The sequence below is a fragment of the Pseudomonas sp. F3-2 genome (genome assembly GCF_038804275.1).
Classification (GTDB): Bacteria; Pseudomonadota; Gammaproteobacteria; order Pseudomonadales; family Pseudomonadaceae; genus Aquipseudomonas.
On record NZ_CP152388.1, the window covers coordinates 3,884,451 to 4,115,136 of the forward strand.

Here is a 230,686-nt window from a genome sequence, read left to right on the forward strand (position 1 = left end):
GGCGTCATCGCCCGTTTGGAAAATACGTGCATCGCCGCGCCGCCAGTCGTAACCCTGGCAATCACGCCGGCCCCGTGCGCAACGGCTTGCGTCCGTCAGCAGCGGTCGCGCAAGAAATTAATTTTCATAAATTGATATTTTTATCGGTTTTCGTGTAATTTAATTTTCATCACGAAATCAGAGATAAAAATAATGCCTGCCTGTGATCGTCTCAGCTTTGCCCTTTTCTCGCCCTGCGAGCCTTTGCGACATCCCCTGCCGAGCGTTTTTTCAACGCCTGAAACCGCCGCGCCCGAACGCCGCCGGTGCCAAGCCTGACATCCCCTCTTCTCAGCAAGGAACCGTTGCATGCCCCCTTCTACCGGCCTGTCTTTGTTGGCCTACGCCGCTGTCGCGATCATTGCGCTGATCGTCCTCATCGCGCGCTTCCGGCTCAATCCATTCGTCGTCATCACCCTGGTTTCCGTTGGCCTGGCACTGGTTGCGGGAATGCCCGCCAATGCGGTGGTCGCCTCCTACGAGGGCGGCGTCGGCAAGACCCTCGGCCACATTGCGCTGGTCGTCGCGCTGGGCACCATGCTGGGCAAGATGATGGCCGAATCCGGCGGCGCCGAACGGGTGGCGCGAACGCTGATCGACCGTTTCGGTGAGCGAAATGCGCACTGGGCGATGGTCTGCATTGCCTTTCTGGTCGGCCTGCCGCTGTTTTTCGAAGTCGGCTTCGTGCTGCTGGTGCCGATTGCGTTTACCGTCGCCCGCCGGGTTGGCGTGTCGATCCTGATGGTCGGTCTGCCCATGGTGGCCGGCTTGTCGGTGGTGCATGCGCTGGTGCCGCCGCACCCGGCGGCCATGTTGGCGGTGCAGGCGTACCAGGCGTCAGTGGGCCAGACGCTGTTTTATGCCATTCTCATCGGCATTCCCACCGCGATCATCGCCGGCCCCGTTTACGCGCGCTTCATCGTGCCGCGCATTCACCTGCCCGAGGAAAACCCGCTCGCCAGACAATTCCTCGAACGCGAGCCACGCGAACAATTGCCCGGCTTTGCCATCACCATGGCAACCATCCTGCTGCCGGTCGTTCTGATGCTGCTGGGCGGCTGGGCCAACCTGATCTCGACGCCCGGCAGCGCGCTCAACAGTTTCCTGGCGTTCATCGGCAACTCGGTCATCGCCCTACTGCTGGCCACGTTGCTAAGCTTCTGGACCCTGGGCATCGCCCAGGGCTTCAACCGCGACGCGATCCTCAGATTCACTCAGGAATGCCTCGCGCCAACGGCCAGCATCACGCTTCTGGTCGGCGCAGGTGGCGGGCTGAACCGGATTCTTGTCGACAGCGGGGTGACCCAGGAAATCGTCGGTCTGGCTCAGGACTTTCATCTCTCGCCGCTGCTGATGGGCTGGCTGTTCGCAGCGCTGATGCGCGTCGCGACAGGTTCGGCCACGGTGGCCATGACCACGGCATCAGGGATCGTCGCACCGGTTGCGCTGGGCCTGGGCTATCCGCACCCTGAACTGCTGGTGCTGGCCACCGGCGCGGGTTCAGTGATCTTCTCCCACGTCAATGACGGCGGTTTCTGGCTGATCAAGGAGTATTTCAACATGACCGTGGCGCAGACCTTCAAAACCTGGACAGTGCTGGAAACGCTCATTTCGGTGATCGCCTTCGCTCTGACCCTCGGGCTGGCGCAGGTGCTCTGAGTGGACATTCTTTACCAGATCCGCGCCCGCCAGGATTCCTTCAGCGCCGGCGAAGGTCGCATCGCCCGGCTGATTCTCAGCGATGTTGCCTTTTGCGCCAGCGCCAGCCTGGACGAACTCGCCGCCCGCGCCGAAGTGAGCAGCGCCACGCTGTCACGCTTCGCCCGCACGGTGGGCTGCAAGGATCTGCGTGACCTGCGCCTGCAACTGGCCCAGGCCAGCGGCGTCGGCAGCCGCTTTCTCAAGCCGGAGCAGGCGCCGGAGCAATCGGCGTTCTTCACCCGGATCGTCGGGGACATCGAGTCAACCCTGCGCCAGCACCTGGCGGGCTTCGACGAGGCGCGTTTCAAGGCGGCGGTCGCCTTGCTGGCGCCGGCACGCATGATCCACAGTTTCGGCATGGGCGGTGCTTCCAGCCTGTGCAGCGAAGAACTGCAGACCCGGCTGGTGCGCCTGGGTTACCCCATTGCCGCCAGCCGCGATCCAGTGATGATGCGCCTGATCGCCGCAACCCTCAGCCCGGATCACAGCCTGATCGTCTGCTCGCTCAGCGGACGTACGCCCGAGTTGCTCGATGCCACGCGCCTGGCGCGCAGCTATGGCGCGAAGGTCCTGGCGATCACCCTGCCCGGCTCGCCCCTTGCGGAACTCGCCGATGTGTTGCTGCCGCTGCAGATTGCCGAAACCAACTTCATCTATAAACCCACGGCGGCGCGTTACGGCATGCTGCTGACCATCGATGTACTCGCCACGGAACTCGCGCTCACGGCCCCGGATGACAATCAGGAACGCCTGCGCCGGATCAAACTGGCGCTCGATGACTACCGCGGCGGTGACGACGGCCTGCCGCTTGGAGACTGAACCATGCTTTACGATCTGATCATTCGCGACGCGCTGGTGATCGACGGCAGCGACACGCCGGGTTACCGCGCCGATGTGGCGATTCGCGAAGGGCGCATCCAACGCATCGGCGAGCTGAGCGACGTCTCGGCCAGCGAAGAGATCAATGCCGCGGGTCGAGTGCTGGCGCCCGGTTTCATCGACGTGCACACCCACGACGATACGGTGGTTATCCGCCAGCCGGACATGTTGCCGAAGATCACCCAGGGCGTGACGACCGTGATCGTCGGCAATTGCGGCATCAGCGCATCGCCCGTGACGCTGGCGGGTGATCCTCCCGATCCGATGAATTTGCTGGGCCCGGCAAGCGCGTTCGTCTACCCGCGCTTAAGCGACTATCGCGCAGCGGTCGACAAGGCGCGCCCCGCAGTCAACGTCGCCGCTCTGATCGGACATACGGCGCTGCGCAGCAATCATCTGGACGAGCTGTTGCGCACGGCGCGCCCCGAGGAAATCAGCGCCATGCGCGAGCAACTGCGCGACAGCCTGGAACACGGCGCGCTGGGGCTTTCCACTGGTCTGGCCTACGCATCGGCCAACGCGGCGGACACGGACGAGGTCAAGCAACTGGCCGAAGAGCTGACCGCGTTTGGCGCGGTCTATACCACGCATTTGCGCAGCGAGTTCGAGCCGGTGCTGGAGGCGATGGACGAGGCGTTCGATATCGGCCGGCACGCACGATCGCCTGTGGTCATCTCTCACCTGAAATGCGCGGGCGCCGGCAACTGGGGCCGAAGCCCACAACTGCTGGCCGCGCTGGAGAACGCTGCGCTGACTCACCCGGTCGGTTGCGATTGCTACCCCTACGCGGCCAGCTCTTCGACGCTCGACCTCAAGCAGGTGACCGATGCGTTCCGCATTACCATCACCTGGTCTACACCGCACCCGGATCAGGGCGGCCGCGATCTGAAGGACATCGCTGCAGACTGGGGGCTGTCCCTGCTGGACGCCGCGCGCCAGTTGCAACCGGCGGGCGCGGTGTACTACGGCATGGACGAACAGGACGTACAGCGCATCATGAAGCATCCGCTGTCGATGATCGGCTCCGACGGGCTGCCTGAGGATCCGTTTCCGCACCCGCGTCTGTGGGGCGCCTTTCCTCGGGTGTTAGGGCATTTCAGTCGCGATCTCGGGCTGTTCGCGCTGCACACTGCCGTGCACAAGATGACCGGCCTGACCGCCACCCGCTTTGGCCTGCATGAGCGTGGCTTCGTGCGCGAGGGCTATTGGGCCGATCTGGTGCTGTTCGATGCCGAAACCGTGCAAGATGTCGCCGACTTCAAGGAGCCCAAGCGTGCTGCGCAGGGAATCGACGGCGTCTGGGTCAATGGCCGCCTGAGCTACGCGAACGGCCAGCCTCAAGGTGAGCGACACGGGCGCTTTCTACCCCGCAGCGGCTCATTGGTGTCAGGGTTCGGACAGCCCCGAACCTGACTCAGACCCTGATTTGGCCGCTATCGCCTGCTCGCGAATGAACAGCCCACAGAGAAGATGCAATCTGCCTGCAAGCCCGGATCAACCGGGCGCTCCAGCACAGACGCCATCGACCTGTGGGCGCAAAGCATCGTAATAAAGCCGGTGGATTCAGCGAGCCATCAACCGACGACCACGCCTCGGCATTCGCCGAAGCCGATGCTCACTTCGCCGTCTCTGCGGCAGCGCGCCTTGAGAATCACCTCGTCTCCTGCCTCGAGAAACCTGCGAGTTTCGCCGCCCGGCAATTGCACTTCGTGTTTTCCCCCTTCGGTCATTTCCAGCAGGCTGCCGAACTGCCCCGCCTGCGGGCCGGACAGTGTGCCGGTGCCGAACAGATCGCCCGGTTGCAGCGTGCAACCGTTGACACTGTGGTGCGCGACCATCTGCGCCACGGTCCAATACATGTTCAACGTGTTGCTCAGCGCCAGACGAACCGGTGCGACGCCTTGCTCGCGCATCGTTGCCGTTGCGAGCAGCACCTCAAGCTCGATGTCCAGCGCGCCGCTCTGCTGATCCTGCGCGTCGAACAGGTACGCCAGCGGCTGCGGATCGCCTTCGGCCCGTGCGGGCTGAGCGCTGCGAAACGGGGCGAGCGCCTCGGCCGTCACCACCCACGGGGAAATGCTCGTGGCAAAGCTCTTGGACAGAAAGGGTCCCAGCGGCTGGTACTCCCACGCTTGCAGATCCCGCGCCGACCAGTCGTTGAGCAGGCAGAAACCCGCAATGTGTCGGCCTGCGTCGGCAATCCCGATCGCTTCACCCGGCGCATTGCCCGGGCCCATCCACACACCGACCTCCAGTTCGTAGTCCAGCCGCTTGCTCGGTCCGAAGGTCGGCTGGTCTGCGCCCGGCGCCAGGGTCTGACCATTCGGGCGTCTGACGGGCGTGCCCGATACGCACAACGTCGAAGCGCGACCGTGATAGGCGATCGGCACATACTTGTAGTTCGGCAACAGCGGATTGTCGGGGCGGAACAGCTTGCCGACGTTCATGGCGTGATGAATGCCGACATAAAAGTCGGTGTAATCGCCGACCTGCGCAGGCAGGTGCATCCGACACTCGCTCATCGGCAGCAGCAATCGCTCGCCCATGCCTTGCAGGCGCTCGCGCTGGGGATTCGCCGCGTCGAGCAGGTGAAGCAGTTCGTTGCGCAAGGCCTGTCGCGCTGACGCGCCGAGCGCAAAAAAATCATTGAGCTGACCGCGACTCGCGGCCTCGGCGCCCAGACGCGCGGCCCCTTGAAACAGGCTGGCATCCAGTGCCGCCTGGAGGTCGAAAATGAAGTCGCCAATGGCGACGCCGCCGCGCCGGTTCGAATTCGCCTGGCTGAACACCCCGAACGGCAGGTTTTGCAGCGGGAAATCCGGGTGATCGTTGGCGCTCGTTACCCAACTGCGCGGGTGTGTGGGAATGCTCATCGTGGGCTGTCCATATCGAAGGGTTTGAAGGTTCGGGCAATGCCGTCCCAACACGCGTCGTAATCACTCTGCAACTGCGGGCACTCGAGCGCCTGACGGCTGGGGCGCAGGACGCTGCCGGTCTCGAACATGAACGCCATGGTCTGTTCGATCTTGTGCGGTTTGAGGTCGGCGGCGATGGCCTTTTCAGCGCTGGCATTGTCGGGCCCGTGAGCACTCATGCAGTTGTGCAGGGACGCGCCGCCAGGCATGAAGCCTTGCGCCTTGGCGTCGTAGGCGCCATCGATGAGGCCCATGAATTCGTTCATCAGATTGCGGTGAAACCACGGCGGCCGGAAGGTGTTTTCGGCGACCATCCAGCGCGGCGGGAAGATCACGAAATCGACGTTGGCCTGACCATGGACCGCACCCGGCGACGTCAGCACCGTGAAGATCGACGGATCCGGATGGTCGTAGCTGACGGTGCCCAGGGTGTTGAACCGGCGCAGGTCGTATTTGTACGGCACGTTGTTTCCATGCCAGGCGACGACGTCGAATGGCGAATGCGTGAGCGTGGTCGACCACAGTTCGCCGAGAAACTTCTGCACCAGCAAGGTCGGCTGGGTGCTGTCTTCGAACTGCGCCACCGGCACCTGAAAATCCCGAGGATTGGCCAGGCCGTTACTGCCGATGGGCCCAAGGTCCGGCAGCCGCAGCGCACAACCATGGTTTTCACAGACATAGCCCCGCGCCGAGCCGTCCAGCAACTGCACGCAGAATTTCAGCCCACGAGGCAGAACGGCGATTTCCTGAGGCTCGATGTCGAGCACGCCAAGCTCGGTGACGATACGCAAGCGGCCCTGCTGCGGGACGACCAGCCATTCGCCGTCGGCGTTGAAAAAAGCCCGCTGCATGGACTGGTTGGCGGCGTATACGTACACGCTGACGCCATCGGCCTGATCGGCGGACGAAGTGCGGGCCAGCGCGATGAGGCCGTCGATGAAATCGGCAGGCGTGACGGGAATGTCGAACGCGTTCCAGCGCAGGCGATTGGGCGTGACAGGGCCCTGCTCCTGACCACGAATCTGCCGCTCCAGCCGGCTGTAACGTGGATGAGCCGCCGAGGGCGCGATGCGGTAGAGCCAGGTCCGTCGGGCTTCCGCCCGGGGCACAGTGAACGCCGTGCCCGAGAATTGCTCGGCGTAGAGTCCGAGCGGATGGCGCTGCGGCGAGTTCTGCCCGGTCGGCAAGCCGCCGGGCAATGCCTCGCTGCTGAACTGATTGCCGAAGCCGGATTGATACCTCAAAGCCTCGGACACAGGTGCTGTGAACATCTCGACCTCTTGTTTTTATTTTACGTAAACTGATTACGCATAACGTAATTTGAGTTTGCGGGACGGTCAAGCTATAAAGCAGCCTTTCCAGACCGGCGCACGCACCGCTCATGACTGAACAATCCGCAAGCCCCGCAGGCCCGCGCCAACAGAAAGTGCAGTCCGCCGAAGTCGGCGTCGGCATTCTCAAGGCGCTGGCCGAACTCGCGCCCGCCACTTCGTTGTCCAGGCTCGCCGAATACGTCGGCATGCCCGCCAGCAAGGTGCATCGTTACTTGCAGGCGCTGGTGGACAGCGGCTTTGCCGAGCAGGACCCAGTGACCAACCACTACCGTCTGGGCCGCTCGGCGTTGCAGGTTGGCCTTGCGGCGCTCAGTCAACTGGACGTGCTGAAAATGGCTGCCCCGGAACTCAGTGCACTGCGTGACGAGCTCAATGAAACGTGCTTCCTCGCGGTGTGGGGCAACAAAGGCCCCACGGTCGTGTATGTCGAGCAATCGCTGGGCGCGGTGACGCTGGTCACGCAGATCGGCTCGGTCCTGCCGCTGCTCGGTTCCTCGACAGGTCTGGTGTTCGACACCTTTCTCTCCCCTGCCGAAACGGCAGCGCTCAGGCAATCGGAAGCGGCTGCCCTGAACGCGAAACAACTGAAGGACATCGACCGCCACATCAAAGAAATCCGCAGCACCGGCGTGCATCAGATTCATGGCCTGCTCATGGCGGGCGTCAACGCTGTGTCATCTCCGGTGTTCGCCATGGGCAGCAAGTTGATGGGCGTGGTGACCGTGGTGGGCTCGGCATCGGTGCTCACCGATGAGCGCCAGGCGCTGGCGGCGCAGCAGCTGCTGAAGACCGCCCGGGCCATCAGCGCCCGGATGGGCGGTGACATGCCGAAGCCCTGAGCGCTTTCGGATCAAACGTGCCGGAATGAGCCCGTCCGCGGCGGCGGTGCAGCGCAGACGTCCTGTCAGTCACCACCGGCGCGAGCCGAGCAATCAGGCGAATCAATCCGCCGTCAGAACCCCACGTCGCAACTGATCGCGCTCGATCGATTCGAACAGCGCCTTGAAATTGCCCTCGCCAAAGCCATCGTCGCCTTTGCGCTGAATGAACTCGAAGAACACCGGCCCCATCAGCGTTTCCGAAAAGATCTGCAGGAGCAGGCGCCGATTGCCACCTTCCGAGTTCCCGTCGAGCAGAATGCCCCGCGCCTTGAGCTCGTGCTCGGGCTCGCCGTGGTTTGGCAGACGGCCTTCGAGCATCTCGTAATAAGTGTCCGGCGGCGCGGTCATGAACCGCATGCCCAGCGCTTTGAGCCGATCCCAGGTGTCGATCAGGTCTTCGGTGAAAAAGGCCACGTGCTGAATGCCTTCGCCGTTGAACTTCATCAGGAATTCTTCGATCTGCCCGGCCCCTTTGGAGGACTCCTCATTGAGCGGGATGCGAATCATGCCGTCCGGCGCCGTCATCGCCTTGGACGTCAGGCCGGTGTACTCGCCTTTGATATCGAAGTAACGAATCTCGCGGAAATTGAACAGCTTCTCGTAGAAATTCGCCCAATACGCCATGCGACCGCGATAGACGTTGTGGGTCAGGTGATCGATGAATTGCAGCCCTGCACCCTCGGGATGACGATCGACCCCTTCGATGAACACGAAGTCGATGTCGTAGATGGACGTGCCCTCGCCGAAGCGGTCGATCAGGTACAGCGGCGCGCCGCCGATGCCCTTGATGGCCGGCAATCGCAGCTCCATCGGGCCGGTTGCGATTTCAACCGGTTGAGCGCCGAGCTCCAGCGCACGTTTGTAGGCCTGCTGCGAATCCTTGACCCGAAATGCCATCCCGCACACGGACGGACCGTGCTCGGCAGCGAAGTAGGACGCTTCGCTGTGAGGCTCGTTGTTGAGGATGATATTGATGGCGCCCTGACGGTACAGCGCCACATTCTTGGATCGGTGATGGGCGACCTTGGTGAAGCCCATCATCTGAAACACGGGCTCAAGGACATCTGGAACCGGCGAGGCGAATTCGATGAATTCGAAGCCCATCAGGCCCATCGGGTTTTCGTAGAGATCGGTCACGGTCTTGCTCCTGCTGAAAAGTGGAATGCACAACGGCGGGCATTACCGTTCAGCGGGAGGCGCACAGGAAATTCCCCGTACGCTGCGGGCGAGGAAGTCGCCGAATATCAACTGCAGACCGAAGATTTTCATGTAGGAAAGGTTACTCCGGCTTGTCCGATTGCGCATCAGGATGGGCTTGCTGAAACGCCGGATGCTGCAACGCCAGCGTTTCCACGCGACAGATGCGCGGGAAGGCGCTCAGGTCGACATTGAACCGGCGGGCGGCGTACAGCTGCGGCAACAGGTATGCATCTGCCAGGCCGACCTGGCCGAAACAGAATCCTTCATCGCCGATCAAGGCTTCGACGGCAGCGAAACCCTGAGTGATCCAGTGTCCGATCCACGCGCCGACATCCCCTTCATCATGCCCCAGACCGCGCAGCCGGTTGAGCACCGCCACATTGTGCAAGGGATGAATGTCGCAGCCGATCAGCGCGGCGACTTCGCGATGCCGTGCCCGGGCCAGAAGGTCAGTCGGCAACAACGCAGGTTCCGGTGAGTGTTCTTCGAGGTATTCGATGATTGCCATGGACTGGATGACAACCTGGCCGCTGTCGAGCCTGAGGACGGGCACGCGCCCTTGCGGATTGATCGCCAGGTATTCCGGCTTGTGGTGCTCGCCGCCGTCCCGGATCAGATTGACCGGAATCGCGTTGACTTCGAGCCCCTTCAACGCCAGGGCGATGCGCACCCGGTAGCTGGAGGTTGATCGGTAATAAGTGAAAAGATCCACGGGAAGGCCTGTCTTGTTGTTATTGTCGTAAACCGTTTACGCATTGCGTAAATTGCGACATTGGCCCGCGACTGTCAAGGTCAGGTCCAGCCCTCCAGTCGCAAAGTCGCGCGGACCAGCCGCTGCTCCTCGTTTTCGATCTCCCGCAGGTTGTCGCAGATGCTCTGAATGTGCGCGACGGCGGCCTTGCGCGCCTGTTCCGGCAAGCGTCCGGTGACCGCGTTATAAAGCCGCGCATGGTGCCGGTCGATCTGACGTTTCTGCGCCTCGCGGTGATAGAGGTTGTTGACCGAGGCAAATACGGTATTGAGCAACAGATCGGTGAGCGAGCGCAGCGTCTGGACCAGCACCGGGTTGTGCGACGCTTCGCAGATCGCCAGATGGAATGCGTGATCCAGGCGCGCGTGTTCGGACGCCAAAAGCGTGTGGCCATGGGCCTGCACCAGCGCATCATAAGCGCGCGTAATCAGCACAAAATCGGCGTCAGTGCCGCGCAAGGCCGCCAGCCGCGCCGATTCGCCTTCCAGCAGGCTTCGCACCTCGACCAGGTCGTAAAGCGTGCGCGGTTGTGAGGCGAACAAGTGCATCAGCGGTGAAGACGCACTCAGGCCCAGTCCGCCCATCTGCGCGACGAACGAACCCTTGCCCTGCTGCGTTTCGATGATGCCTCGGGCACGGAGCAGCTTGAGACCTTCGCGCAGCGCGGTTCGGGAAACCCCCAGTTTTTCGGTCAGACGACGCTCGGACGGCAACAGCTCACCGACCTTGAGCACGCCATCCACGATCAACCGCTCGATGCGCTCACTGACGACATCGGCGACTTGCGGCGCGCGGGTGCTGGTACTGCCTTCCATCCCTCTCTCCCTGCATGACGGCTGGACCCCGCGCTGGAACACACGCTGCCCGCAGCCAGGACCACTGGTATGACCAGCGGCATCGAACAAATATCTGCCAAATCCTTAACGATCTATCTAACTGATCTGCATGATCTTTTCAAAATAGAACGGTGCAAACGCCCAGAAAAACTGGTTCGACCAGTGCGTTCTCACATGGACAGTAGCGACCGCAGGGCCAATGATGCAAGTCAGCCGTGAAACGTTCTGCATCAGAACAGGCCTCATATAAAAACAAGACAGGGTTGCAAACCCATCATGAATATTCTGTACGACGAACGCGTCGATGGCGCGTTGCCTGCCATCGACAAGGCGCAGCTGCTGCAAGCGCTGCAGACGCGACTGCCCGACCTGGACCTCCTCCATCGAGAGGAAGAATTGCGTCCCTACGAATGCGACGGGCTTTCGGCTTATCGCACCACGCCCATGCTGGTGGCGCTTCCCGAGCGCGTCGAGCAAGTGCAGACGCTGCTCAAGGTCTGCCACGAGCGCGGCGTTCCGGTGGTCGCCCGCGGCGCCGGCACGGGGTTATCCGGCGGCGCTCTGCCGCTGGAGAAAGGCGTGTTGCTGGTCATGGCCCGCTTCAACAAGATTCTGCACATCGACCCAGCCGGACGCTTTGCCCGCGTGCAGCCAGGCGTGCGCAACCTGGCCATCTCCCAGGCCGCCGCGCCTTTCGACCTTTATTACGCGCCCGACCCGTCCTCGCAGATCGCCTGCTCGATCGGTGGCAATGTCGCGGAAAACGCTGGCGGCGTGCATTGCCTGAAATACGGCCTGACCGTGCATAACCTGCTTAAAGTCGACATCCTCACCGTCGAAGGCGAACGCATGGTGCTCGGATCGGATGCGCTCGACTCGCCGGGCTTCGACCTGCTGGCGCTGTTCACAGGTTCCGAAGGCATGCTCGGGGTCATCACCGAAGTGACCGTCAAGCTGTTGCCCAAGCCGCAGGTCGCCCGCGTGCTGCTGGCGGCATTCGATTCGGTGGAAAAAGCCGGTCGCGCGGTGGCCGACATCATCGCTGAAGGCATCATCCCCGGTGGCCTGGAAATGATGGACAACCTGGCCATTCGCGCCGCCGAAGATTTCATCCACGCAGGCTACCCGGTAGACGCAGAAGCGATTCTGCTGTGCGAACTGGACGGTGTCGAAGCCGACGTTCACGACGATTGCGACCGCGTCCGCGCGGTCCTGCAAAAGGCCGGCGCCACTGAGGTGCGGCAGGCGAAGGACGAGGCCGAGCGCGTGCGTTTCTGGGCGGGCCGGAAAAACGCGTTTCCTGCGGTGGGCCGATTATCGCCGGACTATTACTGCATGGACGGGACCATTCCACGTCGGGAACTGCCGGGCGTGTTGAAGGGTATTTCAGCGCTGTCCGAAGAGTACGGCCTGCGCGTGGCGAACGTGTTCCACGCCGGCGACGGCAACATGCACCCGCTGATTCTGTTCGATGCCAACCAGGCGGGCGAACTGGACCGCGCCGAAGCGTTGGGCGGGAAAATTCTGGAACTGTGCGTCAAAGTCGGCGGCAGCATCACCGGTGAGCATGGTGTCGGGCGAGAGAAAATCAATCAGATGTGCGCGCAGTTCAACAGCGACGAACTGACCCTGTTCCACGCCATCAAAGCGGCGTTCGACCCCAGTGGCCTGCTCAATCCCGGCAAGAACATTCCGACGCTCCATCGCTGCGCGGAGTTCGGCGCGATGCACGTGCACATGGGCAAGCTGCCCTTCCCTGAACTGGAGCGTTTCTGATGAGTGCCGAACGCCAACCACAGACCCGCACGCCGGACCGCGATGCCAGCGACGTGTTGCTGGAGCAAGTCAGGCAGGCCATCGACCTCAGCCTGCCGCTGCGCATCCAGGGCGCGAACAGCAAGGCGTTTCTCGGCCGCGAGGTGGCCGGCGAGGTGCTCGACACCCGCGCGCATCGCGGCATCGTCACCTATGACCCGACGGAGCTGGTGATCACCGCACGCGCCGGCACCCCGCTCAGCGAACTGAATGCCGCGCTCGACGAGGCCGGGCAGATGCTCCCGTGCGAACCCCCCACGTACAGCGACGGCGGAATCGGCGACGCCACGGTCGGCGGCATGATTGCAGCCGGGCTCTCCGGGCCTCGGCGCCCGTGGGCGGGCTCGGTGCGCGACTTCGTCTTGGGCACGCGGGTGATCACCGGCCTGGGCAAGCACCTGAAATTCGGCGGCGAGGTGATGAAAAACGTCGCGGGCTATGATCTGTCGCGCCTGATGGCGGGCAGCTTTGGCTGCCTTGGGCTGATCACCGACGTCTCGCTGAAAGTTCTGCCCAAGCCGCGCCTGTGCACCAGCATTGCGCTGGAAATGGACAGCGCACGCGCCCTCGCCCGCCTCGCCGAATGGGGTCAGCAGCCGCTGCCGATCAGCGCCGCAAGCCATGATGGACGCGTGCTGCGCCTGCGCCTTGAAGGCGGCGAAGGTTCGGTGGCCGCCGCCCATGATCGTCTCGGCGGCGAGTCGATCGACCCGGCTTACTGGCGGGACCTGAACGCACACCGGCTGGACTTCTTCACCGACGGCCGACCGTTATGGCGTCTTTCGCTGCCCACTCACACCGCGCTGCTGGCCGTACCGGGCGAGCAATTGATCGATTGGGGCGGCGCGCAACGCTGGCTGAAATCCGACGCGGGCGGCGAAGACATCCGACGCATCGTCAGTGCAGTGGGTGGTCACGCCGTCTGCTACAGCCATGGCCTGGACGACAGCCCCTTCCAGCCCTTGGCGGAGCCGCTTCTGCGCTATCACCGCCAGCTCAAGGCACAACTCGATCCGCACGGGATATTCAACCCCGGCCGAATGTACGCGGAGATCTGATCATGCAGACGACCCTGAGCGAACACGCCAAAAGCCTGCCCCGTGGCGAAGAAGCCGAGAGCATACTGCGCAGCTGCGTGCACTGCGGATTCTGCAACGCCACCTGCCCGACCTATCAACTGCTGGGCGACGAGCTCGACGGCCCACGCGGCCGGATCTACCTGATCAAGCAAGTGCTGGAGGGCAAGGAAGTCACTGAGAAAACCCAGTTGCACCTGGACCGTTGCCTGTCCTGCCGCAACTGCGAAACCACCTGCCCGTCCGGCGTCGACTACCACAACCTGCTGGACATCGGCCGGGCGGTAGTCGACGCAGCCGTGCCGCGCCCGATGGGTCAGCGCATGCTGCGAGAAAGCCTGCGCGCGGTGGTGCCCAATGCCGGGCTGTTCAAGGCGCTGACGCAGATGGGCAATTCGTTTCGCCCGCTGCTGCCGAGCCGCCTGAAGGACAAGCTGCCGGACCACCTTCGTGCTCCCGGGTTGCGCCCGACGCGGCAACACGCCCGGCAGATGCTGATTCTGGAAGGCTGCGTGCAGCCCGGTCTGTCCCCCAACACCAACGCTGCCACGGCGCGGGTGCTGGATCGACTGGGTATCACGGTCAAATCGATCGCCCAGGCGGGTTGCTGCGGCGCCGTGGATTACCACCTCAACGCTCAGGAGCAAGGCTTGCAGCGCGCGCGTCAGAACATCGATGCGTGGTGGCCCGCCGTACAGGCTGGCGCCGAAGCGATCGTGCAGACGGCCAGCGGTTGCGGGGCGTTCGTCAAAGACTACGGGCACTTGTTGCGGGACGACCCGGCATACGCCGAGAAAGCCGCCCGGGTCAGCGCGCTGACCAAGGATCTGGTTGAAATCATGCGGGCCGAGCCGCTGGAAAACCTTGGCGCCTGCACCAGCCAGAAACTCGCCTTCCACTGTCCGTGCACGTTGCAGCATGCGCAAAAACTGGGGGGCGCCGTGGAAGCGGTGCTCACCCGGCTGGGTTTCAATCTGACCGCCGTGCCCGACAGTCACTTATGTTGCGGCTCGGCCGGGACGTACTCAATCACCCAGCCCGAATTGTCGAAACGGCTGCGCGACAACAAGATGAATGCGTTGGAAAGCGGCAGCCCGGACGTTATCGCGACCGCCAACATCGGCTGCCAGACCCACTTGGCCGGCGCCGGCCGTACGCCTGTCAAACACTGGATCGAACTCATCGAGGACGCGCTGCATCAAACCTGATCGCGCGCGGCCTTGACCCTCTTACCCCGTTCTTGCTCAGGAGAGCTGCATGAAAACCAAATCCGTACTGACCCAGACCGAAGTCACCCAGATCCTCGCCGCTGCCCGCGCCGAAGCCCAGAACAACGGCTGGGCGGTTGCCATCGCCGTGACCGACGACGGCGGCCATTTGCTGGGCTTCGAGCGTCTGGACGGCTGCGCGCCGATCGGTGGCTACATTGCCATCGAAAAAGCCCGTACCGCAGCGCTTGGCCGACGCGAATCCAAAGGCTACGAAGAAATGGTCAACGGCGGCCGCACGGCCTTCGTCACGGCCCCGCTGCTGACATCGCTGGAAGGCGGCGTGCCGGTCATCGTCGCCGGCGAAACCGTTGGCGCGGTGGGCGTTTCCGGCGTCAAGGCCGATCAGGATGCGCAGGTCGCCAAGGCCGGGGTTGCCGCGGTCAGTGCCGGTTAACAGCAACAGATATCCTCTGTAGGAGTGAGCTTGCTCGCGATAGGGTTGGACCAGACACCCTTTTTACGAACAGGTTGCGATCGCGAGCAAGCTCACGCCTACAGGTCGCATGACACACAATTCATGATGGAGAGCCCGAGATGACCGAATTCGTCAACTGCCACAACCTCAAAGTTGCGGCCAATCTGAAACGCTTCGTCGACGAGGACGTGCTTCCCGGAACAGGGCTGAACCCGGACGTGTTCTGGGCCGATTTCGATTCGCTGGTGCACGACCTCGCACCCATCAACCGGGAGTTGCTGGCTGAGCGCGAGCGTATTCAGGCGCAACTGGACAAGTGGCATAAATCCAACCCGGGCCCGGTCACCGACATGCCTGCCTACATCGCCTTTCTCGACTCCATCGGCTACTTGCAGCCGGTGCCCGCCGAGGTCAAGGCCACCACCAGCAAAGTCGACATCGAGGTCAGCGAACAGGCCGGTCCTCAGCTCGTGGTGCCGGCAGCCAATGCCCGCTACGCCCTGAACGCCGCCAATGCGCGCTGGGGTTCGCTGTACGACGCATTGTACGGCACCGACGCGATTTCCAGCGCCAACGGCGCCGAAATCAAGGCCGGCTACAATCCGCTGCGCGGCGCCAAGGTCATTGCCTTTGCCCGCGCCCTGCTCGATGAAGCCGCGCCACTGGCGTCCGGCTCTCACGTTCAGGCACAGGCCTATGCCGTCGACAGTGGCGAGCTGCTGGTGACCCTCGCCGACGGCAGCCAGTCGCGACTGGCGCAACCGGAAAAGTACGTTGGTTATCAGGGCGAGCCGCGGCAGCCGACCGCCATTCTGCTGAAGAATCACGGCCTGCACATCGAGATCCAGATTGACCCCGCCAGCGCCATCGGCAGCACCGATCCGGCAGGCATCAAGGATCTGCTGCTCGAAGCGGCGTTGTCGACCATCATCGACTGTGAAGACTCAGTCGCGGCGGTAGACGCCGACGACAAGCTGGTGATCTATCGCAACTGGCTCGGCCTGATGAAGGGCGATCTCACCGAAGAACTGGTCAAGGGCGGCAAGACCCTCACTCGCCGCCTGAATGCCGACCGCGAATACACCGCCGCCGATGGCAGCCACATCACCCTGCACGGCCGCTCGCTGCTGTTCATCCGCAACGTCGGCCACCTGATGACCAACCCGGCAATCGTGTATGACGGCAACAAGGAAATTCCCGAAGGCATTCTTGATGGCGTGATCACCAGCCTGATCGCGCTCCATGATCTGCACAATCGTGGCAACTCCCGCGCGGGCAGCGTGTACATCGTCAAGCCGAAGATGCATGGCCCGGCCGAAGTCGCTTTCGCCGATCAGCTGTTTGCGCGCATCGAAGACGTCCTGAAGATCCCGCGCAACACCCTGAAAATGGGCATCATGGATGAAGAACGGCGTACCAGCGTCAACCTCAAGGCGTGCATTCACGCCGCGTCGGCGCGGGTGGCGTTCATCAATACCGGGTTCCTGGATCGCACCGGCGACGAGATGCACACCTCCATGGAAGCCGGCGCGATGCTGCGCAAAGGCGACATGAAGGCCACGCCGTGGATCAAGGCTTACGAGCGCAGCAACGTGTTGGTCGGCCTGGCCTGCGGCCTGCGGGGTCGGGCGCAGATCGGCAAGGGCATGTGGGCGATGCCGGACCAGATGGCCGACATGCTGGAGCAAAAGATCGGCCATCCCAAGTCCGGTGCGACCACCGCCTGGGTGCCCTCGCCGACTGCCGCGACGCTGCATGCGCTGCATTACCACAAGGTCGACGTGAAAGCTGTGCAACAGGAACTGGAAAGAGTCGATCTGGACAGCGTCAGTGAGGAAATCCTGCTGGATCTGCTGAGCATCCCGGTGGTGACAGAAGCGAAATGGACCGACGACCAGATCCGCGAAGAAGTCGAGAACAATGCGCAAGGGCTGCTCGGTTACGTGGTGCGCTGGGTCGAGCAAGGCGTCGGCTGTTCGAAGGTGCCGGACATACATAACGTCGGCTTGATGGAGGACCGTGCGACCTTGCGTATTTCAAGCCAGCACATCGCCAACTGGCTGCGCCACAAAGTGATCGACGATCATTACGCGCTGGAAACCCTCAAGCGCATGGCCAAAGTGGTGGACAAGCAGAATGCGGGGGATGCGGCGTACAAACCGATGACCGAGAACTTCGACAAGTCGGTGGCGTTCCAGGCCGCGTGCGCGCTGGTGTTCAAGGGTCGGGAGCAACCAAGCGGCTACACCGAGCCGTTGTTGCACGAATTCAGGCTGGCGTTCAAGCAAGAAGCCTGATCGACGAAGAACGGTCCGGCGTAAAGCCATAGATGATCGTGCCCACGCTCTGCGTGGGCATGCATCATGTGACGCTCTGCGTCACCACGGCTGGACGCAGAGCGTCTAGGGCGGCGTTACCACGCGGAGCGTGGGAACGATCAGATGCGGTATTACTGACTCACCGCTTTCGCCACCGTCATACCCCCCCAGAAGCTTCCACAGAGTTGTGCCCCCCTTGAAATCCGGGCGGTCAGGTGATCAGAGTCAGGTACTCTCCCGCACCACCAACTCAAAGCCCAGGTCTACCTGCGCGTCCTGCACGTTGCCATCGAGCAGACCAAGCAGCAATTGCGCGGCGCGTTGGCCAACCTGTTCACGCGGGGTGCGGATCGAGGTCAGGCGCGGAACCATGTGTGCCGAGCCCGGCAGGTCATTGAAACCGATCAGCGACACCTGCTGCGGAACCTTGATGCCGCGCCGCAACGCTTCCAGCGCCGCGCCCTGAGCCAGGTCGTCGTTACAGAAAAATACCCCGTCTACGTCAGGATGCTCGGACAGCAGCCGGGCGAACAGTTCGCCTCCCAGACCGATCGACGAGGGCAACGGCGAAGCCATCTGCAACGTTTCGTCGTACAGCCCCTCCTCTTGCAGGGCGCTGCGGAAACCCGCACCGCGCTGAATCACCCGAGGATCAAGCTGCGCCGACACATACGCCAGGCGCCGACGCCCGCGACTCAGCAGGTGCCGTGCGGCCTCGGCTCCCGCTTGCTGTTGCGAGAAGCCCACGCAAGGCTCCGCGCGTCCGGGATCGAGTTCCATCATGTGCACGCAGGGCACGCCGCTGGCCGCCAGCAGCTGTTGCGCGGCGACGCTGCGATCGAAACCGGTGAGCAGAATGCCCCGAGGCCGGTTGGCCAAGTGGCTGCGCAGCAAGTTCTCTTCTTCTACGGGCGAGTAGTGATAGTTGCCGATCACCACCTCCAGCCCGCGAGGGCGCAGCACGTCCTGAATGGCTTCCAGGGTTTCAATGAACAACTGGTTCGACAGCGATGGCACCAGCACCACCACCGACTGACTTTGCGAGGAAGCCAATGCGCGGGCGGCAGGGTTGGCGACATAGCCTAGACTCTGCGCAGCGGCACGCACTTTCTCCACCAATTCCGGCGCCACCGTGGCCACGCCACGCAATGCTCTGGAGGCCGTGATAGGCGATACGGCGGCCAGTCTGGCGACTTCGTTGAGCGTGGGACGACCGGTGGAGCGGGAACCAATGCGTGTCATGCGTTGCCAACTGATTGGAAGGAAAAGCCGAAGGGGTTGCGATTGTGTCAGATGGGCTCTAAGGTAGCGCTATCTCACGGAGGCCCGCAACTTTCTTCGGCCATTTCAAAGGCTGGGGTCGATGCATCTCATGGATCAGCGAGATACCCATAACAATGACTACACCCGGAAACAGACGTGCCGGACTTGCACACCATTCGGCAAAGACAGCGCTGTCTTCGGGACGAGGTTTTTATGACTACTGCTCCACATGCTATTTCCGCCGTCGTGGTAATGGGTGTTTCCGGCTGCGGCAAAAGTGCCGTCGGCGCTGAGATTGCCAAGAACAGCGGCGGTCGCCTCATCGAAGGCGATGCGTTTCATCCTCAGGCCAACATCGACAAGATGAGCGCTGGCCATCCCCTCAACGATGAAGACCGTGCCGGCTGGCTGACTCGCCTGGGCGAAGAAGTTGCCAGCGCGCTGCGTAATGGCGAAAAGCCGATCCTGACCTGCTCGTCCCTCAAGCTCATTTACCGTGACCGCCTGCGCGCTGCCGTGCCGGGCCTGGGTTTCGTGTTTCTGGAGCTGACCAAAGAGCTGGCCACCGAACGCTGCTCGCATCGCCCGGGGCACTTCATGCCGGCAAGCCTGGTGGACAGCCAGTTCGCCACGCTTGAACCGCCGTATGGCGAAGACCGCACGCTGGTCGTGGACGCCACCAAGTCCATCGAACAGATCGGCATCGACGCGGCTTCCTGGTGGAAGTCTTCACACACCCCATCTGCCACCGCCCTCACCGGCTCCTGATACTGGATCCGGCGTGAGCGACAAAGATAGCGCTGTCTTATTCGTACACAAGGCAGTGAACAACAGCGCTGAGCAGTAGCTCCAAAAAAACAAAATACAACGGAGAGACACCCCATGTTCGGTATGACTCAAGACACGTATCTGCTGGTCGATGCGTTGGTGACCATCGTCGGCCTCGTGCTGCTGATCACCAAGTTCAAAGTCCACCCTTTTATTGCACTGACCATCGCTGCAGGTTTTCTCGGGCTGACCTCCGGAATGCCCGTCGATAAAGTCATGAAATCGTTCCAGGACGGCTTCGGCGGCGTGCTTGGCTTCGTCGGTATCATCCTCGGCCTGGGCACCATGCTCGGCAAGCTGATGGCTGACTCGGGCGGCGCCGACCAGATCGCACAGACGCTCATCCGTCGCTTCGGCAAGGAACGCGTTCACTGGGCCATGATGTTTTCGGCGTTTCTGGTGGGTATCCCGCTGTTCTTCGAAATCGGCTTCGTACTGCTGATCCCGCTGGTGTTCATCGTCGCGCGTCGCAGCGGCGTGTCCATCGTCAAGATCGGCATCCCGCTGCTGGCCGGCCTGTCCGCGGTTCACGGCCTGGTGCCTCCGCACCCGGGTCCGCTGCTGGCCATCGGCATCTTCAACGCTGACATCGGCAAGACCATTTTCTACGGTCTGATCGTTGCGTTTCCAACCGCGATCATCGCCGGTCCCATCTTCGGTAAATGGATCGCGAAGCACATTCCCGGCAACCCGTCCAAAGACCTGATGGACCAGATCGCCAAGGAATCGACCAACGAGAACCTGCCCAGCTTCGCCATCACGCTGGTGACGATCCTGCTGCCGGTTTTCCTGATGCTGCTCAAGACTTTTGCCGACGTGGCGCTGCCTAACGGCCACATCTTCCGCATCTGGATGGACTTCATCGGTCACCCGATCGCGGCCCTGCTGTTTGCCTTGCTGCTGGCGTTTTACACCTTCGGCTCGGCGCGTGGCTTTAGCCGCGAGCAGATCATCAAACTGCTGGACCAAAGCTTGGCGCCTGTGGCTGCGATCGTGCTGATCGTCGGTGCTGGCGGCGGCTTCAAGCAAATGCTGGTGGACAGCGGCGTCGGCAACCTCATCGGCCACATGGCCGTGCAGGCGCAGATTTCGCCGATTCTGCTGGCATGGCTGGTCGCTGCGGTGATTCGCGTTGCCACCGGTTCCGCAACCGTGGCCACCATCACCGGTGCCGGTATCGTGGCGCCGGTCGTCGCGATGGTGCCGGGCGTCAACCGCGAACTGCTGGTGCTGGCGACGGGCGCAGGCTCGTTGATCCTGTCCCACGTCAACGACGCCGGGTTCTGGCTGGTCAAGCAATACTTCAACATGACCGTCGTTGAGACCCTGAAGACCTGGACGGTGATGGAAACCATCCTGTCGGTGGTCGGCATCATTCTGATCATGCTGTTGTCGCTGGTGGTCTGATTCTCTGACCGCTGCACCCATGCCCACCCTCGCGGTGGGCATGTCGTTTCCGGGGTCGCCAACGCCCCACTGCCAAGCCTGCGCTCATCCCCGCCTCGACGCCTTGTCGCCCCAGCACGCTTTGTACGCACCCGGATACACGGCTTTGCGGGCAGTCTGTCGAAGATTCGACTAAAGTTATGCCACTTTGCCTCTACACGATTCGGAACTCTCCTACACTGCGTAAAGAGATGTCCCACTGGGCAATCTAAGAAAAATTTCATGGCCGCCCGGCACGAGTTCTTTGCAATAAATGCGAAAGGAGTGTGCAATAGGCGCCGCCCCGGATCTGGCTATCAGAGTCATAGCCAATTCCGACGGGGATTTAGAGCCACGAATAGGCAAAATTCGCATGCCGGTTGGCCTTGGGAGAAACCCTATCAATGACAAGAAGATGATCCTGGGGAATTAAATTCGTACCAATGGCGTCATACTGATGGACGCATTTGGATGCACTCGGCAATTACCACCACCCAAAGGCTAACGCCAGCCTCCTGGTAGAGGCGCTTCAAGAGGCCATCAAGGAAAAGATTATGTTGATACTCACCCGCAAAGTCGGCGAAAGCATAAACATTGGTGACGAAATCACCGTTACCATTCTGGGCGTACAGGGCCTGCAAGTCCGGCTCGGGATTAACGCTCCGAAAGATGTTTCGGTACACCGTGAAGAAATCTACAAACGCATCAAGGCCGAGACCGCACCTGATCAGGAACCTCAATGAACCACCCGGTTCATACTATTCCGACACTGCCAGCAGCCCGCAGCTGCTGACACTCAAAAAAACGGCGCCCATCACGGCGCCATTTTTTTTGCCAGTAAGTTGGATCCATCCGACTGCTCTTTCGGCAACTAACAATGCCAGCCAAAAGGCACTTGCGCAGGAAGGGCAACTGCTCCGAATCGCACTTTGCAACCCGTCTAGTTCGCACTAAAGGGCGGGCGCGGTATTGATACGCAAATAAAAACGGCCAGCTTCCAATGGAAGCCAGCCGCGCTGTATGCGAATTATTCTGATTAACCCGGGTATTCCAGCTGTTTGACGATCTTGTCCTTGGCCAGCAAGCGCTTTTCTTTCAGCTTCTTGAGGTCATCATCGGAAATGCTGGCCGAAGGTCCCTTCTCCGCCTTGACGATGTCGGCGTCGAGCTCGTCGTAATCGTTGACCAATTGATTGAGCTTAGGATCACTGCCGCGTTTTTTGACTAACTCTTCTTTGTCGATTTTCAGATCTGCGAGCAAATCGTGCTTGACCGGCATGGGACTCTCCTGTGCTTGGCTGATGTTGACTTATTGAGGGTAGCCCAGCACAAAGGTTCGGCGTTTTTCGTCCGCGCACGATCCGTGCGTCGAGCATGCCCATGCATCGGCAGGCGTCGCGTCGCATTTTGACATGCACAATCCTGTTCAAGCGGCTACGGTGTGATCCACAACAATTTAAAACCCCATCAAGGATCGACACATGACTCTTCCTTTCTCTCGCTCCCTCATCGCCTCCGCCCTGACGCTGGGCCTGGTCATCGGCATGGCGACGCCCGCGCTGGCAGAGCCTGACAAAAAGGTGCAGGCCGACGCTGAACAGTACAAGGATGAGGCGCTCAAGCTGCTGGAGCGGCTGGTCAATATCGACACAGGCTCCGGATACGAGCCTGGCTTGACCCAGGTGCGCGGCATCGTCGTCGACGAGCTGAAAAAACTCGGCGCCAGCATCGAGACCTTCCCCAACAGCGCACCGGACAAAAGCAGCCACGTCGTCGCCACGCTCAAGGGCACCGGCAAAGCGAAGATTCTGTTGATGGCCCACATGGACACGGTCTTCAAGGAAGGTTCGGCCGCTGCCCGCCCCTTCCATATCAAAGACGGTCGCGCCTACGGGCCAGGCGTGATGGACGACAAGGGCGGGATCGTCGCCGGCCTGTATGCGCTGAAAATCCTCAAGAACCTCGACTTCAAGGACTACGCGCAGATCACTTTCCTGCTCGATGCCAGCGAAGAGACCGGGTCGACCGCCGCCACCGAGTTGATCCAGAAAGTCGCCCGGCAGCACGATGTCACGCTGAACCTTGAGCCGGGCCGTCCCGCCGATGGCCTGGTGGTGTGGCGCAAAGGCAGCGCGACCGCTGTGGTCGAGGTCAAAGGCAAGGCCTCCCATGCCGGCGTCGCCCCGGAACTGGGGCGCAACGCGGCGATGGAAGTCGCCCACCAGATTCTGCAACTGGGCAAACTGGGCGACGCCGAGAAAAAGACCACGATCAATTTCACCGTGCTCAACGCCGGCGACCGGGTCAACGTGATTCCGGATCAGGCCACCGCGAAAGGCGATGTGCGCGCTGCGGTGCCCGAAGAGTTCGACCGTATCGAGAAGGACCTGGCGCGGGTCTCGGCCGACAAGCTGATCCCGGAAACCGAGGTGACGACTCGCCTGGAGCGTGGGTTACCGCCGATGCCGCAAACCGCCGAATCCGACCGGCTGGTCGACATCGCGCAGCGCATCTATGGCGAGATTGGCCGCAAGCTGACGATCGAAGGCAGCGGCGGCGCAGCGGATGCCAGCCTGTCAGCGGGTGTCGGCGTGCCGACCCTCGATGGTTTCGGCATCGTCGGCGGCAACATTCATACGCCTGAGGAGTACGCCGAGGTAGAAAGCGTGTCGCCGAGGATCTATCTGCTGACGCGGATGATCATGGAGCTGACGAAGCAGAAAAGCTGATGCTCCGCCCCGCCGACTGACGATGCGTTATTCGATGGCGACGCGATCTTGCCAGACAAGTCTGCGCGACGATGAGGCAAGACGCGCCGCGAGTGAATGCGCGGCGCGCCAGCGCTTCTACACGGCCTATGCGTGTTCGCGTTCCCGCCGCGCTTCGTATGCGCGCAGATGCAGATAGACCACATCCAGAGCACTCAAGCCGCCGGACGCAGTCGCGTCCTGCTGTGGACGCCGCGCAATCATGTCGCCAATCACGTGCTCAACCTCGATCGGCGCGTGGCGCTCGATGTCCCGGAGCATTGACGCGGTCATCTTTGAACCCGGAGTTGTCAGCATCTTCCGAAAACGTTGCAGCACTTCGCTGCGTATCGGGTAGCCCGCGTGCTGCGCGACGCTCGCGCACTCCGTCAGAAGACCGATGATGAACGCTTCGCCGCCGCTGGCGATGACATCACCGATACTGGCGCGCATCGACCCGGTGACGCCGGCACCTGTCGCAATGAAGCACCATTTTTCCCACATCTCCTGAACGATCTGCTGACTCAGGCTGGAATCGAATCCCGCGTCGGCCAGCGCTTCTGCGACCTTGAGGATGCGCGGCGTCAGGGCGCCACTCAACTCACCGAACGACAATTGATTGGTGTCGTTCAAATGCAGGATCGCTCCGGACGCATCACGGTCCAGCGAGATCAGGCATTGCCCACCCAGTACGTTACCGGGCGTGAAGCGTGTGCCCAGTCGGTCCAGATGAGCCATGCCGTTGAGCAGCGGCAAGATCAGCGTGTCCGGGCCTACTGCCGGCGCGAAGGCATCCATGGCGGCGTCTAGGTCCTGAGCCTTGCAGCTGAGCAGAATCAGGTCGAACGTCTCATCCAGCAGCGCCGCCAGCCGATGCGGCGGCGAGGGGTAAAGAATGTTTCCCAGCGGGCTGCGAACGATCAGGCCGTCACGGTCCAGCTCCTCTGATCGGCCCTGGCGCACCAGAAACGTCACGTCACGCCCGGCTTCGAGCAACCGCCCGCCGAAATAACCGCCTATTGCACCCGCGCCCACGATCAGAATACGCATGTCCTGTCAGCCCTTGTTGATGAACCGGAGAGGGTCGAGCCCCCAGAATAGATGACCGGACAGACTCTAGCCAAAAGCAGGATGACAACCAACATATAGATGAACGGATCCGAACTCAGGCAAAAAAAATCCCGGAGCGCCAGGGGCGGTCCGGGAAAGCTACTGCAAGGAGAGTCAGGATTGCGCGTTGACCATCGCGGGCCACAGAAACGGTTGCCGTTCTTCGTTGCGGCTTGGCACCGCGACCAGCAGACGTCCCAGGCTGACCGGCTGAGCCAACGGGACCTGCAAGCGTTCAAGCACTGCATCGATCACGGCCCTGCTGGCGTCGTTGTGGAACTGCCAGACGCCATAGATCCGACCGTCGAACGACGCCTCGCTGCCCAGCCGGGGATCGACGCCCAGGCCTGCGCCCAGCCCGAAAAGATGCAGCCCGTGCAAGCGCTGACCCGAAGCGTCCATCGGACAGCCGCAAGGGTCTGAATCCAGTCCGCCCTTGACCTCCAGCAGATTGATCGGGCTGCCATTGGCATGGCTCAAGGCGGGCAGCAAAGGCTGATAACCGGTGCACTGGACGACGAATTCCGACTCCGCCAGGGCCTCGCGAGCGCGCTCGTAGTGATCGGCAGGACCGTTGTCGGTCTGCAGCAGCTGCACACGCACGCCGGTCTTGCCGATGTGCCCGTTGGCCAGCGCCTCGCGCCCGACATCCAGCGCACGATAGCGCAAGCCGCCCGAGCGATTGACCCTGCCGGAAACCGGGCACACATCGCGCTGCGGATCGAACACATAACCGGCGTCCGTTGCCGCTTGTGCGGTCTCGTAAAACAGACGGACCGGCGAGCGATGAACCAGCGTCACTTCCTTGAGCCCCGCGAATTCCAGCGCATCGGCAAGATTCTCGAGCACCGAGAAGGCGCTGTGTGAGCCGCCCACGACGCTGATCCGCCCCTTTCGCGCCAGTGTCGACGCAAACAGGTCGCGCAGCTGAACGGCGTTCATGCGCAACAAGGCATCGGCGCTTTGAATCCTCGCCGAGGGCGCGATGGCCAGGCCTTGGTCCGCCAGGCCGTTCAGCAGGTGTTGGGGATCCTGACGACCGCCCAGATTAAGCACGACGGCGCGGCAACGAATACGCCGCGTGCGCCCTTCCGATTCGACCCACACCTGATATTCATCGCCCTCGTGCACGACTTCAGTGATCGTGGTGCTGCTCCAGAGCTTGACGCCGTAATGCTCGACGATGAAATCCAGCACCAGAGTCGACGCTTCCGCCAGCAGTTGCGCCACGTCCGCCAGCTGCGGGGCACTCTGCGCCTGCCGCCGGATCCGCCAGTACGCCGGTGAATGCTCCAACGGCTCGAAGACGTCACGCAGCGCCGGGTCGCGCAGACAATCCAGGAACACATCACCCACCGAGTTGGCAGTGATCCGGTATTGCCCCAGGCGACCTGTGCCGGGCGTCGGGCTGGCATCGACAATAATCAGGCCTTCCTTGGCTAGTTCAGGCATGGTCCCACTTTTCAATGCATTGAAAAGCAATCCCATGCCCGCTGGTCCTGCGCCTCCCACTACACAACCGCAGACGGTTTCCAGATGATCTCCATACATAATCGTGACTCCAAACTTGGTCGATGCATTAGCGCAGCCCGGAACCGTCCCGCCCCGGTAATAACAGGAACCGCGACAGCCCACCCCGATGCGATGTTTTTAGATGTCGAACTTGATACAAACAGCAACTTGCGGTTTTGCACTTAAAATAAACGCACAGCTACCGTAGCAATTGTCAGTCAAGTCAATTGCTGGGATTGAATAATCAGAAGCGGTCACCCCGATCAGGCCAGGAAGGCTCTGTTTCAAGGGTTGAATGAATTCGAACGCTGATTGTCTCGCGCCGTTAAGCAGCCTTTGCCGGCACGTATGATGCGAGCAGGGATTGCCTGTTGTCAGGGACGCTACCGCCACTTAGTCCCTATCGGACACAAGCGCTCAGTTGAACATCCGACGGCAGCGAAACAACATCAACAACGGTGAGAGGAGAAAAACCGTAAAGCGATAGTTTCAAAAAAGCCCGGAAGTGTCAAATTTTCGAGAAATATGAATAATTGTGTTTTTGGAGGTTTATCTGATTGTTTTTAAACGAATTTAATTTTTGACGGCGGAATTCCGCATGACCATGCGGGCTCCATGCATTTTTAAAATAATAGCGGGTTAAAAACGCACTTCTCGAACTGCCTGATAAACAGGAATCGCTATCGTTAAATAAGAGAAAAAGACAAATTTCCAGCGTCTGAAAGTAAGCGTCATAAGAGTCGGTCAAAGTTGAGTGTCAACGAATACAGCGTTTCGACAAAGCCAGCATTTTGACGTCAAGCAAGACCGTATTCATCGGCACTGCCCATCGGGCTGGAAGGCAGCCAGTTGCAGCGTTCCAACGCAACCGATGAACGGTTACACCCACGGTAAAAAAAACAGAACTATTTCAAGCAGATCCGTCTCCATTATCAGGCTTACGCTTACTTTTGCATGGATATAGAGGTGGCCACCATGAATGCTGATAAAAACCGTCGGTCCAGCATTGCCGAAATCGATTACTCGCGAGATACCCTGTTCGGGCCGATTCCCATGCAGGCGACCTGCCGCGTGCGGCTTGCGACTATCGAACACGACGGCCACACACTGCGTGAACTGACCATCATCGGGGATGTTCCGGATTACCTGCCCAAATCAGCGATCATTCGGGTGGCGATGGATGGCCGCATCGAGGCAGGCCCGATTCGCGAGCATTACGCGATTCGCAGTGAGGGCGAGGAACAGTTCAAACTGCTCTTTGAGAATGAGCACCGTCGCCGCGTGCATTGAAGGGCTCACGTCACTCGTCAGGCGTTAATCGTCATGCTTGTTTCACGGCTACGTTACTGGCGCGTCTCGGTGGATGCGTGCAGGCCGTGGGTCAGAGGCAGGTCCCTGCCCTGCAGGATCAAGGTCTGATTCAAAGGCATGGGACTGAATTGCTGATCAGTGGTATGCGACGGTGAGAAGCCATCGACGCCGGACTGATCGTTGTCGCGATAGCGCAAGCCATCCAGACGAGGCGCGGTCTCCAGCACCGGATCGCCAGGCAGCAATCGCTCTCGCTCAAGCGCTGTCATGGGAGGCTGAACGCTGCCCCTGCGTGTCTCAAGATGGTTGAGCATGTAGGTGATGAATGCGACGCAGATCACCACAATACCCAACAGGCAGCCCATGCCGATCAGCGCCCTGCGGCGCACATCTAGCCGCCTTGCTGCTCTGCCCTTCGGTATCTCATGGACATCAGGCTGCGTATCCGCCATGCCTACCCCTTGTGTTCATTCTGGCCTGGAGTGCCACTCGCCGCGTAAAGATAAAAGGTCTCGGTCTGCATTGCCATACCCGTTGCACAGGTGCGGCAATTGGGCTGGTTATTCAAGGAAATAAACGTCGCCGTGATCGGCTCGATCATGTTGGCGAAGATCCCGCAAGTGAACGTCTTGCCCGATTAAGCCCACGCGTTTGTACGCAATACGTTCCCACGCCTCCATTTTTATATCGGTTGACCACTTGTACTGCCAGAGGCCCGGTGTAAACAGGAAAAGCGCCCACAAAAATGCCCATGGCCTATACAGCGTCATGGGCATGGATTACGTAGCGGAGTGGGTATATTGCGGCCATTCATCCCGCCAGGGCGTGAGGGAATGGCTGCAGCTCTTTGTTCAGTTCGCTTCGCAATTGCGCGATGAGTTCACACAGCGCGCGGCTGGTGTCCAGTTTGTCCAGGGAAATCCCCGAGCTGCGCAGTTTAACGTCCTGACTGACCGGGTCGATGATTTCGACGCTCATGGAGTCGGCGACCACCGAGCAATTACAACGCATAGGCAGAAAAGCACTTTCTATAATGCTTCGCAGTTCAAGATTAGACAGCGTGCATGCAATCATTGACATCCTCCCTCGGCCGGACTGCAGGAAGAATAAGTGCAGTGATGGACCGGGTTTTTATTGATTGGCTTCCATGGGATCCGCAGTGATCCTGATTCGTCAGATAAGCCTGGTGGTTATTGGCGAATACCCAATTTATACGCCTCGCCCCAAGTTGTAGCAACGTGTCGAATTCGCGTGCACCGCAACGGGGTGCAACTTATCCATAACGGAGAAAAAACGATTCATCCGCCCTGAACAACGACAAAAGGCCGATTAATCGCAACGCCAAAGTAGCGCGTCCCGATCGATCGACTCATGTTTTGTAATATTCGGGTCCGCCCGTTCGTCGCCCCACCCGCTCAGTTGCCGACGAAACGACCGGACGATCAGCTACGAGGCAGGCGCAGGTGAACCAATGCGACCCGTGAGCCTTTCTTGTCCTGACGCTCTTCGATGGCGAAGGGCTTGAATCCCAACTTGGGATAGAACAGCAAGCCAGGCACATTGTGGTTGAAGCACGATGCCGTCAGCTCACTCGCCTCATGCTTGCCAAACGCCAACTCCATCATGCAGCCGATCATGTAGCGGCCCACGCCTTTGGAGCGCGCGTGCGGTGCGATGATCACGTTGCCCATCGAGCAACGTCCGCGGAAGTCGTAGCGTGAAAAGTTGGCGAACCCCACCACCTCGCCATTCAACTCGATCACCGTGTTGTCGGAACGCTGCTCAATGGCGTCCTTCAACTGCGCAGGGGTCAATGGAAACACGGCTTTGGGGAACATGTAGAAGAGCTCGTCGACGCTCTGTGGCATATCACACACGACGGGGATGTCTTTTTCTTCCAGGGGGCGATGTAGAAACATGACGGTTATCCTCTCGAAGAAACGGGCACTGGATTCAGACTATAAGACAAACGGCGCCAACGCGGCATCAATCTTGACTGCAGCGCTCTATAACGTGGCGCAAGGTGTCAATCGCAAGACGACGCGTTATCAAACACGAGTCCATAAGACCTCAATTTCAGCGATTTAGTGCCGAAATGTTTCAGATACGATGTCTGAACACTAGAAAGCACACGCAACCCCCTGACAGCTCAGAACTTTTTCCCACCGGGCATAACGCCTGCGACGCCGGGGCAGTTCATGCAAAATGCATGAATCCGCAAATCCAAGCTAGCTTCAACTAATTGATTTATATGGATTTATTCCGCTGGTCGAGACTGGCACAAGCACTGCAACGTTTCACCGCGAAGCACACATTATTCGCACGGAGCAGCACAACAATGAACGTCACCCCTGATACTTATCCTGCCGCTGTAGAAGAATCCACCAACGCCTCGGGAGTCTCCTGGGGAGCCATCTTCGCTGGCGCCGCCGGTGCCGCCGCACTTTCGCTGATTCTCGTTCTGCTGGGCTCGGGGCTGGGTTTTTCAGCCATGTCGCCATGGGCAAACGAGGGTGCCAGTGCCAAGACCATCGGGATCTCCACGGTGGTCTGGCTGGCATTGACGCAAATCATCGCTTCGGGACTTGGCGGCTATCTGGCCGGTCGTCTGCGCGTGAAGTGGTCGAACATGCACGGCGACGAAGTGTATTTCCGTGACACCGCCCACGGCTTCCTCGCCTGGGCCGTCGCCACGCTGGTGGCTGCCGTGCTGATCGTCAGTTCGGTAAGCGGCATCGTTGGCAGCGGCGTCAAGGCAGGCGCCAGCGCTGTTGCAGGCGTTGCCGGCACGGCGGCCGTGGCTGCAGGCAACGCGGCGAGCAATACCAGCAGTGACCAGTACGGTTACTTCGTCGACACCCTGTTCCGTGATGACCGCCCTGCCGCTGTCAGCGACGACGCTGCTCGCGGGGTTGTCGTGCGCATCTTCACCAAGACCCTGGCCAACGATGGCCAACTGGCGCCGGAAGACCGCAACTACCTCGCTCAACTGGTCGCCCAGCGTACCAACCTGAGTCAGGCAGACGCTCAGGCGCGTGTCGATCAGGTGTATGGCCAGGCCAAGCAAGCGGTTCAGGACGCCAAGGTCAAAGCTCAACAGGCCGCCGATGCCGCCGCCAAGGTCGCCGCCATGAGCGCCCTGTGGACGTTCGTTGCACTGTTGATCGGCGCCTTCGTCGCCAGCCTCGCTGCCATCTGGGGCGGTCGTCGCCGTGACGCTGTGACCTACGTAGAAACCCGTGCCTACACCAGCACCTCAACTATCCGCTGATCAAGGAGAAGACATCATGCGTTCACTACTCTTGTGGTTCCTCGGCGTGCCGATTCCAGTGATCATTCTGATCGCGCTGTTCATGCACTGATCGAGTCGTAGACAATCCGCGCTGTGCCTTTCAGGGCCTGCGCGGATTTTTTTCGCCCGGCGTTTACCCGCCGAAACGTCTCAGGCCAACTCCATTGTCATGCGCTCTTTCATGTACGCCACCAGTGTCTGCTGCACCTGCGTCAGCAGCCGGCTGCCGGCAATCAACGCCAGTTCTCCGCCCGGCACTTGGGCGAAGCCTTCATCCGGTGTCAGTAATCGATGGTCCTGGCGCATGGCCGAAGTGGGCAACAGGCTGATGCCCAGACCGGCCGACACCGCCGCCTGAATACCGACCAGACTCTGACTGGCGAACGCCACGCGCCAGCGACGTCCGGAAGACTCGAGCGCATGGACGATGCGATTGCGGTAAATGCACCCTTGCGGATACACCACGAGCGGGACTGGATCGTCGATCACCTGCGTGTCTCGGCCCGTCACCCAATGCACCTGCTCGGGCCAACTCGCCAGCGCTGTGTCCTGCCGCTGCCCATGCCGGCCGGCGAGGTCGCGCTTGACCAGTGCCAGATCGATGTCCTTGTTATCCAGCCGCGCATAAAGGTCGACGCTCAGCCCGTTGACCGTGTCCAGGCGGATGTGCGGATGTTCCCGCGCGAACCCGGACAACAGTGACATCAGGCGCTGCACATCGAAATCCTCCGGCACACCCAGTTTGACTACGCCGGTCTCGTCGTCACGGCTGAGCGAACTGTGCGCTTCCAGGGCCAATGCAACCAGCCGCCGGGCATAGCCGATCAAGCGCTCGCCATCCTCGGTCAGTTGAATGTGCTTGCTCGCGCGCTGACGCAGCAACAGTGGCCGACCGAGCTGATCCTCCAGCTTGCGGATCTGCTGACTGACGGTGGACTGGGTGCGATTGACCCGTTCCCCCGCCTTGGTGAAGCCGCCAGCGTCGACCACGCAGACGAAGGTGTGCAGCAGTTCGAGATCAAACATGGGAATGAGTCACTCATTCAAGAAACGAATTATTCAAGCAATGTAATTTAATTTTACGATGATCGCCATCGCTCGCAGAATCAGTTCACACCCTATAAAGAGGAACTGACCATGAGCACCCTTCCTGCCCGCCCGCGCTGGATCACATTCGACTGCTACGGCACTCTCATTCAATGGGATGAAGGGCTGCTCGACTACGTTCGGCAGTTGCTGGAGCGCAAGGACGCCCGCCTCGACGCCAACGCCTTCATCGCTGTTTACGATCGCCACGAGCACGCGCTGGAGCAGACGCCGCCGCATCGTTCGTTCGCCGATATCTCGCGCCGGTCAATGGCATTGACGCTGCAGGAATCAGGCATGCCGTGTGAGCCGGAGGATGCCGAAGGTCTGATTCAGCGGATCGGTGCCATGCCGCCGTTCCCGGAAGTGCTCGGCGCATTGAAGTGGTTGAAGGATCAGGGCTTCAGCCTGTGCATCGTGTCGAACACGGACGACGACATCATTGCCGGCAACGTCGCTCAGCTCGGCGGTTACATCGATCGAGTCATCACGGCCCAGCAAGCGCAGGCCTACAAACCGGATCATCGACTGTTCCAGCATGCTCACCGGACGCTCGGCGTCGGCCTCGATGACGTGCTGCACATTTGCGCCAGCCCTCAGCTCGATCTCGAAGCCGCCAAGGGCATGGGTTTTCGCTGTGTCTGGATCGACCGCGGAACCCGCCGCAAGCCATTGCCCGACTACACTCCTGACGCCACGCTGGCGGATCTGTCCCAGGTTGCGGATTACATTCGCAGCAAAGGTTGGGCGAACGAATAGGGAGAACACGATGGCACACGACTTACGCGCCAGTGATCTGCGGCCTGCACGCAACGACCGGCAGCAAGCGAACCTGAACACCGTGATGATCGAGGCCGCGAGGACCGATCTGGCCGCCAGCCTGCGCATGGCGGCGCGGCTGGGGCTGAGTGAGGGCATCTGCAATCATTTCTCGGCTCTGGTGCCGGGGCATCCGGATCTGTTTCTGGTCAATCCATATGGCCTGGCGTTCGAGGAGATCACCGCGTCCAGCCTGCTGATCTGCGACTTCGACGGCAATGTGGTCATGGGCGATGGCAAACCGGAAGCCACCGCTTTTTATATCCACGCTCGCCTGCATCTGCATAAACCCCGGGCCGTTGCGGCATTTCACACGCACATGCCCCATGCCACGGCGCTGGCGATGCTTGAAGGTGAACCGCTGCTGTGGGCCGGTCAGACCGCGCTCAAGTTCTACGGCCGCGTCGCGGTGGACGAGCACTACAACGGCTTGGCGCTGGACAACCACGAAGGCGACCGCATCGCCGCGTCGATGGGTCAGGCGGACATCGTGTTTCTCAAGAATCATGGAGTCATGGTCACCGCGCCGAGCATTGCCCAGGCCTGGGACGATCTGTATTACCTGGAGCGCGCCGCCGAAGTGCAGCTCAAGGCCATGAGCAGCGGCCGTGCGCTCAAGGCCATCGAACCGGAGATTCTGTTGCGAACGGCGCGCCAGATGAGCGAGGAAGATGCCGAAAGCGCCAGACTGCATCTGGAGAGCGTCAAACGGATACTCACGCGCACGGCGCCTGACTTTGCACACTGAGACGCCGCGGCAAGCGCAGTCGGCCAGCGCACACGCGTCGTGACGGACTGCGCTTCGTTGGCCGCGGTGGCCAATTCGAGTACGCTTCGCTGCGTTCGCACGTCAATCAAGACTGCCCCAGCGAGGCTCTGAAATGCTTTTACATGCATCGACATGGATCGAGATCGACCAGTTTCTCCAGCGCAGCCGCACGGTGGTCGTGCCGATCGGCTCCAACGAACAACATGGTCCGACCGGTTTATTAGGAACCGACTGGATGTGCCCGCAGATCATTGCCCATGAAGCCCAGAAAAACGCCGATATCCTGATCGCTCCTACCTTCAACATCGGCATGGCGCAACATCATCTCGGTTTTCCCGGGACCATTTCCCTACGCCCCTCGACCTTCATCGCGGCCATCGGTGACTGGGTTCGCTCGCTTGCCGGGCACGGCTTCGAGAAGATCCTGTTCCTCAACGGCCATGGCGGCAATATCGCCTCGATCGAAGCAGCGTTCTCGGAGTTGTACGCCGAAGCGAGTTTCGCCAGGCGCCCAGCCGGTTTCGCGTTGAAACTGTGCAACTGGTGGGATCTGGAAGGCGTCGGCGAGCTGGCCCAGCAGCAGTTTCCGGAGGGCCATGGCTCCCACGCCACGCCGTCGGAAATCGCGGTCACTCAGTGGGCCTACCCTGAGTCGATCAAAACTGCGGACTATTCGCCGCAGATCGCCCCGACCGGTCCTATTCGCGAAGCCCTCGATTTTCGCGCCCGCTTCGCCGATGGCCGCATGGGTTCGGACCCTGCACTGGCGACCCCGGAAAAAGGCGGTGAACTGGTGCGCGTTGCCGCCTTGGGGCTCGTTCAAGCGGTTGCCGCGTTCAGCCGTGAAGTCAGGCCGCAGTAAGCATCGCCGCGCTTGTCCAGCCGTCAAGCGCGCCACTCAGGCGATAAAAACGTTGAACTCGTGAGCCGAGCTGCAGCCATAGTTTCATGCGCTTTTCTCAACGGTACCGGATCGTGGCAGGCAGGGGCGCAACGGCCCTGCCCGATCCACTTGGCTGACAGGTGATATGTGAATACTTTCATTCCGGTGGACAAACTCGAGACCATCAACCTGCACGACTACCACGAAGTCTGGCTGACTATGAAGGAAGAGTGGCCTCAGGATCCGCAGACAGAACGCGAATGCCTGTGGCGTGCAGACCGCGAACTGACCACGGACGTGGAAATCGATGAGGTGTATTTCCAGAATCTGCCGCGGTTGTGGTTGAGGGTTGATCTGGAAAAGCAGGAGAAAATCGACGAGGTCAAACAGAAGCTGGAAGCGCGCGTGAAAGCGTTGGGCGTGGAAGGTGAGTTTTTCCCTGGCGAATCCCGCCAGACACCCTGCGGCGATGACGTGAACAAGGACCTGCGTAGCTGATTCTTTTGCCGCCATTGCGATGCCGTCGACCATGAACATGACAGGGTGACAGGAAATCAGCCATCGCGAGCAAGCTCACTCCTACAGGTCTTTGGCCTGGCTCGACACCCGTCGGCGCCGCATTACCTTGTAGGAGCGTGGCTTGCCCGCGATCTGGCGCGCAGCGGCAGCAGAACGGATGACGCGGTGCATCGGGCAGACCGCATAGCCCGGGTTTACGACGACTGCGTCGCCGATCGCGGGACAAGCCACGCTCCCACAGGTTTTGCCGTTCGACACAAATTCTGGCAACGCCATAAATCCTTGTAGGAGCGTGGCTTGCCCGCGATCTGGCGCACAGCGGCAGCAGAATCGGATGACGCGGTACTTCAGGCAGATCGCATGACCTAGGTTTACGACGACTGAGTCGCCGATCGCGAGCAAGCTCGCTCCCACAAGTTCTGCGCTCGAAACAAAACCTGGCAACGCCATAAATCCCTGTAGGAGCGTGGCTTGCCCGCGATCTGGCGCGAAGCGGCAGCAGAATCGGATGACGCAGTACATCAGGCAGATCGCATAGCCCGGGCTTACGACGACTGCGTCGCCGATCGCGGGACAAGCCACGCTCCCACAGGTTTTGCCGTTCGACACAAATATTGGCAACGCCACCAATCCCTTGTAGGAGCGTGGCTTGCCCGCGATCTGGCGCGCAGCGGCAGCAACATCGGATGACACGGTACTTCAGGCAGATCGCCTAGCCCGGGCTTACGACGACTGCGTCGCCGATCGCGGGACAAGCCTCGCTCCCACAGGATTTGCCGGTCGACACAATTCTGGCAACGCCACACATCCCCTGTAGGAGCGTGGCTTGCCCGCGATCTGGCGCGCAGCGGCAGCAGAATCAAATGACGCGGTACATCAGGCAGATCGCCTAGCCCGGGTTTACGACGACTGCGTCGCCGATCGCGAGCAAGCTCACTCCCACAAATTCTGCGTCCGACACAAATTCTGGCAACGCCACACATCCCCTGTAGGAGCGTGGCTTGCCCGCGATCTGGCGCGCAGCGGCAGCAGAATCGGATGGCGCGGTACTTCAGGCAGATCGCCTAGCCCGGGTGTACGACGACTGCGTCGCCGATCGCGGGACAAGCCACGCTCCCACAGGTTTTGCGTTCGACACAATTCTGGCAACGCCACAAATCCCTTGTAGGAGCGCGCTTGCCCGCGATCTGGCGCGAAGCGGCAGCAACATCGGATGACGCGGTACATCAGGCAGACCGCATGACCCCGGTTTACGACGACTGCGTCGCCGATCGCGGGACAAGCCACGCTCCCACAGGTTTTGCGTTCGACACAAATTCTGGCAACCCCACAAATCCCTTGTAGGGGCGTGGCTTGCCCGCGATCTGGCGCGCAGCGGCAGCAGAATCGGATGACGCGGTGCATCAGGCAGACCGCATGACCCCGGTTTACGACGACTGCGTCGCCGATCGCGGGACAAGCCACGCTCCCACAGGTTTTGCCGTTCGACACAAATTCTGGCAACCCCACAAATCCCTTGTAGGAGCGTGGCTTGCCCGCGATCTGGCGCGCAGCGGCAGCAGAATCGGATGACGCGGTGTATCAGGCAGAGCACGTAGCCCGGGTTTACGACGACTGCGTCGCCGATCGCGGGACAAGCCACGCTCCCACAGGTTTTGTGGTGTTTCGCCAGACTGTGTCACCCCGCGAAACAGGTGGGAGTGAGCTTGCTCACGAAAGATCCTTGCATCCGCCGCACGTATGAATCAAACGTCACCCCTCAAGGCAAACGCGCCCGTGCAATCGGCGCAGTGCCAGCGGTCAACCCGCAGCGTCCCCAAATAAGAAACAATGAGTCCCGATTTACCCTAATTGTTGCCCTCCCTTCTAATCCGTACAGTTACGTCCAAGCCAGCCAACAAGCGCGAAACGGCGCGAGCGGGCTGAACATTTTGAGACGGGCGCCGGCAGACGGCGCCCTCCGCTGAAGACCAACTGACGAATTTCGAGAGAGCCCACATGAACAACATCAAAAAAGCCCTGACCGCCACCCTCCTCGCCCTGTCCATCGGCAGTGCATTCGCCGCTGAGAACGACGTGCCTGAACATCAGACCCAGGCGTTCCTCAACGCGCTGGCGGCAGGTGGCGGACGGCCTCTTGAACAAATGACGCCCAAGGATGCCCGCGCCGTACTGACTGGCGCGCAGAACTCGGTAAAAGTGGACCTCTCCGGCACCGAGGTGAGCGAGAAAACCATCAAGGCCGACAACCAGAACATCAAGCTGACCATCGTGCGTCCGGCCAAGGTTAAGGGTGAGTTGCCGGTGTTCATGTTTTTCCACGGCGGCGGCTGGGTGTTGGGCGATTACCCGACCCACGCTCGCCTGATCCACGATCTGGTGGTGGGCTCTGGGGCCGTCGCGGTGTACGTCGATTACACGCCGTCGCCGGAAGCGCATTACCCGACCGCGATCAACCAGGCGTACGCCGCCACGAAATGGGTCGCCGAACACGGCAAGGAGATTAACGTCGATGGCTCGCGTCTCGCTGTGGCAGGTAACAGCGTCGGTGGCAACATGGCTGCAGTGGTCGCCTTGATGGCCAAGGAACAGAACGCGCCGAAACTGCGCTTCCAGTTGCTCTTGTGGCCGGTGACCGACGCCAGCTTCGACACCGGTTCGTACCAGCAATACGCCGAAGGCCACTTTCTCACCAAGAACATGATGACCTGGTTCTGGGACAGCTATACCACCGATGCCCGCCAGCGCGCCGAGATCCATGCATCGCCGCTGCGTGCCACAACCGACCAGCTCAAAGGCCTGCCACCGGCGCTGGTGCAGACCGCAGCTCTGGACGTGTTGCGCGATGAAGGCGAAGCCTACGCCCGCAAGCTGGACGCCGCCGGTGTCGATGTGACGGCGGTGCGCTACAACGGCATGGTTCACGATTACGGCCTGCTCAACCCGCTGAGCAACATCCCCGAAGTCAAGGCCGCCATGCGTCAGGCCGCAGGCGAACTGAAAGCTCACCTGAACTGACACAGCCCCGGCTTGCCAGTAAACGCAGCGGGTCAGTCAATCATCGATTGCCTGGCCCGCCTCGTATGGCCGGTCTTCACGCCACAGCCGCAGTCCTGACGCAGTGCAACACGATCCAGCGCAACAAACGCACATCCGTTCAAGGCTGCAACCTTGTCCGCTCTTAACATCCCGATTCGATAAAGCGAGGCGCGTCAAATGAGCAATTCCCCACGCACATGGAGTCGCCAATGCAACTTCTGGGTGGCCGCTGCCGTGGTGGTCCACACGCTGTGGACCAGCGCCGCGCCCGCCATGATGTATCCGCTTTACGCCCACCAATGGCAACTGACACCCACGGTGACCACGCTGATTTTCGCGGTCTTCCCGGTGTTCGTCGTCGCGACGCTGGTGGCGCTGGGCGATCTCTCCGACTACATCGGTCGACGCGCTGCGATGCTGCTGGGATTGAGCGCTTCGCTGATCGGCGTGTTGCTGTTCGCCATCGCGCCAAGCGTCATCTGGTTGCTGGTCGGCCGTGCCTTCATGGGCATCGGCGTTGGCCTGTCTGCCGGTCCCTCTGCCGCCGCCGTGGTGGAATTCAGCGCACCCGGCAAAGCCAGGCTGGCGGGCGCCATCACCACCGCCGCACAGGCGTTCGGCCTGGCCGCCGCGCTGATCCTCAGCGGCGGGCTGATTCAATATGCACCCTTCCCGACCCGGTTGAGCTTCTGGGTGCTGGTCATCGTGTTGATCGCCACGCTGTACGGCGTCTGGAACCTGCCGCGCCACACCGCAGCAGAAAGTAAAAAACGCTGGTCGTTGAAGCTGCCGCAGATTCACAAGCCGCTGCGTCGCACGTTTCTGGTGTCGGTCAGCGCCGTGCTCAGCGCCTATTCGGTGGGCGCCACGATGCTGTCGCTCGGCTCGCAGATTGCCCATGACCTGATCGGCTCGAGTAATGCGCTGGTCAACGGCGGCGCGATTTCACTGTTCGCCATCGTGCTGGGGATCACCGGTATCGTCGCCAAACGCTTCGGTTCCAGGCTCTCGATCATCGCCGGTGCGAGCTTTGCGATCGCCAGTCTTGCGCTGCTGATGCTGGCCACCGCCACCCACGCGCTGTCGGTGTTCCTGCTGTCCAGCGCGGCGAGCGGTGCCGGTTACAGCCTGCTGTTCATGGGCGGCCTGAACATGATCAATGCCCGCGCGCCGATGCATCACCGCGCCGGCACCTTGTCCGCGCTGTTTCTGGTGGCGTACCTGATGCAAGGCGTCGTCGCGATGCTGCTGGGACGCGCGGCCACCGCGTGGGGCCTGGACCTGGCGATCGACGTCGGCTCCGTGGCACTGGCGGCGTTGAGCCTGGGTGCACTGTTGCTGGCGATTTATGTCCGCCAGCCCGAAGGCCCGCTGGAAGACGACGCAGCCCCCGGCACCTGATCTGTTCTGCGGAACCACTGACACCGTCAAACGCCGCCCGCCCGATTCGGTCCGGCGGCGCTCACAAGGAATCTCCCATGCCAACGATTCACCGCTCCATGGCGCCCGCGCTCAGCTTCAATGGCGGGTTCGTCGACACCATCGGCTTTCTTGCCCTGCAGGGTCTGTTCACTGCCCACGTGACCGGCAACTTTGTCACCCTCGGCGTCAGTATCGTCCACGGCACTTCCGGCGCATTGGCCAAACTGCTGGCGCTGCCGGTGTTTGCGCTGGTGGTGGGGCTATCGCACATCGCCGCGGTCTCGATCAACCGACGCGGCCTCACGCCGTTGCGACCGCTGCTGATCCTTCACACGTTGCTGCTGGCCCTGTTCGGCGTGTTTGCCGTGTGGCTCGGGCCGTTCAGTGATGGCGACAGCGCTGCGGCCTTGTTGACAGGCATGACCGGTGTCGCAGCGATGGCGATCCAGAACGCGATTTCACGCCAGCACCTCAAAGGCGCGCCGCCGACCACGCTGATGACCGGCAACGTCACTCAAGGCGCCATCGATGTGTTTGCGCTGATCGGCCTGCTCGACCCGGAGCAGCGCGCCGCGATCAGACAGCGCCTCAAACCGGTGGGCCTCAATCTGCTTGGCTTCACGGTCGGCTGCATCGGTGCCGCGCTGCTTTATCTGGGCGTGGGCCTGTGGTGCCTGGCGCTGCCGGTGGCCGTCGCGGTCTGGACCTGTGTGCGCACCTTCGGCAGCCAGGACAGCGTGGCCTGACCGCTCACCCGCGCGAACCGCTACAAGCGAAAAAACTGCCTGACGGCCTGTGACAGCAGGTCGACCGCCTCGTCGCCCCGGGACGCGGTCGAGCGAATGAACACCACATCGTGCTCGGCAATGACAGGCAGCCCGTGCAGGATGCGCATGCGCGGCGTGACACGGGCGCGGTCGACCAGGCTGATCGCCAGACCGGCCTCGACACAGGCTTTCACCGCCTGATTGGAAGGGCTTTCCAGCACGATGCGCGAGCGCCGTCCGCCGAGCTTGAGGGTCTGGGTCATGGCCTGACGGTAAGGGCATTGCACCGCGTGCACGGCCAGCGGGATCGGGTCAGGCAGGTCGTCGGCGTGCTGCGCCGAACCGACCCACACCGGCTGTGACGTGACAAGCCAGTGATCGTGCGCGGTCAATTGCTCCTTGGGCTGAGCGATGACCGCCGCCTGCAGCCGACCGCGCTGCACCAGGTCGCGCAGCGCGAAGCTGGGCGCGGTTTTCAGCTCCAGCACGATGTTCGGCCATGCAGCCACGAAGGTCGGCAGGATGTCGTGGATCACGTGCGTCGCGTATTCGTCCGGCACGCCCAGGCTGATCCGCCCGACCAGACGTGTGCCGTGCAGATCGGCCAGCACGCGGTCGTGGGTGCTGAGCAATTCAGTCGTGCTCACCAGCAAGCGCTTGCCCAGCGTGGTCAGCGAAACCGATTGATTGTCGCGATTGAGCAGACGCCCGCCGGCAATCGACTCCAGGCGTTGGATGTGCACGCTCACCGCCGCCGGACTCTTGTGCAGTTGTTCAGCCGCCGCGCTGAATTTGCCGATGCGTGCCACCGCATGAAAGGTGCGCACCAGGTCGATGTCGAGAATCGCCGTCATGATTTAACCATCCTGAACAACTGATACCGTTTATTTTGATTTATTGGAGCACGCCGGTTCCGTAGGTTAGTCCTATGAACTCGCAAACGCCATTGACCTGCACGCCCCTGAGCCGTCCCCACCGGAGACAGGCGATCCCGTTGCCGTTGCTCGAACTCGCCCTGATCCTGACCTGGAGCTCCGGATTCATCGGCGCACGGTTCTCGATCGATTACGCTCCGGCATCGCTGGTGGTGTTCTGGCGCTGCGTGGTGGTCACGGTTGTGCTCTTTCCCTTCGTCATCAAACCGCTGCGGCAGACACCGTTGGCCGTGCTGCTGAAAAATGCCGGCATCGGCCTGTTGGCGATGGCCGGTTACCTGATGGGCGTCACACAAGGCATTGCGTTGGGCGTGCCGGCCGGCCTTGCCGCGCTGTTTGCCGACCTGCTGCCGATGGGCATGGCGCTGCTCGCTGCCGTGGTCTTGCAGCAACGTCTGACGTGGCGCGTGTGGGCCGGGCTGGTGACCGGACTGGTGGGCGTGATGCTCGTCACCCACGGCGCGCTGGCCTGGGGCAACGCGCCGTCATGGGCCTACGCCCTGCCGCTGCTGGGCATGCTGTCGCTGGCCGTCGCCACGCTGTGGCAAAAGCACGCGCCGACGCCAAAGGCGCTGGGCCTGCTGCCGAATCTCTGGCTGCAATGCTGCGTGTCCAGTTTTGCGTTCGCCGCCCTGCAGGGCGTTCAAGGCAGTCTCGCGCCGATCGCCAGCGCAGGCTTTGCCTTAAGCGTGCTGTGGACGGTGGCCCTGTCGACGCTCGGCGGCTATGGCCTGTACTGGATGTGCCTGCGCCGCGCGACCGCAACACGGGTCGCCAGCGTGCTGTACCTGAGCCCGCCCGTCACGCTGCTCTGGGCATGGGCCATGTTCGATGAACCGCTGTCCTGGCTGATGGCCTTGGGCATGGCGGTCTCTGGCGCCGGCATCGCACTGGTGATCCAGGCCGAGTCGCGACAGGGCAAGGAGAGCTGAGCGCTGACCGCGGCACGCCCGAGAGTCCCGAATGCTTGCCTGATCCTCCGGATTGTCGGGTTGACGACTGCCCTTGCATTTCACTTTGGGCATACTTCACTGATCGCCGAATGGGCAAGTGCCACTCCGGCGCTCATCACACGACGTGGCCGATGCGCTGACCGAAACATCGCATCGGCATTTCCGTTTACTTCACAGGAGCAAACCTCTGATGAAAATCGGCTTCTTGGGACTTGGCAACATGGGTCAGGCCATTGCCGGCAATCTGTTGAAAGGCGGTCATGAACTGCGGGTCTGGAACCGCTCGCCGGATGCTGCCCAGCCCTTGGTCGAACAAGGCGCGATTGCAGTGTCCGAGCCCGGTCAGGCATTCGCCGCCGATGTGGTGTTCAGCATGCTCGCCGACGACAAGGCGCTGCGCTCGGTGCTGCTGGATTCCGGGTTGCTCGAACGACTCAATGGCCCGTTGATTCACGTCAACCTGGCGACCGTCGCGGTGGCGTTCGCCGACGAGCTGGATGCGCTGCATCGGGCGCGAGGCATTGATTACATCGCCGCCCCGGTACTGGGCCGACCCAATGTGGCGGCCGCCGCGCAACTGAACATTCTCGCCGCGGGGCCGACAGCCGCCCTCGACCGGGTTCAGCCGCTGCTGGACCAGATCGGGCGCAAGACCTTTCGTCTCGGCGAAAAAGCCTCCAGCGCCAACGTGATGAAACTGGCGGCCAATTACATGCTGATCTCGGCCATCGACGCCATGAGCGAGGCGGCCGTGATGGTCAAGGGTCACGGCCTGGCGTCCGCCGATCTGATCGACCTGTTGTCGTCGACCATCCTGCCCGGACCCATTTATTCAGGCTACGGCGCGCTGATCGGCAAGCGCTCCTACGAGCCGGCAGCCTTCAAGGCGGTGCTGGGCCTCAAGGACATCGACCTGGTGCTGGCCGCTGCCAGCGATGCGTCGGTGTCGATGCCAAATGCCGAGAGGGTGCGCGCCAACCTGCAGGACGCCGTGGACCACGGGCAAGGTGAAATGGACCTCGCTGTGCTGGCGGAAGTTGCCGAGCGCCGGAACCCGGGCTGACCTGCGCAGTGTGTCGCCCGACGTTTCACACGTCGGGCGCCACGGTCCTGATCGCGCTGCGTTGGCGGGCGACGTGAAGCATGTGCAGGGTGATTTTGCGCACCTCCTTCTTGCTGATCTCGATGTGGCTTTTCAGCAACTGCTGCGCCTGTTCCGTACGCCGCTGGAGAATGGCGTGGAGAATCTGCGCGTGCTCGGCGTAGGTAGCCTCGATGCGGGGCTTCTGCGTGAAATCCAGCCGCCGGATGATCCGGATTTTCTCAGTGATCTCGGCGTGCATGCGAGCCATCTCGACATTCCCTGCAGCCTCCACCAGCGCACAATGAAAACGCTCGTCCAGCGCCGACACCTGCTGGGTGTCCTGCACCTGCTCGGCGGGCGGCACCAGCCAGGTTTGCCGAAGTGCGTCGAGGGTCTGATTGCCGTCAATCTCCATCTGCGCCAGGCGCGCCAGTGCCGCACTTTCCAGCACGATGCGCACGTCATACAGCTCTTCGAAATAGTTGAAATCGAACGCCCTCACCTGCCAGCCGCTGCGGAAGTACACCTCCAGATAGCCGTCGCGCTCCAGGCGGTAAAGCGCCTGACGCACTGGCGTACGACTGGCCTGCACCCGCTCGGCGACTTCGCCTTCGCTGAAGCGGTCGCCCGGCAGCAGACGGAACTCGAAGATGTCTTCCTTGAGCTGCTGATAAATGCGCTCGGCCATGTTGTCCGGGCGTTCCTTGGGCTTTTGCGAATGGGCAATCTGCATGTTCGGTCCAGGCGATGGAGTGGACAAAGTCGTCGGGCCGGGCAGCCCGGCCGGGAAGCCTTGCGTACCGGCGTGCCGGGGTGGCCGCCGGCAACACAATGCTACCTCGGGCTGCTCGTCCTATCAGGCCTTTTTCAGGCTGGCGATGTAGGCGCGCCAGCCACCGAAGCCGGTGATGTCCTGCGCGCCAGCGATCGCCCACGGTTCACAGATGAAGCCTTTGACACTGCGGCCGTCCAGCAGCGCGAGGTTGCCGATGCTCAAAGGCGCCGGAATCTCGGCCACGAACTCGCCGAAGCGGGCCAGCGGCACGTCCCACAATTCGACGATGATCGAGCTGCCACCCTCGGATTTCACCAGGCCGGGTTTCGGCGGCACAGTGCCAGGCAACGCGTAGAGCCGGTAATCGGTATCGGTCAGGGTCTGCTCGACGAATACGGCATCGCGGCTGGTCAGCTGGAAATTCAACGGCATGCCCGTCAGGTGCGCCCCGACCACCGCAACGCGCACGCTGCCACGCGGTTGCGCTGGCTGCACTGGCGCAGGCAATGCCCGACCGGTTGCGCCCATGGGCAAGCCCAGGCTGGCCTGCCAGCGCTTGCCGAAACTGGCCAGCGCCGTGTCATGCCAGGCCGGGGCGATCAGCGTGATGCCTGCCGGCAACCCGTCGCCGCGAAACCCGGCGGGCAGCGCGAGCGCCGACAGATCGGCCAGGTTGGTGAAGTTGGTGTAGTAACCGAAATGCGAGTTGTACAGCACCGGCTCGATGTCCATTTCCGCCAGCGTGTGAATGGTCGCCGAGGTCGGCACGACCAGCGCGTCAAAGCCTGCCAGCGCATCATTGATCTGTCGGCTCAAGGTGGCGCGCAGGTACTCGGCGTTGTAGGCATCGCAGGCGCTGTAGCCAAGCCCGCTTTCGACGATGCCGCGCACCACCGGATTGATCGCGTCGGGTTGCGATTTCAGCATCGCGGTCAGTGCAACCGTGCGCTCGGCCACCCACGGCCCGTAATACAACTGCTCGGCCAGGGCCTTGAACGGCGCGAAGTCGATGGGCGTGATCTGCGCACCCATGGCGCTCAGTTTGAGCAGCGCTTGCTCGTACGCGGCCTGGCTCTGCTCATCGCCAAAAAACTCCAGCGTGTCCGGGATCGCAAGCTTGACCGTCTGACCGAAGCCGAGCGGCGCCGTGTGCGGGTTGCGTCGCGAATAGGCGTCGCGGGCATCAAAACCTTCCGCGACCTCGGCGACGCATTGGGCATCGTCCACGGTCAGGGCGAACACCGAAATACAGTCCACCGTGCGACAGGCAGGAACCAGACCGCTGTTGGACAAACGCCCTTTGGTCGGCTTGAGCCCGACGATGTTATTGAAACCGGCAGGCACGCGGCCCGATCCTGCGGTGTCGGTGCCCAGCGAAAACGCGACCAGCCCGCGCGCCACCACCGAGGCCGAGCCGGAGCTCGATCCGCCGCTGACGTAGTCCGGATCGAAGCTGTTCGGTACCGCGCCGTAGGGCGAGCGTGTGCCCACCAGACCGGTGGCGAACTGATCCAGGTTGGTCTTGCCCATCAGAATCGCGCCTGCCGCGCGCAGGCGCTGGACCACCGTGGCGTCGTCATCGGCCGGATACGCAAATTCAGGGCAGGCCGCCGTGGTCATCCAGCCACCGGCATCGATGTTGTCCTTGATCGCGAACGGCACGCCGTAGAGCGGCAGCTTATCGATGTCGCCGTTGGCCGCTTCGAGCCGCTTGCTCAGGTCCTGGAGTTGGGCTTCGATCTGCGCGGCCGTAGCCATCGCAATCCAGGCCGGATCGTTTTCGGCGAACTGATCGCGCAGCGTCAGCAGGCTTTGCGGCGACGTCACACCCTGACGATACGCCGCGAGCCACTCGGTGATGGTCCAGCCACAGGGGCCGGTTGCGGATTGAAGGCTAGCGGATGGGAAACTGACAGTCTCTTGCATGGTGAATTCCATCTTGTATCCAAGTTTGGATTCACTGAAAGCAAAACCCGAGCCACGGCCCATGAGCCGCGTTTTACCGGGGCTCGATGAAGATTTTGAAAGAACCACGTGCGTTCACGCGCACACAAATGAGGCGAGATGGGCGGTCCATGACTGATCAGAGGGCAGCCGTCATTTCGACAGTGCGTTGACCAGCTCCGAGGTCACATAATGCGGGCCGTCGAACAGGTACAACGGGTAGCCGGGATAGGCCGCCAGTTGGGGTTTCAACTCATCCACGGTGGCCGAGCGAAAACCGCCGCCGACTTGCGGACGAAACGCCTCGACGATGATTTTCACGCGGTTGGGACCCAGCGCCTGGCGCAGCGCGTCGGCATAGGTGCGCGCCACCGGCGCGGTACGGGCATAGACGCCGACGCCGTCCTGAAAGAACACGCCAATGTCGTCCGGCAGCCAGGTTTTCAACCAGTCGGCGGTGGCCTGCGGGCCGATGTTGGCGCCATCGTAAACGCTGATCCACAAAGGTCGAGGCAAACGGGCCAGCAGCGCGGGCAGCTCTCGGGCACGGCTCCAGCTCGGATCGACCTCAGCGGGGAAATACCAGCCTGTGACGTTGAGCGGTGTTTTCACCTTGGCCAGGCGCTCGGACAAGGCGGCCAGCTCCTCGATATTGTCCCGCGAGCGGTTCTCGCTGAAGTAGCCCGCCAGCCCGACGATCACATCCTGCGCCCAGGGCTCGCGGCTGATCCGCGCCCAGTCCGGCAGCACCGGGACCTGAGGCAGGCCGGCATTCGGGACGAACGCCTGGCCGTCCACCGCCGTCCATTGCACCAGCAACTCATGGGCACCCAGAGTGTGCCAGTTGCCGGTGATGCCGACGGTGGCGTTGTCCGGCTGCCAGACGATGCCGGCAATGTTCGGCCGCGTGATCCGGCCAAGCTCGTACAAGGTGTCGACCGCGACACCCAGTACGCCCACCAGCAACGCCGTCAGTGAAGTTTTCACGATGCGTGACATCCCTGTCCTCCCTGCCCTGTCGTTCAGCACCCTGCTCACCACGAGTACGTCAATCGAGCGAAGACGCCCTCTGCGCTGTCATCGCCGAACACCTTCTCCCGGTACTGCACGGAAAAATCGACGTACGACTGCGGCGCCTTGTGCGCGGTCTCGCGGAACCAGTACCGCACACCGACCCCGACGCCTGCACCGCCGGCATTGTCCGATGAGGTTTTGGTGCGCCCGAGCGCATCGACCTCACTGCGCATCTTCGAGTCGTAATCGACCGCGGCGACTACGTGGGGAAACACCACCAACCTGGGGCTGACACGATCCAGACGAAAGCTGCGCCCCAGTTGCCATTCACTGTTGAAGTAGTTGCGTTTGTCATTCAGGTAACGGCCGCCCTCCGCGTACAGCTGTGACGTCCACCAGCTGGGCACGTCCACTCGCAAGTCGGTGCCGATGCTGGAACCATAGCCCAGGCGCACCAGCCAGTCGCCGTCGACCTTGGAGCCCGCCAACGGAAAGGTGCGCTCGAACGCCGCCATGACGTTGTATTCGGAGAACGGCTTGATGCGCACGCCCACTGCACCCTGCAAGGCATCCATGCCCTTGTCGTTGCCGCTTTCCTTGTTCCACAGGGTGTCGGTGACGCGTCCATAGAGCTCGACGAAACGCGCATCGCGGTAACCGGCCGGACGCCAGAACACCTCGGTGCTGTTCTGCACGCTGTCGTTGCTGCGACTCGGCGTACCGCTCAGACCATTGCTGGTGCTCGCGCCCCGGTAAGTGGTGGTGTTAGTCACGCCCCATTCGCGGGACAGGTCGGACACCGCGCGGCGCGTGTCGAACACCTGCTGATCGGGCATCTTCAGATCGCCGGCTTTCTGGTAATCGAGGACCCGGTCGAAGTAGGCGATGGCTTGCGCGTCTTCGGACGCGCGCATGGCCGTGTAGGCTGCATCCTGGACTTCCTTGGGCTTGAGCCCGTTCTGCCGGTCCAGGCGCTTGAACACTGCCAGCGCAGCATGATCATCGCCCGACTGACTGAGGAAATACGCCATTTGCACTTCATCGCCGGGCTGCAGTTCGCCCGCGTCTCGCGCCTGCTGCATGCGCTCCAGCGCCTGACGCGGCTGTCCCATGGCGGCGTACAGCGAAGCCTGTTCGCGCAGCGGCAGATTGCCGACGGCCAGGGCCTGGGCGAAATCCTGTTGCGCACCGGGTTTGTCGCCCAGGCGCAAACGCATCTGGCCGCGCTGGGCGAGCAAGGTCGCGTCGTTGCCTTTCAACGCCAGCGCCTCGGTCGCGGCCGAGCGGGCCTCGGCGTACTGTTGCTGTGCGATCAGTGCACTGACGAGCAGGCGGCGATAGGCGATTTCCTGCGGATAGCGCTGGACCACATCGCGGGCATAACTGACGGCGGTGTCGTTGTCACCGCGGGCCAACGCTTCGTAGCCCTGGGCGGCCTTGACCACCGCCATCTGCTCATGGATCGACTGCAGACGACGGCTCAACGCAGGCTGCGGGCCCAGTGCCTGAACGGCATCATGGGTCGCCACTTCTGCTTCCTCCAGACGCTGCTGTCGCTGCAACGCTTCGATCAGCATCATCCGGTAATCGGCGTTTTTTGGCGCCTGGCTGATCGCCTTGCGGGCGAATTGCGCGGAGCGTTCGTAGTCCCCCTCGGCGTAGGCGCGCAGTGCCCGATTGCCGTCCAGGTAACCCGGTTTTGGCCGCGCATCGGGGTAGCGCTCAGGATGATCGCGGCGGTCCTTGTCGCGTTCGGCCAGAGCGATAAGCTTGCGCAACTGACCGGCGTCGTCCCGCTGGCGCAGGGCCTCGCGGGCCTTGGCGATGGCCAGGTCGTAGTCCTTGCGGTTATAGGCGCCGTACGCCTCGTTGGCGATCGCATACGCCGGACCGCTCAGCGGCAACGGCAGGATTTCGGCCTGGCCCTGCCCGTGACAGAGCATCGGCAGCAGGCCCAGGCTCAAGCCCAGATTCAACCCCAGCGTGCGATGCAAAGGTGCGAGGAGCTTCATGACGGTTGCTCCGTTCGGTCGCCCGAGGGCGAGTGGCTGTGTTGATGCGCCACGGCCCGCTCGATGGTTTCCCGCGCGAGCACACCGCTGTCCACCAGGTAGTCGCCGATACGGCCATGCACGTGCGGTCGGTATTGCAACATCGCGCGGTTGAAGGTCTGGCGGTCCAGCAAACCCTGCTCGATGAGCAGGTCGCCCAGCAACGGCGTTGCCGCCGGCAACGGCTGGCCAGCCACCACTTCCAGTCGGCGCAGTTGCGCCACGATTTCGCTTTCCCGGGCGATCATCTGCACAGGCTCGGCGCCCATCTGTTCGGTGATCTGCTCGAGCGCCTCTTGCGACAACGGGCTGGCCACCGCGATTTCAGGGCGGCCCTGAATGTCCAGCGCCAAGGGCACCACGCGCCAGCGCAGGCAATATTCATCGGCCAGCAATGAGTCCGGCTGGACTTTGGCGGCCACGTCGAAGATCCGGGGCAGATCGTTCTGGAAGGCGATGGCTTCGGCCAGGGTTTCGTCGTCGAGCCAGCCGTGGCTGAGCAGAATCCGGCCCAGTGGCATTTGCCGGGTCTGCTGCTCGTCCAGCGCGCTTTGCAGCTTCTCGTCGTTGATCGCCTGCCACGACAGCAACACGCTGCCCAGTTTGCGCGGCGCCCGGGCCACCAGATCGGTGGACGGGAAATCGTGCATGGTCTTGTCCCAGACCAGCTTGCGGTTGAGCAGTTTGCCCACCAGAAACAGGCGCCAGGCACGGGCGGCGGCCATGAAGTTGACGAAGTTGCCCACGACCATGCGCGGCATCGACAGCAAGCCATGCTGCCAGCCATAAATGATGGTGGTGAAATAACAACGATGGGCCATGCGCCAGAGCACCGCCACGCCGTTGGCCGCGAGCAGGACTGTCACCAGGCCGTTGTTCTCGAACGGCGTCGGAAAGGTGGTGTTCCACAACCCGCTGGCGCGCAGCACGATCAGGGCCAGTAACTGAACCAGGATCACGTAAGCGATGATGCTGACGAACGAGGTGATGAGACCTTTGCGGTCGCGGAACAGCAGATAACGGTTGGCAAGCGATCCGCTCCAGCCCATCTGTTCCCAGCCTTGCAGACCGATTCCCAGTGTCCAGCGCGCCTTCTGGCGGAACGCGGTGCGGAACGTGTCGGGGAAGAACTCACGCACGCACAGCGGCATTTCCAGGGTCGACTCGTAGGGCTTTCTGAACCACGATTTGCGCAGAATCCGGTACTGCACCGGGAACCGCACGAAGATCGCGCTCATGCCATGACGCGCCAGCCGTGCGCCGACGTCGTAGTCCTCGGTCAGGCTGTCGGTGTTGAACGGCTGATTGGCATTCTCGTCGGCCAGGACCTGCAACGCGCGCCGCGAAAAACAGGTGCCGACGCCTGCGGACGGCACGCTGTCGGTCATGCTTTCACGCACCACCAGATCCTTGCCGTGCCATTCGGCGAACTCATCCATGTAAGTGCCGGCGACCCATTCGTACCAGTTGCGCTCCAGCGACACCACGGGCAACTGAATCATGTCCTTGCGTGGCAGCAGGTAGTTGAACAGGCGCATTTCCAGCGGATGCAGGACGTCTTCGCTGTCGTGCAGCACCACGCCGGCGAAGGTCACCGCGTGAGTCTGTTCGTACAGGAAAATCGTCTGGATCACCCAGTTCAGACAGTCCGCCTTGCAGGTCGGACCCGCGTGCGGGACTTCCACCCGATGCAGCTGTTTGTAACGGCGACGCATGCGCTCGACTTCATCGATGGTGCGCTGATCGTTGATGTAGGTGCCGACGAACACCACGTAATTCTGGTAATCGAGCGTCGACACCATGTTCTCGATCATCGGCGCGATGACATCGTACTCCAGCCACGCCGGCACCATGATCGCCATCGGCTGCTCGTCCCGGGCGATCAACTGCTCGGCGGTCAGCGGCCGGTAACGCCGCTCGGCCGTGAATTTTCGGTACAGCCGGCGCGCCCAGTACCACAGGTCGATGAGCAGGTCGTCCAGGCTCGACACCAGGATGATGGCCGCGACCACAATGGTCGCGACCTCCAGCACGCTGTAGTAATGGGCCAGCCAGTAAGGCCAATAAAGCGAGGTCATCGCGGCTCCCGTTACTGGCGGTTGCGACGGGCGCGACGGCCAGCCAGCAGCAGGACGAGGAACGCGATCACCGCGGCGGGGATGAGCCACAGTGCCGACGGCTTACGCCAGGCATCCAGGCCTTTGGGCGCCTGATCATCGACCATCTGGCTGCCGGTCGGGTCCTTGGCGTCGAAGGTCACCAGCGGACCGCTGTCAGCCAGCAACGTGGTGTTGCCGCGCTCAAGCAGAACCGGCCGGGCGAAGTCAGGTGCCTGCCCGCCCAGGGTGCGGTAGACCATGCCCTGCTGAGCGCCCGACTCGATCACTTGCAGCGACGCCAGGTGATTGAGGGACTTGAGGTCCAGCAGCGTCTGCTCTTTGTGGTGAATCAACAGATGCCCGTCATAGTCGACCTGGACCGACTCGTCGCTGTCCTTGATCGGCACCTCGAAGGCCAGGAAGGCCTTGTCCGGGGCGATGGCGGTCTGGGCGTCGGCACTGACCTTGAGCTCGGCGCGCAAGGGCGACACACCGCTGGCGCTGGCGATGCGGATCAGTTGCGGCAGGCTGGCGGCAGGTCGGTCCAGGTAGCTCTGCGGGACCAGTACCTGGGTGCCGGATGCGAAGCGCGCGGCCATGCCGGCGAAGTCGTTGTCTAGCGTGGTTTTCTCCAGCGTGACGTGGCTGCTGGGCAGCACGGCGATGGGGAACGGCTGCGGGGTTTCGCGGCACAGGTCGCTGACCGGCTGACGCTGGAAGGTGACGCGCAAGGTGTTCTGCGCCGCCAGTGCGTAACGCGGAATGCGCGCCTCGATGCGTTCCCTCTGGCCGTCGGCGTCGAGTTGCCTGGCGCCGATCAAGTAATCGTTGAGGAACAGGCTCACCACCGGCGGGGTGTCGGTCGCGCCTGGAGCGGCGGCCACATCGATGGCGGCGCTGACCGGAATCCGGCCGTCGTAGGCAACGCTGCCCAGCGGGAAACTTGCACTCCAGTCAGTCTTGGCCAGCACGTCGAGGCTGCCCGGCCGGCCGCCCAGACGGGTCAGCGCGACACGGCCGTCTTCGCTCAGCGGCATGCCCGCTTCTTCGCCCACCGTCAGCTGACGGCTGCGTGCCAGCTTGTTCCACGCCGCGCCAAACAGGCCGATGGCCTTGCCGGCAGCGTCCTGATTGATCATCAGCAACGGGTGCGCGCCGAGCAATGCCAGGCGCACGTTATCGCTGCCCGAGGTGTTCAATGCCGCGTTGACATGGCGCTCGCGCCACTGGGCGAATGCGTTGACGGCCGAGCCATCGACACTCTGAACCTGGCGTTGCAGGGCATCGAGCGACTCGGTGATTGCCTTGAGCAGTTGCGGGTCGCTCACCGCCAGATCGACATTCAGCGCCGGACTCTGACCGAGCATCAACAACGCCCCGATCTGCGCCGGATCGTCGAGGGTACGCAGGCCCTTGCCGTCGAGGCTGGCGAAGGCCGGAATCTGCTTGAGCTCGGCCGGGATGTTCAGTGTGCTGACGTCCACGCTGTCCTTGACCGAAGGGAACGGCACGATGCGCGCCTGTTTGCCGATCCGCTCAAGCGCAACGCCCAGACGCCACGCCGCATCGTAACTGGCGCTGGACAGCGCGCCCGGTGCGACGAGGATGCCCGGTTTGCCCGGCAGTGCATTCCAGGCGGCGCCGACGTCCTGCAACTGCATCGCGTCGAAGCTGTAGCTGAGTCGGGTGTGCGGATCGATCCGCAACACGTTGCCGATCGCCCGCTCGTCTTCGCACTGGATGCGCGAAACGATCGACGACCAGGCAATCCCCAACCGCACCGAGCCGCTTTCGCGCGCAGCCTTGTCCACGCCCAGCACCGCGCTGGCGTCCCCTTCCCCTTCGTTGAGCCCCAGCGCCCGCACCGGATAGCCATCCAGCGACAGCAACAGGGTATTGCGCCCGGCGTCGCCGTTCAGGTAGCTGGCGTCGAAATGCAGCGAGGCATCGGTCAGCGGTACGTCGGCGGGCACCGGCAGGTACAGCTCACGGCGCGCATCGCTGGCGCTGAGAATGATCGGGCGATCGATGCCCAGCTCTTGCAGTTCGACGACCCGTTGCTGGCGGGTGTCGGCGTTCAGGCGGCTGATCGCCTGGCTCAGCGGGCTGTCGGCGGCAAGGGCGAACGCGGGTGTGACGGCCAGCAGACTCAAGCTGCAGGCAAGGGCGTGCAACGCGCCCGAGGGTACGGTTACAGAAGACTTCATTCAGTCAGATCTCGATCAAGGCGATGTTGTGTGCGGAAGGCCGCTCCAAGGCGGCTCGGTGGTTGACCACCGGATCGGACTTCAGGCGAAGCCCTTCGCTTCCACGGGGATTTCAGCGGGCCGGGCCATCGCAATGGCCGGCCGGTATTTCAGGTGCGCTCACTAATGCAGGCTGGACACCGAGCGCAGTGCCATCGGCTGGCGGTGCACCTCTTCTGCCTCGCTGCGCCGGGAAGGCAGTTCAGCGACAAACTCATCCACCGGACGGCCCATCAGCGCGTCGACGATGCGCGAACAGGCCTTGCCGTCGCCATAGGGATTGGCGGTCTGCGAGGTGCGGCGCCACAGCTGCTCGTCATCGAACAGGGCGCAGACGCCCCGCACGATGGTGTTCGGATCGGTACCGACCAGGCGCGCGGTTCCTGCTGCCACGGCTTCAGGACGTTCGGTCACGTCACGCATGACCAGCACCGGCTTGCCCAGCGACGGGGCTTCTTCCTGCACGCCGCCCGAATCGGTCAGCACCACGTGGGCCAGCTGCATCAGGCGCACGAAGGACAGGTAGTCGAGGGGCTTGATCAGGTGAACGTTCGCCAGCCCGCCAAGGTGCTCGGTCACCGGACCCAGCACGTTGGGGTTGAGGTGAACCGGGTAGACGATCTGCATGTCGTCGCGCGACGCCAGGGTGCGCAGGGCCTTGCAGATGTCGAGGAAACCGTCGCCGAAGTTTTCGCGACGATGGCCGGTGACCACCAGCAACTTGCGTTTGGGGTCGAGGAAGTTGAACTGACGATCCAGCGCGACACGCAGCTGGCGATTCTGGTCGATGCGCTCGGCGGTCATCTTCAGCGCGTCGATCACCGTGTTGCCGGTGACGAAGGATTTACCCTGCAGCCGCTCACCCAGCACATTGCGGCGCGATTCGGCAGTGGGGGTGAACAGGTGATCGGAGATCAGATCGATCGTGCGGCGGTTCATCTCCTCAGGCCACGGCTGGTGAATGTCGCCGGTGCGCAGTCCCGCTTCGACGTGGCCCACGGGAATTCGACGATGGAACGCCGACATCGCCGCGACCATGGCCGAGGTGGTGTCACCGTGCACGAGCACCTTGTCCGGCCGGGCCTGTTCGAGCACCGGGTCGATCGCGGCATACAGCGCGGCGGTCAGGGTGTTCAGGGTTTGCCCGGGCGTCATGACGTCCAGGGTGTACTGAGCTTTGAGGTCGAACATGTCCAGCACTTGTTGAAGCATGCTCTGATGCTGACCGGTGATGCAGATCTGCGAATCGATGCCAGGTTCTGAGGCCAGTGCCTTGATCAACGGCGCCATCTTGATGGCTTCCGGACGTGTACCAAAAATCGAAAGGACCTTCAGTCTGGAGTTTGCTCGAGCCATTCATTTCCCCCCGCGCATATATATGCGCCGCACGGCAGCGGCCTTGAGCGGCGATGGCTCAAGGCACTAGCGAGTTATAGTTATTGGCGGGCATTAAGATCGGAAGTTAATTCGACGTTCACTTCAATGTGAAAACGAGTAGTCCTTGGCACCCAAAACAGGAGGGATTATTAGCAGATAAAAAACGTATTGCAAAAGATTTTATAACGATTTTTATAACGTCATTAATTTTTAAACTTTTGCAAAATCGGAGAGTCAATCAAGGGTTTTGCCCTTGCTGCAGAGCCTTCCGAACGAGGTGTTGCGGGGCGAACAAGTGTGCACTATTGAGCAGACGAGAGTAAAGCATTGAACTTCTGGACAGCGATTGCTGTCGGCGCGGACCGCGTGTTAGTTACTCGTTAGTGTAGTCAGAAAATGAGCGAAGGGATCCAAAGCTGACGAAAGGCATGAATACGAAACCGGTGTCTGACTGACGGCAAGTTCCAAGGCGCGATTGTATACAGCCGTCATTAGTTCCGCGCTCCATTTAAGATAATTATCAAAGTGTCTTAGCGACTGTGCGCCGACGCGTGCGGCTAGTTACCGCACCGCGTCGGCGCAAGTTGGTCGGCGCTGAGGGATGTCGTGCACCTGACTACACCAGATAGCGATTGAACCACTTAAGGGTTCTGTCCCACGCCAGTCTGGCGGCAGCTTCGTCGTAGCGTGGGGTCGAGTCATTGTGGAAGCCATGATTGGCGCCTTTGTATACGTACGCCTGGTAAATCTTGCCCGCCGCTTTGAGCGCCTGCTCATAGGCCGGCCAGCCGTCGGTGATCGGCTTGTCGAGTTCGGCGTAATGCAGCAGAAGCGGCGCCTTGATCCGGCTGACCTCTTCGGCCTTGGGCTGGCGGCCATAAAACGGCACGGCGGCGCCCAGTTCCGGATACGCCACGGCGGCAGCGTTGCACACGCCACCGCCGTAACAAAACCCGGTGATGCCGACCTTGCCGGTGGATGCCGGGTGCGCCATCAACCATTCGAGGCCGGCGAAGAAATCGTTCATCAGCTTCTCGGGATCGACCTTCTGTTGCAGCTCACGGCCCTTGTCGTCATTGCCGGGATAGCCGCCGACCGAGGACAAGCCATCAGGCGCCAGCGCGACGAAACCGGCTTTGCCCAGTCGTCTGGCGACATCTTCGATATATGGATTGAGGCCGCGATTCTCATGCACCACAAGGACCGCAGGCAATTTACCGGTCGCCTTGGCCGGACGCACGAGGTAACCGCGCACTTGCCCGTTGCCTTTGGGCGAGGAGTAGGAAATGTATTCGGCGACGATGTCCGGGTCAGTGAACTGGACCTGTTCGGCCAACGCGTAATCGGGGCTCAGCGATGACAATATCGAGGTGGCCGTGAGGCCTCCGAGCGTGAACAGGGCGGCACGGTCGAGAAATTCCCGGCGGTTGATCTTGCCGTGAACGTAGAAGTCATAAAGCTCGAGCAACTCGGGGGCGAAATCCTTGGCGGTGAGACGGGTCATCGGCGGGGTTCCTCAGCAGGTTCGGCCAGGGTCTGGATCTGAACCATCGGTTCAGACACGCGGCAAACGTCCTCATTAAAGCAGCCTTTCGCGATGGCGCGGCATCACTGCGTGACACCGAAACACGGTTACGAGGCAACGGCGACCTGGCGTCATGGGGGGGGCGAAGGCCGATGTCACAACGCTTCCAGCCCCCACAACACCTGCAACACGTGCCCGATGGCGCGTTCAACATCGCCTGCACGATGCGCAATGCCGAGTTCGCGCCACAACGGCGGCTGCAATGGCCGCATGACGATCCGGCGCTCCGGCAGTGGCGTCGAGGCCTCATGGGGCAGCAGCGTCGCGCCATAACCGGCCGCGACCAGGCTTTTGATCGCGTCGTTGTAGTTGAGCTGGATGCGCGGCGTTGGCTGCGGCCCTTGCGTGGCGAACCATTCGCCCACCTGCCGCGACAGACGCGTGCTGTTGTCGTTGAGGATCAACGGCTGCCCCGCCAGCCACGTGGGCGTGACGATTGAAGGAGCTGACCAGCGCGCCGGCAGGAACGCCATGACCGGATCTCGTCGCCACGGCTGGATCTGCAAACCTTTGACCGGCGTTTGCGGCAGCGCAATCACGCCGATGTCCAGGCTGCCGTCGAGGAGTTTGTGCAAGGTCTGCTGTGAGGTCAGCACGGCCACTTGTACGTCGATGCCGCTGTGGTGCTGGCCGAGGATGTCCAGCGCCTGCGGAATCAATTGCGCGATGACGCCGGTGGACGCGCCCAGCCGCACGCGCCCCGCCAGCCCCAGCACCTGCCGTTCGACGTCTTCGAGCGCCTGTTCGGCGTCTGCCAGCAGGCGTCGGGCGCGTTCGATCAAGGTCTCGCCAATGGCCGACGGCTGCACGCGGCCCCGCGTGCGCGACAGCAGCGCCCCGCCCACCCGGGCCTCGAGGTCGGCGATGTGCAGGCTGACCGTCGGCGGCGCCAGGTTCAGCACCCGCGCCGCTTCGGCAAACGATCCATGATCAGCTATCGCGACCAACGTGCGCAGTCGGTCCAGACTGATTTCACGCATCCCCACCCTCCTCGTTCAGAAATCCTGAATTTCAACGTCATTAAATTCGACTTTTACTATCTTAACGGCTGCTCGAAGATGAACGCCATTGATCTCCTACAACGAGCACCGACCATGTCCATTCCAGTTGTATTCATCGACGGCGACCAAGGCACCACCGGGCTGCAGATCCACCAGCGCCTGCAAGGGCGAGACGATCTGCAACTGGTGACGCTGCCTGCCGCATCACGCAAAGACCCCGAGCGCCGGGCAGCCGCGATCAATGCCTGCGACATCGCGCTGCTGTGCCTGCCGGACGACGCAGCACGTGCCGCCGTCGCCAGCATCAGCAACCCGGCGGTGCGCGTGATCGATGCCAGCTCGGCGCACCGTACCGATCCGGACTGGGTCTACGGCTTTGCCCAGATGAGCGAACGACACGATGAGGTCATCGCCCATGCGAGTCGGGTCAGCAATCCGGGTTGCTACCCAACCGGTGCGGTCGGGCTGCTGAGGCCATTGATCGACGCCGGTCTGGTGTCGCGCGACTATCCGATCAGCATCAGCGCCGTTTCGGGTTACTCGGGCAAAGGGCGTGCTGGCGTCGATGAATTCGAAGGCCCTGACGCCGCGCAAGCGACACCTTTTCAGGTCTACGGCCTGGGTCTTGCGCACAAGCACGTGCCGGAAATCCAGCAGTACAGCGGGCTCAGCGAACGGCCTGTGTTCGTGCCGTCGTATGGGTCGTTCCGTCAGGGCATCGTGCTGACCATCCCGCTGCAACTGCGGCTGTTGGCGCCAGGCGTCACCGGCGCCAGGCTGCACGCCTGCCTTGAGCGGCACTACGCAGGCAGCGAGTTTGTCGAGGTCGTCGGGATGGATGAAGCCAAGGCAATGACCGGCCTGGACCCGCGGCAACTGAACGACACCGATCGCCTGCGTCTGATGGTCTTCGAAAATGCCGGTCACGTGCTGCTGGCGGCCGTGTTCGACAACCTGGGCAAAGGCGCCGCCGGCGCGGCCGTCCAGAACCTCAACCTGATGATCGCCGGCGCCTGAAGCCTGAGCGGAGGAACTGTCGGAGTGAGATTGCTTGCAAAGACTGAATGCCAGCCGATGCATCTCCACAGCATGTACCGGCCTCTTCCCGGCTGAAGCCGGTCCTACGGACGCTGCAAACGTTTCGTAGGACCGGTTTTAGCCGGGAAGGCGTCGGGTGTCGCCCCGTTAATCGAAGGTGGGTTCAAAGACCGTTGGCTCACTCCCACCTGAAAAGCCGCTCACCCGCCGATCAGGAAATTACCTGGGCGGGCGTCGTCGGGGGTTTCCAGTACGGGCACCTGGGCGTCGTCCTTCAGGTTCACACCTGATAGTTTGCGGCGCCAGGATTCGCGCATGAGGTAAAGCAGTTTATGCGCCGCCATGGCGTAGCTCATGCCCTCGAGGCGGACGTTGGAAATGCAGTTGCGCGCGGCGTCGTTCAGGCCCACACGGGGCGCGTAGGTGAAATACAGACCCAGGCTGTCAGGCGAACTGAGGCCCGGTCGCTCGCCGATCAGGATCACCACCATCCCGGCCCCCAGCAGCTGCGCCACTTCATCGGCGACGGCCACGCGGCCCTGCTCCACCAGCGTCACTGGCGCCAGCGTCCAGCCTTCGGCAGTGGCCATCTCGTCGATGCGTTCGAGCATGGCCGGGCTATGACGCTGTACCGCCAGAGACGACAGCCCGTCGGCCACCACCAGCGCCAGATCGAAACCGTCGGGGTGCGCCTGCGCGTACTCGCTCAACCGCTCGACCGACGCCTCCGACAAGCGACGGCCCAGGTCCGGCCGCTGCAGGTAGATATGCCGATCCGGCGCCGAGCTTTGCACGGTCAGGGTCTCACGCTGACGCGCCGCCAGTCGCGCACTCAACGCTTCATGATCGAACGGCAGGTGCACGGCGTCACGCGCCTGGGCGTGAGCGAACTGAAAGTCCAGTTGCGCCGATGTCGGCAGACTCGTGCCTGCATGGCCCAACGCGATGCGCGCCGAGGTCAGCGAGCGAAGCTGTCGCCAGGCATCGGCCTGGGCCGGGGACTTGCTGTGTTCATCGGTCATGGCCCATCCCTCATCACTGTCGATTGCATCAGCCATCGTTATTTCAGCTGCGCCAGCGCTTTGCGAAACAGCGGTGGCACGCCCTGCCCCAGACGCACGCCGCCGTCGTCCTGACTCAAAATGTCCATGCGCGTCAGCCACGCCTCGAACTCCGGTGCGGGCCGCAGCCCCAGGGTCTTGCGCGCATACAGGGCGTCGTGGAACGACGTGGTCTGGTAGTTGAGCATCACGTCGTCCGAACCCGGAATGCCCATGATGAAGTTGATCCCCGCCACGCCCAGCAGCGTCAGCAACATGTCCATGTCGTCCTGATCGGCTTCGGCATGGTTGGTGTAGCAAATGTCGCAGCCCATGGGCACGCCCAGCAGCTTGCCGCAGAAGTGATCCTCAAGGCCGGCACGAATGATCTGCTTTCCGTTGTACAGGTATTCCGGGCCGATGAAGCCCACCACGGTGTTGACCAGAAACGGCTTGAAATGCCGCGCAACACCATAGGCACGGGCCTCGCAGGTCTGCTGATCGACGCCATGGTGCGCATTGGCCGACAAGGCGCTGCCCTGCCCGGTTTCGAAATACATCAGGTTATCGCCCAACGGGCCGCGCTTGAGGCTCAGGCCCGCTTCATAGCCCTCGCGCAGGATCCCCAGGCTGATGCCGAAACCGGCGTTGGCCGCCTCGGTGCCGGCGATGGACTGAAACACCAGGTCCAGCGGCACGCATTTTTCGATGGCGGCCACCGACGAGGTCACGTGGGTCAGCACGCAAGACTGCGTCGGGATCTCGTAATGCCGGATCACGCCGTCGAGCATTTTCAGCAGTTCAGTGATCGCACTGTTGCTGTCAGTGGCCGGGTTGATGCCGATCATGGCGTCGCCGTTGCCGTACAGCAGACCGTCGAGCACGCTGGCGGCAATGCCCGCCGGATCGTCGGTCGGGTGGTTGGGTTGCAGGCGGGTCGACATCCGCCCTCGCAGGCCGACCGTGTTGCGAAAACGCGTGACGACGCGAATTTTCTGCGCCACCAGTACCAGATCCTGCACGCGCATGATCTTCGACACCGCGGCGGCCATTTCCGGGGTCAGCCCCGGCGCCAGCGCCTTGAGGCTCGTCTCGGTGGCGTCATCGCCCAGCAGCCAGTCGCGAAAGCCGCCCACCGTCAGGTGACTGACCGGCGCGAAGGCTGCCAGATCGTGGCTGTCCACGATGAGCCGGGTGACCTCGTCCTGCTCGTAGGGAATCAGCGCTTCGTTGAGGAAGCGCTTGAGCGGCACGTCGGCCAGCGTCATCTGCGCGGCGGCACGTTCGGCGTCGCTGGTGGCGGCGATCTCGGCGAGAAAGTCGCCCGAGCGCGCGGGACTGGCCTTGGCCATGAGTTCCCGCAGGCTGTCGAAGCGCCAGACCATGCCACCGATGCTGTGGGAAAAGCTCATGCGTACCCTTCCTTCTATCGAATCAGGTGATTAACCAGCGACTGCAACAACCGCGCCGCGTCCGCGTACCAGCTTGCAGAACAGCGCGCCCACGGCCATCAGGCAGAGGAAGATGCCGCAGATCACCAGATTGAACCAGACCATCGCCACCAGACAGACAACGGCCAGCACCAGCGCGATGCCTGGCACGATCGGGTAACCCGGGGCGCGGAAGCTGCGCTCCAGATCGGGCTCGCTGCGACGCAGCTTGAACAGGCTGAGCATGCTGACGATGTACATCACGATAGCGCCGAATACCGACATGGTGATCATCGCGGCGGTCAGCGTCATGCCCTGCAGGTTGACCAGACCGTCGCTGAGAATCGCCAGAATGCCGACCACGCCACCGGCGAGAATCGCGCGGTGCGGCGTCTGGAAGCGCGACAGTTTAGCCAGGCTGGGCGGCAGGAAACCGGCCCGCGCCAGGGCGAAGAACTGACGCGAGTAGCCGAGGATGATGCCGTGAAAGCTTGCCACCAGACCGAAAAGACCGATCCACACCAGCATGTGCATCCAGTTCGAGTTATTGCCGACCACGGTTTTCATCGCCTGTGGCAGCGGGTCGTTGATGTTCGACAGTGCGCGCCAGTCGCCCACGCCGCCCGCGAAAATCATCACGCCGATGGCCAGAACGACCAAGGTCAGGATCCCCGCGACGTAGGCACGTGGAATCGTGCGCTTGGGGTCTTTCGCCTCTTCGGCGGCCATCGCTGCGCCTTCGATGGCCAGAAAGAACCAGATGGCGAACGGGATCGCCGCAAAGATGCCGCTGATCGCCGGCAGGCTGAAGGTGTCGGAGCCCGCCCAGCCGCCGAGCACGAAGTTGCTGAAGCTGAAGCCCGGCGCGACGACGCCCATGAACACCAGCAGTTCGGCGACGGCGAGCACCGTTACCACCAGCTCGAAGGTGGCGGCAATGCTGACGCCCAGAATGTTCAGGGTCATGAACACGATGTACGCGCCAATCGCTGCGACGCGCGGATCGAGCGACGGATACTGCACATTCAGGTACGCCCCGATCGCCATGGCGATGGCCGGCGGCGCGAAGACGAACTCGATCAGCGTGGCAAGCCCGGCGATCATTCCGCCGGTGACGCCAAACGCGCGCAGACTGTAGGCGAACGGCCCGCCCGCGTTGGGGATCGCGGTCGTGAGCTCGGTGAAGCTGAAAATGAAGCAGGTGTACATCACCGCGACCATCAGCGTCGTCACCAGAAAGCCCAGCGTCCCTGCGGTGCCCCAGCCATAGCTCCAGCCGAAATATTCGCCGGAGATCACCAGGCCCACGGCCAGTCCCCACAGGTGCAGGGTTCCCAATGTCGGTTTGAGTTGTGAAGCAGTCATGTGCATGTACCCCGGTCGCCAGGTGACGTTTTTGTCTGATGTCGAGCATAGCCATGCTTGCCGGACAAGGCTTGACCGCACGGCACGCGGGTTGTCGTGTGCGGTCAAGTTCCTCGGGCTTTGGTGTGGGGTGCATCATGGCGGCGCACGATTGCAGCGCCGTGCTTGATTGCGGGTCATGATTGGCACCTCACGACACAGCGGAGTGGGTTGACCGGTAGCAATCCAAGAGGCCGCACCCAACCTGCGGGCGCGTGACTTGCCCCGCGACCGGCGACGCCGTCGTCGTGAATCCGAGTCGCACGGCGTGCCTGGAAGAGCGCATGTATCGGTTTGATGACTGCTTCGCAGCCGATCGCCGGACACGCCACGCGCCTGCAGCAGCTTTCAATACGACCCATAGTCCGTAACAAGGTATGACATTTGCTTGAATGAAATTCATACACAGCACACAGGCCGCGCGTACCGATGCTTCATTCCTTCCTCTCCGGCGCCCAACCGACTCCATCCGCGAACAGCAATCGCGGGGTGTTGTCAGCTGCGGCCAACGGGCTGGACGGCTTTATCGTGCAACACGGTGGCGATCTGGATCGCGTGTTCGGCCGCGCCGGCATTGACCCGGAACACCTGTTGCACCCCACGCTGAGTTTGCCGCTGACCAACTACTGCAAGGTGCTCGAAGAGGCCGCGTGCCAGACCGGTTGCGACAACTTCGGCCTGCGTTACGGCCAGCAGTTTCAGCCTCAGGCGCTGGGTCTATTGGGCTACATCGGCTTGTGCTCGGCGACGCTGGAAGACGCGCTGATCAACTTCGCCCAGGCATTTCCGTTTCATCAGCACAGCACACTGATCGAGCTAGTGGATCTGGGCGAGTGCTACCGCTTCGATTATCAGGTGCGTCATGGCGCGATCAACGAGCGCCGCCAGGACGCTGAACTGACCATGGGCATGGCCCTGAATCTGGTGCGCCATGTGCTGGGCCCTAACTGGGCGCCGCGGCACGTGGCCTTCGAGCACGGCAGACCCCACGACTGGCACGAACACCGCGACGCGTTTCAGAGTGACGTGGGGTTCAGTCAGGCCTGCAACTCGCTGCTGATTCCCAAGCGCGACCTGATCGGCAAGGCCATGCCGGGCAGCGATCCGATTCTGCTGATGCTGATCAAGGACGCCATTCGCCAGCTCGGTGACAACGGCGGGGAAACCAGCCTGCTGGAACAGACCCGCCAGACGATCCAGCGCACGCTGCACCTGGGCGAACCTGCGCTCGACGAGGTCGCTCACACGCTCGGCCTTTCCGAATGGGCATTGCAGCGCAAACTGCGTGAGCAAGGGCTGAGCTTCACGCAACTGGTGGACCAGATCCGTCAGCAATCGGCCATGGTCCACCTCAAGCAACCGGACATGAGCATCACGCGTCTCGCGTCCATTCTCGGCTATTCGGAAACCAGCGCGTTCTCCCGTGCCTTCAAGCGCTGGTTCGGGCTGAGCCCGAAGCAGTGGCGCAGCGCTGCAGCCAACCCTCAATAACGTCGACGCGTCAGGTCTGGCCGACAGTCGCAATCTGCAGATCGCGACCGCCTGCATGCCAAAAGGCTGCACATGAATCGCCGCGTACCGATGCGGCGTTTATTGCACGGCTCGCTGCAACGTCAGCCGCCGCAGACTGCCCATGCTCAGGAACGCCAGCGCACCGACAAGCGCATGGGCCGCAACCACGTACATGGCGCCGGAAAATGAGCCGGTGGACTGGACGATGTAGCCGATCACGATTGGCGTGAAGATGCCCGACAGGTTACCGAACATGTTGAACAGCCCGCCCGCCATTCCGGTGATTTCCTTGGGCGAGGTGTCCGACACCAGGGTCCAGTCGACGGCCACTACGCCTTTGCCGAAAATCGCCAGCGACATCAGGATGGTCACCACCCACATCGATTCAGTGAAATTGCAGAACACCAGCGTTGCGCCCATCGTCATGCCGCACACCAGCGGAATCTTGCGCGCCACTGACAGCGAGCAGCCTTTGCGGATCAGGAAATCGCACACGGCCCCGCCGCACAATGCGCCGAGCAAGCCGCAGATCCCGGGAATCGCCGCAATCGCACCGGCCTCCATGATGTTCAGGCCGCGCCCCTTGACCAGATAGACCGGGAACCAGGTCAGAAAGAAGTATTGCAACGAGGTGTCGCAGTACTTGCCCAGATAGATCGACCACATCATCGGGCTCTTGAGCAGTACTTTCAGGTCGGCAAAACGCGGCACGAACGCGCCCTTGGCTTTGGGCCGGTCCATGTCCACCTGCGCCCCGCCCTCGCGCAGATGCGCAAGCTCAGCGCTGTTGACGCCCGGATGATCGCACGGCGCCTTGACCCACTTGAACCAGACCAGGCTGACGAGAATGCCCAGCCCGCCCATGAACCAATAGACATGCTCCCAGCCATAACGGTGGGCGACGAAACCCATCGCGGGCGCCAGCAGCACCACCGACATGTACATCGAGGAGTTGAATATCACCGTCGCCAGCCCGCGCTCCTGCAACGGAAACCAGGCAGCGACGATGCGGCTGTTGGCCGGGTAGACCGGTGCTTCGATCAATCCCAACAGAAACCGCAGGACAAACAGCGTGCCGATGGCCACGGGCACCGAGAAAAACCCGATCATGCCCTGCGCCACGGTGATGGTCGACCAGAGAAACAGCGATAAACCGTACACCCGAACCGAGCCGAATTTGTCCAGCAGCCAGCCACCGGGCAACTGGCCCAGCACGTAGGCCCAGGCGAACGCCGAAAACATGTATCCCAGCGTCACCGAATTGATCCCCAGCACTTCAGTCAACGCTGCGCCGGTGATGGACAACGTGGCGCGGTCACCGACGTTGATGGCGGTGACGATGAACAGCATCGCCAGAATGGAATAACGCACTTTGCTGCGAACGGCGGTGGCGACCGCCGGTGCGGCTGCTTGAGCGGTGTTGGTGTGTTCCACATGAAAGCCCTCATTTTGTTTTTATAGATCGGCCAGCAAGGGCGCCCCGCAGGAGGCGCTCCCGGTCATGCAAAGAAGATGTCGTGATCGGATGATCAGGGCCGCGAGCCGACCTCAGCGGCCTGCGCGGTCCAGGCTCTGGTCTGTTCACTCAAGGACAGGCCCAGGCCGGGGCGAGTCGGCACCAGCATGCGGCCGTCACGGGTTTCCAGACGCTCGTTGAACAGCGGTTCCAGCCACTCGAAATGCTCGACCCAAGGCTCGGTCGGATAGGCCGCCGCCAGATGCACGTGCAATTCCATGGCGAAGTGCGGGGCCAGCATCAGACCGGCCTGCTCGGCCATCGCGGCGACTTTCAGATACGGCGTGATGCCACCTACCCGGGGTGCGTCGGGCATCAGGAAATCGGCACCGCGCACTTTGATGAACTCGGCGTGCTCGGCCACGCTGGTGAGCATTTCGCCGGTCGCAATCGGCGTATCGAACTGCTGCGCCAGCGCGGCGTGGCCTTCGGCGTCGTAGCAGTCCAGCGGCTCTTCGATCCAGATCAGGTTGAATTCTTCGAAGCGGCGGCACATGCGCTGCGCGGTCGGGCGATCCCACTGCTGGTTGGCGTCGACCATCAGTGGAAAGTCGTCGCCCAGATGTTTGCGCACCGTGGCGACCCGATGCAGGTCAATGGCGCAATCAGGCTGGCCAACCTTCAGTTTTATGCCGCCGATGCCCTTCTCACGAGACATGTCGGTGTTGTGCAACAGTTGCTCCAGCGGCGTATGCAGGAAACCGCCGGAGGTGTTGTAGCAGCGCACCGAATCCCGGTGGGCGCCGAGCAATCGAGCCAGGGACAGGTTGGCACGCCGGGCTTTGAGGTCCCATAACGCGACGTCGAAGGCACCGATGGCCTGAGTCGACAGCCCGCTGCGTCCCACAGACGCGCCGGCCCAGCAGAGCTTGGTCCACAGCTTGGCGATATCGCTGGGATTCTCGCCGATCAGCGCCGGCGCGATTTCCCGGGCGTGGGCGAACTGGCCGGGACCGCCGGCGCGCTTCGAGTAGCTGAAACCCAGGCCGCAATGGCCGTCCGTGCTTTCGATCTCGGCAATCAGAATGGCGATCTCGGTCATCGGCTTTTGCCGTCCGGTCAGCACCTTGGCATCGCTGATCGGATTGGCCAGCGGCAGAAACACCGATGACACTCTGACCCAAGCGATTGTGTCGGCATCCGAAGACATGATGTTTTGTTGTTGTACGAGCATGGCAAGCGCCCCAGATTCGTCTACTGAAAATGCGATGTCACCGTTATGATTGCGCAATCATCGCAAGCATCAAAAAAGGCGATCGGCGTCGAAAGACGGATCACCTTGAGCGGGATAGTACACTGATTGCGCAATCATTCAACACCGCGTCTGTCGGTTGGTGAGTAGAGCAGGTATCAAGTGCTGGCGCGATCGATCAATGAAAACCCGGTGTCCACGCGCACAGGCTTGTCCCCGGACGTGTGTTCCTGAAAGCGGTCGAGCAAGGCCTGAGCGACCTGCAGACCGATACGATTACCGTCGACGCGCACCGTCGAAAGTGCTGGATACACCTGGGCAGCGCTGCTCAGATCACCAAACCCCATGACCGCGACATCCTCGGGTACGCGCAGGCCACGGCTGGCCGCTTCCGCGAGGACGCCTTGGGCCACCGTGTCGGAACTGCACACCACGACATCCGTACCAATGCCGCGCTCCAGCAGCCTGGCCAGCCCTTCCCTGCCGGTCTGCAGCGTCGCCGGCGGCGCCAGCAATTCCATTGGCACGTCGTCGACGCCGTGTCTTTTCAGCTCGGCGATCAGGCTGTTGCAACGCCTGACGCCTCGTGGATCGCCGATCGTCACCACGGAGAAACGCTTGTAGCCTTTGCCCAAGAGATGGCGGGCGGTCTCTTCCCCGACTTTTTCGTGGGAAAAACCCACCAGCATGTCGATAGGGTCTTCGCTCAGATCCCAGGCTTCCACCACCGGGATCCCGGCTTGGGCCAGGCGCGCGCGGCTGGATTCGGTGTGCAGTGTGCCGGTCAGGACGATGCCATCCGGACGCCGCCCCAATACTGCTTCCAGCAGTTTTTCTTCCTGCTGCGCGTCATAACCGGTCAGCCCCAGTAACGTCTGATAGCCGGCCTGGGTCAGACGATCCATCAGCGCCTGCACGGTGTCCGCGAAAATCGAGTTGGCAATCGTCGGCAGGAATATCGCCACCAGCCGGCTCTTGTTGCTGGCCAGACCGCCCGCCAGCATGTTCGGCACATAACCGGTCTTGCGCACGGCGTCGCGTACCTTTTCGCGAGTGTCTTCGCTGACCAGATCCGGCCGATGCAGCGCCCGCGAAACGGTCATCGGCGACACACCGGCGACTTTGGCCACATCGATCAAGGTGAGGCTTGATGCCTTTCTGGGCTCTGACAACGACGTACCAGCGGCAGGTCTGCCTGGTTTTTTCGGCATGAACGGTTCCGGATTCAACGCATGGGGGGCTGGCGCGATGTCGATGCGTCTCGCGCCGAGGGGCAATTTAACAAAGCCTGTGGGCGCAAGCACTGGCTTAATGCATCCCGGGTAGACGCAGCGTTTTGTTCAGCAGACCTCTGCAACCTGCAGACGAGGCAGCGCCCGTCCGCGCCGCTCACCTTTGATTACGCCCCAGATCCTGCAGCCAGTCGTTCATGTTGCCCGGCAGCAGCAGTTCGTGGCGGGCGCGGGAGCTGGCGGTGTAGAGCAGCGAGCAGACGCTGGCCAGTGAGTGGGTCGAACCTTCGCGGGGCGGGCGCATGAGGTCGCGGGACAGCAGCACGCAGTCGAATTCCTGGTTTTTCACGTCCTCCACCGTCGCCAGCTTGAGGATGGCTGACGGATCGCTGCAAAACCGCTGCGCCGTCTCGACGAAGTCCTGCAGACGCTTGCCCTGCCCCAACCACTCGTGCACGGCCTTGAATTCGTGGCTGGCGCCCATGGCCGACGCCAGGGCGTCCCAATAGGCATAGCGGAAAATCAGCCGGTGCTGCGGCCGCAGGTCTTCGCAATACAACCCATCCAGGCCTTTGACGAACAGGGTCAGGTGTTCGAGGGTTCTGGCAGGCAACTGAAAACTCGCGCCGGCTTCGCTAAGGCGCCTGAACCAGGCGAACAGCCCCCATTCGTTGGCCACCAGAATCGTCGTCGGCTTGTCGGGGATCGGCATGACGCCGTGGCCGATGATGCGCGTGGGATGCGGCGCACGGCCGACGAAGCCTTCCTTGATGTCGCTGGGGTGCAGCTGGATCAGCGGATCCAGCACGTTGGCCATCTGCTTGCCGGCGCGAATCGATTGCGTCATGAAGCGCTGGCGGATGAAACCGCCGTGGCGGGTCGCCTTGCCGCTCAACTGCTGGAACTCATCACCCAGGGTGATCACCGCCTGAGGGCTGCGATCAAGGATCTGCACCATCGGGGCGGTCAGCTCATGGCTTTCGTCGATGATGATGTGGCTGTAATTCTCGGGAATGACTTCCGAGGTCAGCGACAGGAACTTGATGCGCTGGGCGTTGCGAATCGGCAGCCGGATGTGCGGCGCCGAGGGCCGCACCGTTTCGCGCCACAATAATCGGCTGTATTCGAGCAGCATGGCGATGTCCGCCTGACTGGCCGCGTGCCCCAGGGACGGCAGATGCCGCGCCTCGATGTGCGGCAGCGGCGACAGGCAGAAACTGTGGACCGTGGCGCGACAGACTCGCGCCACGTCCCGAGGATAGAGCTTGCCGACGCTCTGCAGGTTCAGCCATTGCGCCACTTGCAGGTCGTCCACCAGCGAGCTGGCGCTGGTGCGTTGCATGTCGCTGTTGCGCCAGCCCTGAGAGGTCAGGTCGCGGTTGAGCAACAGGTTGGCCATGTGACCAAAGGTGCAGGCGTTGATGCGGCTGTCGGGACTGGACTGCAGGACGCGCTCGCGCAGGGCGGCCACCTGCGCGGGGAATGTGGCCATGAGCAGGGTCGTGGCCGGATCGAGCACTTCGAAGAACTTCGCCAGCAGGAAGGTCTTGCCCACGCCAGCATAGGCCTGCAGATGAAACGACTCATCCGTGCACACCTGAAACTCGTCGAAGATCCGGCTCTGCTGATCGCTCAGGCGCAGCACGTCACCGGTCGCCAGCACGATTTCACGGGTCAATGGCTCGAGGGTCTGGCGATGACGCAGGCCAAAGCCGAAGTCCCACTGCCCTTCCTCGTCCAGATAGGCCTGAGCCTGGACCTCGTGTTCCTCGAGGAAGGCGACGCCGGCGATCTCGAGCACCGTCAGGCTGGCGGCCAGGTTTTCGGCGTTGAAACGCATGCGTACCAGGTCGGCAAACGCACCGCCGCCCTCTTCTACCGAACCGGCAGCGCGCATCACATCGTCGAGCATGCGCTCCAGCATCTCGACCGCGATGCCCTGCCCGATCAACGCCTTGAGATTGAGCAGCAGCATCAGGGCAGCCATCTGCGCACGGCTCGCCACGCCGAGGAAGTCGTCCAGCGAATCACCAGCCGCCAGCGCCTTGACGACCTCGTCGGTCAGCGGCAGAAACAGCGAAGGCGGTGGGGCGAAAAGGCTTGGCGAACTCATTGCTTGGGCAGTGTCCTGGTGAAGGCGGTGACGCGGGATGTGGCTGGCGGCTGATGATATGCGAAAACGGCCGCGAACAGTCCCGCGGACGCCCTATGGATCAGGCCCGTTCAGCTGAATCGCTGCCAGCCCGATCGCCACACCGCACAACCCTGCTGCGCCAGGCTCATGCCGCAACGCCGCACGACCGGCCTGTCCTGATCAGAAATCCAGCCTGGCCCGCGCCACCAACTGACGTGGCTCGCCGATGGCGATGGCGGGCGAACCCAGGCCGCTGGACGAGGTGTAGTACTTCTCGTCGAACATGTTTTTCAGGTTCAGCTGGAGGGTCAGATCGCGTTCGTCCAGCTTCATCTTGTAAGAGACGAACGCGTCGGCGACCTTCGACGACGGCAAGTAATATTCCTTGCCAGCGCCATCGTTGACGCCCCAGCGGCTGGCGAAACGCGCACCGGCACCGGCGCGCAGATCCCCCACGCCGACGTGGCCGAAGTCGCGCGTCAGGTACAGCGCGCCCGTGTGCTTCGACACACCGTCCAGCGGCTCGCCCTTGAGTACCGGATCTTCCAGCACTTGGGTGTCGGTGTAGGCGTAGCTGCCGGTCAGGCTCCAGCCCTCGTTCAACTGACCGGTGATGTCGGCTTCCAGGCCACGGGAACGCACCTCGCCCGAGACCCGCGTGCAGGTCTCGGTGCCGCAGGGCTCGCTGGTCTGCACGTTCTTCTTGTTGATGTTGAACAGCGCGACGGTCGCCGTAATCGCGTCGTTCTGAAACTTGGTGCCGATCTCATAAGACTTGCCTTCTTCGGGCGGCAGGCTCTCGATCGGCGTCGCGATCGAGGTGTTCGGGCGGAACGATTCGGTGTAGCTGCCGTACACCGACCAGTCCGGCTGAATCAGGTAAACCAGACCGACGCGCGGAACGACTTTGCTGTCCTTGACGTCGGCGCCGACGATGAACGGACGGCCCTTGCCGGTGAGCTCGTCGAACGCGTCGTAACGCAGGCCGGCCTGGAATATCCACTTTTCGCCCAGGTGCATGGCGTCCTGGACGAAGAATGCATGGGTGCGCAGGTGGTCGATCTGGTCGCTGTTCGGTGCACTCACCGTGGAAGGCTTAGGCGTGACACCGTAGACCGGATCGTTGTAGTTGAAGTCGGTCTTGTTAGGGCTGCGATAAAGATCACCCAGCTCGCGATCATTCTTCATGTAGTCCGCGCCGATCAACAGCTCATGACGCACATCGCCCCAGTACAGATTGCCCAGCGCGTTGAGGGTGGCGGTGTGAGCGAACTGCACGGCATCGCGGGTTGCGTCGCCGCGCCGGGTCACGGCGCCGGTCGTGAAGTCGGCCGACATGAAACGCGACTGGTAGTCGTTGTAGTAGTTGCGGCTGTACGCGTAACCGGTGCGCAGGGTCCAGTCGTCGTTCAGGCGATGGTCCATGCGCAGGTCAAGGGAGTCGGAGCGCCCGGTGGTCACGTTGAACGGCTCGTCCAGACGACGCTTGCGCGGGATGTCCAGCACCTTGCCGGTGGTGGTGTTGATCTGCGTGCCACGGTCGAAAGGAACCGAATATTCCATGTGCTCGTAAGCCACCGACACGGTGGTGTCGTCGCCGTACCAGGCCAGCGACGGCGCGATCACCGACTGGTCGATGCTGCCGAAATTGCGCCAGTAGTCGTAATTCTGTTTGTCGGCGATGACCCGATAGGCCAGCCCGTTGGTGCCGATCGGGCCCGTCAGGTCAATCTGCTCACCGCCGCCACCGAAGCTGCTGCCGAACACAGAAATGGAGTGGGCGTCCACCAATTGCGGTTTCTTGGTCACGACGTTGATCACCCCGCCCGGATCCTGCACGCCGTAGAGCATGGACGCCGGGCCCTTGAGCACCTCGATGCGCTCGGTGGTCGGGGTGAAGTTGCGCGCCTGCACCGACTGCATGCCGTCGCGCATGATCGAGTTGTCGCGGTTGGTGCCGAAGCCACGCTTCTGAATCGCGTCCTGCGTGCCGCCCAGCGTGTTGCCTTGCTTGACTCCGCTGACGGCGTTGATCGCCTCGTCCAGGCTCGACGGCTGCCGGTCCTCGATCACCCGATTGGTCACCACGTTGACCGTGGCCGGGGTCTCCAGCAGCGGCGATTCGGTGCGCGTGGCGACCGTGGACTTGCGCGCCTGATAGCTTGTGCGGCTGTGCTCCGTCTCGCTGATATCGGCTTGCGAGCTGGCATCGATATTAACGGCATCCAGCTGCATCTCTTCAGCACTGACCCATGTGCTCAGGCCCAGAGAACACAGCAGTGCAGTGGCCGAACATAACCCCAGTAACGGAGCGGAACGAAGCGCGGGACGGGCGCAGACACGAAAACCGGATAGAGCTGTCATGAACGGTAGACCTGAGGTATCGAGTGGTGAGGGCGTGCGTCGTTGAACGCATCGATTCTCACTACACGGATGCCAGCAGGATTTACCTCACATGGTTTTCGAAAATAATTCTCGGCCACTGGGTCGACGCGATGCTTTCAGATTCTGCCCTGCAGCGACTGAAAGTCAGTCTTCGTCCGATGGCGGCCCCGAGCAAGCGCGCTCATACGGGTCGTCGGACTGCCAATCATGCCGCGCTCCTACGGGTCTTGTGTCTAGTCGGAGAATTCGGGAAATGCCCGGAGACCTCTGTAGGAGTGAGCTTGCTCGCGATCGGCTGCGCAGCAGTCGTAAAACCAGCGACCGCGTTCTTTGCCTGACACGCCGCATTCCCCCGGCAGATCGTCCGAGTGCGCCCAGAGCAAGCGCGCTCCAACGCCTGCGGCAGAGGTGTCTGAAAGGGGATTGAATGACGTTGATTACGCCCGCACGGCAAGAGGAGTGGCCGAGGGCTGAACGCTACCTGAAAACATGCACAAATTCTGGAGAAAGCAAAAAAACAAGTATGCTCATTCAATAATGAGTATCATTATGTTACACCCTGGCTGAATGCGAATGGCTGTACTACGCATTCAGGCCGCACACCCTATCAGATTTACACCGGTGATAAATGCTCGTTCCTTTTTTGATCATGTTGCGCGAAGGGATTGAAGCCGCGCTTATCGTTGGCATCATTGCCAGTTACCTGAAGCAGACGGGCCGTGGCGAGTGGATGCCAGCGGTCTGGATCGGCGTTTTCCTCGCCGCAGCCCTTGCCCTGTTCGTCGGTGGCGGCCTTGAAATGGTCAGCGCCGAATTCCCGCAGAAGCAGCAGGAACTGTTCGAAGGCGTGGTGGGCCTGGTCGCCGTGGTCATCCTCAGCTCCATGGTCGTGTGGATGCGCAAGGTCGCGCGTTCGGTCAAACACGATCTGCATGAATCCCTGGACGCCGCCCTCGCCGGCTCGAAAAACCAGACCTACGCGCTGATCGGCATGGTGTTCTTCGCCGTCGCCCGCGAAAGCCTTGAAACCGTGTTCTTCCTGCTCGCCGTTTTTCAGCAGAGCGAAGGCGTGTCCGGCCCGGTCGGCGCGCTGCTGGGTCTGATCATCGCGGTGTGCGTGGGGGTCGCCATCTACAAAGGCAGCCTGCGCCTGAACCTGAGCAAATTCTTCCGCTACACCGGGTTGTTCATTCTCGTGGTCGCGGCCGGCATCCTCGCCAATTCGGTGCGCTCGCTGCATGAAGCCGGCGTGTGGAACCACTTCCAGGACGTGGTCTTCGACATCAGTGCCACGCTGCCGATGGACGGCCCGACCGGTTCGGTGCTGGCTGGCATGTTCGGCTATCAGGATGCACCGACCGTCAGCGTACTGGTGGCCTACCTGGCTTACCTGATCTTCGCGCTGGTCCTGTTCTTCAAACCTCAGGCGCGGGTGGTGAGTCTGCCCACCCGTCCTGCGCACGAACACGGCCACTCACCTTCAGTTACGAACAAATAAGGGCAACCATGACCACCAGTCCCACCGGCCTTCCTCCACAGAAAGCCAAGCCTTCACGCGCCCTGCAATTCGCCGTCGCAGGCTCGGTGATTCTGATGATCGCCGCAGGCGCGATGTTCTACTTCGCCTCGCAGGCTGCGCAAAAGAAACGCGTTGCCAACAGCGGCAACGAAACCGTGGTCACGATCCACGCCAAGAATTGCGAGCCTAATGCGATCACGGTACCGGCCGGCAAGAATGCATTTCGCATCGTCAACGCCTCCGACCGGGCCGTCGAGTGGGAAATCCTCGACGGCGTGCTGGTCGTCGAAGAACGCGAAAACATCGTGCCGGGCCTGAGCCAGATCATCAACGCGAACCTGCAGCCTGGCGATTACGCCATCACCTGCGGCCTGTTGAGCAACCCGCGCGGCACCCTGCACGTCACCGCCACGGCCGAATCCGACGCCGCCGCCAAGGCGCGTCCGTCGATGGTCGCGTTCATCGGCCCGCTGTCCGAATACCGCGTTTACCTGAGCACCCAGAGCAGCGCGCTGATCCGCGCCGTCAACGACCTGCAGCAGGCCATCGAAAGCGGTGACCTCGCTCAGGCTCAGCAAGCCTATGCACCGGCGCGCGCGGCGTATCAACGCATCGCCCCGGCCGCGCAGCGTCTGGCGGAGCTGGACAATGCCATCAACGCCCGTGCCGATTACTTCGAGAAGCGTGAGCAGGACCCAGGCTTCAGCGGCTTCCATCGCATCGAATTCGGTCTGTTCTCGCAGAAATCGGTCGAGGGCCTGACGCCCGTCGTGCAGAAGCTGCAAAGCGACATCGCCACGCTCAAGCAGCAGTTGCTGGCGCAGAGCATCGCCCCGGAACAGCTGGCCAGCATGATCGTGCGCACCATGCGCAGTCTGGCGGAGATCCGCAGCAACGGCGAAGAAGAGCGCTACAGCCACATCGATGTCACCGGCTTCGCCGCCAATCTGGAGGGCACCCGCAAGGTCATCGAGCTGCTGCGCCCTCTGCTGGGCAAGACCTCCGGCGACGTGCTGAAAAAGATCGACAGCGCCACCACCGGTCTGGACGACCAGTTGCTGATGCTCAAGACCGACAGCGGCTTCAAGCCGTATGACCAGGTCAGCGCCGAACAAAGAAAACAAATCGCAGACAAGGCCAAGGCACTGGCCGATGCACTCGATGGAATCGATCCGGCCCTGGGCCTCTCCGGCCTGTAAGCGTGCCCGGGCGGGTGCCGATGCGCCCGCCCGGACCTGAAACCAGAACGAAGACAGTATCCACATGAAAGATTCAGATCCAACCAACGCTCCCGTCTCCGTTGACCGTCGCCGTGTCCTGCTGGGCCTGGGTGCGGCCGGCGCCGCCATCGCCGGGGCCAGCCTGAGCGGTAATGCATTGGCTGCACCTGCGCCAGCGCAAGTCACTGAAGCGCCGAAAAGCGAGAAGACCCAGGATCACAACGAGTTTCACGGTGTGCACCAGAGCGGCATCGTCAACCCGCGTCCCACCGCCGGCATGATGGTCTCCTTCGACGTGCTGGCGCAGGACCGCGAAGACCTGGAGCGCCTGTTCCGCACGCTCAACGAGCGGATTTCGTTCCTGATGACCGGCGGCGCCGTACCGCAGGTGGACCCGAAACTGCCACCGCTGGATTCCGGCATTCTTGGCCCGGTGGTCACCCCGGACAACCTGACCATCACCGTTTCCGTGGGCGATTCGCTGTTCGACGAGCGTTTCGGCCTGGAACACGTCAAGCCCAAGCGTCTTCAGCGCATGGTCGGCTTCCCCAACGACGCGCTGGAGGCGGACTGCTGCCACGGCGACTTGAGCATTCAGTTCTGCTCCAACGCCCCGGACAGCAACATTCACGCCCTGCGCGACATCGTCAAAAACCTGCCTGACCTGCTGCTGGTGCGCTGGAAACAGGAAGGCACGGTTCCGGCGCAGGCTCCGCTCAAGCCGGGCCAGCCACCGGAAAGCGCGCGCAACTTCCTGGGTTTCCGCGACGGTTCCGCCAACCCGGATTCCAACGACCAGAAAGCGATGAACGAGTTGGTCTGGGTGCAGCCCGGCAGCGACGAACCGGCCTGGGCCGCGAACGGCAGCTATCAGGCGGTGCGGATCATCCGCAACTTCGTCGAGCGCTGGGACCGCACGCCGCTGCAGGAACAGGAAGCGATCTTCGGTCGCGTCAAAGCCACCGGGGCGCCGATGGACGGCAAGGCCGAGACCGACGTGCCGGACTACAAAAAGGACCCGGAGGGAAAGATCACCAAGCTCGACGCCCACATCCGTCTGGCAAACCCGCGCACGCCGGACAGCCAGCGCAACCTGATCCTGCGTCGCCCGTTCAACTACTCCAACGGCGTGAACAAGAACGGTCAGCTGGACATGGGGCTGTTGTTCATCTGCTACCAGTCGGACCTGGAAAAAGGCTTCATCACGGTGCAGACACGCCTTAACGGCGAGCCGCTGGAGGAATACCTCAAGCCGGTTGGCGGCGGTTATTTCTTCACCCTGCCGGGCGTCGTCGACAGTCACGATTTCATTGGCCGGTCACTGCTGGCTGCCGCTTCTGCTGTAAAAACAAAAACTGCCTGACAACCCTTACCTCACAGGAAGAGCTCCATGAAAAAGTCGCCTCTCGCGTTGTTGCTTACCCTTGGCTTGTTGCAGACCCCGATGTCCGTCTTCGCAGCCACCGCTCCGCTGGATCTGGTCACGCCGGTTTCGGACTACAAGATTTACGTCACTGAAAACGTCGACAAGCTGGTGACCGATACCCAGAAATTCACTGACGCCATCAAGAAAGGCGACGTGGCGACTGCGAAGAAACTGTTCCCGACCACGCGTATCTCCTACGAGTCCATCGAGCCGATCGCCGAGCTGTTCAGCGACCTGGACGCGTCGATCGACTCCCGCGAAGACGACCACGAAAACGGCGTGAAAGCCGACGACTTCACCGGTTTCCACCGCCTGGAGTACGCGCTGTTCTCGCAGAACACCACCAAGGACCAGGCTGTTTTCGCCGACAAGCTGCTGGCTGACGTGAAAGAGCTGCAATCGCGCATTGCCGACATGACCTTCCCGCCGGAAAAAGTGGTCGGCGGCGCTGCGGCGCTGATGGAAGAAGTCGCTGCGACCAAACTGTCCGGTGAAGAAGACCGTTACAGCCACACTGACCTGTATGACTTCCAGGGCAACGTTGACGGCTCGAAGAAAATCGTCGACCTGTTCAAGCCGCAACTGCAGAAGTCCGATGCAGCGTTCGTCGCCAAAGTCGACAAGAACTTCGCCACGGTCGACAAGATTCTGGCCAAGTACAAAACCAAGGATGGCGGTTACGAGACCTATGACAAGGTCAAGGAAAACGACCGCAAGGCCTTGGCTGGCCCGGTCAACACCCTGGCAGAAGACCTGTCGCAAATGCGTGGCAAGCTCGGTCTGAACTGAGTTTCAACGCATTAAAAAACCGCCTGCCGATTACTCGTCAGGCGGTTTTTTTATGCTTTTGATTCTCTGCCCGGAGGGCGTAGGAGTCCGGCTTGCCGACGATCTGCCGGGAACCGGCAGTAAACCCTGCTGGCTTGGTGTGTCTGAAGAACCGCATCCGCTGATTTCAGGACTGCTGCGCAGCCCATCGTCGGCAAGCCAGACTCCTACGCCCTCCGGGCAGAATCAAAAGCGAGACTGAGGCAGCACGATCAAATCCCGCTGAACCAGTTATACCCCTGATCCTCCCAGTACCCGCCCGGATAATCGTTGGTCACGAAAATCTCGACGATGTGCTTCGGATTCTTGAACCCCAGTTTGGTCGGCACCCTCACCCGCAGCGGATAACCGTAATCCGGCGGCAAGGCCACCTCGCCGAAATCCAGCGCCAGCAAGGTCTGCGGATGCAACGCCGTCGGCATGTCCAGGCTCGAGTAATACCGGTCAGCGCACTTGAACCCGACGAACTTCGCCGTGGTGTCCGCGCCCACATGCTCGAGGAACGTCTTGAGCGGCACACCGCCCCACTGCCCGATCGCGCTCCAGCCCTCTACGCAGATCAGTCGCGTGATGTCACTGCGCTGCGGCAATTTGCGCAAGCCATCCAGCGTCCACGGCGCCTTGTCGCGCACCAGCCCCGACACACCCAGCTTCCAGTCCGCCACGTCGAGATCCGGGATATCGTCCTCGGAATAGAACGCGTTGAACGGGAACGGGTTTCTGATCTGCTCCTTCTTGAACGTCGGCGCCAGTTTCTGCCCGCTGAACAGCCAGGCCTGCACCCGATCATTCCAGCGCGACATGGCCCACAGCACTTTATCCACCTGATCGCCGTCCTGCAGGTTGCAACCGGTGAGCATGGCCATGGCGCCGACCGTCAAGCCGCCTCGCAGAAAGTTGCGGCGCTGGATACTTTCCAGCTGGCTCAGTTGCGCAGGCTCCAGCCTGACGCGCTGGATGGCGCGTTTTTTCGGCTCAATCATGTTCGACCTTCCCGTTTTCAACTGGCCGTACGCCGCCGGTGATCATCGGCAGCAAGGTTTTCGGCACCATCAACACCAACGCCAAATGCACCACGACGAATGCGCCGATCGCCGCCATCGCCGCGAAATGCACGAAGCGGGCGAAATCGTAGCCACCGAACAACGCGGTCAGTTCCTGCAGTTGAATCGGTTTCCAGATCGCCAGTCCCGACACCACGATCAACACGCCCGCGGCCAGCACCAGCCAATACATCAGGCGCTGCACGGCGTTGTACACGCCCTTCTCGTGCCTGAGGCGAAAGCGCAGGGCGTCGAGCAGATCGCGTTTGACTGCTTTCGGGGAGACGGGCAGAAAATCCCGTTTGAAGTGCTTGCTGAACAGGCTGTACAGCACGTAGATCAGGCCGTTGATCACCAACAGCCACATCACCGCGAAGTGCCAGGCCAGCGCGCCGCCCAGCCAGCCGCCGACGGTGAAGTCCTTTGGAAAGGTAAAACGGAACAACGGCGAGGCGTTGTAGATGCCCCATCCGCTCATGAACATGCAGACCATGCCGAAGGCGTTGATCCAGTGCGTCAGGCGAATGGGCCAAGGATGAATTCGGTTTTTTTTCATCTTGAAAGGCTCTTCATGGATGAATGTGGTGAGCCGGGCCTCGCAGGAGCGCGCTTGCCCGCGATTGCCGTGTGTCAGATCAGACAGACCGCCATCGCGGGCAAGTGCGCGCCCACCATGGACGCAACGCGGTGCATATCACGCACCGTCGCCGCTTACATCGGTGGCTGGAAGCCGTCCTTGCCGACCGCTACACCACGGGCGGTCTTGCCGTCTTCACCCGGGAAGACCACGACCTTGGCGCCCTTGACCAGCTGGTCGACCTTGCCCGCTTCAACGTAAGCGATCGGCACGTCTTCCGGCACGACCAGTTGCTTCTCGCCGCCTTTGTAGCCAACGCTCAGCGTGCGGCCGTTGGCCTTGCTCAGCTTGCCCACGGTGCCGTTGGTCATGGTGCCGGTGCTGCCATCGGCATTCTGCCAACCGTAGTGACCTTCGCCGCTGCCCTTAAGGCTAGCCTCGAACACGGTCACTTCCAGCGCTTTCAACGAACCGTCGGCTTGCGGGATGGCGGCGGAGCCGATGAAGCTGTCGGGCTTGATCGATTCGATATCGGTCTTGGACACCAGCCGGATGCCGGTCTGGTCAGACAGGCCGATGCTCTGATGAGCGCCTGAGCGGGTGGTGAAGTTCAGGGTCTTGTTGTCGACACTGTCGACTGTCCCGCGCAGTGGCTTGACCACCGGCATGTCAGCGGCAGCGGCAATAACGGCGGCGCCGAGCATGAGCACGCCGAACGTGGTGGACAGAGCAGTCTTCATCTTCATGTGAACATTCCTTGAGGCAGTTTCGAGAGTCGTGCTGGAGGGGCATGACGTGTTGAACGAAGGCCATCCTGTACCCGCAACCGGCACACCACAATGACCGGGCGATGACATTTTTGTCATTCGCACGACGCCCCGATCACCCCTCGGATCAATGACAAAAATGTAATCGGCCGCGCCCGGCCAGTTGGTTACACTCCACATCCGACGCGGCATGCAGCCGGGTTGCAGGCCCCCGATCCGACATGCCATGCCGGTGACAGCGCCACGACGTGAAGCGAGCCCGACCGACGATGCACATTCTGCTTATCGAAGACGACACCAAAACCGGTGAGTACCTGAAGAAGGGGCTCAGCGAATCCGGCTACAAAGTGGACTGGACCCAGCACGGCACCGACGGCCTGCACATGGCGCTGGAGCACACCTACGATCTGTTGGTGCTGGATGTGATGCTGCCGGGCATCGATGGCTGGCAGATCATCGAAATCCTGCGCGCCAGACAAGACGTGCCCGTATTGTTTCTCACCGCTCGCGATCAATTGCAGGACCGGATCCGCGGCTTGGAACTGGGCGCCGACGACTACCTGGTCAAACCCTTCTCGTTTACCGAGCTGCTGTTGCGCATCCGCACGATCCTGCGTCGCGGCGTGGTCCGCGAGGCCGACCATTTTCATCTGGCCGACCTTGAGCTCGACCTGCTGCGCCGCAGGGTCACTCGCCAGCAGCAGGTCATCACCCTGACCAACAAGGAGTTCGCCTTGCTGCACCTGTTCGTGCGGCGCGAGGGCGACGTCCTCTCCCGGGCGCAGATCGCCTCCGAGGTCTGGGACATGAACTTCGACAGCGACACCAACGTGGTGGACGTCGCGATCAAACGCCTGCGCAGCAAGATCGACCTGCCCTACCCGGTCAAACTCATCCACACCGTGCGCGGCATCGGTTATGTCTGCGAGGTGCGGCCATGCGAGCCGGACGCCAGCCATCCCTGACCCTGCGTTCGACCCTGGCGTTTTCGGTGGTGGCCATGCTGGCCGTCGCCAGCGCCGGCATGTACTTGTACGAAACCATGAAAGACGCGGTGATGACCCGCACCGATCACGCCGTGCTGGCGCGGCTCGATCACTTCCGCAAACTGCTGCAATACGACCTGACGCTGGACAAGCTGCAAGGCAGCCCGCAGTTGTTCGAGAACATGCTCGACAGCGAGGATGACATTTTCATCATCACCGAGCCGGACAAGCCGCCGGTCATCATGGTCAATCCGCTGCATGCGCCGTTGCCGCTGACGCCGGTGGTCCCAACCAATGCGCCGTTGAGCGTCGCCGACATGCGCAGCGGCGAACTGGCGTCAGGCGTCCCCATGCGCGCGGCCACGGTGGAAGTCATGTCCAGCGGCAGGCGCGTGCACCTCACGGCGGCCCACATCGCCGTGAAAGAGATGGCCACGCTGGCGAATTTCCGCAATCGCATTCTGTCTTCGGTTGCGCTGGCCTTCGTGCTCACCGCCGTGCTGGGTTATGTGCTGTTGCGCCGGGGCCTGCGGCCGTTGCGCAGGATGGCCAGCCATGCCGCCGCAATTACGCCGGCCCGCCTGGAAAGCCGGATGGACAATCGCGATACGCCGGTGGAGTTGCAGCAGTTGGGCGACGCCTACAACGCGATGCTGGACCGGCTGGCGGACGGTTATCAGCGCCTGACTCAGTTTTCCGCCGACCTGGCTCACGAAATCCGCACGCCGGTCGGGTCGCTGATGGGGCATTGCCAGGTCGCCCTCCGCCAGGCGCGCACGGCGGATGAATACCAGGCGCTGCTGGCGTCGAATCTGGAAGAACTGGAACGTATTTCGCGGATGGTCGAAAGCATCCTGTTTCTGGCGCGGGCAGACGACGCGCAAGCGGCGCTCAATCGTCAGACGCTGGACATGGCGCAAGAGCTGCAGCGCGTCTGCGGCTATTTCGAAGGCCTGGCTGAAGAACGGCAACTGATCGTCAATACCTGCGGCGATGCGCGCCTGAGCGCCGATCCGCTGCTGCTGCGCAGAGCGCTGAGCAATCTGGTGGCCAACGCCATTCGCTATGCCGACGAAGGCAGCATGATTGACATCCGCGTTCTGGAAGGCGGCGGCGAATGTCGCATTGAAGTGGAAAATCAGGGGCCCGTGCTGAGCGAATCGACGCTCGGCAAGTTGTTCGACCGTTTCTACCGGGGCGACGCCTCACGCCATCAGAGCTCGGACTCCAACGGCCTGGGCCTGGCGATCGTGACCGCGATCATGCAGTTGCATGGTGGCGCCGCTACGGTGGAGCAACCCGCCCCGGGTCGCATCCGATTCGCGCTGATTTTCTTGAAACCTGCTGCCAGATAGACCTTTGCGCAGCGCCTTGAGCGTGTTTTTTTGTCAAACACAATCACTATAACGATTCGCTATTTTCTCGATGTCGAATCGTTCTGTACCTGACTTCCTGGACTCCTAAGCTTCGTAGGCAGGCCTCGTGGGTACGGACGGTCTTGGAGTCCGCCATTGGGCATCCCTGTCATTGCCAGGATTCAGGAAGAATCGACCATGAACGGACAGAATGAAAAATCGAATGGAACGTTCGAAGTCACCATTGGCGGCGAGCCAAAAAACTTCATTGACGCTGAAGTAACCATTGCCAACAGCGAGTCAGGGGGCACGCAGAAGGTGAATTTCAGTAAGCTGGAAGGACAAGAAGCCTATGAATCCGTAACTGTGCGATTTACATATTCATCGGAACCGGGCACATACGAAGTCTTGCCGGGATCGTTCGAAGCACCTGGGGCAACGTATGGCGTCGAGAAATCAGGGGGCTGGTTCACGGCGTACAATGCAGTCAGTGGGACAGTGACGCTCATCAGCGCAGATGAAGCGATACAAGCGATGAAGGGCAGTTTCAGCTTTCAAGTGAGCGTTGAGGATGTCACTACCACTACCACCATCGCAGGAACGTTTGATCTGCACAGGTGACCCGTCGCCCCGCCCACTCCACCGGGTCGCTGCATGGCCCGGTAGAGTGCTCTCGATCTCGCTTCACTGCTCATTGATGCCGTCAAGCTTTCTTGTCGTGGGACACCGTCAGTTTGTAGAACGTCGCCGCGCCGCCTTCGGTGGCGTAACCGGTGTTGTCCTGGGTGTAGACGCCTGCCTTGAAATACAGCTGCCTGGTGCTCCAGCTCGGATCCAGCTTCGCGCTCCACTGCATGTCGTGGGCGTTGACGGTCAGCGCGCCCGTCGGCGTCAGGTGGATGGTGTAGGTGAAGCGCTCCTTGAGCAGCACGCCGGTCGCGATCTGGATCACCGCAGGCTCCGAGGTCGGGGTCAGACGGAACTTGGCGACGATGTTGCCCGTCTGGGTCTTCTCCTTGTACTGGTACTCGAGCTTGATCAGCGGCTCGGTACTGCCATAGCAATGGATCTGCCCGATGACGATCTTGCCCGACGACGGCACCTGGTCGACGGTCAGCGCCGCCCGCAGGAAGTTGTCGGCCTGACTGTAGGTCCAGTTGTGCACAGCGCCGTTGGGGAAGGTCTCGCGCAGTTCGGTGCGTGGGTAGATGGCGTTGTCAGTCCTTGACCCGGTTACCGGTGCCCAGAAGAACAGAGTGTCTCCCGAACGGAAGTAACCATCCTTGTAACCCGAGACCAGTTTCGGCGTGTCGATAGTGGCGGCCGGAATGCCGACGGGTACAGAAAGATTCCAAATGGCGAGGTCGATCATGTGGCTCTCGTGGTGCGCTGGCGCACAGCAAAGGGATGTCTCTGGAACGGGGTTTTGAGCCCTGTTTCCTGTCGCCTTTGCTATCGGCTGAATCGGTTGTTCTTTAACCCGCCGGAACAGTCAAGAAACCGCCGAAATCGTTTAAAAAACGATCAATGCCACTCTCTCGCCACTATCACGTAACCGCGGTTTTTTCATGCCGTTCGTCAGGCGTGGCGAAACTCGCCAGCGCCAAGCCATTTAAGTGGCGTCATTTTTTTGAACTGCCGAGAGAGAATTTTTCGAAGAAAGTTCAAATCGGCGTGAAAACGCCGACAGACGGTCACAAAATATTGCGTAAATCGGTCTTAAGTCGGGGTTTTCGAACGACGGCGCGCCCTCGTTCCCACCGGAACCTTCGATCAATTTCCAGTTGACGAAAACCTTTTGTTACTGGATATTAATAGTTAGCAACCTAATAATACAGAGACTAATCATTCACTGCCTAACCAAACCGTTTCGGTTGAACCTACTCCAGTGGCACCTTCCATGACTCTAGATTCACTGCAAATGCACATCACCGGCGGCGTCGTTGCGGCCTCTCGCCAATGGCGCCGGGTCTGCCAGACCACGCTGATGAACTACGGCGTGTCCGAAGCCTGCGCCGGTCCATTGCTGATGATCGCGCGCCTGGGTGAAGGCGTCAGGCAGGTCACGGTTGCCCAGGCGTGCGGTCTGGAAAGCCCTTCGCTGGTGCGTTTGCTCGATCAACTGGGCAAGGCAGGACTGGTGCAACGCACCGAAGATCCGACCGACCGCCGCGCCAAATCCCTGAGCCTGACCCCGGAAGGCCGAGCGTTGTCGGACGCCATTGAAAGCGAACTGATCCGCCTGCGCCGCGATGTGTTCGGCAGCGTTGACCCGGCCGACCTGGAAGCCACCTTGCGAGTCTTCAAAGCCATTGCGATGGCGACCCCGATGGCGCCGGAGCTGTCATCTTGAACGACCTGTTTAAAGGCTTTTTCACTGGCGTACCGCCTGCCCGCGACTGGTTCTACGGCATCCGCACCTTCGCCGCGTCGATGCTCGCGCTGTACATCGCGCTCATCTTCGAACTGCCGCGTCCTTACTGGGCGATGGCAACGGTGTACATCGTCTCCAGCCCGTTCGTCGCGCCCACCAGTTCCAAGGCGCTGTACCGCGCCGCCGGCACCTTTCTCGGCGCGGCCGCGTCGGTGCTGATCGTGCCGCTGTTCGTGCAGACGCCCTTTCTGCTGGCACTGGTCATCGCGCTGTGGACCGGCACCCTGCTCTTCCTGTCGCTGCACCTGCGCACGGCCAACAGCTACGCGCTGATGCTGGCCGGCTACACCATGCCGCTGATCTCGTTTCCGGTGGTCGACAACCCTCAGGCGGTCTTCGACATCGCGGTGTCGCGCACCGAAGAAATCCTGCTCGGCATCGTCTGCGCGGCGGTGGTCGGTGCGATGTTCTGGCCGCGCCGTCTGGCGCCGGTGCTGGTCGACTCCATGGGCAAGTGGTTCAAGGACGCCTCGACCTACAGCGACCTGTTTCTGTCACGCAGTGCTACGCCCGAAGCAGTGGGCGGCCTGCGCACGTCCATGGTGGCGACGTTCAACAGCCTGGAGCTGATGATCGGCCAGCTGCCGTATGAAGGTACTCACCGCCAGACGCTACGAAACGCCAAGGAGCTGCGCGGCCGGATGATCCACCTGCTACCGGTGATCGACGCCCTGGACGATGCGCTCTGGGCGCTGGAACGTCGCACCCCTGAGCTGGTGGCCGATCTCGCCCCCTTGCTGATCGAATGCCGCGACTGGGTGGAGAAAACCGTCGACGGCGCGCCGATCCACTACTGGCAGGCGCTGCACGATGAGCTTGATCGGCTGCAACCCACCGCCGCCCAGCTCGACGATCGCCGCCAGTTGCTGCTGTCCAACGCGCTCTACCGGCTGCGCGAGTGGATCGACCTGTGGCAGGACTGCCGCACGCTGCAACACGCCATTCGCACCGACGATCACACACCCTGGCGCGCGGTGTACCGGCATTGGCGGCTGGGGCGCCTGTCGCCGTTCCTGGACCGCGGCATGATGCTGTATTCGGTCGCCACCTCGGTCAGCGCCATTCTCGTCGCTTCGGTGCTGTGGATTCTGCTCGGCTGGCAGGATGGCGCGAGCGCGGTTGCGCTGGCGGCGGTGTCCTGCAGCTTCTTCGCGGCCATGGACGACCCGGCGCCGCAGATCTATCGCTTCTTTTTCTGGACGATGATGTCGGTGATCTTCGCCAGTCTGTACCTGTTCGCGGTGCTGCCCAACCTGCATGACTTTCCGATGCTGGTGCTGGCGTTCGCAGTGCCGTTCATCTGCGTGGGCACGCTCACGGTGCAGCCGAAGTTCTACCTCGGCACGCTGCTGACGATCGTCAACACCTCATCGTTCATCAGCATTCAAAGCGCCTACGACGCGGACTTCCTCAACTTCGTCAACTCCAACCTGGCCGGGCCGGTGGGACTCGCGTTTGCATTTGTCTGGACCCTGATCGTCCGGCCGTTCGGCACCGAGGTGGCGGCCAAGCGCCTGACCCGTTTCAGCTGGGGCGACATCGTTTCGCTCAGCGAAGAAGCCACCCTGGCCGAACACCGGCAAATGGGCGTGCGCATGCTGGACCGCCTGATGCAGCACCTGCCGCGTCTGGCGATCACCGCGCAGGACACCACGGTCGCCCTGCGCGAAGTGCGAGTGGCATTGAACATGCTCGACCTGCTGGCCTACATGCCTCGGGTCAACGCCGTGCCACGCCAGTTGCTGCGTCAGGTCGCCACCGAGGTCGGCGGCTATTTCCGGGCCTGTCTCAAGGCGCGCGAGCGTTTGCCTGCGCCCAAGGGTCTGTTGATGACCATGGACCGCGCTCGCCGCTCGCTGAGTCACGAATGGATGGGCGATGACGAGTCGCGTCTGCACCTGCTGCACGCGCTCAGCGGCTTGCGCCTGGCGCTGTTGCCGGGTGTGGAGATCGTCGACGTGCTTGCCGAGCAGGAAGAACAACCGCCGTATGGCATCGATGGAGCGCCACTGTGATCGGTGATCTGGATATCAGCGGGATTTTCCTGCCCACGTTTCTGGTGCTGATGGGCATCGCTTATGTGATTTTTCTGGTGGTCCACGCCTTGCTGTCGCGTGCCCACTTCTACCGCCTGGTCTGGCACCGGGCTTTGTTCAACGTCGGTCTATACGCTTTGCTGCTCGGCGTCGTGGATACCCTCAGTCGATACCTGATGAAATGAAAAAACCTCTGCTGACTCTGGGCCGTGTGGTCCTGACCCTGCTGGTCGTCATTCTCGCCGCCGTCGTCGTCTGGCGCATGGTGATGTATTACATGTACGCGCCCTGGACCCGGGACGGTCATATCCGCGCCGACGTGATCCAGATCGCGCCGGACGTGTCCGGGCTGATCGAAAAGGTCGCGGTCAGCGACAACCAGCCCGTGAAGAAAGGCCAGTTGCTGTTCACCATCGACCAGGACCGCTTCCGCCTGGCGCTGCGTCAGGCTCAGGCCACCGTGGCCGAGCGCAAGGAAACCTGGGAACAGGCGCAGCGCGAGAACAAGCGTAACCGCGGCCTGGGCAACCTGGTTGCGCGCGAGCAACTGGAAGAAAGCCAGTCCCGGGAAGCCCGAGCGTTGTCGGCGCTGAACGAGGCGCAAGTGGCGGTCGATTCGGCGCAGCTGAACCTGGATCGTTCGGTCATACGCAGCCCCGTCGACGGCTACCTGAACGACCGCGCGCCACGTGACCGCGAGTTCGTCAGCGCAGGGCGTCCGGTGCTCTCGGTGGTGGACAGCAACTCGTTCCACATCGACGGTTACTTCGAAGAGACCAAGCTGGACGGAATTCACATCGGTTCCGGCGTCGACATCCGGGTGATCGGCGACAACGCCCGCCTGCGTGGTCACGTCGTGAGCATCGTCGCCGGTATCGAAGACCGCGACCGCAGCAGCGGCTCCAACCTGCTGCCCAACGTCAATCCGGCGTTCAGCTGGGTGCGTCTGGCGCAACGGATTCCGGTGCGCATTGCCTTCGATGAAGTGCCGGCAGATTTCCGCATGATTGCCGGGCGTACCGCCACCGTGTCGATCATCGATGCCGACGGCGACGCAGTGGGCGCCCGCAGCACTGACGCGCCAGCCAGTTCTCCCGCCGTCGGCCATGGGCCGTCCACCGATAATGGAGCGAGCAAATGAAACACAGCGCGCGCCTGCTGACAGCGGGCCTGGGCTTATTGCTGTCGGCCTGTACCGTGGTCGGTCCGGATTACCAGTTGCCCAAAGACGCGGCGGTCAATCGCGCCGATCTGCAGGGCGACCTGGCCGGCGAATCGGCGAATGTGGTGTCGGCGCCCGTGCCGGCCGACTGGTGGAAGTTGTACAACGACTCCCGACTTGACGCGCTGGTCAGTCAGGCGCTGGCGTCCAGTACCGATTTACGCGTGGCCGCGGCGAACCTGCAGCGGGCGCGCTATCAGACCAACGAAGCGCAGGAGGCCGGCGGTTTCACGAACTCCGCCAAGGCCGGCGCGCAACGCCTGCAGGAAGCCGGGCAAGCGTTCCTGCTGCCCGAGAAGGTGCCAGTGGCGAACATCGGTGACGTGGGGCTGACCACGTCTTATCAGTTCGACCTGTTCGGCGTGCTGCAACGCGGTATCGAAGCCGCGCAAGCCAACACCGACGCGGCGCAGGCCGCTGCCGACACTGCGCGTATCACGCTGGTGGCCGATGTCGTGCGGTCGTACACGCAAATCTGCGCCGCCAACGAAGAACGCGATATCGCCCTGCATTCGCTGGATCTTCAGCAGCAGAGCGTCAATCTGACCCAGCGCCTGCGCGACGCCGGACGTGGCGATGAAACCCAGGTGACCCGCTCGCAGACCCAGTTCAAATCCCTGCGTGCCGAACTGCCGCGTTATCAGGCGGCGCGACAGGCTGGCCTGTATCGCCTGTCGATGCTGCTCGCGCGGCCGCTCGATCAACTGCCCAAAGGCGTGTCCGAGTGCGCAGAGCTGCCTCATATCGCGCAGGTCATGCCGGTCGGCGATGGCGCCGCCCTGCTCAAGCGTCGCCCTGATGTGCGTCAGGCCGAGCGCCGGCTGGCGATGTCCACCGCGGCCATCGGCGTGGCCACCGGCGAGTTGTACCCGGACATCAGCATCGGCGCGACGGTGGGCACTGTCGGTATTCTCGACGAACTGGGCGATCCATCGACCAACCGCTGGGGCTTTGGCGGCGTGATCAACTGGACCATCCCGTCCAACGGCGCCCGCGCGCGCATTCACATGGCCGAAGCGTCGAATCAGGCCGCGCTCGCGCATTTCGACGGCGTGGTGCTCAACGCCATTCGCGAAGCACAGACCGGTCTGTCGCAATACACCTCGCTGCTGGAGCGCCGCGACGCGCTGGCCGAGGCGGAAGAGTCGGCGCGTCAGGCAGCAGATCAGACCCACCGTTTCTTCCTTGCCGGCCGTGAGTCCTTCCTCGCCGACCTGCAGGCAACGCGTACCTACACCGATGTCACCGCGCAGCTGGCTGCGGCCAACACGCAGGTTGCCATGAGTCAGGTCGACCTGTTCCTGGCCCTCGGCGGCGGATGGGAGAACACCCATAAATGATGTGTAACCCGTGACACTGGCCGCCAAACCCACCACAGGACCGGCTTTAGCCGGTAACGCGTCGGTCGTCGCACCGCAACATCGGTGGCGTTCACACCGGCCTCTTCCCGGCTGAAGCCGGTCCTGTTGGCTGCATGCATTCAACGGGATCGCGTGCACGCTGTGACATCGCATGCTTCTCGTGGGACCGGCTTTAGCCGGGAACGCGTCGGTCGTCGCACCGCAACATCGGTGGCGTTCACACCGGCCTCTTCCCGGCTGAAGCCGGTCCTGTTGGCTGCATGCATTCAACGGGATCGCGTGCACGCTGTGACATCGCATGCTTCTCGTAGGACCGGCTTTAGCCGGGAATGCGTCGGTCGTCACGTGCTTGAGATTGAACCCCTGCCCGCCTGCACTGCCTGAGTTCTCTATACACATGCAGTCATCATCGGCACGAGGCCTCCCATGCGCACGCTTCAACTGGCAGACAAAACCGTTCCCGTCATCGGTCAGGGCACCTGGCGAATGGGCGAAGATCGCCATCAGCGACAAGCCGAAGTGGAGGCCCTGCAAACCGGTATCGATCTGGGCCTGACGCTGATCGACACCGCCGAAATGTATGGTGAAGGCGGCGCCGAAGAAGTCGTCGGCCAAGCCATCGCCGGCAAGCGTGACCAGGTCGTGCTGGTGAGCAAGGTCTATCCACACAACGCCAGTCGCAACGGCATCCCCGCCGCATGCGAGCGCAGCCTGCAACGCATGAAGACCGACTTCATCGATCTTTACCTGCTGCACTGGCCGGGCTCCTACCCGCTGGAAGAAACCGTCGAAGCGTTCGAACGTCTGCGTGAGGCAGGCAAGATCGGGCGCTGGGGCGTTTCCAATTTCGACGTCTCCGACCTTCTCGATCTGAACAACGCCGCCTGCGCCACCAATCAGGTGCTCTATAACCCGCAAGAGCGTGGCATCGAATACGACCTGTTGCCGTGGATGCAGAACGTCGCGATGCCGCTGATGGCTTACTGCCCGATCGGACAGGCCGGGGATTTGCTGTCCAACCCGGCCATCCTCGAAGTCGCCGATCGCCATGACGCCACCCCCGCCCAGATCAGCCTGGCGTGGGTGTTGCGTCAGGACGGCGTGATCGCCATCCCGAAAGCCGTCGACCCGCTCCATCTTCGACTCAATGCCGAGGCGGCGCAGATCGACCTGAGCATCGAGGATGAGCTGTTGATCGACTCGTCCTGGCCGGCGCCGCTGCGCAAGAAGCAACTGTCGATGGTCTAGCGGCCACCTGTGGGAGCGTGGCTTGTCCCGCGATCGGCGGGGAACCCGGCGTTGATGGCGACACCGGTGGCTGCCTGACGCACCGCGGCGTATGGGCTGACGACAACTTCGTCGCCTATCGCAGCACAAGCCACGCTCCCACGAACAGCCACAACCCCTTACAAACTGTCACAAACCTGTCAAAACCCCTTGCGATGATGCAGCTTTCGACCCTGCTGCCCGTTGGGCACTACTCGTCTGCGAGCCCGCATGAATCCAAGCATTGCCCGTCATCAGGACTCTGACATTTTCGGTCTGCTGTATGGTTTTCGTTTCAGACCGGACGAGCCCGGCCGTGAGGTCGACTCAGCTACGGCGCTTGAGTTTCTGCACAATCCCAGCGAGCCGGGCGAGTTCGTCTGGCTGCACTTGAACCTCGCCCACGCCAGCTGTGAACGCTGGTTGAAGACCCATCTGGAGTTGCCGGACGAATTCCTCGAGGCGCTGCATGAGGGTTCGAGGTCGACCCGTATCGAACACGTCGACTCCGCCCTTCTGGCCGTGGTCAACGACGTGGTCTTCGATTTCAATCGCGTCTCCACCGACATCGCCACGTTGTGGGTGTGCGTGCGCAGCAACCTGATGATCTCCGCGCGGCACCACCCGTTGCGTTCGGTGGACAGACTGCGATCGTCGGTCAAACAGGGGGAAACCTTTCGCTCGCCCCTCGAACTGCTGGCGCATCTGCTGCGCGATCAAAGCGAAGTGCTGGCGCAGTTCATGCGCAAGACCAGCATCAGCGTCGACAAGATCGAAGACCAACTGCTCTCCCAGCGCTTGAGTAACAATCGCACCGAGCTGGGTGCCATGCGCCGCGTACTGGTGCGCTTGCAGCGCCTGCTGGCCCTGGAGCCGGGCTCGCTGATGCGCCTGTTGCACCGTCCGCCACAGTGGCTGATGGAAGAAGATTTGCAGGAGTTGCGGCAATCCACCGAGGAATCGGCCCTGGTGATCAGCGACCTCACCGCCCTTGGCGAACGGATCAAATTGCTGCAAGAAGAAATCGCCGCCAACCTCAACGAACAAAGCAGCCGCACGCTGTTCACACTGACGGTCGTCACGGTGCTGGCGTTGCCCATCAACATCGTGGCTGGTTTCTTCGGGATGAATGTCGGGGGGATTCCACTGGCCAGTGATCCCCATGGGTTCTGGGTGCTGGTGGCCCTGGTAGCGACCTTTACGTTTATCGCCGGGCGCTGGGCATTTCGTAAAAGCCGTGATTATTGAAAGGATATCGTTGAAGAACCCTGATCACCCGGCTTGAAGAGAGGTGTCTACCAAGCCGGGCGATTATCAGGCCAGAGTCAACTTAGCGGCGCATACCCGATACAGAGCAGTGATGAGCATGACGCCTCAATCAGTATGAACCTTGGCCTGAGCTGAGGATAATCATGACCCTACGCGATATTTATCCCCCTCAAATTTGTTCCCCTTTGCAAAGTCCTTCACGCTCTTACCCTCTTGGACATGCTTCTTGAATGCATCCTTAAGCGCTTTAACCTCTGAGTCATCCATATGCTCTTTGCCATTCAAAATATAATTAAAAAAAGCGGTGACTTCTTCGCCAGACGTGAGACCCGCTTCCAAACGGAGTTCCTGGGACAGTAGCGGTTCCTCCGGATCGGGCGAGGCCGGTCCCACAAGGAGTTCCGGATTGGTTGTGGCAGGGCGACCATCCGCTCGAATCAGACAAACCAGATACAGGTGTATCTGAGTCTCTTCAGAGAATGCCTGGACAACAAATTTATCCGTCGTTTTAATAGTTGCCCCCGGGGCTTTATCTTTCACGGAGGGATGATCATAAATGATTTTAGCTTTACCAGTATCGGCCATGATTGCATTCCTTAGCGAGTGACATCATTGATTGTTAAGTGAGGACGGTGCCTCAATGACACGTTAGCCTGTTCAGCTAAACCACAGTTGCGATTCTCCCTCATGATGGACGAATGGTTATAACGATTCGCGATGATTTCAATAGCCAATTAGAAAAAGCCAATCCCCCGTTGATACAACTCAATTGCCGGTGCTGGCCGTTTCCAGGAGCTGGAACAAATGAGTGGCGCGAGGCGAGATCGCACTAACGACCCGGCTCAGTTCTGCAAGAGCCGGGAAGCCAGGTGGTTTTTGAGCACTACATGAGGCCGAATAGCCACATGGGCGCGTGGTTGAGCTACTCGATTACGTACGTCTCACCCGTATGAGGGTATTGAGCCCCTGAGGCCGACCCGTGAAACATTACGGTTACCGTGTCACCTGACGAAACGTTGCCTTTAAATCTTTGCTTATTAGAGAGGAAGGTTTGCCAAAGTTTATCCTCGACCTCAAAGGTTATATTATTCACGGGGGTTGAACAGGTCTCGCCAGCTTTACTGACAAGCCAAAAAAAAATAGTGGTGAACATCGTGATGGTACCCGTACATAATCATCTGGATCGGCTGCTTCAGCGAAATCTTCCCCTTCGCTGCGGTACGGGTTAAGTGAGGATGATTCATACGCGGCCGTTATCATCTGCGCTCATTATCGTATTCCTTGATATAAACTTATATATAAGAGATTAGAACCGAGCCTTTAATTTATCCAGACGTATCAATTATCATATGCACCTCCTGTGTCTTCCATGGACGAGTGGCAACGTATTGACCGTCACTTACCGGCGACGCCCTAGGCAACACAGCATCCGGATCGAATGCAGCCAGTAAGGAGATCAGAAGCCTCCAGCCTTGTAGCGTTTATAACGTCCATGTCATCAGTCCATTGCCGATAAACATCAGATAACCCCATAGTTTCTACAGTAGTGGCAACGTTAATTAACCGCCTCCGATAACGGGACAGGGTCGACAAACGATTATATTCTTTCGCGATAGATGCAATAGCGATTAATTAACATTGATCTCCCAACTTGCATCACGCGCCCAGACCAATACGTCCAACAAAAATCGGACAGACCGCTGCCGTCGCCGGGCATTTCGTGATCCACGTCGCATCTTTGTCACATTGTGAAATGATCATGGATGCCATCCCATCTCGACAGGATCGCAAATCATGGCAACCCCGACACTGGCTCAAGGCTCTCTGCAACAGGGCGCCGGGCTGAGTTCTACCTTCGGGCGCAAGCCCGGCGTTCTGACAGTGGTGATTTTCTTCGCCATACTCGGCCTGGGATTGCTTTACACCGGCTTCAGTCTCAAGCAGGACATGGACGAGCTGGGCACTGTGGTGCTGACCTGGACACCGTTCATTCTACTCGGCGTGGCGTTGGTCATCGCGCTGGGCTTCGAGTTCGTCAACGGCTTCCATGACACCGCCAACGCGGTCGCGACGGTGATTTACACCCATTCGCTGCCGCCGAACTTCGCGGTGCTCTGGTCCGGGACCTTCAACTTTCTCGGGGTGCTGTTCTCAAGCGGCGCGGTGGCGTTCGGCATCATCGCCCTGCTGCCGGTGGAGCTGATCCTGCAGGTCGGCTCGTCAGCGGGCTACGCGATGATCTTCGCCCTGCTGATCGCGGCGATCCTGTGGAACCTCGGCACCTGGTGGCTGGGCCTGCCGGCGTCCTCATCGCACACACTGATCGGCTCGATCATTGGCGTGGGCGTTGCCAACGCGCTGATGCACGGCCGTGACGGGACCAGCGGCGTGGACTGGAGCCAGGCCACCAAGATCGGCTATTCGCTGCTGCTGTCGCCGCTGGTTGGCTTCACCTGCGCCGCGTTGCTGCTGCTGGCCTTGCGCGCGTTCGTGAAGAACCGGGCGCTGTATAAAGCACCGGAAGGCGCCACGCCGCCACCGCTGTGGATCCGCGGACTGCTGATTCTCACCTGCACCGGCGTGTCTTTCGCCCACGGCTCCAACGACGGCCAGAAAGGCATGGGCCTGATCATGCTGATTCTCGTCGGCACGCTGCCGATGGCTTACGCCCTGAACCGCGCGATGCCGGCCGATGAGTCCGTGCAGTTTGCGGCGGTGGCGCAGGTGACTCAGCAGGCGCTGATCAAAACCGCGCCGCTGCCCGCTCCGGCCGACTCACGCCAGACGTTGTCCACCTACATCCGCGACAAGCAGGCGACGCCCGAGCTGATTCCGGCGCTGGCGGTCATGGCGGGCAAGATCGGCGATCAGGTCGCGAGCTACGGCTCGCTGTCCAAGGTCCCGGCGGAAGCGACTGCCAACGTGCGCAACGACATGTACCTGACCTCCGAGGCCATCCGCGTGATGGACAAGAACAAGGTGGGCAACTTCGACGCCGATACTCAAGGGAAGGTGCAGCTGTTCAAGCAGCAGATCGACAACGCCACCCGCTTCATTCCGCTGTGGGTGAAAATTTCGGTCGCCATCGCGCTGGGTCTGGGCACCATGGTCGGCTGGAAACGCATCGTCGTCACCGTCGGCGAGAAGATCGGCAAGACCCACATGACCTACGCCCAAGGCGCATCGGCAGAGGTCGTGGCGATGCTAACGATCGGCGCGGCGGATATGTACGGGCTGCCAGTATCGACGACTCACGTGCTGTCCTCCGGCGTGGCGGGCAGCATGACCGCCAACGGCTCCGGGCTGCAGATGCGCACGCTGCGCAACCTGGCGATGGCCTGGGTGCTGACGCTGCCGGCGGCGATCCTGCTCTCGGGCGGTCTGTATTGGTTTTTCACGCAGATTTTCTGACGATCAGCGTGTCGGTACTCTCCTTCACAGGCGCTGCGGCGCCTGTTTTTTTGCGCGTAAGTTATGGGTGTCCAGACCGCTCATGTGGCGCGGAACCTTGCAGGAGCGCGCTTGCCCGCGAAGAGGTGGGTCAGACGACGCAGCGGTCCGGGTAAATCGCATGCGCGGGCAAACGCGCTTCCAGAGAATTCTTCGCCGCTCACGCGCGCGCGTCTGCCCTCTCAGATCCAAACAAACAGGGCATATCTCTATCGGTTATAAAAATATGGAATTCAGTTCTTTTACGGAATAAATCGAAGCCTTTATAACGGGTGCACTCGTCACAAGCCACCGATTCTGCTCGAAGGATTTCTCATGGATGTTTTCTGGTTTCTACCGACACACGGCGACGGCCATTTTCTGGGCACCACCAAAGGTGCGCGCCCTGTCACGCTCAACTACCTGAAACAGGTCGCCCAAGCGGCCGACGATCTGGGTTACCACGGCGTGCTGATCCCGACCGGTCGCTCCTGCGAAGACTCCTGGGTGATCGCCTCGGCGCTGGTGCCGCTGACTGAACGCCTGCGTTACCTGGTGGCGATTCGCCCGGGGATCATTTCCCCGACCGTCTCGGCGCGCATGGCGGCGACACTGGATCGCCTGTCGGGCGGCCGCCTTCTGATCAACGTGGTGACCGGCGGCGACCCTGACGAAAATCGCGGCGACGGCAGCTTCCTCGACCACAGCGAACGCTACGAGGTGACCGACGAATTCCTCAAGATCTGGCGCCGCGTCCTGCAAGGCGAAGCGGTGGACTTCGAGGGCAAGCACCTGAAAGTGCAGAACGCCAAGGCGCTGTACCCGCCAATCCAGAAACCCTATCCGCCGCTGTATTTCGGGGGCTCGTCGCAAGCCGCCCATGAGCTCGCCGCCGAACAGGTCGACGTGTACCTGACTTGGGGCGAGCCGCCTGCGGCCGTTGCCGAAAAACTGGCTGACATCCGCGAGCGCGCGGCGCGAAACGGACGCACCGTCAAATTCGGCATCCGTCTGCACGTGATCGTGCGCGAAACCAGCGAAGAGGCGTGGAAAGCCGCCGACACGCTGATCGAACACATCAGCGACGAAACCATCGCGGCGGCGCAGAAATCCTTCGCCCGCTTCGACTCTGAAGGCCAGCGCCGCATGGCCGCGCTGCATGACGGTCGGCGCGACAACCTGGAGATTGCCCCGAACCTGTGGGCCGGTGTCGGCCTGGTGCGCGGCGGTGCGGGCACGGCGCTGGTGGGTAATCCGCAGGAAGTGGCCGAACGGATCAAGGAATACGCCGATCTGGGCATCGAAAGCTTCATTTTCTCGGGCTACCCGCACCTGGAGGAGGCCTACCGCTTTGCCGAGCTGGTCTTCCCGTTGCTGCCCGAGCCGTATCGCAGCCTCGCCGGTCGCGGCATTACCAATCTGACCGGCCCGTTCGGCGAGATGATCGCCAACGATCTGCCGCCGCAGAAGTAAGTGACATCGCCGCCCCGTTGCAGGGGTGAGCGTGCTCGCCCCAGCGATCTGAATGCACCCGTGCACCCAGTGACCCTCGCTGACGCGAGCAGGCTCACCCCTGCAGGACAGACCCGTTAGCCGGGCGCAAGCATGACGCTCAGGCCATGGGCTTGCCCCTCGGCGACAAGGAGTTCCCGGATGACCGCCAGCGTACCGTTTCAACCACAAGTGATCCCCATGCAGCTACTGACCTTACCGCCCTCGCCCGCCCTGGCTACGTCGATCCGCGCCACCGCGCAGGTGTTCGAAGACCCCAGATCCCAGGCGCTGCTGGCGCACATTCAGCAAGTGGCGCCCAGCGACGCGAGCGTGCTGATCATTGGCGAAACCGGCACGGGCAAGGAGTTGGTCGCGCGCCACATCCACAACCTCAGCAGCCGCAAGCATCAACCTTTCGTGGCCGTGAACTGCGGTGCGTTTTCCGAATCGCTGGTAGAGGCCGAACTGTTCGGGCACGAGAAAGGCGCCTTCACCGGCGCCCTGACCGCCAAAGCCGGCTGGTTCGAGGAAGCCAACGGCGGCACGCTGTTTCTCGATGAAATCGGCGATCTGCCGCTGGCCATTCAGGTCAAGCTGCTGCGCGTCCTGCAAGAGCGTGAAGTGGTTCGCCTGGGTTCGCGCAAAAGCACGCCGATCAACGTCCGCGTTCTGGCAGCGACCAACGTGCAGCTGGAACGTGCGATCAACGCCGGACACTTTAGAGAGGACCTGTTCTACCGCCTGAACGTGGTGAACCTGCAGCTGAGCACCTTGCGTGAACGGCCTGGCGACATCATGCCGCTGAGTCGGCATTTCATCGAGGTCTACAGCCAGCGTCTGGGCTGCGGGCCGATTCAGATCAGCCCGAATGCCGAGCAGAAGCTGCGCAGCTACGGTTGGCCGGGGAACATTCGCGAGCTGGAAAACGTCATTCATCACACGCTGCTGATCTGCCGCAACGGCGTGATTCAGGCCGATGATCTGCGTCTGTCCAACCTGCGTCTGGAGCGTCAGGAAGAATCGTCTCCAGCAGTCGACGATTCAACCGAAGCACTCCTCGCCCGCGCGTTTCAGAAGCTGTTCGAGGAGCAGGCCGGCGCCCTGCACGAGAAGGTCGAAGACGCGCTGCTGCGTGCGGCCTATCGTTTCAGCCATTACAACCAGGTTCATACGGCACAGTTGCTGGGCCTGAGCCGCAACGTCATCCGCGCGCGGCTGATCAAGATCGGTGAGCTGGCGGTGAACAAACGCCGGCCCGGCGAACAGTTGCAGGGCGACCGGATGATGCAACTGTCGGTCTGATGCCACCTGCGCGACACAGCGCGCCTGCGCCCTCGACGACGGCCAGCTTTCGGCACATAGCGCGTCTGCCGGATCAGGATTGAAGGTTTTGCGGGCTTACCAGCGTGCCTGCCAGTGTGCGATCGGCCAAGGACAGTTTCATCTGCTGCATGGCCTGATTGAGTTCGTTGGTGGCCTGGATGAGCGAGTTGGTCATGGCCATGATTTCCATCTGCAATTGACGGATCTTGCCTTCCCGCGCGCGGGGCGAAAGCGAGCGGTCGTTCATGAAGGCCTGCATGTCCTGCATGCGCTTGGCGATACGCTCCTGGATCGAGCGAATCAGCTTGAGCTGCTCCTTGATCCGGTCAGGCAGATGGCTGGCATCGATGTCGGCGTTTTTGTCACCTGATTTCGCCGCCTTTTGCGCCTCGGGCGACAACAGGACTTCAATGCCCCGACGCACCTGCTCGGCGGCGCTGTTGCTGTCCGGAACGTCTTCGAGGCTTTGCGGGGTCTGGGCGACAGTCTGCTGCACCAACGCCGCACCTTCGGCGGGATTTCTGAAACTCAAGCTCAACATGAATGCATGCCTCCATAGCCCTGATGTAATCGCTTCGGTCCCTGCCGCAGTCACACGGTTTTACCGGTTCGATCACGGGCTGTCGGCTCGTTCGGACAGCGCTTTAGAGCAAACACTGCGATTTGTGTCGGAGTCGACACAAATCGCGAAGCGGCTCGAGGTCGTCGCCTGAAGCAATGCGCAACCCGCTCATCGCCAGCGGGTTGCGCATCCTGGTCGCCAGCTTCAGGCCCGGAGCGCCACCAGACGCGCAGCCAGGGCCTTGGCTTGCAACGCGACGTCGGTGACAGCAGTGCTTTCCCACCACATGCCACGTAACGGCGGGCCCATGGCGAACAGCCGCGCAGAGACCTGGCCCTGGGCGTCCAGTACGGCGCCGCCCGCATCGGCGGCGATGCCCAATGCCAGCGGCCCCGGCTGGATCAGTCCGCGCTCAAGCAACCGTCGCGGCAAGGCGCGATCCACCCGGCGCCAGTCATACTGGATGCCCGTTGAGTTGATCAGGGCCGCGCCGCTTTCGATACGCGACGCTGGCTCGCCGCGATAACGCACGCGAATCTGCACCTGCCCCGGCGGGGCCTCCTCGACCCCCTGCAGCGTGGCGGCATGCACGCGCAGACGCCCCGTTTGCAGCAGCCGCTCGATCAGCTTTGCACTGGGCGGCGGAGAACGGTGGTGATGACTTTCCCACCAAGGCCGGACATGGCGTACGAACTGACGCCGCTGAACGTCAGTCGCCTGACTCCAGAGCCGGGGAATATGCACCCGCACCGTGTCGAGCGGTGCTTGCCAGTCAATGCCTTGTTCGATCGCCAGTCGACACTGCTCGCGCAGCGCCCGAACCAGCTGCCGAGTGCTGCGAATACTGTGATCGGCCGCCAGAAAGTCCGGCCACGCCGGAGGCTGGCGGCGCACGTGAGGCAGCAGGCCATGGCGGGAGAACACGTCGATCGGGCCTCGATGCCCGGCTTGCTCCAGGGAAACCACGGCATCGACCATCGTCAGTCCGGAACCGATGATCAGCACTCGCCCCTGCCGGTCAAGTTGCGTCATGGCGGCAACGTCCCAGGGATCGACCGCGGCCGCGTTCAACGCGTTGGAGTCGCGCTGTGGCGTGCGTGCGGCGGCGAACATGCCGGTTGCCAGCACCCCGAAGCGAGCGGTCACGGTGCGGCCGTCCGCAAGGGTTGCACGCACGCCGGCTTCATCGGTCTGCAGGTCCGTCACCTCGCCACGCACATGCGCGACGGACGAGCCAGCCGCAGCACCGATCGCCTGCGCCTCGGCCAGACGCTGCTGCACGTAAAGGCCAAAGGTTCCGCGCGGCGGGAACAGCTCCGCGATGGGCACATGCTGCTCGTCGGACTCGGGCCAACCGCCCGCCGCGATGTACTCACTCAGCCATTGCGTCAGGTCTTCGGCGTTATCGGGGTCGACGCTCATGCGCGCCGCATTGCCGTTGAGGGTGTGTCCCAGTTCCGTGGCACTGTAGGCCTCGCCACGCCCCAGCTCGCTGCGCGATTCGATGATCACGATTCGGCGCTGCCCCGGCAAACGCAGCAGTTGCACGGCCAGCAGGGTGCCGCTCAGGCCGCCGCCGACGATGAGCACATCCGCGTGGGGTCGACTGTTATCAGAGGTCATTGCTTCTCGCCTTGTTTTCGCCACGGTGGCGCGCACGCCTGATTATGGCCAGCGTGCGGATGGATTCAAACAGGACCGCTCGGGTCCGTTGCGGTATGAAGGATGCAGAGCACGACCCATGCCGGGATCGAGGCAGGGTTGGCTGTACGAAACACGCGCAATCTGTTGAAGGGCTGTTGCTGGAGCAGCAGTGCAGAGCCGGTCGGAGCGATAGCGGCGCGGCGCATGGCGGTCTACAGCACCACGTTCCGGACAAAACGCAGCTTGGCGTCGCCGTCGTTGCGATAGGCGTGGGGCTGGTTGCTGGCAAACATGAAGAATTCCCCTGCCGACACGAGGCGTGACGTGCCGGGCAAAACGACGGTCAGGCAGCCCTCGATCACATAGACCTGTTCACTCCAGCCCTCAGGGTCGGCTTCGGAGCGATAAGTTTCGCCCGGCATCAGGCTGAACTCCCACAGCTCGACCTCCCGGCGCGCGACGGCTTTGGCCAGCAACACAGCGGTGCTCTCGGGATGCGCACCCGCCCAGGCAACTTCGTTGATCCGGCTGGGATCGCGGTCGTCCGGCGCCTGAATCAGATCGCTGAACGCCACATCCAGCGCTTCGGCGACACGGTCAAGCGTCGCCAGACTGACATTCTTCTCGCCCGCCTCGATCGCGACAAGCATGCGCCGGCTGACACCGGAGCGCTCGGCGAGCGCGGTCTGGCTGAGGTCCGCTGCGTGCCGCAAGCGACGCACATTGAGGCTGACATGCTGCAGCACCGACGCTCGTTGCGATTGTTCCTTCTGCACTTTGATGTCCACTCCCGGCTTTGCACTGCCGCCTGATTGATCGTGGAAAAAACCTCTGCCTGGACAACGCGCCCGGCGGGCTTGCTGCCAGCGACACACGCTGGCGGCGCTCATAGCCTCGCTCAGCTGGCGCGCTTGATGTCCAGCCGACGCAGGTGACACGTCACCTCTTCGCGGTCGTGATACAGCTGTTTGCAGCCGATCGACACCCTGACACCGCGCGCTTTGAAGCCTTCTTCGATACGCTCGAGCAGGCGCCGAACCTCGGCATAGCGCTGCTTCATCGGCAGCTTCAGGTTGACCACCGCCTCGCGGCAGAGGCCTTCGCCCAGCCAGGTTTCCAGCAAGGCGGCATTGCGCGCGGGCTTTTCGACGATGTCGCAGACCATCCAGTCCACCGACTGGCGTGGTTTGTAGGTGAAGCCGTCAGCCATCAGGTGCTGGACCAGGCCGGTGTCCATCAGGCTCTCGGCCATCGGGCCGTTGTCGATCGCCGTCACCAGCATGCCGCGCCGGACCAGTTGATACGTCCAGCCGCCTGGCGCTGCACCCAGATCCACGCCGGTCATGTCACCCGACAGACGCTCGTCCCACTGATCGCGCGGGATGAAATGGTGCCAGGCTTCCTCAAGCTTCAGGGTCGACCGGCTGGGCGCCTCGCGGGGAAATTTCAGCCGCGGAATGCCCATTGGCCACATGGCGGAATTATCGGCATCGGCCAGCCCCAGAAACACTTCCCGGCCGCTTTTGAAGGTCAGCAACAGACGCGGCAGGCTGGCGTTATCCACCAGCTTGCCGGCCTTTTCCAGGGCTTTGCGCAGCGGGCCTTCGAATTTTCGGCAAAAGGTCGACAGTTCCTTGCCGTCGTTGGTGTCGACCACTTCCAGCCAGAGGCTGCCGCAGGTCGCGAATTCAGACATATGCTCGAGGATGACACTGATACGGTCGCTCTCCGGCAGGTCGAGGAACACGCCCCTGGCCCACTGCCGTGGAAAAATCAGGTCGGTGAAGCGCACACCGTTCATCAAGCGCTCGGCACCGTCGGGCACGGTGCAGACGAACTCGGCGCAGGCCGCGTTGGGCTTGGCCTTGGCATAGCCGGATACTGCCAGACGCGCGGCATGCTCGCTGATCTCCGAGCAGACTTCGCCTTCGAAACCGGGGCGGCAATGCATAAACAGGGTATTCACCGAATCTTCTCCACAGGACGCTCATCGACACCTCGACGCAAGGCATCGGCACGGCGCACCGGCCAGACGGCCAACGCACCCTATACTCGAGGATTAATCTCAATGACTCGAAAGCGGCGCATGATAGCCGAATCAGGAACCACTGGCTCAGCCAGAGGGTCCAGTACTACTCAACGAGCATTCAAGCCGCCGCAGAGCGTGCAGATTTCGGTCTTACCGTTCGCTGGTCAGTTGGGTTCACCGGTCCGTGCCGTGCGGACACGTCAAGGAGTTAGTTCATGCCCTCCCTCGATAGCCTGAAAAGCCTCAAGACACTCGTCGTCAACGACAAGACATACCACTATTTCAGCCTGCCGGACGCTGCCAGATCGCTGGGCGATCTGGACAAGTTGCCGATGTCGCTCAAAGTGCTGCTGGAAAACCTGCTGCGCTGGGAAGACAACAAGACCGTCACGGGCGAGGACCTCAAGTCCCTCGCCGCCTGGCTCGGCGAGCGCAAGTCCGACCGGGAAATCCAGTACCGGCCTGCTCGCGTACTGATGCAAGACTTCACCGGCGTGCCCGCCGTGGTCGATCTGGCCGCCATGCGTGCGGCAGTGGCCAAGGCCGGCGGCGATCCGCAGCGCATCAATCCCCTGTCGCCTGTCGATCTGGTCATCGACCACTCGGTCATGGTCGACAAGTTCGGCGACGACAAGGCATTCGGCGAGAACGTCGACATCGAAATGCAGCGCAACGGCGAGCGTTACGCGTTCCTGCGCTGGGGCCAGAGCGCCTTCGACAATTTCAGCGTGGTGCCGCCAGGCACCGGCATCTGCCACCAGGTCAACCTCGAATACCTGGGCCGCACCGTGTGGACCAAGGAAGAAGATGGCCGCACTTACGCCTTCCCTGACACGCTGGTGGGTACCGATTCCCACACCACCATGATCAACGGCCTCGGCGTGCTTGGCTGGGGCGTCGGCGGTATCGAAGCGGAAGCGGCCATGCTCGGTCAACCGGTGTCGATGCTGATTCCGGAAGTGATCGGCTTCAAGCTGACCGGCAAGCTCAAGGAAGGCATCACGGCCACCGATCTGGTGCTCACCGTCACGCAGATGCTGCGCAAGAAAGGCGTGGTCGGAAAATTCGTCGAATTCTACGGTGATGGCCTGGCCGATCTGCCGCTGGCCGACCGCGCGACCATCGCCAACATGGCCCCGGAATACGGCGCCACGTGCGGCTTCTTCCCGGTGGATGAGGTGACACTGGAATACCTGCGCCTGTCGGGCCGTCCGGACGACACCGTGCAGTTGGTCGAAGCCTATTGCAAGGCGCAAGGCCTGTGGCGTCTGCCCGGCCAGGAGCCGGTGTTCACTGATGCGCTTGAGCTGGACATGGGCTCGGTGGTGGCAAGCCTCGCCGGCCCGAAACGTCCGCAGGATCGCGTGGCCCTGCCGGATGTTTCGCAGGCGTTCAGCGATTTTCTGGGGCTGGCGCTCAAGCCGAGCAAACACGAAGAAGGCCGTCTGGAAAGCGAGGGCGGCGGTGGCGTTGCGGTCGGCAATGCCGAACAGGTCGGCGAAGCGGAATATGAATACGAAGGCAATCGCTACCGCCTGAAAAACGGCGCCGTGGTGATTGCTGCCATTACCTCGTGCACCAATACCTCGAACCCGAGCGTGATGATGGCGGCGGGCCTGCTGGCGAAAAAAGCCGTTGAAAAAGGCCTGCAACGCAAGCCTTGGGTCAAGAGTTCGCTGGCGCCGGGCTCAAAGGTTGTCACTGACTACTACAAAGCCGCGGGCCTCACCGAGTACCTCGACGCACTGGGCTTCGACCTGGTGGGTTACGGCTGCACCACGTGCATCGGTAACTCCGGGCCGCTGCGCGATCCCATCGAAAAAGCCATCCAGCAATCGGACCTGACCGTGGCTTCGGTGCTGTCCGGCAACCGCAACTTCGAAGGCCGCGTCCACCCGCTGGTGAAAACCAACTGGCTGGCGTCGCCGCCACTGGTGGTCGCCTATGCCCTGGCGGGCACAGTGCGCATCGACTTGAGCAGCGAGCCGTTGGGCGAAGGGTCCGATGGTCAGCCGGTCTACCTGCGTGACATCTGGCCGAGCCAGAAGGAAATCGCCGACGCGGTCATGAATGTCAGTACCGGCATGTTCCACAAGGAATACGCCGAAGTGTTCGCTGGCGACGCGCAATGGCAGGCCATCGAGGTGCCGCAAGCGGCCACTTACGTCTGGCAGGACGACTCCACCTACATTCAGCATCCGCCGTTTTTCGACGACATCGCCGGGCCTTTACCGGTGGTTGCCGACGTGCACAATGCGCGAGTGCTGGCGATCCTCGGCGATTCGGTGACCACCGACCACATTTCTCCCGCCGGCAACATCAAGGCCGACAGCCCCGCAGGCCGCTACCTGCGCAGCAAGGGCGTGGAACCCAAGGACTTCAACTCCTACGGTTCGCGACGCGGCAACCACGAGGTGATGATGCGCGGCACCTTCGCCAACATCCGCATCCGCAACGAAATGCTCGGCAATGAAGAAGGCGGCTACACCCTGCACGTGCCGACCGACGAGAAGCTGCCGATCTATGATGCGGCCATGCGCTACCAGCAGGCAGGCACGCCGCTGGTGGTGGTTGCCGGTCAGGAGTACGGCACAGGCTCCAGCCGTGACTGGGCAGCCAAAGGCACCAATCTGCTGGGGGTGAAAGCGGTCATCGCGGAGAGTTTCGAGCGTATCCACCGCTCGAATCTGGTCGGCATGGGCGTGCTGCCCCTGCAGTTCAAGAACGGCCAGAGCCGTAAAACGCTGGAACTGACTGGCAAGGAAGTCATCACCATCACCGGCCTCACCGGTGCCACGCTGCAGCCGGGTATGAGCCTGACACTGCAGATCGCCCGGGAGAATGGCAAGCAGGAAAATGTCGACGTGCTTTGTCGGATCGACACGCTGAACGAGGTGGAATACTTCAAATCCGGCGGCATCCTGCATTACGTCCTGCGACAGCTGATCGCGTCGTAAACACGGCAACTCGGGCGTTGAGCCCGATGCCGGACCTGACAAGGACGCTCGCTCGCGACGGCTGGGTTTCGGCCGGTACATCTTTAGTGGATGGACCGGCCTCTTCGCGAGCAAGCTCGCTCCTCCAAGGATTTGCGGCGATCCGGCCCAATCCTACAAAAATCTTCGGGCAATGCCGAATTCCTCGGTCGGACGCCAGACCTGTGGGAGTGAGCCAACTGTCTTTAACGCCCCTTCTATCAACGGCGTAATACTCGACGCCTTCCCGGCTGAAGCCGGTCCTACGAAAAACTTGCAACGTCTGCAGGACCGGCTTCAGCCTCTAAAAACCGGTGTATGCCGTGCAGATGCAGCGTCTGGGATTCAGTCTTCGCGGGCAAGCGTGCCCCTACAGAATTCGTGTCTGGGAGGCGAGTCGGGAATGCCCGGAGATCCCTGTGGGAGTGAGCTTGCTCGCGATGAGGCCGATATGTTCGCCGGAGAGATATCGCGTGACAGTTAGCCGTCGAGTTTTGTGCTCGACACGAACCTGGCAACCCCACAAATCCCTTGTAGGAGCGCGCTTGCCCGCGATCTGGCGCGCAGCGGCAGCAGAATAGGATGACGGGGTATGTCAGGCAGACTGCATGGCCGGGCTCTACGACGACTTCGTCGCCGATCGCGGGACAAGCCACGCTCCTACGGGCAGTGCATCAAGCCTTCGCGAGCAAGCTCGCACACAGGTTTTGTGCTTGACCCAAAACCAGGCGACGCCGCAGAAATGGTGTAGGAGTGAGCTTGCTCGCGAGAGGTCTTGGCAGTCGATGATGCAGCAGCCGAGTCAGCGCAGTAGCCAGCAAACCCCATCTTCCCACTGCCATCTCTAACGCCCCCTTGCGGCAGTCTGCGCCCTACCGGACTTCACCCGCCGTCATCCAGAACTTTCAGCCCATTCCCACAAGCGCGCCTGTTTAATCAACGTTAATATCGCCGCCTTCATTAAACGCTCAAGGACGGCACCATGCCGGCGCAACGCTGGATCTCCCTGACCCTGCTGGCACTCGGCTATTGCATTGCACTGGTCTACGGGCAACTGAGCCTGCCGGTCGTCGTCACCCTCGGCCTGCTGGTGATGGCCGGGCTGTGCGTTACCCGCTTCAATCACCGGGCCGTGCATGCTGCGGGCCACGGGCTTTTCATCGCCTTGGCCCTCGGCCTCGCCATTCACTGGTTGCCAGGGTTCTTCAGCGCCCGGGTGATTGCTGGCGTGCGTTTCAGCCCTGAAGCGGCGCCCTTTTCGATGTACCTGAACCTCGACAAACCCTTGATCGGTTTCTGGATAGCGATTGCCTGCCCGTGGGTGTTTGCCGGCGTCCTCTGGCGACGGTCTCTGAAAACATCGGCGCTCGTGCTGCCGATCACGACGACAGCGTGTCTGGCAACGGCCACCGCCCTTGGGGTCACCGGCTGGTCGCCCAAATGGCCAGAGCAGACCGGACTCTGGGCACTGAATAACCTGCTGCTGGTTTCACTCACCGAGGAACTGCTGTTTCGTGGCTACGTTCAGGGCGGGCTGACGCGTCTGCTGCGCAGATTCCCGTGCCACGAGGCACTGGCGATCGTGCTGGCGGCTTCGCTGTTTGGCGCGGCTCACCTCGGCGCGGGCTGGCAGTGGATGCTTCTGGCGGGGATGGCGGGCATTGGCTACGGTATTGCTTACCGTATCGGCGGATTGCCTGCGGCAGTGCTCACCCATTTCGGGCTGAACCTGGCGCATTTCGGGCTGTTCACCTACCCGATGTTCGACCGCTGAACGTTGACCTGCGGCAAACGGACCCATGACGCAGTTCACAAAACGCTTAATTTCCTGACCCATTGGCCGATAACTCGTCAAAGCCTTCCTGGATTGAACAGCTCATGCGAAATAACCAGCCCATCACTCAACGCGAACGGACATTTCCGGCGCAGCAACGGTTGATCTCGACCACTGATGCCCGTGGCGTGATCACCTACTGCAACGACGCGTTCGTTGAAATCAGCGGTTTTTCGCGGGATGAGCTGATCAGAGCTCCACACAACACCGTCCGCCATCCGGACGTGCCGTCTGCCGTTTTCGAGCACATGTGGGGCACCCTCAAACAGGGCCTGCCGTGGATGGGCATCGTCAAGAATCGCTGCAAGAACGGCGACCATTACTGGGTGAACGCGTACGTCACGCCGATCTTCGACCAGAAACAAGTCATCGGCTTCGAATCCGTGCGGATCAAGCCAACCGCCGAGCAGATCCGTCGTGCAGAAGCCCTGTATTCGCGCCTGAACAACGGCAAGCCCGCCGTGCCGACCCGGGACAAATGGCTGCCGGTGCTTCAGGACTGGCTGCCCTTCATTCTGGTCAGCCAGCTGAGCTTCCTGATCGGCGTCTGGCTGAATTCACATTGGGGTTTTGCTTTGGCAGCGGCGCTGTCCGTACCGCTGGGCCTGATGGGCCTCAGCTGGCAGCAGCGCGGAATCAAACGCCTGCTGCGTCTGGCGGAGCAGACCACATCCGACCCGCTGATCGCGCAGATGTACACCGACAGTCGCGGCCCGCAAGCCCGCCTCGAGATGTCTATTCTGAGCCAGGAAGCGCGCCTGAAAACCTGCCTGACGCGTCTGCAGGACACTGCCGAACACCTCAATTCCCAGGCGCGGCAGTCCGACAGCCTGGCCCAGTCCAGCTCCAGCGGCCTAGAGCGTCAGCGCGTAGAAACCGAACAGGTCGCCACGGCGGTCAATCAGATGGCCGCCACGACCCAGGAAGTCGCCAGCCACGTACAGCGCACTGCCGACGCCACGCAGCAGGCCAACGAACTGACCCGCCGCGGCCGTGACATCGCCAGCGAAACCCGTGAAGCGATCCAGCGTCTGTCGACATCGGTAGGCGAAACCGGCCTGACCGTCACACAACTGGCCAAGGACAGCGACGAAATCGGCGGCGTGGTGGATGTGATCAAGGGCATTGCCGATCAGACCAACCTGCTCGCGCTGAACGCCGCCATCGAAGCGGCTCGCGCCGGGGAAATGGGCCGAGGATTCGCGGTAGTCGCCGACGAGGTGCGTCAGCTGGCGCAGCGCACGACGGAGTCCACGGGGCAGATTCACGCGCTCATTGCCAAGTTGCAACAGACCGCCAACAACGCCGTGCAGACCATGAACACTGGCCGTCGTCAGGCGGAAGAAGGCGTTGAACAAGTCATGGAGGCTGACAAGGCGCTGGTCGGCATCAGCGACGCCGTGGCCAACATCACCGACATGACCACGCAAATCGCTGCCGCAACCGAGGAGCAAAGCTCGGTTGCCGAGGAAGTCAGCCGCAACATCAGCACCATCGCCCAGCTCGCCGACCAGACCTCCGACGAAGCGCGCCGGTCGGCCACCCTGAGCGCCGAACTGACCAACACCGCGCACACCCAATACTCGCTGGTGGAGCGCTTCAACCGCTGACCTGGACGCGTCCCACCTTGAGCCCCGACAGCCTTGCTGCCGGGGCTTTCTGTTTTTCGGGGCTCAAAAAGTAGGACGTTTCTGAAATTCCACGAATACCCCACCTCACCCGTCGAAATGCCAACCGAAGGCCAATATCGGCATTGACAGCGATCCCACTCTCCTATTAGTTGAATTTTGTTAGCGATAAATAATTAATACCACAACGGTGTTATTCGCTGATCTGACTATTAATTAACGAGCACTCTTTCGCGCTACGAAAGCGCGTGACTGTGCTTAATGGAGAAGTTTAATGAGTGAAGTGATTGCTAGAACCCCTATCCCCTTGGAGCCTCCTATTGTGGAGATCGCAGACCCTGTGGATGGTCTGCTGCAAATCAGTGATTTGAACAACCCCATTGCCGTGGGCGTTAAGGTGTGGGAAGCAGCAGAGCCAGGGTATTATTTTCAGTTACTTTTGGATGATATGCCCACTGGAGAAATTCGGATCATTACCGAGGCCGACACTGTTGGAGAATTGATCAGTGTAAGGCTGAGCAGTGACCTCCTCCAGAATGAAGGCACTTATCAACTGAGTTATAGGACAACGAGTCCAAATACGGAGGTTTCCGATCTCTCTCCTGCGATCAATTTGAAAGTCGATCGCAGTCCCCCAGGCGCAGCCCTGCTCGCCCCACTCATCTTTCCTACCGCCAGTTTCGGCGATCGCCTCATCGGCCTGCTCCCCGGCTACGCCGGCATGGCCCGGGGCGACGTCATTCAGACGCTCTGCAATGACATCCCCGGCCCGGCACACACCGTGGCCGCCGATGAGCTGACCCTGCGCCCGATCGAAATCGGTTTTGACCGCGAACTCCTGCACAGTCTTGCGACCGATACAGTGCTGATCGAGTACATCGTGACCGACCGGGCGGGCAACGGGTCGACCACGTCACTGCCAACGCTGGTTTCCCTGCAAGTGTAACCAATCATTTTTGCCATTCGTCTGGATATTTCAGGCAGCAAACCCCACGTTTTTGAGTGGGGTTTCTGTCAACAAAATCACAGGAGCAAATTATTTTAATTTATTTTGTGCACACTCTTTCCTCAAAACCTACAGCTCCATCAGACATATCCGAAGAGCTAGCAAATTTGAGTTCTCTGCAACATATAAATATATATTGATTTCCCAGTAAAAACGCGGAAAAACCCCGACCTACACAAAGACAAAATACATTCAAGAGGCAGTTTCTGAGCCGCGATGCTATGTAATCCCTTGCAGGGCTGTAATTTGACAGTCTTCTGCTGCGAACACACCATAGACACCTGTAGCGCAGAGTCCTACATAGACATTCATCGATCCAAATCTTTTAATCCTCGCAACCGCGATATGATCAAGGAGTTCCAATGGAAGACGAGAAGGATATCCAGTCACCAGGCGATCCGGATGGAACGCCATCCGGCATCAATAAGGAACCAGAACAACCGGCGATGAATGCCGATGCACCGAGCAGCGAACCGCCCGCGGACGCCTCAGTGCCGCTGTACGAAGAGTTTCACGCCGTGCCCGCGCCTAAAAAGACTGCGTCGGAAACCGCGCTTTGCTACGCGGAATACCTGCACAACGCGCCGGGCTTTCCCTGGAAGCAGGAGCAGGCGTTGCTTGATCCGACACCCAGCTTCGAAGCTCCGTACATCACAGGTGCCAGCGCCGACCGTCTAACGGACAGCGAGTTGATTTCGGGGATTTTTCTCAATATTCCCAGGTCGCCAAGGCTCTGGGTCGGGGATCAGCTGAAACTGCGGTGGGGGCACAACACGTTCTATACCACCATCGGAGAATCCAAAGGCCGTAACGGCCCCCGGTTGATTCAGTACCTGAACAACGAATCCCTGGCCGATTACGACAACGGGCTCGTCGAGGTGCGGTATGAAGTGGTGCGACGTTCCCGGCTTGTCGGCATTTCTGAAACCCTGACCATCAATCTGCACCGGGAGGGCGCGCGACGTCGCCGATCCGCAAACCGTACCCGGGCCATACGCCGCCGCAGGGCGCCCCGATAACTCAACCACAGCGAGCACCACCGCAAGCTCGCATGAAAAAAGCCCCGGCTGCATGTCTGCAGCCGGGGCCATTACCGCCAGAGATCAATCGATGCTGCGATCAGAATGCCAGACGCAGGCCCACATTCGCGCCCCACGGCTGCTCGACGTGCTCACCCTTCATGTAGTCGAAGTCGGCATGGACTTGCAGCCGCTCCGACAACGATACCGACACCCCCGCGCCCAGTTCTGCCCGCGAGCCGAACAGGCCGTTATCGAAACGCTGACCGTTGACCTTCACCTCGTTGTTGCGAGAGAACTCATGAGCCAGCGCAGCGCGCACATAGGGCTGCACCACCCCGCCGTCCTCAAGCACAAAGCTGCGGCCGACCGTACTGCCGATCTTGCCAAGCACCGACTGCGTACGACCGGTGTCGGCCTGCAATCCGTTGTCGAGCGTGTAGCTGTCGCCGTCGATCCAGACGCTGGACATCTGCACGAAAGGCTCGACAAAGTATCCGTCGGCAAGCTTGACGTGCTTGCCCACTTCAATCGAGCCACCCAAGGCCGTGTTGCTGTAATCGCCTTTGGCCTTGGTGCCATCGCTCATCGCAACGTTCGATTCGTTGTGGAACTGGTTGAGCTTCAGCACGCCGTCAACGTAATAGCCGTTGTCCGACAGCCAGGTGCCGTAAGCACCGACGTAATAGCTGTCGACCTGACCGGACGTCCCTCTGCCGATGTCCAGATCGGACTTGCTGTAACCGCCCATCACACCGACCATCAAATGCCCGTCGCTGACCGGCACAGGCGCGTCGGCACCGAACGACAAGCCCTGCTGCTTCTGTTCATAGCTGACGCCGGAGTCGAGCGATGCGTTGAACCGGTTGCCGTAGCTGCGCATCCAGCCGCCGCCCTCCTCACTGCCCCGCACCTCGCCGAGGCGACTGCGCAACGTCGTCAACTCACTGTTCCAGACCGTCGGCGCGGCATTGAACAAAGCCAACGCACTCTGCGTGGAAGGACTGATCACCTTGCCGGAACCGACAATGAACCAGTCAGTACCTTGGCGCTGGAGCTCGTAGGAATACACCCCAAGGTCCGCGCGGCCACCCAGCAGGCCAAACTCGGCATTGCCACCTTCGGTATGAACCACCCGCAACGCCTCGAAACTCTCCGGCACCGCTTCGACACCGGTGTTTTGCACGCGCAACCGGTAACGACCCTCCGCTTTCCCGGCAACATCGAGCAGATCGCCTTCGCCGCTGTCCAGGTTGATGCGCATGTCGAACAACCCACGCCCCGACAACGACCCAAGCTTCAGAGAATGGAAACCTTCTCCGGAAAAACCAATGCTTCCGCCGTCCATTGCCAGCGTTTTCACGCTGTTATCCGCGCCCATTTGCCAGTGACCGCTGGAGTCGATGATCAATGAGTTTGCGTTGATAATGTTGCCGTCGAGGCGGCCATGATTACGCAGGATGACATTCAATGTACTGGTGTCATCGGCAACGAAATCGCCGGTGAGGCTGCTGTTGTTGACTTCTACTTCTACATCACTGTCGTTAAAGATATCGAGCAGTCGACCATTACCAGCGTGCATATCAGAGTGATTTGCTACCCGTATTTTTGCCGTTGTATTCCATGGTTTTCCGGAAATACGATCAATTTTGATAGCTGAGCCGGTAAGAGCCGAGACTGTCGAACCATCGATTTCCAGACGGTTGATTACTGTTTCGTCTCCATGTTGACCTGTAATTATATATATGCCGTTTTCGCTGCCTGACACGTAACTCCCATCGAGAACGTGCGCTTCCCCGCCAGTCATTCTCAAACCACCATTCCCAGGTACTGAAGATAGATATCCATTACCTGAGACCGTCGAATTCGAAAATGTCAGAACACCTGATGGGCCAACCGATGCACCGTAGGCCGCTCCAGACACGCTACTGTTGATGACTGTCACTTGATTCAGTTTATCCAGGTCGGTCATTCGGGTCAGAAGTTGAATACCCAACCAGTTCTGGTTCTGAATGGTCGAATTTGTCACCCTCACCGAACTGGTATTTAGGGCCATGCCCCCCGTCACAGTGCTGGAGTCAATATTGACCGAAGAGTCAATCGACGAGATTCTTTCCAGAATAGATCCACCACCTACAACAAGATGGCCGCTATTTGACACCTGATAGCTGTTTGATGCGGTGTCACCATCGATTATCAGCGTCTTACCATCCACAACGATTGCTGCATTTGGCATGCCGACGCTCGCGTCACCGTCGGCTTCTGCACTTTTTCCGCAAACAACACCGGTCGTGTCCAGCGATATACATTCGTCCGCAAACGCAGCTGACGCGAATACCCCTACTGCCAATCCCAACGCGCTTCGCCCGAGCCCCTTGAGCGAAATACCCCTATCAACCGACATGTCGCCTCCATCTGCAGATTCGAAAGATACACATTGCCAAAACCGCATACCGATTGAAAAAAAAATGAAAAAAATAAAAGTAGGAAACTTCCGCAGATGGTGAACGCTACAGCCTACATAATTTTTGCTCAGAATGAGCGGGCACGGGACTTATCCTGAAAAACGATGCATGACTTTCTTCCATCACATTCATCATTTTTCCTACAGCGCGTCGATCGGGACTACATTCCGGAGCATGCCGGCGTTTGACAACGTAAAGAAAATTCTATTAGTTAATTTACGTGCTGGTGAAAAGCTCTTCCCCTAATGCCAGCGCCTGGAAACGTAAAACAAAGGACCTTTTATGAACATTAATATTCAAGCACCTATCGTTATCCGCTCACGCACTATCAGAGAACCACTTCCACTCGAGGCGCCAGACATCGCCATTGCGTTCCACGACGAAGACAGCCTTGGGCTAATACCCGTCAACGAAACCTATGCGCCATTGACGGTCGACCTGAAAGTGTGGGAGGCCGCCGAGGAGGACTATACATATCAGTTGTACTGGAATGGGGAACGCCATGGGCCAGAGAAACTTATCGCGGCAACGGATCAACCCGGCGATCCACTGACTCTGGAAGTTCCAGTAGAGTTGCTTCTCGAGGGCCGACACTCGCTAAAATACCGCACATATAGTCCGGATGCGGATTCTGAGAATTTTTCTGATGAGTTCCCCGTTATTATCGACCGGACAGCACCCGGTAAACCACTCTTGGCCGCGTTGCAGTTTCCCGTCGAGGTCCAGAATGGACTGACCGCTGCTGAGCTCGAACGGTTGGGAGGTAAGCTCGAGGTGCAAGTGGCTGGCTACACCGGTATGGCAAAGCACGATGTGATTCATACTTTCTGGGGAGACGTCGCAGGTCCTACCGCCGTCGTCGATGAAGACGACATGGGGCTTAACAAAGTTGTCTTCGATTTTAGCAAGGAATTCCTCGAATCCATCGATACCGGTTCGCATGTCGTTAAATATAGGGTGATCGACAGAGCAGGAAACACCTCTGATGACTCGGTAGAAACCACAATAACTTTGCTACTTGAGGAAGTTCCTGACAACTACCCGGCACCCATTGTCGATGTCTCCGTTGGAGGCCTCATTGACTACGCGGAAGCCAAACTCGGTGTAATGATCGATATCCCTCAGTATCCAGGCGCTTCCGCGTTCGACGAGATTGTGCTTTATTGGGGTGACGATTCGCCAATGCTTCCTGTACAACTTCCTCCTGGCAACGAGGGCGAAGATGTAGTCCTGTCGCTACGTGTACCCTTTGAAACCATTGCTACCAAGCCGGTAGGCGAGGTCTCGATTACCTACACCGTTACTCGCAACAATCAATTAAGCGGCACGTCACTTCCAGCAGTTGTAGATATTTTCCTCACCCTGCCTGTTCCAGTTCCCACGACAGCGCCGATTGTGCAAGGTACCAGCTTGCAGAATCCGAACAAAGATGACAACTTCATCGATGAAGACGACTACGAATTCAACAGCAGGGCCATTGTAGCGTGGACATCAGAATTCAAGATTAACGATGATATTCATCTTTCTTGGGGCGACCAGCAACGCTTGCAGTGGTATCAAATTAAAGAGGAGGACGTTGCCGCGTCCAAAGATCTTATTATCCCAATCGCCAACAGCATTATGAAGGCCCAAGGAACAGGAAGTGAAATCCCTGTCCGCTATACGGTCACCAGAGAAGGCAATCCTAACCCCACGCTGTCGCCGATTCAAAAAGTGACGGTGCGATCCACAGAGGATCTACCAGGCGGTCCTGGAGGTGTCGACGGACCAGTCTTTAAACTGAACCCTTCCGGCTTCATTTCGCAGAGCGTTGCGCCCAATGGCACCGACGGCTTGATTCTGCCCTATACCAACATCGCTCAGAACCAGAGACTGTCCTTTACATTCAAAGGCTTTGACGATGATGGCAACCCTATTGATGCTGCCACGGTAACGGCGAGTCGCGAGCTTGACGATCAAGACGTAATTAACGGGTACGCATTTCATGTCCCCTATATCAAGCTGCGAACCATTTGCCGAGGATACTGCGAGGCTTATGTCCGAATTGATCCTGCGCCTGGCAGCAATCAAAGTTCCGTAACTTCTAAAGTCACTCGCGTGCCCGTTGAAATGCGCGAGTCTAGTGAGCCTTACTGCACAATTTAATCCCTAAACTGGCAGGGCGCTCGCCCTGCCTTCTTTGACAACGAGAGAAATCATGACAACTGTTGAAAGACCATCAGCCACCGCGCCACTTCCACTGGAACTGCCGACGATTCCCGCCGCATTGATGAGTGGCTTGATTCCTATTGATGAGTTAACGGCACCGATTACCGTAAACTTTCCTGTATGGCTTGCGGCGGAACCGAAGTATACCTACCAGCTAGTTTTCGACGGCGTCCGCGTTGGCCCTGAGAAAGAGATTCTGCCCGAGAACAAACCAGGTGACTTGTTAACTGTTGAGATTCCTGTAGATCTTCTGGTTGAAGGCGTTCATAAAGTTTCGTATCGAACCTATAGTCCTTTTGGCGATTCTATGAACTTCTCAGGTGAAGTCACCATCCTGATCGACAGAACCGCCCCAGGCTCTCCGCAGCTGGGTCCCATCATCTTCCCCGACGCCGTCCAGAATGGTCTGACGTCGTCGGAACTGGAAATGCTGAACAACGTTCTGCCCGGCAAGATCGCCAGTTACAGCGGGATGGCGGTGGGTGATGTGATTCGCACTTATTGGGGTCCGGTCGAGGGGCCGATGGCGTTCGTGGATGCGAACGACATGGGTTTGAACCGCGTGATGGTGGATTTCACCCGTAGCTTCCTGGAGCAGGCGGACGGCCTGAACGCCGCGGTGTTTTATACCGTGACGGATCAGGCAGGCAATGTGTCGATGCCGTCGGATTCGATTTCGATCCAGTTGCAGCTTTCGATGCTCAAACCGCTGCCGGCACCTGTTATCGCCGAGGCGAAAGGCGACACGCTGGATCCGGCGGATACCCTCAACGGCGCGACGCTGAATGTCGCGGCCAGCGCGAACCTGCGTGAAGGTGAGACGGTGATTGCGCGGTTCGAAGGCCCAAAAGGCAGCGAACAAAAAGAGAAGCGCATTCTGCCGGACGAGGCCGGACTGGCGGTGTCGCTGGTATTCAGCAGCACGCTGGTGACCGCCAACGACGGGCAGCAGGTCGAGGTGTCTTACAGCGTCACGCGCGCCAGCGGCATTGTGCAGGATTCGGAAACACTGCCGCTGACGGTCATGAGTGCGGCGCTGGAACTGCCCGCGCCGACCATGGACACCGTAGGTCCCGACGGCATTTTGCGCCCTTCGCTGATCACCGGCTGGGATGCGATGGTGCGCGTCAGCTACCGCGACATGCAGGCATACGATGTCGTCAAGGCGCGTTGGGTGGGCAAGACCACGTTCGACACCGGCATGAAGAATGTGGGCGGCATGACTGAACTGGTGTTCGGCATTCCGAAAATGCTCATTCAGCAGAGCGAGGGTGGCAGCGCATCGGTGACGTATTTCGTCATCCGTAACGGCGTTGAAATGGAGTCGCAGACGCTGGCATTGACGGTCCGCGAAGGCATGATGTTCGACACTTCACCGGTGACGCTGGCTGGCAAGATCTACCTGCTGCCCGCCTATCCGGATCTGCTTCCTTCTTTCCCGAGTGGCACGACGATCAAACGTGTCCCGAGCGGCGGCGTTGCGCCGTACACCTTCACCACCAGTGATGCGAAGGTGGCGAAAGTGGACGCTGAAGGTCTGGTGTCGGTGCGCGGCAACGGCGTGGCAACCATCAGCGTGACCGACGCGTCGGGTGACTCGAAAAGTTACGTCGTCACGGTCACTGGCGTGATCGAATGCCACGGCGTGGGGTCTGGCAACTACACGCAGATGTCCAATGGCGCTGCACGCATTGGCGGCCGCATTCCCAGCATTCATCAGTTGATCGAGATCCATAACGCCTACGGCAACCGCTGGCCGATGGGCAATGCCAACTATTGGTCGTCCACCGTTGCCAAAAACGTGCTGGGCGCCAAGTGGTATTACGTGAAGCACCTGATTACCGGCAAGGACTATAAGTTGCTGCACATCAGTATCAGCCTGGGCGTGGCGATCCGCTGATACCGGCGGGTGATCAACCACCGCCCAACACCCTGATTCCATGACCCGGAGACGCGCGCCTGACGCAGCGTCTTCGGGTTGTTCGCGCAGACGAAGAACCCGCCACCATGACTGATCCGGTTCACCACCATGTTGCAAAGCCCCAGGCCAGCGTCGAGCGGGACCACTTCGAAGCGTTGGTCAATGGCAGACCGTTCGTGTGCAGTCGCGTAGACGGCAGGTTTTGCCTGCGCGCCGAACTGGATTCCGCCCGACGTCGACGGATCTGGAAGATCAACGCGACGGGGCGGGTCGGCAACGACGGCACGACGGTCGGCGTGTTCATCGACCACTCACTCGCACCGGGCATCCATGACCTGAAAGGCAATGCGCTGCTGACCGTGATCTATCACCTCACGCCCAAGCGAATGTCGCGCATTTATCACTCCGCGTATTTCCAGCAAGGCAGCATGAGGTTGCTGGAATGCGCCGCCGGAGGACGCCTGCGGGGCACGTTTCACTTCGCCATTCCGGCAGTGGGCTTCTGGGTCAGTGAAGGCGTTTTCGACGTTGCCTGCCCGGACGACAGAGGCAACTGACCGTCAGCCCAGCAGGCGCGCCACGATGCGATCCGCCGTGTCCTGCAGACAGTCGGCGTAGCTGACGCCTGCCGATTTCAGGGGTTTGAGGTCATGATTGGCCGTCGGCAGCCAGTGCACTTCGATGCTGGATGACAGCTTATAGCCTTCGACCGCCTCGCGATTGCCCAGCGCATCGCGCTCGCCCTGGACGATCAGGGTCGGCGTGCGCAAATCGGCCAGATGAGCCACCCTCGGCTTTTCCGGTTTACCCGCCGCATAGAACGGATAGCCAAGGCAAATCAGCGCCTGCGCCTGAAGCTCATCGGCAATCAGGCTGGCCATGCGCCCACCCATGGATTTGCCCCCGATCGCCAGTCGTCCGCTGACCACCGGACGCACTGCAGCGTAGACCTGATGCCAGCATTCCAACAGTTTCGCCTGCGGGTTCGGCGGACGTCTTCCGCCATCCGCACGGCGTTGTGCCATGTAGAGAAATTCGAATCGCAACACGCCAACACCCGAAGCGCCAAGGCGCGTGGCGATGTCATTCATGAACTCGCTGTCCATCGGCGCGCCGGCGCCGTGAGCGAGAATCAAGGTGGCCGATTTTACAGCCTGGCTGTTCGTCGGTACCGTCCACAGCCATCCATGCTGCCGGGCCAGTTGCGCACATTGATCGGCGTCAGTGCTCGCCGGTTGACCTTTGCTCATGCTTGCCTCTTCGATTACGCCTTGTCGGCGGCAACGGTTGTATGCCGTGCATTATGCCGGGCAAAGAGGCTGCCGCGCGCGGGGAAACGTGCAGGCCGGCCGTTGGCGCCTGAGCCGTTGTCGTTCACGTCACGCTGACAGATGGCCGACTGACGCTCATGAAGATTGCCGGCGGAGACAGCCTGGGTTCAGCTCGGCGGTTCTACCCTGCCAGAGCACTTCGGACGAAAGCACCGGAAGAATGAGCGCCCCAACCCGCACGCACCGGGCGGTTTCATTCTCGGAAACAGGCTTCGCTCCGGCATGGGTCGATCAACCGCGACGATCGCCGATGCCATCTGCCAGCTCGGGCCAAATTTTTTTGGGCGATGAAACGTGCAACCGTCGACGGCATTTTTGTATACAACTTGAGGTGCAGAAACACGCCTGCAGCGCACGGAAAGACTGCAAGAGGAACGTTTCAGCACTGTGTCGAATCATCGAGCGCCGCGTCTGCCGAAGGACGCGGCGGTTCGATGCGATTGCGCGACCAAGTGTCGCACTCATCAATCGCGAGGCTTCCCACGCCAGCGTTTCGCGTCTAAGCTTGCGTCGCAGAGTGGTTCGGCAACAGCCGGCCACAGGCTTGGTAGAAGGATTGTGCACGGTATTCCAACCCGCTTGCAGACAGACAGCGCCGATCTGTTCGTCACCCGCCGGGTTGTATCCAATTCCCCACTCACGCGCGCTGTCCCCATCGACCTGTCCCCCGCACTTTCGGCCCACATGGGCAGAACCTCATTGACCCGGTGCGTGGGCGTCTGTCTGAAAACCGCTTCAGTCGTTTTCCGTTGACCTGACCCGCCGCTTGCGGCGTGGCAAAAGGTCTACGCTTACACGATGTTGCGGCCGTTACCACACTAATAAAATACCCAAACCGTGGAACCCTATAATGAGCACAGCAATCAGTCCGACTGCTTATAACTATAAGGTGGTCCGCCAGTTCGCCATCATGACGGTGGTCTGGGGGATCGTTGGCATGGGGCTCGGCGTCTTCATTGCCTCGCAACTGGTCTGGCCTGACCTCAACTTCGGCCTGCCGTGGACCACATTCGGACGCCTGCGCCCGCTGCACACTAACCTTGTGATCTTCGCCTTCGGTGGCTGCGCCCTGTTCGCCACTTCCTATTACGTCGTGCAACGCACGTGTCAGACGCGGCTGATTTCCGACGGCATGGCGGCGTTTCACTTCTGGGGCTGGCAGGCGGTGATCGTCGGCGCCATCGTCACCTTGCCGATGGGCTACACGACGACCAAGGAGTACGCCGAACTGGAATGGCCGATCGCGATCCTCCTGGCAATCGTCTGGATCACCTACGCGGCGGTGTTCTTCGGCACCATCGTCAAGCGCAAAACCAAGCACATCTACGTCGGCAACTGGTTCTACGGCGCGTTCATCGTGGTGACCGCCATGCTGCACATCGTCAACCACATCTCGCTGCCGGTGAGCCTGTTCAAGTCGTATTCGGCCTACTCAGGCGCGACTGACGCGATGATTCAGTGGTGGTACGGGCACAACGCAGTAGGCTTTTTCCTCACGACCGGCTTTCTCGGGATGATGTACTACTTCGTTCCGAAGCAGGCCGAACGCCCGATCTATTCGTATCGCCTGTCCATCGTGCACTTCTGGGCGCTGATCACCCTGTATATCTGGGCCGGTCCGCACCATCTGCACTACACCGCCCTGCCCGACTGGGCGCAGTCGCTGGGGATGGTGATGTCGATCATCCTGCTGGCGCCCAGCTGGGGCGGCATGATCAACGGCATGATGACCCTTTCCGGCGCCTGGCATAAATTGCGCACCGACCCGATCCTGCGTTTTCTGGTGGTGTCCTTGGCGTTCTACGGGATGTCGACGTTCGAGGGGCCGATGATGGCCATCAAGACCGTCAACTCGCTTTCTCACTACACCGACTGGACCATTGGCCACGTTCACGCTGGCGCCTTGGGTTGGGTGGCGATGATCTCCATCGGCGCGGTGTACCACATGATTCCGAGAATTTTCGGACGCCCGCAGATGCACAGCATCGGCCTGATCAACACGCATTTCTGGCTCGCCACCATCGGCACCGTGCTGTACATCGCCTCGATGTGGGTCAACGGCATCACCCAGGGCCTGATGTGGCGCGCCATCAACGACGACGGCACGCTGACGTACTCGTTCGTCGAAGCGCTGCAGGCCAGTCATCCGGGTTACATCGTGCGCGCCCTGGGCGGAGCGTTTTTCGCCAGCGGCATGCTGTTCATGGCCTATAACGTGTACCGCACGGTCCGTGCGTCGAACGCCGAAGAAGCCGAAGCGGCTGCCCAAATCGCCGTCGTGGGAGCGCACTGATGATCAGACACGAAACCCTCGAAAAGAACATCGGCCTGCTGTCGATCTTCATGGTCATCGCGGTGGCCGTGGGTGGCCTGACGCAGATCGTGCCGCTATTTTTCCAGGACGTCACCAACAAGCCCGTCGAAGGCATGAAGCCGCGTCCCGCCCTTGAACTGGAAGGCCGCGACGTCTTCATCGCCAATGGCTGCGTAGGCTGTCACTCCCAGATGATCCGGCCGTTCCGGGCCGAAACCGAGCGCTACGGCCACTATTCGGTAGCGGGCGAAAGCGTCTGGGATCACCCGTTCCTGTGGGGCTCCAAACGTACCGGGCCCGACCTGGCCCGCGTCGGCGGACGTTACTCGGATGACTGGCATCGTGCGCACCTGTACAACCCGCGCAACGTGGTGCCCGAGTCGATCATGCCGGCATACCCGTTCCTGGTGGAAAACCGGCTCGACGGCAAGAACACCGGCAAGAAAATGGAGGTGATGCGCAGCCTCGGCGTGCCGTACACCGACGAGGACATCGCCGGTGCCGGCGATGCCGTTCGCGGCAAGACCGAGATGGACGCACTGGTGGCCTACTTGCAAGGCCTGGGCACCCTCATCAAAAGCAAACGGTGATCACGATGGATATCGGAATGATTCGAGGTCTTGGCACGATCGTGGTGATGGTGGCGTTCATCGGCCTTTCGCTGTGGGTGTTCAGCCCTCGCCGCAAGGCTGAGTTCGACGATGCGACCCTGCTGCCCTTTGCCGACGATCCCGAGGCGATCAAACAGCTCGAGCAGGCGAAAACCTCCAGGAGCCGCGCACAATGACTATGTTCTGGAGCCTATACGTCACCGTGCTGACGCTGGGCACGATCTTCTCGCTGAGCTGGTTGCTGCTGGCGACCCGCAAAGGTCAGCGCGCCGACACCACCGACGAAACCGTCGGCCACTCCTTCGACGGCATCGAGGAATACGACAACCCGCTGCCCAAGTGGTGGTTCATGCTGTTCGTCGGCACCATCATTTTTGCCCTCGGCTACCTGGCGCTGTACCCGGGCCTTGGCAACTGGACGGGGTTGCTGCCGGGTTACGAATACGCCGACAACGACAAGCAGGTGACGTTCTCCGACGGCAAGGCGGGCTGGACCGGCGTGCACGAGTGGGAGAAAGAGATGGCCCGGTCGGACGCCCGTTTCGGGCCGATTTTCGCCCGATTCGCCGCCATGCCGATCGAAGACGTCGCCAAAGATCCACAAGCGCTGAAAATGGGTGGGCGCCTGTTCGCCTCCAACTGCTCGGTCTGCCACGGGTCGGACGCCAAAGGTGCCTACGGCTTCCCGAACCTGACCGACGCCGACTGGCGCTGGGGCGGTGATCCGCAGACCATCAAGACCACCATCATGGGCGGGCGCCATGCCGTGATGCCCGCGTGGGGCGAAGTGGTGGGCGATCAAGGCGTCCGTGATGTCGCCGCCTTTGTCCTGACCCGTCTTGATGGCCGCAAACTGCCGGACGACGCCAAGGCCGATGCTGCGGCGGGGCAGAAGATATTTGCTGCCAACTGCGTCGCCTGCCACGGCCCCGAAGGCAAAGGCACGCCGGCAATGGGCGCTCCGGATCTGACCCATCCGACCGCCTTCATTTACGGCTCAAGCTTCGCGCAACTCCAGCAGACGATTCGCTACGGTCGTCAGGGCCAGATGCCGGCGCAGGAGTTACTGCAGGGAAACGACAAGGTGCATTTGCTGGCGGCGTATGTGTACAGCCTTTCGCATGGCGAGAAGAGCGAGGCGGATGGGCAGGAGTAGCAGCAACGGCGCCTCGCTGGCGGAAAATGGCGAGGCCCTCTTTTCGTTACATATTGACTGTTGTGGGAGTGCTGCAGCGGGCATAGGATGCGCAACAACCGAGTAGCAACGTAACTACATTCATATGCCAAGGAGTTGCCCATCCCATGATCACGACGATAACCAGCCGGGAATTCAATCAAGATACCAGCGGAGCCAAAAAAGCCACCAAGGAGGGGCCCGTATTCATTACCGACCGAGGACGCCCGGCTCACGTGCTTCTGACTATCGAGGACTATCAAAAGCTGGCCGGCGGATCCGCCAGCATTATTGACATGCTGGCGATGCCTGGCACTGAAGACATTGATTTCGAGCCGCAACGTGCCGTTGTCACTCAACGCGCGGTGGACGTTTCCTGATGTACCTGCTCGACACCAATGTCGTTTCTGAACTGCGAAAGAATCACAGGGCAGCACCCAGCGTGATGAGATGGGCACGGCCAATCCCGGCCTCCAGCCTGTATTTGTCGTCCATCACAGTGCTTGAGCTTGAGACTGGCATCCTGCGGCTCGAACGTCACGATTCTGCGCAATCGAAGCTGCTCAGAACCTGGCTGGAGCACCATGTTTTACCTGCGTTCGCAGGCCGAATCCTGCCCATCGACGCCGCTGTAGCGAGCAAATGTGCCCGATTGCACGTACCGGATCCTCGCAGCGAGTACGACGCATTGATCGCTGCCACGGCCTTGGTACATGGCATGACGGTGGTCACACGCAATACCGCTGATTTTGCAGGCAGCGGGGTAACACTGATCAACCCGTGGATCAGCCAGCTTAACGAGGATCGCGCGCCATACCGGGTATAGCCCTGAGCGAGTATCCCGTAAGCCACGCAGACCGCCCCATCGACTAAAATCAGAGGGGCGACAGGCGTGGCAAAACCATGAATAACGACCCCGACCGGCACGCACTGGCCGGGGCAGATTCCCCTTCCGTGGGACGTTGCGATGAGCGAACAAATACCGGTACACAACGTCACGCCGCCGGCCAGAAAAGACGGCGACACCGTCGATCTCTACGCTTCGCGGGAGAAGATCTACACCCGGGCCTTTTCCGGTCTGTTCCGCAACCTGCGAATCAGCGGCGGCATCGTCCTGTTCCTGCTGTATTTCGGCACCGTCTGGCTCGACTGGGGCGGCCATCAGGCGGTCTGGTGGAACCTGCCGGAACGTAAGTTCTACATCTTCGGCGCCACCTTCTGGCCGCAGGATTTCATCCTGTTGTCCGGCATTCTGATCGTCAGCGCATTCGGGCTGTTTTTCATCACCGTATTCGCGGGGCGCGTCTGGTGCGGCTACACCTGCCCGCAGAGCGTCTGGACATGGATTTTCATGTGGTGCGAGAAGGTCACCGAAGGCGATCGCAATCAGCGCATGAAGCTGGACAAGTCGCCGATGAGCGCCGGCAAATTCACCCGCAAGCTGGCCAAGCACAGCCTGTGGCTGCTGATCGGGCTGCTCACCGGGCTGACCTTCGTCGGCTACTTCTCGCCGATCCGCGACCTGGTCGTCGATTTCATCACGGGTCAGGCCGATGGCTGGTCTTACTTCTGGGTCGGCTTCTTCACCCTTGCCACTTACGGCAACGCCGGCTGGCTGCGCGAGCAGGTGTGCATCTACATGTGCCCTTATGCGCGCTTCCAGAGCGTGATGTTCGACAAGGACACGCTGATCGTTTCCTACGACCCCCGTCGCGGCGAGAAACGAGGCCCGCGAAAAAAAGAGCTGGATTACAAAGCGCAGGGCCTGGGCGATTGCATCGACTGCACCATGTGCGTACAAGTCTGCCCCACTGGCATCGACATCCGTGACGGCCTGCAGATCGAGTGCATCGGCTGCGCAGCCTGCATCGACGCCTGCGACACGATCATGGACAAGATGAACTACCCGCGCGGGCTGATCAGTTACACCACCGAACACAACCTGTCCGGCCAGACCACTCACACCCTGCGGCCGCGTCTGATTGGCTACGCGGTGGTGCTGCTGGTGATGATCGGCGTACTGACGGGCGCGTTCTTCATGCGCTCGCTGGTGGGTTTCGACGTCAGCAAGGACCGCGTTCTGTACCGTGAGAATGCCGAAGGGCGCATTGAAAACGTGTACAGCCTCAAGGTCATGAACAAGGATCAGGTCGATCACGTCTACGTGCTGGACGCCACGGGCCTTGCGGACCTGAAGCTGCAAGGGCGGCGCGAGATCAAGGTGCCGGCGGGTGAAATCGTCACCTTGCCGGTCGAGCTGTCGGTGGCGCCAGAACAACTGCCGTCGAGCACCAACGAGGTGAAATTCATCCTGCGGGACGTCGAAGACAGTGGCAGCGAAATTCAGGCAAAAAGCCGTTTCATTGGCCCACAGGTGCGTTGAGAGAAGTCATTCATGAGCGTCGCAACCGCTGCAAGTCCCTGGTACCGGCATCTGTGGCCATGGATCATCATCGCCATCCTCGCCTGCTCGGTCACGCTGACCCTGTCCATGGTGACGATCGCCGTCAATCACCCGGACAACCTGGTGACCGACAACTATTACGAGGCCGGTAAAGGCATCAACCGTTCGCTGGATCGCGAATGGCTCGCGCAGACGCTGAAGCTGCGCGCCACGATCCAGCTGGACGCGCTGACCGGTGAGGTCGATGTGCGGCTCAACGGCGACAGTCAGCCGGAAACCATGGTGCTCAACCTGATTTCGCCGACGCAGCCGGAGAAGGATCGCAAGGTCGTTCTGGCGCGCACTCCAGCGCAACCCGGGCGTTACGTCGGGCAACTGAGCGACCGGGTTGAAGGCAGGCGTTTCGTCGAATTGCTGGGCGTGGACAACGCCCGGACCTGGCGCCTGTTCGAAGAGGAGCTCATTGCCCGCGACAAAGCGCTGGTGCTGGGCGACGAGCCGCTTCAGGGCGCGGAAAAGAAGTGACGACGTGAACACTCCCCGCCCCTGCTATCACTGCGCACTGCCCGTTCCATCGGGCAGCCGCTACCTTGCCACGGTGCTCGGCGAGCCTCGGGATTTCTGTTGTCCGGGCTGTCAGGCCATCGCCCACGCCATCGTCGAAGGTGGCCTGGAAAGCTATTACCAGCACCGCAGCGAGGCCTCGACCAATCCGCAAACCCTGGCGCTGCCACTGCCTGACGAGCAGACGCTGTACGACCGCCCCGATGTGCAGGCGTCATTCGTGCGCCACGACGAGTCCCTCGCGGAAACCACGCTGATGATCGACGGCATCAGTTGCGCGGCCTGCGGCTGGCTGATCGAGCGCCATCTGCGCACCTTGCCGGCCGTGGCCGAAGCGCGCCTGAACCTGTCCAGCCATCGTCTGCACCTGCGCTGGGACGATGCGCAACTGGCGCTGAGCGAGGTGATGAGTCAGCTGCGCAGCATTGGCTACGCGGCTCATCCTTACCAGACCGATCAGGCGACCGAGCGTCTGGCCTCGGACAATCGCCGCAGCCTGCGGCAACTGGGCGTGGCTGGCCTGCTCTGGTTCCAGGCGATGATGGCGACGATGGCCACATGGCCGGAGTTCAGCCTCGATCTCAGCCCGGACATGCACACGATCCTGCGCTGGGTGGCGATGTTTCTGACAACGCCGATTGTCTTTTACAGCTGTGCGCCCTTCTTCAAGGGTGCAGTGCGCGACCTGAGAACCCGACGTCTGACGATGGATGTTTCGGTGTCGCTGGCCATCGGCGCGGCTTATCTGGCAGGCATCTGGACGGCGATCACCGGGGTGGGTGAGCTGTATTTCGACGCGGTCGGCATGTTCGCGCTGTTCTTGCTGACCGGGCGCTATCTGGAGCGCCGCGCGCGGGAACGCACCGCCGCTGCCACCTCGCAGCTGGTGAATCTGCTGCCGGCGTCCTGTCTGCGCGTGAAAGAAGACGGCCAGACCGAGCGCATCCTGCTCAGCGAACTGCGTCTGCACGATCGGGTGCTGGTCCATCCTGGCGCGGTTTTGCCCGCGGACGGCAGGATCGTCGCCGGACAATCCAGCCTCGATGAGTCGCTGCTCAGCGGTGAATACTTGCCCCAGCCGCGGCGCGCGGGCGATGCCGTCACGGCGGGCACGGCCAACGTCGAAAGCGCCTTGACCGTCGAAGTGCTCGCGCTGGGCCATGACACCCGCCTGTCCGCCATCGTCCGGCTGCTGGAGCGGGCGCAGACGGAAAAGCCGCCGCTGGCGCGCATTGCCGACCGGGCGGCGCACTGGTTTCTGATGATTTCGCTGGTGCTGGCCGCCGTCATCGGCCTGTTGTGGTGGCAACTGGACCCCGCACGCGCCTTCTGGATCGTGCTGGCGATGCTGGTTGCCACCTGCCCTTGCGCGCTGTCGCTGGCGACGCCGACCGCATTGACTGCCGCCACCGGCACGCTGCACGCCCTGGGCCTGCTGCTCACGCGCGGCCATGTGCTGGAGGGGCTGAATCAGGTCGACACGGTGATCTTCGACAAGACCGGCACGCTCACCGAAGGCCGGCTGACGCTGCGCGCCATTCACAGCATTGGCGCGTTGAGCAGTGACGAGTGCCTGTGCCTGGCGGCTGCGCTGGAAAATCACTCGGAGCACCCGGTCGCCAAGGCATTCGGCAGCACGCCGCTGACCGCACAGGATGTGATTGCAACGCCAGGGCTTGGCCTTGAGGGTCGCGTGGACGGTCGGGTTCTGCGAATCGGTCAGCCTGCGTTCGTCTGCGCGTTGAGTGCCAGCCAGGTTCCGTCGCTGCCCGTGCAGGTGGGTCAATGCCTGCTGCTGGGCGACGCGCACCAGGCGCTGGCCTGGCTGGTGCTGGATGATCGGGTGCGTGACGACGCCGCAGACTTGATCGACGCGTGCCGCCAGCGCGGCTGGAAGACGCTGCTGTTGTCCGGCGACAGTTCGCCGATGGTTGCCAGCATCGCCGCGCAGCTGCGCATCGACGAAGCGCGCGGCAGCCTGCAGCCGCAGGACAAACTGGCGATTCTTGGGCAGTTACGGGCGCACGGACACACCGTGCTGGTGGTCGGCGACGGGGTCAATGACGTGCCGGTGCTGGGCGCAGCGGACATCAGCGTGGCGATGGGCTCGGCGACCGACCTGGCGAAGACCAGCGCCGACGCGGTCCTGCTGTCCAATCGCCTGGAAGCGCTGGTGCAGGCATTCAGCCTGGCGCGCCGAACTCGCCGGATAATCATGGAAAACCTGCTGTGGGCCGGTCTGTACAATGGCCTCATGCTGCCGTTTGCCGCGCTGGGCCTGATCACGCCGTTGTGGGCGGCGGCCGGCATGTCGATCAGCTCGCTGGTGGTGGTGCTCAACGCCCTGCGACTGACCCGCATCAAGCAACGCCCACCCGCGCCCGCCCTCAGCGCCGACCGCCGTGCGCTGCCCGCATGACCGCACAACTGCTTCAGGAGGCCCGATGCCTGCGCTGTACGTCATGATTCCCGTCGCGCTGCTGATTGTGGCGGTGGCGATCTACATCTTTTTCTGGGCGGTGGACAGCGGTCAGTATGACGATCTGGACAGCCCGGCGCACAGCATCCTGTTCGACGATCAAGACCCCGCGCACAAGGCTGGCGTCGATGAAGCATCAGGAAAAAACGTACCGCCTGCGCGCGAGAAACCCGCGGATGATTGATCCGGATTCCAGCCCCTCGCGGTTGCGGGCAAGCGCGCGCCTACAAGGCGAACAGCTCGTTTCCCACGTCGAACGCTATGCAGGCCGGGCCCATGGCTGACCTGCTCCCCCAACTCGTCAGCGCGCTGATTCTCGGCCTGCTTGGCGGCGGCCACTGCCTGGGCATGTGCGGCGGGCTGATGGGCGCGCTGACCCTGGCGATCCCCAGAGAACAACGCAGTCGGCGCTTGCGCCTGCTTGCGGCCTACAACCTGGGGCGAATTTTCAGCTATGCCTGCGCCGGGTTATTGATCGGGCTGCTGGGTTGGGCGGTGATCAACAGTCCGGGCGCGATGCTGCTGCGGGTCGTTGCCGCGCTGTTGCTGATCAGCATGGGCTTGTACCTGGCCGGCTGGTGGAGCGGCCTGACGCGCATCGAAGGCCTGGGCCGCTGGCTGTGGCGCTTCATCCAACCAATCGCCAGCCGCCTGCTGCCAGTGTCGAGCACGCCCCGTGCCCTGTTGCTCGGCGCGTTGTGGGGCTGGTTGCCGTGCGGACTGGTTTACAGCACGTTGCTGTGGGCCGCCAGCCAGGGCAACGCCTGGTACAGCGGCCTGCTGATGCTCGCATTTGGCGTCGGCACCTGGCCCGTGCTGCTCGCCACCGGCCTTGCCGCCGAACGCACCCACGCGCTGTTGCGCCGCCGCAGCGTGCGGGTGGCGGGCGGTCTGCTGGTCATCGTATTCGGCCTGTGGACGCTGCCCGGCCCGCATCAGCACTGGCTGATGGGGCATTGACGGCACCGCTCGTCCGGCACGCGAAGGTCTCTCGCCGAGGGATCTGCCTGTATTGATCCAGATCAACGTTTCCCTGCTGCTCACTCCCTAAACTGCTTCCACCGCCAGTCTTTTCGGGAATGCCCGCATGCTCGACGACCTTCGTTGGGATTCAGAACTCATCCGCCGCTACGATCTGGCGGGACCCCGTTACACGTCCTACCCCACTGCCGTGCAGTTTCATACGCAGACAGGCGCCTTCGACCTGCTCCACGCCCTGCGCGAAAGCCGCAAAGCGCTCAGGCCGCTGTCGCTTTACGTGCACATCCCGTTCTGCGCCAACATTTGTTACTACTGCGCCTGCAACAAGGTGATCACCAAGGATCGCGGCCGCGCGCAGGCGTACCTGCAACGGCTGGAACACGAGATCGAGATGATCGCCTGTCACGTCGACGCTCGGCAGGTGGTCGAGCAATTGCACCTGGGCGGGGGCACGCCCACCTTCCTCAGTCACGTGGAACTGCGACAGCTCATGGCGCACCTGCGCAAGCATTTCCATCTGCTGGACGATCATTCCGCCGACTACGGCATCGAAATCGACCCGCGCGAAGCCGACTGGTCGACCATGGGCCTGTTGCGCGAACTGGGCTTCAACCGCGTCAGCCTCGGCGTGCAGGATCTCGATCCGCTGGTGCAGCGCGCAATCAACCGCCTGCAAAGCCTGGAAGAGACCCGCGCCATCGTCGAGGCTGCGCGCACGCTGCAATTTCGGTCGGTGAACGTCGACCTGATCTACGGCTTGCCGTTGCAGACGCCCGACGGCTTCGCCCGCACGGTCGACGAGGTGATCGCGCTGCAGCCCGATCGGCTTTCGGTGTTCAACTACGCGCATCTGCCGGAACGCTTCATGCCGCAGCGGCGCATCGACACCGCGCAACTGCCGGGGCCCGAGCACAAGCTGCAGATGCTGCAGCGCACCATCGAACAATTGACCCGCGCAGGCTATCGCTACATCGGCATGGACCATTTCGCCCTGCCCGACGACGACCTGGCGATCGCGCAGGAAGAAGGCACCCTGCAGCGCAATTTTCAGGGCTACACCACCCACGGTCACTGCGATCTGATCGGTCTGGGCGTCTCGGCCATCAGCCAGGTCGGCGATCTGTACGCGCAAAACAGCAATGACCTGACCGAATACCAGAGCCTGCTCGCCAGCGATCAACTGGCCACCAAACGCGGCCTGCTGCGCAACGCCGACGACCGTTTGCGACGCGCAGTCATCGGCCAACTGATCTGTCATTTCCAGCTAGATTTCGCCAGCATCGAGGCCACCTTCGCCATCGACTTTCGCAATTACTTCGCTGATGAGTGGCCGCAGTTACTGGACATGGCCACAGACGGACTCATCGAACTGGATGCCAGAGGGCTGACCGTCACGCCATCGGGACGGCTGCTGGTGCGGTCGATCTGCATGGTGTTCGACGCGTATCTCAGCATGCAAAAACGTCAGAGATTTTCCCGCGTCATATAGGAGTTTTCCTTTGCATGGGCAGGAATGTTTGTCACGCCATGGAAGGCACGTGCTAGTCGGGGCTTTGACCGTGGGTTACCCTTTCGACTTATGTGTGTATTTTCACAAGGAATTACCCGATGTCTGAGCCAGTAAAACTGCGCGCTCATACCCAGGCTCACTGCAAGGATTGCAGCCTGGCCCCGTTGTGCCTCCCGCTTTCGCTGAACCTGGAAGACATGGATGCACTGGACGAAATCGTCAAACGCGGCCGTCCACTGAAAAAAGGTGAATTCCTGTTTCGCCAGGGCGACACGTTCGACTCGGTCTACGCCGTGCGCTCTGGCGCGCTGAAAACCTTCAGCCTCAGCGATGGCGGCGAAGAGCAACTCACCGGTTTCCACCTGCCGAGCGAACTGGTCGGCTTGTCGGGCATGGACGCCGAGGCCTATCCGGTGTCGGCGCAGGCGATGGAGACCACCTCGGTCTGCGAAATTCCCTTCGAGCGGCTCGACGAGCTGTCCGTGCAACTGCCTCAATTGCGTCGGCAGTTGATGCGGGTGATGAGCCGGGAAATCCGCGACGATCAGCAGATGATGTTGCTGCTCTCGAAAAAAACCGCCGACGAGCGTATCGCGACCTTTCTGGTCAACCTGTCGGCGCGTTTTCAGGCCAGGGGGTTCTCGGCCAATCAGTTCCGCCTGAGCATGTCGCGCAATGAAATCGGCAATTATCTGGGGCTTGCGGTGGAAACCGTATCGCGAGTATTCACCCGATTCCAGCAGAACGCGCTGATCGCCGCCGAAGGCAAGGAAATCCACATTCTGGACCCGATCCAGCTGTGCGCGCTGGCCGGTGGTTCGCTGGAAACCTGATGCATCGAGGCTTGGGCAGGCTTAGACTAGCGCCTTTGTTTCAGTCTCCTGCCCAGGATCCTTCGATGATTTTCGACGAATTCAGCTTCAAATCCCTGATCCGCCCGGTGGTGGATTTCCCCAAGCCCGGCGTGATTTTCCGCGACATCACCCCGCTGTTTCAGTCGCCCAAGGCACTGCGCGTAGTGATCGACAGCTTCATCCAGCGTTACATCGATGCGGAATTCACCCACGTCGGCGCGATGGACGCGAGGGGTTTTCTGATCGGCTCGATCATCGCCTACGAACTCAACAAACCACTGGTGCTGTTCCGCAAGCAAGGCAAATTGCCGGCTGACGTCCTGGCCGAGGGCTACCAGACCGAGTACGGCGAAGCGTTCCTGGAAGTTCACGCCGACAGCCTGTGTGATGGCGATTCGGTAGTGATGTTCGATGACCTGATCGCGACCGGTGGCACGCTGATCGCCGCGGCCAACCTGATCCGCCGCATGGGCGCGAAGGTTTACGAAGCAGCGGCGATCATCGACTTGCCGGAACTGGGCGGTTCCCAGCGCCTGGAAGACATGGAAATCCCGACGTTTTGCCTAACGCAGTTCGCGTTGACCGATAAATAACGGCGCAGTGATTTTCCACTGTGAGCGCGCGTTTGCCCACGATTGCGGTGTGTCGGCCAAGACGGTGTATCCGACCCACCCTGATCGCGGGTAAGCGCGCTCCTACGATGACTGGTTTGATTTCAAAGCTGGATCGGCTTGCGTCCCGCGAACGAGTGCGCCAGCGTTCCGCCATCCACCAGTTCAAGCTCGCCACCCAGCGGCACGCCGTGGGCGATCCGGGAAGTCACCAGGCCTTTGTTGTTGAGCAACTGAGCGATGTAATGCGCCGTCGCCTCGCCCTCGACAGTGGGGTTGGTGGCCAGGATCACCTCGGTGAACGTGCCCTGCTCCTCGATGCGCGCCATCAATTGCGGAATGCCGATCGCTTCAGGACCGAGCCCGTCCAGCGGCGACAGATGACCTTTGAGCACGAAGTAACGTCCGCGATAACCGGTCTGCTCGACGGCGTAGACATCCATCGGTCCCTCCACGACGCACAACAATGTGTCGTCACGGCGATTATCGGCGCATTGCGGGCACAACTCATCTTCGGTCAGCGTGCGGCATCGCTTGCAATGTCCAACGCCTTCCATGGCCTGACTCAGCGCCTGAGCCAGTCGCGAGCCGCCACTGCGATCACGCTCGAGCAACTGCAACGCCATGCGTTGAGCGGTTTTCTGACCCACGCCCGGCAAAATGCGCAGGGAGTCGATCAACTGGCGAATCAGAGGGCTGAAGCTCATTAAGAAACGTCCGACAAAAACACGAGACGCGGTTTATACCCGCGCCCCCGATTAGCGTCAAATAACGCTTACGACACCTTCACCACCAGCTTGCCAAAGTTCTTCCCTTCGAGCATGCCAATGAAGGCGTCCGGCGCATGCTCAAGGCCTTCGACCACGTCCTCGCGGAATTTGACTTTGCCGTCCCTCACCAGCGGCACCATCTCCTGCATGAATTCATCCAGGCGGTGGTAATACTCTTCGTAAACGATAAAGCCCTGAATTTTCGCGCGCTTGGTCAGCAGCGTGCGCATCAGCAGCGGCAGGTAGTTCGGGCCATCGGGCAGCCGCTGAGCGTTGTATTGTGCAATGAGGCCGCACAGCGGAACCCGCGCATGCTGGTTGAGCAGCGGCAGCACTGCCTCGAACACCTTACCGCCGACCAGTTCGAAATAGATGTCGATCCCGCTCGGACAGGCTTCGCTCAGTTGCTCGGCAAAATGCTCGCTGTGGTGATCGATGCATGCGTCAAAACCCAGCTCGTCCATCACGTAGCGGCATTTGTCGATGCCGCCCGCGATGCCCACCACGCGCAGACCGTGCAGCTTGGCAACCTGGCCGACGACCGAGCCGACGGCACCGGACGCTGCGGCAACCACCAGCGTCTCACCCGCTTTGGGCTGACCGATGTGCATCAGGCCCATGTAGCCGGTGATACCGGGCATGCCCAATACGCCGACGGCCATGGACGGACTTGGAATATCCTTCGGCACGGGCAGGAGGTTCTTGCCGTCCGAAATGCTGTGGGTCTGCCAGCCGGTCTGCCCCACTACCAGGTCACCTTCCTTGAACGCAGGATTGCGCGACTGCTCGACGACACTGACGGCGCCGCCTTCCATCACCGCGTCAATTTCCACCGGCGGCGCGTAGGATGGCGCGTCGCTCATGCGGCCACGCATGTAGGGATCGAGGGAAAGGTACAGCGTGCGAAGCTGAATCTGCCCTTCCTGCAGGTCAGGCAAAGCTTCACGTTCCAGACGAAAGTTCTCCGGCGTCGGTGCGCCCTGCGGACGGGAGGCCAGGACGATACGCTGGTTGAGGATCAGATCTTGCGACATCGGGAGCGGCTCCTTGATAGATCAATGAAGGAATATAGAAGCAGACCGTTCAGCCCGAACGGGGTTCGGTTGAATGCAGCGGGCAATATGAGGGACATCATTTTTCGTTACAACGTCGGGTCTCAGTTTGCGCGCCAGCAGCCGGTGCATCCGCTGAACATGCAGCGGTCGCAGATGCGTCTCAGCGAGCAAGCTCACGCCTACAGGTCACGAGCTCGGCTCCGGCATCGCAGTGAGGCGGAATACTGATCATCGGCCCATAAAAAATGCCAGGCACTCGGCCTGGCATTTTCGGTGCAACGCAACCAACGCTGGATCAGAACGGCAGTTTCATGCCTGGCGGCAGTTGCATGCCGGCGGTCATGCTGGCGGTCTTCTCCTGGCTGGCGGCCTCGATCTTGCGCACGGCGTCGTTGACGGCGGCGGCGATGAGGTCTTCCAGGATTTCCTTGTCTTCCTGCATCAGGCTGTCGTCCAGACTGACGCGCTTGACGTCGTGGCGTCCGGTCATCACCACGCTCACAAGGCCTGCGCCGGACTGGCCGGTCACTTCGGCATTGGCCAGTTCTTCCTGCATCTTGGCCATTTTTTCCTGCATCTGCTGGGCCTGCTTCATCAGGCCAGCCATGCCACCTTTCATCATGGGAGTTCTCCTCGAAAGTCGTTGGGGTCGTAACGCGGCGCCAAGTGAGCTTAGCGCCTCGTGGTGATTAATGGGCCTGCGCCGGGGCGTCCACCGGCACAATCGTGTCTTCGCGAATGAACGCGCCAAACTGCTCCAGCATCTGCTTGATGAACGGATCGCCATGAATCGCGGCTTCGGCCTGACGCTGGCGATCGGCCCTGCGACGTGCCGCGGCCTGCGCTGGCGTCTCCTGCTCCGGCTTGATCAGCTCGATACTCAGATGGATAGTGCGTTCATGGTATTGGTTCAGCGCATCGTTCAAACGGCGCTGTTGCGTCGAGTTGAACAGCGCGCTGTGCGCCGGATCCAGGTGCAGCAGCCAGTTGTCGCCCTCGACCGAAATCAACGTGCAGTTGGCAGCGATGCTGCCGGTCATGCCGGAGACCGGCAGTTTCGGGAATATGTCCAGCCAGTCTGCAGCAAGACCGGTGGCCGGCCTGGCGGCGGGCAGCAACTCCGGCTCCTTTTCCACCGCTTCGGCGGTGTCGTGGGCGAGGTCGTCAAGGTACGCGAACGAGGCAGGATCGATGTCGACATCAGGTTCGTAGTAATCGTCATCCGGTGGCGGCTCGTCGTCGCGCTCCATCGGTGCCGGCACATAGGCGTCCGCATCCGGCACATGCTCGAGCATCGCGGGGGTCACTGCATCGGCGGCGGCCTGCAGCTGTTCCTGCGACTCGACCTCCGGCGCGTCCGGCACCGGGCTCGCAGGCGCGGGCGTCGGCATCGGGGTCAGATCAGGCTGCTCGGCCACAGTGTCCAGCACAGGCTCGGGAATCTTTTCGGCCACCGGCTCGATAACCGGCTCGGGCTCGATCACAGCGGCCAGCGGCGCCGCCTTCGGCTCGTTCCAGGGCAGATCGATCTCTTGCGCCGCAGTGGCCGGCTCAGGCACCGGGGCAACCGGCACAGTGGGCGTTTCGACAGCAGGCGCTGGCGCACTGACTGCCGGGCTGCGGTCCGGCGTCGGCGCGATGGCCGCCGGACTTGCCACCGCTGTCCGGGAATCAACCGTGGCCGGGCTGATCCCCACTGACTTTAACGGTTGCCTGGGTGCCGCTTCACTGTCCGCGGGACGGAACGCGAGCATGCGCAGCAGGACCATCTCGAACCCGCCTCGCGGATCGGGAGCCAGCGGCAGATCGCGGCGCCCGATGAGGCCCATCTGATAGTAGAACTGAACGTCTTCGGCCGGTAAGGCCTGAGCCAGCGCCAACACGCGATCGCGGTCGCCATGGCCATTGTCGACACCTTCGGGCAGCGCCTGCGCGATGGCGACGCGGTGCAGCACATTGAGGATTTCCGACAGCACGCCGCTCCAGTCCGGCCCCTGCTCGGCCAGATGGCGAACGGCCTCGAGCAGCGAGCGAGCGTCGCCGTCGATCAACGCGGTCAGCACGTCGTAAACCTGGCCGTGATCCAGTGTGCCGAGCATCGCCCGGACATCCGCGGCCAGCACTTTGCCTTCGCCGAACGCGATGGCCTGATCGGTCAGGCTCATGGCGTCGCGCATCGAGCCGTCGGCCGCGCGCCCCAGCAGCCACAGGGCATCGTCTTCAAACGGAATGTTTTCAGCGCCCAGCACGTGGGTCAGGTGTTCGACCACCCGCTCCGGCGTCATGTTTTTCAGGGAAAACTGCAAGCAGCGCGACAGAATCGTTGCCGGGAGCTTCTGCGGATCGGTGGTGGCGAGGATGAATTTGACGTAGGGCGGCGGCTCTTCCAGCGTCTTCAGCAAGGCGTTGAACGAGTGACTGGAAAGCATGTGCACTTCGTCGATCAGGTAGACCTTGAAGCGCCCGCGGCTCGGCGCGTACTGGACGTTATCGAGCAGCTCGCGGGTGTCTTCGACCTTGGTGCGACTCGCGGCGTCGATCTCGATGAGGTCGACGAAACGGCCTTCGTCGATTTCACGACAGACCGAGCATTCGCCGCAGGGCGAAGACGTGATACCGGTTTCGCAGTTCAGGCATTTGGCGATGATCCGCGCGATGGTGGTCTTGCCGACGCCACGGGTGCCGGTGAACAGATAGGCGTGGTGCAGGCGCTGGCTGTCCAGCGCGTTGATCAAGGCCTTGAGCACATGGGTCTGGCCGACCATTTCGCGGAACGAGCGCGGACGCCATTTACGTGCAAGAACCTGATAACTCATTGAAAACCGTCGCGACTGGGATGCGGAAGACCGCTAATGCTAGCGGAGCGGGGGCAAAAATGCATCCGGGCAATATGAGTGCGCGCATATAAACAATCTGCGACTAGACTGCCACGACAGCGGAAACGCCGAATGAATGCCCACTGATAGCGCCGTTATGCTCATATAGAGGGACCACATGCGTCTGCTGGCACTGAGCGCTTTGTTGCTGATAAGTGGGACGGGACATGCCGAGCACGCGCCGCTGAGGTTTTCCATTGCCGACGCGTGGGCCATGCCGCTGGTGCAGATCGATGATCATCAGGCCACCGGCGGCATACTGTTTGACATCATGCAGAGCATGGCGGCCCAGGCCGACCGGACGGCCGAATATCGCGTGGTGCCCATCCAGCGCGTGCAGCGCACGCTGGAGCGCGGCGCCATCGACGTGCGCTGTTACGCCGCGCAGTCGTGGATGCCGAACCTTTCGGGCGATTACACCTGGAGCCTGCCGCTGCTGATCCAGCGCGACCTGCTGATCAGCACGCCCGACAACGCCGCGCCGGTCGAACCCGGGCAGCTCGACAACGAGGCCATCGGCACGGTGCTGGGTTACGTTTACCCCACGCTGCAGCACAGTTTCGACAGCCAGCGGCTGAGACGCGACGATGCCCGCAGTGAGGTTCAGGTCCTGCAGAAACTGCAGATCCATCGCTATCGCTATGCCATTGGCAACCAATGGTCGCTGGACTGGTTCAACCGCAACCTTCCCGAAAATCAGAAACTGCGCCGCGTGGCTGTCATCGACGAGCAACCGGTGGGCTGTATCGTGCGCAACGACACGCAGGTTCCCGCGCAGCAACTGATGCGAATCCTGCTGCGCATGCGCATGTCCGGGGAGATCGATCGGATCATGAGCCGCTACAACACGGTGTCGGGATTGCCGGCAGATCGTCCTTCAACGCCTTGAACAGCCTGGGACAGCGCGCTCGGCGAGCCGATCGAGCGCAGCGCGAGGCGTCAAGACCGGACGCTTGAAGCTGTAGCAATAACGTCACATTGCGGGATTAGGCTCCCTCGACATAATTAGTTACATCTTGAATCCAGCGAGCAGGAGCCGTGATGAGCGACAAACCCCAAGACCCCGCCACGCCGTCCGCCAGCACAACGTCCACCGACTCCCCCACCGACACCAGCCGTCGTCGCTTTCTGGGTGGCGTGGCCGTATTGGGCGCCGGGGCGACGTTAAGCAGCGTTGTCGCCGCGAGCGACGCCGGCAGCGACGGCAAGTCCGCCGCCCTTGAAACCACGTTAAGCGGTGCTGAACTGGACAAGGCGCTGGCCGACAACGTCAAGACCATCGTGGTCATTTACGGCGAGAACCGCAGCTTCAATAACCTGTTCGCCAATTTCCCCGGCGTCGAAAAGCCATTGTCGGCGGTGAAACCCGATGACTATCGGCAGCGCGATCGCGACGGCAAGCTGCTGGAAACGCTGCCGCCGGCCTGGGGCGGTGTCTGCCAGATCGGCCCGCAAAGCATCGACGGCGTGACCTACCCGACCGGCGTGCAGTATCAGGAAAACCTGCCGAACGCGCCTTACGCACTTAAAGGCCCAAGCGCGGAGGACTTGCCGCTTGGGCTGGTCACGCGGGATCTGTGGCATGTGTTTTATCAGAACCAGATGCAGATCAATGGCGGCAAGAACGACGGCTTCGTCGCCTGGGCCGACTCCGGCGGCCTGCCCATGGGTTATTACAGCCAGAGCCAATACTCCTTGCGCCTGTGGGATGTGGCCAAGGAGTTCGTGCTCTGCGACAACTTCTTCCAGGGCGCCTTCGGCGGCTCGTTTCTCAATCACCAATATTTGATCAGCGCAAAAGTGCCGTTTTATCCGGACGCCGCGAGCTCGGCCGCCAAGTCGCAGATCGCCGTTCTGGAAAGCAGCGACCCGCTGGACTATCGCCTCAAGCCGCTGGAAAAATCCCCCGCCAGCGCCATGTCCGGCCCTCCTCAGTTCGGCCCCAGCGCCCTGACGCCTGATGGTTACGCGGTCAACACGATGGCCCCGCCCTACTGGCCGACCTGGCTGCGCGACAAGGAAAAACCCGATTACTCCCAGCCCAACCTGGCCAACGTTTTGGTGCCGCAGAGCCACGACCACATCGGCGACAAGCTGTCGAAGAAGAACATCGACTGGGCCTGGTATGCCGGCGCCTGGCAGGTGACGCTGGACGAGTACAAGGACTCGACCGGCATCCCGAAAATTCCGAACTTTCAGTATCACCATCAGCCGTTCAACTACTTCAAGCAGCAGGGCCCGGAAAACGCCGCCGAGCGTAAGAAACGTCTGCGCGACGGCGGCCTGGGCGATGAGTCGGCCACCAACCGGTTCCTCGCCGACGCCGAAGCCGGGAAACTGCCTGCGGTGACGTTCTACAAGCCGCAGGGCAACCTGAACATGCATGCCGGTTACGCCGACGTGGCAGCGGGTGACCGGCATATCGATCGCGCCGTGAAGACCCTGCGCAACAGCCCTCAATGGAGCAACATGGTGATTGTCGTCACCGTCGACGAGAACGGCGGCTGGTGGGACCATGTCGCGCCGCCCAAAGGCGACCGTTGGGGCCCGGGCACACGGATTCCGGCCATCGTCATTTCGCCGTTCGCGCGCAAGGGCTCGGTCGATCACACGATTTACGACACGGCCTCGATTCTGCGCCTGATCACCCGCGTTCATGGCCTGGAAAAACTCGATGGCATCGTCGAACGCGACAACGCGATGACCGCACGCGGCCAAGCGCCGATGGGCGACCTGACCAACGCCCTGCATTTCCCGAACTGACCGGTCGATCCGCGATCTGGCCTGAGCGCCGGATCGCGGACACCGCCGATGCCGGCCGGTTTCTAAGCCGGTGCCTCAGCCGTTTGTCCCGGTGACCACCATTCAGTTGCTCGCAGAATCCGGCCGGATCTGTCTATGTACAGCGTTTTCATGCCTGCCTAGAGTGGCCAGCTCCCCTAACCGACATCGGAGCGTCCATGCCACACTCATTCAAATTCCAGCAGGTCGATGTGTTCTCCAGCGCACCGACACAAGGCAACCCGCTGGCCGTCGTCAGCGCCGCCGATGATCTGACTGACGCGCAAATGGCCGCTTTCGCACGCTGGACCAACCTCAGCGAAACCACCTTCCTGCTGCGTCCGACGCATCCGGAGGCGGACTATCGCGTGCGCATTTTCACGACGACGCGTGAACTGCCATTTGCCGGGCACCCCACATTGGGCAGTTGCTTCGTCTGGCTGGACAACGGCGGCGTCGCCCGGGCCGAGGAAGTCGTTCAGGAATGCGGCGCGGGGCTGGTGCGCATCCGCCGCGACGGTTCGCGTCTGGCCCTGTGCGCGCCGCCGTTGTTGCGCAGTGGTCCGGTTGAAGACGACGTGTTGCAGCGCATCATTGCAGGCCTTGGATTACGCCGTGAGCAAGTCACCGGGAGCCAGTGGGCAGACAACGGCCCGGGCTGGGTCGCGGTCATGCTCGCCAGCCGCGATGACGTGCTCGACGTACGTCCCGACTACGCCGCACTGCGCGGTCTGAACGTCGGCCTCGTCGCGCCGTGGACCGGGCCGGACGCCGAAGCCGATTTCGAAGTCCGCGCTTTCACGGGCGATCTGGGCGCCGAAGATCCGGTGACCGGCAGCCTCAACGCCAGCATCGCCCAATGGCTGATTCCGGCCGGTCTCGCGCCACGGCAGTACACCGCCCGCCAAGGCACGGCGATGGGCCACCGCGGTCAAGTCCACGTGGAGCAGATCGGTGAGCAGATCTGGGTGAGCGGCGAGGTGCAAAAGTGCATCGCCGGTCAGGTGACGCTCTAAAGCAGGTCGGTTGCGGCGAGTCGAATCTGCCGCAAACCGGATCACCGACAGGGAAAGGCGTTTTTCAGCGCGGCGACCACCAGCACTGATTCGTTCAGGTGCAGGCTCTGCGGGTGTTCTTCGAGCGACTGCACGACGATGCGCATCGACTGGACCATGGGAATTCCGCCCTCGGGCACGCACACCAGCCGGGGCGTATTACCGGCTTCATGAAACAGGTCCAGCGTATCCATGGTCGCCTGCAGCACGCCCACGCAATGACCGATGCCGACCGGGTTTTTCGCGGCGCCGCCACTCATGCTGTTGATGCCGTCCTGACATTCGAGCAGCAACTTATTGCCGTCCGCCATGGCGTACGTACTCAAACTCAGCAGTAGCGCCGTGAACATCCATGTGATCGCTCGGGTCATCGGGTCCCTTCCGGTTCTATCGTCGATTGCCGCTAGCGCAGCCACAATTCCTTCACCGAATGATCCGCCGCCTTACGTACCACAAGGCTTGCGCGCTCACGGGTCGGCAAGATGTTTTCCAGCAGATTGGGACGGTTGATGTCACGCCAGATCTTGCGCGCGGCGTCGGGGGACTTTTCCGGCGGCAGGTCGGCGAGCTCGCGGAAATAGGCCCCGCGAGCGCGGAATGCAGTGCGTTGCAGCATCAGGAAGCGCTCGACGTACCAGCGTTCGATGTCACCTTCGTCGGCATCCAGGTAAATGGAAAAATCGAAGAAGTCCGAAACGATGCTACCTGGTTTCTGCCCGTCATTGCCCTCGGTCTGCAGGACGTTCAGCCCTTCGAAAATGAGGATGTCAGGCTGACTCACCTTCAGGAATTTGTCCGGCACGATGTCGTAGCTGATGTGCGAGTAGACCGGCGCGCTGATCTCGGCGGCGCCGGCCTTGAGGTCCGAGAGAAACTTGACCATGCGCTTGCGATCGTAGCTTTCCGGAAAGCCCTTGCGGTGCATGATGCCTTCGGCATCGAGCTTGGCGTTGGGGTGCAGAAATCCGTCGGTGGTGACCAGATCGACCCGAGGATGATCGGGCCAGCGCGCCATCAACGCCTGCAGCACACGCGCGAACGTGCTCTTGCCCACGGCAACGCTGCCGGCGACGGCGACGACATAGGTCTGTTTTTTCGCAGGACGGCCCAGAAAGGTGTCCTTGATGCTTGCCAGATTGCGCGCCGCGCTGACATGCAGGTTGATCAGTCGCGACAGCGGGAGGTAGATATTGGCGACATCTTCAAGGGAAATATCTTCGTTCACGCCTCGCAATGCAGCCAGATCTTCTTCGGACAAAGTCAGTGGCGTGCTGGCGCGCAGCCCCGCCCACTCTGCGCTGCTCATTACGAGATAGTCATCAGGCGCCATCTATAGCCTTCCAATCCAGGTGTCCATTTCGACAATGGTGCGAAGACTATCGTATTGACCCAAAAACGGGGCAGATTTCTTTGATCTGGCAGGTATTTGCCCGCACGCAGGCCTCCCGTTCAGCCGGCAGGCCTGCGTGTTCAAGCGATCAGCGTCACCCTCAAGCCGATTCGTAAGGCGGGTAATCCACGTAACCCTCGGCGCCGCCGCCGTAGTAGGTGTCGCGGTTCGGGGTTGCCAGCGGCCAGCCGTTTTTCAGGCGGGCAACCAGATCGGGGTTGCCGATGAAGGGCTGGCCGAAGCCTGCCAGATCAATCAGCCCGGCGTCGACCAGATCCTGAGCGCGCTCAAGGGTCATGTCTCCGGCCAGAATCAGCGCCGTGCCAGCCAACTGCGCCTTGCACTGCGTGAGCAGGTCACGCAGCGCCTGTTCCTGCGCCTGCGCGCCTTCGCTGGCGAGGAAGAAGTGCGTCTGGTCCATCACGTGGACGTAGGCAATGCCGCGCTCGCCCATGCCCGCGCAAAGCGCTGCATAGGTTTCGTCGATCTGCGGATAGAGCGGCATGTCGAACAGCTGGCCGTAAGGCGAGATGCGGATGCCGACACGGTCGGCGCCGATTCTGGCGCAGACTGCATCCACCACTTCGAACACGAAACGCAGGCGATCCTGCAGGTTCTCGGCCGAATAACGGTCGCTGCGATCGTTCACCCGCGGATTGAGGAACTGCTCGATCAGATAGCCGTTGGCCCCATGGATTTCAACGCCGTCGAATCCGGCGGCAATGGCGTTTTCCGCGGCTTGCGCGAAGTCCTCGACGACCCGGCCAACCTCATCGGTCGCCAAGGCGCGTGGCACGGAGGTCGGTACGAAACCGGGCTCGCCATCGTCCGTATAACCGAACGCAATGGCGCCTTGAGCTGGCTTGTTCGTCGAACTGACCGGCGCTTTGCCGTCTTCCTGAATCGAAGTGTGAGAGACACGGCCCACGTGCCACAGCTGAGCGAACATCCTGCCGCCCACGCTGTGCACCGAGTCGGTGGTCAGCTTCCAGCCCTTGATCTGCTCGGGGGTGAAAATGCCCGGGTTGAACAGATAGCCCTGCCCTTCGCGGGAAATCGGCGTGCCTTCCGACACAATCAGGCCTGCGGTGCCACGCTGGGTGTAATGCAGCGCGATCTGCTCGGTCGCGATGTCGTCGGGTGCGCGCGAGCGAGTCATCGGCGCCATGACGAAGCGGTTGTTGAGGGTCAAGCTATTCAGCGAATAGGGGGCAAACAGGTCAATCATCGAGTGATCTCCAAGGTGGGTAGCGAGCGACTCATCGAGTCGCCCAGACATTGCCCATAGGTTATTGGAGAATTTTGGTAACATTTAAGCCATTCACTACGAAGTGATATGAATCCTGGTCACCAATGAGGTCACGATGAACGCTTCCGACAGCCTCAAGGGTATCGACGTCTTTGTCAGCGTCGCGATGCTGGGCAGTTTTTCTGCCGCCGCCAAACGCCTGGGGCTGACCAACTCGGCAATCAGCAAAAGCATCGCCCGACTCGAACAGCGGCTCGACACGCGCCTGTTCAACCGCACCACGCGACGGTTGTCGCTGACCGACGCCGGGGCGCAGTACTACAGGACCTGCTCCGAAGTGCTGGGTTGTCTGGAAGAGGCCGAACAGGTGTTGAAAACCGAAAATGCCGAGCCCCACGGCAAGGTCCGTCTGGACCTGCCCGCCTCGTTCGGGCGCCTGCACGTGCTGCCGCTGATGCTCGACTTCCTGCACGAGCATCCACTGCTGTTGCCGCACATCACCTTTTCCGACCGCTTCATCGATCTGGTGGATCAGGGCATCGACATCGTCGTCCGAATCGGTGCGCCGGACGCCTGGCCCGCGTTGCTTGGGCACAAGTTTCTCGGCGCGCAGCGGCTGGTATTTTGCGCATCGCCCGGCTACCTCGCGGCGCATGGCACGCCCCGTCAGGCCCACGAACTGGCGGATCACGCCTGCGTGCTTTACGGCCATGAGAATGGCAGCGTCACGGCGTGGTCGATGGCGGGCGAGCAAGGGAACGTCGACCGCCACGTCATGCACGGCCGAATTGCCATCGGCGACGGCGAAGGTCAACTCATGGCCGCCCTGACCGGCCTGGGCATCACCCAGTTGCCGACGTGGCTGGTGGACAAGCACCTGCAGAGCGGCGCGCTGGTCGAGGTGCTTCCGGAACTCGCGGTGCACAGCCTGCCGATCAACCTCATCTGGCTGAAAAGCCGGCAAAGCCTGCCGAAAGTCAAAGCGCTGCTCAGCGTGTTAGGCGCCTGCCTGACGCCTGCGGGAAGGACGCATGTCGAGGCCGAAAAGGACACTTGAATGTCGGACACGACGAATGATCGCGAGAAGCCGCATGGGGCGTGCGTGACGTAAAGATCGAAGATGATTGAAGCAGGAGGGGTTCGTTATGGAGGCAACCCCACCAGCCACACCCCGGCACACAATGTTCCCGCTGTGGCTGCTCCCTTCCGGGCCTGACCAGGTTAACGGGTAATCGTTGCGGGGGGACCGATGGGGTCACCATAACGACACTCGCCAGTCGGCGAGCCGCGCCATTGTACCGGTCTGGCGCGAAGTTACAACCTCTTGTTTCAGATTGAGAATTTTATCGGGTCCAACCCGTTTCGATGACGCCAGCAGGCGCGGCGCAAGGCAGAAATGCGGCACAATCAGTGCCTGATTTTTCCACCTTCGTATACAGCGTGGCAGCTTCTGCCTGAACCCTGCCCGCCCCGGACGCCTCATGCACAGCACGTTGATGAAATACCAGGCGTTGTCGGCATCGCAGCACGCCCGGTTGCTGGAAATCGAACTGCCGAGGCAGCAAGTGAGTTACGTCGGCGACATCCATGGCGGCCTGCATTCGTTGACGGCACGGCCGGCGTGCGACATTCAGGGTTACGCGCTGCTGGTGGATGACATCCCTCGAGGATTTTTCCTACTCAAACGCAGGACGCTGCTGCCGCCCTGGGCCAGTGGCAATACCGCAACCCTTCACGCGCTGATGATCGATCATCGGCATCAAGGGTTGGGACTCGGCCGCGAATGCCTGGCCAGGCTTCCGGCTGTTGTGCGCGAAGGCTGGCCGGAGGTGGAGCAACTGATGTTGGCGGTGGAAACCGACAATGAAGGCGCCCGCCGCCTCTATCTGAACGCGGGCTGGCAGGACGTCCCTGCGCCGACGGGCATCGCGCTGGGGCGCGAAAGGCTGATGCTGTTGAAACTGCGCTGAGGGCCGTCAGCCTCCCAGCGCCCGCAACTGCCTGACTTTGTGAGTACGTTCGCCGTTCATCCAGTGTTCCAGTCCGCCAACCGTCATCGGCCGGGCGATGAGATAACCCTGGACTTCGTGGCAACCCAACTGACAGAGGATTTCGTAAACGGCCTCGGTTTCTGCGCCTTCGGCCACCACTCGGTAGCCCAGCCGCCGGGCCAGATCGACGATGGCCTCGACCAGACGACGATCCTTCTCATTGACGTCGAGGTGATCGACCAGCGACTTGTCGAGTTTGACGGTGGTCGCGGGTATCTGCCGCAGGTAGCTCCAATTGCTGTAGCCGGTGCCGAAATCATCGATGGCAATGTCGATGTCCAGCGCCCGCAGACGCTCGAGTTGCAGACGCGTGAGGTCCGGATTCTCACACAACGCGCTTTCGGTGAACTCAAGTTCGAAGCGACCGGGGTCCAGCCCACTGATGGCCAGCTGCTCAAACAATGCATCGCTGAACAGCGAATTCGCCAGATCGATGGCCGACACGTTCATGGCCACCTTGAACGCATAACCCTGCGCCTGCCAGCGCACGGCCTGTTCGACAGCGTGGCGCAGCACCCACAGGCTGAGCGAGCGGATCAGCGCAGTCTTTTCCGCCAGCGGGATGAACTCGGCCGGACTGATCGGCCCCAGCACGGGATGCTGCCAGCGCAGCAGCGCCTCGACGGTGACGACCCTCCCGCTCGACACCTCCAGACGCGGCTGAAACACCAGTGACAACTGATCCGGGCTGCGCACCGCATCGGCCAGAGAGGCGAGCAGCAGAAAGGCGCGCTGTTGGGCGAAATCCAGATGCGGCTCGTACCAGCGCCATCCGGTCGCCTTGCCGCGCGCCTCATCGGCGGCGCTGACCACCAGTCGAATCCAGTCCTTTTCATCACAGCGATCCAGCCCCAACGGCAATACACCGATGCCCACGTCCATCTGGATAGGGATGTTGCGGCAGATCAAGGGTTCGCGAAAATGCTTGAGCAGATGCCGGAACAATTGTTCAGCCTGCTCCGGCCCGGTATGACGGGTGATCAAGGCAATCCGCGTCGGACTGACCTTGTACAGCGCCGTGTCTTCGGGCAACAGCCGGCGACAGCTGTCGATCATGCCGCGCACCAGTTCCTGCGCGAAGCTGTATCCCAGCGCCTTGACGATGCTGTCCAGAAACGCCGGATCGACCATATCGAGGGCAACCAGCGCGTGTTCATGCCGATCGGCCAGCGCAACGATGTCCTCCTCAAGCCGCCGCCGGTTGAACAGGCCGGTGGGCTGATCGACATAGCTGGCCTTGCGCAGATTGTTCAGCCGCTTCATGACCAGCTGACCGTACATTTCCAGCATCTTCACCTCGCGCGGGCCAAGCGCGGCGCGGGGTCGGTTATCGATAATGCACAGCGTGCCCAGCGCAAGCCCGTCGGCCGTCACCAGTGGCACGCCGGCGTAAAAACGGATGTGCGGCTCACCGGTGACCATGGGGTTGTCGCGAAAACGCGAATCCAGGGTTGCGTCCGGAATCTGCAACACGTCGTGTCCGAGAATGGAGTAGGCACAGAAGGAAATTTCGCGCGGGGTTTCCCGCTCTTCGAGGCCGGTGCCGGCGCGAAACCATTGTTGGTGTTCGCTGACGATGGACACCAGCGCGATGGGCACCTCAAACACCAGCGCGACCATGTCGACGATATGATCCAGCACATCGTCGGCGGTCGAGTCGAGAAGCCCCATGTGAGTGATGCGGGACAGCCGCGACGCCTCGTTAAGAGGCATCGGAGCACTATTGGCCATATCTGAAATCCCTGTTCAACTGCTCAGCGCCAGTAGTATCAAAACGATATTGTAGGCAAAGTAGCACTAGATTCAGACGCTTGCAGGTGCTCGCAGACCGGCGGTGCTGACACAGCAGGCGCTGCAAAGTTGCAGCCATTGCGGGGCATCGAGCACCCGCGTGCTTCATTGCACCTGGAGCACCTCGTCCGCTTTGCCGCCTGCGCCTTGAATCACCAGATGAATGAAATGCAGCTTGGTGATCACGGCGGGCGGCAGCACAAACGGATAAAAGTCTGGCTGGCCCATGGCGCGCGACAACTCGTTAAGCATGCCGGCAAGCTCGATCCACGCGTTGACGAACGCCAGGAACGCGGGCCCGCCTGGATGCTGCGGGTCATAAAGCGTTTCCAGTTCGAACGGCTGGTAATCGAGGTCCATGTCCCGGGCGCTCATGCCCAGGCTCAGCGCCGTGTCGACGGCATCCATCATGTGCAGGTAATGCGCCCAGGTTTCAGCCCAGTCTTCCCACGGATGCATGGTGGCGTAGGCGCTGACGTAGTGCTGCTGCCAGTCCGCCGGGGCGCCGTGCTGATAGTGATGATCCAGCGCATCGGCGTAGCTGGCGCGGTCGTCGCCGAACAGATTGCGGAAGCCGTCCTGCCAATAGGTGTCAGCGATCAGGCGATCCCAGTAGTAGTGTCCGACTTCGTGGCGGAAATGCCCGAGGAGCGTGCGGTAAGGTTCGTGCATCTGAACACGAACTTTCTCACGAATAGCGTCGTCGGCTTCTTCAACGTTGAGGGTGATCAGGCCGTTGGCGTGCCCTGTGGTCGGCAGATTACCTTCCAGGTCGACGCCGAGAAATGCGAACGCCAGACCGCGCTGCTCGTCCACGCTCTTGGGGATGACCTGCAGTCCCAGCGTGATCAGTTGCGCCACCAGGCGCCGCTTGGCGGTCTCGATCTTGCGCCAGCGCTCCGGGTTTTCCGGCACGGACAAGTCGGGAATGGTCTTGTTGAGGCTACAGGCCACGCAGAATTCGCCGGCATTGAGCGCTGGAAACAGCCAGTTGCATGCAGCGGGGGTGTCCAGATTCGCGCAGCGGCGATACAGCCCGGCCTGAGGCTCGTCGCTCAAACGCCAGGTGGTGAGGTCGGGCCCGGGCTCCAGGGCCGCGATCCTGCCCTGCTCCGGCAGATATCCCAGTGCTGCCGAACACGCCAGGCACTGGCTGTTACGGAAGAACACCGACTGCCCACAACGGCACTGCCAGACCTTGTTGTTGCGCTTGCTTTCACCGGCAAATGGCGCCGCGATCCGGGTGCTGAGTTGTTCGAAGAACTGGAACATGGCCATCTCCTGAGTGGGCTGCAAGCACTAGATCATCGGGGGTTGCGGCGGTTCCGTGGATTTTGTCCGCGAGGGGCATGGGCAGTGGGTGCCTCGGAAAGGCGTTCCCCCAGTTAAAGCGCCTTCCCGGCTGAAGCCGGTCCTACTGGGGGGAGGTCGGCATTAGCGCTGTGCTTACGCGCCACACAATAAACGGCTCATTCCATCGCAACGTTGTGCTTTTTGAGAAACGCAACAAACGCCTCTTCGTCCAGCACCTTGAGCCCCAGTTCGTTGGCCTTGGTCAGCTTCGAGCCGGCGCCCGGCCCGGCGACCACGGTGTGGGTCTTGGCCGAGACAGAACCGGACACTTTGGCGCCGAGGCTTTCGAGCTTGTCCTTGGCGACGTCGCGACTCATCAGCTCCAGCGAGCCGGTCAGCACCCAGGTCTGCCCTGCCAGCGGCAAACCTTCGACGACTTTCTTTTCGCTCTGCCAGTGCATGCCGAAATCTTTGAGCTGTTGCTCGATGGCGATCGCGCGGTCGGCGTTTGCCTTGATATCAAAGAAGGCTCTGACCGATTGCGCCTGCTTCTCGGGCAGGGTCTGGCGCATGTCCAGCCAGTCAGCCTTGACCACACCTCCCAGCGTGGTGAATTTGTCCGCCAGTTTTTGCGCGGCGCCGGGGCCGACCGATGGAATGTTGAGTTTGTCGAGCATGCCGCCCAAGGTGGCGCTGGCCGCAAACTCAGCGCCCAGATCGCCGGTGTCCTGCAACACCATGTTGCATTCGCCAAGCAATGCGCCGATGACGTTCTGGTTGTGTTCGTCCTCGAAGAAGCTGTGAATCTCGTGTGCCACTTCCAGGCCGATGTCTGGCAGGTACGTCAGCACTTCAGGCAGCGCGGCCTTCACCCGCTCCAGCGAACCCAGCGAGCGGGCGAGTACTTTCGCGGTTTCCTCGCCGACATCGGGAATCCCCAGCGCATAGATGAAACGCGCCAGCGTCGGCTGCTTGCTGTCGTCGATGGCCTTGAGCAGTTTCTTGCTGGAGATTTCGGCGAAGCCTTCCAGATCGATGATTTGCTCGTATTCCAGCTTGTACAGGTCAGCGGGCGAGCCAATCAGCTTTTCGTCCACCAACTGCTCGATGGTCTTGTCGCCCAGGCCTTCGATGTCCATCGCGCGTCGGGACACGTAATGGATGATCGCCTGTTTGAGCTGCGCACCGCAGGCCAGGCGACCGACGCAGCGGTAAACCGCGCCTTCGCTGACCGTTTCCTTGCCCTTGCTGCGCTTGATCAGCTGCGTGCGCTCGACCTGCGAGCCACACACCGGGCATGTCTGCGGAATCTCGACTTTGCGGGCGTTGTCGGGGCGCCGCTCCAGCACGACCTGCACCACCTGCGGGATCACGTCGCCTGCACGACGAATAATGACGGTGTCACCGATCATCAGGCCCAGGCGCGCGACTTCGTCCATGTTGTGCAGCGTGGCGTTGGCCACGGTGACGCCGGCCACCTTGACCGGTTTGAGGCGCGCGACCGGCGTCACGGCGCCAGTACGGCCGACCTGGAATTCCACGTCGAGCAGTTCGGTGAGTTCTTCCATGGCCGGGAATTTATGTGCAATGGCCCAGCGAGGCTCACGTGCGCGAAATCCCAGTTCGCGCTGGGAAGCAATGCTGTTGACCTTGAACACCACGCCGTCGATCTCATACGGCAGGGACAGCCGACGCTCGCCGATATCGTGGTAATACTTGAGGCAATCTTCGATGCCCTCGGCCACCTTCAGCTCTCGGCTGATCGGCATGCCCCACTCTTTGAGTTGCTTGAGATTGCCGATGTGGGTGTCGGCAATGTCGTGGGACACCTGACCGATGCCGTAACAGCAGAATTCCAGCGGGCGATTGGCGGTGATCTTCGAGTCCAGCTGGCGCAAGCTGCCCGCCGCGGCGTTGCGCGGGTTGGCGAAGGTCTTGCCGCCAATCTCCAGTTGACTGGCGTTGAGACGCTCGAACCCGGCCTTGGACATGAACACCTCGCCGCGCACTTCGAGGGTTTCCGGCCAGCCTTTGCCGTGCAGCTTGAGCGGGATATTGCGCACTGTGCGCACGTTGACGCTGATGTCCTCGCCCGTGGTGCCATCGCCGCGAGTGGCGCCGCGCACCAGAGCACCGTTCTGATACAGCAGGCTGACCGCCAGACCGTCGAGCTTGGGCTCGCAGCTGTACTCGACCTTGGCGGCGCTGCCGAATAGATCACCGGTGGGCAGATCGAGGCCTTCGTTGACCCGTCGATCGAACTCGCGCATGTCGGTCTCTTCGAAGGCGTTGCCCAGGCTGAGCATGGGGATTTCATGCCTGACCTGGGTGAACGCCGACAGCGCCGCGCTGCCGACACGCTGGGTCGGCGAATCGGGCGTGACCAGATGCGGGTTTTCCGCTTCGAGGGCTTTCAATTCGTGGAACAGGCGATCGTACTCGACGTCCGGAATGCTCGGCTCGTCGAGGACGTGATACCGATAGTTGTGCAGGTCCAGCTCTGCGCGCAGTTCCAGGATTCGGGTTTCGGCAGCTTTCATAAATGTGTACTCGAAAAAGCAAAAGAGCAGCCGGGGCTGCTCATTCGTGGTCGTGCTAAACCTGTAGGAGCGTGGCTTGTCCCGCGATCGACGGGGAACCCGCCGCAATCTCGGCGAACGCGGTATTTCTGGACGAACGCGTTTGCGGGATTTGCTGCCGCTTCGCGACAGATCGCGGGACAAGCCACGCTCCTACAGGGTTGCGTCGCTCAATCAACGACGCTGAGTCAGTGCGCGGCGTTCGAACTCGACGATGCGCTGGCGGTAATGCTCGATGGTCTGCGCGGTCATGACGCTGCGCTGATCATCCTTGAGCTCGCCGTTGAGTTCATGAGCCAGTTTACGCGCCGCGGCCACCATCACATCAAACGCCTGCTTGGGATGGCGCGGACCCGGCAAGCCGAGGAAGAAGCTCACCGCACGGGTGCTGAAATGGTCGATATCGTCCAGATCGAACACGCCCGGCTTGACCGCGTTGGCCATGGAGAACAGCACTTCGCCGTTGCCTGCCATGCTTTCGTGGCGATGGAAAATGTCCATTTCACCGAAGCGCAGGCCGCTTTCCAGAATATTCTGTAACAAAGCAGGCCCTTTGAAACCGCTTTCGTCGCGGGAAATGACGCTGATCACCAGCACCTCTTCCACCGGCGCCAGGTCCTTGTCTTCGGTAATACGCTGGGTCGGCTTGTCGTCCGGGAAGTCATCGTCACGGGCCGAGAACAGGTTCGGGCCGTCGAGGTCCAGGTTCAAGTCGCCTTGCTGCGGTTCGTCCTTGCGCTTGCCGCGCTTGCTTTCGCGCTCAGGGCGCTCCGCCCGCTCAGGCCGCTCGCGAGCCGCGCTCATGGCCGGCAGATCCTGCTCGTCCAGTTGCGGCTCTTTATGGGTTTCCAGAACACGCGCAGGGCCCAGCACCTCGGCGGACGAGCCTTCGTCGTCGTCCGGCAGGTTAGAAAAACTGCGGTCCAGCCTGAATTTCAGTTTGCCTTTGCCGCCGCGCATCCGGCGCCAGCCGTCAAAAAGAATACCGGCAATGACAATTATGCCGATGACGATCAGCCACTCTCGCAGACCGATTTCCATGTAATCCCGTGCCTCTAATGAAAATTCTGAAAAGTAAGGGCGTAAACCCCTTTAAAACGTGGAGCCAACTCTATGTTCTGAATGGCCTTTTACCCACGCGAAATGAAAAAGTGGACATTAAGCTAGCACGACCAAAGGTAACTTTACACCGTCTGTTACATCTGGCATGCCGCGAGGATCTGTACCTCTGCGGCGGTTGATCCTGTACTGAGCCATCGAGCGCCACTTTTCCCTCATCAATCCGTTCGGCTGCGCCGCAGCCCGTTACGCATCCACCAGCGCCATGGCCTCCTCTACGTCCACCGCCACGAGGCGCGAACACCCGGGCTCATGCATGGTCACGCCCATCAGTTGATCGGCCATTTCCATGGCGATCTTGTTGTGGGTGATGTAGATGAACTGCACCGTTTGCGACATCTCCTTGACCAGTCGGGCATAGCGGCCCACGTTGGCGTCGTCCAGCGGTGCGTCGACCTCGTCGAGCATGCAGAACGGTGCCGGGTTGAGTTTGAAAATGGCAAAAACAAGCGCCAGCGCGGTCAGGGCTTTTTCGCCACCGGACAGCAGATGGATCGTGCTGTTCTTCTTGCCCGGGGGACGCGCCATGATCGTCACCCCTGTATCGAGTAAATCTTCGCCCGTCAGTTCCAAGTAAGCGCTGCCACCACCGAAAACTTTTGGAAAAAGTGCCTGAATTCCGCTGTTTATCTGATCAAAGGTCTCTTTAAAGCGATTGCGCGTTTCTTTGTCGATCTTGCGAATGACGTTTTCCAGCGTGTCCAGCGCTTCGACCAGGTCGGCATCCTGAGCGTCGAGGTAACGCTTGCGCTCGGACTGCTGCTGGTATTCATCGATGGCGGCCAGGTTGATGGCGCCCAGACGCTGAATCCGCGCGGCGATGCGCTCCAGTTCCTCTTCGGCTTCCTTCTCGTTGGCCTCCGGCGTCAAGGTCGCCAGCACGCCATTCAGATCGTAGCCGTCTTCGTGCAATTGCTCCTGGAGCGTCTTGCGTCGCACCGTGAGTGACTGCCATTCCAGCCGCTGCTGCTCCAGTTGCCCACGCAGCAACTGCGATTGCTGCTCGGCCTGGGTACGACGTTTCTCGGCTTCACGCAGGTCGCGGTCGGCGTCTTCCAGAGCGTTTTTCGCGGTGCGCATTTCGTCGTCGACGACCATGCGCCGTTCCAGCAACTCTTCGAGTTTCAGGCGCAGCTCTTCGAGTGGCGCCTCGCCCTCTTCCAGGCCCAGATTCAACTGCTCACGCTTCTCGGTCAGGCGCTCGGACTGCATCTCCAGACGCTCCAGGGCCTGACGCGTCGAGTCGTGCTGAGCGCGCAACGAGCTCAGCCTGACGGCCAACTGGTTGCCGTGATCCTTGTGCTGCCGCGCTTCCTGACGCACCCGATCGAGCCGTTCACGCAGGCTGTCACGTTGGGCCAGCAGCAGTTCGCGCTGCTCGGTGTCCAGCGCCATGCTGTCAAGCGCGTCCTGCAATTGCAGGCGCGATTCGCCCAGGCTTTCCTGTTCGATGGCGCGCTGCTCGCCGAGCTCGGTCAATTCTTCATCCAGCCGCGTGCGGCGCAGGGTCAATTGCTCGACCTTGGCTTTGGCTGCCGACAGCTGAGCCTTGAGCTCACTCTGCTGACGGGCTTCGTCCTGCAGGCGTCGGCGCAGTTGCTCACGACCGTCTTCCTGCACGCGCTGCTGCTCGCGCTGGGTGAGCAACAGCTCTTCCAGCGCAGCCAATGTGGCCTCACGCTCTTCGCGTTCGGCCTCCAGACGCTGCAACTCCTGGCCGCGGGCCAGGACGCCGCTTTCGGCCTCGCTGGCGCGACGCACCCGCAGGAAGTCACGGCCGACCCAGTAGCCGTCGCGACTGATCAGGCTCTGCCCGGCGCTCAACTGCGAACGCAGTGCCAGGGCATCGTCGAGGGTTTCGACCGGCTTGACCTGACCGAGCCAGTGGCTCAGGTCGACGCCGGTTTCGACTTTGTCGAGCAGACTGCCCGGAATGCGGGTCTTGTCGGCTGCGGGGCTGACCAGACGCAGATCACCCTGACTGAAACCAGCCAGATCCAGACCCGAGAAATCGTCGACCAGCACCGCATGCAGATCGGCGCCCAGCACGGTTTCGACGGCCAGCTCCCAGCCCGACTCGACGCGCAAGCCTTCAGCCAGACGCGGACGCTCGCTCAACAGATGCTCGCGCAACCATTCGGCGGTGCCGGTGCCGGGATCCAGCGCCGCTTGCTGCAACGCTTCCAGCGAAGCGATGCGCCCGTTCAGCCGCTGCAGATCGCCCTGCGCCTGCTGTTGCGACTGGGTCGTCTGCTGCAGTTCAAGGCGCAATTGCTCAAGGCGCTCGACCAGCTGCTCTTCTTCGGCGGTCAGGTCTTCGAACGCCATTTCCCGCGCTGCAAGGTCTTCGCTAAGTGCCAGAATCGCCGCATCTTCCGGGTCGGCGGCGAGCAACTGGCGCTCTTCGCCCAACCTGCGCTGACGTTCGGCCAGGCGCTCCATACTGGTTTCCAGCTGCTGGATGCGCGATTGCTGAACCTCAGCCTGGCGTCGCGGTTCGGCAGACGTCAGGTTGAAGGCGTCCCATTTCTCCTGCCAGCCGTGCATCGCACTTTCCGCCTCTTCCAAGGCGGCGGCGGATTCCTCGGCGGCGGCGAGGGTCATTTCCTGCTCGGGCTCAAGCATTTCCAGCTCTTCGCCCAGCGTCGCCAGCAGCGTGCGGTCGTGGCCCAGATGGGATTCGGTTTCCTGCCGGGCGCGCTCGGCTTCGCGCAGATCGTCCTGCAACTGACGCAGCCGCTGCTGGCCGTGCTGAATGCTTTGCTCGACACGGGCAATATCGCCGCCGACCGAATAAAAGCGGCCCTGCACCTGATTGAAGCGTTCGGAAAGATCGTGATGGCCGTCGCGCAGGCGTTCGATGGACGCATCGGCGCTGCGCTGATCGGCCACCAGCGCCTCGAAACTGACTTCCTGAGTGCCGATGATCGCCTCACGCTGCGCGACCTGATCGTTCAGCGCCTGCCAGCGCAAGGCTGACAACTGCGCCTTGAGCTGGCGCTCCTCGGCTTTATATTCCTGATACTTCTCGGCGGCCTGGGCCTGACGGTGCAGACGCTCGAGCTGGCGCTCGAGCTCTTCGCGCAGGTCAGTCAGGCGCGCCAGGTTTTCGTGGGTACGGCGGATGCGGTTTTCGGTTTCCCGGCGGCGCTCCTTGTACTTGGAAATACCGGCGGCTTCTTCGATGAAGTTGCGCAGATCCTCAGGCTTGGCTTCGATCAGCTTGGAAATCATGCCCTGTTCGATGATCGAATAGCTGCGCGGGCCCAGGCCGGTGCCGAGGAAAATGTCGGTGATGTCGCGACGACGGCACTTGGTGCCGTTCAGGTAATAGCTGTTCTGGCTGTCGCGGGTGACCTTGCGGCGAATGGAGATCTCCGCGTAGGCGGCGTATTCGCCCACCAGTGTGTTGTCCGAGTTGTCGAAGACCAGCTCGATGCTCGCCTGACTGACCGGTTTACGGCTGGTGGAGCCATTGAAAATGACATCGGTCATCGACTCGCCGCGCAGGTTTTTCGCCGAGCTTTCGCCCATGACCCAGCGCACCGCGTCGATGATGTTGGATTTGCCGCATCCATTGGGGCCGACCACGGCCGCCATGTTGCTGGGGAAGTTCACGGTCGTCGGATCGACGAACGACTTGAACCCGGCCAGCCTGATGCATTTAAGGCGCATGGATCAGCTGGCCGCCAGGGCAGACAGGACCGACTGGCAGCTGCGCTCGGCGTAACAGGTCAGCACCTCGCGGATGCGCGACAGGTCACGGGCGATCACCGCTTCGAGCAATTGGCCGAACAGCGTCAGGTATTCGCTCATCTCGGCTTTGCGTTGCTCCAGCGCCAGGTAGTAGAAACGGCTCATGGAAGGCTGCAGGTTCTCGACGGTTTCTTCCAGGTACGGATTGTCGGCGAACGGATAGGCGGCGCGCATGACGTTGAAACTGTCTTCGACGAACCCCTTCACATCCTTGCGCTCGCAGCTGGCGATCAGACGTTGCTGGATTTGCAGGAAGGGCGCCAGATCGGTCTGTTCTTGCCAGCTTCTGGCCACGGCCAGGCCGAGCAGAATGTACAGCTCACTCATCAGCGCGCAGAGGCTGGTGATGTTGTGCGGGGTCAGGACCGACACTTGAGCGCCGCGACGCGGCAGGATGACGATCAGGTGGCGTCGCTCGAGAACCAACAGCGCCTCGCGCACCGATCCCCGACTCACGTTGAGTGCCGCAGTGACCTTCTGCTCCTGAATCCGCTCTCCTGGCTTGAGCTCGCCGCGAATGATCCGCTCCGCGAGGTGATGAGCGATCTGCTCAGCGAGGCTGTCCGGTGCCTTGAACGTCATTTCTTTCCTTTAAATCCAATAGCTGCACACAAGCGGCGCAGTGTATCGCACTGCACACCTGTGGCGCAGGGCCATATGTGTGGAAACTGGCACGAAATAAGCAAAAGTTTGAGCGTGGTCCCACCCTTTCATTGCACAGCCAACCTGCCGTTAATCGGCAAGTCGACGGAAATCCACATTTCCTGACTTAAAGGTCAGAAAATTATTGACCCGATAGTCAGAACTGATAGATTCATCGACATGTTCGATTACAAACTTTCTATTACAAGAAAATGAGGCACAACCGGTGATCCAGTTTCTACTGAACCAAGAGCTAAAAACCGAGCATGCTCTGGACCCGAACCTGACGGTGCTCAACTATTTGCGTGAGCACGTGCACAAGTCCGGCACCAAAGAGGGCTGCGCCAGCGGCGACTGTGGCGCGTGCACCGTAGTGGTGGGCGAGCTGTCGACCGATGAGCAGGGCCAGGATCACCTGAGTTATCGCAGTCTCAATTCGTGCCTGACGTTCGTTGCCGCGTTGCACGGCAAGCAGCTGATCAGTGTCGAAGATCTCAAGCACCAGGGTCAGTTGCACAGCGTGCAGCAGGCCATGGTCGACTGCCACGGATCGCAATGCGGGTTCTGCACACCGGGCTTCGTGATGTCGCTGTTCGCGCTGCAGAAGAACAGCTTGCAAGCGGACTCCGACCAGGAAAAGCAGGCTCAGGCCCATGAAGCGCTGGCCGGCAATCTGTGCCGTTGCACCGGTTATCGCCCTATTCTCGCCGCCGCCGGGCAGGCCTGTGGCGGACAGCGTCAGCCCGACCAGTTCGACGCCCGCCAGGCGCAGACCATCGCCCGCCTCAAGGCCATCAGACCGCAGCAGACGGCCGAGCTGAACAGCGGCGACAAGCGCTGCCTGGTGCCGCTGACCGTCGCCGACCTGGCCGATCTTTACGACGCCTACCCGCAGGCCAGGCTACTGGCGGGCGGCACCGATCTAGCGCTTGAAGTCACCCAGTTTCATCGCACGCTGCCGGTCATGATCTACGTGGGCAACGTGGCCGACATGAAGAAGATCGAGCACTTCGAGGACCGTATCGAGATCGGCGCTGCCACTGCGCTGACCGACTGCTACGAAGCGTTGAGCAGCGAGTACCCGGATTTCGGCGGACTGCTGCACCGTTTCGCGTCGCTGCAGATCCGCAATCAGGGCACGCTGGGCGGTAACATCGGCAACGCGTCGCCCATCGGGGACTCGCCTCCCCTGCTGATCGCGCTGGGCGCCAACATCGTCCTGCGCAAAGGCGAGACGACTCGTACGCTGGCGCTGGAGGATTACTTCATCGATTACCGCGTGACTGCGCGCCAGGAAAGCGAATTCATCGAGAAGATCATCGTACCCAGGGCCAGCGCAAGGCAGGCGTTTCGTGCCTACAAGGTTTCCAAGCGGCTGGACGATGACATCTCCGCCGTCTGCGCGGCCTTCCGTCTACAGGTCGAGAACGGCGCGATCGTCGATGCCCGTGCGGCCTTCGGCGGCATGGCGGCGATCCCCAAACGCGCTGCCCACTGCGAACAGGCCCTGATCGGACAGCCCTGGACATCGGCCACGATCGAACGAGCCTGTCATGCGCTGGAACAGGATTTCACGCCGCTGACGGATTTCCGTGCCAGCAAGGAATACCGCTTGCTGAGCGCGCAGAACCTGCTGCGCAAATACTTCATCGAGCTGCAAACGCCACACATCCAGACGCGGGTGACTGCACATGTCTAACCACCATCCAGCCAAAACCCAGGAAGAACTGGTCGCCCTGTTCCAGCAGGACCTGACCACTGGCGTCGGCCGCAGCGTCAAGCATGACAGCGCCGACAAACATGTGTCCGGCGAAGCGGTTTACATCGATGACCGCCTGGAATTCCCCAATCAGTTGCACGTATACGCGCGCCTCTCCGATCGCGCCCACGCCCGCATCGTCAGCGTCGATGTCTCGCCCTGCTACGACTTTGAAGGCGTACGCATCGCGATTACCCATGAAGACATTCCGGGCCTCAAAGACATCGGCCCGCTGCTGCCCGGCGATCCGCTGCTGGCCATCGACAAGGTCGAGTTCGTCGGCCAGCCCGTGATCGCCGTCGCCGCCCGCGATCTGGAGACCGCGCGCAAGGCAGCGATGGCAGCGATCATCGAGTACGAAGACCTCGAGCCGGTGCTGGATGTCGTCCAGGCCTACCGCGACCGGCATTTCGTGCTCGACAGCCACACTCACCAGCGCGGCGATTCGGCCGTAGCGCTGGAGACTGCACCGAACCGCATTCAGGGCACCTTGCACATCGGCGGCCAGGAACATTTCTATCTGGAAACGCAGATCTCCTCGGTGATGCCCACCGAGGACGGCGGAATGATCGTCTACTGCTCCACGCAGAACCCGACCGAAGTGCAAAAGCTCGTCGCCGAGGTGCTCGACGTGTCGATGAACAAGGTCGTGGTGGACATGCGGCGCATGGGCGGCGGATTCGGCGGCAAGGAAACCCAGGCCGCGAGCCCGGCCTGCCTGTGTGCGGTGGTCGCGCGGCTGACCGGCCAGCCGACCAAAATGCGCCTGGCGCGCATGGAAGACATGATCATGACCGGCAAGCGCCATCCGTTTTATGTCGAGTACGACGTCGGCTTCGACAATGACGGCCGGCTGCAGGGCATTCAGCTGGAACTGGCCGGCAACTGCGGCTATTCCCCCGACCTTTCAGCCTCTATCGTCGATCGCGCCATGTTCCACGCCGACAATGCTTACTACTTGGGCGACGCGACGATCAACGGTCATCGCTGCAAGACCAACACGGCGTCGAACACGGCCTATCGGGGCTTTGGCGGCCCGCAGGGCATGGTCGCGATCGAGGAAGTGATGGATGCGATCGCCCGGCATCTGGGCAAGGATCCGCTGGCCGTGCGCAAGGCCAATTATTACGGCAAGACCGAGCGCAACGTCACCCACTACTACCAGACCGTCGAGCACAACATGCTCGAAGAGATGACCGCCGAACTCGAAGAAAGCAGCCAGTACGCCGAGCGTCGCAAGGCCGTCATGGCCTACAACGCCAACAGCCCGATCCTGAAGAAGGGTCTGGCGCTGACGCCGGTGAAATTCGGGATTTCCTTCACGGCCAGCTTCCTCAACCAAGCGGGCGCGCTGATCCACATTTACACCGATGGCAGCATTCACCTGAACCACGGCGGCACGGAAATGGGCCAGGGATTGAACACCAAAGTCGCTCAAGTGGTGGCCGAAGTGTTCCAGGTCGACATCGACCGCGTGCAGATCACCGCCACTAACACCGACAAGGTGCCGAACACGTCGCCGACGGCCGCCTCCAGCGGTGCGGACCTGAACGGCAAGGCTGCGCAGAACGCCGCTGAAACGCTCAAACAGCGCCTGATCGAATTCGCGGCGAAGCATTACGCTTGCGACGCAGCGCAGGTCGAATTTCGCAACGGCCATGTGCGGGTGGGCGAACAGGTCATCAGTTTCGACACCCTCGCGCAACAGGCCTGGATGGGCCAGGTGTCGTTGTCCAGCACCGGCTATTACAAGACACCAAAAATCTTCTATGACCGCAGCCAGGCGCGCGGCCGGCCCTTCTATTACTTCGCCTTCGGTGCCGCGTGCACCGAGGTGATCGTCGACACGCTGACCGGTGAGTACAAGATGTTGCGCACCGACATCCTTCACGACGTCGGCGCCTCGCTGAACCCGGCCATCGACATCGGTCAGGTCGAAGGCGGCTACATTCAAGGCATGGGCTGGCTGACCACCGAAGAACTGGTGTGGAACGCCAAAGGCAAGCTGATGACCAACGGCCCGGCCGGCTACAAGATCCCCGCGGTGGCGGACATGCCGGCGGATTTACGGGTGAAGCTGGTGGAAAACCGCAAGAACCCGGAAGACACGGTGTTCCACTCCAAAGCCGTCGGCGAACCGCCATTCATGCTCGGCATCGCCGCGTGGTGCGCGATCAAGGATGCGGTGGCGAGTCTGGGCGATTACAGGCATCAGCCGAAGATCGACGCGCCCGCGACGCCGGAACGGGTGCTGTGGGGCTGCGAACAGATGCGCAAGCTCAAGGCCGCAACGCCGGAAACACAAGGCGTGGCCCATGAACTGACGGTTTCACCGATTTGATCAGTGGCGTTCGAGCTGACGCCTTCGCGAGCAAGCTCGCTCCCACCGGGAACGATGCAACACGACCCATCGCATTTCAGCTGGAGGAATGCGCTCCCTGTGGGAGTGAGCTTGCTCACGAATGGGCCGGGATGGACAAAGAAGATTTGATCGTCTGACGCGATCAGGAGAAACCCATGAACAACTGGATCAGCGCCCTCGCCGAGTTGCAAACCCAGGGCACGCCGTGCGTGCTGGTGACGATCATCGAGGAGCGCGGCTCGACGCCGCGCAATGCCGGCTCGAAGATGGTGGTCAGCGCCGAGCGGATTTTCGACACCATCGGCGGCGGCCATCTGGAATACAAAGCCATGGAAATCGCCCGCGAGCTTCTCGCCAGCGGCAGCCAGCAGACGCGTCTGGAGCGGTTCAGCCTCGGCGCCAGTCTCGGCCAGTGCTGCGGCGGCGTGAACGTATTGCTGTTCGAACCGATGGGCCGCCCTCAGGCGCAGATTGCCGTGTTCGGCGCCGGGCATGTAGGCCGCGCGCTGGTGCCGCTGCTCGCCAGCCTGCCCTGCCGGGTTCGCTGGATCGATTCGCGGGAGGCCGAATTCCCGCCACACATGCCCGATGGCGTCACTCGGATCGTCAGCGAAGAAGTGGTCGACGAAGTGGGTAACCTGCCCGCTGGCAGCTATTGCATCGTCATGACCCACAATCATCAACTGGACCTGGAACTGACCGCCGCCATCCTCACGCGCGGCGACTTCGCCTGGTTCGGCCTGATCGGCTCCCGGACCAAGCGGGCAAAATTCGAACACCGCTTGCGCGACCGCGGCTTCGACCCGGCACTGGTGCAGCGGATGCGTTGCCCCATGGGTCTGGCGGAAGTGAAAGGCAAGCTGCCGATGGAGATTGCCGTGTCCGTGGCCGCCGAGGTGATTGCAACGTATAACGCCCGTTTTGGGCTCGAGGGCGAGGAGCGGCGTGCTACGTCCGAACCCGTTGCCAAGCTCATGCCTGTCTCGCGACGCAGCCAGGTTTCCTGAATAAAAGTGAATCTTGAAATGACCATTGAAAAGAAAGCCTACCGCGCCGCCATCGTTCATAGCCTGGACGACCCTGCTCAGGTCGCTGTCGACGCGTCCTACGAGTATTTCGAAGACGGTCTGATGATCGTCGAGGACGGCCGGATCACTGCGGTGGGAAATGCCGCAGACCTGCTGGGCAATCTGCCGCGCGAGGTCGAAGTGCTGACCTACACCGACGCCCTGATCACTGCCGGTTTCATCGACACCCACATCCATCTGCCACAGACCGGAATGGTCGGGTCCTACGGCGAACAGTTGCTGGACTGGCTGAACACGTACGTTTTCCCGTGCGAAAAACAGTTTGCCGACCCCGCGCATTCGGCCGAAGTGGCGGACATCTTTCTCAAGGAATTGCTGCGTAACGGCACCACCACGGCGCTGGTGTTCGGCAGCCGACACAAAGAATCGGTGGACGCGCTGTTCAGCGCCGCGCAGAAGCTCAACCTGCGGATGATCGCCGGCAAGGTGATGATGGACCGCAATGCCCCGGATTACCTGGTCGACACGGCTGAATCCAGCTACCTGGACAGCAAGGCGCTGATCGAGCGCTGGCATGGCAAGGGGCGTCTGCATTACGCGGTTACGCCGCGCTTCGCCCCGACCAGCACGCCGGAGCAGCTGACGCTGGCCGGGCAACTGCTGACCGAATACCCGGACTTGTACATGCAGACCCACATCAGCGAAAACCTGAAAGAGGTCGAGTGGGTCAAGGCGCTGTTCCCGGAGCGCAAGAATTACCTGGATGTCTACGACCATTTCAACCTGCTGGGCGAGCGTTCGGTGTTCGCCCACGGCGTGCATCTTTGCGATCAGGAATGTCAGCGCCTGGCCGAAACCGGGTCAGCCGTCGCCTTCTGCCCTACTTCCAACCTCTTTCTGGGCAGTGGCCTGTTCAACCTGCCGATGGCACAAAGGCACAAGCTCAACGTAGGACTGGGCACCGACGTGGGCGCCGGTACCAGCTTCTCGATCCTGCAGACGCTGAACGAGGCCTACAAGGTAATGCAACTGCAGGGCGCCAAGCTGAGCCCGTTCAAGTCGCTGTACCTGGCAACGCTCGGAGGCGCGCGGGCGCTTCGGCTGGACGACCGGATAGGCAACCTGCAAGCGGGAAGCGAAGCGGACTTCGTGGTACTGGACTTCAACGCGACCCCGCTGCTGTCGTACCGGATGAAACAGGCGACCAGTATCGAGGAGAAGCTATTCGTATTAATGACACTGGGCGATGACAGGACAGTCAGCGAGACCTACTCGGCGGGGGTACGGGTGCATAAGCGCTGAGGCATCCGTGGGGCGTCCTGGAGATGATGATCGTTCCCACGCTCTGCGTGGGAACGCCCGTCTCGACGCTCTGCGTCTGTTTTGGAAGCGGAGCGTCTAGGGATGCATTCCCACGCGGAGCGTGGGAACGATCAAACTGAACTTAGTGCGAGCTGATCCACTGAGTAGCGCGCTTAAACAGCTGTACTGCGCCCCGATTTCTTCTTCGGCAGCATCAGGTGCGAGAACACCGCGTGCAGGTCATCCGACGCACTTTCTTCGTCCAGGTTGAGCTTGCTGTCGATGTGGTCCATGTGATGCATCATCAGGTTGACTGCCAGGTCGGCATCGCGCGCTTCGATGGCGTCGATCAATTGCGTGTGTTCGTCGTACGAACAGTGCGAGCGGTTGCCGCTTTCGTACTGCGCGATGATCAACGAGGTCTGGGAAACCAGGCTGCGCTGGAAGCTGATCAAGGGCGCGTTCTTCGCCGCTTCGGCAAGCTTGAGGTGGAACTCGCCTGACAGCCGGATGCCCGCCCCACGGTCGCCCCTGGAGAAACTGTCGCGCTCATCGCTGACCATCTTGCGCAGCTCGTTGAGCTGTTCAACGGTGGCGTGCTCGACTGCCAGCTCGGTGATGGCCTTCTCGACCATACGGCGGGCGAAGAACACCTGCCGCGCTTCCTCGACGCTCGGACTGGCGACCACCGCCCCACGGTTCGGACGCAGCAAGACCACGCCTTCGTGAGCCAGACGCGAGAGCGCGCGCCGGATGATGGTGCGACTGACGCCAAAAATCTCGCCCAGCGCTTCTTCGCTCAGCTTGGTGCCGGGCGCAAGGCGCTGCTCGAGAATGGCTTCGAAAATATGGGCGTAGACGATGTCGTCCTGGGTCCCGCTGCGACCTGCCTTGGCCGTGCGCGGTTGTTTCTTGAGGGGTTGCAACTGATCGTTCATGGGCACTCGTGAGAACTGAATCCGGCACTTGGGCCGTGACCGTGATCGCTGATGGGCAAATCAATAGCAGATATCGCCGCAAAGTCACAGTAAAAGTAATGGCGCATTGTACACAGTGTGCAAAGTCTGCACAGGCCCCGCCCCGGTGGGCCGTTATGCACACAATCGGCAAAATCCACGAAACAAAACAGAAAACATTATTTGCATTATTTGTATACAAACGCATAATTCGCCCGTGCACGTTTCTGACCTTTCAGTCAACAAATCAGCCTGGCGGGTCGTCACACACCACGGAGCAGTTACCGGCTCTGAAAAAAACAACAAAGACGCCCGAGGAATTTCACTGTGGAAACTCGCAAACCCGAAGCCACGTCGCTGGACCTCACACCCGCGCGCACCGGTCTGCTTGAACGCATCTTCAAGTTGAGCCTGCACCGGACCACCGTCAAAACCGAGCTGCTGGCGGGCCTGACAACCTTCATCACCATGGCCTACATCATCTTCGTCAACCCCAACATCATGGCCGACGCCGGGATCGACCATGGTGCCGCCTTCGTCGCCACCTGCATCGCCGCCGCGATGGGTTGCCTGCTGATGGGCCTGTACGCCAACTGGCCGGTAGGCCTTGCGCCAGGCATGGGCCTGAACGCGTTCTTCACCTACACCGTGGTCGGCACCATGGGGTACAGCTGGGAAACGGCGCTGGGTGCGGTGTTCGTGTCCGGGGTGATCTTCATGTTCCTCACGCTCTCGCGCATTCGCGAATGGCTGCTCAACAGCATTCCGGTGAGTCTGCGCTTTGCCATGGGCGCGGGTGTGGGCCTGTTCCTCGGCCTGATCGGCCTGAAGACCGCCGGCATCGTCGTCGACAGCCCGGCCACGCTGATCCGCCTCGGCTCGCTGCGTGAGCCCGGCCCACTGCTGGCGGCGGTGTGTTTTCTGATGATTGCAGTGCTCAGTTATCACCGTGTGTTCGGCGCGATCCTGATCAGCATCATCACCGTGACGCTCGCTGGCTGGGGTCTGGGCCTGGTGCATTACAACGGAATTTTTTCGACCCCGCCCAGCCTGGCGCCCACCTGGATGGCGATGGACCTGGCGGGTGTGCTCAACGTCAGCATGATCAGCGTCGTACTGGCATTTCTGTTCGTGCACATGTTCGACACCGCCGGCACGCTCATGGGTGTCGCACAGCGCGCCGGTTTGGTGCGTGAAGATGGCCGGATCGAGAACCTGTCCCGGGCCTTGAAGGCTGACAGTGCGTCGAGCGTGTTCGGCGCGATGGTCGGCGTGCCGCCTGTCACCAGTTACGTGGAAAGCGCCTCGGGCGTGGCGGCCGGGGGTCGGACTGGTCTGACCGCCGTGACGGTTGGCGTGCTCTTCGTGGCAGCGATGTTCTTCGCCCCGCTGGCTGGCATGATTCCCGCTTATGCGACGGCGGGTGCCTTGATTTACGTGGCCATGCTGATGATGGGCGGTATGGCGCATATCGATTGGGAAGAAGCGACTGAAAGCATTCCGGCCATCGTGACCGCGATCATGATGCCCCTGACCTTCTCGGTGGCCGACGGGATTGCGCTGGGTTTCATCACCTATGTGGTGTTGAAGGCCGGAACCGGGCGGCACCGGGAAATCTCGGTCAGTCTGTGGGTGCTGTGCGCGATATTCATTGCCAAGTTTGTGTTTTTGTAAGCCCGCGAATACCCAACTGCAGGAGCGTGCCTGCCCGCGATGCGTCATCTCAGCCAAGGATCTGGTGACGGGAAGAACGCAATCGCGGGCAAGCGCGCTCCTACAAGGGTTCTGCACTGACGCCGGAAGGCGTTTTTGCTTTTCTGATGTTCGACAAGGAGAAACCTGCATGCCTCTGGAAACCTGGCTGCTGTTCAGCGGCGCTGCGCTGGTGGTGATTCTGATTCCCGGCCCGCTGTCACTGCTGATGATCGGCAACAGTCTGAATTACGGCCTGCTGCGCTCGTATCCGGCGTTCCTCGGCGGGGTTTGCGCATCGATCTGCCTGCTCAGCGCGTCGGCACTGGGGCTTGGCGCAATGTTGATGGCCTCGGAGCAGCTGTTCAGCGCACTGAAAATCGTCGGCGGTCTGTACCTGTTCTATCTCGCCTGGCAGAGCTGGAAGCAATCGCGCCTGCCGGAGCGTGGCGCGCAGGTGCCGGACGCTGTGGTTCATCCGGGTTTTGCCGCGCTGTTCTGGCGGGCTTTTGTACTGGGCGCCAGCAATCCCAAGGACATCCTGTTCTTCGCCGCGTTTCTGCCGCAGTTTCTCAAGGCGGATCAGCCGTTTCTGGGTCAGTTGATCACCATGATCGTGACCTGGACGGTGCTCGATCTGGCCTGCAAGTTGTTCTACGGCCTTGGCGCCCAGGGTGCCGCGCGCTACCTGCGTACCGGCAAAGGGCAAAGCTGGTTCAACCGCATCAGCGCAGGGTTGTTTGGCACGGCCGGAACGGCGGCGTTGATCAGTCACTGAAGGACGGTGGAGCGCGGCGGCAGGCAGCGTCGCCGCGGTTTTCGCCAGGCGAAAAAAAGCCCGCAGTGTGGGGCGGGCAAGAGCAACAGGGGCAAACGTGCAGCGGTTTGAAGTGGATGTTAACTGCCGCGATATGTGGAGTAGCTGTAAGGCGAGATCAGCAGCGGGACGTGGTAGTGATCCTGCCGGGCGTCGATGCCGAAGCGCAGCACCACTTCATCGAGAAACGCCTGATAACCCAGGGTCACGCCCTTGCCACGGTAGTAATCACCGGCGAGAAACTGCAGCTGGTAGACGCCTGAGCGGTACGCCTCACCTTGCAGCAACGGTGCATCGCATCGACCGTCGCTATTGGTTGTCGCCTCGGCGATTTTCTCCAGGCGTTCGCCTTCGACCCGATAAAGGGCGATGCGGATGCCACTGCCCGGGCAGCCGTGCGCGGCGTCCAGCACGTGTGTGGTCAGTCGTCCCATGGCTTGTCAGTGCCTCGCTTGATGGTTGGAGTCAGGAATCGCACCCTTTCAGTGCCTGACGGGTGCGAGCGATGAGCAATTAAGACACTTTAGATTTAAATTGTACACAATAAAAATGACTTTTCACTCGGGCTGAAACCATCGGACAGTCAACCCCCTGAAATCCCTGCTGTTGCTGACGCCATTGAAGTTTCCGCAGAGATCCTGACCACCCAGGCAAGTTTATTGCAGTGTCATACGGCAGTCGAAAAGCGAAAAAACAGGCTTACAAACCGTAATTAAAGTTGTATACAATCTATCCATCGCAGCGGCGGCCATCGTCAAGCACTGACGGCCACTGCAACAGACAACACGTAGATAAGGAAGATTGCAGTGAGCGCCGACTATCCACGCGACCTGATCGGTTACGGCAGTAACCCGCCCCATCCTCAATGGCCAGGCAACGCCCGTATCGCGTTGTCGTTCGTGCTCAACTACGAGGAAGGCGGCGAGCGCAACATTCTGCACGGCGACAAGGAATCCGAAGCGTTTCTGTCCGAGATGGTCGCGGCGCAGCCCCTGCAGGGCCAGCGCAACATGAGCATGGAATCGCTCTACGAATACGGCAGCCGCGCCGGAGTCTGGCGCATCCTCAGATTGTTCAGGCAATTCGATATCCCGCTGACCATCTTCGCCGTGGCCATGGCCGCGCAGCGTCACCCGGACGTGATCCGCGCGATGGTCGACGCCGGTCACGAAATCTGCAGCCACGGCTATCGCTGGATCGACTACCAGAACATGGACGAGGCACAGGAAAAAGAGCACATGCTCGAAGCGATCCGCATCCTGACCGAACTCACCGGCGAACGCCCGCTGGGCTGGTACACCGGCCGCACCGGCCCGAACACTCGCCGGCTGGTGATGGAAGAAGGCGGCTTTCTGTACGACTGCGACACTTACGACGACGACCTGCCCTACTGGGAGCCGAACAACCCGACTGGCAAGCCGCATCTGGTGATCCCGTACACGCTGGACACCAACGACATGCGCTTCACCCAGGTGCAGGGTTTCAACAAGGGCGACGACTTTTTCGAGTACCTCAAAGACGCGTTCGACGTGCTGTACGCCGAAGGTACCGAGGCGCCGAAGATGCTCTCCATCGGCCTGCATTGCCGCCTGATCGGCCGCCCTGCCCGTCTGGCGTCGCTGCAGCGCTTCATCGAATACGTCAAAGGTCACGAGCAGGTCTGGTTCGCCCGTCGCGTCGAAATCGCCCGCCACTGGCAGGCCGTTCATCCTTTCCAGTCGCAGGTGAGCCAATGAGCCGTTTCCAGAGCCTGACGCCTTCGGCCTTGAGCCGCGAAGCGTTCATCGAGGCGTTTGCCGACATCTACGAGCATTCGCCCTGGGTCGCGGAACGCGCCTGGGACCTTGGGCAAGGCGCGGACCTTGACGATGTCCAGACGCTGCATGCCCGAATGAGCGACATCCTGTCGAGCGCCGATCACGCCACGCAACTGGCGCTGATCAACGCTCACCCGGACCTTGCCGGCAAGGCTGCCGTGCAGGGCCAACTGACCCAGGCAAGCACCGATGAGCAGGCTGGCGCCGGTATTCACCAGTGCACGCCCGATGAGTTTGCACGCTTCACCGAACTGAACGAAGCCTACAAAGCCAAGTTCGCGTTCCCCTTCATCATGGCGGTGAAAGGCAGCAACCGGCATCAGATCCTCGCGGCCTTCGAGACGCGCATTCACAACTCGGCAGACGCCGAGTTCGCCTGTGCGCTGGCCGAGATCAACAAGATCGCCCTGTTTCGCCTGCAAGCCCTCTGACCGCCCTCTCCCACGCCACTGACCAAAAAGGCAGACAAAAAGAATGAAAGCTTACGCCGTACCCTTCGAAAAATTCGTCAACCTGGCCGACGCGCGCCTGGGCACCAAGATCCTTTCCGTCACCGACGACTGGTTCGCCGACGCCAACCGCCTGTTCCAACCCACCCCGGCGGTGTGGAAAGAAGGCGTGTTCGACGACAACGGCAAGTGGATGGACGGCTGGGAATCGCGCCGCAAGCGTTTCGAAGGCTATGACAGCGCCGTGATTCGTCTGGGCGTGGCAGGTTCGATCAAGGGCGTGGACATCGACACCTCGTATTTCACCGGCAACTACCCGCCATCGGCCTCGCTGGAAGCCTGTTTCCTGGCTTCGGGCGAGCCGGACGACAACACCGTGTGGACAGAAGTGTTGCCCGCCGTCGAGCTCAAAGGCGACAGCCATCATTACCACGAAATTTCCGACACTCAGGCGTACAGCCACCTGCGTTTCAACATTTATCCGGACGGTGGCGTGGCGCGCCTGCGCGTGTACGGCGTGCCGCACCGCGACTGGTCGGCGGTGGGCGACAACGAACAGATCGACCTGGCCGCGGCCTTGAATGGCGGCCGTGCGCTGGCCTGTTCCGATGAACACTTCGGCCGCATGAGCAACATTCTCAACCCGGGCCGTGGCGTGAACATGGGCGACGGCTGGGAAACCGCACGTCGCCGCACGCCAGGCAACGACTGGGTGATCGTGGCGCTGGGTCATGCCGGCGAAGTGGAGCAGATCGTCGTCGACACCTTGCACTTCAAGGGCAACTACCCGGACAGCTGCTCGATCCAGGCGGCGTTCGTCAAGGGCGGCACCGACAGCCAGATCGAAACCCAGAGCCTGTTCTGGCGCGAACTTCTGCCGAGCCAGAAGCTGGAAATGCACGCCGAGCACACCTTCGTCGAACAGATCAAGGCGCTGGGCCCGATCACTCATATTCGCCTGAACGTATTCCCCGACGGCGGCGTGAGCCGCTTGCGGGTGTTGGGCAAGGTGGCGAAGTAATGCTGAGTCTGTAGGAGCGTGGCTTGTCCCGCGATCTGTCGCGAAGCGACAGTAATATCGGCAAATTCGGCGTATCAGACCGACCGCATTTCTCGCATTTACGACGACTGCGTCGCCAATCGCTGGACAAGCCGCGCTCCTACAGAAGATCGCGTAAAGACAAAAACTGCTGTGTTTTCATTTACGAATTTCGAGAAAGAAGAACCCGCATGCGCACACTGATTATCGAGCCGTTGACCAAAGAAGCCTTCGCCCCTTTCGGTGATGTGATCGAAACCGATGGCAGCGATCACTTCATGATCAACAACGGCTCGACCATGCGCTTCCATCGTCTGGCGACCGTTGAGACGGCAACGCCGGACGACAAGGCGATCATCAGCATTTTCCGCGCCGACGCGCTGGACATGCCGCTGACCGTGAGCATGCTGGAGCGCCATCCGCTGGGCAGTCAGGCCTTCATTCCGCTGCTCGGCAACCCTTTTCTGGTCGTGGTCGCGCCCTGTGGCGATGCACCTGAACCAGAGTTGACCCGCGCCTTCATCACCAATGGCAGGCAGGGTGTTAATTACCATCGCGGCGTCTGGCACCACCCGGTGCTGACGATCGAAAAGCGGGATGACTTCCTGGTGGTTGATCGCAGTGGCAGTGGCAATAACTGCGATGAGCATTTCTTCGAAGAGAGTCAGAAGATGATTCTCGATCCCCACTTATAAGAAAGGGCCTTAGCGTCCGTAAGTGACGACAGGCAAACGGTAAAGACTGTGGCTGCACATCTGATGGAATGGCTGAATCTGGGCGTGCGCTGGATTCACATGATCGTCGGGATCGCCTGGATCGGCGCGTCCTTTTACTTCGTCTGGCTGGAGAACAACCTCAATCGCGCCAACCCGCGCGACGGTCTCTCGGGTGATCTGTGGGCAATCCACGGTGGCGGCATCTACCACCTGGAAAAATACAAGCTGGCGCCTCCGACCATGCCGGACAACCTGCACTGGTTCAAATGGGAAGCCTACTGGACCTGGATGTCGGGCATCGTGCTGCTGTGCATCGTGTTCTACTCCAATCCCACCCTTTACCTGCTCGCCCCCGGCAGTACGCTGAGCGGCGGCGAAGGCATCGCCATCGGTGTCGGCGCGCTGATCGCCAGCTGGTTCATCTACGACCTGCTCTGCGACTCGCCACTGGGCAAGCGTCCCGGCCTGCTGGGCCTGGTGCTGTTCGTGCTGGTCATCGGCGCCTGCTACGGGTTCAGTCAGGTGTTCAGCGGGCGCGGCGCTTATCTGCACACTGGCGCGATCATCGGCACGATCATGGTCGGCAACGTGTTCCGCATCATTATGCCGGCACAGCGGGCGCTGGTCGCGGCGATTGCCGAGAATCGCACGCCGGATCCGACGCTGCCTGCCAAAGGCCTGCTGCGTTCACGGCACAATAACTACTTCACCCTGCCGGTGCTGTTCATCATGATCAGCAACCATTTCCCGAGCACCTACGGCAGTCAGTACAACTGGCTGATCCTGGCCGGTATCGCGGTGGTGGCGGTGGTCGTGCGTCACTATTTCAACACGCGCCACAACAGCCACAAGTTCGCCTGGGCGTTGCCGGTCGGCGCGCTGGGGATGATTTGCCTGGCTTATGTCACCGGTCCTGCGCAAATGCCTCGTGGTCCGGAAGTGGCGAAGATCGAATACCAGCCATTGCCTGCGACGGCCATTGGCGGCCATCGCGCCGATGAGCCGAAACCCGCGGCTCCTGCCGCGCCGGCCCCCGCCGAGCCCGCACAGGCCAACGCCAGCGGCGTGGACTTCGAGAAGGTCCACAGCGTCATTCAGGAACGCTGCGCGGTCTGCCATTCGGCCAAACCGACCAGCCCGCTGTTCAGCAGCGCGCCGGGCGGCATCATGTTCGACACCCCGCAACAGATCCAGCAACTGGCCCCGCGCATCCAGGCCCAGGCCGTGACTGCGCAGATCATGCCGCTGGGCAACATCACCCAGATGACCCAGCAGGAACGTGATCTGCTGGGGCAATGGATCGACAAGGGGGCGCAGACGAATTAAACAGCCGAGCCACGCGCTCAGTGTAGGAGCGTGGCTTGCCCCGCGATCGGCGACGCAGTCGTCGTAAAGTCAGCATCCCGGTTCTGCCTGACACACCGCGCTTGCCGATTTTACGGCTGCTGCGCAGCCGATCGCGGGACAAGCCTCGCTCCTACCGTAAATGTGCTCAACGAAGGCTCCACCGCCCAGCCGCAACGGGCGTACTCAAAAAACAAGAACAAAATCCGAGGTGTTGCATGTCCGAGTCAACTCACGCGCGCATCCCTGCTGCGCCACCACGACAGCCCCTGCCACTGATGCAACTGATGCTGGTGGGCCTGCAACACGTCCTGTTGATGTACGGCGGCGCCGTTGCGGTGCCGCTGATCATTGGCCAGGCCGCTGGCCTCTCACGGGAAGAAATCGCCTTTCTGATCAACGCGGACCTGCTCGTCGCCGGCATCGCGACGGTCGTGCAGTCGCTGGGCATCGGCCCACTGGGCATCCGAATGCCGATCATGATGGGCGCAAGCTTTGCCGCTGTTGGCAGCATGGTGGCGATGGCCGGGATGCCCGGCGTGGGTTTGCCGGGTATTTTCGGGGCGACCATCGCCGCCGGCTTCTTCGGCATGCTGATCGCGCCGTTCATGTCGAAAATCGTGCGCTTCTTTCCGCCGCTGGTGACCGGCACGGTCATCACCTCCATTGGCCTGTCGCTGTTTCCGGTGGCGGTGAACTGGGCGGGCGGCGGCAACAAGGCCGTGAGCTTCGGTGATCCGCTTTACCTGGCCGTCGCCGCACTGGTACTGCTGACCATCCTGCTCATCAACCGCTTCATGCGCGGGTTCTGGGTCAACATCTCGGTGCTGATCGGCATGGGCCTGGGCTATGTGCTTTCCGGCCTGATCGGCATGGTCGACCTCAGCGGACTGGCGCAGGCCGAGTGGGTGAAAGTGGTCACGCCGCTGCACTTCGGCATGCCGCAATTCAGCCTCGCGCCGATTCTTTCGATGTGTCTGGTGGTGGTGATCATCTTCGTCGAGTCCACCGGCATGTTTCTCGCGCTGGGCAAGATCACCGACCGGGAAGTGACACCCGGCATGCTCCGCCGCGGCCTGCTCTGCGATGCCGCAGCGTCGTTTCTGGCGGGTTTCCTCAACACCTTCACGCACTCTTCCTTCGCCCAGAACATCGGGCTGGTGCAGATGACCGGCGTGCGCTGCCGTTCGGTGACCATTGTCGCGGGCGGTTTTCTGGTGGTCCTCAGCCTGCTGCCCAAGGCGGCGTATCTGGTGGCCTCGATTCCTCCGGCGGTGTTGGGTGGTGCGGCGATCGCCATGTTCGGCATGGTCGCTGCCACCGGGATCAAGATTCTTCAGGAAGCCGATATCTCCGACCGGCGCAATCAGTTGCTGGTGGCCGTGAGCATCGGCATGGGCCTGATCCCGGTGGTACGACCTGAATTCTTCAGCCAGTTACCCGGCTGGATGGGCCCGATCACCCACAGCGGCATCGCCATGGCGACTTTGAGCGCGGTCCTGTTGAACCTGCTGTTCAACGTCCTGGGTGGCGCCGAGCGCGCGGCCATGGCAGGACCCTTGCACTCGCACTGATCGGCAACGCATGCGTGCCCTGTTTTCGAACCCGGTGCTCTGTCGCAGAGCACTTGAGGGTTGTCGCGCGAGTCAGTATCCTCCGCCGCCGCTCAAACGCCGCTCGAAAACAAAGGTCCCGCGACCTACAACAATATTCTGACTGAACGGACAAGTTACCGCTCAGCCGCTGCGCCCTCGAAATGGCAACGAAACACCCTGGAATCGACTGTTTTCCAAACAGACGACGAGACTTTTTTGTCTTTTTTCAGGGCCTTGGCTCAGCTCTTGCTAACCCTATGAAGCTGACCAAACAGACAACTTATTCAGCCGCAATCAAGGCGCCGGAACAGAGCGCCGTTTATTAGAAAACAACGACTTTTCATTCAAGGGAGTAATTGCATGAACCGTACGCTTTCCAGCCTGATGGCCGCCGGTAGCCTGCTGGCCGCCGCCCCGGCGATGTCTGGCGATCTGCTGCAGTGGCAGAGCAACAGCCTGACTTACCTTTATGGCAAGAACTTCGCCGTGAACCCGGACGTTCAACAGACGTTCACGTTCGAGCACGCAGACAGCTGGAAGTACGGCGACAACTTTATCTTCCTGGACTACATCAATTACAACGGCAAAAAAGATTCGGGCCTGGGCAACGCCTCGACCTACGGCGAAATATCGCCGCGCCTGTCTCTGGGCAAAATCTTCGACCAGAAGTTAGAACTCGGCCCGATCAAAGATGTGCTGCTGGCGACCACGTACGAGTTTGGTGAAGGCGATGTCGAGTCCTACCTGATCGGCCCTGGCTTTGACTTGAACCTGCCAGGCTTCGATTACTTCCAGCTCAACTTCTACAAGCGTTACACCGACGGCCACCGCGCAGGTTACGGCGCCTGGCAGATCACGCCGGTCTGGTCCTACACCATTCCGGTGGGCAAGTCGGACATCCTGATCGACGGTTTCATGGACTGGGTGGTGGACAACAAACAGTCCAACACGCACGGCGACTACCATTCCAACCTGCACTTCAACCCGCAGATCAAGTACGACCTGGGCAAGGCGCTGAACCTGGCCGACAGGCAACTTTACGTGGGGATTGAATACGATTACTGGAGCAACAAGTACGGGATCAACGACACCCGTTACTTCGATACCGATCAGAACACGGCAAGCTTTTTGTTGAAGGTGTTTTTCTGATGCCGTGTGAGGTGCGGGCCCTGGCTCGCACCTCACCGGATGAATCACCTGGCATCGAGAGCATGGGCAAGGCGCACGCCTGCGACTGGCACGCCGACGCCGACGACCATCAGGCTCCAAACGATGTATTCCAGCCCGAACAACAGGAATGCGCCGCCCACCAGAACGGTCGCCAGACCAGGCACCCCCAGTGCACAGATCAGCAATATGCGCATTCCGGATTTTTTTCCGGGTGATGTCCTGCTATTGAACATGCAAACCAGCCATAGATAAAACCAGGCCACGATCGTTGCTAAATAAAGGCTCAAGTGCAGCAGATCACCCGACATTCCATATCCGTGCATCGCTATGTCTCCCCTGTTCAACGCAATGGCGATGAATCGATCATCATGCCCCTCTATCCATCCCCTGAGATTCTACACATCTGATTACAGCGGCAGAGCGCCCTTGGTCGTGCACTGCATGCAGCTCGCCAGCCAACTGTTTCTTTCATGACCTTTTCATGTTCATACGACCTATTTTTAACGCCGTGAACATGATTATCGGGGGTATCGGCCATTGATAGCCGATGTCGAACAAATCCCGTTTTTTTCCCCGGTAAATACAATGAATAAACTTCCGCAGATTACCCTCGCGTTCTGGGTCATGAAAATTTGCGCCACGACATTGGGCGAAACAGCGGGTGACCTGCTGTCGATGACACTGGACGTTGGCTACCTGATGAGCTCGCTGATCCTGATAAGCGTATTTGTCGTCACATTGCTCACGCAACTGGCGTCCAGACGCTACAACCCGCCTCTGTACTGGCTTGTCATTCTGTCCACCAGCACGGCGGGCACGACGATGTCCGACTTCATGGATCGCACACTGGGGTTGGGGTATGCGGCGGGGTCGGCAATTCTGGTGGCGATATTGCTGGCGATTTTCACGGTCTGGTACCTGAGTGAGAAGTCGCTGTCGGTGACCCGCGTGACCACGCTCAAGGCCGAACTGTTCTACTGGTTCGCGATTCTGTTTTCCAACACCCTGGGAACGGCGCTGGGCGATTTCCTCGCGGACGATTCAGGGCTGGGCTTCATGGGCGGGGCGCTGCTGATTGGCTCAGCGATCGCGGTGATTGCGCTGCTGTACTACACCACCAAATTGTCGTCGGTCGCCTTGTTCTGGATCGCTTTCGTCCTTACCCGTCCCTTCGGCGCGACGCTGGGCGATGTGCTGACCAAGCCCTATGAGAAAGGTGGTCTGGACTTCGGCACGGTGGGTTCGTCGCTGGTGCTGTTGAGTATTCTGGTGGTGTTGGTTGCCGCCGCGACGTACTACAACAAGCGCAAGCCGGAAGAAACATACCGGCCGCTTGCGGAGAATTGAAGGGCGCTGCGTCGGCAGAAGCGGATGGCCGGGGATGCAGCGGGACCGACCACATTGATGGCGACTGACGCCCTCGCCATCGCGGGCAACCCACGCCCGCGAGAGCGAAGGCTCAGGTCAGGGATGCCCTTCCCAGGGCATGGGTTTGCCCGCGCGGACCTTGGCATTGAGCGAGCGCAGCAGGTCCAGAGGATCACGGTCTTTCATCGCATGGCTCTGCTCGTCGACCCAGGACATCACCTGTTGCCGATCGAGCGTCGGTCGGCGATGGAGGATTTCGACAAGTTGCCGCTCACAGTGCTGGGCGTAGGCAACCACGCTGGAAAACAAAGGGCTGTTCATACGGTCGACACCTCGCCACCGAAAATACCGTTCAGGCCTTGAAAAGGCGCCAGATTCTTTTTGCTCCCAGTACCACCGCCAACACAATACCACCGGCGATGATTCCCGCTACCGCATTGAGCAAGGTGGGGACGACAAAGGCCAGCGCACCCGCAGCCGAAGCCAGGCTTTCGATGCCATGGTGCAACACCGGCAAGCCATGGGTGAGAATGCCGCCGCCCACCAGAAACATCGCCGCCGTGCCGATCACCGACAGGCTTTTCATCATGTAAGGCGCCGCACTCAAGACGCCGCGTCCCAGTGCCCGTTGCATCCGCCGCCCGCCGCCCTCGCCTTTGAGCTCGCTCAGGTACAGTCCGCCGTCATCAAGCTTGACGATCGCACCCACCAGGCCGTAGACGCCGATGGTCATGACAATGGCAATGCCCGACAACACGATGACCTGTTGCGTCAGCGACGCATCGGCGACCGTGCCGAGGGTGATGGCAATGATCTCTGCCGACAGAATGAAGTCGGTGCGCACCGCGCCCTTGATCTTGTCCTTCTCGAATGCCACCAGGTCGGTCGCCGGGTCGGCCACGGCGTCCGTCAGTTTCGCGTGTTCGCCCTCATCGTCTTTGGCGCTGTGCAGAAAGGAGTGCGCCAGCTTTTCGAAGCCCTCGAAACACAGGTAAGCGCCGCCGATCATCAGCAGCGGCGTGACCGCCCACGGGATGAACGCACTGATCGCCAACGCCGCTGGCACCAGAATCAGCTTGTTGAGGAACGATCCCTTGGCCACCGCCCAGACCACCGGCAACTCGCGCTCGGCGCGCACGCCCGACACCTGCTGCGCATTGAGTGCAAGGTCGTCGCCCAGGACCCCGGCGGTTTTCTTGGCGGCCATCTTGGTCATCAGGGCCACGTCGTCGAGCACCGTTGCGATGTCGTCGATCAGTACCAGCAAGCTGCTTCCTGCCATGAGCGTCATTCCGTCCGATGTGTTTCAGAGTAGGCGCCGAGCATAAACTGCCAGGCCGGCGCGGGTCTCGCCTTGCACCATGTTGAGCCTGTCGCAAGGCCGGTGCTACCATTCGCCACCGCCGAGCAGGCAAGGAAATACCGGTTTATGAGCAGCATCCGCGAGCGCAACAAAGAACTGATACTGCGCGCAGCCAGTGAAGAATTCGCCGATAAAGGGTTCGCCGCCAGCAAAACCAGCGACATCGCAGCCAAGGCCGGTGTGCCCAAGCCTAACGTCTATTACTACTTCAAATCGAAGGAAAACCTCTACCGCGAGGTGCTCGAAAGCATCATCGAGCCCATCCTGCAGGCGTCGACGCCGTTCAATCGCGAGGGGGTTCCCGCCGAGGTGCTCAGCGGCTACATCCGCTCGAAGATCCGCATCTCCCGGGAATTACCGTTCGCCTCCAAAGTGTTCGCCAGTGAGATCATGCACGGCGCACCGCACCTGACGCCGGAGCAAGTCGAGCAGCTCAACGGCCAGGCGCGGCACAACATCGATTGCATTCAAGGTTGGATCGATGACGGTCTGATCGCCCCGCTCGATCCTCATCACCTGATGTTCAGCATCTGGGCCGCCACTCAGACTTATGCCGATTTCGACTGGCAGATCTCGACGGTAACCGGCAAGGCCAGGCTGGACGACGCCGATTACGAGGCGGCTGCGCAGACGATCATTCGTCTGGTGCTCAAAGGCTGCGAGCCGGATCGCTGAGCTCAGGCAACGCTTCCAGTCTGCAGCGCCGTGTCGACGCCATCGAGCAACTGACCGAAACTCCAGGGTTTGCGAATAAACGTGACTTTGTGCGTGACGCCCGAACTTTCCGGCGTCTCGTGACCCGACATGATCAGGATCGGAATCTGCGGCCACTTGTCGCCCGACAGGTTGGCCAGGTCGGCACCGTTGAGCGTGCCAGGCATCAGGATGTCGGTCAGCAGCAGAGACACTCTGTCTGCATGATCGTCCAGGAATTTCGCGGCCTCATCGGCGCTTTCCAGCGCATGGGTCGAAAAGCCCTCGTCACCCAGAATCTCGCAAACGAAATCGCGAATGATCGACTCATCTTCGACCACTAGAATGAGTCCTTTATGTTGTCCGTCTACTGCCATTTTCGCCACATCCACAGTAATTTTTCCCATTGCCTGCCCGGCCGGCCCTGTCCTGGACTCGGGTATTGTCCGTACTGTGAACTGCGCGAGCGCCGGAAATTCCATCCAGTGATGACATTTGGTCGAAACGGTTGTAACAGAGGCGTCAGGACAAGACGGACGGGCTTTTCCTGCGGGCATAAAAAAACCCGCCGAAGCGGGTTTTGCAACACCGTCCAACTTCCTGTTGGCCGCCAATGCCTGGCAACGGTCGATCGTCCCTGATCCTGCAGCCTTCCGTTGCTGCAGTTGATGGATCCAATGTACCGCTGCGACGGGATCCAACCTAGAGCAAAAATCTCCACTTCGTGTAAGCCTTTGGCTATGCGTGATATTAATCTGACGTCATTTTTACAACACGCCTGTGTTGGATAGGACCAGGCCTACAGACGCACGTATAAATCCCTGCGTCGCTCTCAGGTTTATCCCGCTCAAGCCGAGATCATTTAAGACAGCCCCACTTCGTTGCATGGATTCACTGTGCAGATCCGCTGTGGCAGATTCGCTGTGTGCAGCCGTTCCGCCGAACGGCCAGCCGACATAACAAGAACAAAAGAACGGAGTGACGGGTATGAATATGCGCAATCTCTCGATCAGCCGGCGTCTGTGGCTGATCCTCATCGTCGCTGTGTTGATGCTGTTCACGCTGGCCGCGGCCATGCTCAAGCAAATCCATGACGATCTCTACGACGCCAAGGCGCAAAAAACCATGCATGTGGTGCAGACCGCCGCCGGTCTGCTCGACTACTACCATGGGCTGGAAAGCGCCGGGACTCTCAGCCGCGAGCAAGCGCAACAACAGGCGATGGATGCCATCCGCGGGCTGCGCTACAACCAGACCGACTATTTCTGGATCAACGATTTGCGTCCGGTGATGATCATGCATCCGGCCAACCCAAAGCTGGTCGGTCAGGACCTTTCCGGCGTGAAGGACCCCGACGGTTTCCAGGTTTTCAATGAGATGGTCACGCTGGCCAAAGCCAAAGGCGCCGGCATGGTCAACTACCGTTGGCCGAAGCCGGGCGCCAGCGATGCCGTACAGAAGACGTCTTACATTACTTTGTTCACGCCCTGGGGCTGGATCATCGGTTCCGGCGTCTATGTCGATGACGTGCAGGCCGAGTTTCGCCAGCAGGTGATCAAGGCGCTGTCGATCAGCGCCGGCATTATTCTGGTGATGGCGCTGCTGCTGATCCTGATCGGCCGCAGCATTGCCGGTCCGCTGAAAACCACTGTCGAGGCCATGGCCAGTATCGCCAGTGGCGAGAGCGATCTGACGCGCAGCCTTGAAACCCACGGCAATGATGAAGTGACCCAGCTTGCCCGCCATTTCAACGCCTTCACCGCCAAGCTGCGTCGGGTCGTCAGCGAGCTGCAACGGTCTGCCGTCGGGCTGGGTGAAGCCAGCAGTGAGCTGGGCAGCAATGCCATACAGGCGCAGGAACGCAGTCATCAGCAGTCCTTGCAGATGGAACAGGTGGCGACCGCCGTCAATGAAGTGACCTACGGCGTGCAGGATGTGGCGAAGAACGCCGAGCATGCCGCCAGCGAAATGCGCAATGCTGAGTCTCAGGCGCAGCAAGGCCAGGCCAACATCGACAGCAGCCTCAAGCAGATCGACCATCTCTCCGGCACGATCGATCAGGCCGTGGAGGTGATCCGCACGCTGGCCAGCGAAAGCACGCAGATCGGCGGTGTGCTTGATGTCATCAGTTCGATTGCCGAGCAGACCAACCTGCTCGCCCTCAACGCGGCCATCGAAGCGGCCAGGGCGGGCGATCAGGGCCGGGGCTTCGCCGTGGTGGCCGATGAGGTGCGCATGCTGGCCCAGCGCACGCAAAAATCCACTGCCGAAATCCAGGCCATGATCGAGCGCCTGCAACGCCACTCGGACGCCGCCGTAAAAGTGATCGGCGACAGCAGTCGCTCGTCACAACTGACGATCGAACAAGCCCACCTGGCCGGACAGAGCCTGACTTCGATCAGTCAGGCCCTGCGCAACCTCAACGGCCTGAACGCCTCGATCGCCAGCGCTACGCTGCAGCAGTCCCATGTGGTCGAAGACATCAACCAGAACGTCACCCAGGCGGCGCAACTCTCGCAGAGCACGGCAATCGCCGCCGAGCAGTCGAGCGCCGCCAGCAGTCAGCTCAAAGGGTTGAGCGAACAGTTGAACGGCCTGCTGCGGCAGTTCAGGGTCTGACGCACGCTGCAATTGAGGGCGCCGAAACGTCGGCGCCCACGACTGGCTCGGCTCGACATGGCGGTTAGCCTCGGCATGTCTTGAAAGTCCATCGACACCAAGCCAATATGTATACAATAAATATAGTTATTGAATACATACATGCCAGCCAACCACTCTCTGCCTTCTTCATCCCACTGCCACGACTGGGCCGAAGCGCTGCTCAATGGCTTCAGTCAGGTACTGCTGCAACGTCATCCGGTGTGCGGTTTGTTGTGCCTGCTGGCGATCCTGATCAGTGCGCCCTCCTCCCTCGGCGGCGCGCTGTTGGGGGCGGTCGCGGGCTTGCTGACGGCGCAGCGACGTGGCTACGCAAAGCTTGAGCGCCAGTCGGGCGTGTACAGCTATAACGGCGTGCTGATCGGCCTGTTGATCTGCTATCGCTTCGAGTGGTCGCCCCTGTTGCCGCTGCTGATCATGGCCTGCGGCGGAGCCAGCGCGATGCTCATGCATGCCTGGCTGCAGCGCACACCGCGGCCCTCGTGCCTGAAGGCATACACCGCGCCCTTCGTGCTGTTCAGCTGGGGGCTGCTGGGGTTTGCCGACCCGGTGCCGACGACCCGCCCTGTCGACATGGACCTCATCCAGGCGTTGCCACTGGGCTTGGGGCAAGTTTTTCTGTTGGATCATCCCTTGGCGGGCGTGCTGATCGGTCTGGGTCTGCTGCTCGCCAACCGGACCGCAGCGCTGTGGGCACTGCTCGGTTGCGCCAGCGGCATCGCCTTCGCGCTCTGGCAGCACGAGACCGATTCAGCACTGCTGGGCCTCTCTGGCTACAACCCCGCGCTGGCGGCCCTGGCGTTCAGTCACCAGCGGCATAAACCGTGGATGCCGGGCATCGCTGCAGGCCTGGCCATCCTGCTGCAACCCGGATTTACCGGACTGGGGCTTGCCGCCCTGACAGCGCCGTTCATTCTTGCCTGCTGGCTGGTGCAGGCGAGCGCGCGGATGCTGCAGCCATCGATCCTCGATCAGCGGTTGCGCTCCTGAGCGGTTTGTCCCAGGCTCAGCCGACCTTGCAAGCGGAACCCTCCCATGGACAGCCATACTGACCTGCGCGAACAATTGCGCATCATCGTCTTTCAGAGCGACACGAAGCCCGGCCGACGCTTCGATAAAATCCTGTTGGTGATCATCCTCTGCAGCCTGCTGGTGGCGATCATCGACAGCATCGAAAGGGTTCATCGCGATTACGGCGATATCCTGGCGTGGGTCGAATGGGGTTTCACGGCGATTTTCGCCCTCGAGTACCTGGTGCGCCTGTACTGTTCGCCGCAGCCGTTGAAGTACGCCTTCAGCTTTTACGGCCTGATCGACCTGCTGGCGATTGTGCCGGGCATCCTGGCGATCTATTACAGCGACGCGCAGTATCTGCTGATCGTGCGCGTGGTGCGGATGCTGCGGATCTTCCGCGTGCTCAAGCTCAGTCCGTATCTGAAGCAGGCCAATTACCTGCTCGCCGCCCTGCGCGGCAGCAAACAGAAGATCATCGTGTTCCTGGTGACCGTGTCGACGCTGGTGATTGTCTTCGGCACGCTGATGTACGTCATCGAAGGCCCGCAGCACGGCTTCACCAGCATTCCCAAAGGCATCTACTGGGCTATCGTCACGCTGACCACGGTCGGCTTTGGCGACATCGTCCCGAAGACGCCCGTGGGGCAGATTCTGTCGTCGCTGGTGATGATCACCGGTTATTCGATCATCGCCGTGCCAACGGGTATTTTTACCGCCGAACTGGCCAACGCCATGCGCGGTGACGCGTTGCAGCACGATTGCCCGGTCTGCGCCAAAAGCAACCACGAACAGAGCGCCGCGTTCTGCTCCCGCTGCGGCAATGCGCTGTTCCCAAAAGTCGACTCCATTGCAGCCACCGCCCCAGGCGCAATCCCAAGCCCAACCGGTGGCAAGCCGGACATAAGCACATGAGTTTTTAATCTATAAGCGCTTAAAGGTTTTCGTTATAGTCGCGGCCATTAGCCATCGCTTTCATCATAAGAATAACTCTACTCACGACAAAGGAATTCGCAGTGAACAGACTCTTCGCCGCCTCTCTGCTGGCCGCTGGCATGGCCTTCGGCAGCGCCGCTCATGCCGCGCCCGAATTGCTCAACGTCTCGTACGACGTGATGCGCGACTTCTACAAGGATTACAACGCCGCCTTCCAGAAACACTGGCAGGCCGAGCACAAGGAAGACGTCGCGCTGAAAATGTCGTTCGGTGGCTCGAGCAAGCAGGCGCGCTCGGTCATCGACGGCCTCCAGGCAGACGTGATCACCATGAACATGGCGACGGACATCAACGCGCTGGCCGACAACGGCAAGCTGGTGCCTGACAACTGGGTCACCCGCCTGCCGAACAACAGCGCCCCGTTCACGTCCGCCACGGTGTTCATCGTGCGCAAGGGCAACCCGAAGGCTCTGAAGGACTGGCCGGACTTGATCAAAGACGGCGTCGAGGTAGTGGTGCCAAACCCGAAAACGTCCGGCAACGGCCGTTACACCTATCTGTCGGCGTGGGGCTATACGCTGAAGAACGGTGGCGATGAAGCGGCTGCCAAGAAGTTCGTCGGCGCGCTGTTCAGCCACGTGCCAGTGCTGGACACCGGTGGCCGTGGCGCGACCACGACGTTCATGACCAACCACATCGGCGACGTGCTGGTGACCTTTGAGAACGAAGCGGAAATGATTGCCCGCGAGTTCGGCCGCGATCAGTTCGAAGTGGTTTACCCAAGCGTCTCCGCCGAAGCCGAGCCGCCGGTGAGCGTGGTCGACAAGGTGGTCGACAAGAAAGGCACTCGCGCCCTGGCCGAGGACTACCTGAAATACCTGTGGTCGCCGGAAGGTCAGGAGATCGCGGCGGCCAACTACCTGCGTCCGAGAGACCCGGCGGTGCTGGCCAAGTACACCGACCGCTTCCCGAAAGTCGATTTCCTGTCGGTGGAGAAAACCTTCGGCGACTGGCGCACCGTGCAGAAGACCCATTTCATCGATGGCGGCGTGTTCGACCAGATCTACCCGGCCAAATAAGCCACGGCAGACACCAGAACGGCGACCTGAAGAGGTCGCCGTTTTTCGTTGTGGCTCAATTACCGAATTGTCTGCTCAAGCCTGGCGGAACGCCGCTCGAATCGGTTTCCTGCCACGGGCCGCTGGGCGATGTGGACCAGGTCCAGCCGTTGTTCCAGCGATAGTACGTGCGCTGGCGGTAGAAGGTGTTCGGCACATTATCCAGCACGTGCACGCCAAGTCTGGCATCCCAGTGGCTGTTGCCGCCGGGCGGCGGGGCAAAGTTGGCGGAGGTTTTCGGACCCGACGGAATCGGCGCCGAGGGCGGCGTCTGCGGCGTGGTGCGCGGGGTTCCAGGCTGTGGCGTCGGCGACGGTCCGGGAATGGTCGGGATCGGTTCCGAACTCTGTGGCCCCGGATGCTGCACCGCACAGGCTGCGGTCAATCCCACCACCAGACTCAACAGGGCAAAACGTGCGACGCGATACATAAGGCTCTCTACTCGCTGCTTGATCGGCTATTGATCGGGGCTGTCGATGGTCAAGGCCTGGCGCGCGGTCACGTTGCTGGGCAGCGGCTGACTGCGGCCGATCCACTCGCCGGAAGTGGGCTGACCTGCGCGGGAGACCCGAGCAACGAGTTGGACTTCCGGAAAGTTCGACAGTTTCAGCTGCGGCATCATCGCATCGGCATCGGTGAGCTCCACGTCCACCGGCAGGTCGGCGACCGTCACGCGCTTGACCGCCAGAGGTGCTGGCGGCCCGGACACCGCACGGGCGAAAATGAACACCGTGTCACTCGGCTGGACGTTGCCGCTCAGCGCCGCAGACAGGCTGACGCGCACGCGCAGGCGTGCCTGTTGAGCCGTCGCCAGCGGCGCCTCCGCAGGCGTGCCGCCGCTCTGCACCAGCTTGTCGCTCGCCCGGGCGATGCCGCCTTCCAGGGCCGACCGCGAAGGATCGTTCGCCGGCAAGACCGCCAACAGACGCTTCCAGTAATCCATCGCCGCCTGATAGTGCTGCCCTTCGAACGCGTTGATGCCCATCAGGCCCAGACTGGTGACCTCCTTGGCATCGAGTTTCAGCGCCTCATCCGCCAGCGCCTGAATCTGCGGCGTCCAGGCCTTGTTGCCGGCAAAGTACAGCGCCTGCGCCCATTGACCGAGCAACTCGGGCTGACGTCCGGCCAGCGCCACTGCGCGCTCGAACATCGCCGCCGCGTCGGCAGGACGGTCCTGCGCCATATAAGTACGGGCGAGGAAATAAATGCTCTCGGCCGAATCCGGCTGAGCCTTGACCGCACGCTCCAGACGATTGGTCATCTGCGCCAGTGAGCCCGGTGGTTGCGCAAACTCGCGCGTCAACTCGACCTTGTCGGCGGCCCCGAAATGCAGGTACAGCGCCAGCGCCAACACGGGGACCAGTACCGCGGCCAGCACCGGCAAAGGCTTGCCCAGCTTTGAAACGCGTTCAGCCTCGCCACCTTCCGTGTCAGCCAACAACTCGCGCGCCGCTTCGGCACGGCCGCTGTCCATCTGCGCGGCAGACAGCACGCCTTCCTGCTGCTGCGTCTGCAGCTCGGCCAGGCGCTCCTGGTACAGCGCGACATTGAGGGCGGTGCGGTCTTCTTCGCTTTGCGCGCGGCGTCCACGCACGACAGGAATCAGCAGGAAACTCAGGGCAACCAGCAACAGCAGGCCGGCGGCTAGCCAGAAATCGATCATTCGCGGTTTTTATCCAACAGGTGGGCGAGGCGCTGACGCTCCTCGTCGGAAAGCACATCGTCACTGTCGTCGCGCTGACGACGACGGCGGGCAACGATCACGCCGATCAACAGCACGCCGCCCAGCAACAGTCCGGCCGGACCGAACCAGAGCAGCCAGGTGTGTGCGTTGAGCTCGGGTTTGTAACGCACGAACTCGCCATAACGATCGACCATGAAGTCGATGATCTGCTGATTGCTCTGACCTTCACCGAGCATGCGATAGATCTCTTTACGCAGATCGGCGGCGATGGGCGCGTTAGAGTCGGCGATGTCCTGGTTCTGGCATTTCGGGCAGCGCAATTCGCGGGTCAGCTCGGCGTATCGCGCGCGCTCGGCTTCGTCCTTGAAGGTGTAGGCGTCGATGGCGGCGTGAGCGATGCCCAGGCTGCCCAACGACAGCAGCGCCGCCGCGAAAAAGCGACGACTCACTCGAGCCACCCGCCCCACGAACCACCGCGCAATCGGCACAGCCGAGCTTGCTCGCGATGAGGTGTGTGCAGCCTTTCGCGGTGCAGCGTAAGTGCCTGCGTCGGGCTGAACAGGTCGAACATTGCCGCAAGTTCCGGGCTGGACAGATATCCCTGTAGGAGCCGAGCTTGCTCGCGATGAGGCCAGTGATGTCACCGCCGCGCGTGGGCCATTCATTGTTTGCCCTCGTCGACCAGTCCTTGATACAGGCTGGCCAGTTTTTCGCGCCAGACCGTGTCGTCGATCACCCCGACGTGCTTGTAACGAATGATGCCCTTGCTGTCGATCAGGAAGGTTTCCGGGGCGCCGTACACTCCCAGGTTCAGACCCAGACTGCCGGCTTCATCATTGATGTTGAGCTGGTACGGGTCATGAAAATCCTGCAGCCACTTCAATGCATCGGCGTTGACGTCCTTGTAGTTGACGCCGTAGATGACCACGCCTTGCCCGGCAAGTCGGGTCAACACCGGATGCTCGACGCGGCAGGCGACGCACCAGGTGCCCCAGACGTTGACCAGTGCCGGCTTGCCCAACAGGTCAGCGCGGGTCAGCGGCTTGCCCCCTTGCACGGCAGGCAAGGCGAACTCGGGGAACGGCTTGTCGATCAGCGCCGAGGGCAGTAAATCAGGCTGAAGAAACAGCCCCTTGTAAAGAATGCCCGCCATGCCCAGGAACAGCACCAGCGGAATCAGCAACACCCAACGCTTCATACCGCGGCCCCCGACAGGCCCAAGGCGTCACGCACTCGGGTTCTGACCTTGACCCTGTAACGCTTGTCCAGCGCCGCCAACAGGCCGCCCAACGCGGTGATCAAGCCACCGAACCAGATCCAGCGCACGAACGGTTTGACGTGAACACGCACCGCCCACGCGCCGTTTTCCAGCGGCTCGCCCATCGCGACGTACAGATCACGGGTAAAACCGGCGTCGATGCCGGCCTCGGTCATCATCGAGCGCTGCACGGTGTACAGGCGTTTTTCCGGATGCAGCACAGTGATTTCCTTACCGTCTTCGAGCACACGAATGGTGCCTTCGTCAGAGGTGAAATTGGGGCCCTGAATGTGTCGGGCACCTTCGAAGACGAATTGATAGCCACCCAGTTCGACGGATTCACCGGGCGCCAGACGCAAGTCGCGCTCGGCACTGTTCTGGCTCGACAGCACCACGCCCAAGGCCACGACGGCGATGCCGATGTGCGCCAGTTGCATGCCCCAGTAGCTGCGGGTCAGCGAGCGCATGCCTTTGAGCAGACCTTTGTGGCGGGTCTTGTCGAGCAAGTCGCGCACACCGGCCAGCAACACCCACGCCGCCAGCAGGAACGTCGCGACGACGGCCCAGTGGAAATCGGCCATGGCAAAGCCTGCGACGACCGCCAGCACTGCGCTGCCGACCAGTACCGGCGCAAGCATGCTCATCAGCCACTTCACCGGCGTGTCTTTCCAGCGCACCAGTACACCCACCGCCATCACCGCCATGAGCAGGCCCATCAGCGGCACGAACAGCGCGTTGAAATACGGCGGGCCCACCGACATTTTCGCCCCGCTCAGGGCATCCAGTACCAGCGGATAAAGCGTGCCGAGCAGAATCATCGAGGCAGCGACCACCAGCACCAGATTGTTGCCCAGCAGCAGGGTTTCCCGAGACCACAGGCTGAAACCGACGTGGCTCTTCACCACTGGCGCGCGAATCGCGAACAGGGTCAGTGAGCCGCCGACGACCATTAACAGAAACACCAGAATGAACACGCCGCGTGCCGGATCCGACGCAAACGCATGCACCGACGTCAGCACGCCGGAGCGCACCAGGAACGTGCCAAGCAGGCTCAAGGAAAACGCCGCGATGGCCAACAACACGGTCCAGCTTTTGAACACGCCGCGCTTTTCGGTGACCGCCAGCGAGTGAATCAGCGCGGTGCCGACCAGCCAGGGCATGAACGAGGCGTTTTCCACCGGGTCCCAGAACCACCAGCCGCCCCAGCCCAATTCGTAATACGCCCACCAGGATCCCAGGGTGATGCCAAAACCCAGGAATGCCCACGCGATGATTGTCCAGGGACGCGACCAGCGCGCCCATGCCGCATCCAGACGCCCACCGAGCAAGGCGGCAATCGCGAAAGCGAAGGCCACCGAGAAGCCCACGTAACCCATGTACAGCATCGGCGGGTGAATGATCAGCCCCGGGTCCTGAAGCAACGGGTTGAGGTCGCGCCCGTCCTGCGGCACCTGCGGCAGGATGCGGCTGAAGGGGTTGGAGGTCAGGATCAGGAACAGCAGGAAGCCGATGCTGATCATGCCCATGACCGCCAGCACGCGGGCCAGCATGATTTGCGGCAGTTGTCGCGAGAACACCGACACCGCGAAGGTCCAGCCGCCGAGGATCAGCGCCCACAGCAGCAAGGAGCCCTCATGCGCGCCCCAGACGGCGCTGAATTTGTAGTACCACGGCAGGGCGCTGTTGGAGTTTTCGGCGATATAGGCCACCGAGAAATCATCGACCATGAACGAGTACGCGAGGCTGCCGAAAGCGAACAGCAAAAAGGCGAACTGCCCCCACGCTGCCGGCTGAGCCAGGCTCATCCACAGACGATCGCCGCGCCAGGCGCCGAGCAACGGCACCACGGCCTGCACTAAGGCAAAGCACAGCGCCAGGATCATGGCCAGATGACCGAGTTCGGGAATCATGGCTTACCCCTGCTTTTCTGGCTGCGCCGCGGGCGAGGCGGATGCGCCCGGCGCCGGCTGGCCGCTGTCTTTGAGCGCCTTGGTCACTTCAGGCGGCATGTATTTCTCGTCGTGTTTGGCCAGCACTTCATCGGCCACCACCACGCCATCGGCATTGAGTTTGCCCAGCGCGACGATGCCCTGCCCTTCGCGGAACAGGTCCGGCAGAATGCCGCGATAGGTGATGGTCACCGACTTGTTGAAATCGGTGACGACGAACGTCACGTCCAGCGAGTCCGCCGAGCGTTGCAGCGAGCCCTTCTCGACCATGCCGCCGGCGCGGATGCGGGTGTCATGAGGTGCCTCGCCGCCCGCGATCTGGGTCGGCGTGTAAAACAGGTTGATGTTCTCTTGCAAAGCGCTGAGCGCCAGAGTGACCGCAATACCGACCCCGGCGAGTATCGCCACGATGATCAACAGGCGCTTTTTCCGCAGCGGATTCACGTATTGCTCTCCCGGCGCAAACGACGCGCCTCTTGTTGCAGGTAACGCCGACGCGCCAACAGCGGTGACAGAACGTTGATGACCAGCACCGCCATGCAGATGCCGTAAGCGGTCCAGACGAACAGCCCATGTTTGCCCATGGCCAGAAAGTCGCCAAAAGACGCAAAGCTCATCGCACGCCTCCACGGCCGGGCGCACGCCCCAGGCTCTTCAAGACTTCGTCCTTGACCCAACTGGCGCGAGACTCGCGCTTGAGAACCTCCAGGCGCATCCGCAGCAGCAGGACGGCGCCGAAGAAGCAATAAAAGCCCAGCGCGGTGAACAGCAACGGCAGCCACATTTCAGCGGGCATGGCCGGTTTTTCGGTCAGGCTGAACGTTGCGCCCTGATGCAGCGTGTTCCACCACTGGACCGAGTATTTGATGATCGGGATGTTGATGACGCCGACAATCGCCAACACCGCGCAGGCCTTGGCGGCGCTGTCGCGATTGGTGATGGCGTTACCCAGGGCGATCAGGCCGAAGTACAGGAACAGCAGGATCAGCATGGAAGTCAGCCTTGCGTCCCACACCCACCATGAACCCCATGTGGGCTTGCCCCAGATCGCGCCCGTGACCAGCGCCACGGCCGTCATCCACGCGCCGATGGGCGCTGCGCACTGCAACGCGACATCGGCCATCTTCATCTTCCAGACCAGCCCGACGACGCCGCAGACGGCCAGCATCACGTAGCAGGACTGAGCCAGCATCGCCGACGGAACATGGATGTAGATGATGCGGAAACTGTTGCCTTGCTGGTAATCCGGCGGGGCGAATGCCAAGCCCCAGACCACGCCGATGCCGATCAGCACCGCGGCGGCGATACTCAACCATGGCAACAGACGACCGCTGATGCCGTAGAACCATTTCGGCGATCCAAGTTTGTGGAACCAGGCCCAACTCATGCCGCTTTTAGCCTTGGCGCTTGTGTTCATCACGCTGCCTTTTCATCACGGTGTGCTTTATGACCAGGCGCTTCTTATCACTGAAGCGTCCAGGGCCGACCTCAAAAAACTGTCCGAACGGTCAAGCCCGATTATTCGCCAACGCTGATTTTCAGGCCAGCAGCTATTGCAAAAGGTGTAAGGGTTACCGCCAGAGCCGTCAGGCTGCCAAGCCAAAGCAGATAGCCGGTCGCAGGCATGCCCTCAAGTGCAGCCTGAAGGGCGCCGCTGCCCAGAATCAGCACCGGGATGTACAGCGGCAGAATCAACAACGCCAGCAGCAGACCGCCGCGTTTGAGTCCCACTGTCAGCGCTGCGCCGACGGCGCCCAGCAGACTGAGCACCGGCGTGCCCAGCAGCAGTGACAGCAACAGCACCGGCAGACACGCGCTCGGCAGACCCAGCATCAACGCGAGCACCGGTGCCAGCAACACCAGTGCAAGCCCGGAGAACGCCCAGTGCGCCAGCACTTTGGCCAGCACCAGCAAGGACAAAGGGTGCGACGAAAGCACCCACTGTTCAAGTGAACCGTCTTCAAAATCACTGCGAAACAGCCCGTCCAGTGACAACAGGACCGACAACAGCGCGGCGACCCACACCAGACCCGGCGACAGGCGCTGCAGCAGTTGCGTTTCAGGGCCCACTGCCAAAGGGAACAGCGCGATGACGATGGCGAAGAATACCAGTGGATTGAGCAGCTCGGCCGGGCGCCGGAACAGCAAGCGGGCCTCGCGGGCGATCAGCAGCGTGAACACATGACTCATACGGCCCATTGCCCCAGGTCCAGATCCCGATAACCGGCCGGTTTGCGGGTCAGCGTGTGGTGAGTGGTCAGCACCACGGCCCCGCCCTTCTCGCAGTGCCCGGCCAGATGTTCTTCAAGCTGGGCGACTCCTTGCTTGTCCAGCGCGGTGAACGGCTCGTCGAGCATCCACAATCCGGGGCCCGGCAGATAGAGCCGCGCCAGCGCCACGCGGCGACGCTGGCCGGCTGACAGCGTGTGGCACGGCACGTCTTCGAATCCGCGCAGTCCAACCGCTTCGAGGGCCCGCCAGATGTCGTCGGTGTCGACCGCGCGGTGCAGGGCGCAGAGCCATAGAAGGTTCTCGACCGGTGTCAGCAGGTCTTTGATGCCCGCGGCGTGACCGATCCACAGCAGGTTGCGCGTCAGTTCGCCGCGTTGCTCGCCAAGGGGCCTGCCATCGAGCAGAACCTCGCCGGCGGTGGGCGGCATCAGGCCGCACAGCAGGCGCAACAGGCTCGTCTTGCCGCTGCCGTTCGGGCCGCTGACCTGCACCATGTCACCCGCCGTCAAGCGCAGCTCGAGATGCTCGAACAGCAGCCGCCAGTCTCGCTCGCACGCAAGCGCCACGGCTTCTAAAACGGGGATCGACATGTGGACCTTCTTTTCGGATAGCAGGTGTGCACGGCGGTTCAAGTCAGGGTCGCGGCGGCCGTTATACTGATGCAGCTTAACGGTAGCCCGCCGATGACGTCGGCGCGGGATTATACATGTCAGGAACGCTGACGCCGCCTGACCAGGCCGCCAGAGCGCAAATTTATCGAGTCAGGATCCGATGACAGGCGACATACCCCATCTCTCTCCAGTAGCAGCCGCCACGGCCTTGTTGCGCGCGGGCGTTCCGGCCGGCGAGGTGCTCAAGCTGATGGAGCCGCGCGAAGGCCTGCTGAATTCGGGACAGGTCGCCAACGCCGAGGTGGTGAGCCTCAAGCAGCAGGGTCAGGACTTCCAGTTGCTGCTCAAGCTGACGATGGACAACGGACGGCAGACCACCCTCCCGGTCAGCAGCTCATTACCGTTGACGCCGGGCACCAACGTCAACGTCGCCCAAGGCTCGGCCGACACGCTGACCATCAGCGTGCAGGACCTGCAGAAAGCCGTCACCAACAGCCTGACGAGCATCGACACCCGTCAGCTGCCGGCCGGCACGTTGCTGCAAGGCAAGGTGCTGACCACGCAAGTGGCTGCGCAGAACGTCGCACAACTGACCGGCCAGACATCTGCTGGCGGCGCTGCGCAGCCAGCCGGTTATCGTTCCATCGTCATGCTGCTCAACACCGCGCTGGCTGGCAGCAGCCTGACCATCGACAGCCCGCAGCCATTGCGCGTGGGCAGCCTGCTCAGCGCGCAGGTGCAGAGCAGTCAGGCGCTCAATTTCGTAGCGCTGCCCAACCGCCTCGATGAACTGGCGCTGGCGCAGCAACTGTCGACACAGCAAAGCCGTCAGGGGTCGCTGCAAAGCCTGCTGACCGCGCTGCAAAATCTGCCGTCGCCGGCCAGTGGCGGAGCCGACAACCTCACACCGGCGCTGCGTGCGAGCATCGAGCAACTGCTGGCTGACTTGCCCGATCTGACGCAGATGACCAGCGCCAAGGGCGTCGCCCAGGCCTTGAGCGCCAGCGGGCTTTTTATGGAGTCGCGGTTGCTCGCGGGGATGAACCCGACGCTGGTGCCGGACATGAAGGCCAACCTGCTGAGGCTGATCACCCAGATCCTCCCCGGCCTGCCGAACAACGCCAGCTATGACGCCGCTGCCGCCGCGAATACCCTGGCGCGCGCCATGCCCAGCGTCATCCGCAATGCGCTGGGGACCCTTGGCCTGGTCGCCGCGCCGACTCAGCCGACCAATTTCCCGCTACCGGCGCGTACACTGGGCAGCCCGCAGGACAAGGACGATCTGGAAACGCTGTTGAAACTGGCGGCCGGCGCCATTTCGCGTCTGCAGAGCCATCAACTGGGCGGGCTTGAGCAGACGCGCACCCATGCCGATGGCACGCAGGTGACGACCTGGCAGCTGGAAATCCCGATGCGCAATGCCCATGACATCGTGCCGCTGCAAGTGAAGGTCCAGCGCGAGGAAAAACCTGAAACCGACGACCACGCACAGGGCGCCCATGCTGAGCAGCGCGAGAAGGAAAAACTGTGGCGGGTCGAACTGGCATTCGATCTCGAACCGCTCGGCCCGCTGCAAGTGCAGGCCCAACTGATCGCAGGGAACATCGCCAGTCAGTTGTGGGCCGAGCGCGAAGGCAGCGCCGAGCTGATCGCCGGCGAGCTGGACAACCTGCGCGCACGCCTGGTGGCGTGCGGCCTGAACGTCAAGGAACTGGAATGCAACCGCGGCACCCCGCCACAAGGGCCGCGAACGGTGCTGGAACAACGCTGGATCGACGAGAACGCCTGATGAGCACACCCGAACACACCCCGCGTCAGGCCATCGCGCTCAGCTACGACGGCCAGCAAGCACCAACCCTGACCGCCAAGGGCGATGACACGCTGGCGGAAGCGATTCTGGCCATTGCGCGGGAGTACAAAGTCCCGATCTACGAAAACGCCGAACTGGTGAAAATGCTCGCGCGCCTTGAGCTGGGCGACAGCATTCCGCAAGAGCTGTACCTGACGATTGCCGAAATCATCGCGTTCGCCTGGCACCTGAAGGGCAAATTCCCCACAGGCTTCGACCCGAATCCGCCGCCAGTGGAAAGAGACATCACCCCCGGGCGAAACTGACCCGCCATCGCGCGCAAGTGCGCGCCTGCCAGCGGACACCGGCTTTTTCGTGAATAGATTCGCGCCTACGGGGATTTGTGGCGATGGCAGGTTGCGAGCCGAGCACAAAATCCGTGGAAGCGAGCTTGTTCGCGAACGCTATATTCCGGCCACTGGAAAGTGCAGCGGATGTACGGGCCTCTTCGTGAGCAAGCTCACTCCCACCTGAAAAGCGGCGTCAACTCAGACGGTGTCCACACACAAAACCTGCGGGAGCGAGCTTGCTCGCGAAAACTTGATGCACTACCCGTAGGAGCGTGGCTTGTCCCGCGATCGGCGACGCAGTCGTCGTGAATCCGGGCTATGCGGTCTGCCTGATGTACCGCGTCATCCGATTCTGCTGCCGCTGCGCGCCAGATCGCGGGCAAGCCACGCTCCTACATGGGATTTGTGGCGTTGCCAGGACTGTGTCGAGCACAAAACTCGAGGGCCGATTGTCAGGCGTCTCTCCGGCGAACATATCGGCCCCATCGTGAGCAAGCTCACTCCCACCTGAAAACGGCGTCGACTTATACGGTATCCACGCACAAAACCTGCGGGAGCGAGCTTGCTCGCGAAAGCTATATTCCGGTCACTAAAAGTGCAGCGGATGTACGGGCCTCTTCGTGAGCAAGCTCACTCCCACCTGAGAACGGCGTCAACTCATACGGTGTCCACACACAAAACCTGCGGGAGCGAGCTTGATCGCGAACGCTATATTCCGGCCACTGAAAGTGCAGCGGATGTACGGACCTCTTCGTGAGCAAGCTCACTCCCACATGGGCATTGCGGCAGGCCGTGGTCTCGTGCCAGGCACCTGACCGGGCGAGCTTGCTCGCGAAAGCTTGATGCACTACCCGTAGGAGCGTGGCTTGTCCCGCGATCGGCGACACAGTCGTCGTAAAGCCCGGCCATGCAGTCTGCCCGACATACCGCGTCATCCGATTCCGCTGCCGCTGCGCGCCAGATCGCGGGCAAGCGCGCTCCTACAAGGGATTCGTGGCGTTGCCAGGACTGTGTCGAGCACAGAACTCGAGGGCCGATTGTCAGGCGTCTCTCCGGCGAACATATCGGCCCCATCGTGAGCAAGCTCACTCCCACCTGAAAAACGGCGTCAACTCATACGGTGTCCACACACAAAACCCGTGAGAGCGAGCTTGCTCGCGAACGCTATATTCCGGCCACTGAAAGTGCAGAAGACTGACTTCCAGCCGCTGCATCTCTAACGGATGCACCGCCCTCTTCCCGGCTAAAGTTGGTCCTACAGACTCTGCAAGCTTTTCGTAGGACCGGCTTTAGCCGGGAAGGCGTCGGGTGTAAAGCCATTAATCGGAAGGGCTTTAACGGCAGTTGACTGACCCCCACCGCGAGGCAGGATCAGAGGGCGGCAGGTGATGCCGCCCTCTTCAGTTATGCCCGTGCAACTTGCTCATCAACTGTGCTTCGGCCTGGGTCAGGCCGCAGGACTGCGTGAGTTCGTCGACGCTGGCGCCCATGCTGACCAGGCGTGCGGCCTGGGCGAAGGACAGTGTGGAAGGGTCGCGCTGCTCCAGCGCGGTGATCTTGTCCGGCAGCGGCGAGACGATGGAGCGCAGCTCATGCAGGTCTTCGCCCATTTTCACCGTGCCACCCTGATAATGCTCAAGGCGACGGGCAAGTTCGCGAATGCGCTGGTCACGCAGCGAATCAGCTTCAAGCTGCTGCGTGGCCAGTGTGCGCTGGCGTTTGGTGTAGGCCATGAACATCGCGACGCTCGCGACCCACAATACCGCCAGAAAAATTACCGCAACCTCAAGGATCAATCAGATGTTCTCCAGCTCGGACCACTCTTCCTCGGACATCATTTTGTCCAGTTCCACGAGGATCAGCAGCTCGCCGTTCTTGTTGCAGACGCCCTGGATGAACTTGGCGGACTCGTCGTTGCCGACGTTTGGCGCCGTTTCCACTTCCGACTGACGCAGATAAACCACTTCAGCCACGCTGTCGACCAGGATCCCAACCACTTGCTTATCGGCCTCGATGATCACGATACGCGTGTTGTCGCTGACTTCAACCGGTGGCAGACCAAAGCGCTGACGGGTGTCGATGACCGTGACGACATTACCGCGCAGGTTGATGATGCCCAGCACGTAGCTTGGCGCGCCCGGGACCGGAGCGATCTCGGTGTAGCGCAGCACTTCCTGAACCTGCATCACGTTGATGCCATACGACTCGTTGTCCAGGCGGAAGGTGACCCATTGCAGAATCGGATCTTCGGAACCCTGTGCTGACGACTTCTTCATACCCCTAACCCCTTGCGTGTTGTGCTGTAAGGACGACGCGATCAGCGCCGGCCTGTGTTTAGTTGAAGCTGTTTATTTGCGTGATTGCATCTGCTTGACCGCGCCGCTGGCAATCAGCTCGGCCAGTTCGGAAACGTCCAGCAGCGCACACATGTGCTCGATCACCGTCCCGGCAAGCCAGGGCCGCTGACCGCGTTGAGTGCGCCATTTGATTTCGTTCGGGTCCAGGCGCAGCGAACGGCTGACCTGATGCACCGCCAGTCCCCACTCATAGCCCTGCACCGAAATCACGTATTGCAGGCCCTGGCGGAAGTCGTCGCGATAGCGGTCTGGCATGATCCAGCGCGCGGTGTCCAGCACCTTGAGGTTGCCGGCCTGGCTGGGCAGGATCCCGAGAAACCAGTCCGGCTGACCGAAGAGCGGCGTCAGGTCATGCCCGGCCAGCGGGTAGATCGAGCCCAGGCACACCAGCGGCACCGCAAGCGTCAAGCCGGCGACATCGAACAGCAGGCATTCGAACGGCTCATCCGCCCATGCCGGACGCTCGTCCGAGGTCGGCGGCGGGGTCGGCGTGCGCTGTGCCGGCAGGTGCACATCGGCCACTGGCTCCACCAGCGCCACCGCAGATTCGGCAACCAGAGCTTCCGGCAAAGGCGCCTCAACCACGGGCGCTTCAATCACAGGCGGCGCGATCACCGGCGGCAACAAGACCGGTTTTTCCAGCACGCGAGCGGCCACCGGTTCGGCCACGACCGCAGGACGACTCACAGGCGCCGCAACAGCCGGTGCTTCCTGGGGCGTAAACGCCAGCGACACCGGCGCCGGACGCGACATCGGCGGCTGAACCACCGGCGCAGCAGCCTTCACCGCCTCGGCGACAGCCGTGCGCATGCGTTCATCGTGGGCCTGCTCTTCGAGCACGGCTGCTTGAAACTCATCAATGCTCTCGACGACCTGCAATTCCTCGGTCGCGTCCTGCAGCAACGCGTCGAGGTAATTCTGCAGCGCCAGTTGTGGTCGTGATGCGATGTCCAGAGGGCGGTTCATACGGGAGCCCGAAAATAAGTGATGCGATTACCGCCTGAACCAGATATCGGCTGCAGGGTCAGCCGACTTGAGCGCGCAGGCGCTTTGCTCGGGAATATACGATCAGCGGACACCTCAGGCCACCTGCCCGACGAGTTGCTCGGTGAGCATGTGCTTGAGCAACGTCCGGTAGGCCAGCACTCCACGACTCTTGTTGTCGTACTGCGACGGGGTGACCCCGGCACGGCTGGCGTCGCGCAGCCGGGTATCGACCGGAATGAACGCCTTCCAGACATGCTCCGGATAGCTGTCGCGCAGCAACTTGAGGGTGCTCATCGAGGCCTGAGTGCGGCGGTCGAACAGCGTCGGCACGATGGTGTACGGCAACGGCACCTTGCGCGAGCGGTTGATCATCGCCAGCGTGTTGACCATTCGCTCCAGGCCTTTCACCGCCAGGAATTCGGTCTGCACCGGGATCGCCAACTGCTGACTCGCCGCCAGCGCATTGACCATCAGCACGCCCAGCAACGGCGGGCTGTCGATGATCGCGTAATCGAAGTCCTGCCACAGTTGCGCCAGGCTCTTGGCAATCACCAGGCCAAGGCCGCTCTGCCCCGGCGACTGGCGCTCGAGCGTGGCCAGCGCGGTGCTGGACGGCAACAGAGAAATACGTTGATCGCTGGTCGGCAGCAACAGTTGACCCGGCAGCCCGTCGGGCACCGAGCCCTTGTGCAGGAACAGGTCGAAACAGCTGTGCTCCAGCGCATCGGGATCATGGCCGAAATAGCTGGTCATCGAACCATGCGGGTCGAGGTCAACGACGACCACGCGCTTGCCCGCCTCGGCCAGCAGACCGGCTAGGGCGATTGAGGTGGTGGTCTTGCCGACCCCGCCTTTCTGATTGGCTACTGCCCAGACTCTCATGTGTTCGTATTCCCCCCGACCATGATGATGACCGAGACCGATTTAAGGGGCAGGTGACGAAGATTTGACGCCTTGCGGCGGTTTGGCTGGGACAGGTGCAGTTTGTGTGCCAGCACGGCGCAACGCCGCATCGGGTTTTGCATTGGCCGCAGTGCCGGACCCGGTCAGGCTGCGGCGCACGTCCAGATTGCGCGAGATCACCAGCACGACACGGCGATTGCGCGCGCGGCCATCGGCGGTCGCATTGGAAGTCAGCGGCTGGAATTCGCCATAACCGACCGAAGCCATGCGCACCGGGTTGATCCCGTCCATGGCCAGCATGCGCACAATGCTCGATGCCCGCGCCGACGACAGTTCCCAGTTGCTCGGATACTGCGCCGAGTTGATCGGCTGGTCGTCGGTGAAGCCCTCGACGTGGATCGGGTTGTCGAACGGCTTGATGATTTTGGACACCTTGTCGATCAGGTCGAACGCCTGATTGCTCGGCATGGCATCGCCGCTGCCGAACAGCAGGCTGGAATTGAGCTCGATCTCGATCCACAGCTCATTGCCGCGCACGGTCATCTGCTTCGAAGCGATCAGATCACCGAACGCTGCATTGACGTCGTCGGCGATGGATTTCAGCGGGTCTTGAGCGCCCTGCCCCAGCGCCGCATCGGTCTGTTCGCTGTCTTGCACCAGCGGATCGGCAGGACGCACGGTCTGCGGTTTCTGCTCGCCGATCGGGATGGGTTTCACGCTGCGCTCGGCTTCGTTGAACACGCCGACCAGCGCCTCGGACAGCACTTTGTACTTGCCTTCGTTCAGCGAGGAGATGGAGTACATGACCACGAAAAACGCGAACAGCAAGGTGATGAAGTCCGCATAGGACACCAGCCAGCGCTCGTGATTTTCGTGTTCTTCGTGGCGACGTCGACGGGCCATCAGTCCATCACTCCATGAAGCCTTGCAGCTTCAGTTCGATCGAACGCGGGTTCTCACCTTCGGCGATGGACAGCAGCCCTTCGAGCAGCATTTCGCGATAGCGCGACTGGCGCAGGGCAACGGCCTTGAGCTTGTTGGCGACCGGCAGCAGGATGAGGTTGGCCGAAGCCACGCCGTAGATGGTGGCGACGAACGCTACGGCGATGCCGCTGCCCAGTTGATTCGGGTCGGCCAGGTTGCCCATGACATGAATAAGGCCCATCACCGCACCGATGATGCCCACGGTCGGCGCATAGCCGCCCATGCTTTCGTAGACTTTCGCGGCCTGAATGTCGCGGCTTTCCTGGGTCATGAAGTCCACCTCCAGAATGCTGCGAATGGCCTCAGGCTCAGCACCGTCGACCAGCAATTGCAGGCCTTTGCGCGAGTAGGCATCAGGCTCGCTGTCCGCGACCGACTCAAGGCCCAGCAGGCCTTCCTTGCGCGCGGTCAGGCTCCACGACACGACACGGTCGATGCCACCGGCCAGATCGATGCGCGGCGGAAACAGAATCCAGATGAAGATCTGGATCGCCCGCTTGAACGCGCTCATCGGCGTTTGCAGCAGACACGCCGCCAGCGTTCCGCCGAGCACGATCAGTGCAGCAGGCCCGTTCAGCAAGGCGCCGAGATGACCGCCTTCCAGAAAGTTGCCGCCGATGATGGCGACGAAGGCCAGAATGATCCCTATGAGCGTCAAAACATCCATCAGACACAGGCCTCGACCAGATGGCGCCCGATATCGTCCAGGCTGTAGACGGCGTCAGCCAGGTCGGCCTTGACGATGGCCATCGGCATGCCATAGATGACGCAACTGGCTTCGTCCTGCGCCCAGATGTGACTGCCACCCTGCTTGAGCAGACGCGCGCCTTCGCGACCGTCCGCGCCCATGCCGGTGAGGACCACGGCGAGCACTTTATCGCCGTAGGACTTGGCCGCCGATCCGAAGGTGATGTCCACGCAGGGTTTGTAGTTCAGGCGTTCGTCACCGGGCAGGATTTTCACCGCCCCGCGACCGTCGACCATCATCTGCTTGCCACCGGGGGCGAGCAACGCAAGGCCCGGACGCAGAATGTCGCCGTCTTCCGCTTCTTTGACGCTGATCCGGCAGAGCTTGTCCAGACGCTCGGCGAACGCCTTGGTGAACGCTGCGGGCATGTGCTGGATGAGCACGATCGGAGCCGGGAAATTGGCGGGCAATTGAGTGAGCACGCGTTGCAGCGCGACCGGGCCACCGGTCGAGGTGCCGATCGCGACCAGTTTGTAGGCCTTGCGCTTGGGCGCAGGCGACGCCGGGGCATGATGCCCGGCTGAATGACCAGTGGGAGACGTGCGCGCTGGCGCAGGCGCCGGGCGCGCGGCAGGCGTCGGCGCGGCGTGAGTCGTGCGCGGTGCCGTGGAGGTCGGCGCGGGCGTCGGCGTCGGGGCTGGCGCCGCTGCGCTGCTGCCCAATCCGCTGAAACGACGGTTGCTGCGGGAGATGCTGTGCACCTTTTCGCACAGCATCTGCTTGACCTTCTCGGGATTACGCGAGATGTCTTCGAAGTTTTTCGGCAGGAAATCCACGGCGCCGGCGTCGAGCGCATCGAGGGTGACACGGGCGCCTTCGTGGGTCAGCGATGAGAACATCAGAACCGGTGTCGGGCAGCGCTGCATGATGTGACGAACCGCGGTAATGCCATCCATCATCGGCATTTCGTAGTCCATGGTGATCACGTCAGGCTTGAGCGCCAGGGCCTGGTCAATGGCTTCCCTGCCATTGGTGGCCGTGCCGACCACTTGAATCGTGGAATCTGAAGAGAGAATTTCCGAGACGCGACGACGGAAAAAACCCGAATCGTCCACGACGAGAACCTTGACTGCCATAAACACTCCATTGGGCCCGCGCTACCCCGAGGGCTGGCGCGGCCTGAATCACATCGCTTGGGCCACAATTGGCGAGCGGCACCGACTTGCGGGACCCGGTCGGCATCGACTTGCAGGATCGACCCTTCCCGGCGGAAGCCGACCCTGCAACGTCACCCAACCGAATCGGTCCCGCCAGGTACCGCCACCCACGCCGGCCCCATCGATCAGATACGCCGTGCGGCGTAACGCTTGAGCATGCTCGGAACATCGAGAATCAGCGCGATGCGACCGTCGCCGGTAATGGTGGCGCCTGACATGCCCGGCGTCCCCTGCAGCATCTTGCCCAACGGCTTGATGACCACTTCTTCCTGGCCGACCAGTTGATCGACGACAAAGCCGATCCGCTGCGTGCCCACCGAAAGGATCACCACGTGGCCTTCTCGCTGCTCTTCGTGAACGGCAGAGCTGACCAGCCAGCGCTTGAGGTAGAACAGCGGCAGTGCCTTGTCGCGCACGATGACCACTTCCTGACCGTCGACGACATTGGTGGTCGACAAGTCCAGATGGAAGATCTCGTTGACGTTGACCAGCGGGAACGCGAACGCCTGGTTGCCCAGCATCACCATCAGGGTCGGCATGATCGCCAGGGTCAACGGCACCTTGATGACGATCTTCGAGCCCTGGCCCTTGGTCGAGTAGATGTTGATCGAACCGTTGAGCTGGGCAATCTTGGTTTTCACCACGTCCATGCCCACGCCACGGCCGGACACGTCGGAAATCTCGGTCTTGGTCGAGAAGCCCGGCGCGAAAATCAGGTTGTAGCAATCGGTGTCGCTCAGACGATCTGCGGCATCCTTGTCCATGACCCCGCGCTTGACTGCGATGGCACGCAGCACTGCCGGGTCCATGCCTTTGCCGTCATCGGAAATCGACAGCAGGATGTGGTCGCCTTCCTGTTCCGCCGAGAGCACCACGCGACCGCCCCGGGCCTTGCCCGATGCTTCACGCTCTTCCGGGGATTCGATGCCGTGGTCAACCGCGTTGCGCACCAAGTGCACCAGCGGGTCGGCCAGCGCCTCGACCAGGTTCTTGTCCAGGTCGGTTTCTTCACCCACCAGTTCAAGGTTGATTTCTTTCTTGAGCTGACGCGCCAGATCGCGGACCAGTCGCGGGAAGCGACCGAAGACTTTCTTGATCGGCTGCATGCGGGTTTTCATCACCGCGGTCTGCAGGTCAGCGGTGACCACGTCCAGATTGGACACGGCCTTGGACATGGCTTCGTCCGAGCTGTTGGCACCCAGGCGTACCAGACGGTTACGCACCAGCACCAGCTCGCCGACCATGTTCATGATTTCGTCCAGCCGCGCGGTGTCGACGCGCACGGTGGTTTCCGCTTCGGCCGGCGGCTTCTCGCCAGCGGCAGGTGCCGGGGCACGAGCGGCGGCAGGTGCGGCGGCTGGAGCGGCCTTGGCCGGGGCAGCGGTAGCCGGGGCAGGCGCTGCTTTGGCAGGCTCGACTTTTGGCGCTTCGACCTTGGCGGGCTCGGCCTTCTTCACCGGTGCGACGGCGGTGGCGGCCACGCCCGGTTCGAATTTGCCTTTACCGTGAAGCTGATCGAGCAAGTCTTCGAATTCGTTTTCAGTGATTTCGTCGCCCGAGCCTTTCGCCTCGGTGGCGGCCGGCGCTGCAGCGGCAGCAGCCACAGGGGCAGCGGCACCGGCTTCGGGCGAGAACGAGCCCTTGCCATGCAGTTGATCGAGCAATGCTTCGAATTCGTCGTCGGTGATTTCGTCGCTGGCGGCTTCGGAAGCCGGCGCCGCGGCGGCAGCTGGTGCGACCGCATCGACGGCGAACTGGCCCTTGCCGTGCAACTGATCCAGCAGCGATTCGAATTCGGCGTCAGTGATCTCGTCGCTTGGCGCGTCGCCAGACGACTGTGCAGGCGTCGCCGGGGCCGGGGTCGAAGCAACGGCACCCGCCGCTTCGGCCTTGACCGCATTCAGCGAGTCCAGCAGTTGTTCGAATTCCTGATCGGTGATGTCTTCGGACGGCGCTTCGGCCACCGGCTCCGGCGCCACAGGAGCGGGCGCGGCAGCCACTTCGTCAGCCGACGCAGGCTCTGCCAGGCGGGAAAGCGCAGCAAGCAGTTCAGGCGTGGCCGGCGTGATGTCCGAACGCTCGCGCACCTGACCGAACATGCTGTTGACGGTGTCCAGGGCTTCGAGCACAACGTCCATGAGTTCCGCGTCGACCCGGCGCTCACCTTTGCGCAGGATGTCGAACACGTTTTCGGCGATGTGACAGCATTCAACCAGCTCGTTGAGCTGGAGGAAGCCGGCGCCCCCTTTTACAGTGTGAAAACCGCGAAAAATTGCATTGAGCAGGTCCGCATCGTCCGGCCGGCTTTCCAGCTCGACCAACTGCTCGGACAACTGCTCCAGAATCTCGCCGGCCTCTACCAGAAAATCCTGAAGGATTTCTTCATCGGCGCCGAAGCTCATTGGGGGTGCTCCTAAAATTAACCGTCAAACCGATCCGGAAGCTGTTCGGCGATCTGCGCGCATTGCCTTCGTCGAAGCATTGGCGCGCAGCTCAACAGCCACTTTCACATAGAACCCTGAATCGCAGACCCGCAAGCGGGAATCTAGAAGCCAAGGCTGGATAGCAGATCGTCTACATCATCCTGACCGGATACGACGTCTTCACGTTTATCGGCATGAATCTGCGGACCTTCACCCTTGGAATGAAGTTTTTCCTGTTCTTTTTGCTGACGGAACACTTCCTGGTCGTGTTCGATCCCTGCAAAGCGATCGACCTGACTGGCCATCAGCACCAGCTTGAGCAGATTGCTCTCCACTTCGGTGACCAGTGTGGTCACACGCTTGATGACCTGGCCGGTGAGGTCCTGGTAATCCTGAGCCAGCAGAATGTCGTTCAGGTGGCTGGCGACCTCGGCGGTCTCCTTCTCGCTGCGCGTCAGAAAACCATCGACGCGGCGGGCCAGATCACGAAACTCATCGGCACCGATCTCGCGACGCATGAAGCGTCCCCAATCGGCGCTCAAGGCCTTGGCATCGGCACTGAGGCCATTCATCAACGGCGTGCTCTGCTCGACCAGGTCCATGGTGCGGTTGGCCGCACCTTCCGTCAGCCTGACAACATACGACAGGCGTTCGGTGGCATCGGTGATCTGGGACACTTCTTCGGCTTGCGGCATGTGCGGGTCAATCTGGAAATTGACGATCGCACTGTGCAGCTCGCGCGTCAGTTTGCCGACTTCCTGATACAGGCCGCGATCCCGGGTCTGATTAAGCTCATGGATGAGTTGCACGGCATCGCCGAACTTGCCTTTTTCAAGGCTCGCGACGAGTTCTTGTGCATGTTTCTTCAGGGTCGACTCGAAGTCACCCATTGTCGAATCTTTGGAATCCATAGCGCCCTCGCAGCGGACATCAGCTATTGACGCGCTCGAATATCTTCTCGATCTTTTCTTTGAGCACTTGCGCGGTGAATGGCTTGACCACGTAGCCGTTCACACCGGCCTGAGCGGCTTCGATGATCTGCTCGCGCTTGGCTTCGGCAGTGACCATCAATACCGGCAAGTGACGCAGACGCTCGTCGGCGCGGACCTGACGCAACAGGTCGATGCCGGACATGCCGGGCATGTTCCAGTCAGTCACCAGAAAGTCAAAAGCCCCGCTCTGCAGCATCGGCAATGCGGTGGTACCGTCATCTGCTTCGGCCGTGTTGGTGAACCCAAGGTCACGCAACAGGTTTTTTATGATCCGCCGCATCGTTGAGAAGTCATCAACGATGAGGATTTTCATGTTCTTGTCCAATTCGACCTCCAAGCAGTCTTTAACGCGCCCAGCACCTGGACGCGCGTTCAATCAATACCGGCACAACCCAGTGATCGGCTCTACGAAAATAATAAGGGATGGTGCACATCGAGGGGTCACGAACACGGCGCAACAGGCCGTTCAAAGACCTGATCCGACCGGCTCCTGCCTTGTCTCTCCTGCTTCCCACACCACATTCAGCACAGCCGGTCTTACTTGCAACACGCGAACACCCTGTTCACGTGCGATGAATCAGCGCGCGCGCCACTCTCCCAACCGTCCACGCAACCGCGCGGCGCACTGGCTATGCAGCTGGCTGACCCGAGATTCGCTGACCCCCAGGACCTCACCGATTTCCTTGAGGTTCAGCTCTTCGTCGTAATACAGCGCCAGCACCAGGCGTTCACGCTCCGGCAGATTGGCGATGGCATCCGCCAGCGCAGCCTGGAAACGTTCGTCTTCCAGATCGCGCGACGGCTCCAGCGACTGGCTCGCGCCGTCCTCGTGCAGCCCTTCATGCTCGCCGTCCTGCAACAGGTCGTCGAAGCTGAACAGGCGACTGCCCAAGGTATCGTTCAAAATCCCGTAGTAATCATCGAGACTCAATTGAAGTTCGGCAGCAACCTCGTGATCTTTAGCGTCACGGCCGGTTTTTGCTTCAATTGCACGAATCGCGTCGCTGACCATGCGCGTATTCCGGTGAACCGAGCGTGGCGCCCAGTCGCCCTTGCGCACTTCGTCGAGCATCGCGCCGCGAATACGAATACCCGCGTAAGTCTCGAAACTCGCACCTTTGGTGGAGTCGTACTTGGTCGACACCTCGAGCAGACCGATCATGCCGGCCTGGATCAGGTCCTCGACCTGAACACTGGCCGGCAGTCGCGCCAGCAGGTGGTAAGCGATGCGCTTGACCAGCGGGGCATAACGCTCGATCAGTTCGTACTGGGAATCTTTGGATGATTTGCTGTACATGCGATAGCCACTTGCGGTCATGACACGGGCCCTGCGCTGGTCTGATGCACCAGGCGTTCAACGAAAAACTCAAGGTGACCGCGCGGGTTCGCCGGCAGCGGCCAGGTATCGACCTTCTGCGCGATGGCCTTGAACGCCAGCGCACATTTGGAACGCGGGAACGCTTCGTACACCGCACGCTGCTTCTGGACCGCCTTGCGCACGCACTCGTCGTACGGAACGGCGCCAACGTATTGCAGCGCGACATCGAGGAAACGGTCAGTCACTTTGGTCAGCTTGGCGAACAGGTTGCGCCCTTCCTGCGGGCTCTGCGCCATGTTGGCCAGCACGCGGAAGCGGTTCATGCCGTAGTCGCGATTGAGCAGCTTGATCAGCGCGTAAGCGTCAGTGATCGAAGTGGGCTCATCGCACACCACCAGCAGGACTTCCTGAGCGGCGCGCACGAAGCTGACCACCGACTCGCCGATCCCGGCAGCGGTATCGATCACCAGCACATCCAGGTTGTCGCCGATGTCGCTGAACGCCTGAATCAGACCGGCATGCTGCGCCGGAGTCAGGTGCACCATGCTCTGCGTGCCGGAAGCGGCCGGCACGATGCGTACGCCGCCCGGCCCCTGCAGCAGCACGTCGCGCAGCTCGCAGCGGCCCTCGATGACATCCGCAAGCGTGCGTTTGGGCGTCAGCCCCAGCAATACGTCGACGTTGGCCAGACCCAGATCGGCGTCCAGCAACATGACGCGACGCCCGAGCTCGGCCAGCGCCAGTGAAAGATTCACTGAAACGTTGGTCTTGCCGACGCCACCTTTGCCACCGGTCACCGCGATAACCTGTACGGGATGCATGCTGCCCATGTTAATTTTTTACCTTGTCTTGCTTAGACCTAAGCCACATGTAGGGCTGCACGTTCAGAGTGTGAACAATGCCTGGCAGACCATCGATGCAGGTATATTCCAGTGTCATTTTCCCTACCTAGCCCGCACGCTTGCCGGGACTGTGATAAAGATCCGCAAACATATCCGCCATCGCTTCCTCGCTAGGCTCCTCCTGCATCTGCACACTGACAGCCCGGCTTACCAACTGGTGCCGGCGTGGCAAATGCAGATCATCCGGTATCCGTGGACCATCGGTGAGATAGGCCACAGGCAGTTCGTGAGTGACCGCCAGGCTGAGGACTTCGCCCAGGCTGGCCGTCTCGTCGAGTTTGGTCAGGATGCACCCGGCCAGACCGCAACGTTTGTAACTGTGATACGCCGCCGTCAGCACCTGCTTCTGGCTGGTGGTGGCCAATACCAGATAGTTGCGGGCACGGATGCCACGACCGGCGAGGCTTTCCAACTGCAGGCGCAAGGCCGGATCGCTGGCTTGCAGGCCCGCGGTGTCGATCAACACCACGCGCTTGCGCAGCAGCGGCTCCAGCGCCTGCGCCAGAGACTGGCCCGGATCGACGTGCGTCACTGGCACGTTGAGGATCCGGCCCAGGGTTTTAAGCTGTTCCTGAGCACCGATACGGAAACTGTCCATGCTCACCAGCGCAATGTTCTGCGCGCCGTATTTCAACACATAACGGGCGGCCAGTTTGGCCAGCGTGGTGGTCTTGCCCATACCGGCAGGACCGACCATGGCGATCACACCGCCCTCTTCCAGCGGCTCCACGTCCGGCGTTGCGATCATGCGCGCCAGATGGGCCAGCAACATGCGCCAGGTGTGCGCCTGATCGCCACCTTCCGGCACCATCGCCAGCAGATCACGGGACAGCGGACCGGACAGGCCGATGCGTTGCAGACGACGCCACAGATTAGCCTGTTGCGGACGGCTGCCTTGCAGCTGGTTCCAGGCCAGCGAACCCAGCTGGACTTCCAGCAGTTCGCGCAGCCCGTTCAATTCGGAGCGCATCGAGTCGTAGGCGCGCTGGCTGACCGCAGGCTCCACGGGACGCTCGGCGCGTTCGGCACGATCGGCCGCCATGGCGGCGTGGATCGATGGGCGAAACGGTTCTTCAAGCGTCGGCTCGATCTGCTTGCTGTCATCCATCGCCAGCCCTGCGAACAACTGACGATTGGCGACAGTGTCCAGCTCGCTACGGTGGGTCAGCTCAGCCTGAGCGGTGACGATGCGCGACTGAGTCTTGCGCAACTCGTCTTCGAGCTCGATGTTCGGCACACGCGGCGCCAGCGCAGACAATTTGTAGTCCAGCGCGGCAGTCAGTTCCACGCCGCCGGCGATGCGCCGGTTACCGATGATGGCCGCTTCGGCGCCCAGCTCATCACGAACCAGCTTCATGGCTTGTCGCATATCGGCGGCGAAAAAACGCTTAACTTGCATGACTCACTACCTCAGCCGTTCGGCCCGACAGTCGCTACGATGGTGACTTGCTTATTGTCAGGAATTTCCTGGTAAGCCAAAACATGCATATTCGGAACAGCCAGGCGTCCAAAGCGGGACAACATGGCGCGAACCGGACCTGCGACCAACAAAATGACCGGCTGACCCTGCATCTCCTGACGCTGCGCTGCTTCGATCAACGAGCGCTGAAGTTTCTCAGCCATGCTCGGTTCGAGCAGAACGCCTTCTTCCTGACCCTGTCCAGCCTTCTGCAGACTATTGAGCAATATCTGTTCCAACCTTGGCTCAAGCGTGATAACAGGCAGCTCCGGCTCAATGCCGACAATGCTTTGCACGATTGCGCGGGACAAACCGACCCGTACGGCAGCGACCAATGCGGCGGTATCTTGACTCCGCGCAGCGTTGTTGGCGATAGCCTCGGCAATGCTGCGAATATCGCGCACCGGTACCTGCTCGGCCAGCAATGCCTGAAGCACCTTGAGCAGCGCCGACAGCGACAACACGCCCGGCACCAGTTCCTCGGCAAGTTTTGGCGATCCCTTGGCCAGCAAAGCCATCAATTGCTGGACTTCCTCATGGCCAATCAACTCATGAGAGTGCTTGTACAGAATCTGGTTCAGGTGGGTTGCCACAACGGTACTGGCGTCCACCACGGTGTAACCCAGCGATTGTGCCTGCGCCCGCTGGCTGATTTCGATCCAGACAGCCTCCAGACCGAACGCCGGGTCTTTGGCATTGATGCCGTTCAGACTGCCAAATACCTGACCTGGGTTGATCGCCAGCTCCCGATCCGGGTAAATCTCGGCTTCGGCCAGCGTCACGCCCATCAGCGTCAGGCGGTAGGCGCTGGGCGCCAGGTCAAGGTTGTCACGGATGTGAACGGTCGGCATCAGGAAGCCCAGCTCCTGGGAAAGCTTCTTGCGCACGCCCTTGATCCGCGCCAGCAACTGACCACCCTGATTACGGTCCACCAGCGGAATCAGACGATAGCCCACTTCCAGGCCGATCATGTCGATCGGGGTCACGTCATCCCAGCCCAGCTCTTTGGACTCCTGCGCACGACTCGGCGCAGGCAGCAACTCTTGCTGACGCTTGACCTCTTGAATCGCGGCCAGCTTGACCATGTTCTGTTTTTTCCACAGCAGATACGCGCCGCCGGCAGCCAGCAGCCCCAGACTGATGAACGAGAAGTGCGGCATGCCCGGCACCAGCCCCATGACCACCATGATGCCCGCCGAGACGGCCAGCGCCTTGTGCGACGAAAACATCTGGCGCCCGACCAGCTTGCCCATCTCTTCGGAACCGGAAGCACGGGTCACCATGATCGCTGCAGCGGTGGACAGCAGCAGCGAAGGCAGCTGCGCCACCAAACCGTCACCGATGGTCAGCAGCGCGTAAACCTTGCCGGCGTCGGCGAAGGTCATGTTGTGCTGGAGGATGCCCACCAGCATGCCGCCGATGAGGTTGATGAACAGGATCAACAGACCGGCGATGGCGTCACCGCGCACGAACTTGCTGGCACCGTCCATGGAGCCGTAGAACTCGGCTTCCTGGGCGACTTCCAGACGACGACGCTTGGCTTCCGGCTGATCGATGAGGCCGGCGTTGAGGTCGGCGTCGATCGCCATCTGCTTGCCGGGCATCGCGTCGAGGGTGAAACGCGCGCTCACCTCGGAAATACGGCCGGCACCTTTGGTCACCACGACGAAGTTGATGATCATCAGGATCGCGAACACCACGATACCGACGACGTAGTTACCGCCGATCACCACTTCACCGAAGGCCTGGATCACCTTACCGGCGGCGGCGTGGCCGTCCTGACCGTGGAGCATCACGACGCGGGTGGAAGCGACGTTCAGCGCCAGGCGCAACAGCGTGGCGATCAGCAGGATGGTCGGGAAAACCGAAAAATCCAGCGGGCGCAGTGCGTAAACGCAGACCAGCAACACGACGATGGACAGGGCGATGTTGAACGTGAAGAACACGTCCAGCAAAAAGGGTGGCATCGGCAACATCATCATTGCCAGCATGACCAGCAACAGCAACGGCACGCCCAACTGACCACGGCCGAGGCCGACCAGTCCGATGCGTGCGTTAGAGATTAACTGAGAGCGATCCACCGATTTTTTACCTGCGCGTTAACCAAAACTTTGACGCCAGAGGCGTTGTAATGCAGGTATTGCAAAAACCTGTCCAACATTTGCAGCGGGCTGAAAATATCAGAATGCCAGTATTTGGATTTGGAAGTTTGCGTCGTTGCTTTCGACGCCGAGATCAAGAGCGTCCGCCTAGGGGCAGACTGTTTCGCCTTCGGCGAGTTACTTTTAAAAAGCACTAAAAGTAACCAAAAGTGCCTGCTCCTGGTTAGGCCCTCCTGCGTCGGGTTCCCTCGCTCCGGTCTTGCTCCGTGGGCCCGCGCCGAACGGACATCCATGTCCTGACGGCGCTCTCGCGGCATCCATGCCGCTCAGCCCACTGCGCAAGACCTGCGTTCAGCCTGCACCGAAGTCGCGTTTTGTGGTGCTTGGACTACCGCGTAGAAGATCAAAGCAACGGCAAAAGCAGGAGCTCTTCCCGGCTAAAGCCGGTCCTACGGGGTGCGCGGTGTGTCAGTTGATCGTTCCCACGCTCCGCGTGGGAATGCATCCCTTGACGCTCCGCATCACTTAGCCCGTGGGACGCAGAGCGTCCGGGGCGGCATTACCACGCGGAGCGTGGGAACGATCGGAAAGAAGGGCATCAGATTAGCGGAGATAAGTACTAAGAATCCCGCCTCAAATCCGGCGGAATCGGCAAATCTTCACGCAGCGGATCAGGCCGCTTGCCGCGCCCCTGACGGAACTGGCGAATCTGATACACGTAGGCCAGCACCTGCGCCACCGCCAGATACAACCCTGCCGGAATTTCTTGCTCCAGCTCGGTGCTGTAGTAGATCGAACGCGCCAGCGCCGGCGATTCCAGCAGCAGAATCTGATGCTGAGCTGCGATCTCGCGGATCTTCAGCGCCAGGAAATCGCTGCCCTTGGCCAACAGCACCGGCGCCCCGCCCTTGTCTGCGTCGTATTTGAGCGCAACGGCATAGTGAGTCGGGTTAGTGATGATCACGTCGGCTTCCGGAATCGCCGACATCATCCGCCGCTGGGACATCTCGCGCTGCAGCTGGCGAATCCGCTGCTTGACCTCCGGCCGGCCTTCGTTGTCCTTGTGCTCGTCGCGCACTTCCTGCTTGGTCATCATCAGCTTGTTGCGCGCTTCCCACAGCTGCACCGGGACATCCACCGCGGCGATGATCAGCAGCCCGAACGACATCCACAATGTGTTCCAGCCCACCAGTTGCAGGCTGTGGATGACCGCCATTTCCATGGGTTCGTGAGCGATGGCGAGCAGGTCGTTCTTGTCCTTCATCAACACCACGACCGCGACGATCAGCACGATGAAGAACTTGGCGAACGACTTGACCAGCTCGATCAGCGCCTTGGGCGAGAACATGCGCTTCAGACCGGCCGCCGGGTTCAGCCGACTGAACTTGGGCGCCAGCGAGCCCGCCGCGAACAGCCAGCCGCCCAGCGACACAGGCCCGACCAGTGCGGCGATGGTCAACGCCACCAGCAGCGGCTGGATCGACCACAGCGCCGCCTTGCCCGAGACCATCAGCATCAGCGTCATGCTGCGCTCGTCCATCAAGGTCTCGCGGGTGATGGTCAGGTTGTCGCGCATCAGCTGCATCATCATCTCGGCCATCGAACCGCCGAATGCCAACAATCCGGCGGCACCGACCAGCATCACGACGACGGTGTTCAGTTCCTTGGAGCGGGCGATCTCGCCCTTTTCCCTGGCCTCACGTTTGCGTTTGTCCGTGGGGTCTTCTGTTTTGTCCTGACCGCTCTCGCTTTCAGCCATGTCAGCGCGCCTTGACCATGTCCCTGAGCAACTGCAAGGCGTCGACCGCCAGCGGTTGGTATTGAGTGAGAATGTCGCCGAGCGAGACCCACAGGACCCACATGCCCAGCACTAGCGTCAACGGAAAACCGATGGTGAAGATGTTCAGCTGCGGCGCCGCCCGGGTCATCACGCCCATCGCGATGTTGAGCACCAGCAACGCGGTGATCGCCGGCAGCACCAGAATCAGCGCCGCGCCGAGCACCCAGCCCAGGCGCAGCACCAGCTCCCAGAAATTGGCGAGCATCAGCCCCTCACCGACCGGCAGCGTGGTAAAGCTTTCGATCAGCACTTCGAACACCACCAGATGCCCGTTGGTGGAGAGAAACAGCAAGGTCACCAGCATGGTGAAGAACTGGCCGATCACCGCCACCGACACCCCGTTGATCGGGTCGATCATGGACGCGAAGCTCATGCCCATCTGCACGGCGATGACTTGGCCGGCAATGACGAAGGCCTGAAAAAACAGCTGCAGCGACAGCCCGAACGCCGCGCCGATGATGATTTGCTCGGCGATCAGCAGCAACGCACTCAAGTCCAGCGCGTGAACCGGCGGCATCGGCGGCAGGCTGGGGGCGATCACGACGGTGATCGCCAGCGCCAGATATAGACGCACACGGTTGGGGACCAGCGTAGTGCCGAAGATCGGCATGGTCATCAGCACCGCAGCGATCCGGAACAGCGGCAACATGAACGCCGCCACCCACGTGCTGATCTGCGTGTCGGTCAGCGCCAGCACAGGTTCCATTCGTGACTCAGCCGATGACTTGCGGAATGCTGGTGTACAGCGAAATGATGTATTCCATGAACGTGCGCACCAGCCACGGACCGATGACGATCAGGGTCACCAGCATCACCAGCAGACGCGGCAGGAAGCTCAAGGTCTGCTCGTTGATCTGCGTGGCCGCCTGAAACATCGACACGATCAGGCCCACGATCAGGCTGGGCACCACCAGAATGGCCACCATGGTGGTCGTCAACCACAACGCGCTGCGAAACAGATCGATTGCCACTTCCGGGGTCATGCTGCGCACTCCTCGTCAAACAGGTTCATACGCCACCGAAACTGCCGGCCAGCGTGCCGATGACCAACGCCCAGCCATCCACCAGCACGAACAGCATCAGTTTGAACGGCAGGGAAATGATCAGCGGCGAGAGCATCATCATACCCATGGCCATCAACACGCTGGCGACGATCAGGTCGATGATCAGGAACGGGATGAAAATCATGAAGCCGATCTGAAACGCGGTCTTGAGTTCGGATGTCACGAACGCCGGAACGATGATGGTCAGCGGCGCGGCATCGGGCGAAGCGATGTCGGTGCGCTTGGACAGGCGCATGAACAGCTCGAGGTCGCTGGACCGGGTCTGCGCCAGCATGAAGTCCTTGACCGGCACTTCCGCCTTGGCGACTGCATCCTGGGCCGTCAGCTTTTCGGCCAGATACGGTTGCAACGCGTCGGTGTTCACACGATCGAACACCGGCGCCATGATGAACAGCGTCAGAAACAGCGCCATGCCGGTCAGGATCTGGTTGGACGGCGTCTGTTGCAGACCCAGCGCCTGACGCAGGATCGAAAACACGATGATGATGCGGGTGAAGCTGGTCATCAACATGACGAACGCCGGAATGAAGCTCAGCGCCGTCATGATCAGCAGGATCTGCAGGCTGACCGAATACTCCTGCTGGCCGTTCGCGCCGGTACCCAACGTGATCGCCGGGATCGACAGCGGGTCGGCGCCGAACGCCAGCGGCGCTGCCAGCAACAACAGCAGCGTCAAAACAATGCGCATCAGTTCTTATCCTTTCGATCCGGGTTGCCGAAGCCGTCTTTACCCACGCGCTGCCCGCTCAGGCCTTTGCTGCCGAGCGCTTCCATCAAACGCCTGGCGAATTCCGGTGTGGCGTTCTGGCTCTCGGGCACTTCGACCGGCTCGTTCATCACGTGCAGCGCCGTGATGCTGCCGGGCGATACACCCAGCAGCACTTGCTCGTTGCCGACCTGCACCAGCACCAGCCGGTCGCGCGGACCCAGCGCCCGCGAGCCGACCAGCTCGATCACCTGATTACCCGCAGGACCCGCGCGCTGAACCCGGCGCATGAGCCAGGCCAGCACGAAGATGAGGCCGATGACCAGGAGCAGACCCAGCACCAGTTGCAGCAACTGACCGCCGATGCCGCTGGTCAGCGCGCCGGCCACCTGCGGCGCGGCAGGCGCCGGAGTCGTCGCCGAGGTTGCAGCGGCAGGCGCCGCAGCGGGCGCTGCCGGATCGGCCGCCATCACCACCCAGGACATCGCCAGCAGCGGCAAGCCCGACAGCGTTCTCAGAAAACCGCTCATTCAGCGCAGCTTCTTGATGCGTTCACTCGGGCTGATCACGTCGGTCAGGCGGATGCCGAACTTCTCGTTCACCACAACCACTTCGCCGTGGGCGATCAGCGTGCCGTTGACCAGCACGTCCAGCGGCTCGCCCGCCAGACGGTCCAGCTCGATTACCGAGCCCTGGTTCAACTGCAGCAGGTTGCGAATGTTGATATCGGTACTGCCCACTTCCATGGAGATCGACACCGGAATGTCGAGAATCACATCCAGGTTCGGGCCATCCAGTGAAACGGGAGCATTGTTTTTCGGCACGCTGCCGAACTCTTCCATCGCCATGCGGTTGGTAGAGGAATGACCGGCATCGGCAGCCAGCAGTGCGTCGATGTCCGACTGACCACCCTCTCCGGCTTCGCCCAGCGCAGCCGCCCACTCATCGGCCAAGGCCTGATCGTCAGCGGAGTTCATATCGTTTTCATCAGCCATGGTTGTCCTCGGCGAGCATTGATTCGTTTACACAGCACATTCATTTGCTGACGACAAAGTGTCAGCGACGTTCTACCGGTTCGACCACTTGCAGGGCCAGATTGCCCTTGTGCGAACCGAGCTTGACCTTGAAGGACGGCACACCGTTGGCGCGCATGATCAGGTTTTCCGGCAGTTCCACCGGGATCACGTCACCGGGCTGCATGTGCAGGATGTCGCGCAGCTTGAGCTGACGACTGGCGACCGTGGCCCGCAAGGGCACCGAGACATCCAGCACGTCTTGCTTGAGCGCGTTGACCCAGCGTTCGTCCTGATCGTCGAGATCGGACTGGAAGCCGGCGTCGAGCATCTCGCGGACCGGTTCGATCATCGAGTACGGCATGGTCACGTGCAGGTCGCCGCCACCGCCGTCCAACTCGATGTGGAACGTCGACACGACGATGGCCTCGCTCGGGCCGACGATGTTGGCCATGGCCGGGTTCACTTCCGAGTTGATGTACTCGAAGTTCACTTCCATGATCGCCTGCCAGGCTTCTTTCAGGTCAATGAAGGCCTGATCGAGCACGATCCGCACCACGCGCAGTTCGGTCGGGGTGAATTCACGCCCTTCGATCTTGGCGTGACGGCCGTCGCCACCGAAGAAGTTGTCCACCAGTTTGAACACCAGTTTGGCGTCCAGAATGAACAACGCGGTGCCGCGCAGCGGTTTGATCTTGACCAGGTTCAGACTGGTCGGCACGTAGAGCGAGTGCACGTATTCGCCGAACTTCATCACCTGCACGCCGCCCACCGCCACGTCGGCAGAACGACGCAGCAGGTTGAACATGCTGATGCGGGTATAGCGGGCGAAACGCTCGTTGATCATTTCCAGGGTCGGCATGCGTCCGCGGACGATGCGGTCCTGGCTGGTCAGGTCATAACTTTTGACGCTGCCCGGTTCGATGACGCTTTCGGTCTGCACCAGACCATCGTCCACGCCATGCAACAGCGCGTCGATTTCATCCTGGGACAGCAGGTCTTGCACGGCCATGTCGTGGTCCTACTGCAGTACGTAGTTAGTGAAGAGTACTTGTTCGATGACGCTCTTGTTCAGCTCTTTCTGGCCCACTTCCTGGACCACGGCAGCGGCTTTCTGGCGCAGCATCTCCATGCCCACCGGTGTGGCGATGGTATCGAACGGCTGACCGGAGAACATCATCACCAGGTTGTTGCGGATAACAGGCATGTGCACCTTCAGCGCTTCGAGATCAGCGTGATCGCGGGCCAGCAGCGTAATGCTGACCTGCATGTAGCGCTGACGACCGTTGACGTTGTAGTTAACGACAAAGGGTGGCGTGAGAGGTTCGAAAATCGCTTCCTTCTTGACGTTGGCAGCCTCGGCGGCAACGGCAGGATCGGGCTTGCTCTCGGACTTGTGCATGATGAACCAGGTGGCACCGACCGACAGACCGATGGCCAGCAGCAAACCCACCACAACCAGAATGATGATCTTGAGCTTGCCTTTCTTTGCGGGGTCTTTAACTGCGTCGTCGCTCTTCGCCATGCCAATAATCCGTCACTATCCAAGGGGTTCAGTGTTGCGTGACAGAGCAGGAGCAAGGGTTGTGCCACAACTGCAGCTGCAAGCTATAAGCTTCAAGCGACAAGTAAAAGCAGAAGCGGCGAGGCTGAAGAAATTGACATTCCCCAGACACCCGCCGCTTTTGATCTTGCCTTTACTTGCCGCTTACAGCTTGTAGCTTAACGCTGCTCTTAAGCGTAATAATCGACCGCGCTGGAACCCACCACCGTCAACGGCGCATTCGCGGCTGCAGTCGCCGCATCGACCGGCGCGCCGTCAGCGATCAGGTCGCTGCCGCCGTTTGTCCTGCCGGTGCCATTGCCGCGCTGATTGTCACCGCCCGATTGCTGTTGCGCCTGCTGCTGCATGTTGCGCGACTGATCGGACACATTGACGTCAACCTGGCCCATGCCCTGCTGAACGAACGAATCACGCAGGCGCGACATCTGGCTTTCCAGCGCTTCGCGCACGCCGACATGGGCGCTCATGAACGTCACCTGAGTCTGCTGATCCGCCGCCATATTGACACGGATGTCCAGCCGTCCTAGCTCAGCCGGTTCGAGCTGGATATCAGCCTGCTTGAGGTTCTGGCTGGACAGATACATCACGCGGTTGACGACACCTTCAGTCCAGCCGCCCTGGTTCATCGCCAGCGGCTGATTGAGCAAAGGCGTGGCCGGTGCTGCACCGGTCTTCGCCTGCGCGGCTTGCGACAAGGCAGCCAGACGCTCGGCGAAATTGTCCACCCGCGTATCGGCGCTCGCGCCCTTCACGTCTTTCAGTCCGTCCGCCAGCAAACCACTGAACGCCTTGTCGCCACCGCCTTCAGTGGTGCTGTCGTCCACCGGTTTTTCGCCGAGGGCTGCCAGGTTATTGGCGAGCAGCTGCGAAGGATCGACATTGGGGTCTTGCTTGCCGGAGGTTTTGCCGGCATCCGCCGTCGCGCCTGTGGTTTTCGCCGCCTGCTGGGCTTTGTTTTCCAGCGCGACCTGAACGGCGGTAAGGCCTTCGAGCGGATCGGCCGAAGGGTCGAACTTCTCGTCGGTCGCGTCAGTGGATGCCTGCACCACCGGCGCCGCAATTACCGGCGCGGCGTTGGCCAGCAGCGCCGGATCGACCACCGGTTGCTGCTCAGGCTGCTGCGCGACAGGCAGCTCGGGCTGAACAGGCGGCGTGACGACCAGACTCGGATCGAGCGTCGGGTCTGGCACGGTAGCGGCCACTGTGGAAGCAGCAGCGCCGTCGGCCGTGCTGGAGGTGTCATCTTCGTCGCTGTCGTCACGGGTGTCTTTGTCGCTTCCGTTGTCGTTCTTGCCAGTGACTGCTTTGGCAGGCAAGCCTTTGCCGTTATCGGCAACGGTCTTGTCGGGGGCGGCAGACGAATTGCTGGCGGCGTGCTTGTTGTCCGCTGCCGAACTCTTGGCGCTGGACGGCTTGGACGGGCTGTCATCGACGCTGTTCGCCTTGGGCGCAGCCTGCTTGGCAAACACGTCAGAGAAGCTGGAAGTGTTGTCCTTGACGGGGTCCGGCGCCTTCGCCGTGGTGGTGGCACTGGCTTTCTGAGCTTTGGCAGCCGTCAGAGCAGTCAGTAATGGGTTGTTGGCGAGGGCCATGTTGATCTCCGCAAGAGCACGATTGCACAGAGACAAAGCAAATGGCGGGCCAGTTTTTGAAAATCGGGAAAAGCCGGCTCAGTGGCCGGAAAGGCAAGCGTGCAACTCTTGATCGAAAAACGCCCGCACGATGCGAAATTCTGCCTCGATCGCTGCCACCATCCGCTGGACGTCGTCGTCGCTGACCGGAGCGGAACCGCGACCGGCGTCTTCCAGCTCACGGCACAGTTCGCAGAGTCGCGTTGCGCCCATGTTGCCGCTGCTGCCTTTGAAGCTGTGGGCCATCATGCCCAGCTGTCGAAGCGCGTCCAGCGACATCGGCCTGAAACCTGGCGCGAGCGCCAGACGGTTCAATTCCCTGACGCGGTCGTCGGAATCCTTGATGAACACTTCCAGCAGCCTGGGGTACTCCCCGTCCATCACCTCGCGCAGGGTGCTCAGCGCGGTCACATCCACATGTTCAGTCAACTTGTTCACTCCTTGATCAAGAATCGCGGATTATGCCAGACCCTCCCAGGCAAATTCCACGCTGGCCGTACGGCCTCCGTCGGTCCATTGACAGCGATCACTGAGCTGCTTTACCAGAGACAATCCGCGGCCTGACAGCTGGTTCACCGCAGGCGGCAGTGACAGCACGTGGCAGGCATCGAAACCGGCGCCGCTGTCCTGCACGCTGATGGTCAGGCGCCCGCCGCTGCCCGCCGGAGTCACCTGAAAATCGATGCGAATGAAACCATCCTGCAATGCATCCAGCCGCTCTGCCCGCAGGGTGTAATAGAGGCCGAACCCTTCGGCGTCGCGCTTGAGCGCCGAGTTCAGCCCCAGCACGCCATGTTCCAGCGCATTGCTGTACAGCTCGGAAAGCACGATATACAGCTCGCTGCTCTGCAAGCGCAGGCCATGAACCTCTTGCAGCAGTTGCAGCAGATACGGCAACGGGTTGAAGCGCTTGAGCGTCGAGGCACGAAACTCGAAGCTGGCGCCCCAGTCCAGCGGGCTGGAGTCGCCGCTGTCGGTGTAGATGACCGACGGCGGGCCGAGCAGATCCGGCTCGGTGTAAGCGACTTCGACCATGCTGACGTCGTCGCGGGCCTGTCCGCGAAAACGCGCCAGCGCCCATTGCACCTCCTCGATGAGCAACGCCGGATTGCGGTTGGTCACCAGCACGTTCTGCAGACGCCGGGCGCCGAACAGCTCGCCGCTCTCATCGGTGCTGTCGACCACGCCATCGGAGAGCAGAAACACCCGGTCGCCGGCACCAAAGGGATAAACCTGGGTGTTGTCGTCGAAACTGCCCGCGCTCAGCACGCCCAGCGGCACGTGAGTCGACACCAGAGGCGTGTGCGGCCGGCCGTCGCCGTGCAGCAGATAAGCGTCCGGCAGCCCGCCATTCCAGACCTCCACCAACTGCTGTTTGAAGTTCACGCAGATCAGCGCGGCGCAACAGAACATGTCCACCGGCAGAATGCGCTTGAGCTTGGCATTCATCTCACGCAGCGTTTCCGGCAGGCCGTAGCCTTTGGCGGTCATGCCGTAGAACACTTCGGCCAGCGGCATGGCGCCCACCGCGGCCGGCAGACCGTGTCCGGTGAAGTCGCCCAACAGCAGGTGCATGTTGCCCGACGGCGCCCAGGCGGCGAGCAACAGGTCACCGTTGAACAACGCATAAGGCGATTGCAGGTAACGGATATTTGGCGCGCTCAGGCAACCCGAGTGCGCGACCTGGTCGAACACGGCCTTTGCAACGCGTTGCTCGTTGAGCAGGTATTTGTGGTGGCGCGTGATCATGTCGCGCTGCTGCAGGACGGTCTCCTGCAGCAGGCGCAGGCGGTTCATCGCGTTGATCTTCGCCGCCAGCACGATCTGGTTGTACGGCTTGGCGACGAAGTCGTCGCCGCCGGCGTCGAGGCAACGGGCGAGGTCCTCGCCTTCGGTCAGCGAGGTCAGAAAGATAATCGGCACCAGCGACTCGCCGGCCAGCTCCTTGATCCGCCGCGCAGCTTCGAAGCCGTCCATCACCGGCATCATGGCGTCCATCAGCACCAACTGCGGACGCCTGCGTTCGAACAGGCCGACGGCTTCGGCGCCATCACTGGCCGCGAGCACGTCATGGCCCTGCCGACTGACGATTGCCGACAACAGCATACGGTCACTGGCGTTGTCGTCGGCGATCAGAACCGTCAGGCGCTCAGCCGCAGACACCGCCATCAGCCGATGTTGAAAAGTTTGGAGAAGTTGGAAATCGCGAGGATTTTGACGACGTCGGGGTTGCAGTTAGCCAGCCGTACATCCGCCCGTTCGCCGCCAGCGTGGTCACGCAGCAGCAGGAGCATGCCCAGCGCCGAACTGTCGAGGTAATTGGTTTCCTTCAGGTCGACCACGTACCGCTTCGCCTTGGTCTCTTTCTCATAGGCTCCGCGAAAATCCTGATGCGTCGAAAAATCGAAGCGTCCCTTGATCTTGATGGTCAGCTGCTGCTCGTCGGGGGAACGATCGGAGGTTACTGACATAGGCAAATCCCTTGTATGAAACAGCGTCGGACGCTTGAAGTTTTAGCACTGCTTGAGAGGCGCGGCAAATGGTTGGTGATGTGCGCTGATGAAACCTTGAGCGGCATGAGCGGTGCGGGCGCGCCCGGTTGATCGGTCAATCAGAACGCATCGTGCCTGGGCAGGCGCTGGGACAGCTCGTCCAACAGCTTCTGCTCGCGCTTGTCTTCCAGCGCGCGCGCTTCGTCGATGTAGCGTTGCACCAGCTTGCGCAGTCCCTCGACCCGGGCGTAGGCCTTTTGCCACTCGCCGCGCGCCTTGTTCAGGTTGTTCTGATGCCAGTTCAGGCTCTGCCGCTGCTGCGCAACCGCCGTTTCCAGCTGATTGAGAAAGCGCTGGTAGTTCATCAGCCACTGGCCCGACACGCCGTGGGCGCCTTTGTCGATCCATTGTTGCTGATAATCCGAGCGGAATTTTTCCAGTTCGCCCAGTTTGGTTTCGGCAATTCGCACCTGACCCTGGAAATGCCCCAGACGCTGCACGGCGGTTTTTTCGGCCTTTTCGGCCATTTCCACCACCGGCGCCAGGCGGGATGCGCGGCTCTGCGCCATGGGCTATCAGCTCCCGCCCTGGGGATTGAAGATCTTCGCCAGCTGCTCTTCGCTGCTCTGCATGCTTTCGTTGTCGTGCAGGCCCTGGCGCAGGTACTTCACCAGCTGCGGCTGCAAGTTGATGGCAAGGTCGGTCTCGCGATCACCGCCTGCCACATAGGCACCGACGCTGATCAGATCGCGGCTCTGCTGATAGCGCGACCACAACTGCTTGAAATATTGCGCCTGAACCATGTGCTGCGGATCGACCACCGATGGCATGACCCGGCTGATCGAGGCTTCGATGTCGATGGCCGGGTAATGCCCCTCCTCCGCCAGCCGCCGTGAGAGCACGATGTGACCGTCGAGCACGCCCCGCGCCGAGTCGGCGATCGGGTCCTGCTGATCGTCGCCTTCGGACAGAACGGTATAAAACGCGGTGATCGAGCCACCGCCTTTCTCGGCATTACCGGCGCGCTCGACCAACTTGGGCAGCTTGGCGAACACCGAAGGCGGATAGCCCTTGGTCGCGGGCGGCTCGCCGATCGCCAGCGCGATCTCCCGCTGCGCCTGGGCGAAACGGGTCAGCGAATCCATCAGCAGCAGGACATTCTTGCCCTTGTCACGGAAGTATTCGGCTATTCGCGTGCAATACATGGCCGCGCGCAAACGCATCAGCGGCGCATCGTCGGCAGGCGACGCCACCACCACCGAGCGCTTGAGGCCTTCTTCGCCCAGGATGTGCTCGATGAACTCCTTCACCTCGCGGCCCCGTTCGCCGATCAGACCGACGACGATGATGTCGGCCTCGGTAAAGCGGGTCATCATGCCCAGCAGCACACTCTTACCCACGCCGGTACCGGCGAACAGACCCAGACGCTGACCGCGTCCGACCGTCAGCAATCCGTTGATGCAACGGATGCCCACGTCCAGCGGCACGCTGATCGGATCGCGCTTGAGCGGGTTGATGGTCGGGCCGTCCAGCGGCACCCAGTCCTCGGCCTTCATGCCGCCCTTGCCGTCCAGCGGCCGACCCGCGCCGTCGAGGACGCGACCGAGCATGGTCATGCCCATGGGCAGACGGCCGGTGTCCGGCAACGGAACGACTCGCGCGCCAGGGGCGATGCCGGCGACGCTGCCCACCGGCATCAGGAACACTTTGCCGCCGGCAAAGCCCATGACTTCGGCTTCGACTTCCACAGGATGATGGCTGTCGTCGTTGATCACCACGCAGCGGCTGCCCATGGCGGCGCGCAGACCTTCGGCTTCAAGCGTCAGGCCCACCATGCGCAACAGCCTGCCTTCGACCACCGGCTGCACAGGCAGACTGATCGCGTCAGCGTACGTGCTCATACGCTTGCCGAAACTGGTGCGCTCAAGACGCATCGCTGGCTTCCGCCCTGTTCAGGCTCTGTTCTTCCGCACTTTTGATCGCCGCTTCGAGGTCGACACTGACGTCAGGCATTGCGGGGTGCAGCGCCTGCTCGTGCAGTTGGTCGAACATCTTCGCGATCGCCACGCTCAAGCGCGTCTCGATGGACGCATCGATGCGGCTGTGCTCGGTCTCGACCCGGCAACCACCGGGCTGCAGGGTGTCATCTTCGAGGATGCGCCAGTTCTCTTCATGACGCTCGCGCAGGGCTTTGACCTGGGCGAAATCCTGGGAATTGACCAGAATGCGCACGTTATTGGCGCCCATCGGCAGCAGCCGCAGGGCATCCTGCAGCACCTTGCCGATCTGGCCGGATTCGGTTTTCAGCTCACGCTGGATCACTTCGCGGGCCAGATGCTCGACCAGTTGAACCAGCGACTTCTCGATCTGTGCGTCCTGATCGGCGATGGGCTCGAACAGGTGACTCATCAGGGTTTCCAGACTCTGGAGCTTGGCCGCCAAAGCCGCGTCCGCTTCCTGACGCACCTTGAGCTGGGCGCTGTGAAAGCCATCTTTCTCGCCAATGGCAAAGCCTTCGTTGTAAGCGTCCTGGCGGATGCTTTCCAGCTCTTCCAGGGTCAGTGGCTGGACTTCCTCCAGCGGCACTTCTTCGCTCTCGGCCAGCTCCGGCTCTTCGACCGGCTCAGGCTCGGGTGCTTCCACGTGAGGATCGAAGCTGGGCAGCGCCCAGACGTCGAGACTGCTGGCATCCTTGGCGCGGATGAGCTCGCTGGGTGCTGCTTTATCGGAGCTGAACATCGACTGCACCTGTTGTTAAATCATTTCCTCGCCACCTTTGCCGCCGAGAACGATTTCCCCGGCCTCCGCCATACGACGGGCAATGGTGAGGATTTCCTTCTGGGCCGCTTCCACGTCGCTGACGCGAACCGGACCCTTGGCTTCCAGGTCGTCGCGCAACAGTTCGGCAGCACGCTTGGACATGTTCTTGAAAATCTTTTCCTTGATCGCGTCGTCCGAGCCTTTCAATGCCAGTACCAGCACATCGGAGGAGACTTCGCGCAGCAAGGCCTGAATGCCACGGTCGTCGACGTCGGACAGGTTGTTGAAGACGAACATGAGGTCTTCGATCTGTGTCGACAGGTCTTCGTCCACTTCGCGGATGGAGTCCATGAGCTGGCCTTCGATCGAGCTGTCGAGGAAGTTCATGATATCCGCGGCACGCTTGATACCACCCAATGTGGTACGCGACGTGTTGGCGTTGCCCGAGAACTGCTTCTCGAGGATCTGGTTCAATTCTTTCAGTGCCGCTGGCTGAACGGTGTTCAACGACGAGACGCGCAGGATGATGTCCAGACGCACCTTGTGGTCGAAATGGCTCAGCACTTCACCGGCCTGGTCGGCGTCCAGATATGCGACGACGATGGCCTGGATCTGCGGGTGCTCGTAGCGGATGACGTCCGCGACGGCGCGCGGTTCCATCCACTTCAGGCTGTCCAGACCACTGGTGTTGCCACCCAGCAGAATGCGGTCGATCAGGCCGTTGGCCTTGTCCTCGCCCAGTGCCTGGGTCAGCATTTTGCGAATGTAGCCGTCCGAACCGATGCCCACGCCGGTCTGATCGCCGACCACGTCGACGAACTCGCTCATCACCTGTTCCACCTGCTCGCGGTGCACATTGCGCATCTGCGCCATGGCCACACCGACGCGCTGAACCTCTTTAGGGCCCATGTGGCGCAGAACCTGGGCGGCGTCAGTCTCACCCAGGGTGAGCAGCAGGATCGCAGCCTTATCGACGCGGCTCAGTTTGACCGCAGCAGCACGACTATCACTCATCTGTGTTGATCCACTCTTTTACGACCTGAGCCACCCGAGCCGGGTCTTCAGCCACCAGGCTCTTGATTGCGTTGAGCTGCGCGTCATAACCCTCGGTCGGGCTAGGCAGCAGAATGCTTTGCGGACCGCCCAGACTCACGCGGTCGTTTGCCAGTTCGCCATCCAGACCCACCATGCCGCCCAGTTCGACGTCACCGTCGGCCATCTTGCTCTTCGGATTGGTGATGTTGTTCAGCACCGGACGCAGCACACCGAACACCAGCACCAGGATGAAGATCACACCCATGGCCTGCTTGAGAATGTCCCAGAACCAGGGTTGCGAGTAGAACGGAATATCCGGAATCACTTCGCCACGATCGGTCGAGAACGGCACGTTGATCACGCTGACGCTGTCACCGCGGCTGGCATCGAAGCCCACGGCGTCCTGCACCAGACGCGTAAAGCGCGCCAACTGGTCGGCGGTCCACGGCACCATGGTGGTTTCACCGTTGGCCGGGTTGACCTTGACCTGATCGTCGACCACCACCGCTACCGACAGGCGATTGATCTTGCCCTGCTGTTGCTTGGTGTGGCTGATGGAACGGTCCAGCTCGAAGTTCTTGGTCGACTGATTACGCTTGTCCGACGGATAAGGCGCAAGCATTGGCTGACCGGTGGCCGGGTCCATGATCTGCTGACCGTTGGCGTCCAGCAGCGGCTGACCTGGGGCGATCGGACCGGTTGCGCCAGCAGCACCGGCGGCAGCGTTCTGTGGCGCAGTGGCCGGACCAGGCGGCTGGTTGCTCAGAGCACCCGGAACGCCTTGCGGACCGCTGCTGCTGGAGCGTTGTTCGTTGACGGTCTGCTCGCTGCGCAGTGCAGGCTGATCAGGGTTGAAGCTTTCGGCGGTGGATTCGACCGCGCTGAAATCGACGTCAGCCGAGACCTCAGCCTTGTAGCGGTCATTGCCCAGTACCGGTTGCAGGATGTTCTGTACACGCTGGGTCAGCATGGTTTCCATGCGACGGGTGTAATCGAATTGCTTGCCGGCCATGGTCAGTTCGGAGTTTTCCGCCTGATCGGACAGCAGGTTGCCTTTCTGGTCGACAACCGTGACCTGAGACTTGGTCAGCTCAGGAACACTGGTCGCCACCAGATTGACGATGGCGGCAACCTGACCTGGCTCGAGCGAGCGACCGGCATACATTTCCACCAGCACCGAGGCGGTGGGTTTGCGGTCGTCACGCACGAACACCGAGCTTTTCGGAATCGCCAGGTGCACGCGAGCGGCCTTGATGTTGTTCAGGCTGGAAATGGTGCGCGCCAGTTCGCCTTCCAGACCACGGCGATAACGCGTGGCCTCCATGAACTGGCTGGTGCCCAGACCCTGATCCTTATCCAGAATCTCGAAGCCGACGTTGCCGTCGGTCTGCGCGATTCCGGCGCCGGCCAGCTTGATGCGGGCACGGGACAAGTCATCGGACTTGACCAGCAGCGCGCCGGAGTTGGGCTCGACGGTGTAGGGAATGTCGGCCTGCGCCAGCGTATCCATCACCTGCTTGGTGTCCATGCCCGACAGGCTGCCATACAGCGGCTTGTAGTCCGGCTGTTGCGACCAGAGCACGACGGCAAAACCAATCGCCACGCTGGCGGCCAGACCGACCATGAGGCCGACCTGACGCAGCATGGTCATCTCGGAAAGATTTTGCAGGAACGCCAAACCGAACATCGGCGGTTTGCTTCCTGTCGCACCTGCCTTGGCAGGTACGTTATCGGCGACGGCTTCAGCCATGACTTAAATCGTCCTCAAACCGGCATTTGCATGATGTCTTGGTACGCCTGAACCAGCTTGTTGCGTACCTGGGTCAGCGCCTGAAACGAAACGCTGGCTTTCTGCGAGGAAATCATCACGTCAGTGAGATCCACGCCGCTCTTGCCCATCTCGAAAGCAGTCGCCAACTGGTTGGAGGCCTGCTGGGTGTCGTTGACCTTGTTCACGGCCATGCCGAGCATGTCGGAAAAGCTGCTTGCACCCACTTGTTCCGGAGCCGCGATGGCTTTGGGTCTGGCCATGGCGTCCATCTGCATGGAGCGCATGTCCAACATCAAGCGATTAAATTCAACACCTTGGTTCATGGACGTCTCTCTCAAAAGGGCCGCAAATTTTTGACACGGATTCAGCGGTTACCCATGTAGTAGCAACAACGGTGCCAGACCAATAGCGGCACATTGCCACCTTCAATGAAACTATTTGGGTGTTATCAGACCGAGCATTTGAAACGGCAGGCGCGCACTCGCCCGCGATTGCGCTGTGCCAGCCAGCAAGGGGTGGCTGACATACAGCAATCGGGGGGAAGCGCGCTCCTACAGGGGGGGTTATTTCATTCAGCTGGCGAACAGATAGCCTTCGACATCCATCCCTGCATCGCGCATCTGCGCCAGCTTGTAGCGCAGGGTGCGCGGGCTGATGCCCAGGCGTTCGGCGGCTTCCTTGCGGCGGCCGCGCTCGGCGCGCAGGGTGTCGATGATCATCTGAAACTCGCGGCGACGCAGATCCTCACCCAGTGCACCCGCCTGCTCAGCGCCGCCCGCCTCTGGCGACGAATCCATGACGCTGGACGTTGTCGGCACGGCGGGCAAAACCTGAAGGACGGGGGCAGCGGTCGGGATCGACGCAAAGGTGATCGGCCCGGCCAGACAGAAGTCCTGCGCCTGGATCACCCCGCCCTGCTGCAGGATGAGCGCGCGCTGCACGGCGTTGTCCAGTTCGCGAACATTGCCCGGCCAGCTGTATCCGACCAGACACTTTTGCGCATCGGCCGACAAGCGAACCGGCGCATGTTTCATTTTATTGACGTGCTTGGCGAGCAATCGCTCAGCCAGCGGCAGAATATCGGCGGGTCGCTGACGCAACGCCTGCCACGCCAGCGGGAACACCGACAACCGGTAGAACAAGTCTTCACGGAAGCGCCCCGCCGCCACCTCGCCCGCCAGATCACGGTTGGTGGTCGCCAGCACGCGGATGTCCAGCTCGATCGGCTTGCGCGCACCGACGCGCTCCACTTCCCGCTCCTGCAGCACGCGCAGCAACTTGGCTTGCAGCCCCATCGGCATCTCGGAAATTTCGTCGAGCAGAATCGTGCCGCCGTCAGCCTGCTCGAACTTGCCCGCCTGCGCGGCAATGGCGCCGGTGAACGAGCCTTTTTCATGGCCGAACAATGTCGCTTCGAGCATGTTGTCCGGGATCGCCGCGCAGTTGATCGCGATGAATGGTTTGCCGGCACGCGGCGATTGCTGATGAATGAATCGCGCCAGAACTTCCTTGCCCGTCCCTGACTCGCCGGAGATCAGCACGGTGGAATCGCTCTTCGCCACGCGGCTGGCCAGATTGAGCAACTGCACGCTGGCAGGTTCAACGGCAATCGGACCTTCGCCGTCGGCGGGCCCGAGTCGACCCAGTGCGTGACGCGCCACCAGCGCCAGCAGCGCCTTGGGCTCGAACGGCTTGACCAGATAATCGGCGGCGCCCTGACGCATGGCTTCCACTGCACGATCGACCGCGCCGTGGGCCGTCATCAACAGCACCGGCAATTGCGGGTAGCGGCTGCGCAACTGCGCCAGCAACTGATGACCGTCCATGCCAGGCATGTTGACGTCGCTGACCACCAGACTGAATGACGCCTCGCCTGCGGCCAGCAGCGCTTCTTCGGCCGAGCCGACAGCGTGGTAATCGTGACCGGCCAGCTCGAGCGTTTCGCCCAGGGCTTCGCGCAGGGAATGATCGTCCTCGACCAGCAATACCTTGATCGTCATGAATAATTACCCGTCGCGCCGGTGCCCGGAACCAGCGGCAAGGAAACGATGGCACAGGTACCGCGCCCCGGACGCGAACGGAATTGCACCTGTCCCTGGTGAGCGCGAGCAACCGCCGTGACCACTGCCAGTCCCAGACCGGTCCCCGTGGTTTTGGTGGTGAAGAAAGGCTCGCCGATACGCGCCAGCGCCGCAGGCTCGATGCCGCTGCCGCTGTCACTGATGCACACCCGCAGCATGTTGCCGCGGTTGTACGCATGAATCTTGACGCGCGCCTGACCGGCACTCGCCTGCACCGCATTTTCGATAAGGTTGAGCAGCGCGCCGACCAGCGTGTCGCGATTGCAGAGCAGTTCGCCGTGGGGACTGTTGCACTGCCAGCGCACGGCGACATCGCGCACATGCGTCTGTGCAGCGGATTCCAGCGCAGACACCAGCGCCGACGGACTGACACGGTCGGTCAGCGGCAGCTCGCCGCGGGCGAACACCAGCATGTCGCGCACTTGATGCTCAAGCTCATGCAGCCGCTCCTTGAGCCGTCCGGCGAAACGTTGCTGGGTCTCGACATTCAGCGCCTGCTCGGTCAGGTGGCTGGCGTAGATCATGGCCGCCGACAACGGCGTGCGGATTTGATGAGCAAGCGAGGCGACCATGCGCCCCAGCGACGACAACCGTTCATGACGCGCCAGCTGGCTCTGCAAATGACGGGTTTCAGTCAGGTCGTTGAGCAGCACCAGTTGCCCGGGCTCGGCGTCCAGCGAACGCGTCGCGATCGACAGCCGACGACCGTCCTTGAGGGAAATTTCGTGACCGTCGTCTTCGCGCGGAGCGAAGCAGCGAGCGATGACATGACGCCAGAGCATGCCCACCAAAGGCTCTCCGAGCAGGTCGCATGCTGCCGGATTGGCTTCACGGACCCTGCCGGTGCCGTCGATGACGATGACCCCGCCCGGCAGCAGATCCAGCAGGTTCTGCAGACGGTTGGCCAGACGTTCCTTCTCCGCCAGCTCCTGCATGCGCTGAGCACTGACCACCGCCAGCTCACCCTTGAGCTCGGTGACGCGCGCTTCCAGCAAGCTGTACGAGTCAGTCAGTTGCGTCGACATCTGATTGAACAACGCGAAAGCATGTTCGAGCCCTTGTCGACTTTCCACTTCCAAGGACGGCTGCACTTGCGAACCCGCCGGTAATACAGGTTCGGAAGACATCTGAGCGGCCTGAGGCATAGTTGATCTCTCGTGTGGCGAACCGTCAGTAAACGGTGTGATGCGAGAGACTTAGCAATCCTCATGCCGAAAAAAAACCGCTGAAAAATCAGCGGTTTGTTTTTGGCGCGTCAAACGAGTGTCAGTCGTCGCCCTGATCATCGCCTTCACGGCGACTCATTCCGTACTTGCGCATCTTCTCCACCAACGTGGTACGGCGAATGCGCAGACGCTCGGCAGCGCGTGCCACAATGCCGTTTGCATCGTCCAGCGCCTGCTGAATCAGGCCCTGTTCCAGGCCACCGAGGTAATCTTTCAGGTCAAGACCTTCCGGCGGCAGCATGGCGCTATTGGCGAAGTTGGGCGTATGACCGTTGATGGCCACGCGCTCTTCGAGATCACTGCGCAGGCTGTCGACCAACTGCTCGTCTTCGTCGTCGACGTAGCGGAATTTCTTCGGCAGCTCGGCCACGCCGATCACGCCATACGGATGCATGATCGCCATGCGCTCGACGAGGTTGGCCAGCTCCCGCACGTTGCCCGGCCAGCCGTGACGGCACAGCGACATGATTGCGGCGGAATTGAAGCGAATCGAACCGCGCTTCTCGTGCTCCATGCGCGAGATCAGTTCATTCATCAGCAGCGGAATGTCTTCCACGCGCTCGCGCAGCGGCGCCATTTCGATCGGGAATACGTTCAGACGGTAGTAAAGGTCTTCGCGGAAACCACCGGTCTCGATCATGTCTTCGAGGTTTTTGTGGGTGGCTGCAATGATGCGCACATCGACGCTCTGCGTCTTGTTGCTGCCCACGCGCTCGAAGGTGCGTTCCTGCAAAACGCGCAGCAGTTTGACCTGCATCGGCAGCGGCATGTCACCGATTTCATCGAGGAACAGCGTACCGCCGTTGGCGAGTTCGAAACGTCCCGCTCGGCTGGTGATGGCACCGGTGAAGGCGCCCTTCTCGTGACCGAACAGTTCGCTCTCGAGCAACTCGGCGGGAATGGCGCCGCAGTTGACCGGCACGAAAGGCGCGTCGCGGCGCTTGGAGTGATAGTGCAGGTTACGCGCGACCACTTCCTTGCCGGTGCCCGATTCGCCGAGGATCAACACACTGGCGTCGGTGTCGGCCACTTGCTGCATCATCTGGCGGACATGCTGGATGGCGCGGCTGGTGCCGACCAGACTGCGGAAGAGATTGGGTTCGCGCTGACGGCCGCGCTCGCGGGCCTGGTCGTACATCTCGCGATAGACCTGGGCGCGGTGCAGGGAATCCAGCAGCTTGCTGTAGCTGGGCGGCATCTCGACGGTGGACAACACCCGTCGGCGCAGGTCTTCGGCGAGCTCGGCAGAAGAATTTTCGCCCATCAGCAGAACCGGAAGGAACTCATCCCATGCGGCTATGGTCTTAAGCAGCCCTTGGAGACTGCCTGGCGTATTGACGGTGCCGACCAGCACACAGAGGACTTCCCGAGTGGATGCCAGAGAGCCCACGACTTGCTGCCAGTCAGTGCTGGAGCAGGAGAGGTTCTCATCGCCGAGAAAATTCAGAATCACCGCCATGTCACGGCGGCGCTGGCTATCGTCATCGATCAGCAGAATTTTGATTTCACGCCACATGCAATAGCAACTTCCCTAGTCAACTCGATGCCCATTCAGGGGCAAGCTTGGCTTATGTATGGTCCGCAGAGACGCCACAGAAACCAGAAATTAGTGAACATCACTAGTTAAGTCAAAAAACCGTACACAGTCAATTTTATGGCGCACAAATTTTTTAGATCAACCAAGCGTCAACCAAACAGATGGTAAACCTTTGCAGCGCTTTTCGCTCGCTGGATCTGCGACATTTCATCGACAATTGCCTGACGTTCGCCCACGGCGATATCAATCATCTGCCGATACACCCCTAGCAGCTCCTCCAGATTGCTGCGCAACTGCGGCTCATCGTCGCTC

199 protein-coding genes and 1 other RNA gene (1 of these 200 running past the window's edge) are annotated in these 230,686 nt (G+C 61.4%); 91 read left to right on the top strand and 109 right to left on the bottom strand.

The features are described from left to right. Positions 1-348: 348 nt before the first annotated feature. Genes AAGQ88_RS17625 through AAGQ88_RS17635 form a run of 3 tightly spaced genes read left to right on the top strand, consistent with a single transcriptional unit; the run spans position 349 to position 4,032 of the window. The gene (locus AAGQ88_RS17625) at positions 349-1,698 is read left to right on the top strand and encodes a gluconate:H+ symporter (protein ID WP_342653096.1); all 1,350 of its coding nucleotides are present in this window, start codon (positions 349-351) and stop codon (positions 1,696-1,698) included. Continuing rightward, a complete protein-coding gene (locus AAGQ88_RS17630; protein ID WP_342653097.1) occupies positions 1,699-2,559 on the top strand; it encodes a MurR/RpiR family transcriptional regulator in 861 nt (286 codons plus the stop codon). 3 nt (positions 2,560-2,562) lie between these two features. Continuing rightward, positions 2,563-4,032: a D-aminoacylase gene (locus AAGQ88_RS17635; protein WP_342653098.1), complete on the top strand. Its 1,470-nt coding sequence runs from the start codon at positions 2,563-2,565 to the stop codon at positions 4,030-4,032. Between the two features lie 161 nt (positions 4,033-4,193). On the opposite strand, the gene fahA is transcribed toward AAGQ88_RS17635, so the two are convergent. Further along, positions 4,194-5,492 (bottom strand): fumarylacetoacetase, encoded by a 1,299-nt coding sequence (gene fahA, locus AAGQ88_RS17640; protein ID WP_342653099.1) that lies wholly within the window; start codon positions 5,490-5,492, stop codon positions 4,194-4,196. Continuing rightward, positions 5,489-6,805, bottom strand: coding sequence for a homogentisate 1,2-dioxygenase (hmgA, locus tag AAGQ88_RS17645; RefSeq protein WP_342653100.1), 1,317 nt, complete (start codon positions 6,803-6,805; stop codon positions 5,489-5,491). Before hmgA ends, fahA begins: the two co-directional genes overlap by 4 nt. A 110-nt stretch (positions 6,806-6,915) precedes the next feature. Between hmgA and AAGQ88_RS17650 the strand changes: the two genes are divergently transcribed. Next, positions 6,916-7,707, top strand: a complete 792-nt coding sequence (locus AAGQ88_RS17650) for an IclR family transcriptional regulator (protein WP_342653101.1) — start codon at positions 6,916-6,918, stop codon at positions 7,705-7,707. A 102-nt stretch (positions 7,708-7,809) separates the two neighbouring features. Here AAGQ88_RS17650 and hppD read toward each other — a convergent pair whose 3' ends face one another. From hppD to glcC, 3 genes are all read right to left on the bottom strand, one after another. Beyond that, positions 7,810-8,886, bottom strand: coding sequence for a 4-hydroxyphenylpyruvate dioxygenase (gene hppD, locus AAGQ88_RS17655; RefSeq protein WP_342653102.1), 1,077 nt, complete (start codon positions 8,884-8,886; stop codon positions 7,810-7,812). A 142-nt stretch (positions 8,887-9,028) separates the two neighbouring features. Beyond that, positions 9,029-9,661, bottom strand: coding sequence for a maleylacetoacetate isomerase (gene maiA / locus AAGQ88_RS17660; RefSeq protein ID WP_342653103.1), 633 nt, complete (start codon positions 9,659-9,661; stop codon positions 9,029-9,031). Positions 9,662-9,741: 80 nt separating this feature from the next. Next, complete coding sequence (gene glcC / locus AAGQ88_RS17665; RefSeq protein WP_342653104.1) at positions 9,742-10,515, bottom strand: transcriptional regulator GlcC; 774 nt, start codon at positions 10,513-10,515, stop codon at positions 9,742-9,744. A gap of 297 nt (positions 10,516-10,812) precedes the next feature. Here glcC and glcD point away from each other — a divergent pair, with 297 nt between their 5' ends. From glcD to AAGQ88_RS17690, 5 genes are all read left to right on the top strand, one after another. Then, positions 10,813-12,312, top strand: coding sequence for a glycolate oxidase subunit GlcD (gene glcD / locus AAGQ88_RS17670; protein ID WP_285425516.1), 1,500 nt, complete (start codon positions 10,813-10,815; stop codon positions 12,310-12,312). Further along, entirely contained in the window at positions 12,312-13,409 is a 1,098-nt protein-coding gene (glcE, locus tag AAGQ88_RS17675; protein ID WP_285425517.1) for a glycolate oxidase subunit GlcE, read from the top strand. Before glcD ends, glcE begins: the two co-directional genes overlap by 1 nt. Positions 13,410-13,411: 2 nt before the next feature. After that, positions 13,412-14,635 (top strand): glycolate oxidase subunit GlcF, encoded by a 1,224-nt coding sequence (glcF, locus tag AAGQ88_RS17680; RefSeq protein WP_285425518.1) that lies wholly within the window; start codon positions 13,412-13,414, stop codon positions 14,633-14,635. Between the two features lie 49 nt (positions 14,636-14,684). Then, the gene (locus AAGQ88_RS17685; protein WP_342653105.1) at positions 14,685-15,092 is read left to right on the top strand and encodes a heme-binding protein; all 408 of its coding nucleotides are present in this window, start codon (positions 14,685-14,687) and stop codon (positions 15,090-15,092) included. A gap of 140 nt (positions 15,093-15,232) precedes the next feature. Next, positions 15,233-17,410 carry a malate synthase G gene (locus AAGQ88_RS17690; RefSeq protein WP_342653106.1) on the top strand — a complete coding sequence of 726 codons (2,178 nt, stop codon included), beginning with the start codon at positions 15,233-15,235 and terminating at the stop codon, positions 17,408-17,410. 246 nt (positions 17,411-17,656) lie between these two features. On the opposite strand, the gene AAGQ88_RS17695 is transcribed toward AAGQ88_RS17690, so the two are convergent. After that, positions 17,657-18,673, bottom strand: a complete 1,017-nt coding sequence (locus AAGQ88_RS17695; RefSeq protein WP_285425521.1) for a LacI family DNA-binding transcriptional regulator — start codon at positions 18,671-18,673, stop codon at positions 17,657-17,659. Positions 18,674-18,946: 273 nt separating this feature from the next. On the opposite strand from AAGQ88_RS17695, the gene AAGQ88_RS17700 reads away from it, so the two are divergent. From AAGQ88_RS17700 to csrA, 3 genes are all read left to right on the top strand, one after another. Beyond that, a complete protein-coding gene (locus AAGQ88_RS17700) occupies positions 18,947-19,462 on the top strand; it encodes a gluconokinase (protein ID WP_177182083.1) in 516 nt (171 codons plus the stop codon). 114 nt (positions 19,463-19,576) lie between these two features. After that, the gene (locus AAGQ88_RS17705) at positions 19,577-20,929 is read left to right on the top strand and encodes a GntP family permease (RefSeq protein WP_285425522.1); all 1,353 of its coding nucleotides are present in this window, start codon (positions 19,577-19,579) and stop codon (positions 20,927-20,929) included. Positions 20,930-21,501: 572 nt separating this feature from the next. Continuing rightward, a complete protein-coding gene (gene csrA / locus AAGQ88_RS17710) occupies positions 21,502-21,690 on the top strand; it encodes a carbon storage regulator CsrA (protein WP_285425523.1) in 189 nt (62 codons plus the stop codon). A gap of 293 nt (positions 21,691-21,983) precedes the next feature. Here the strand turns inward: csrA and AAGQ88_RS17715 are convergent, their stop codons facing one another. After that, on the bottom strand, positions 21,984-22,226 hold the full coding sequence (locus AAGQ88_RS17715; protein ID WP_342653107.1) for a DUF465 domain-containing protein: 243 nt from the start codon (positions 22,224-22,226) through the stop codon (positions 21,984-21,986). Positions 22,227-22,428: 202 nt separating this feature from the next. Between AAGQ88_RS17715 and AAGQ88_RS17720 the strand changes: the two genes are divergently transcribed. Then, positions 22,429-23,676: a M20/M25/M40 family metallo-hydrolase gene (locus tag AAGQ88_RS17720; protein WP_342653108.1), complete on the top strand. Its 1,248-nt coding sequence runs from the start codon at positions 22,429-22,431 to the stop codon at positions 23,674-23,676. Between the two features lie 126 nt (positions 23,677-23,802). On the opposite strand, the gene AAGQ88_RS17725 is transcribed toward AAGQ88_RS17720, so the two are convergent. Both AAGQ88_RS17725 and AAGQ88_RS17730 read right to left on the bottom strand, forming a co-directional pair. Next, positions 23,803-24,744: a ketopantoate reductase family protein gene (locus AAGQ88_RS17725; protein ID WP_342653109.1), complete on the bottom strand. Its 942-nt coding sequence runs from the start codon at positions 24,742-24,744 to the stop codon at positions 23,803-23,805. A gap of 174 nt (positions 24,745-24,918) precedes the next feature. Further along, positions 24,919-26,355, bottom strand: a complete 1,437-nt coding sequence (locus AAGQ88_RS17730) for a pyridine nucleotide-disulfide oxidoreductase (protein WP_285425543.1) — start codon at positions 26,353-26,355, stop codon at positions 24,919-24,921. A 936-nt stretch (positions 26,356-27,291) separates the two neighbouring features. Here AAGQ88_RS17730 and AAGQ88_RS17735 point away from each other — a divergent pair. Next, positions 27,292-27,606, top strand: a complete 315-nt coding sequence (locus AAGQ88_RS17735) for a hypothetical protein (RefSeq protein WP_285425527.1) — start codon at positions 27,292-27,294, stop codon at positions 27,604-27,606. A gap of 53 nt (positions 27,607-27,659) precedes the next feature. Here AAGQ88_RS17735 and AAGQ88_RS17740 read toward each other — a convergent pair whose 3' ends face one another. The 3 genes from AAGQ88_RS17740 to AAGQ88_RS17750 all read right to left on the bottom strand — a co-directional run bounded on the left by AAGQ88_RS17740 (position 27,660) and on the right by AAGQ88_RS17750 (position 29,546). Beyond that, positions 27,660-28,016, bottom strand: coding sequence for a hypothetical protein (locus tag AAGQ88_RS17740; RefSeq protein ID WP_342653110.1), 357 nt, complete (start codon positions 28,014-28,016; stop codon positions 27,660-27,662). A 421-nt stretch (positions 28,017-28,437) separates the two neighbouring features. Further along, positions 28,438-28,707, bottom strand: coding sequence for a DUF1652 domain-containing protein (locus AAGQ88_RS17745; RefSeq protein WP_342653111.1), 270 nt, complete (start codon positions 28,705-28,707; stop codon positions 28,438-28,440). 362 nt (positions 28,708-29,069) lie between these two features. Next, on the bottom strand, positions 29,070-29,546 hold the full coding sequence (locus tag AAGQ88_RS17750) for a GNAT family N-acetyltransferase (RefSeq protein ID WP_342653112.1): 477 nt from the start codon (positions 29,544-29,546) through the stop codon (positions 29,070-29,072). Between the two features lie 419 nt (positions 29,547-29,965). On the opposite strand from AAGQ88_RS17750, the gene AAGQ88_RS17755 reads away from it, so the two are divergent. After that, positions 29,966-30,898: a hypothetical protein gene (locus tag AAGQ88_RS17755; protein ID WP_093459359.1), complete on the top strand. Its 933-nt coding sequence runs from the start codon at positions 29,966-29,968 to the stop codon at positions 30,896-30,898. A gap of 171 nt (positions 30,899-31,069) precedes the next feature. Here the strand turns inward: AAGQ88_RS17755 and AAGQ88_RS17760 are convergent, their stop codons facing one another. Next, the gene (locus AAGQ88_RS17760; RefSeq protein ID WP_285425531.1) at positions 31,070-31,945 is read right to left on the bottom strand and encodes a LysR substrate-binding domain-containing protein; all 876 of its coding nucleotides are present in this window, start codon (positions 31,943-31,945) and stop codon (positions 31,070-31,072) included. Between the two features lie 105 nt (positions 31,946-32,050). Between AAGQ88_RS17760 and AAGQ88_RS17765 the strand changes: the two genes are divergently transcribed. The 4 genes from AAGQ88_RS17765 (at position 32,051) to AAGQ88_RS17780 (ending at position 34,974) form a co-directional block, all read left to right on the top strand. After that, on the top strand, positions 32,051-32,764 hold the full coding sequence (locus AAGQ88_RS17765; RefSeq protein ID WP_342655833.1) for a haloacid dehalogenase type II: 714 nt from the start codon (positions 32,051-32,053) through the stop codon (positions 32,762-32,764). A 10-nt stretch (positions 32,765-32,774) separates the two neighbouring features. Further along, a complete protein-coding gene (locus AAGQ88_RS17770) occupies positions 32,775-33,572 on the top strand; it encodes an aldolase (protein WP_285425532.1) in 798 nt (265 codons plus the stop codon). A 133-nt stretch (positions 33,573-33,705) separates the two neighbouring features. Continuing rightward, positions 33,706-34,455: a creatininase family protein gene (locus AAGQ88_RS17775; RefSeq protein WP_342653113.1), complete on the top strand. Its 750-nt coding sequence runs from the start codon at positions 33,706-33,708 to the stop codon at positions 34,453-34,455. Positions 34,456-34,623: 168 nt separating this feature from the next. After that, positions 34,624-34,974, top strand: a complete 351-nt coding sequence (locus tag AAGQ88_RS17780) for a hypothetical protein (protein WP_342653114.1) — start codon at positions 34,624-34,626, stop codon at positions 34,972-34,974. Positions 34,975-35,055: 81 nt separating this feature from the next. Here the strand turns inward: AAGQ88_RS17780 and AAGQ88_RS17785 are convergent, their stop codons facing one another. After that, positions 35,056-35,688 (bottom strand): hypothetical protein, encoded by a 633-nt coding sequence (locus AAGQ88_RS17785; RefSeq protein WP_342653115.1) that lies wholly within the window; start codon positions 35,686-35,688, stop codon positions 35,056-35,058. Between the two features lie 1,305 nt (positions 35,689-36,993). Here AAGQ88_RS17785 and AAGQ88_RS17790 point away from each other — a divergent pair. The 3 genes from AAGQ88_RS17790 (at position 36,994) to AAGQ88_RS17800 (ending at position 40,202) form a co-directional block, all read left to right on the top strand. Continuing rightward, positions 36,994-38,013, top strand: coding sequence for an alpha/beta hydrolase (locus tag AAGQ88_RS17790; RefSeq protein ID WP_342653116.1), 1,020 nt, complete (start codon positions 36,994-36,996; stop codon positions 38,011-38,013). Positions 38,014-38,211: 198 nt separating this feature from the next. Next, positions 38,212-39,435, top strand: coding sequence for an MFS transporter (locus AAGQ88_RS17795; RefSeq protein WP_285425984.1), 1,224 nt, complete (start codon positions 38,212-38,214; stop codon positions 39,433-39,435). A gap of 77 nt (positions 39,436-39,512) precedes the next feature. Further along, on the top strand, positions 39,513-40,202 hold the full coding sequence (locus tag AAGQ88_RS17800; RefSeq protein ID WP_342653117.1) for a YoaK family protein: 690 nt from the start codon (positions 39,513-39,515) through the stop codon (positions 40,200-40,202). Positions 40,203-40,222: 20 nt separating this feature from the next. On the opposite strand, the gene AAGQ88_RS17805 is transcribed toward AAGQ88_RS17800, so the two are convergent. Further along, positions 40,223-41,077 carry a LysR family transcriptional regulator gene (locus tag AAGQ88_RS17805; protein WP_342653118.1) on the bottom strand — a complete coding sequence of 285 codons (855 nt, stop codon included), beginning with the start codon at positions 41,075-41,077 and terminating at the stop codon, positions 40,223-40,225. A 74-nt stretch (positions 41,078-41,151) separates the two neighbouring features. Here AAGQ88_RS17805 and AAGQ88_RS17810 point away from each other — a divergent pair, with 74 nt between their 5' ends. Together AAGQ88_RS17810 and AAGQ88_RS17815 are read left to right on the top strand one after the other, a co-directional pair. After that, complete coding sequence (locus tag AAGQ88_RS17810; protein WP_342653119.1) at positions 41,152-42,090, top strand: DMT family transporter; 939 nt, start codon at positions 41,152-41,154, stop codon at positions 42,088-42,090. Positions 42,091-42,301: 211 nt separating this feature from the next. After that, positions 42,302-43,174 (top strand): NAD(P)-dependent oxidoreductase, encoded by an 873-nt coding sequence (locus AAGQ88_RS17815; RefSeq protein ID WP_342653120.1) that lies wholly within the window; start codon positions 42,302-42,304, stop codon positions 43,172-43,174. A 25-nt stretch (positions 43,175-43,199) separates the two neighbouring features. Here the strand turns inward: AAGQ88_RS17815 and AAGQ88_RS17820 are convergent, their stop codons facing one another. The 9 genes from AAGQ88_RS17820 to AAGQ88_RS17860 all read right to left on the bottom strand — a co-directional run bounded on the left by AAGQ88_RS17820 (position 43,200) and on the right by AAGQ88_RS17860 (position 57,266). Next, positions 43,200-43,928, bottom strand: a complete 729-nt coding sequence (locus tag AAGQ88_RS17820; protein ID WP_342653121.1) for a GntR family transcriptional regulator — start codon at positions 43,926-43,928, stop codon at positions 43,200-43,202. A gap of 123 nt (positions 43,929-44,051) precedes the next feature. After that, positions 44,052-45,896, bottom strand: coding sequence for an allophanate hydrolase (gene atzF, locus AAGQ88_RS17825; protein ID WP_342653122.1), 1,845 nt, complete (start codon positions 45,894-45,896; stop codon positions 44,052-44,054). A 171-nt stretch (positions 45,897-46,067) separates the two neighbouring features. Continuing rightward, a complete protein-coding gene (locus AAGQ88_RS17830) occupies positions 46,068-46,913 on the bottom strand; it encodes a hypothetical protein (RefSeq protein ID WP_342653123.1) in 846 nt (281 codons plus the stop codon). 35 nt (positions 46,914-46,948) lie between these two features. Beyond that, positions 46,949-48,940, bottom strand: a complete 1,992-nt coding sequence (locus AAGQ88_RS17835; protein WP_342653124.1) for a tetratricopeptide repeat protein — start codon at positions 48,938-48,940, stop codon at positions 46,949-46,951. Next, positions 48,937-51,057, bottom strand: a complete 2,121-nt coding sequence (locus AAGQ88_RS17840) for a glycosyl transferase family protein (protein ID WP_342653125.1) — start codon at positions 51,055-51,057, stop codon at positions 48,937-48,939. Before AAGQ88_RS17840 ends, AAGQ88_RS17835 begins: the two co-directional genes overlap by 4 nt. An 11-nt stretch (positions 51,058-51,068) precedes the next feature. Continuing rightward, a complete protein-coding gene (locus tag AAGQ88_RS17845; protein WP_342653126.1) occupies positions 51,069-53,285 on the bottom strand; it encodes a cellulose biosynthesis cyclic di-GMP-binding regulatory protein BcsB in 2,217 nt (738 codons plus the stop codon). Between the two features lie 162 nt (positions 53,286-53,447). Further along, on the bottom strand, positions 53,448-54,680 hold the full coding sequence (wecB, locus tag AAGQ88_RS17850) for a UDP-N-acetylglucosamine 2-epimerase (non-hydrolyzing) (RefSeq protein WP_342653127.1): 1,233 nt from the start codon (positions 54,678-54,680) through the stop codon (positions 53,448-53,450). A 637-nt stretch (positions 54,681-55,317) separates the two neighbouring features. After that, complete coding sequence (gene yghX, locus AAGQ88_RS17855) at positions 55,318-56,205, bottom strand: YghX family hydrolase (protein ID WP_342653128.1); 888 nt, start codon at positions 56,203-56,205, stop codon at positions 55,318-55,320. A 176-nt stretch (positions 56,206-56,381) separates the two neighbouring features. Further along, a complete protein-coding gene (locus AAGQ88_RS17860) occupies positions 56,382-57,266 on the bottom strand; it encodes a LysR family transcriptional regulator (protein ID WP_342653129.1) in 885 nt (294 codons plus the stop codon). A 114-nt stretch (positions 57,267-57,380) separates the two neighbouring features. Here AAGQ88_RS17860 and argC point away from each other — a divergent pair, with 114 nt between their 5' ends. Then, the gene (gene argC / locus AAGQ88_RS17865) at positions 57,381-58,304 is read left to right on the top strand and encodes an N-acetyl-gamma-glutamyl-phosphate reductase (protein WP_342653130.1); all 924 of its coding nucleotides are present in this window, start codon (positions 57,381-57,383) and stop codon (positions 58,302-58,304) included. Positions 58,305-58,525: 221 nt separating this feature from the next. On the opposite strand, the gene eutC is transcribed toward argC, so the two are convergent. Genes eutC through eat form a run of 3 tightly spaced genes read right to left on the bottom strand, consistent with a single transcriptional unit; the run spans position 58,526 to position 62,160 of the window. Beyond that, positions 58,526-59,347 carry an ethanolamine ammonia-lyase subunit EutC gene (gene eutC / locus AAGQ88_RS17870; protein ID WP_342653131.1) on the bottom strand — a complete coding sequence of 274 codons (822 nt, stop codon included), beginning with the start codon at positions 59,345-59,347 and terminating at the stop codon, positions 58,526-58,528. Between the two features lie 38 nt (positions 59,348-59,385). After that, the gene (locus tag AAGQ88_RS17875; RefSeq protein ID WP_342653132.1) at positions 59,386-60,777 is read right to left on the bottom strand and encodes an ethanolamine ammonia-lyase subunit EutB; all 1,392 of its coding nucleotides are present in this window, start codon (positions 60,775-60,777) and stop codon (positions 59,386-59,388) included. A 30-nt stretch (positions 60,778-60,807) separates the two neighbouring features. Further along, entirely contained in the window at positions 60,808-62,160 is a 1,353-nt protein-coding gene (gene eat, locus AAGQ88_RS17880) for an ethanolamine permease (protein WP_285425967.1), read from the bottom strand. Positions 62,161-62,628: 468 nt separating this feature from the next. Between eat and AAGQ88_RS17885 the strand changes: the two genes are divergently transcribed. Further along, positions 62,629-63,690: an AraC family transcriptional regulator gene (locus AAGQ88_RS17885; RefSeq protein ID WP_342653133.1), complete on the top strand. Its 1,062-nt coding sequence runs from the start codon at positions 62,629-62,631 to the stop codon at positions 63,688-63,690. 99 nt (positions 63,691-63,789) lie between these two features. Here AAGQ88_RS17885 and AAGQ88_RS17890 read toward each other — a convergent pair whose 3' ends face one another. From AAGQ88_RS17890 to AAGQ88_RS17910, 5 genes are all read right to left on the bottom strand, one after another. Next, positions 63,790-65,061, bottom strand: a complete 1,272-nt coding sequence (locus tag AAGQ88_RS17890) for an MFS transporter (RefSeq protein WP_342655834.1) — start codon at positions 65,059-65,061, stop codon at positions 63,790-63,792. A gap of 179 nt (positions 65,062-65,240) precedes the next feature. Further along, positions 65,241-66,401: a mandelate racemase/muconate lactonizing enzyme family protein gene (locus AAGQ88_RS17895; protein WP_342653134.1), complete on the bottom strand. Its 1,161-nt coding sequence runs from the start codon at positions 66,399-66,401 to the stop codon at positions 65,241-65,243. 176 nt (positions 66,402-66,577) lie between these two features. Beyond that, complete coding sequence (locus AAGQ88_RS17900) at positions 66,578-67,630, bottom strand: LacI family DNA-binding transcriptional regulator (RefSeq protein ID WP_342653135.1); 1,053 nt, start codon at positions 67,628-67,630, stop codon at positions 66,578-66,580. 178 nt (positions 67,631-67,808) lie between these two features. After that, entirely contained in the window at positions 67,809-69,764 is a 1,956-nt protein-coding gene (locus AAGQ88_RS17905) for a hypothetical protein (protein ID WP_342653136.1), read from the bottom strand. Between the two features lie 201 nt (positions 69,765-69,965). Next, on the bottom strand, positions 69,966-72,149 hold the full coding sequence (locus AAGQ88_RS17910; RefSeq protein ID WP_342653137.1) for a TonB-dependent receptor: 2,184 nt from the start codon (positions 72,147-72,149) through the stop codon (positions 69,966-69,968). Positions 72,150-72,798: 649 nt separating this feature from the next. Here AAGQ88_RS17910 and efeU point away from each other — a divergent pair. The 4 genes from efeU (at position 72,799) to efeO (AAGQ88_RS17930) (ending at position 77,124) form a co-directional block, all read left to right on the top strand. After that, positions 72,799-73,668, top strand: coding sequence for an iron uptake transporter permease EfeU (efeU, locus tag AAGQ88_RS17915; RefSeq protein WP_285425961.1), 870 nt, complete (start codon positions 72,799-72,801; stop codon positions 73,666-73,668). Between the two features lie 8 nt (positions 73,669-73,676). Beyond that, positions 73,677-74,888, top strand: coding sequence for an iron uptake system protein EfeO (gene efeO / locus AAGQ88_RS17920; RefSeq protein ID WP_342653138.1), 1,212 nt, complete (start codon positions 73,677-73,679; stop codon positions 74,886-74,888). Between the two features lie 64 nt (positions 74,889-74,952). Further along, positions 74,953-76,272: an iron uptake transporter deferrochelatase/peroxidase subunit gene (gene efeB / locus AAGQ88_RS17925; RefSeq protein ID WP_342653139.1), complete on the top strand. Its 1,320-nt coding sequence runs from the start codon at positions 74,953-74,955 to the stop codon at positions 76,270-76,272. A gap of 27 nt (positions 76,273-76,299) precedes the next feature. Further along, positions 76,300-77,124: an iron uptake system protein EfeO gene (gene efeO / locus AAGQ88_RS17930; RefSeq protein ID WP_285425958.1), complete on the top strand. Its 825-nt coding sequence runs from the start codon at positions 76,300-76,302 to the stop codon at positions 77,122-77,124. Between the two features lie 251 nt (positions 77,125-77,375). Here the strand turns inward: efeO (AAGQ88_RS17930) and AAGQ88_RS17935 are convergent, their stop codons facing one another. The 3 genes from AAGQ88_RS17935 to AAGQ88_RS17945 all read right to left on the bottom strand — a co-directional run bounded on the left by AAGQ88_RS17935 (position 77,376) and on the right by AAGQ88_RS17945 (position 79,523). Next, positions 77,376-78,146, bottom strand: a complete 771-nt coding sequence (locus AAGQ88_RS17935; protein ID WP_285425957.1) for a molybdopterin-dependent oxidoreductase — start codon at positions 78,144-78,146, stop codon at positions 77,376-77,378. Continuing rightward, positions 78,139-78,762, bottom strand: coding sequence for a cytochrome b/b6 domain-containing protein (locus AAGQ88_RS17940; protein ID WP_285425956.1), 624 nt, complete (start codon positions 78,760-78,762; stop codon positions 78,139-78,141). Before AAGQ88_RS17940 ends, AAGQ88_RS17935 begins: the two co-directional genes overlap by 8 nt. Positions 78,763-78,917: 155 nt before the next feature. After that, on the bottom strand, positions 78,918-79,523 hold the full coding sequence (locus AAGQ88_RS17945; RefSeq protein ID WP_342655835.1) for a hypothetical protein: 606 nt from the start codon (positions 79,521-79,523) through the stop codon (positions 78,918-78,920). Between the two features lie 296 nt (positions 79,524-79,819). Here AAGQ88_RS17945 and AAGQ88_RS17950 point away from each other — a divergent pair, with 296 nt between their 5' ends. The 3 genes from AAGQ88_RS17950 to AAGQ88_RS17960 all read left to right on the top strand — a co-directional run bounded on the left by AAGQ88_RS17950 (position 79,820) and on the right by AAGQ88_RS17960 (position 82,512). Continuing rightward, the gene (locus AAGQ88_RS17950) at positions 79,820-80,515 is read left to right on the top strand and encodes a heavy metal response regulator transcription factor (protein ID WP_285425955.1); all 696 of its coding nucleotides are present in this window, start codon (positions 79,820-79,822) and stop codon (positions 80,513-80,515) included. Next, positions 80,488-81,891 carry a heavy metal sensor histidine kinase gene (locus tag AAGQ88_RS17955; RefSeq protein WP_342653140.1) on the top strand — a complete coding sequence of 468 codons (1,404 nt, stop codon included), beginning with the start codon at positions 80,488-80,490 and terminating at the stop codon, positions 81,889-81,891. Before AAGQ88_RS17950 ends, AAGQ88_RS17955 begins: the two co-directional genes overlap by 28 nt. 198 nt (positions 81,892-82,089) lie before the next feature. Then, on the top strand, positions 82,090-82,512 hold the full coding sequence (locus tag AAGQ88_RS17960; RefSeq protein WP_342653141.1) for a hypothetical protein: 423 nt from the start codon (positions 82,090-82,092) through the stop codon (positions 82,510-82,512). Between the two features lie 82 nt (positions 82,513-82,594). On the opposite strand, the gene AAGQ88_RS17965 is transcribed toward AAGQ88_RS17960, so the two are convergent. Continuing rightward, the gene (locus tag AAGQ88_RS17965; protein WP_342653142.1) at positions 82,595-83,263 is read right to left on the bottom strand and encodes a polysaccharide lyase family 7 protein; all 669 of its coding nucleotides are present in this window, start codon (positions 83,261-83,263) and stop codon (positions 82,595-82,597) included. A 528-nt stretch (positions 83,264-83,791) separates the two neighbouring features. On the opposite strand from AAGQ88_RS17965, the gene AAGQ88_RS17970 reads away from it, so the two are divergent. The 7 genes from AAGQ88_RS17970 to AAGQ88_RS18000 all read left to right on the top strand — a co-directional run bounded on the left by AAGQ88_RS17970 (position 83,792) and on the right by AAGQ88_RS18000 (position 91,458). Continuing rightward, positions 83,792-84,244, top strand: coding sequence for a MarR family transcriptional regulator (locus AAGQ88_RS17970; RefSeq protein WP_285425952.1), 453 nt, complete (start codon positions 83,792-83,794; stop codon positions 84,242-84,244). 80 nt (positions 84,245-84,324) lie between these two features. Then, positions 84,325-86,340 (top strand): FUSC family protein, encoded by a 2,016-nt coding sequence (locus AAGQ88_RS17975; protein WP_342655836.1) that lies wholly within the window; start codon positions 84,325-84,327, stop codon positions 86,338-86,340. Next, a complete protein-coding gene (locus AAGQ88_RS17980) occupies positions 86,337-86,546 on the top strand; it encodes a DUF1656 domain-containing protein (RefSeq protein WP_093459396.1) in 210 nt (69 codons plus the stop codon). Before AAGQ88_RS17975 ends, AAGQ88_RS17980 begins: the two co-directional genes overlap by 4 nt. Next, positions 86,543-87,502, top strand: a complete 960-nt coding sequence (locus AAGQ88_RS17985) for an HlyD family secretion protein (RefSeq protein WP_342653143.1) — start codon at positions 86,543-86,545, stop codon at positions 87,500-87,502. The genes AAGQ88_RS17980 and AAGQ88_RS17985 overlap by 4 nt, the downstream gene beginning before the upstream one ends. Then, on the top strand, positions 87,499-88,923 hold the full coding sequence (locus AAGQ88_RS17990; protein WP_342653144.1) for an efflux transporter outer membrane subunit: 1,425 nt from the start codon (positions 87,499-87,501) through the stop codon (positions 88,921-88,923). Before AAGQ88_RS17985 ends, AAGQ88_RS17990 begins: the two co-directional genes overlap by 4 nt. Before the next feature lie 447 nt (positions 88,924-89,370). Then, positions 89,371-90,192: an aldo/keto reductase gene (locus AAGQ88_RS17995; RefSeq protein ID WP_342653145.1), complete on the top strand. Its 822-nt coding sequence runs from the start codon at positions 89,371-89,373 to the stop codon at positions 90,190-90,192. A 249-nt stretch (positions 90,193-90,441) separates the two neighbouring features. Further along, positions 90,442-91,458, top strand: coding sequence for a transporter (locus tag AAGQ88_RS18000; protein ID WP_342653146.1), 1,017 nt, complete (start codon positions 90,442-90,444; stop codon positions 91,456-91,458). A 162-nt stretch (positions 91,459-91,620) separates the two neighbouring features. On the opposite strand, the gene AAGQ88_RS18005 is transcribed toward AAGQ88_RS18000, so the two are convergent. Then, on the bottom strand, positions 91,621-92,064 hold the full coding sequence (locus AAGQ88_RS18005) for a hypothetical protein (RefSeq protein WP_342653147.1): 444 nt from the start codon (positions 92,062-92,064) through the stop codon (positions 91,621-91,623). A 1,209-nt stretch (positions 92,065-93,273) separates the two neighbouring features. Here AAGQ88_RS18005 and AAGQ88_RS18010 point away from each other — a divergent pair. The 3 genes from AAGQ88_RS18010 to AAGQ88_RS18020 all read left to right on the top strand — a co-directional run bounded on the left by AAGQ88_RS18010 (position 93,274) and on the right by AAGQ88_RS18020 (position 97,704). Then, the gene (locus AAGQ88_RS18010; RefSeq protein ID WP_093459401.1) at positions 93,274-94,890 is read left to right on the top strand and encodes an inorganic phosphate transporter; all 1,617 of its coding nucleotides are present in this window, start codon (positions 93,274-93,276) and stop codon (positions 94,888-94,890) included. 354 nt (positions 94,891-95,244) lie between these two features. Then, on the top strand, positions 95,245-96,381 hold the full coding sequence (gene ssuD / locus AAGQ88_RS18015) for an FMNH2-dependent alkanesulfonate monooxygenase (protein WP_093459402.1): 1,137 nt from the start codon (positions 95,245-95,247) through the stop codon (positions 96,379-96,381). A gap of 219 nt (positions 96,382-96,600) precedes the next feature. Beyond that, positions 96,601-97,704: a sigma-54 dependent transcriptional regulator gene (locus AAGQ88_RS18020; RefSeq protein WP_342655837.1), complete on the top strand. Its 1,104-nt coding sequence runs from the start codon at positions 96,601-96,603 to the stop codon at positions 97,702-97,704. A gap of 73 nt (positions 97,705-97,777) precedes the next feature. Here the strand turns inward: AAGQ88_RS18020 and AAGQ88_RS18025 are convergent, their stop codons facing one another. From AAGQ88_RS18025 to rlmM, 4 genes are all read right to left on the bottom strand, one after another. Beyond that, the gene (locus AAGQ88_RS18025) at positions 97,778-98,266 is read right to left on the bottom strand and encodes a hypothetical protein (RefSeq protein ID WP_342653148.1); all 489 of its coding nucleotides are present in this window, start codon (positions 98,264-98,266) and stop codon (positions 97,778-97,780) included. A gap of 225 nt (positions 98,267-98,491) precedes the next feature. Next, positions 98,492-99,910 carry an FAD/NAD(P)-binding protein gene (locus tag AAGQ88_RS18030; protein WP_342653149.1) on the bottom strand — a complete coding sequence of 473 codons (1,419 nt, stop codon included), beginning with the start codon at positions 99,908-99,910 and terminating at the stop codon, positions 98,492-98,494. Between the two features lie 233 nt (positions 99,911-100,143). After that, positions 100,144-100,707, bottom strand: a complete 564-nt coding sequence (locus AAGQ88_RS18035) for an XRE family transcriptional regulator (protein ID WP_342653150.1) — start codon at positions 100,705-100,707, stop codon at positions 100,144-100,146. A 122-nt stretch (positions 100,708-100,829) separates the two neighbouring features. After that, on the bottom strand, positions 100,830-101,897 hold the full coding sequence (rlmM, locus tag AAGQ88_RS18040; RefSeq protein WP_342653151.1) for a 23S rRNA (cytidine(2498)-2'-O)-methyltransferase RlmM: 1,068 nt from the start codon (positions 101,895-101,897) through the stop codon (positions 100,830-100,832). A 278-nt stretch (positions 101,898-102,175) separates the two neighbouring features. Between rlmM and acnA the strand changes: the two genes are divergently transcribed. From acnA to AAGQ88_RS18065, 5 genes are all read left to right on the top strand, one after another. Further along, positions 102,176-104,917 (top strand): aconitate hydratase AcnA, encoded by a 2,742-nt coding sequence (gene acnA, locus AAGQ88_RS18045; RefSeq protein ID WP_285425941.1) that lies wholly within the window; start codon positions 102,176-102,178, stop codon positions 104,915-104,917. Positions 104,918-105,917: 1,000 nt separating this feature from the next. Continuing rightward, positions 105,918-106,709 carry a CPBP family intramembrane glutamic endopeptidase gene (locus tag AAGQ88_RS18050; RefSeq protein WP_342653152.1) on the top strand — a complete coding sequence of 264 codons (792 nt, stop codon included), beginning with the start codon at positions 105,918-105,920 and terminating at the stop codon, positions 106,707-106,709. A gap of 104 nt (positions 106,710-106,813) precedes the next feature. Next, positions 106,814-108,379 carry a PAS domain-containing methyl-accepting chemotaxis protein gene (locus tag AAGQ88_RS18055; protein WP_342653153.1) on the top strand — a complete coding sequence of 522 codons (1,566 nt, stop codon included), beginning with the start codon at positions 106,814-106,816 and terminating at the stop codon, positions 108,377-108,379. A gap of 292 nt (positions 108,380-108,671) precedes the next feature. After that, entirely contained in the window at positions 108,672-109,343 is a 672-nt protein-coding gene (locus AAGQ88_RS18060; RefSeq protein WP_342653154.1) for a hypothetical protein, read from the top strand. 422 nt (positions 109,344-109,765) lie between these two features. Next, positions 109,766-110,422 carry a hypothetical protein gene (locus AAGQ88_RS18065; protein ID WP_093459409.1) on the top strand — a complete coding sequence of 219 codons (657 nt, stop codon included), beginning with the start codon at positions 109,766-109,768 and terminating at the stop codon, positions 110,420-110,422. A gap of 100 nt (positions 110,423-110,522) precedes the next feature. On the opposite strand, the gene AAGQ88_RS18070 is transcribed toward AAGQ88_RS18065, so the two are convergent. Further along, positions 110,523-112,826: an autotransporter outer membrane beta-barrel domain-containing protein gene (locus tag AAGQ88_RS18070; protein ID WP_342653155.1), complete on the bottom strand. Its 2,304-nt coding sequence runs from the start codon at positions 112,824-112,826 to the stop codon at positions 110,523-110,525. A gap of 343 nt (positions 112,827-113,169) precedes the next feature. On the opposite strand from AAGQ88_RS18070, the gene AAGQ88_RS18075 reads away from it, so the two are divergent. The 3 genes from AAGQ88_RS18075 to AAGQ88_RS18085 all read left to right on the top strand — a co-directional run bounded on the left by AAGQ88_RS18075 (position 113,170) and on the right by AAGQ88_RS18085 (position 117,573). Beyond that, positions 113,170-115,032, top strand: coding sequence for a hypothetical protein (locus AAGQ88_RS18075; RefSeq protein WP_342653156.1), 1,863 nt, complete (start codon positions 113,170-113,172; stop codon positions 115,030-115,032). Between the two features lie 370 nt (positions 115,033-115,402). Beyond that, a complete protein-coding gene (locus tag AAGQ88_RS18080; protein WP_342653157.1) occupies positions 115,403-116,995 on the top strand; it encodes a hypothetical protein in 1,593 nt (530 codons plus the stop codon). Positions 116,996-117,102: 107 nt separating this feature from the next. Further along, positions 117,103-117,573, top strand: coding sequence for a hypothetical protein (locus AAGQ88_RS18085; protein ID WP_342653158.1), 471 nt, complete (start codon positions 117,103-117,105; stop codon positions 117,571-117,573). A 3-nt stretch (positions 117,574-117,576) separates the two neighbouring features. On the opposite strand, the gene AAGQ88_RS18090 is transcribed toward AAGQ88_RS18085, so the two are convergent. Beyond that, positions 117,577-118,266 (bottom strand): alpha/beta family hydrolase, encoded by a 690-nt coding sequence (locus AAGQ88_RS18090; protein WP_342653159.1) that lies wholly within the window; start codon positions 118,264-118,266, stop codon positions 117,577-117,579. Between the two features lie 931 nt (positions 118,267-119,197). Here AAGQ88_RS18090 and ccoN point away from each other — a divergent pair. The 14 genes from ccoN (at position 119,198) to AAGQ88_RS18160 (ending at position 131,831) form a co-directional block, all read left to right on the top strand. Continuing rightward, on the top strand, positions 119,198-120,640 hold the full coding sequence (gene ccoN, locus AAGQ88_RS18095; protein WP_285425933.1) for a cytochrome-c oxidase, cbb3-type subunit I: 1,443 nt from the start codon (positions 119,198-119,200) through the stop codon (positions 120,638-120,640). Next, entirely contained in the window at positions 120,640-121,251 is a 612-nt protein-coding gene (gene ccoO / locus AAGQ88_RS18100) for a cytochrome-c oxidase, cbb3-type subunit II (RefSeq protein WP_285425932.1), read from the top strand. Before ccoN ends, ccoO begins: the two co-directional genes overlap by 1 nt. A gap of 5 nt (positions 121,252-121,256) precedes the next feature. Further along, entirely contained in the window at positions 121,257-121,448 is a 192-nt protein-coding gene (locus tag AAGQ88_RS18105; RefSeq protein ID WP_093459415.1) for a cbb3-type cytochrome c oxidase subunit 3, read from the top strand. Further along, positions 121,445-122,428 carry a cytochrome-c oxidase, cbb3-type subunit III gene (gene ccoP, locus AAGQ88_RS18110; RefSeq protein WP_342653160.1) on the top strand — a complete coding sequence of 328 codons (984 nt, stop codon included), beginning with the start codon at positions 121,445-121,447 and terminating at the stop codon, positions 122,426-122,428. Before AAGQ88_RS18105 ends, ccoP begins: the two co-directional genes overlap by 4 nt. 146 nt (positions 122,429-122,574) lie before the next feature. Next, positions 122,575-122,826 carry a type II toxin-antitoxin system Phd/YefM family antitoxin gene (locus AAGQ88_RS18115; RefSeq protein WP_342653161.1) on the top strand — a complete coding sequence of 84 codons (252 nt, stop codon included), beginning with the start codon at positions 122,575-122,577 and terminating at the stop codon, positions 122,824-122,826. Then, positions 122,826-123,272, top strand: a complete 447-nt coding sequence (locus AAGQ88_RS18120; protein WP_342653162.1) for a type II toxin-antitoxin system VapC family toxin — start codon at positions 122,826-122,828, stop codon at positions 123,270-123,272. The genes AAGQ88_RS18115 and AAGQ88_RS18120 overlap by 1 nt, the downstream gene beginning before the upstream one ends. Before the next feature lie 141 nt (positions 123,273-123,413). Continuing rightward, on the top strand, positions 123,414-124,829 hold the full coding sequence (gene ccoG / locus AAGQ88_RS18125) for a cytochrome c oxidase accessory protein CcoG (RefSeq protein ID WP_342653163.1): 1,416 nt from the start codon (positions 123,414-123,416) through the stop codon (positions 124,827-124,829). Between the two features lie 12 nt (positions 124,830-124,841). Further along, positions 124,842-125,375 (top strand): FixH family protein, encoded by a 534-nt coding sequence (locus AAGQ88_RS18130; protein WP_342653164.1) that lies wholly within the window; start codon positions 124,842-124,844, stop codon positions 125,373-125,375. 4 nt (positions 125,376-125,379) lie between these two features. Then, entirely contained in the window at positions 125,380-127,833 is a 2,454-nt protein-coding gene (locus AAGQ88_RS18135) for a heavy metal translocating P-type ATPase (protein ID WP_342653165.1), read from the top strand. 25 nt (positions 127,834-127,858) lie between these two features. Continuing rightward, positions 127,859-128,077, top strand: coding sequence for a cbb3-type cytochrome oxidase assembly protein CcoS (gene ccoS / locus AAGQ88_RS18140; protein WP_285425925.1), 219 nt, complete (start codon positions 127,859-127,861; stop codon positions 128,075-128,077). Positions 128,078-128,169: 92 nt separating this feature from the next. Then, entirely contained in the window at positions 128,170-128,853 is a 684-nt protein-coding gene (locus AAGQ88_RS18145) for a sulfite exporter TauE/SafE family protein (RefSeq protein ID WP_285425924.1), read from the top strand. Positions 128,854-128,980: 127 nt separating this feature from the next. After that, on the top strand, positions 128,981-130,363 hold the full coding sequence (hemN, locus tag AAGQ88_RS18150; RefSeq protein WP_342653166.1) for an oxygen-independent coproporphyrinogen III oxidase: 1,383 nt from the start codon (positions 128,981-128,983) through the stop codon (positions 130,361-130,363). A gap of 119 nt (positions 130,364-130,482) precedes the next feature. After that, the gene (gene fnr, locus AAGQ88_RS18155; protein WP_093459431.1) at positions 130,483-131,217 is read left to right on the top strand and encodes a fumarate/nitrate reduction transcriptional regulator Fnr; all 735 of its coding nucleotides are present in this window, start codon (positions 130,483-130,485) and stop codon (positions 131,215-131,217) included. 65 nt (positions 131,218-131,282) lie between these two features. Continuing rightward, the gene (locus AAGQ88_RS18160; protein ID WP_285425922.1) at positions 131,283-131,831 is read left to right on the top strand and encodes an adenine phosphoribosyltransferase; all 549 of its coding nucleotides are present in this window, start codon (positions 131,283-131,285) and stop codon (positions 131,829-131,831) included. Positions 131,832-131,953: 122 nt separating this feature from the next. Here AAGQ88_RS18160 and recR read toward each other — a convergent pair whose 3' ends face one another. From recR to dnaX, 4 genes are all read right to left on the bottom strand, one after another. Then, complete coding sequence (gene recR / locus AAGQ88_RS18165) at positions 131,954-132,556, bottom strand: recombination mediator RecR (protein WP_342653167.1); 603 nt, start codon at positions 132,554-132,556, stop codon at positions 131,954-131,956. Between the two features lie 68 nt (positions 132,557-132,624). Continuing rightward, entirely contained in the window at positions 132,625-133,653 is a 1,029-nt protein-coding gene (locus AAGQ88_RS18170) for an NADP-dependent oxidoreductase (protein WP_342653168.1), read from the bottom strand. Between the two features lie 316 nt (positions 133,654-133,969). Then, positions 133,970-134,296, bottom strand: a complete 327-nt coding sequence (locus tag AAGQ88_RS18175; RefSeq protein ID WP_062385680.1) for a YbaB/EbfC family nucleoid-associated protein — start codon at positions 134,294-134,296, stop codon at positions 133,970-133,972. A gap of 67 nt (positions 134,297-134,363) precedes the next feature. Then, positions 134,364-136,490 carry a DNA polymerase III subunit gamma/tau gene (gene dnaX / locus AAGQ88_RS18180; RefSeq protein ID WP_342653169.1) on the bottom strand — a complete coding sequence of 709 codons (2,127 nt, stop codon included), beginning with the start codon at positions 136,488-136,490 and terminating at the stop codon, positions 134,364-134,366. A gap of 178 nt (positions 136,491-136,668) precedes the next feature. Between dnaX and AAGQ88_RS18185 the strand changes: the two genes are divergently transcribed. The 3 genes from AAGQ88_RS18185 (at position 136,669) to AAGQ88_RS18195 (ending at position 140,347) form a co-directional block, all read left to right on the top strand. Further along, positions 136,669-137,439: a transporter substrate-binding domain-containing protein gene (locus AAGQ88_RS18185; RefSeq protein ID WP_342653170.1), complete on the top strand. Its 771-nt coding sequence runs from the start codon at positions 136,669-136,671 to the stop codon at positions 137,437-137,439. Positions 137,440-137,591: 152 nt separating this feature from the next. After that, the gene (locus AAGQ88_RS18190; RefSeq protein ID WP_342653171.1) at positions 137,592-139,313 is read left to right on the top strand and encodes an acid phosphatase; all 1,722 of its coding nucleotides are present in this window, start codon (positions 137,592-137,594) and stop codon (positions 139,311-139,313) included. A gap of 197 nt (positions 139,314-139,510) precedes the next feature. Then, on the top strand, positions 139,511-140,347 hold the full coding sequence (locus AAGQ88_RS18195) for a PhzF family phenazine biosynthesis protein (protein WP_342653172.1): 837 nt from the start codon (positions 139,511-139,513) through the stop codon (positions 140,345-140,347). Between the two features lie 41 nt (positions 140,348-140,388). On the opposite strand, the gene AAGQ88_RS18200 is transcribed toward AAGQ88_RS18195, so the two are convergent. The 3 genes from AAGQ88_RS18200 to AAGQ88_RS18210 all read right to left on the bottom strand — a co-directional run bounded on the left by AAGQ88_RS18200 (position 140,389) and on the right by AAGQ88_RS18210 (position 143,001). After that, positions 140,389-140,757, bottom strand: coding sequence for a Rap1a/Tai family immunity protein (locus AAGQ88_RS18200; RefSeq protein WP_342653173.1), 369 nt, complete (start codon positions 140,755-140,757; stop codon positions 140,389-140,391). A gap of 32 nt (positions 140,758-140,789) precedes the next feature. Continuing rightward, entirely contained in the window at positions 140,790-141,716 is a 927-nt protein-coding gene (gene coaA, locus AAGQ88_RS18205) for a type I pantothenate kinase (protein ID WP_306470515.1), read from the bottom strand. Positions 141,717-141,876: 160 nt separating this feature from the next. Beyond that, entirely contained in the window at positions 141,877-143,001 is a 1,125-nt protein-coding gene (locus AAGQ88_RS18210; protein WP_342655838.1) for an alkene reductase, read from the bottom strand. A 139-nt stretch (positions 143,002-143,140) separates the two neighbouring features. Here AAGQ88_RS18210 and AAGQ88_RS18215 point away from each other — a divergent pair, with 139 nt between their 5' ends. Beyond that, the gene (locus AAGQ88_RS18215) at positions 143,141-144,082 is read left to right on the top strand and encodes a LysR family transcriptional regulator (RefSeq protein ID WP_342653174.1); all 942 of its coding nucleotides are present in this window, start codon (positions 143,141-143,143) and stop codon (positions 144,080-144,082) included. A gap of 98 nt (positions 144,083-144,180) precedes the next feature. Here the strand turns inward: AAGQ88_RS18215 and ffs are convergent. Continuing rightward, an RNA gene (gene ffs, locus AAGQ88_RS18220) (signal recognition particle sRNA small type) lies at positions 144,181-144,277 on the bottom strand. A gap of 229 nt (positions 144,278-144,506) precedes the next feature. Between ffs and AAGQ88_RS18225 the strand changes: the two genes are divergently transcribed. Further along, complete coding sequence (locus AAGQ88_RS18225) at positions 144,507-144,995, top strand: GNAT family N-acetyltransferase (protein ID WP_342653175.1); 489 nt, start codon at positions 144,507-144,509, stop codon at positions 144,993-144,995. Positions 144,996-145,001: 6 nt separating this feature from the next. Here AAGQ88_RS18225 and AAGQ88_RS18230 read toward each other — a convergent pair whose 3' ends face one another. The 6 genes from AAGQ88_RS18230 to AAGQ88_RS18255 all read right to left on the bottom strand — a co-directional run bounded on the left by AAGQ88_RS18230 (position 145,002) and on the right by AAGQ88_RS18255 (position 156,196). Next, positions 145,002-146,807 carry an EAL domain-containing protein gene (locus AAGQ88_RS18230; protein WP_285425910.1) on the bottom strand — a complete coding sequence of 602 codons (1,806 nt, stop codon included), beginning with the start codon at positions 146,805-146,807 and terminating at the stop codon, positions 145,002-145,004. Positions 146,808-146,972: 165 nt separating this feature from the next. Beyond that, positions 146,973-148,139 (bottom strand): putative zinc-binding peptidase, encoded by a 1,167-nt coding sequence (locus AAGQ88_RS18235; RefSeq protein WP_342653176.1) that lies wholly within the window; start codon positions 148,137-148,139, stop codon positions 146,973-146,975. Between the two features lie 197 nt (positions 148,140-148,336). Beyond that, positions 148,337-150,700: an NAD-dependent DNA ligase LigA gene (ligA, locus tag AAGQ88_RS18240; RefSeq protein ID WP_342653177.1), complete on the bottom strand. Its 2,364-nt coding sequence runs from the start codon at positions 150,698-150,700 to the stop codon at positions 148,337-148,339. 213 nt (positions 150,701-150,913) lie between these two features. Beyond that, complete coding sequence (zipA, locus tag AAGQ88_RS18245; protein ID WP_093459493.1) at positions 150,914-151,780, bottom strand: cell division protein ZipA; 867 nt, start codon at positions 151,778-151,780, stop codon at positions 150,914-150,916. Between the two features lie 264 nt (positions 151,781-152,044). Then, positions 152,045-155,533 (bottom strand): chromosome segregation protein SMC, encoded by a 3,489-nt coding sequence (smc, locus tag AAGQ88_RS18250; RefSeq protein ID WP_342653178.1) that lies wholly within the window; start codon positions 155,531-155,533, stop codon positions 152,045-152,047. Between the two features lie 3 nt (positions 155,534-155,536). Beyond that, positions 155,537-156,196 carry a GntR family transcriptional regulator gene (locus AAGQ88_RS18255; protein WP_093459498.1) on the bottom strand — a complete coding sequence of 220 codons (660 nt, stop codon included), beginning with the start codon at positions 156,194-156,196 and terminating at the stop codon, positions 155,537-155,539. Positions 156,197-156,482: 286 nt separating this feature from the next. Here AAGQ88_RS18255 and xdhA point away from each other — a divergent pair, with 286 nt between their 5' ends. From xdhA to guaD, 4 genes are all read left to right on the top strand, one after another. After that, complete coding sequence (xdhA, locus tag AAGQ88_RS18260; protein WP_342653179.1) at positions 156,483-157,955, top strand: xanthine dehydrogenase small subunit; 1,473 nt, start codon at positions 156,483-156,485, stop codon at positions 157,953-157,955. Beyond that, positions 157,948-160,356, top strand: coding sequence for a xanthine dehydrogenase molybdopterin binding subunit (gene xdhB, locus AAGQ88_RS18265; RefSeq protein ID WP_342653180.1), 2,409 nt, complete (start codon positions 157,948-157,950; stop codon positions 160,354-160,356). Before xdhA ends, xdhB begins: the two co-directional genes overlap by 8 nt. A 176-nt stretch (positions 160,357-160,532) precedes the next feature. Then, positions 160,533-161,384 (top strand): xanthine dehydrogenase accessory protein XdhC, encoded by an 852-nt coding sequence (gene xdhC, locus AAGQ88_RS18270; protein ID WP_342653181.1) that lies wholly within the window; start codon positions 160,533-160,535, stop codon positions 161,382-161,384. A gap of 18 nt (positions 161,385-161,402) precedes the next feature. Further along, positions 161,403-162,707 carry a guanine deaminase gene (guaD, locus tag AAGQ88_RS18275; RefSeq protein ID WP_342653182.1) on the top strand — a complete coding sequence of 435 codons (1,305 nt, stop codon included), beginning with the start codon at positions 161,403-161,405 and terminating at the stop codon, positions 162,705-162,707. Positions 162,708-162,880: 173 nt separating this feature from the next. On the opposite strand, the gene AAGQ88_RS18280 is transcribed toward guaD, so the two are convergent. Continuing rightward, positions 162,881-163,645, bottom strand: coding sequence for a GntR family transcriptional regulator (locus AAGQ88_RS18280; RefSeq protein WP_342653183.1), 765 nt, complete (start codon positions 163,643-163,645; stop codon positions 162,881-162,883). 345 nt (positions 163,646-163,990) lie between these two features. Between AAGQ88_RS18280 and AAGQ88_RS18285 the strand changes: the two genes are divergently transcribed. Next, positions 163,991-165,337: an NCS2 family permease gene (locus AAGQ88_RS18285; protein WP_285425900.1), complete on the top strand. Its 1,347-nt coding sequence runs from the start codon at positions 163,991-163,993 to the stop codon at positions 165,335-165,337. Positions 165,338-165,506: 169 nt separating this feature from the next. Next, positions 165,507-166,133: a LysE family translocator gene (locus tag AAGQ88_RS18290; protein WP_342653184.1), complete on the top strand. Its 627-nt coding sequence runs from the start codon at positions 165,507-165,509 to the stop codon at positions 166,131-166,133. Between the two features lie 119 nt (positions 166,134-166,252). On the opposite strand, the gene uraH is transcribed toward AAGQ88_RS18290, so the two are convergent. After that, complete coding sequence (gene uraH, locus AAGQ88_RS18295; RefSeq protein ID WP_342653185.1) at positions 166,253-166,606, bottom strand: hydroxyisourate hydrolase; 354 nt, start codon at positions 166,604-166,606, stop codon at positions 166,253-166,255. Positions 166,607-166,978: 372 nt separating this feature from the next. Between uraH and puuE the strand changes: the two genes are divergently transcribed. The 7 genes from puuE to AAGQ88_RS18330 all read left to right on the top strand — a co-directional run bounded on the left by puuE (position 166,979) and on the right by AAGQ88_RS18330 (position 174,281). Beyond that, on the top strand, positions 166,979-167,908 hold the full coding sequence (gene puuE, locus AAGQ88_RS18300) for an allantoinase PuuE (RefSeq protein WP_342653186.1): 930 nt from the start codon (positions 166,979-166,981) through the stop codon (positions 167,906-167,908). After that, the gene (gene uraD, locus AAGQ88_RS18305; protein WP_342653187.1) at positions 167,905-168,420 is read left to right on the top strand and encodes a 2-oxo-4-hydroxy-4-carboxy-5-ureidoimidazoline decarboxylase; all 516 of its coding nucleotides are present in this window, start codon (positions 167,905-167,907) and stop codon (positions 168,418-168,420) included. Before puuE ends, uraD begins: the two co-directional genes overlap by 4 nt. A 43-nt stretch (positions 168,421-168,463) precedes the next feature. Continuing rightward, on the top strand, positions 168,464-169,459 hold the full coding sequence (gene alc, locus AAGQ88_RS18310) for an allantoicase (RefSeq protein WP_285425895.1): 996 nt from the start codon (positions 168,464-168,466) through the stop codon (positions 169,457-169,459). A 209-nt stretch (positions 169,460-169,668) separates the two neighbouring features. Continuing rightward, positions 169,669-170,172, top strand: a complete 504-nt coding sequence (locus AAGQ88_RS18315) for an ureidoglycolate lyase (protein WP_285425991.1) — start codon at positions 169,669-169,671, stop codon at positions 170,170-170,172. A gap of 48 nt (positions 170,173-170,220) precedes the next feature. After that, the gene (locus AAGQ88_RS18320; protein WP_342653188.1) at positions 170,221-171,519 is read left to right on the top strand and encodes a urate hydroxylase PuuD; all 1,299 of its coding nucleotides are present in this window, start codon (positions 170,221-170,223) and stop codon (positions 171,517-171,519) included. A 236-nt stretch (positions 171,520-171,755) separates the two neighbouring features. After that, a complete protein-coding gene (locus tag AAGQ88_RS18325; protein ID WP_285425893.1) occupies positions 171,756-173,111 on the top strand; it encodes a nucleobase:cation symporter-2 family protein in 1,356 nt (451 codons plus the stop codon). A 381-nt stretch (positions 173,112-173,492) separates the two neighbouring features. Continuing rightward, the gene (locus tag AAGQ88_RS18330; protein WP_093459533.1) at positions 173,493-174,281 is read left to right on the top strand and encodes an outer membrane protein OmpK; all 789 of its coding nucleotides are present in this window, start codon (positions 173,493-173,495) and stop codon (positions 174,279-174,281) included. Positions 174,282-174,325: 44 nt separating this feature from the next. Here AAGQ88_RS18330 and AAGQ88_RS18335 read toward each other — a convergent pair whose 3' ends face one another. Further along, positions 174,326-174,610 (bottom strand): hypothetical protein, encoded by a 285-nt coding sequence (locus tag AAGQ88_RS18335; RefSeq protein ID WP_342653189.1) that lies wholly within the window; start codon positions 174,608-174,610, stop codon positions 174,326-174,328. Positions 174,611-174,887: 277 nt separating this feature from the next. Here AAGQ88_RS18335 and AAGQ88_RS18340 point away from each other — a divergent pair, with 277 nt between their 5' ends. Beyond that, positions 174,888-175,649 (top strand): hypothetical protein, encoded by a 762-nt coding sequence (locus AAGQ88_RS18340; RefSeq protein ID WP_342653190.1) that lies wholly within the window; start codon positions 174,888-174,890, stop codon positions 175,647-175,649. Positions 175,650-175,766: 117 nt separating this feature from the next. Here the strand turns inward: AAGQ88_RS18340 and AAGQ88_RS18345 are convergent, their stop codons facing one another. Together AAGQ88_RS18345 and AAGQ88_RS18350 are read right to left on the bottom strand one after the other, a co-directional pair. Then, the gene (locus AAGQ88_RS18345; protein WP_256214402.1) at positions 175,767-175,991 is read right to left on the bottom strand and encodes a hypothetical protein; all 225 of its coding nucleotides are present in this window, start codon (positions 175,989-175,991) and stop codon (positions 175,767-175,769) included. Positions 175,992-176,022: 31 nt separating this feature from the next. After that, positions 176,023-176,952: a DUF808 domain-containing protein gene (locus AAGQ88_RS18350; RefSeq protein ID WP_342653191.1), complete on the bottom strand. Its 930-nt coding sequence runs from the start codon at positions 176,950-176,952 to the stop codon at positions 176,023-176,025. Positions 176,953-177,099: 147 nt separating this feature from the next. Between AAGQ88_RS18350 and AAGQ88_RS18355 the strand changes: the two genes are divergently transcribed. Then, positions 177,100-177,708, top strand: a complete 609-nt coding sequence (locus tag AAGQ88_RS18355) for a TetR/AcrR family transcriptional regulator (RefSeq protein WP_285425888.1) — start codon at positions 177,100-177,102, stop codon at positions 177,706-177,708. Between the two features lie 2 nt (positions 177,709-177,710). Here AAGQ88_RS18355 and AAGQ88_RS18360 read toward each other — a convergent pair whose 3' ends face one another. Next, entirely contained in the window at positions 177,711-178,103 is a 393-nt protein-coding gene (locus AAGQ88_RS18360; RefSeq protein WP_093459541.1) for a response regulator, read from the bottom strand. Between the two features lie 610 nt (positions 178,104-178,713). On the opposite strand from AAGQ88_RS18360, the gene AAGQ88_RS18365 reads away from it, so the two are divergent. The 4 genes from AAGQ88_RS18365 (at position 178,714) to AAGQ88_RS18380 (ending at position 183,410) form a co-directional block, all read left to right on the top strand. Further along, positions 178,714-180,345, top strand: coding sequence for a methyl-accepting chemotaxis protein (locus AAGQ88_RS18365; RefSeq protein ID WP_342653192.1), 1,632 nt, complete (start codon positions 178,714-178,716; stop codon positions 180,343-180,345). Between the two features lie 141 nt (positions 180,346-180,486). Further along, positions 180,487-181,374, top strand: coding sequence for an urea transporter (locus AAGQ88_RS18370; RefSeq protein ID WP_342653193.1), 888 nt, complete (start codon positions 180,487-180,489; stop codon positions 181,372-181,374). Positions 181,375-181,419: 45 nt separating this feature from the next. Next, entirely contained in the window at positions 181,420-182,310 is an 891-nt protein-coding gene (locus AAGQ88_RS18375; protein WP_285425885.1) for an ion transporter, read from the top strand. Positions 182,311-182,411: 101 nt separating this feature from the next. After that, on the top strand, positions 182,412-183,410 hold the full coding sequence (locus tag AAGQ88_RS18380) for a sulfate ABC transporter substrate-binding protein (RefSeq protein WP_093459552.1): 999 nt from the start codon (positions 182,412-182,414) through the stop codon (positions 183,408-183,410). 55 nt (positions 183,411-183,465) lie between these two features. On the opposite strand, the gene AAGQ88_RS18385 is transcribed toward AAGQ88_RS18380, so the two are convergent. The 10 genes from AAGQ88_RS18385 to ccmA form a co-directional block, all read right to left on the bottom strand. Further along, positions 183,466-183,879, bottom strand: coding sequence for a hypothetical protein (locus AAGQ88_RS18385; protein WP_342653194.1), 414 nt, complete (start codon positions 183,877-183,879; stop codon positions 183,466-183,468). Positions 183,880-183,906: 27 nt separating this feature from the next. After that, positions 183,907-185,112 carry a c-type cytochrome biogenesis protein CcmI gene (gene ccmI / locus AAGQ88_RS18390; RefSeq protein WP_342653195.1) on the bottom strand — a complete coding sequence of 402 codons (1,206 nt, stop codon included), beginning with the start codon at positions 185,110-185,112 and terminating at the stop codon, positions 183,907-183,909. Beyond that, complete coding sequence (locus tag AAGQ88_RS18395; RefSeq protein WP_342653196.1) at positions 185,109-185,582, bottom strand: cytochrome c-type biogenesis protein; 474 nt, start codon at positions 185,580-185,582, stop codon at positions 185,109-185,111. The genes ccmI and AAGQ88_RS18395 overlap by 4 nt, the downstream gene beginning before the upstream one ends. 212 nt (positions 185,583-185,794) lie before the next feature. After that, positions 185,795-186,331, bottom strand: coding sequence for a DsbE family thiol:disulfide interchange protein (locus tag AAGQ88_RS18400; RefSeq protein ID WP_342653197.1), 537 nt, complete (start codon positions 186,329-186,331; stop codon positions 185,795-185,797). Next, the gene (locus tag AAGQ88_RS18405; protein ID WP_342653198.1) at positions 186,328-188,301 is read right to left on the bottom strand and encodes a heme lyase CcmF/NrfE family subunit; all 1,974 of its coding nucleotides are present in this window, start codon (positions 188,299-188,301) and stop codon (positions 186,328-186,330) included. The genes AAGQ88_RS18400 and AAGQ88_RS18405 overlap by 4 nt, the downstream gene beginning before the upstream one ends. A 3-nt stretch (positions 188,302-188,304) precedes the next feature. After that, entirely contained in the window at positions 188,305-188,784 is a 480-nt protein-coding gene (gene ccmE / locus AAGQ88_RS18410; RefSeq protein WP_093459566.1) for a cytochrome c maturation protein CcmE, read from the bottom strand. Further along, positions 188,781-188,957 carry a heme exporter protein CcmD gene (gene ccmD / locus AAGQ88_RS18415; RefSeq protein WP_093459569.1) on the bottom strand — a complete coding sequence of 59 codons (177 nt, stop codon included), beginning with the start codon at positions 188,955-188,957 and terminating at the stop codon, positions 188,781-188,783. Before ccmD ends, ccmE begins: the two co-directional genes overlap by 4 nt. Then, on the bottom strand, positions 188,954-189,727 hold the full coding sequence (locus AAGQ88_RS18420; RefSeq protein ID WP_342655839.1) for a heme ABC transporter permease: 774 nt from the start codon (positions 189,725-189,727) through the stop codon (positions 188,954-188,956). The genes ccmD and AAGQ88_RS18420 overlap by 4 nt, the downstream gene beginning before the upstream one ends. 131 nt (positions 189,728-189,858) lie before the next feature. After that, positions 189,859-190,530, bottom strand: coding sequence for a heme exporter protein CcmB (gene ccmB, locus AAGQ88_RS18425; protein WP_285425988.1), 672 nt, complete (start codon positions 190,528-190,530; stop codon positions 189,859-189,861). Further along, positions 190,527-191,162 (bottom strand): cytochrome c biogenesis heme-transporting ATPase CcmA, encoded by a 636-nt coding sequence (gene ccmA / locus AAGQ88_RS18430; RefSeq protein WP_285425880.1) that lies wholly within the window; start codon positions 191,160-191,162, stop codon positions 190,527-190,529. The genes ccmB and ccmA overlap by 4 nt, the downstream gene beginning before the upstream one ends. Positions 191,163-191,343: 181 nt before the next feature. Here ccmA and AAGQ88_RS18435 point away from each other — a divergent pair, with 181 nt between their 5' ends. Both AAGQ88_RS18435 and AAGQ88_RS18440 read left to right on the top strand, forming a co-directional pair. Further along, the gene (locus tag AAGQ88_RS18435; protein ID WP_342653199.1) at positions 191,344-192,972 is read left to right on the top strand and encodes a flagellar hook-length control protein FliK; all 1,629 of its coding nucleotides are present in this window, start codon (positions 191,344-191,346) and stop codon (positions 192,970-192,972) included. Then, on the top strand, positions 192,972-193,298 hold the full coding sequence (locus AAGQ88_RS18440; protein ID WP_093459578.1) for an EscU/YscU/HrcU family type III secretion system export apparatus switch protein: 327 nt from the start codon (positions 192,972-192,974) through the stop codon (positions 193,296-193,298). Before AAGQ88_RS18435 ends, AAGQ88_RS18440 begins: the two co-directional genes overlap by 1 nt. A gap of 1,424 nt (positions 193,299-194,722) precedes the next feature. On the opposite strand, the gene AAGQ88_RS18445 is transcribed toward AAGQ88_RS18440, so the two are convergent. The 36 genes from AAGQ88_RS18445 to fliT form a co-directional block, all read right to left on the bottom strand. After that, complete coding sequence (locus AAGQ88_RS18445; protein WP_342653200.1) at positions 194,723-195,118, bottom strand: DUF2802 domain-containing protein; 396 nt, start codon at positions 195,116-195,118, stop codon at positions 194,723-194,725. Beyond that, complete coding sequence (locus AAGQ88_RS18450) at positions 195,119-195,598, bottom strand: chemotaxis protein CheW (protein ID WP_065987319.1); 480 nt, start codon at positions 195,596-195,598, stop codon at positions 195,119-195,121. A 72-nt stretch (positions 195,599-195,670) separates the two neighbouring features. Then, entirely contained in the window at positions 195,671-196,645 is a 975-nt protein-coding gene (locus AAGQ88_RS18455; protein ID WP_342653201.1) for a chemotaxis protein CheW, read from the bottom strand. Positions 196,646-196,759: 114 nt separating this feature from the next. Beyond that, entirely contained in the window at positions 196,760-197,548 is a 789-nt protein-coding gene (locus AAGQ88_RS18460; RefSeq protein ID WP_093459587.1) for a ParA family protein, read from the bottom strand. Between the two features lie 42 nt (positions 197,549-197,590). Continuing rightward, a complete protein-coding gene (gene motD, locus AAGQ88_RS18465) occupies positions 197,591-198,472 on the bottom strand; it encodes a flagellar motor protein MotD (protein WP_093459590.1) in 882 nt (293 codons plus the stop codon). A 7-nt stretch (positions 198,473-198,479) separates the two neighbouring features. Then, positions 198,480-199,220 (bottom strand): flagellar motor protein, encoded by a 741-nt coding sequence (locus AAGQ88_RS18470; RefSeq protein ID WP_093459593.1) that lies wholly within the window; start codon positions 199,218-199,220, stop codon positions 198,480-198,482. After that, the gene (locus AAGQ88_RS18475) at positions 199,220-200,377 is read right to left on the bottom strand and encodes a chemotaxis response regulator protein-glutamate methylesterase (RefSeq protein ID WP_342653202.1); all 1,158 of its coding nucleotides are present in this window, start codon (positions 200,375-200,377) and stop codon (positions 199,220-199,222) included. Before AAGQ88_RS18475 ends, AAGQ88_RS18470 begins: the two co-directional genes overlap by 1 nt. A gap of 206 nt (positions 200,378-200,583) precedes the next feature. Then, on the bottom strand, positions 200,584-202,860 hold the full coding sequence (locus AAGQ88_RS18480) for a chemotaxis protein CheA (protein ID WP_342653203.1): 2,277 nt from the start codon (positions 202,858-202,860) through the stop codon (positions 200,584-200,586). Positions 202,861-203,003: 143 nt separating this feature from the next. After that, on the bottom strand, positions 203,004-203,792 hold the full coding sequence (locus AAGQ88_RS18485; protein WP_342653204.1) for a protein phosphatase CheZ: 789 nt from the start codon (positions 203,790-203,792) through the stop codon (positions 203,004-203,006). A gap of 19 nt (positions 203,793-203,811) precedes the next feature. Further along, complete coding sequence (locus AAGQ88_RS18490; RefSeq protein ID WP_175500148.1) at positions 203,812-204,186, bottom strand: chemotaxis response regulator CheY; 375 nt, start codon at positions 204,184-204,186, stop codon at positions 203,812-203,814. Between the two features lie 264 nt (positions 204,187-204,450). Then, positions 204,451-205,191: an RNA polymerase sigma factor FliA gene (gene fliA, locus AAGQ88_RS18495; protein ID WP_093459605.1), complete on the bottom strand. Its 741-nt coding sequence runs from the start codon at positions 205,189-205,191 to the stop codon at positions 204,451-204,453. After that, positions 205,188-206,021, bottom strand: coding sequence for a flagellar synthesis regulator FleN (gene fleN / locus AAGQ88_RS18500; RefSeq protein ID WP_062385964.1), 834 nt, complete (start codon positions 206,019-206,021; stop codon positions 205,188-205,190). Before fleN ends, fliA begins: the two co-directional genes overlap by 4 nt. A gap of 118 nt (positions 206,022-206,139) precedes the next feature. Beyond that, entirely contained in the window at positions 206,140-207,492 is a 1,353-nt protein-coding gene (flhF, locus tag AAGQ88_RS18505; protein ID WP_285425870.1) for a flagellar biosynthesis protein FlhF, read from the bottom strand. Positions 207,493-207,503: 11 nt separating this feature from the next. Next, entirely contained in the window at positions 207,504-209,633 is a 2,130-nt protein-coding gene (gene flhA / locus AAGQ88_RS18510; protein ID WP_093459611.1) for a flagellar biosynthesis protein FlhA, read from the bottom strand. 640 nt (positions 209,634-210,273) lie between these two features. Further along, positions 210,274-211,413, bottom strand: a complete 1,140-nt coding sequence (gene flhB, locus AAGQ88_RS18515) for a flagellar biosynthesis protein FlhB (protein WP_093459614.1) — start codon at positions 211,411-211,413, stop codon at positions 210,274-210,276. Between the two features lies 1 nt (position 211,414). After that, positions 211,415-212,200, bottom strand: a complete 786-nt coding sequence (gene fliR, locus AAGQ88_RS18520; RefSeq protein ID WP_093459617.1) for a flagellar biosynthetic protein FliR — start codon at positions 212,198-212,200, stop codon at positions 211,415-211,417. Between the two features lie 7 nt (positions 212,201-212,207). Next, positions 212,208-212,477, bottom strand: a complete 270-nt coding sequence (gene fliQ / locus AAGQ88_RS18525; protein WP_093459619.1) for a flagellar biosynthesis protein FliQ — start codon at positions 212,475-212,477, stop codon at positions 212,208-212,210. A gap of 25 nt (positions 212,478-212,502) precedes the next feature. Then, positions 212,503-213,246, bottom strand: a complete 744-nt coding sequence (gene fliP / locus AAGQ88_RS18530; protein WP_093459621.1) for a flagellar type III secretion system pore protein FliP — start codon at positions 213,244-213,246, stop codon at positions 212,503-212,505. Next, complete coding sequence (gene fliO / locus AAGQ88_RS18535; RefSeq protein WP_342653205.1) at positions 213,246-213,794, bottom strand: flagellar biosynthetic protein FliO; 549 nt, start codon at positions 213,792-213,794, stop codon at positions 213,246-213,248. Before fliO ends, fliP begins: the two co-directional genes overlap by 1 nt. Beyond that, complete coding sequence (gene fliN, locus AAGQ88_RS18540; protein ID WP_093459627.1) at positions 213,795-214,259, bottom strand: flagellar motor switch protein FliN; 465 nt, start codon at positions 214,257-214,259, stop codon at positions 213,795-213,797. Between the two features lie 61 nt (positions 214,260-214,320). Next, a complete protein-coding gene (fliM, locus tag AAGQ88_RS18545) occupies positions 214,321-215,289 on the bottom strand; it encodes a flagellar motor switch protein FliM (RefSeq protein ID WP_093459629.1) in 969 nt (322 codons plus the stop codon). Positions 215,290-215,298: 9 nt separating this feature from the next. Further along, positions 215,299-215,802: a flagellar basal body-associated protein FliL gene (gene fliL / locus AAGQ88_RS18550; RefSeq protein ID WP_093459632.1), complete on the bottom strand. Its 504-nt coding sequence runs from the start codon at positions 215,800-215,802 to the stop codon at positions 215,299-215,301. Between the two features lie 209 nt (positions 215,803-216,011). Beyond that, a complete protein-coding gene (locus AAGQ88_RS18555) occupies positions 216,012-217,433 on the bottom strand; it encodes a flagellar hook-length control protein FliK (protein ID WP_342653206.1) in 1,422 nt (473 codons plus the stop codon). A gap of 78 nt (positions 217,434-217,511) precedes the next feature. Continuing rightward, positions 217,512-217,910: an Hpt domain-containing protein gene (locus AAGQ88_RS18560; protein ID WP_342653207.1), complete on the bottom strand. Its 399-nt coding sequence runs from the start codon at positions 217,908-217,910 to the stop codon at positions 217,512-217,514. 21 nt (positions 217,911-217,931) lie between these two features. Then, on the bottom strand, positions 217,932-219,641 hold the full coding sequence (locus AAGQ88_RS18565; RefSeq protein WP_285425864.1) for a fused response regulator/phosphatase: 1,710 nt from the start codon (positions 219,639-219,641) through the stop codon (positions 217,932-217,934). After that, entirely contained in the window at positions 219,641-219,943 is a 303-nt protein-coding gene (locus tag AAGQ88_RS18570; RefSeq protein WP_093459645.1) for an STAS domain-containing protein, read from the bottom strand. The genes AAGQ88_RS18565 and AAGQ88_RS18570 overlap by 1 nt, the downstream gene beginning before the upstream one ends. A gap of 140 nt (positions 219,944-220,083) precedes the next feature. Further along, a complete protein-coding gene (fliJ, locus tag AAGQ88_RS18575) occupies positions 220,084-220,533 on the bottom strand; it encodes a flagellar export protein FliJ (RefSeq protein ID WP_093459648.1) in 450 nt (149 codons plus the stop codon). 6 nt (positions 220,534-220,539) lie between these two features. Next, positions 220,540-221,898, bottom strand: a complete 1,359-nt coding sequence (gene fliI / locus AAGQ88_RS18580; RefSeq protein ID WP_285425863.1) for a flagellar protein export ATPase FliI — start codon at positions 221,896-221,898, stop codon at positions 220,540-220,542. Further along, positions 221,888-222,703, bottom strand: coding sequence for a flagellar assembly protein FliH (gene fliH, locus AAGQ88_RS18585; protein ID WP_342653208.1), 816 nt, complete (start codon positions 222,701-222,703; stop codon positions 221,888-221,890). The genes fliI and fliH overlap by 11 nt, the downstream gene beginning before the upstream one ends. A 15-nt stretch (positions 222,704-222,718) precedes the next feature. After that, complete coding sequence (gene fliG, locus AAGQ88_RS18590) at positions 222,719-223,738, bottom strand: flagellar motor switch protein FliG (protein ID WP_093459657.1); 1,020 nt, start codon at positions 223,736-223,738, stop codon at positions 222,719-222,721. Next, the gene (gene fliF / locus AAGQ88_RS18595) at positions 223,731-225,509 is read right to left on the bottom strand and encodes a flagellar basal-body MS-ring/collar protein FliF (protein WP_285425861.1); all 1,779 of its coding nucleotides are present in this window, start codon (positions 225,507-225,509) and stop codon (positions 223,731-223,733) included. The genes fliG and fliF overlap by 8 nt, the downstream gene beginning before the upstream one ends. Before the next feature lie 14 nt (positions 225,510-225,523). Continuing rightward, positions 225,524-225,853 (bottom strand): flagellar hook-basal body complex protein FliE, encoded by a 330-nt coding sequence (gene fliE, locus AAGQ88_RS18600; protein ID WP_093459663.1) that lies wholly within the window; start codon positions 225,851-225,853, stop codon positions 225,524-225,526. 249 nt (positions 225,854-226,102) lie between these two features. Then, positions 226,103-227,530 carry a sigma-54 dependent transcriptional regulator gene (locus tag AAGQ88_RS18605; RefSeq protein WP_285425859.1) on the bottom strand — a complete coding sequence of 476 codons (1,428 nt, stop codon included), beginning with the start codon at positions 227,528-227,530 and terminating at the stop codon, positions 226,103-226,105. Further along, positions 227,527-228,756, bottom strand: a complete 1,230-nt coding sequence (locus tag AAGQ88_RS18610; RefSeq protein ID WP_285425858.1) for an ATP-binding protein — start codon at positions 228,754-228,756, stop codon at positions 227,527-227,529. Before AAGQ88_RS18610 ends, AAGQ88_RS18605 begins: the two co-directional genes overlap by 4 nt. Positions 228,757-228,877: 121 nt before the next feature. After that, positions 228,878-230,353, bottom strand: a complete 1,476-nt coding sequence (gene fleQ, locus AAGQ88_RS18615) for a transcriptional regulator FleQ (RefSeq protein WP_285425856.1) — start codon at positions 230,351-230,353, stop codon at positions 228,878-228,880. A 170-nt stretch (positions 230,354-230,523) separates the two neighbouring features. Further along, positions 230,524-230,686, bottom strand: partial view of a flagellar protein FliT gene (fliT, locus tag AAGQ88_RS18620; protein WP_285425855.1) — the 3' portion only. Its footprint extends 134 nt past the window's final position; the window shows 163 of its 297 coding nt (coding positions 135-297); its start codon lies off the right edge, out of view — the gene reads right to left on this strand; it ends in the stop codon at positions 230,524-230,526.

Excerpts from the sequence above, each read along its gene's own strand:
- AAGQ88_RS17625 (WP_342653096.1), top strand. The coding sequence starts at position 349 with ATGCCCCCTTCTACCGGCCTGTCTTTGTTGGCCTACGCCGCTGTCGCG.
- AAGQ88_RS17635 (WP_342653098.1), top strand. The coding sequence starts at position 2,563 with ATGCTTTACGATCTGATCATTCGCGACGCGCTGGTGATCGACGGCAGC.
- fahA (WP_342653099.1), bottom strand. The coding sequence starts at position 5,492 with ATGAGCATTCCCACACACCCGCGCAGTTGGGTAACGAGCGCCAACGAT.
- hmgA (WP_342653100.1), bottom strand. The coding sequence starts at position 6,805 with ATGTTCACAGCACCTGTGTCCGAGGCTTTGAGGTATCAATCCGGCTTC.
- AAGQ88_RS17650 (WP_342653101.1), top strand. The coding sequence starts at position 6,916 with ATGACTGAACAATCCGCAAGCCCCGCAGGCCCGCGCCAACAGAAAGTG.
- glcC (WP_342653104.1), bottom strand. The coding sequence starts at position 10,515 with ATGGAAGGCAGTACCAGCACCCGCGCGCCGCAAGTCGCCGATGTCGTC.
- glcD (WP_285425516.1), top strand. The coding sequence starts at position 10,813 with ATGAATATTCTGTACGACGAACGCGTCGATGGCGCGTTGCCTGCCATC.
- glcE (WP_285425517.1), top strand. The coding sequence starts at position 12,312 with ATGAGTGCCGAACGCCAACCACAGACCCGCACGCCGGACCGCGATGCC.
- glcF (WP_285425518.1), top strand. The coding sequence starts at position 13,412 with ATGCAGACGACCCTGAGCGAACACGCCAAAAGCCTGCCCCGTGGCGAA.
- AAGQ88_RS17685 (WP_342653105.1), top strand. The coding sequence starts at position 14,685 with ATGAAAACCAAATCCGTACTGACCCAGACCGAAGTCACCCAGATCCTC.
- AAGQ88_RS17690 (WP_342653106.1), top strand. The coding sequence starts at position 15,233 with ATGACCGAATTCGTCAACTGCCACAACCTCAAAGTTGCGGCCAATCTG.
- AAGQ88_RS17695 (WP_285425521.1), bottom strand. The coding sequence starts at position 18,673 with ATGACACGCATTGGTTCCCGCTCCACCGGTCGTCCCACGCTCAACGAA.
- AAGQ88_RS17700 (WP_177182083.1), top strand. The coding sequence starts at position 18,947 with ATGGGTGTTTCCGGCTGCGGCAAAAGTGCCGTCGGCGCTGAGATTGCC.
- AAGQ88_RS17705 (WP_285425522.1), top strand. The coding sequence starts at position 19,577 with ATGTTCGGTATGACTCAAGACACGTATCTGCTGGTCGATGCGTTGGTG.
- csrA (WP_285425523.1), top strand. The coding sequence starts at position 21,502 with ATGTTGATACTCACCCGCAAAGTCGGCGAAAGCATAAACATTGGTGAC.
- AAGQ88_RS17715 (WP_342653107.1), bottom strand. The coding sequence starts at position 22,226 with ATGCCGGTCAAGCACGATTTGCTCGCAGATCTGAAAATCGACAAAGAA.
- AAGQ88_RS17720 (WP_342653108.1), top strand. The coding sequence starts at position 22,429 with ATGACTCTTCCTTTCTCTCGCTCCCTCATCGCCTCCGCCCTGACGCTG.
- AAGQ88_RS17725 (WP_342653109.1), bottom strand. The coding sequence starts at position 24,744 with ATGCGTATTCTGATCGTGGGCGCGGGTGCAATAGGCGGTTATTTCGGC.
- AAGQ88_RS17730 (WP_285425543.1), bottom strand. The coding sequence starts at position 26,355 with ATGTATGGAGATCATCTGGAAACCGTCTGCGGTTGTGTAGTGGGAGGC.
- AAGQ88_RS17735 (WP_285425527.1), top strand. The coding sequence starts at position 27,292 with ATGAATGCTGATAAAAACCGTCGGTCCAGCATTGCCGAAATCGATTAC.
- AAGQ88_RS17745 (WP_342653111.1), bottom strand. The coding sequence starts at position 28,707 with ATGTCAATGATTGCATGCACGCTGTCTAATCTTGAACTGCGAAGCATT.
- AAGQ88_RS17750 (WP_342653112.1), bottom strand. The coding sequence starts at position 29,546 with ATGTTTCTACATCGCCCCCTGGAAGAAAAAGACATCCCCGTCGTGTGT.
- AAGQ88_RS17755 (WP_093459359.1), top strand. The coding sequence starts at position 29,966 with ATGAACGTCACCCCTGATACTTATCCTGCCGCTGTAGAAGAATCCACC.
- AAGQ88_RS17760 (WP_285425531.1), bottom strand. The coding sequence starts at position 31,945 with ATGTTTGATCTCGAACTGCTGCACACCTTCGTCTGCGTGGTCGACGCT.
- AAGQ88_RS17770 (WP_285425532.1), top strand. The coding sequence starts at position 32,775 with ATGGCACACGACTTACGCGCCAGTGATCTGCGGCCTGCACGCAACGAC.
- AAGQ88_RS17775 (WP_342653113.1), top strand. The coding sequence starts at position 33,706 with ATGCTTTTACATGCATCGACATGGATCGAGATCGACCAGTTTCTCCAG.
- AAGQ88_RS17790 (WP_342653116.1), top strand. The coding sequence starts at position 36,994 with ATGAACAACATCAAAAAAGCCCTGACCGCCACCCTCCTCGCCCTGTCC.
- AAGQ88_RS17795 (WP_285425984.1), top strand. The coding sequence starts at position 38,212 with ATGAGCAATTCCCCACGCACATGGAGTCGCCAATGCAACTTCTGGGTG.
- AAGQ88_RS17800 (WP_342653117.1), top strand. The coding sequence starts at position 39,513 with ATGCCAACGATTCACCGCTCCATGGCGCCCGCGCTCAGCTTCAATGGC.
- AAGQ88_RS17805 (WP_342653118.1), bottom strand. The coding sequence starts at position 41,077 with ATGACGGCGATTCTCGACATCGACCTGGTGCGCACCTTTCATGCGGTG.
- AAGQ88_RS17810 (WP_342653119.1), top strand. The coding sequence starts at position 41,152 with ATGAACTCGCAAACGCCATTGACCTGCACGCCCCTGAGCCGTCCCCAC.
- AAGQ88_RS17815 (WP_342653120.1), top strand. The coding sequence starts at position 42,302 with ATGAAAATCGGCTTCTTGGGACTTGGCAACATGGGTCAGGCCATTGCC.
- AAGQ88_RS17820 (WP_342653121.1), bottom strand. The coding sequence starts at position 43,928 with ATGCAGATTGCCCATTCGCAAAAGCCCAAGGAACGCCCGGACAACATG.
- atzF (WP_342653122.1), bottom strand. The coding sequence starts at position 45,896 with ATGCAAGAGACTGTCAGTTTCCCATCCGCTAGCCTTCAATCCGCAACC.
- AAGQ88_RS17830 (WP_342653123.1), bottom strand. The coding sequence starts at position 46,913 with ATGTCACGCATCGTGAAAACTTCACTGACGGCGTTGCTGGTGGGCGTA.
- AAGQ88_RS17835 (WP_342653124.1), bottom strand. The coding sequence starts at position 48,940 with ATGAAGCTCCTCGCACCTTTGCATCGCACGCTGGGGTTGAATCTGGGC.
- AAGQ88_RS17840 (WP_342653125.1), bottom strand. The coding sequence starts at position 51,057 with ATGACCTCGCTTTATTGGCCTTACTGGCTGGCCCATTACTACAGCGTG.
- AAGQ88_RS17845 (WP_342653126.1), bottom strand. The coding sequence starts at position 53,285 with ATGAAGTCTTCTGTAACCGTACCCTCGGGCGCGTTGCACGCCCTTGCC.
- wecB (WP_342653127.1), bottom strand. The coding sequence starts at position 54,680 with ATGGCTCGAGCAAACTCCAGACTGAAGGTCCTTTCGATTTTTGGTACA.
- yghX (WP_342653128.1), bottom strand. The coding sequence starts at position 56,205 with ATGACCCGTCTCACCGCCAAGGATTTCGCCCCCGAGTTGCTCGAGCTT.
- AAGQ88_RS17860 (WP_342653129.1), bottom strand. The coding sequence starts at position 57,266 with ATGCGTGAAATCAGTCTGGACCGACTGCGCACGTTGGTCGCGATAGCT.
- argC (WP_342653130.1), top strand. The coding sequence starts at position 57,381 with ATGTCCATTCCAGTTGTATTCATCGACGGCGACCAAGGCACCACCGGG.
- eutC (WP_342653131.1), bottom strand. The coding sequence starts at position 59,347 with ATGACCGATGAACACAGCAAGTCCCCGGCCCAGGCCGATGCCTGGCGA.
- AAGQ88_RS17875 (WP_342653132.1), bottom strand. The coding sequence starts at position 60,777 with ATGAGCTTTTCCCACAGCATCGGTGGCATGGTCTGGCGCTTCGACAGC.
- eat (WP_285425967.1), bottom strand. The coding sequence starts at position 62,160 with ATGACTGCTTCACAACTCAAACCGACATTGGGAACCCTGCACCTGTGG.
- AAGQ88_RS17885 (WP_342653133.1), top strand. The coding sequence starts at position 62,629 with ATGCTTCATTCCTTCCTCTCCGGCGCCCAACCGACTCCATCCGCGAAC.
- AAGQ88_RS17890 (WP_342655834.1), bottom strand. The coding sequence starts at position 65,061 with ATGCTGTTCATCGTCACCGCCATCAACGTCGGTGACCGCGCCACGTTG.
- AAGQ88_RS17895 (WP_342653134.1), bottom strand. The coding sequence starts at position 66,401 with ATGCTCGTACAACAACAAAACATCATGTCTTCGGATGCCGACACAATC.
- AAGQ88_RS17900 (WP_342653135.1), bottom strand. The coding sequence starts at position 67,630 with ATGCCGAAAAAACCAGGCAGACCTGCCGCTGGTACGTCGTTGTCAGAG.
- AAGQ88_RS17905 (WP_342653136.1), bottom strand. The coding sequence starts at position 69,764 with ATGAGTTCGCCAAGCCTTTTCGCCCCACCGCCTTCGCTGTTTCTGCCG.
- AAGQ88_RS17910 (WP_342653137.1), bottom strand. The coding sequence starts at position 72,149 with ATGACAGCTCTATCCGGTTTTCGTGTCTGCGCCCGTCCCGCGCTTCGT.
- efeU (WP_285425961.1), top strand. The coding sequence starts at position 72,799 with ATGCTCGTTCCTTTTTTGATCATGTTGCGCGAAGGGATTGAAGCCGCG.
- efeO (WP_342653138.1), top strand. The coding sequence starts at position 73,677 with ATGACCACCAGTCCCACCGGCCTTCCTCCACAGAAAGCCAAGCCTTCA.
- efeB (WP_342653139.1), top strand. The coding sequence starts at position 74,953 with ATGAAAGATTCAGATCCAACCAACGCTCCCGTCTCCGTTGACCGTCGC.
- efeO (WP_285425958.1), top strand. The coding sequence starts at position 76,300 with ATGAAAAAGTCGCCTCTCGCGTTGTTGCTTACCCTTGGCTTGTTGCAG.
- AAGQ88_RS17935 (WP_285425957.1), bottom strand. The coding sequence starts at position 78,146 with ATGATTGAGCCGAAAAAACGCGCCATCCAGCGCGTCAGGCTGGAGCCT.
- AAGQ88_RS17940 (WP_285425956.1), bottom strand. The coding sequence starts at position 78,762 with ATGAAAAAAAACCGAATTCATCCTTGGCCCATTCGCCTGACGCACTGG.
- AAGQ88_RS17945 (WP_342655835.1), bottom strand. The coding sequence starts at position 79,523 with ATGAAGACTGCTCTGTCCACCACGTTCGGCGTGCTCATGCTCGGCGCC.
- AAGQ88_RS17950 (WP_285425955.1), top strand. The coding sequence starts at position 79,820 with ATGCACATTCTGCTTATCGAAGACGACACCAAAACCGGTGAGTACCTG.
- AAGQ88_RS17955 (WP_342653140.1), top strand. The coding sequence starts at position 80,488 with ATGCGAGCCGGACGCCAGCCATCCCTGACCCTGCGTTCGACCCTGGCG.
- AAGQ88_RS17960 (WP_342653141.1), top strand. The coding sequence starts at position 82,090 with ATGAACGGACAGAATGAAAAATCGAATGGAACGTTCGAAGTCACCATT.
- AAGQ88_RS17965 (WP_342653142.1), bottom strand. The coding sequence starts at position 83,263 with ATGATCGACCTCGCCATTTGGAATCTTTCTGTACCCGTCGGCATTCCG.
- AAGQ88_RS17970 (WP_285425952.1), top strand. The coding sequence starts at position 83,792 with ATGACTCTAGATTCACTGCAAATGCACATCACCGGCGGCGTCGTTGCG.
- AAGQ88_RS17975 (WP_342655836.1), top strand. The coding sequence starts at position 84,325 with ATGCTCGCGCTGTACATCGCGCTCATCTTCGAACTGCCGCGTCCTTAC.
- AAGQ88_RS17985 (WP_342653143.1), top strand. The coding sequence starts at position 86,543 with ATGAAAAAACCTCTGCTGACTCTGGGCCGTGTGGTCCTGACCCTGCTG.
- AAGQ88_RS17990 (WP_342653144.1), top strand. The coding sequence starts at position 87,499 with ATGAAACACAGCGCGCGCCTGCTGACAGCGGGCCTGGGCTTATTGCTG.
- AAGQ88_RS17995 (WP_342653145.1), top strand. The coding sequence starts at position 89,371 with ATGCGCACGCTTCAACTGGCAGACAAAACCGTTCCCGTCATCGGTCAG.
- AAGQ88_RS18000 (WP_342653146.1), top strand. The coding sequence starts at position 90,442 with ATGAATCCAAGCATTGCCCGTCATCAGGACTCTGACATTTTCGGTCTG.
- AAGQ88_RS18005 (WP_342653147.1), bottom strand. The coding sequence starts at position 92,064 with ATGGCCGATACTGGTAAAGCTAAAATCATTTATGATCATCCCTCCGTG.
- AAGQ88_RS18010 (WP_093459401.1), top strand. The coding sequence starts at position 93,274 with ATGGCAACCCCGACACTGGCTCAAGGCTCTCTGCAACAGGGCGCCGGG.
- ssuD (WP_093459402.1), top strand. The coding sequence starts at position 95,245 with ATGGATGTTTTCTGGTTTCTACCGACACACGGCGACGGCCATTTTCTG.
- AAGQ88_RS18020 (WP_342655837.1), top strand. The coding sequence starts at position 96,601 with ATGCAGCTACTGACCTTACCGCCCTCGCCCGCCCTGGCTACGTCGATC.
- AAGQ88_RS18025 (WP_342653148.1), bottom strand. The coding sequence starts at position 98,266 with ATGTTGAGCTTGAGTTTCAGAAATCCCGCCGAAGGTGCGGCGTTGGTG.
- AAGQ88_RS18030 (WP_342653149.1), bottom strand. The coding sequence starts at position 99,910 with ATGACCTCTGATAACAGTCGACCCCACGCGGATGTGCTCATCGTCGGC.
- acnA (WP_285425941.1), top strand. The coding sequence starts at position 102,176 with ATGCCCTCCCTCGATAGCCTGAAAAGCCTCAAGACACTCGTCGTCAAC.
- AAGQ88_RS18050 (WP_342653152.1), top strand. The coding sequence starts at position 105,918 with ATGCCGGCGCAACGCTGGATCTCCCTGACCCTGCTGGCACTCGGCTAT.
- AAGQ88_RS18055 (WP_342653153.1), top strand. The coding sequence starts at position 106,814 with ATGCGAAATAACCAGCCCATCACTCAACGCGAACGGACATTTCCGGCG.
- AAGQ88_RS18060 (WP_342653154.1), top strand. The coding sequence starts at position 108,672 with ATGAGTGAAGTGATTGCTAGAACCCCTATCCCCTTGGAGCCTCCTATT.
- AAGQ88_RS18065 (WP_093459409.1), top strand. The coding sequence starts at position 109,766 with ATGGAAGACGAGAAGGATATCCAGTCACCAGGCGATCCGGATGGAACG.
- AAGQ88_RS18070 (WP_342653155.1), bottom strand. The coding sequence starts at position 112,826 with ATGTCGGTTGATAGGGGTATTTCGCTCAAGGGGCTCGGGCGAAGCGCG.
- AAGQ88_RS18075 (WP_342653156.1), top strand. The coding sequence starts at position 113,170 with ATGAACATTAATATTCAAGCACCTATCGTTATCCGCTCACGCACTATC.
- AAGQ88_RS18080 (WP_342653157.1), top strand. The coding sequence starts at position 115,403 with ATGAACTTCTCAGGTGAAGTCACCATCCTGATCGACAGAACCGCCCCA.
- AAGQ88_RS18085 (WP_342653158.1), top strand. The coding sequence starts at position 117,103 with ATGACTGATCCGGTTCACCACCATGTTGCAAAGCCCCAGGCCAGCGTC.
- AAGQ88_RS18090 (WP_342653159.1), bottom strand. The coding sequence starts at position 118,266 with ATGAGCAAAGGTCAACCGGCGAGCACTGACGCCGATCAATGTGCGCAA.
- ccoN (WP_285425933.1), top strand. The coding sequence starts at position 119,198 with ATGAGCACAGCAATCAGTCCGACTGCTTATAACTATAAGGTGGTCCGC.
- ccoO (WP_285425932.1), top strand. The coding sequence starts at position 120,640 with ATGATCAGACACGAAACCCTCGAAAAGAACATCGGCCTGCTGTCGATC.
- AAGQ88_RS18105 (WP_093459415.1), top strand. The coding sequence starts at position 121,257 with ATGGATATCGGAATGATTCGAGGTCTTGGCACGATCGTGGTGATGGTG.
- ccoP (WP_342653160.1), top strand. The coding sequence starts at position 121,445 with ATGACTATGTTCTGGAGCCTATACGTCACCGTGCTGACGCTGGGCACG.
- AAGQ88_RS18115 (WP_342653161.1), top strand. The coding sequence starts at position 122,575 with ATGATCACGACGATAACCAGCCGGGAATTCAATCAAGATACCAGCGGA.
- AAGQ88_RS18120 (WP_342653162.1), top strand. The coding sequence starts at position 122,826 with ATGTACCTGCTCGACACCAATGTCGTTTCTGAACTGCGAAAGAATCAC.
- ccoG (WP_342653163.1), top strand. The coding sequence starts at position 123,414 with ATGAGCGAACAAATACCGGTACACAACGTCACGCCGCCGGCCAGAAAA.
- AAGQ88_RS18130 (WP_342653164.1), top strand. The coding sequence starts at position 124,842 with ATGAGCGTCGCAACCGCTGCAAGTCCCTGGTACCGGCATCTGTGGCCA.
- ccoS (WP_285425925.1), top strand. The coding sequence starts at position 127,859 with ATGCCTGCGCTGTACGTCATGATTCCCGTCGCGCTGCTGATTGTGGCG.
- AAGQ88_RS18145 (WP_285425924.1), top strand. The coding sequence starts at position 128,170 with ATGGCTGACCTGCTCCCCCAACTCGTCAGCGCGCTGATTCTCGGCCTG.
- hemN (WP_342653166.1), top strand. The coding sequence starts at position 128,981 with ATGCTCGACGACCTTCGTTGGGATTCAGAACTCATCCGCCGCTACGAT.
- fnr (WP_093459431.1), top strand. The coding sequence starts at position 130,483 with ATGTCTGAGCCAGTAAAACTGCGCGCTCATACCCAGGCTCACTGCAAG.
- AAGQ88_RS18160 (WP_285425922.1), top strand. The coding sequence starts at position 131,283 with ATGATTTTCGACGAATTCAGCTTCAAATCCCTGATCCGCCCGGTGGTG.
- recR (WP_342653167.1), bottom strand. The coding sequence starts at position 132,556 with ATGAGCTTCAGCCCTCTGATTCGCCAGTTGATCGACTCCCTGCGCATT.
- AAGQ88_RS18170 (WP_342653168.1), bottom strand. The coding sequence starts at position 133,653 with ATGTCGCAAGATCTGATCCTCAACCAGCGTATCGTCCTGGCCTCCCGT.
- AAGQ88_RS18175 (WP_062385680.1), bottom strand. The coding sequence starts at position 134,296 with ATGATGAAAGGTGGCATGGCTGGCCTGATGAAGCAGGCCCAGCAGATG.
- dnaX (WP_342653169.1), bottom strand. The coding sequence starts at position 136,490 with ATGAGTTATCAGGTTCTTGCACGTAAATGGCGTCCGCGCTCGTTCCGC.
- AAGQ88_RS18185 (WP_342653170.1), top strand. The coding sequence starts at position 136,669 with ATGCGTCTGCTGGCACTGAGCGCTTTGTTGCTGATAAGTGGGACGGGA.
- AAGQ88_RS18190 (WP_342653171.1), top strand. The coding sequence starts at position 137,592 with ATGAGCGACAAACCCCAAGACCCCGCCACGCCGTCCGCCAGCACAACG.
- AAGQ88_RS18195 (WP_342653172.1), top strand. The coding sequence starts at position 139,511 with ATGCCACACTCATTCAAATTCCAGCAGGTCGATGTGTTCTCCAGCGCA.
- AAGQ88_RS18200 (WP_342653173.1), bottom strand. The coding sequence starts at position 140,757 with ATGACCCGAGCGATCACATGGATGTTCACGGCGCTACTGCTGAGTTTG.
- coaA (WP_306470515.1), bottom strand. The coding sequence starts at position 141,716 with ATGGCGCCTGATGACTATCTCGTAATGAGCAGCGCAGAGTGGGCGGGG.
- AAGQ88_RS18215 (WP_342653174.1), top strand. The coding sequence starts at position 143,141 with ATGAACGCTTCCGACAGCCTCAAGGGTATCGACGTCTTTGTCAGCGTC.
- AAGQ88_RS18225 (WP_342653175.1), top strand. The coding sequence starts at position 144,507 with ATGCACAGCACGTTGATGAAATACCAGGCGTTGTCGGCATCGCAGCAC.
- AAGQ88_RS18230 (WP_285425910.1), bottom strand. The coding sequence starts at position 146,807 with ATGGCCAATAGTGCTCCGATGCCTCTTAACGAGGCGTCGCGGCTGTCC.
- AAGQ88_RS18235 (WP_342653176.1), bottom strand. The coding sequence starts at position 148,139 with ATGTTCCAGTTCTTCGAACAACTCAGCACCCGGATCGCGGCGCCATTT.
- ligA (WP_342653177.1), bottom strand. The coding sequence starts at position 150,700 with ATGAAAGCTGCCGAAACCCGAATCCTGGAACTGCGCGCAGAGCTGGAC.
- zipA (WP_093459493.1), bottom strand. The coding sequence starts at position 151,780 with ATGGAAATCGGTCTGCGAGAGTGGCTGATCGTCATCGGCATAATTGTC.
- smc (WP_342653178.1), bottom strand. The coding sequence starts at position 155,533 with ATGCGCCTTAAATGCATCAGGCTGGCCGGGTTCAAGTCGTTCGTCGAT.
- AAGQ88_RS18255 (WP_093459498.1), bottom strand. The coding sequence starts at position 156,196 with ATGACGTTCAAGGCACCGGACAGCCTCGCTGAGCAGATCGCTCATCAC.
- xdhB (WP_342653180.1), top strand. The coding sequence starts at position 157,948 with ATGTCTAACCACCATCCAGCCAAAACCCAGGAAGAACTGGTCGCCCTG.
- xdhC (WP_342653181.1), top strand. The coding sequence starts at position 160,533 with ATGAACAACTGGATCAGCGCCCTCGCCGAGTTGCAAACCCAGGGCACG.
- guaD (WP_342653182.1), top strand. The coding sequence starts at position 161,403 with ATGACCATTGAAAAGAAAGCCTACCGCGCCGCCATCGTTCATAGCCTG.
- AAGQ88_RS18280 (WP_342653183.1), bottom strand. The coding sequence starts at position 163,645 with ATGAACGATCAGTTGCAACCCCTCAAGAAACAACCGCGCACGGCCAAG.
- AAGQ88_RS18290 (WP_342653184.1), top strand. The coding sequence starts at position 165,507 with ATGCCTCTGGAAACCTGGCTGCTGTTCAGCGGCGCTGCGCTGGTGGTG.
- uraH (WP_342653185.1), bottom strand. The coding sequence starts at position 166,606 with ATGGGACGACTGACCACACACGTGCTGGACGCCGCGCACGGCTGCCCG.
- uraD (WP_342653187.1), top strand. The coding sequence starts at position 167,905 with ATGAGCCGTTTCCAGAGCCTGACGCCTTCGGCCTTGAGCCGCGAAGCG.
- alc (WP_285425895.1), top strand. The coding sequence starts at position 168,464 with ATGAAAGCTTACGCCGTACCCTTCGAAAAATTCGTCAACCTGGCCGAC.
- AAGQ88_RS18315 (WP_285425991.1), top strand. The coding sequence starts at position 169,669 with ATGCGCACACTGATTATCGAGCCGTTGACCAAAGAAGCCTTCGCCCCT.
- AAGQ88_RS18325 (WP_285425893.1), top strand. The coding sequence starts at position 171,756 with ATGTCCGAGTCAACTCACGCGCGCATCCCTGCTGCGCCACCACGACAG.
- AAGQ88_RS18330 (WP_093459533.1), top strand. The coding sequence starts at position 173,493 with ATGAACCGTACGCTTTCCAGCCTGATGGCCGCCGGTAGCCTGCTGGCC.
- AAGQ88_RS18335 (WP_342653189.1), bottom strand. The coding sequence starts at position 174,610 with ATGTCGGGTGATCTGCTGCACTTGAGCCTTTATTTAGCAACGATCGTG.
- AAGQ88_RS18340 (WP_342653190.1), top strand. The coding sequence starts at position 174,888 with ATGAATAAACTTCCGCAGATTACCCTCGCGTTCTGGGTCATGAAAATT.
- AAGQ88_RS18345 (WP_256214402.1), bottom strand. The coding sequence starts at position 175,991 with ATGAACAGCCCTTTGTTTTCCAGCGTGGTTGCCTACGCCCAGCACTGT.
- AAGQ88_RS18350 (WP_342653191.1), bottom strand. The coding sequence starts at position 176,952 with ATGGCAGGAAGCAGCTTGCTGGTACTGATCGACGACATCGCAACGGTG.
- AAGQ88_RS18355 (WP_285425888.1), top strand. The coding sequence starts at position 177,100 with ATGAGCAGCATCCGCGAGCGCAACAAAGAACTGATACTGCGCGCAGCC.
- AAGQ88_RS18360 (WP_093459541.1), bottom strand. The coding sequence starts at position 178,103 with ATGGCAGTAGACGGACAACATAAAGGACTCATTCTAGTGGTCGAAGAT.
- AAGQ88_RS18365 (WP_342653192.1), top strand. The coding sequence starts at position 178,714 with ATGAATATGCGCAATCTCTCGATCAGCCGGCGTCTGTGGCTGATCCTC.
- AAGQ88_RS18370 (WP_342653193.1), top strand. The coding sequence starts at position 180,487 with ATGCCAGCCAACCACTCTCTGCCTTCTTCATCCCACTGCCACGACTGG.
- AAGQ88_RS18375 (WP_285425885.1), top strand. The coding sequence starts at position 181,420 with ATGGACAGCCATACTGACCTGCGCGAACAATTGCGCATCATCGTCTTT.
- AAGQ88_RS18385 (WP_342653194.1), bottom strand. The coding sequence starts at position 183,879 with ATGTATCGCGTCGCACGTTTTGCCCTGTTGAGTCTGGTGGTGGGATTG.
- ccmI (WP_342653195.1), bottom strand. The coding sequence starts at position 185,112 with ATGATCGATTTCTGGCTAGCCGCCGGCCTGCTGTTGCTGGTTGCCCTG.
- AAGQ88_RS18400 (WP_342653197.1), bottom strand. The coding sequence starts at position 186,331 with ATGAAGCGTTGGGTGTTGCTGATTCCGCTGGTGCTGTTCCTGGGCATG.
- AAGQ88_RS18405 (WP_342653198.1), bottom strand. The coding sequence starts at position 188,301 with ATGATTCCCGAACTCGGTCATCTGGCCATGATCCTGGCGCTGTGCTTT.
- ccmD (WP_093459569.1), bottom strand. The coding sequence starts at position 188,957 with ATGAGCTTTGCGTCTTTTGGCGACTTTCTGGCCATGGGCAAACATGGG.
- AAGQ88_RS18420 (WP_342655839.1), bottom strand. The coding sequence starts at position 189,727 with ATGAGTTGGGCCTGGTTCCACAAACTTGGATCGCCGAAATGGTTCTAC.
- ccmB (WP_285425988.1), bottom strand. The coding sequence starts at position 190,530 with ATGAGTCATGTGTTCACGCTGCTGATCGCCCGCGAGGCCCGCTTGCTG.
- ccmA (WP_285425880.1), bottom strand. The coding sequence starts at position 191,162 with ATGTCGATCCCCGTTTTAGAAGCCGTGGCGCTTGCGTGCGAGCGAGAC.
- AAGQ88_RS18435 (WP_342653199.1), top strand. The coding sequence starts at position 191,344 with ATGACAGGCGACATACCCCATCTCTCTCCAGTAGCAGCCGCCACGGCC.
- AAGQ88_RS18440 (WP_093459578.1), top strand. The coding sequence starts at position 192,972 with ATGAGCACACCCGAACACACCCCGCGTCAGGCCATCGCGCTCAGCTAC.
- AAGQ88_RS18450 (WP_065987319.1), bottom strand. The coding sequence starts at position 195,598 with ATGAAGAAGTCGTCAGCACAGGGTTCCGAAGATCCGATTCTGCAATGG.
- AAGQ88_RS18455 (WP_342653201.1), bottom strand. The coding sequence starts at position 196,645 with ATGAACCGCCCTCTGGACATCGCATCACGACCACAACTGGCGCTGCAG.
- AAGQ88_RS18460 (WP_093459587.1), bottom strand. The coding sequence starts at position 197,548 with ATGAGAGTCTGGGCAGTAGCCAATCAGAAAGGCGGGGTCGGCAAGACC.
- motD (WP_093459590.1), bottom strand. The coding sequence starts at position 198,472 with ATGGCCCGTCGACGTCGCCACGAAGAACACGAAAATCACGAGCGCTGG.
- AAGQ88_RS18470 (WP_093459593.1), bottom strand. The coding sequence starts at position 199,220 with ATGGATGTTTTGACGCTCATAGGGATCATTCTGGCCTTCGTCGCCATC.
- AAGQ88_RS18475 (WP_342653202.1), bottom strand. The coding sequence starts at position 200,377 with ATGGCAGTCAAGGTTCTCGTCGTGGACGATTCGGGTTTTTTCCGTCGT.
- AAGQ88_RS18480 (WP_342653203.1), bottom strand. The coding sequence starts at position 202,860 with ATGAGCTTCGGCGCCGATGAAGAAATCCTTCAGGATTTTCTGGTAGAG.
- AAGQ88_RS18485 (WP_342653204.1), bottom strand. The coding sequence starts at position 203,792 with ATGGATTCCAAAGATTCGACAATGGGTGACTTCGAGTCGACCCTGAAG.
- AAGQ88_RS18490 (WP_175500148.1), bottom strand. The coding sequence starts at position 204,186 with ATGAAAATCCTCATCGTTGATGACTTCTCAACGATGCGGCGGATCATA.
- fliA (WP_093459605.1), bottom strand. The coding sequence starts at position 205,191 with ATGACCGCAAGTGGCTATCGCATGTACAGCAAATCATCCAAAGATTCC.
- fleN (WP_062385964.1), bottom strand. The coding sequence starts at position 206,021 with ATGGGCAGCATGCATCCCGTACAGGTTATCGCGGTGACCGGTGGCAAA.
- flhF (WP_285425870.1), bottom strand. The coding sequence starts at position 207,492 with ATGCAAGTTAAGCGTTTTTTCGCCGCCGATATGCGACAAGCCATGAAG.
- flhB (WP_093459614.1), bottom strand. The coding sequence starts at position 211,413 with ATGGCTGAAAGCGAGAGCGGTCAGGACAAAACAGAAGACCCCACGGAC.
- fliR (WP_093459617.1), bottom strand. The coding sequence starts at position 212,200 with ATGGAACCTGTGCTGGCGCTGACCGACACGCAGATCAGCACGTGGGTG.
- fliQ (WP_093459619.1), bottom strand. The coding sequence starts at position 212,477 with ATGACCCCGGAAGTGGCAATCGATCTGTTTCGCAGCGCGTTGTGGTTG.
- fliP (WP_093459621.1), bottom strand. The coding sequence starts at position 213,246 with ATGCGCATTGTTTTGACGCTGCTGTTGTTGCTGGCAGCGCCGCTGGCG.
- fliO (WP_342653205.1), bottom strand. The coding sequence starts at position 213,794 with ATGAGCGGTTTTCTGAGAACGCTGTCGGGCTTGCCGCTGCTGGCGATG.
- fliN (WP_093459627.1), bottom strand. The coding sequence starts at position 214,259 with ATGGCTGATGAAAACGATATGAACTCCGCTGACGATCAGGCCTTGGCC.
- fliM (WP_093459629.1), bottom strand. The coding sequence starts at position 215,289 with ATGGCCGTGCAAGACCTGCTGTCCCAGGATGAAATCGACGCGCTGTTG.
- fliL (WP_093459632.1), bottom strand. The coding sequence starts at position 215,802 with ATGGCGAAGAGCGACGACGCAGTTAAAGACCCCGCAAAGAAAGGCAAG.
- AAGQ88_RS18555 (WP_342653206.1), bottom strand. The coding sequence starts at position 217,433 with ATGGCCCTCGCCAACAACCCATTACTGACTGCTCTGACGGCTGCCAAA.
- AAGQ88_RS18565 (WP_285425864.1), bottom strand. The coding sequence starts at position 219,641 with ATGGCGGTGTCTGCGGCTGAGCGCCTGACGGTTCTGATCGCCGACGAC.
- AAGQ88_RS18570 (WP_093459645.1), bottom strand. The coding sequence starts at position 219,943 with ATGTCAGTAACCTCCGATCGTTCCCCCGACGAGCAGCAGCTGACCATC.
- fliJ (WP_093459648.1), bottom strand. The coding sequence starts at position 220,533 with ATGGCGCAGAGCCGCGCATCCCGCCTGGCGCCGGTGGTGGAAATGGCC.
- fliI (WP_285425863.1), bottom strand. The coding sequence starts at position 221,898 with ATGCGTCTTGAGCGCACCAGTTTCGGCAAGCGTATGAGCACGTACGCT.
- fliH (WP_342653208.1), bottom strand. The coding sequence starts at position 222,703 with ATGTTCAGCTCCGATAAAGCAGCACCCAGCGAGCTCATCCGCGCCAAG.
- fliG (WP_093459657.1), bottom strand. The coding sequence starts at position 223,738 with ATGAGTGATAGTCGTGCTGCTGCGGTCAAACTGAGCCGCGTCGATAAG.
- fliF (WP_285425861.1), bottom strand. The coding sequence starts at position 225,509 with ATGGCTGAAGCCGTCGCCGATAACGTACCTGCCAAGGCAGGTGCGACA.
- fliE (WP_093459663.1), bottom strand. The coding sequence starts at position 225,853 with ATGAACCAAGGTGTTGAATTTAATCGCTTGATGTTGGACATGCGCTCC.
- AAGQ88_RS18605 (WP_285425859.1), bottom strand. The coding sequence starts at position 227,530 with ATGACGATCAAGGTATTGCTGGTCGAGGACGATCATTCCCTGCGCGAA.
- AAGQ88_RS18610 (WP_285425858.1), bottom strand. The coding sequence starts at position 228,756 with ATGCCTCAGGCCGCTCAGATGTCTTCCGAACCTGTATTACCGGCGGGT.
- fleQ (WP_285425856.1), bottom strand. The coding sequence starts at position 230,353 with ATGTGGCGTGAAATCAAAATTCTGCTGATCGATGACGATAGCCAGCGC.